The 230,686-nt window shown below is 37.3% G+C and carries 169 protein-coding genes and 12 pseudogenes (1 of these 181 cut by a window edge); 83 read left to right on the plus strand and 98 right to left on the minus strand.

Annotation, left to right across the window (positions count from 1 at the left end; genetic code table 11):
• Positions 1-241: pseudogene (locus F6K23_RS04275) on the minus strand (hypothetical protein); the annotation flags it as partial.
• 179 nt (positions 242-420) lie between these two features.
• On the minus strand, positions 421-591 hold the full coding sequence (locus F6K23_RS04280) for an NblA/ycf18 family protein (protein ID WP_202220030.1): 171 nt from the start codon (positions 589-591) through the stop codon (positions 421-423).
• Between the two features lie 869 nt (positions 592-1,460).
• On the opposite strand from F6K23_RS04280, the gene F6K23_RS04285 reads away from it, so the two are divergent.
• The 3 genes from F6K23_RS04285 (at position 1,461) to F6K23_RS04295 (ending at position 5,008) form a co-directional block, all read left to right on the plus strand.
• Positions 1,461-2,726 carry a reverse transcriptase domain-containing protein gene (locus F6K23_RS04285; protein WP_367267613.1) on the plus strand — a complete coding sequence of 422 codons (1,266 nt, stop codon included), beginning with the start codon at positions 1,461-1,463 and terminating at the stop codon, positions 2,724-2,726.
• Positions 2,727-3,014: 288 nt separating this feature from the next.
• Positions 3,015-3,617 carry a phycobiliprotein lyase gene (locus tag F6K23_RS04290; RefSeq protein WP_375340731.1) on the plus strand — a complete coding sequence of 201 codons (603 nt, stop codon included), beginning with the start codon at positions 3,015-3,017 and terminating at the stop codon, positions 3,615-3,617.
• A 635-nt stretch (positions 3,618-4,252) separates the two neighbouring features.
• Positions 4,253-5,008 carry a phycobilisome rod-core linker polypeptide gene (locus F6K23_RS04295; RefSeq protein WP_293151064.1) on the plus strand — a complete coding sequence of 252 codons (756 nt, stop codon included), beginning with the start codon at positions 4,253-4,255 and terminating at the stop codon, positions 5,006-5,008.
• 310 nt (positions 5,009-5,318) lie between these two features.
• Here F6K23_RS04295 and F6K23_RS04300 read toward each other — a convergent pair whose 3' ends face one another.
• From F6K23_RS04300 to F6K23_RS04320, 5 genes are all read right to left on the minus strand, one after another.
• A complete protein-coding gene (locus F6K23_RS04300; protein ID WP_293151067.1) occupies positions 5,319-6,134 on the minus strand; it encodes an S-adenosyl-l-methionine hydroxide adenosyltransferase family protein in 816 nt (271 codons plus the stop codon).
• A 594-nt stretch (positions 6,135-6,728) separates the two neighbouring features.
• Positions 6,729-7,028 carry a hypothetical protein gene (locus F6K23_RS04305; RefSeq protein WP_293151070.1) on the minus strand — a complete coding sequence of 100 codons (300 nt, stop codon included), beginning with the start codon at positions 7,026-7,028 and terminating at the stop codon, positions 6,729-6,731.
• On the minus strand, positions 7,029-9,224 hold the full coding sequence (locus F6K23_RS04310; protein WP_293151073.1) for a serine/threonine-protein kinase: 2,196 nt from the start codon (positions 9,222-9,224) through the stop codon (positions 7,029-7,031). It abuts the gene before it with no gap.
• A 731-nt stretch (positions 9,225-9,955) separates the two neighbouring features.
• Positions 9,956-12,169 carry a tetratricopeptide repeat protein gene (locus tag F6K23_RS04315; protein ID WP_293151076.1) on the minus strand — a complete coding sequence of 738 codons (2,214 nt, stop codon included), beginning with the start codon at positions 12,167-12,169 and terminating at the stop codon, positions 9,956-9,958.
• A gap of 654 nt (positions 12,170-12,823) precedes the next feature.
• Entirely contained in the window at positions 12,824-13,375 is a 552-nt protein-coding gene (locus F6K23_RS04320) for a DUF2062 domain-containing protein (RefSeq protein WP_293151079.1), read from the minus strand.
• 1,844 nt (positions 13,376-15,219) lie between these two features.
• Between F6K23_RS04320 and mnmE the strand changes: the two genes are divergently transcribed.
• Both mnmE and F6K23_RS04330 read left to right on the plus strand, forming a co-directional pair.
• The gene (mnmE, locus tag F6K23_RS04325) at positions 15,220-16,599 is read left to right on the plus strand and encodes a tRNA uridine-5-carboxymethylaminomethyl(34) synthesis GTPase MnmE (protein ID WP_293151082.1); all 1,380 of its coding nucleotides are present in this window, start codon (positions 15,220-15,222) and stop codon (positions 16,597-16,599) included.
• Positions 16,600-17,137: 538 nt separating this feature from the next.
• Positions 17,138-17,536, plus strand: a complete 399-nt coding sequence (locus tag F6K23_RS04330; RefSeq protein WP_293151085.1) for a hypothetical protein — start codon at positions 17,138-17,140, stop codon at positions 17,534-17,536.
• A 166-nt stretch (positions 17,537-17,702) separates the two neighbouring features.
• On the opposite strand, the gene F6K23_RS04335 is transcribed toward F6K23_RS04330, so the two are convergent.
• The 3 genes from F6K23_RS04335 to F6K23_RS04345 all read right to left on the minus strand — a co-directional run bounded on the left by F6K23_RS04335 (position 17,703) and on the right by F6K23_RS04345 (position 24,721).
• Positions 17,703-18,335 carry a 4Fe-4S single cluster domain-containing protein gene (locus F6K23_RS04335; RefSeq protein ID WP_293151088.1) on the minus strand — a complete coding sequence of 211 codons (633 nt, stop codon included), beginning with the start codon at positions 18,333-18,335 and terminating at the stop codon, positions 17,703-17,705.
• A 329-nt stretch (positions 18,336-18,664) separates the two neighbouring features.
• The gene (locus tag F6K23_RS04340; RefSeq protein WP_293151091.1) at positions 18,665-19,459 is read right to left on the minus strand and encodes a radical SAM protein; all 795 of its coding nucleotides are present in this window, start codon (positions 19,457-19,459) and stop codon (positions 18,665-18,667) included.
• A 3,111-nt stretch (positions 19,460-22,570) separates the two neighbouring features.
• The gene (locus F6K23_RS04345; protein WP_293151094.1) at positions 22,571-24,721 is read right to left on the minus strand and encodes a Tex family protein; all 2,151 of its coding nucleotides are present in this window, start codon (positions 24,719-24,721) and stop codon (positions 22,571-22,573) included.
• Positions 24,722-26,554: 1,833 nt separating this feature from the next.
• On the opposite strand from F6K23_RS04345, the gene F6K23_RS04350 reads away from it, so the two are divergent.
• From F6K23_RS04350 to F6K23_RS41440, 3 genes are all read left to right on the plus strand, one after another.
• Positions 26,555-27,424 carry an MBL fold metallo-hydrolase gene (locus F6K23_RS04350; RefSeq protein ID WP_293151096.1) on the plus strand — a complete coding sequence of 290 codons (870 nt, stop codon included), beginning with the start codon at positions 26,555-26,557 and terminating at the stop codon, positions 27,422-27,424.
• A gap of 858 nt (positions 27,425-28,282) precedes the next feature.
• Positions 28,283-28,576 (plus strand): hypothetical protein, encoded by a 294-nt coding sequence (locus F6K23_RS04355; protein WP_293151099.1) that lies wholly within the window; start codon positions 28,283-28,285, stop codon positions 28,574-28,576.
• 24 nt (positions 28,577-28,600) lie between these two features.
• Positions 28,601-28,720, plus strand: coding sequence for a hypothetical protein (locus F6K23_RS41440; protein ID WP_367267614.1), 120 nt, complete (start codon positions 28,601-28,603; stop codon positions 28,718-28,720).
• Positions 28,721-28,903: 183 nt separating this feature from the next.
• On the opposite strand, the gene F6K23_RS41445 is transcribed toward F6K23_RS41440, so the two are convergent.
• A complete protein-coding gene (locus F6K23_RS41445) occupies positions 28,904-29,302 on the minus strand; it encodes a DUF4351 domain-containing protein (protein WP_367267615.1) in 399 nt (132 codons plus the stop codon).
• Between the two features lie 10 nt (positions 29,303-29,312).
• Complete coding sequence (locus F6K23_RS41450; protein ID WP_367267616.1) at positions 29,313-29,822, minus strand: Rpn family recombination-promoting nuclease/putative transposase; 510 nt, start codon at positions 29,820-29,822, stop codon at positions 29,313-29,315.
• 387 nt (positions 29,823-30,209) lie between these two features.
• Here F6K23_RS41450 and F6K23_RS04365 point away from each other — a divergent pair, with 387 nt between their 5' ends.
• From F6K23_RS04365 to F6K23_RS04415, 12 genes are all read left to right on the plus strand, one after another.
• A complete protein-coding gene (locus tag F6K23_RS04365) occupies positions 30,210-30,503 on the plus strand; it encodes a hypothetical protein (protein WP_293151099.1) in 294 nt (97 codons plus the stop codon).
• Positions 30,504-30,527: 24 nt separating this feature from the next.
• The gene (locus F6K23_RS41455) at positions 30,528-30,656 is read left to right on the plus strand and encodes a type II toxin-antitoxin system VapC family toxin (protein ID WP_367267617.1); all 129 of its coding nucleotides are present in this window, start codon (positions 30,528-30,530) and stop codon (positions 30,654-30,656) included.
• Between the two features lie 565 nt (positions 30,657-31,221).
• On the plus strand, positions 31,222-32,643 hold the full coding sequence (locus tag F6K23_RS04370; protein ID WP_293151102.1) for a P-loop NTPase fold protein: 1,422 nt from the start codon (positions 31,222-31,224) through the stop codon (positions 32,641-32,643).
• Between the two features lie 583 nt (positions 32,644-33,226).
• Positions 33,227-39,523 carry a hypothetical protein gene (locus F6K23_RS04375; RefSeq protein WP_293151105.1) on the plus strand — a complete coding sequence of 2,099 codons (6,297 nt, stop codon included), beginning with the start codon at positions 33,227-33,229 and terminating at the stop codon, positions 39,521-39,523.
• Positions 39,514-39,831 (plus strand): type II toxin-antitoxin system ParD family antitoxin, encoded by a 318-nt coding sequence (locus F6K23_RS04380; RefSeq protein ID WP_293151108.1) that lies wholly within the window; start codon positions 39,514-39,516, stop codon positions 39,829-39,831. Before F6K23_RS04375 ends, F6K23_RS04380 begins: the two co-directional genes overlap by 10 nt.
• A gap of 90 nt (positions 39,832-39,921) precedes the next feature.
• Positions 39,922-40,557, plus strand: a complete 636-nt coding sequence (locus F6K23_RS04385; RefSeq protein WP_293151111.1) for a Uma2 family endonuclease — start codon at positions 39,922-39,924, stop codon at positions 40,555-40,557.
• A gap of 512 nt (positions 40,558-41,069) precedes the next feature.
• On the plus strand, positions 41,070-41,258 hold the full coding sequence (rpsU, locus tag F6K23_RS04390; RefSeq protein WP_011613894.1) for a 30S ribosomal protein S21: 189 nt from the start codon (positions 41,070-41,072) through the stop codon (positions 41,256-41,258).
• 759 nt (positions 41,259-42,017) lie between these two features.
• Complete coding sequence (gene deoC / locus F6K23_RS04395) at positions 42,018-42,698, plus strand: deoxyribose-phosphate aldolase (RefSeq protein WP_293151114.1); 681 nt, start codon at positions 42,018-42,020, stop codon at positions 42,696-42,698.
• A 1,731-nt stretch (positions 42,699-44,429) separates the two neighbouring features.
• Positions 44,430-45,245: a DNA repair protein RecO gene (gene recO, locus F6K23_RS04400; protein ID WP_293151117.1), complete on the plus strand. Its 816-nt coding sequence runs from the start codon at positions 44,430-44,432 to the stop codon at positions 45,243-45,245.
• A gap of 173 nt (positions 45,246-45,418) precedes the next feature.
• Entirely contained in the window at positions 45,419-46,801 is a 1,383-nt protein-coding gene (locus tag F6K23_RS04405; RefSeq protein WP_293151120.1) for an MFS transporter, read from the plus strand.
• 723 nt (positions 46,802-47,524) lie between these two features.
• Positions 47,525-47,827, plus strand: a complete 303-nt coding sequence (locus F6K23_RS04410; protein WP_293151123.1) for a type II toxin-antitoxin system HigB family toxin — start codon at positions 47,525-47,527, stop codon at positions 47,825-47,827.
• Positions 47,811-48,212 carry a type II toxin-antitoxin system HigA family antitoxin gene (locus F6K23_RS04415; RefSeq protein WP_293151126.1) on the plus strand — a complete coding sequence of 134 codons (402 nt, stop codon included), beginning with the start codon at positions 47,811-47,813 and terminating at the stop codon, positions 48,210-48,212. Before F6K23_RS04410 ends, F6K23_RS04415 begins: the two co-directional genes overlap by 17 nt.
• Before the next feature lie 1,562 nt (positions 48,213-49,774).
• Here F6K23_RS04415 and hemB read toward each other — a convergent pair.
• The 4 genes from hemB to F6K23_RS04435 form a co-directional block, all read right to left on the minus strand.
• Positions 49,775-50,779 (minus strand): porphobilinogen synthase, encoded by a 1,005-nt coding sequence (gene hemB / locus F6K23_RS04420; RefSeq protein WP_293151129.1) that lies wholly within the window; start codon positions 50,777-50,779, stop codon positions 49,775-49,777.
• Between the two features lie 309 nt (positions 50,780-51,088).
• A complete protein-coding gene (locus F6K23_RS04425) occupies positions 51,089-51,790 on the minus strand; it encodes a PEP-CTERM sorting domain-containing protein (protein ID WP_293151132.1) in 702 nt (233 codons plus the stop codon).
• Between the two features lie 281 nt (positions 51,791-52,071).
• Positions 52,072-52,335, minus strand: coding sequence for a hypothetical protein (locus tag F6K23_RS04430; RefSeq protein WP_293151135.1), 264 nt, complete (start codon positions 52,333-52,335; stop codon positions 52,072-52,074).
• Positions 52,336-52,352: 17 nt separating this feature from the next.
• A complete protein-coding gene (locus tag F6K23_RS04435) occupies positions 52,353-53,522 on the minus strand; it encodes an FAD-dependent oxidoreductase (RefSeq protein WP_293151138.1) in 1,170 nt (389 codons plus the stop codon).
• A 1,060-nt stretch (positions 53,523-54,582) separates the two neighbouring features.
• On the opposite strand from F6K23_RS04435, the gene F6K23_RS04440 reads away from it, so the two are divergent.
• Positions 54,583-54,942: a Uma2 family endonuclease gene (locus tag F6K23_RS04440; RefSeq protein WP_293151140.1), complete on the plus strand. Its 360-nt coding sequence runs from the start codon at positions 54,583-54,585 to the stop codon at positions 54,940-54,942.
• A gap of 358 nt (positions 54,943-55,300) precedes the next feature.
• On the opposite strand, the gene F6K23_RS04445 is transcribed toward F6K23_RS04440, so the two are convergent.
• The 10 genes from F6K23_RS04445 to F6K23_RS04490 form a co-directional block, all read right to left on the minus strand.
• The gene (locus tag F6K23_RS04445; protein ID WP_293151144.1) at positions 55,301-56,032 is read right to left on the minus strand and encodes a metallophosphoesterase; all 732 of its coding nucleotides are present in this window, start codon (positions 56,030-56,032) and stop codon (positions 55,301-55,303) included.
• A gap of 589 nt (positions 56,033-56,621) precedes the next feature.
• The gene (locus tag F6K23_RS04450) at positions 56,622-57,437 is read right to left on the minus strand and encodes a metallophosphoesterase (protein ID WP_293151147.1); all 816 of its coding nucleotides are present in this window, start codon (positions 57,435-57,437) and stop codon (positions 56,622-56,624) included.
• A gap of 721 nt (positions 57,438-58,158) precedes the next feature.
• Entirely contained in the window at positions 58,159-58,926 is a 768-nt protein-coding gene (locus F6K23_RS04455; RefSeq protein ID WP_293151150.1) for a GTP-binding protein, read from the minus strand.
• A gap of 196 nt (positions 58,927-59,122) precedes the next feature.
• Positions 59,123-59,389: an RNA-guided endonuclease TnpB family protein gene (locus tag F6K23_RS04460; protein ID WP_293151153.1), complete on the minus strand. Its 267-nt coding sequence runs from the start codon at positions 59,387-59,389 to the stop codon at positions 59,123-59,125.
• Positions 59,390-59,408: 19 nt separating this feature from the next.
• Positions 59,409-59,753: a transposase gene (locus F6K23_RS04465; RefSeq protein ID WP_293151156.1), complete on the minus strand. Its 345-nt coding sequence runs from the start codon at positions 59,751-59,753 to the stop codon at positions 59,409-59,411.
• Complete coding sequence (locus F6K23_RS04470; protein WP_293151159.1) at positions 59,684-60,265, minus strand: transposase; 582 nt, start codon at positions 60,263-60,265, stop codon at positions 59,684-59,686. Before F6K23_RS04470 ends, F6K23_RS04465 begins: the two co-directional genes overlap by 70 nt.
• 345 nt (positions 60,266-60,610) lie before the next feature.
• A complete protein-coding gene (locus F6K23_RS04475) occupies positions 60,611-61,804 on the minus strand; it encodes an FAD/NAD(P)-binding protein (protein ID WP_293151162.1) in 1,194 nt (397 codons plus the stop codon).
• A 1,202-nt stretch (positions 61,805-63,006) separates the two neighbouring features.
• Positions 63,007-63,156 (minus strand): hypothetical protein, encoded by a 150-nt coding sequence (locus F6K23_RS04480; protein ID WP_293151165.1) that lies wholly within the window; start codon positions 63,154-63,156, stop codon positions 63,007-63,009.
• Between the two features lie 321 nt (positions 63,157-63,477).
• Positions 63,478-63,726, minus strand: a complete 249-nt coding sequence (locus F6K23_RS04485) for a transposase (protein ID WP_293151168.1) — start codon at positions 63,724-63,726, stop codon at positions 63,478-63,480.
• 57 nt (positions 63,727-63,783) lie between these two features.
• Positions 63,784-64,266 (minus strand): hypothetical protein, encoded by a 483-nt coding sequence (locus F6K23_RS04490; RefSeq protein ID WP_293151171.1) that lies wholly within the window; start codon positions 64,264-64,266, stop codon positions 63,784-63,786.
• 335 nt (positions 64,267-64,601) lie between these two features.
• Between F6K23_RS04490 and F6K23_RS04495 the strand changes: the two genes are divergently transcribed.
• On the plus strand, positions 64,602-65,750 hold the full coding sequence (locus F6K23_RS04495; protein WP_293151174.1) for a glycosyltransferase family 4 protein: 1,149 nt from the start codon (positions 64,602-64,604) through the stop codon (positions 65,748-65,750).
• A 216-nt stretch (positions 65,751-65,966) separates the two neighbouring features.
• On the opposite strand, the gene F6K23_RS04500 is transcribed toward F6K23_RS04495, so the two are convergent.
• From F6K23_RS04500 to F6K23_RS04545, 10 genes and pseudogenes are all read right to left on the minus strand, one after another.
• Positions 65,967-66,425 (minus strand): leucine-rich repeat domain-containing protein, encoded by a 459-nt coding sequence (locus F6K23_RS04500; RefSeq protein WP_367267625.1) that lies wholly within the window; start codon positions 66,423-66,425, stop codon positions 65,967-65,969.
• A gap of 3 nt (positions 66,426-66,428) precedes the next feature.
• Positions 66,429-66,575: a leucine-rich repeat domain-containing protein gene (locus F6K23_RS04505; protein ID WP_293151179.1), complete on the minus strand. Its 147-nt coding sequence runs from the start codon at positions 66,573-66,575 to the stop codon at positions 66,429-66,431.
• Positions 66,561-66,662: pseudogene (locus F6K23_RS04510) on the minus strand (leucine-rich repeat domain-containing protein); the annotation flags it as partial. The gene F6K23_RS04505 and the pseudogene F6K23_RS04510, both read right to left, overlap by 15 nt.
• Positions 66,663-67,936: 1,274 nt before the next feature.
• Positions 67,937-68,575, minus strand: coding sequence for a GTP cyclohydrolase I FolE (folE, locus tag F6K23_RS04515; protein ID WP_293151182.1), 639 nt, complete (start codon positions 68,573-68,575; stop codon positions 67,937-67,939).
• 373 nt (positions 68,576-68,948) lie between these two features.
• On the minus strand, positions 68,949-69,932 hold the full coding sequence (locus F6K23_RS04520) for a GTP-binding protein (RefSeq protein ID WP_293151185.1): 984 nt from the start codon (positions 69,930-69,932) through the stop codon (positions 68,949-68,951).
• 1,091 nt (positions 69,933-71,023) lie between these two features.
• Positions 71,024-71,359, minus strand: a complete 336-nt coding sequence (petJ, locus tag F6K23_RS04525) for a cytochrome c6 PetJ (protein ID WP_293151188.1) — start codon at positions 71,357-71,359, stop codon at positions 71,024-71,026.
• Between the two features lie 301 nt (positions 71,360-71,660).
• A complete protein-coding gene (locus tag F6K23_RS04530; protein ID WP_293151191.1) occupies positions 71,661-72,161 on the minus strand; it encodes a DUF3122 domain-containing protein in 501 nt (166 codons plus the stop codon).
• A 1,346-nt stretch (positions 72,162-73,507) separates the two neighbouring features.
• Positions 73,508-74,287, minus strand: a complete 780-nt coding sequence (locus F6K23_RS04535) for an MBL fold metallo-hydrolase (RefSeq protein ID WP_293151194.1) — start codon at positions 74,285-74,287, stop codon at positions 73,508-73,510.
• A gap of 2,020 nt (positions 74,288-76,307) precedes the next feature.
• Positions 76,308-77,225: a M23 family metallopeptidase gene (locus tag F6K23_RS04540; protein WP_293151197.1), complete on the minus strand. Its 918-nt coding sequence runs from the start codon at positions 77,223-77,225 to the stop codon at positions 76,308-76,310.
• Between the two features lie 619 nt (positions 77,226-77,844).
• On the minus strand, positions 77,845-78,639 hold the full coding sequence (locus F6K23_RS04545) for a bifunctional 2-polyprenyl-6-hydroxyphenol methylase/3-demethylubiquinol 3-O-methyltransferase UbiG (RefSeq protein ID WP_293151200.1): 795 nt from the start codon (positions 78,637-78,639) through the stop codon (positions 77,845-77,847).
• Between the two features lie 122 nt (positions 78,640-78,761).
• On the opposite strand from F6K23_RS04545, the gene F6K23_RS04550 reads away from it, so the two are divergent.
• Positions 78,762-79,583: a phosphorylase gene (locus F6K23_RS04550; RefSeq protein WP_293151203.1), complete on the plus strand. Its 822-nt coding sequence runs from the start codon at positions 78,762-78,764 to the stop codon at positions 79,581-79,583.
• On the opposite strand, the gene F6K23_RS04555 is transcribed toward F6K23_RS04550, so the two are convergent.
• The 6 genes from F6K23_RS04555 to F6K23_RS04580 form a co-directional block, all read right to left on the minus strand.
• A complete protein-coding gene (locus F6K23_RS04555; protein ID WP_293151206.1) occupies positions 79,573-80,133 on the minus strand; it encodes a Crp/Fnr family transcriptional regulator in 561 nt (186 codons plus the stop codon). The two genes, F6K23_RS04550 and F6K23_RS04555, sit on opposite strands and share 11 nt — an antisense overlap.
• Positions 80,134-80,609: 476 nt before the next feature.
• Positions 80,610-80,924: a hypothetical protein gene (locus F6K23_RS04560; RefSeq protein ID WP_375340732.1), complete on the minus strand. Its 315-nt coding sequence runs from the start codon at positions 80,922-80,924 to the stop codon at positions 80,610-80,612.
• 311 nt (positions 80,925-81,235) lie between these two features.
• Positions 81,236-81,985, minus strand: coding sequence for an alpha/beta fold hydrolase (locus F6K23_RS04565; RefSeq protein ID WP_293151209.1), 750 nt, complete (start codon positions 81,983-81,985; stop codon positions 81,236-81,238).
• A gap of 596 nt (positions 81,986-82,581) precedes the next feature.
• Complete coding sequence (gene fldA / locus F6K23_RS04570) at positions 82,582-83,094, minus strand: flavodoxin FldA (protein ID WP_293151212.1); 513 nt, start codon at positions 83,092-83,094, stop codon at positions 82,582-82,584.
• 81 nt (positions 83,095-83,175) lie between these two features.
• Positions 83,176-83,364: a hypothetical protein gene (locus tag F6K23_RS04575; protein ID WP_293151215.1), complete on the minus strand. Its 189-nt coding sequence runs from the start codon at positions 83,362-83,364 to the stop codon at positions 83,176-83,178.
• A 1,736-nt stretch (positions 83,365-85,100) separates the two neighbouring features.
• A complete protein-coding gene (locus F6K23_RS04580; RefSeq protein ID WP_293151218.1) occupies positions 85,101-86,132 on the minus strand; it encodes a chlorophyll a/b binding light-harvesting protein in 1,032 nt (343 codons plus the stop codon).
• A 1,525-nt stretch (positions 86,133-87,657) separates the two neighbouring features.
• On the opposite strand from F6K23_RS04580, the gene F6K23_RS04585 reads away from it, so the two are divergent.
• From F6K23_RS04585 to F6K23_RS04610, 6 genes and pseudogenes are all read left to right on the plus strand, one after another.
• Positions 87,658-87,807, plus strand: coding sequence for a zinc ribbon domain-containing protein (locus tag F6K23_RS04585; RefSeq protein WP_293151221.1), 150 nt, complete (start codon positions 87,658-87,660; stop codon positions 87,805-87,807).
• 173 nt (positions 87,808-87,980) lie between these two features.
• Positions 87,981-88,208: pseudogene (locus tag F6K23_RS04590) on the plus strand (ATP-binding protein); the annotation flags it as partial.
• Positions 88,209-88,552: 344 nt separating this feature from the next.
• On the plus strand, positions 88,553-89,056 hold the full coding sequence (locus F6K23_RS04595) for a hypothetical protein (protein ID WP_293151227.1): 504 nt from the start codon (positions 88,553-88,555) through the stop codon (positions 89,054-89,056).
• 1 nt (position 89,057) lies between these two features.
• Positions 89,058-90,275 (plus strand): FAD-dependent oxidoreductase, encoded by a 1,218-nt coding sequence (locus F6K23_RS04600; RefSeq protein WP_293151230.1) that lies wholly within the window; start codon positions 89,058-89,060, stop codon positions 90,273-90,275.
• Positions 90,276-90,735: 460 nt separating this feature from the next.
• Complete coding sequence (locus F6K23_RS04605) at positions 90,736-91,170, plus strand: hypothetical protein (RefSeq protein ID WP_293151233.1); 435 nt, start codon at positions 90,736-90,738, stop codon at positions 91,168-91,170.
• Between the two features lie 9 nt (positions 91,171-91,179).
• Positions 91,180-91,695 (plus strand): hypothetical protein, encoded by a 516-nt coding sequence (locus F6K23_RS04610; protein ID WP_293151236.1) that lies wholly within the window; start codon positions 91,180-91,182, stop codon positions 91,693-91,695.
• A gap of 873 nt (positions 91,696-92,568) precedes the next feature.
• Here F6K23_RS04610 and F6K23_RS04615 read toward each other — a convergent pair.
• The 8 genes and pseudogenes from F6K23_RS04615 to F6K23_RS04645 all read right to left on the minus strand — a co-directional run bounded on the left by F6K23_RS04615 (position 92,569) and on the right by F6K23_RS04645 (position 98,063).
• Complete coding sequence (locus F6K23_RS04615; protein WP_293151238.1) at positions 92,569-93,111, minus strand: hypothetical protein; 543 nt, start codon at positions 93,109-93,111, stop codon at positions 92,569-92,571.
• Positions 93,112-93,143: 32 nt separating this feature from the next.
• Positions 93,144-93,350, minus strand: coding sequence for a hypothetical protein (locus tag F6K23_RS04620; RefSeq protein WP_293151240.1), 207 nt, complete (start codon positions 93,348-93,350; stop codon positions 93,144-93,146).
• A pseudogene (locus F6K23_RS41460) lies at positions 93,287-93,646 on the minus strand (hypothetical protein); the annotation flags it as partial. The gene F6K23_RS04620 and the pseudogene F6K23_RS41460, both read right to left, overlap by 64 nt.
• Before the next feature lie 15 nt (positions 93,647-93,661).
• Complete coding sequence (locus F6K23_RS04625) at positions 93,662-94,657, minus strand: hypothetical protein (RefSeq protein WP_293151243.1); 996 nt, start codon at positions 94,655-94,657, stop codon at positions 93,662-93,664.
• 227 nt (positions 94,658-94,884) lie between these two features.
• Positions 94,885-95,652: an SDR family oxidoreductase gene (locus tag F6K23_RS04630; protein WP_293151246.1), complete on the minus strand. Its 768-nt coding sequence runs from the start codon at positions 95,650-95,652 to the stop codon at positions 94,885-94,887.
• 201 nt (positions 95,653-95,853) lie between these two features.
• Positions 95,854-96,330 carry an MEKHLA domain-containing protein gene (locus tag F6K23_RS04635; RefSeq protein WP_293151248.1) on the minus strand — a complete coding sequence of 159 codons (477 nt, stop codon included), beginning with the start codon at positions 96,328-96,330 and terminating at the stop codon, positions 95,854-95,856.
• A 102-nt stretch (positions 96,331-96,432) separates the two neighbouring features.
• Positions 96,433-97,170 carry an SDR family oxidoreductase gene (locus tag F6K23_RS04640; RefSeq protein WP_293151250.1) on the minus strand — a complete coding sequence of 246 codons (738 nt, stop codon included), beginning with the start codon at positions 97,168-97,170 and terminating at the stop codon, positions 96,433-96,435.
• Positions 97,171-97,325: 155 nt separating this feature from the next.
• Positions 97,326-98,063, minus strand: a complete 738-nt coding sequence (locus tag F6K23_RS04645) for an SDR family oxidoreductase (RefSeq protein WP_293151253.1) — start codon at positions 98,061-98,063, stop codon at positions 97,326-97,328.
• A gap of 395 nt (positions 98,064-98,458) precedes the next feature.
• Between F6K23_RS04645 and F6K23_RS04650 the strand changes: the two genes are divergently transcribed.
• On the plus strand, positions 98,459-100,216 hold the full coding sequence (locus F6K23_RS04650; RefSeq protein ID WP_293151256.1) for a fatty acyl-AMP ligase: 1,758 nt from the start codon (positions 98,459-98,461) through the stop codon (positions 100,214-100,216).
• Positions 100,217-101,789: 1,573 nt separating this feature from the next.
• Positions 101,790-103,424, plus strand: coding sequence for an aminotransferase class I/II-fold pyridoxal phosphate-dependent enzyme (locus tag F6K23_RS04655; RefSeq protein ID WP_293151259.1), 1,635 nt, complete (start codon positions 101,790-101,792; stop codon positions 103,422-103,424).
• Between the two features lie 74 nt (positions 103,425-103,498).
• Here F6K23_RS04655 and F6K23_RS04660 read toward each other — a convergent pair whose 3' ends face one another.
• The 4 genes from F6K23_RS04660 to F6K23_RS04675 form a co-directional block, all read right to left on the minus strand.
• On the minus strand, positions 103,499-104,920 hold the full coding sequence (locus F6K23_RS04660; protein ID WP_293151262.1) for an NAD(P)/FAD-dependent oxidoreductase: 1,422 nt from the start codon (positions 104,918-104,920) through the stop codon (positions 103,499-103,501).
• 317 nt (positions 104,921-105,237) lie between these two features.
• On the minus strand, positions 105,238-106,593 hold the full coding sequence (locus tag F6K23_RS04665) for a methylglyoxal synthase (RefSeq protein ID WP_293151265.1): 1,356 nt from the start codon (positions 106,591-106,593) through the stop codon (positions 105,238-105,240).
• A gap of 35 nt (positions 106,594-106,628) precedes the next feature.
• A complete protein-coding gene (locus F6K23_RS04670) occupies positions 106,629-106,904 on the minus strand; it encodes a DUF3124 domain-containing protein (protein WP_367267626.1) in 276 nt (91 codons plus the stop codon).
• A gap of 13 nt (positions 106,905-106,917) precedes the next feature.
• Complete coding sequence (locus F6K23_RS04675; protein ID WP_293151268.1) at positions 106,918-107,220, minus strand: DUF3124 domain-containing protein; 303 nt, start codon at positions 107,218-107,220, stop codon at positions 106,918-106,920.
• Between the two features lie 438 nt (positions 107,221-107,658).
• Here F6K23_RS04675 and F6K23_RS04680 point away from each other — a divergent pair, with 438 nt between their 5' ends.
• The 3 genes from F6K23_RS04680 to F6K23_RS04690 all read left to right on the plus strand — a co-directional run bounded on the left by F6K23_RS04680 (position 107,659) and on the right by F6K23_RS04690 (position 110,380).
• Positions 107,659-107,874, plus strand: a complete 216-nt coding sequence (locus F6K23_RS04680) for a hypothetical protein (protein WP_293151271.1) — start codon at positions 107,659-107,661, stop codon at positions 107,872-107,874.
• Positions 107,875-108,560: 686 nt separating this feature from the next.
• Positions 108,561-108,932, plus strand: coding sequence for a VCBS repeat-containing protein (locus tag F6K23_RS04685; protein WP_293151274.1), 372 nt, complete (start codon positions 108,561-108,563; stop codon positions 108,930-108,932).
• 113 nt (positions 108,933-109,045) lie between these two features.
• Positions 109,046-110,380, plus strand: coding sequence for a calcium-binding protein (locus F6K23_RS04690; protein ID WP_293151276.1), 1,335 nt, complete (start codon positions 109,046-109,048; stop codon positions 110,378-110,380).
• A gap of 351 nt (positions 110,381-110,731) precedes the next feature.
• On the opposite strand, the gene F6K23_RS04695 is transcribed toward F6K23_RS04690, so the two are convergent.
• Together F6K23_RS04695 and F6K23_RS04700 are read right to left on the minus strand one after the other, a co-directional pair.
• Complete coding sequence (locus tag F6K23_RS04695; protein WP_293151279.1) at positions 110,732-111,046, minus strand: cation:proton antiporter; 315 nt, start codon at positions 111,044-111,046, stop codon at positions 110,732-110,734.
• A gap of 124 nt (positions 111,047-111,170) precedes the next feature.
• Entirely contained in the window at positions 111,171-111,911 is a 741-nt protein-coding gene (locus tag F6K23_RS04700) for a hypothetical protein (protein ID WP_293151282.1), read from the minus strand.
• Between the two features lie 100 nt (positions 111,912-112,011).
• Between F6K23_RS04700 and F6K23_RS04705 the strand changes: the two genes are divergently transcribed.
• From F6K23_RS04705 to F6K23_RS04715, 3 genes and pseudogenes are all read left to right on the plus strand, one after another.
• Positions 112,012-113,808 carry an ABC transporter ATP-binding protein gene (locus tag F6K23_RS04705; protein WP_375340733.1) on the plus strand — a complete coding sequence of 599 codons (1,797 nt, stop codon included), beginning with the start codon at positions 112,012-112,014 and terminating at the stop codon, positions 113,806-113,808.
• Between the two features lie 1,195 nt (positions 113,809-115,003).
• Positions 115,004-115,429: a hypothetical protein gene (locus F6K23_RS04710; RefSeq protein WP_293151284.1), complete on the plus strand. Its 426-nt coding sequence runs from the start codon at positions 115,004-115,006 to the stop codon at positions 115,427-115,429.
• 184 nt (positions 115,430-115,613) lie between these two features.
• A pseudogene (locus F6K23_RS04715) lies at positions 115,614-115,842 on the plus strand (IS1 family transposase); the annotation flags it as partial.
• A 1,470-nt stretch (positions 115,843-117,312) separates the two neighbouring features.
• Here F6K23_RS04715 and ftsH read toward each other — a convergent pair.
• Positions 117,313-119,163 carry an ATP-dependent zinc metalloprotease FtsH gene (gene ftsH / locus F6K23_RS04720; RefSeq protein ID WP_293151287.1) on the minus strand — a complete coding sequence of 617 codons (1,851 nt, stop codon included), beginning with the start codon at positions 119,161-119,163 and terminating at the stop codon, positions 117,313-117,315.
• 808 nt (positions 119,164-119,971) lie between these two features.
• Here ftsH and F6K23_RS04725 point away from each other — a divergent pair.
• Positions 119,972-120,106, plus strand: a complete 135-nt coding sequence (locus F6K23_RS04725; RefSeq protein WP_293151290.1) for a hypothetical protein — start codon at positions 119,972-119,974, stop codon at positions 120,104-120,106.
• 237 nt (positions 120,107-120,343) lie between these two features.
• Here the strand turns inward: F6K23_RS04725 and ftsH4 are convergent, their stop codons facing one another.
• Positions 120,344-122,215 carry an ATP-dependent zinc metalloprotease FtsH4 gene (gene ftsH4 / locus F6K23_RS04730; RefSeq protein WP_293151293.1) on the minus strand — a complete coding sequence of 624 codons (1,872 nt, stop codon included), beginning with the start codon at positions 122,213-122,215 and terminating at the stop codon, positions 120,344-120,346.
• Positions 122,216-122,549: 334 nt separating this feature from the next.
• Between ftsH4 and F6K23_RS04735 the strand changes: the two genes are divergently transcribed.
• On the plus strand, positions 122,550-123,326 hold the full coding sequence (locus F6K23_RS04735; RefSeq protein WP_293151296.1) for a peroxiredoxin-like family protein: 777 nt from the start codon (positions 122,550-122,552) through the stop codon (positions 123,324-123,326).
• 144 nt (positions 123,327-123,470) lie between these two features.
• On the opposite strand, the pseudogene F6K23_RS41465 reads toward F6K23_RS04735, so the two are convergent.
• Positions 123,471-123,726 (minus strand): annotated as a pseudogene (locus F6K23_RS41465) (transposase).
• Between F6K23_RS41465 and F6K23_RS04750 the strand changes: the two are divergent.
• The 3 genes from F6K23_RS04750 to F6K23_RS04760 all read left to right on the plus strand — a co-directional run bounded on the left by F6K23_RS04750 (position 123,672) and on the right by F6K23_RS04760 (position 126,089).
• On the plus strand, positions 123,672-123,962 hold the full coding sequence (locus F6K23_RS04750; protein WP_293151654.1) for a hypothetical protein: 291 nt from the start codon (positions 123,672-123,674) through the stop codon (positions 123,960-123,962). The pseudogene F6K23_RS41465 and the gene F6K23_RS04750 overlap by 55 nt on opposite strands.
• A 38-nt stretch (positions 123,963-124,000) precedes the next feature.
• On the plus strand, positions 124,001-125,362 hold the full coding sequence (locus F6K23_RS04755; RefSeq protein ID WP_293151305.1) for a transposase: 1,362 nt from the start codon (positions 124,001-124,003) through the stop codon (positions 125,360-125,362).
• A gap of 73 nt (positions 125,363-125,435) precedes the next feature.
• A complete protein-coding gene (locus F6K23_RS04760) occupies positions 125,436-126,089 on the plus strand; it encodes a response regulator (protein ID WP_293151308.1) in 654 nt (217 codons plus the stop codon).
• A 184-nt stretch (positions 126,090-126,273) separates the two neighbouring features.
• On the opposite strand, the gene F6K23_RS04765 is transcribed toward F6K23_RS04760, so the two are convergent.
• The 3 genes from F6K23_RS04765 to F6K23_RS04775 all read right to left on the minus strand — a co-directional run bounded on the left by F6K23_RS04765 (position 126,274) and on the right by F6K23_RS04775 (position 126,868).
• Complete coding sequence (locus F6K23_RS04765) at positions 126,274-126,486, minus strand: transposase (protein ID WP_367267627.1); 213 nt, start codon at positions 126,484-126,486, stop codon at positions 126,274-126,276.
• Between the two features lie 90 nt (positions 126,487-126,576).
• A complete protein-coding gene (locus F6K23_RS04770) occupies positions 126,577-126,786 on the minus strand; it encodes a hypothetical protein (RefSeq protein ID WP_293151310.1) in 210 nt (69 codons plus the stop codon).
• Positions 126,773-126,868, minus strand: a complete 96-nt coding sequence (locus F6K23_RS04775; RefSeq protein ID WP_293151313.1) for a helix-turn-helix domain-containing protein — start codon at positions 126,866-126,868, stop codon at positions 126,773-126,775. Before F6K23_RS04775 ends, F6K23_RS04770 begins: the two co-directional genes overlap by 14 nt.
• Before the next feature lie 246 nt (positions 126,869-127,114).
• Between F6K23_RS04775 and F6K23_RS04780 the strand changes: the two genes are divergently transcribed.
• From F6K23_RS04780 to F6K23_RS04790, 3 genes are all read left to right on the plus strand, one after another.
• Entirely contained in the window at positions 127,115-128,881 is a 1,767-nt protein-coding gene (locus tag F6K23_RS04780) for a hypothetical protein (RefSeq protein WP_293151316.1), read from the plus strand.
• Positions 128,866-130,332 (plus strand): MAC/perforin domain-containing protein, encoded by a 1,467-nt coding sequence (locus F6K23_RS04785; RefSeq protein ID WP_293151319.1) that lies wholly within the window; start codon positions 128,866-128,868, stop codon positions 130,330-130,332. Before F6K23_RS04780 ends, F6K23_RS04785 begins: the two co-directional genes overlap by 16 nt.
• Before the next feature lie 885 nt (positions 130,333-131,217).
• Positions 131,218-131,694: a peptidoglycan-binding protein gene (locus tag F6K23_RS04790; protein WP_293151322.1), complete on the plus strand. Its 477-nt coding sequence runs from the start codon at positions 131,218-131,220 to the stop codon at positions 131,692-131,694.
• Between the two features lie 571 nt (positions 131,695-132,265).
• Here the strand turns inward: F6K23_RS04790 and F6K23_RS04795 are convergent.
• From F6K23_RS04795 to F6K23_RS04805, 3 genes are all read right to left on the minus strand, one after another.
• On the minus strand, positions 132,266-135,073 hold the full coding sequence (locus tag F6K23_RS04795; protein WP_293151325.1) for a tetratricopeptide repeat protein: 2,808 nt from the start codon (positions 135,071-135,073) through the stop codon (positions 132,266-132,268).
• A gap of 223 nt (positions 135,074-135,296) precedes the next feature.
• Positions 135,297-135,854, minus strand: a complete 558-nt coding sequence (locus F6K23_RS04800) for a tol-pal system YbgF family protein (protein ID WP_293151328.1) — start codon at positions 135,852-135,854, stop codon at positions 135,297-135,299.
• 1,722 nt (positions 135,855-137,576) lie between these two features.
• Positions 137,577-147,398 (minus strand): Ig-like domain-containing protein, encoded by a 9,822-nt coding sequence (locus F6K23_RS04805; protein WP_293151331.1) that lies wholly within the window; start codon positions 147,396-147,398, stop codon positions 137,577-137,579.
• Between the two features lie 498 nt (positions 147,399-147,896).
• Here F6K23_RS04805 and F6K23_RS04810 point away from each other — a divergent pair, with 498 nt between their 5' ends.
• Positions 147,897-149,633, plus strand: coding sequence for an iron uptake porin (locus F6K23_RS04810; RefSeq protein WP_293151334.1), 1,737 nt, complete (start codon positions 147,897-147,899; stop codon positions 149,631-149,633).
• A 132-nt stretch (positions 149,634-149,765) separates the two neighbouring features.
• Positions 149,766-150,530 (plus strand): hypothetical protein, encoded by a 765-nt coding sequence (locus F6K23_RS04815; RefSeq protein ID WP_293151337.1) that lies wholly within the window; start codon positions 149,766-149,768, stop codon positions 150,528-150,530.
• A gap of 439 nt (positions 150,531-150,969) precedes the next feature.
• Here F6K23_RS04815 and F6K23_RS04820 read toward each other — a convergent pair whose 3' ends face one another.
• Both F6K23_RS04820 and F6K23_RS04825 read right to left on the minus strand, forming a co-directional pair.
• Complete coding sequence (locus F6K23_RS04820) at positions 150,970-151,350, minus strand: hypothetical protein (protein ID WP_293151657.1); 381 nt, start codon at positions 151,348-151,350, stop codon at positions 150,970-150,972.
• A pseudogene (locus tag F6K23_RS04825) lies at positions 151,340-151,621 on the minus strand (serine O-acetyltransferase); the annotation flags it as partial. The pseudogene F6K23_RS04825 and the gene F6K23_RS04820, both read right to left, overlap by 11 nt.
• 821 nt (positions 151,622-152,442) lie before the next feature.
• On the opposite strand from F6K23_RS04825, the gene F6K23_RS04830 reads away from it, so the two are divergent.
• The 4 genes from F6K23_RS04830 (at position 152,443) to F6K23_RS04845 (ending at position 155,667) form a co-directional block, all read left to right on the plus strand.
• Positions 152,443-153,060 carry an alpha/beta hydrolase gene (locus F6K23_RS04830; protein WP_293151340.1) on the plus strand — a complete coding sequence of 206 codons (618 nt, stop codon included), beginning with the start codon at positions 152,443-152,445 and terminating at the stop codon, positions 153,058-153,060.
• Positions 153,061-153,147: 87 nt separating this feature from the next.
• Positions 153,148-153,360, plus strand: a complete 213-nt coding sequence (locus F6K23_RS04835) for a DUF2555 domain-containing protein (protein WP_287276330.1) — start codon at positions 153,148-153,150, stop codon at positions 153,358-153,360.
• Between the two features lie 827 nt (positions 153,361-154,187).
• Positions 154,188-155,396: a bifunctional phosphopantothenoylcysteine decarboxylase/phosphopantothenate--cysteine ligase CoaBC gene (gene coaBC, locus F6K23_RS04840; protein WP_367267618.1), complete on the plus strand. Its 1,209-nt coding sequence runs from the start codon at positions 154,188-154,190 to the stop codon at positions 155,394-155,396.
• A gap of 7 nt (positions 155,397-155,403) precedes the next feature.
• A complete protein-coding gene (locus F6K23_RS04845; RefSeq protein ID WP_293151345.1) occupies positions 155,404-155,667 on the plus strand; it encodes a hypothetical protein in 264 nt (87 codons plus the stop codon).
• A 364-nt stretch (positions 155,668-156,031) separates the two neighbouring features.
• On the opposite strand, the gene hisI is transcribed toward F6K23_RS04845, so the two are convergent.
• The 5 genes from hisI to F6K23_RS04870 form a co-directional block, all read right to left on the minus strand.
• Entirely contained in the window at positions 156,032-156,517 is a 486-nt protein-coding gene (gene hisI / locus F6K23_RS04850; protein ID WP_293151348.1) for a phosphoribosyl-AMP cyclohydrolase, read from the minus strand.
• 56 nt (positions 156,518-156,573) lie between these two features.
• Entirely contained in the window at positions 156,574-156,894 is a 321-nt protein-coding gene (locus F6K23_RS04855; protein ID WP_293151351.1) for a hypothetical protein, read from the minus strand.
• A gap of 13 nt (positions 156,895-156,907) precedes the next feature.
• The gene (locus F6K23_RS04860) at positions 156,908-157,048 is read right to left on the minus strand and encodes a hypothetical protein (protein ID WP_293151353.1); all 141 of its coding nucleotides are present in this window, start codon (positions 157,046-157,048) and stop codon (positions 156,908-156,910) included.
• An 81-nt stretch (positions 157,049-157,129) separates the two neighbouring features.
• On the minus strand, positions 157,130-158,287 hold the full coding sequence (locus F6K23_RS04865; protein ID WP_293151356.1) for an alpha-hydroxy acid oxidase: 1,158 nt from the start codon (positions 158,285-158,287) through the stop codon (positions 157,130-157,132).
• Between the two features lie 497 nt (positions 158,288-158,784).
• On the minus strand, positions 158,785-159,357 hold the full coding sequence (locus F6K23_RS04870; protein WP_293151359.1) for a hypothetical protein: 573 nt from the start codon (positions 159,355-159,357) through the stop codon (positions 158,785-158,787).
• Between the two features lie 351 nt (positions 159,358-159,708).
• Here F6K23_RS04870 and F6K23_RS04875 point away from each other — a divergent pair, with 351 nt between their 5' ends.
• On the plus strand, positions 159,709-160,788 hold the full coding sequence (locus F6K23_RS04875; protein ID WP_293151362.1) for a low specificity L-threonine aldolase: 1,080 nt from the start codon (positions 159,709-159,711) through the stop codon (positions 160,786-160,788).
• 644 nt (positions 160,789-161,432) lie between these two features.
• Here the strand turns inward: F6K23_RS04875 and metE are convergent.
• A complete protein-coding gene (metE, locus tag F6K23_RS04880; RefSeq protein WP_293151365.1) occupies positions 161,433-163,790 on the minus strand; it encodes a 5-methyltetrahydropteroyltriglutamate--homocysteine S-methyltransferase in 2,358 nt (785 codons plus the stop codon).
• Between the two features lie 117 nt (positions 163,791-163,907).
• On the opposite strand from metE, the gene F6K23_RS04885 reads away from it, so the two are divergent.
• The 3 genes from F6K23_RS04885 (at position 163,908) to F6K23_RS04895 (ending at position 167,283) form a co-directional block, all read left to right on the plus strand.
• Complete coding sequence (locus F6K23_RS04885) at positions 163,908-164,861, plus strand: LysR family transcriptional regulator (RefSeq protein ID WP_293151368.1); 954 nt, start codon at positions 163,908-163,910, stop codon at positions 164,859-164,861.
• A gap of 588 nt (positions 164,862-165,449) precedes the next feature.
• Entirely contained in the window at positions 165,450-166,490 is a 1,041-nt protein-coding gene (locus tag F6K23_RS04890) for an RNA polymerase sigma factor (RefSeq protein ID WP_293151371.1), read from the plus strand.
• A gap of 310 nt (positions 166,491-166,800) precedes the next feature.
• A complete protein-coding gene (locus tag F6K23_RS04895; RefSeq protein WP_293151374.1) occupies positions 166,801-167,283 on the plus strand; it encodes a M35 family metallo-endopeptidase in 483 nt (160 codons plus the stop codon).
• Positions 167,284-167,510: 227 nt separating this feature from the next.
• Here the strand turns inward: F6K23_RS04895 and F6K23_RS04900 are convergent, their stop codons facing one another.
• The 5 genes from F6K23_RS04900 to metH all read right to left on the minus strand — a co-directional run bounded on the left by F6K23_RS04900 (position 167,511) and on the right by metH (position 173,613).
• A complete protein-coding gene (locus tag F6K23_RS04900) occupies positions 167,511-168,191 on the minus strand; it encodes a reverse transcriptase domain-containing protein (protein WP_367267628.1) in 681 nt (226 codons plus the stop codon).
• Positions 168,192-168,234: 43 nt separating this feature from the next.
• Positions 168,235-168,534, minus strand: coding sequence for a hypothetical protein (locus F6K23_RS04905; protein WP_293151377.1), 300 nt, complete (start codon positions 168,532-168,534; stop codon positions 168,235-168,237).
• A 53-nt stretch (positions 168,535-168,587) separates the two neighbouring features.
• Positions 168,588-169,190 (minus strand): hypothetical protein, encoded by a 603-nt coding sequence (locus F6K23_RS04910; protein WP_293151380.1) that lies wholly within the window; start codon positions 169,188-169,190, stop codon positions 168,588-168,590.
• 54 nt (positions 169,191-169,244) lie between these two features.
• Positions 169,245-169,718 carry a hypothetical protein gene (locus F6K23_RS04915; protein WP_293151383.1) on the minus strand — a complete coding sequence of 158 codons (474 nt, stop codon included), beginning with the start codon at positions 169,716-169,718 and terminating at the stop codon, positions 169,245-169,247.
• Positions 169,719-169,938: 220 nt separating this feature from the next.
• On the minus strand, positions 169,939-173,613 hold the full coding sequence (gene metH / locus F6K23_RS04920) for a methionine synthase (RefSeq protein ID WP_293151386.1): 3,675 nt from the start codon (positions 173,611-173,613) through the stop codon (positions 169,939-169,941).
• 985 nt (positions 173,614-174,598) lie between these two features.
• On the opposite strand from metH, the gene F6K23_RS41470 reads away from it, so the two are divergent.
• The 4 genes from F6K23_RS41470 (at position 174,599) to F6K23_RS04935 (ending at position 177,772) form a co-directional block, all read left to right on the plus strand.
• Complete coding sequence (locus F6K23_RS41470) at positions 174,599-175,087, plus strand: GNAT family N-acetyltransferase (RefSeq protein WP_367267619.1); 489 nt, start codon at positions 174,599-174,601, stop codon at positions 175,085-175,087.
• Between the two features lie 359 nt (positions 175,088-175,446).
• On the plus strand, positions 175,447-175,842 hold the full coding sequence (locus F6K23_RS04925; RefSeq protein ID WP_293151389.1) for a hypothetical protein: 396 nt from the start codon (positions 175,447-175,449) through the stop codon (positions 175,840-175,842).
• 118 nt (positions 175,843-175,960) lie between these two features.
• Positions 175,961-176,386, plus strand: a complete 426-nt coding sequence (locus tag F6K23_RS04930; RefSeq protein ID WP_293151392.1) for a hypothetical protein — start codon at positions 175,961-175,963, stop codon at positions 176,384-176,386.
• A 621-nt stretch (positions 176,387-177,007) separates the two neighbouring features.
• The gene (locus F6K23_RS04935; RefSeq protein WP_293151394.1) at positions 177,008-177,772 is read left to right on the plus strand and encodes a hypothetical protein; all 765 of its coding nucleotides are present in this window, start codon (positions 177,008-177,010) and stop codon (positions 177,770-177,772) included.
• 273 nt (positions 177,773-178,045) lie between these two features.
• On the opposite strand, the gene F6K23_RS04940 is transcribed toward F6K23_RS04935, so the two are convergent.
• The 3 genes from F6K23_RS04940 to F6K23_RS04950 all read right to left on the minus strand — a co-directional run bounded on the left by F6K23_RS04940 (position 178,046) and on the right by F6K23_RS04950 (position 188,337).
• On the minus strand, positions 178,046-178,231 hold the full coding sequence (locus tag F6K23_RS04940; RefSeq protein WP_293151396.1) for a hypothetical protein: 186 nt from the start codon (positions 178,229-178,231) through the stop codon (positions 178,046-178,048).
• Between the two features lie 636 nt (positions 178,232-178,867).
• Positions 178,868-188,068: a CHAT domain-containing protein gene (locus F6K23_RS04945; RefSeq protein ID WP_293151398.1), complete on the minus strand. Its 9,201-nt coding sequence runs from the start codon at positions 188,066-188,068 to the stop codon at positions 178,868-178,870.
• A 125-nt stretch (positions 188,069-188,193) separates the two neighbouring features.
• Entirely contained in the window at positions 188,194-188,337 is a 144-nt protein-coding gene (locus tag F6K23_RS04950) for a hypothetical protein (RefSeq protein ID WP_293151400.1), read from the minus strand.
• 161 nt (positions 188,338-188,498) lie between these two features.
• Here F6K23_RS04950 and F6K23_RS04955 point away from each other — a divergent pair, with 161 nt between their 5' ends.
• On the plus strand, positions 188,499-189,236 hold the full coding sequence (locus tag F6K23_RS04955; RefSeq protein ID WP_293151403.1) for a calcium-binding protein: 738 nt from the start codon (positions 188,499-188,501) through the stop codon (positions 189,234-189,236).
• Positions 189,237-190,428: 1,192 nt separating this feature from the next.
• On the opposite strand, the gene F6K23_RS04960 is transcribed toward F6K23_RS04955, so the two are convergent.
• Together F6K23_RS04960 and F6K23_RS04965 are read right to left on the minus strand one after the other, a co-directional pair.
• Positions 190,429-194,127, minus strand: a complete 3,699-nt coding sequence (locus tag F6K23_RS04960; RefSeq protein WP_293151406.1) for an adenylate/guanylate cyclase domain-containing protein — start codon at positions 194,125-194,127, stop codon at positions 190,429-190,431.
• A 2,099-nt stretch (positions 194,128-196,226) separates the two neighbouring features.
• Complete coding sequence (locus F6K23_RS04965) at positions 196,227-196,619, minus strand: RidA family protein (RefSeq protein ID WP_293151409.1); 393 nt, start codon at positions 196,617-196,619, stop codon at positions 196,227-196,229.
• A 198-nt stretch (positions 196,620-196,817) separates the two neighbouring features.
• On the opposite strand from F6K23_RS04965, the gene F6K23_RS04970 reads away from it, so the two are divergent.
• A complete protein-coding gene (locus F6K23_RS04970) occupies positions 196,818-196,949 on the plus strand; it encodes a hypothetical protein (protein WP_293151412.1) in 132 nt (43 codons plus the stop codon).
• A gap of 393 nt (positions 196,950-197,342) precedes the next feature.
• Here the strand turns inward: F6K23_RS04970 and F6K23_RS42795 are convergent.
• From F6K23_RS42795 to F6K23_RS04995, 7 genes and pseudogenes are all read right to left on the minus strand, one after another.
• Positions 197,343-197,447, minus strand: a pseudogene (locus tag F6K23_RS42795) (zinc ribbon domain-containing protein); the annotation flags it as partial.
• A gap of 118 nt (positions 197,448-197,565) precedes the next feature.
• Positions 197,566-197,919 (minus strand): annotated as a pseudogene (locus tag F6K23_RS42800) (RNA-guided endonuclease InsQ/TnpB family protein).
• Positions 197,832-198,218, minus strand: a pseudogene (locus tag F6K23_RS41475) (ion transporter). The pseudogenes F6K23_RS42800 and F6K23_RS41475 overlap by 88 nt, the downstream one beginning before the upstream one ends.
• Before the next feature lie 245 nt (positions 198,219-198,463).
• Positions 198,464-198,685, minus strand: coding sequence for a hypothetical protein (locus F6K23_RS04980; RefSeq protein WP_293151415.1), 222 nt, complete (start codon positions 198,683-198,685; stop codon positions 198,464-198,466).
• A 27-nt stretch (positions 198,686-198,712) separates the two neighbouring features.
• On the minus strand, positions 198,713-199,528 hold the full coding sequence (locus F6K23_RS04985; protein ID WP_293151418.1) for a photosystem II assembly protein: 816 nt from the start codon (positions 199,526-199,528) through the stop codon (positions 198,713-198,715).
• The gene (locus F6K23_RS04990; RefSeq protein ID WP_293151421.1) at positions 199,492-199,716 is read right to left on the minus strand and encodes a hypothetical protein; all 225 of its coding nucleotides are present in this window, start codon (positions 199,714-199,716) and stop codon (positions 199,492-199,494) included. The genes F6K23_RS04985 and F6K23_RS04990 overlap by 37 nt, the downstream gene beginning before the upstream one ends.
• A gap of 972 nt (positions 199,717-200,688) precedes the next feature.
• Positions 200,689-201,693: a Gfo/Idh/MocA family protein gene (locus tag F6K23_RS04995; protein ID WP_293151424.1), complete on the minus strand. Its 1,005-nt coding sequence runs from the start codon at positions 201,691-201,693 to the stop codon at positions 200,689-200,691.
• A 308-nt stretch (positions 201,694-202,001) separates the two neighbouring features.
• Between F6K23_RS04995 and F6K23_RS05000 the strand changes: the two genes are divergently transcribed.
• The 3 genes from F6K23_RS05000 to F6K23_RS05010 all read left to right on the plus strand — a co-directional run bounded on the left by F6K23_RS05000 (position 202,002) and on the right by F6K23_RS05010 (position 203,515).
• Positions 202,002-202,292: a 2Fe-2S iron-sulfur cluster-binding protein gene (locus F6K23_RS05000; RefSeq protein WP_293151426.1), complete on the plus strand. Its 291-nt coding sequence runs from the start codon at positions 202,002-202,004 to the stop codon at positions 202,290-202,292.
• Positions 202,293-202,845: 553 nt separating this feature from the next.
• The gene (locus tag F6K23_RS05005) at positions 202,846-203,139 is read left to right on the plus strand and encodes a ferredoxin (protein ID WP_293151429.1); all 294 of its coding nucleotides are present in this window, start codon (positions 202,846-202,848) and stop codon (positions 203,137-203,139) included.
• 67 nt (positions 203,140-203,206) lie between these two features.
• Complete coding sequence (locus F6K23_RS05010; protein WP_293151432.1) at positions 203,207-203,515, plus strand: 2Fe-2S iron-sulfur cluster-binding protein; 309 nt, start codon at positions 203,207-203,209, stop codon at positions 203,513-203,515.
• Between the two features lie 319 nt (positions 203,516-203,834).
• Here F6K23_RS05010 and F6K23_RS05015 read toward each other — a convergent pair whose 3' ends face one another.
• The 4 genes from F6K23_RS05015 to F6K23_RS05025 form a co-directional block, all read right to left on the minus strand.
• Entirely contained in the window at positions 203,835-205,460 is a 1,626-nt protein-coding gene (locus F6K23_RS05015; protein WP_293151435.1) for a SpoIID/LytB domain-containing protein, read from the minus strand.
• Positions 205,461-206,069: 609 nt separating this feature from the next.
• On the minus strand, positions 206,070-206,231 hold the full coding sequence (locus tag F6K23_RS05020; protein WP_293151438.1) for a hypothetical protein: 162 nt from the start codon (positions 206,229-206,231) through the stop codon (positions 206,070-206,072).
• The gene (locus F6K23_RS41480; protein ID WP_367267620.1) at positions 206,203-206,550 is read right to left on the minus strand and encodes an IS200/IS605 family accessory protein TnpB-related protein; all 348 of its coding nucleotides are present in this window, start codon (positions 206,548-206,550) and stop codon (positions 206,203-206,205) included. Before F6K23_RS41480 ends, F6K23_RS05020 begins: the two co-directional genes overlap by 29 nt.
• Positions 206,468-206,776, minus strand: a complete 309-nt coding sequence (locus tag F6K23_RS05025) for a transposase (RefSeq protein WP_293151440.1) — start codon at positions 206,774-206,776, stop codon at positions 206,468-206,470. Before F6K23_RS05025 ends, F6K23_RS41480 begins: the two co-directional genes overlap by 83 nt.
• A gap of 1,480 nt (positions 206,777-208,256) precedes the next feature.
• Here F6K23_RS05025 and F6K23_RS05030 point away from each other — a divergent pair.
• From F6K23_RS05030 to F6K23_RS05045, 4 genes are all read left to right on the plus strand, one after another.
• Positions 208,257-208,400, plus strand: a complete 144-nt coding sequence (locus tag F6K23_RS05030) for a hypothetical protein (RefSeq protein ID WP_293151443.1) — start codon at positions 208,257-208,259, stop codon at positions 208,398-208,400.
• A 184-nt stretch (positions 208,401-208,584) separates the two neighbouring features.
• Entirely contained in the window at positions 208,585-208,698 is a 114-nt protein-coding gene (locus tag F6K23_RS05035; protein ID WP_293151648.1) for a hypothetical protein, read from the plus strand.
• A gap of 854 nt (positions 208,699-209,552) precedes the next feature.
• The gene (gene grpE / locus F6K23_RS05040) at positions 209,553-210,194 is read left to right on the plus strand and encodes a nucleotide exchange factor GrpE (RefSeq protein WP_293151446.1); all 642 of its coding nucleotides are present in this window, start codon (positions 209,553-209,555) and stop codon (positions 210,192-210,194) included.
• A 132-nt stretch (positions 210,195-210,326) separates the two neighbouring features.
• Positions 210,327-210,680, plus strand: coding sequence for an STAS domain-containing protein (locus F6K23_RS05045; RefSeq protein ID WP_293151449.1), 354 nt, complete (start codon positions 210,327-210,329; stop codon positions 210,678-210,680).
• A gap of 755 nt (positions 210,681-211,435) precedes the next feature.
• Here the strand turns inward: F6K23_RS05045 and F6K23_RS05050 are convergent.
• A complete protein-coding gene (locus tag F6K23_RS05050; protein ID WP_293151452.1) occupies positions 211,436-212,212 on the minus strand; it encodes a hypothetical protein in 777 nt (258 codons plus the stop codon).
• Positions 212,213-212,659: 447 nt separating this feature from the next.
• Between F6K23_RS05050 and F6K23_RS05055 the strand changes: the two genes are divergently transcribed.
• Entirely contained in the window at positions 212,660-213,757 is a 1,098-nt protein-coding gene (locus F6K23_RS05055) for a PstS family phosphate ABC transporter substrate-binding protein (protein ID WP_293151455.1), read from the plus strand.
• 122 nt (positions 213,758-213,879) lie between these two features.
• Here the strand turns inward: F6K23_RS05055 and F6K23_RS05060 are convergent, their stop codons facing one another.
• Positions 213,880-214,014, minus strand: coding sequence for a hypothetical protein (locus F6K23_RS05060; protein WP_293151458.1), 135 nt, complete (start codon positions 214,012-214,014; stop codon positions 213,880-213,882).
• A gap of 609 nt (positions 214,015-214,623) precedes the next feature.
• Here F6K23_RS05060 and F6K23_RS05065 point away from each other — a divergent pair.
• Together F6K23_RS05065 and F6K23_RS05070 are read left to right on the plus strand one after the other, a co-directional pair.
• Positions 214,624-214,764: a hypothetical protein gene (locus F6K23_RS05065; RefSeq protein WP_293151461.1), complete on the plus strand. Its 141-nt coding sequence runs from the start codon at positions 214,624-214,626 to the stop codon at positions 214,762-214,764.
• Positions 214,765-215,472: 708 nt separating this feature from the next.
• Positions 215,473-216,540, plus strand: coding sequence for an RNA-guided endonuclease TnpB family protein (locus F6K23_RS05070; RefSeq protein WP_293151464.1), 1,068 nt, complete (start codon positions 215,473-215,475; stop codon positions 216,538-216,540).
• 425 nt (positions 216,541-216,965) lie between these two features.
• Here the strand turns inward: F6K23_RS05070 and F6K23_RS05075 are convergent, their stop codons facing one another.
• The gene (locus tag F6K23_RS05075; RefSeq protein WP_293151467.1) at positions 216,966-219,206 is read right to left on the minus strand and encodes a Cache 3/Cache 2 fusion domain-containing protein; all 2,241 of its coding nucleotides are present in this window, start codon (positions 219,204-219,206) and stop codon (positions 216,966-216,968) included.
• Between the two features lie 973 nt (positions 219,207-220,179).
• Between F6K23_RS05075 and F6K23_RS05080 the strand changes: the two genes are divergently transcribed.
• The 10 genes and pseudogenes from F6K23_RS05080 (at position 220,180) to F6K23_RS05120 (ending at position 228,113) form a co-directional block, all read left to right on the plus strand.
• Complete coding sequence (locus F6K23_RS05080; protein ID WP_293151470.1) at positions 220,180-221,304, plus strand: mechanosensitive ion channel family protein; 1,125 nt, start codon at positions 220,180-220,182, stop codon at positions 221,302-221,304.
• A gap of 239 nt (positions 221,305-221,543) precedes the next feature.
• Complete coding sequence (locus F6K23_RS41485) at positions 221,544-221,945, plus strand: helix-turn-helix domain-containing protein (protein WP_367267621.1); 402 nt, start codon at positions 221,544-221,546, stop codon at positions 221,943-221,945.
• Entirely contained in the window at positions 221,926-222,840 is a 915-nt protein-coding gene (locus F6K23_RS05085) for an RNA-guided endonuclease InsQ/TnpB family protein (RefSeq protein WP_367267622.1), read from the plus strand. Before F6K23_RS41485 ends, F6K23_RS05085 begins: the two co-directional genes overlap by 20 nt.
• 393 nt (positions 222,841-223,233) lie before the next feature.
• Positions 223,234-223,401 carry a hypothetical protein gene (locus F6K23_RS05090; protein ID WP_293151473.1) on the plus strand — a complete coding sequence of 56 codons (168 nt, stop codon included), beginning with the start codon at positions 223,234-223,236 and terminating at the stop codon, positions 223,399-223,401.
• Positions 223,402-223,485: 84 nt separating this feature from the next.
• Positions 223,486-223,701, plus strand: a complete 216-nt coding sequence (locus F6K23_RS05095) for a hypothetical protein (RefSeq protein WP_293151476.1) — start codon at positions 223,486-223,488, stop codon at positions 223,699-223,701.
• A gap of 554 nt (positions 223,702-224,255) precedes the next feature.
• Positions 224,256-224,951: a dethiobiotin synthase gene (bioD, locus tag F6K23_RS05100; RefSeq protein WP_293151479.1), complete on the plus strand. Its 696-nt coding sequence runs from the start codon at positions 224,256-224,258 to the stop codon at positions 224,949-224,951.
• 149 nt (positions 224,952-225,100) lie between these two features.
• Positions 225,101-226,318, plus strand: coding sequence for a M20 family metallopeptidase (locus F6K23_RS05105; protein WP_293151482.1), 1,218 nt, complete (start codon positions 225,101-225,103; stop codon positions 226,316-226,318).
• 384 nt (positions 226,319-226,702) lie between these two features.
• The gene (locus F6K23_RS05110; protein ID WP_293151485.1) at positions 226,703-227,353 is read left to right on the plus strand and encodes an SH3 domain-containing protein; all 651 of its coding nucleotides are present in this window, start codon (positions 226,703-226,705) and stop codon (positions 227,351-227,353) included.
• Between the two features lie 137 nt (positions 227,354-227,490).
• Positions 227,491-227,604: pseudogene (locus F6K23_RS05115) on the plus strand (manganese ABC transporter ATP-binding protein); the annotation flags it as partial.
• Between the two features lie 32 nt (positions 227,605-227,636).
• Positions 227,637-228,113, plus strand: a complete 477-nt coding sequence (locus F6K23_RS05120; protein ID WP_293151488.1) for an AAC(3)-I family aminoglycoside N-acetyltransferase — start codon at positions 227,637-227,639, stop codon at positions 228,111-228,113.
• 367 nt (positions 228,114-228,480) lie between these two features.
• Here F6K23_RS05120 and F6K23_RS05125 read toward each other — a convergent pair whose 3' ends face one another.
• Positions 228,481-229,794, minus strand: coding sequence for an HNH endonuclease signature motif containing protein (locus F6K23_RS05125; protein ID WP_293151491.1), 1,314 nt, complete (start codon positions 229,792-229,794; stop codon positions 228,481-228,483).
• Positions 229,795-229,841: 47 nt separating this feature from the next.
• Between F6K23_RS05125 and F6K23_RS05130 the strand changes: the two are divergent.
• A pseudogene (locus tag F6K23_RS05130) lies at positions 229,842-230,261 on the plus strand (element excision factor XisH family protein).
• A 237-nt stretch (positions 230,262-230,498) separates the two neighbouring features.
• Positions 230,499-230,686 carry the start of a metal ABC transporter permease gene (locus F6K23_RS05135; protein WP_293151494.1) on the plus strand. 700 nt of this gene lie beyond the right edge of the window, so the window shows 188 of its 888 coding nt (coding positions 1-188); the start codon lies at positions 230,499-230,501; its stop codon lies off the right edge, out of view.

Raw genomic sequence — 230,686 nt, forward strand, 5'->3', positions numbered from 1 at the left:
CCCCTCTCCCCATCTCCCCATCTCCCCATCTCCCCCTCTCCCCATCTCCCCATCTCCCCATCCCCCCATCACCCCATCTCCCCATCTCCCCATCTCCCCATCTCCCCATCTCCCCATCTCCCCATCTCCCCATCACCCCATCTCCCCATCTCCCCATCACCCCATCTCCCTCTACCATTACGCGAGTACCACTACCAGATTTTGGGCGTTGCTGAATACTGGGATGATTTTGGCGCTCCACGGAGACACGGACACAGGGAGACACGGGGATTATGGTTTGTGCTCTGTGACAAAATCATCCCGCAATTATGCAATGCCGATGTTGTAACCCTTAAAAGTATAAACCCCGCCCATATCTAGTAGATGGGTGGGGTTAGTTTTTAATACCGATATATTCTTATGTTTAATGAGAGACATCGGTTAAATTTTGCCCTTCATCCAGTTTTTAAACAAATTCTCCTTCACCATAGTCTGTCGCAGCACTTCAACTAAATATTCTTGAGCTTCTTCCCGACTTAAACCTTTCACTTCCTCCCGTAGAACTTGTAATTTGAACTGTTGCTCCATAGTTAAGCTATTAGACATTTCCATAGTTTACTCCTTCTTATCTAGATAATAGATATCGGCCAATATACTTAGGCCACAGTTAAGTTGATTTATTGACTCTTATGTAAATTATCGTAACATTTACTTGACATACTGTCCATGATGTACATTTTAAAACTAATTTATTCGACAAAAGTTAACATTAAATTAATAAAAGCTAGAAGTATTATGATGATTAGGCTAGAACTAATATCCTAAAAATTCAAAGATGGAGAAAGACAAATGGATGCAATGGAATTTTTTGTGCGACTCGTTGGTAGTAGGAGCTTCTAGCAACTAGAAGGGTATAACTGCCGTCTAATGAGGCCACGGAGGAAGAGCCTGTAAAAATACGAGGCCACCAAAGAAGAAGCCCGTTGGATAACTGAGTTATGGATGTGGGTGCAAGTCCCACCCGTTAAGGGACAACGGACTCCCGACCTGGCCACACCGAGCTAGAACTTACCGCTAGCAGAGTGAAGCTGGCATCAGGCCCTAACCAGAGCTAAGGGTGATAGGCACACTGGGGGTAATGGGGAGACGGCATGGGTACAGTACGGAATGTCTTGAAAAAGCGTCTTATCCATCGGCAAGAGACACCTTACACTCTTGACCGCACGCGGTAAATTCCCGCACCACGAAAAAAAAGTAGGTGCATCCCTGGGGACTGCGTAGGCGAAGTGGACAGCCCTAAACCGTCACAAAAATCTATAACTTGGAACGAGGAAAAACGCTGAGAGAGTCTTTGGGAAAAGGTCGAAAACCCAAAGTAGGTGGGAAGCACGGAAATCTCTCCAGCGGGTAGGATGCAAGTCATTAATTGCTTGCAGGGTAATCAGCGTAGAGAAATTTAGCAAGAGAGTACGCTTAGACACATGAGCAATCATAGTGAAGTCTGGAGCAGCCAAAACTGGAAGAAATTTCAGAAAGACCTGTTCCGCCTCCAAAAACGAATCTACAAAGCCATGCAGAATGGAGACCACCGCAAGGTCAGAAATCTCCAACGTTTGGTACTGAAGTCCCGCGCTGCAAGGATGCTTGCTGTACGACAAGTCTCTGAGCTAAATTCTGGGAAGAAAACTTGTGGGGTCAATGGTCAAAAGTCCTTAAACTTTGAACAAAGGCTTAACTTAGCATTAAAGCTAAAAAGGGCAAACAACTGGGAACATCAAGGACTAAGAGAGGTTAAAATCCCCAAGAAAAACGGGAATATCAGAACTCTCAAAATACCAACCATCGCGGATAGGGCCTGGCAATGCCTTGTCAAATATGCCCTAGAACCTGCCCACGAGGCCACCTTCCATGGCCGAAGCTACGGCTTCAGACCAGGCAGAAGCACGCAAGATGCCCAAAAATATATCTTCAATCACCTAAGAAGCCAATCTAAAGGCCATGAAAAAAGGGTTATTGAACTTGATATAGAAAAGTGTTTCGACAGAATCAACCACAGCGCGATTATGTCTAAAGTAATTGCCCCTCAACAAATTAAAACGGGGCTGTGGAAATACTTAAAGGCAGGAGTATCCCCTGAATTTCCTAACCAGGAAACACCCCAAGGGGGAGCCGTTTCGCCACTACTGGCCAACATAGCATTAAACGGCATAGAGGACATTTATCCATCCGTAAGGTATGCGGACAACATGGTGTTTTTCCTCAAGCCAAAAGACAGTGCTGAAGAGATATTAAAGAAAGTACAGCAATTCCTCACCGAGCGCGGGATGAACGTATCGGCAAAGAAGACAAAGATTACGCGGTCAACGGCAGGCTTTGACTTTTTAGAATGGCACTTTAAAGTCCAGAAAAACGGGAAGTTTCGTTGCACTCCCAATGAGGAGAATTACGAGAAGTTTCGCTTGAAGGTCAAAGCCATAGTCAACAACTCTGCATTAGCCACTGCCGACAAAGCGAAGAAGCTAGCCCCAATAATACAGGATTGGAGAAACTACCACCGCTATTGCCAAATGGACGGGTCAAGGTTTAACCTGTGGTACTTAAGGCACGATACCTTTAAGAAATTCCTCAAGGATAAAAACAAAGGCAAAAATGAGGCCATAAAACTCGTTAACAAAGCATTTCCAGCGGTTCCTTACTCTGAAAACAAATTCGTCATGGTCAAAGGGGAAAAATCTCCCTACGACTGAGACCTCCTTTACTGGAGTAAGAGAAATTCCAACCTCTACCACGGGCACACGGCTAAAGCGCTAAAACAACAAGGCTACAAATGTGGACACTGCATACACTACCTGGACGCCAAAGAAAGGGTACATCTGCATCATATTGACGGCAAGCACGACAATTGACAGTCTAAAAACCTCTTGGCAGTACATGAGTCATGCCACAATTACATCCACATGGGCAAAAGGTCAAAAGCCTAAGATTATCTAGGAGCGTAGTGCGGTGAAAATCGCACGCTACGTTCTGAAGGAGAGGTGCGGAAGGTAATACCTCCCATCGACTCTAACCAAAAGAGTGCTGGTAAATGGCGATCGCAACGCACAACCCATCACTTGGCCTTCAGGCAAGCAGAAATGGGCAGTTCAGATATTCAAGTAACTAGCTTGGGTCCTGGAGATCCAAAAGTAGTAGAAATCTGTAAAATGCACGAAATTGACCCAAGTTTGGCTGCTGGAGGCGCTTTTGTTACTTGGGATGGTTCCATGGCCTGGGATAAAGATGATGAAAATCACAAAGGGTCAACTGTATTTGCGATTGTTCCAGATCCAGAAAATCCTAGAAAAGGCAGAATGTTGCGAGAACGAGGCTATGCAGAAATTGTGCCAGTTGTGGGACGCTTTGAAATGGATGATGAAGATGGACTAAATCTGATTACGGAATATGAAACTATGAGTTCTATTGAAAGGTTCTGGTTTCCTAACCCTAATCTCAGGATGCGGACTAGCGCAGTGAAGCGATTTGGTGGATTTAATACTTCTACATTTTGTACAGAAGTTCGAGTAGAGGAACACAACTCAGATTCTGATATAGAAACGTCACAGAATACTGCACAGTTTTATTCTGCTTTTGGCTGGTAGATATAGCGCTACGCGCAAGTCAAAAGTCAAAAAATAAAAGTCAAAAGTTAAAATTGGAAGTTAGAAGTAATCCCTGACTAACTTTGAGCTGCTTGGTGCGCTACCAGATGCGACTGTCGTCGTCACGCGGTCGCATCCGCATTTATAAATGTCCGCGCCCTATTTGCGTAGCACTATAGGTAAAATTATGCCCAAAGTTTAGCAAATAGTTATCAGAAATGTTACAGATTGTTGCGTAAGTTAATAAAAGTGAGACTTGGATTGCCTCAATCCCTTAATCTAAAGGTTGACTATCAAAAATGGAGCTTTGAGGACTCCCGGTATAATCTCCGATTTACCGGGAGACGAATCGCGATCAAACAAACAATAAGCACTCCATCATCGAGGTGTCACTGCGGTCGGGCAGATCGTAGAATAAATTGACTGTGTAGGCGTACTGTCAGGGGCTGGCAACAGTCTAGATAAGTGCCATTCAAGCAGTAAACCTAAATCGTGAGGTTTGGGAATCTCCCGTTATAATCTTTAGATTTAATGGGAGAGGATGTCAATGATGCAATTTTTTGAATCGCAGCAAGGTTTAGTGTGCTTTGGCCACACTTGATAAATCAAATTTAATAATTTAAGGAGATTCTCACGTGGTGATTCCATTATTAGAATACAAACCTATTAGTCAAAACTCACGAGTTACGGGTTATGAAGTCCCTGGTGATGACCAACCAATGATTTATTCAGCCGAATCTTTGCCCTCTGGGTCAGGATGGGATGAGTTAATCTGGGCAGCTTATCGTCAAATTTATAGCGAACATCAGATTCTTAAGAGAGATCGCCAAATCTTCCTAGAATCTCAACTCAAAAATGGTCAACTTACAGTTCGAGATTTTATTCGTGGTTTGGTTATTTCCGATCCATTCCGTCGTAACAATTACGATACAAATAGCAACTATCGCTTTGTTGAGTTATGTGTTCAACGTGTTTTAGGTCGTGATGTTTACAGCGAAAAGGAAAAGATTGCTTGGTCTATCGTTGTAGCAACTAAAGGTATCGAAGGTTTCATTGATGAGTTGGTTAATAGCGAGGAATACCTCGACAACTTTGGCTTTGATACTGTACCTTACCAGCGTCGTCGGGTTATACCCCAAAGGGATGGAGGAGAAACTCCTTTTAACCTAAAGACACCTCGTTATGGTTTCTACTATCGGACTATTCTTGGTTTCCCTCAAATAGTTTACCAAAATCAATTACGTCGCTTTACTCCCCAAGAAAAGAAACCTCAAGCAGGCGATCCTTCTCTTTATTTAAATTTAGCACAGGGTCTTAATGTTCAAGGTACATCAGCACGAGTTAATCTAGGTAATATCAATCTGGGTATGGTACCTTATCGTAAGGTATAACTTAGATTCTTACTCTAGTACCTCTGTTGAGTGGGATTAATTTTTGTAGGGGTGGAATATTCGTGCAGAGTATTTGGTGAACTTGCCAAAACTAGGAACATGAGTATTCTATCCCTACAAATTTTTAGTTACTGAAGAAATGTATGATTTCATAGGAGTCAGTAGTCAGGAGTCAGGAGTCAGGAGAAAGGAAGGATGAGAGTGGGAATTATCTAAGAATATTCTGGTATTTTATATCTGTTTTGAATGGAAGTATAGAGTGGGACAACTGTATAACCAGATTTCATATTACTGAAAAAACAATACTGAGTTAAAATTGAGTAATTTGAACTTGATCTCCATACTTCAAATTAAGCTGAGATTGAGCGCTACTAGCATTAGCCGCGATTTCGACAAAATTGTGAGAACCAACAATTGCAATTAGTTCACCTGGTTTACAGTCACTATAAGTATTGCCACTGACTATAGTTTTGTAGGATGAAAGATTTTCATTTTTTTGAATCACAACTGACCAGGTTTTACCCTCAATATAACTTCTAGGAATATTAGTAATTATATTACCAAAATAGTCAATGTATTGAACTGAACCTTCAATACCTGACTCTGTAAAATTAATTTTATTTAAGGGTAATTTTATTAAACTTTCTGGGTTAATTTTTTCTCCCAAATTTTCTAATGAAACCCCACTAGCAATATGAGCGCCAACAGGAGCAAATATGTCTCGACCGTGGAAGGTTGTGCTAGGTGCATTTGTGCGCCAATAGTCAGAATTAGTCAATTCGACAACTCTCATTTCTTGTGTCTCTACGTTTCCCAGCACCCCACTAAAAATACCGTTATCGGGTCCGACAAAAAAACCTGTTGATAATTGAATGGCGATCGCTCTTCTGGCACTTCCTACACCTGGATCGACAACAGCTATGTGAACTGTTCCTGGGGGAAAATAGGGATAAGCATTTTTCAAACAAAATCTTGCTGCAAATAAATTTTGAGCAGGAATTTCATGGGTAAGGTCTATTAGGGTTAGTGTCGGGTTAATTTGATAAATTATACCTTTCATCACACCGACATAAACATCTTTTAATCCAAAATCAGTTAACAGTGTAACTATTTTTCTATCAGACATGATTATTTTTGATATTATATCATGTTCGGACTGGTCAGTTATAAATAAAATTTAAGAACTGACAGTACCGAATAAATACTGAAATTATCTTTACTTTTCTTCTTTCCTTCCCCTAATCCTGAGGACTGACTCCTCGCTAAGTTATTTATAAGTATTCAACCGAACATAATATTATAGCAGGGAATAGACAACAGGGAACAGGGAATAGGCAATAGACAATAGTAGGAAAAATTTTCCTGTCTGGCGCAAGCGGTCGATCTTCGGAGCTTCCCGTAGTGGACTGACACACCTTAAATGGTGCATTAGATGGGGAGATGGGGGGATGGGGAGATCAAGACACCTAGAAACAAAAATAAGAGTGCACAGTTTTAGATGTGTCAGTCTAGTAGGCTGGGATAGCGAGGATACCTGGCCATATCCAATCGACCTAGAAAGCCGTCAGATCTCGCGTCATATCATGTCCGGTAGCATCAGTATTGTAAGCGTGAAGGTCATTTCAGTTATCAGTTATCAGTTATCAGTTATCAGTTATCAGTGAACCTCCGACTGAAGTCGGAGGCTTGAAATACTGAACTAAATATTTTTTTCATCCCCTTAAAAGGGGAGGCACATACCCTCATTTTTTGGTAAGGAAGAAGGAAGAAGGAAGAGGGAAGAAGGCTTAAAAGCTTGAAAAAGCGTAAATTTTCTGTAGACATTCACCCTTGGTTTTACACAAACGATACCAGCGGACATGATATCAGTGCCAGTCGTAAGGGAACGCGCACCAAGAGAGGTAATGCTGACCAAGAGAGGGAATTCGCACCAAGCAGGTAGAAAAATGCTCATCTCCCCATCTCCCCATCTCCCCACATTCCCCTCCTGGGATGGGTTAGGGATGGGTCTCCTCCCCATCTAATTCAATTGTTCAATTTGATATTGGGCATCTCTATAACCTCCTGTTCGACCTTGCTCTAAATAAAGTTTGGCTGCTTTTTCAAAATCAGTAATTGCCCCTTTTTTATCCCCAAGATTAACTCTAACCAATCCTCTACTATAGTAAGCATCAGCATATTCAGAGTTAAGTCGAATTGCTTGAACATAGTCAGCGATCGCTTGCTCATAATTTTCTTGTTCGGAATAAACACTAGCACGATTTGCATAAGCTTCTGCATTATTAGGACTAATAGCTATTGCTTGAGTATAATCTTCTATTGCCTTTTCCAGTTGATTTGCCGAAGCGTAAGCTAATCCTCTATTTGTATAAGCTGATGGACTTTTGGGAGCAATTTCAATTGTTTTTGTACAATCAGATATAGATTTTTCATATTCTTTAATATTGAGGTAAGCAATACATCGATTATTATAAGCAACTTCATTTTCAGGGTTAATTGTAATTGCTTGATTACAATCAGATATAGCTTTTTCATACGCTGCTAAATTCAAATATGTGCTACAACGATTAGCATAAGCTTCTTCATTTGCAGGGTCTATTTCAATAACTTTGTTGTAATCATCTAAAGATCCTTGATAATCTCCCAGAAAAAAGCGCGCTCTGCCTCTACTATAATAACCATCTATCTTTTGGGGTTCAAGTCTAACCATCTCAGTATAATCTGCTATTGCTCCTTGTAAATCATTATTGGCAGCACGAGCTAATCCTCGACCATGGTAAGCATCTATATTATTGGGTTGCAGTCGAATAGCTTGAGTGTGGTCTTGAATAGCAGCGGGATAGTTTTGAGAGCTGTAGTGAACTAATCCTCTTTTATAAAAAGCTTCCGCATCTTGAGGTTTGAGGCGTAATACTTGGGTGAAATCATTAATTGCTCCAGCATAATCTTGGAGATCATAACGAGCTGTCCCTCTGTTAAAATTGGCATTAACATGGCTAGGGTTCAAATTAATTACCTTGCTGTAGTCAGCAATAGCTTCTTGGTAATTTTCTAAGTTATAATAAGCGTTACCACGTTTATAGTAAAATTCTTCTTCATCGGGATTTAGTTGAATTGCTTTGTCATAAGCAGCAATTGCTGCTTGTTGATTACCATTGTTCGCATTTTCTACCCCTTTCTCAAATATTCTCTCTGCTTTGACCGGGTTTGGGCGATTCAAGAAACTCACTAACCCAATCAGCACTGCAATGACCCCAACGCTGGCAAAACCAAATAAAACGAACCATAAGGGATGAGATTTGATTCTCTGTGAGCTCGTTTTGGTTTGAGGATTTGGACTGGTTTTAATTGTGGGTGATGGTGTAAATGTTTGAGAGCGACCGCTAATTTTCTGTAGCGCTTTGACAACTTCTTCTACAGACTGGTAACGTTTTGTGTAATGGTAATGTACCATTCGATCAACAATATCAGCTAGATTTGAGGAACATTGGGTTCGATTTCGCCAGACAATACCACTAGGATTTGATGGACTAAGGTCTTGTAGTTTAGGGAGTTCGCTACTGGGAATACCTGTCAGAGCTTGAATACCAATCATGCCCACTGCATACAAATCGCTATTAAATTGAGGAATTCCCTGAAATTGTTCGATGGGCATATAGGAAGGAGTACCTGTCGCTATTGTTCGTTGTACTTCTCCATTTTCTGCTGCAATTCTATGACTAACTTCTTTGACAGAACCAAAATCAATTAAAACTAATTTTTCATCTGGTTGATGTCTAATTAAATTAGATGGGTTAACATCCCGATGAATTACGCCATTTTCATGCACAAATACCAAAATTTCTAAAATTTCTAACAACAGTTTGATTACTTGTTTTTCTTCCCAAGGTTTACCTGGTATAATTTCTTTATTTAATGGTGTTCCAGGGATAAATTCTTCAACTAAATAAAATTGGTTATTTTCTTCAAAATAAGCTAATAGTAAAGGAATCTGCTCGTGCCTACCTAATTTTTCTAATATTTCTGCTTCTTGTTTAAATAAACGGTGAGCAGTTCTAACTATTGTATAACTATTGCCAGGAGCGCGTAGTTGTTTGACCACACATTGAGGATGCCCAGGGCGACGAGTATCCGCTGCCAGATAGGTTTGTCCAAATGCACCAGCACTCAGGATTTGAACGACGCGGTAACGTCCATCTAGAAGTTGACCAATCATGTTCGTGTTACTCATAAGGTGGTAGGTGGTAGGTGGTAGGTTTTAGGTGTTATACCATTTTTAAAAAAGAATGTTACAAATAATAAGGGCAATTAAAAGACTTTACAGGAGATGTCCCTTTGACTAAGCGGTGCGACCCCGCGACGACGTCAGCTCTCTTGCGGAACGCGCACCAAGAGAAAAAGATAACTTACGACCTAATAAATGGTATTAAAGCTATTCATTCTGACTCGGTGACTTCCCCTCCTAGGAGGGGCTAGGGGTGGGTGGGTTAACTCCTAAGAAATAACCTAGCTATTTGTAGCAAAGATTTATAAAATTGGTATTATACCAATTTTAAAAAAGAATTTTATGAATAATCAGGGGAATTAAAAAGATTTTGCATTAGATATCTCTTTGAAACTCTGTCCTTAAAGACAAGGTTTGATGTAAGGGATATTCACCTTAATAAATAATATTTAAGATATAGGAATAGACAGGTAGGTTAGGACTTATGCGGATGATGATCCGAATCAGGGGAAATGTTTGTCCCACTGTTCCCTGTTCCCTGCTATATTTATTCTGATTTGAGAATCATAACTACTAGAAAAAGTATAACTATTTCTATCAAACATTGATCGAACTAGCATTAGTGTGGTAGATAAATTTTAATATTTTGTCAGTAGACTGAATCAAGGAAAACAAATATTACAGGTTTTGAAGTAGCAAAATTTGGTTGTTGAAGCAGTTGATTATTGGAGTAGTTTTTCGATCATATTTTGTGAGTTTTGATAATTTTTTGTTCTGCCTTGCTCTAAAAAGAGATTGGCACTTTGGCGAAGGTCTGCTATTGCTGCTTGTATCTCTTGTAGCTCAGAAAGAATAATACCTCGATTATAATAAGCTATAGCATTACTCGGATTTATTTTTATTGCCTCGTCAAAGTCTTCAATAGCTTGATTATAGTTTCCTATATCTAAGAAAATTATACCTCGATCGCTGTAGGCAAAAGAATTGTCAGGATTTATTTTGATTGTTGTGGTTAAGTCTTCTATAGCACCAGACAAATCACCACTAGCAGACCGCGCTCTAGCTCTGTTTTTGTATGCTTCAGCATTTTCAGGATTCATCTCAATAGTTATACTACAGTTTTCTGCTGCTTTTTGATATTCTCCTAAATTCAAGTACGCAATACATTGATTATGGTATGCTAGAGAATCTTGAGGGTTTATTTCTATTGCTTGGTGACAATCTTTAATTGCTGCTCGATAATTTGCTAGCTTTAGATAAGCACTACATCTTTTTGTATAGGTATCGGAATAATCTGGTTTTAATTCTAGTACCCGGTCGTAGTCTGCTATTGCACCTTGATAATCTTCAATTTCAAACTGAGCTATACCTCGACTTTCGTAAGCTTGTGCATTGCTGGGGTTAAGTTTTATTGTTTGAGTGTAGTCACTTATTGCACCTGCTTGGTCTCCGATCGCTGCTCTAGCTATTCCTCGATGAAGATAAGCATCGCTATGTTGAGGATTAAGTTTAATTGATTGACTATAATCTTGAATCGCATTTTTGTAATCCCCAATTTTTTCATAAATTAGTCCTCGTTTTTGATAAGCTTGGGTATACTTGGGATAAATTCTTAATGTTTGTGTTAAATCGGTAATCGCTTTTTCATTGTCGCCTAATTCATAATAAGTTAAGGCACGTTGATAATAAGTGTGATAATTTTCTTTGATCGTAATAGCTGCTGTATAGTCTTTAATTGCTTTTTCATAAGCTCTTTGGGAAGAATAAGAGTTCCCTCTTTGATAATAGATGGCTGCATTTTGTGGGTTAAATTGCAGTGCTTGGGTATAGTTGGCGATCGCTGCTTGTTGCTCTCCTTGTTTAGCTAATTCTCGACCTTGCTGATAGAGTGCTTGTGTTTTGAATATAAATTGCCAATGGCAGAAATAGGCGATGGCTATTCCTGCTATGGTTATGACTGTTAAACCTGCAATAAGTCTAATTTTTGTGTTGTTTGTGAGTGGAGGTGGTGGTGTGGGAGTATCTATTTCTTGAGGCACTGTAATTATTGTTTCTAGTTTTGAGAGAATGTTATTCTCGGTAGATATTACTATGTTTTTTAATTCTGTTAGCGCTTCTGAAGCTGAGTCATAATGTTGTTTACCTTTACTGTTTACCATTTTGTCAATGATATTTGATAGGGTTAGAGAGCATACTTGTAGATTTTGCCAAGGTATTTCTAGTCCTAGGGTCTTGTTAGTCTGCTTTTGCTTGAGTAAATCTTGAGTAGATAATCCTGTTAGTGCTTGAATAGCAATTATTCCTAGAGCATAAATATCACTATTTTTATCTAGCTCTTTTTGACTTTCTTCTAATGGTATATAAAGTAAACTATCAGAGTTATTTTGGCTACCATTTTTTGAGATTAATAATTCCTCGTTTTGTTCTAAAATTCTTGTAATTTCTCTTTCTAACCCAAAGTTTATTAAGACTAATTTTCCATCTAATTCTCGCCGGATTAAGTTTGCTGGTGTTATTTTTCCATGAGTTTCCCCATGACCATGAATAAAGGCTAAAATTTCTAGTACATCCTTTAATATTTTGATTACTTCTACTTCTGGCAAGGACTTACCTGTAGCCAATTCTTGAGCTAGAGATAAACCTACTATATAGTCTTCGACTAAGTATATATTATTGTTTTCTTCAGAATAAGCTAATAAGTTAGGTAAGCCATTGTGTTCACTCAAATGATAGATATTTTCTGCTTTTTCTTGAAATAATGATAATACAACTTCTCGATTTTCTTTCTTAAAGTTGCTTAGTCTAATTTCTCTGACTACGCATTGAGGAGAATTTGGACGGTGGGTATCTGTAGCCAGATATGTTTGTCCTAAGATACTTGAATTTATAGGTTTGATAAAACGATAGCGTTTATCTACAATTTGGTCAATTATCATCTATTTTTACCCCATTACAAATGTGTGTTATGGCAGAAGGAAGAAGAAAGAAGAAAAAAGGCGTTTAAGTAGGTAGGCGATTAGTTAGTTATCTATGACATAAGGAAAAATATGACCTTGTCTGAGTTTTAAGCTTTTTATATGTTCTAACCTTTCCTTCGACTGCTATATATCAAATTTGAAAAAGATAGTTACATTAAAGAATTAGTAGTCAGGAGTCAGGTTCTAGGAGTCAAGTTTTAGGTTTTAGGTTTTAGGTTTTAGGTTTCAGGTTTTAGGAGGAATATTATAAAATACTCCTGCTACAATCGCGATCAAAGTTAAGGCTTTTTTCCTATTTTTTCATAGGCTATTTTCTGGCAACATATAGCAATTAGTAGCAATTAGGTTTCAGCTATTAGCTTTTTAATTTTTCTCTACCTGTCTATTCAAGGTTTATTGGAGTTAATAAGTAAAGTAAATATGAAAAGCTTTATATAGTTTGACTGTAAAAATATTTAGTTTGGTAATTCTACTCTCTTAGTCAAATCATATCAATTCATTATTTATGGTGATTTATCATAGCTAACGATACTATAGTAATCAAAAATGATCAGATTGTATTGTCAGAATTAAATAATTATATCAACTTCAAAAAAATTAATTTCATCTCCATCAATTGCTCATTTTTTTGAGGCGCTGACCATGCCATAAATGAATTAGCTTTAATCCTAAAAAATAACTTACTGTCCCACAAATTATACCCATTACTAAACAACCTAAAAATAGGGCTGCTACAAACTGAGTTCCATATTGCATTAACTCTTGAAATGAAATAATACTTTCAGGTATAAACTCCTCTTGAGAGTTGAGTAATAATCGACCAACTTGAAAGTTAATTGCATAAATTGGCACATAAGTCAAGGGATTACTCACCCAAGTACCAGCAGCTGCAGCAATTTTATGACCTCGGAACAGAGTTGCTAGTGCTACACCCACTATGGTTTGAAGACCAAAAATTGGAAATAATCCGGCAAAGACCCCCATTGCTAAACCTCTAGCAATATATTCTGGAGTTCCCCGCATCCGAATGAAGCGCCAGTATAAATATCGCCCGTATCTATTCCACTTTGTTCGTGTACGTCTATGAGATGGATATTTTGTTGTGACTCGCTTAGGTAGTAGTTGCTGGGGAATTTGTGAAATATTTGAGATATTTTTGAACATACTAAAGATATAAGTAAATTGATTTTTGATGACTATGATTTTTATGGAGTTTATCTTCTTCTTTCTTGAATATTATAGTTAGTCTAAATGATTGGGAAAAATCCTTAAACAGATAATAAAGTCTGAAACTATTATCTCTATTTATGGCGATATTTTTACCGAATAATTAATAATTATTAATTAAATAATTCTGGTTAAAAGCCTCCCCTTTCAAGGGGAAAAAAGCGGTCGTTTGCGTTTGCGATAGCATTCCGTAAGGAAAGCATTCCGTAGGATGGGATGGCGAGGTCTCCTCGTCATATCCAATCGACCAAGAGAAGAAATAATATTTCCTTATATTCAATTCCGTAGCGGTTTTAACCAGAGGTAATTATCCACTATCCATTATCCATTATCCATTATCCATTAATGAAGGGATATTGATTTTCTGCATAACTATACCAAAAACTGGTAATTGATTATCAAATATGCTCGGGTTCGGTATAAAAAAATGTTCCATCCTCAGCGCCATTGCCAAATCTTTCTCACTCTTCCCCTCATGGGAGCAGGGCTAATTCTTTGTGGTCAGAGAATATTAAGTTAGAAATACATTTAATTGTGCTACTGGAGTAGCACACCTAAAACTGTGCACTCTGATTTTTGTTTCTAGGTGTCTTTTTCTCCCCCTAATATAGAACCCCCGATCGTATCTTCATAAATTTAGCAAGGAGTCAGGAGACAGGAGACAGGAGACAGGAGACAGGAGACAGGAGGTAAGAGGGAAGATGTGGGGAGAAATAATACAAAAAATTCAACACTCCTTGCTGATGATTTTTCCTCAAAATTGATGCGCGAAAAGACTTGACTACATAATTGTATAGTTCTCAAATGGGTTCTATAGAATCCGGTTGAATAGTTATTGTATAGTTGGGAGTAGGGTAGTAGGGTAGTGGGGGAGATTAAAGGCTTGAAGTAATTATAGAATTATCAACATATACTATAATAATCGGATTCTATATAACCCCACATTCCCCTCCAGGGAGAGGCACGCGGGTGGGTACCCACACTCCCCACACTCCCTATCAATTATTCTAAGCGTGACAATAAATTGACCCTGCCTCATGGGAGGGGTGAGGAGTGAGTCTCCATCACCCCATCACCCCATCACCCCATCACCCCATCACCCCATCACCCCATCACCCCATCACTCCACCCTCTTTACACCAATGCTACGGGATTTGATATGATAAGGGCAAAAATCACAGCAGTTTTGAAGTTGATAAGGTACAAAATTTTAGGACTTTAGGCAGTAGGCAGTAGACATCTCCTCCAAATGAGGCAACAGCTCCGGAAGGCAACAGGGAGAAATAATTGATAATTTATGGATAATAATTGATTTTATTTTTGATTTTTACCTTAATTATTCGGTAAAAATCCTCTGACTCGCCGTGGAGAAACAGCGGTCGATCTTCGCAGCTTCCCGCAGGGTAGGATGGCTCCGAAACCTGCGCCATATCCAATCGACCAAGAGAAGAAAAAATTTTCATCTCTTTGTCAATCCTCTTCTTTTCAAGGAGAGATAATAATTAATAATTAATAATTAATAATTAATTGTTGAACAGATGTCTAGTAGGGAAAAAAGATTAACCTTAAAACTGTACCTCACGCTGTCTAAAAAGTGCTGTAAGTAATTTACTTGTATCAAAAACAGAAATATGTCACAATTATGAAAACTTAGGTTTAGTCTACTAAAAAACCACATCTTTTTAGAGCAGGGATACATGGACTCCCCAAGGTGAAAATAGGTAATTTCCTACCGAATGCTCTACAAACATGAATCGCAAACGATAGACAGGGGAGTGTCAATGACTACTGGAAATACTATTGCAGCGATTGCTACCGCTATTATCCCCCAACAGGGAAGTGTGGGGATAGTCCGGATGTCTGGTTCTGAGGCAATTTTCATTGCCAAAACCTTATTTCATGCACCAGGGAAGCAGGTTTGGGAGACTCACCGCATTCTCTATGGCTATATTCGCCATCCCCAAACTGGACAGTTAGTAGATGAAGCTTTATTATTAATTATGAAGACTCCTCGTTCTTATACTCGTGAGGATATAGTTGAGTTTCACTGTCATGGTGGAATTATCCCCATACAACAAGTATTACAGTTATGTATTGAGGCAGGGGCACGCCTAGCTCAACCAGGAGAATTTACTTTACGAGCTTTTTTAAATGGACGACTGGATCTGACTCAGGCGGAAAGTATTGCCGATCTTGTGGGGTCTCAATCTCCTGTAGCTGCTCAGGTTGCTTTGGCTGGTTTACAAGGTAAGTTAGCTAGTCCAATTCGTCAGTTAAGGGCTAACTGTATTGATATATTAGCAGAGATAGAGGCTCGTATTGATTTTGAGGAAGATTTACCTCCTTTGGATGAGTCTACAATTGCTCAAGAAGTTAATAATATTTTGGTAAGTTTATCACAAATACTGGCAACTGCAAATCGGGGCGAGTTATTACGAAGTGGTTTGAAAGTGGCTATTATCGGACGTCCGAATGTGGGTAAGTCGAGTCTATTAAATGCCTGGAGTCGTAGCGATCGCGCTATTGTGACTAATCTTCCTGGAACTACGAGGGATGTGGTAGAGTCTCAGTTAGTGGTGGGTGGTATCCCGGTGCAGGTTTTGGATACGGCGGGTATTCGAGAAACTGAAGACCAGGTGGAAAAAATGGGGGTGGAGCGATCGCGTCGAGCTGCTGAGTCTGCTGACCTTGTTTTATTGACTATTGACGCTAGTGCTGGTTGGATGGAGTTAGATGAGGTTATTTATCAACAGGTAAAACATCGTTCTTTAATTTTAATAATTAATAAGGTTGACCTGGTTAAGTCGGAATTTATTAAGTCTATTTTTTATCCAGAAACTATTAAGAATGTTGTGACTACAGCAGTGATTAATAATCAAGGAATTGAAGAACTCGAAGCAGCAATTATTAATTCTGTAAATTTGGGTAATTTGCAGGCAGAAAATCTAGATTTTGCTATTAATCAAAGGCAAGCAGCAGCTTTAACTAGGGCGAAAGTTGCTTTGGAGCAATGTTTAAATACAATTAAAAATAATTTACCTCTAGATTTTTGGACAATAGATTTAAGGGGAGCAATTTATGCTTTGGGAGAGGTTACAGGAGAAGATGTAACGGAATCTGTTTTAGATAAAATTTTTAGTCGCTTTTGTATTGGGAAATAATTTTTCAGAGTTTTACTCTCTACTCTCTTCTCTACTTTTTCTGTAGTCTCAATATTTAGGTATTTGGGTCATCATGATCTATTAGACATCTCCGGAAAAGAAGTAGTAGGCAGTAGGAGGAAAGAATTGATAATTTCTGTGTGATAATTGATTTGATTTTTTATTATTGGAGATGTCTATTAGACCAAGCGTGAAAAAAGAATGCTTAACTTAGGTGACACTTCAATTATTCTGAATAACTTTTTTGATAACTAGCACCCTAGTTATTGTTAATTATTCTGATGTTTACTTCTCCCCTACTCCCCAGGGCTAATTCTTTGTCGTAGCGAGAATATTTACAACCCTATATTTTTTTGAGATCCTGTGCTTCCCACACTCCCCACACTCCCCACCTCGCTCCTGACTCCTGACTCCTGACTCCTGACTCCTTTTGGCCGTTCAAAAAAATTATGAGAAATTTTGTGAAATTTTGTGATAAATTATGATAAAGTGTTAAATAACATAACAATATCAACATAATACATAAGGATAAAAACAAATGAGTGGATTTATCGGAGCATTGTTTGGACTATTTGGCGGTAAGAAGGACGATAACCAACCAAAGGAAGCTTTTTTTCTAGATGCAGATAGTGCAAGTAGTCTTGGTGATGTAAACTTTATGCGGAAATCTATTGCAGTTAAGAGGAGCTATCCCAAAGCAGCAGGTAAGATTAACTTGATAGAAGGAGAGACAGAAAAGGCTGCTTCTTCTATGCAAGTGAAAGAAACTGTAGGAGAAGCTAAAACTGCTTCCTATGCTTCTAGCACATCTACTTCTTCTAGTTCAACACAATCTTCTACATTTACTCCTACTACTGTAAAGCCTCGTAGTATTAGTAATTCTAATTCTGAAATAGATTTCACAAGCATGGCTCGTAACATCAAGAAAAAGAAATAATTAGTTTTGCTACACTTAGATGGCAAAGTAATTATTATCAATTTGACTGAAAAATATAGCAATCCAATTTCAGGTTTGAAACTTTACCATTGAGTAAGTTTATTGCACAATGGCTAAGTTTTTATATCTACTGAGGATTGCTATTTTTTTTATCTCAACGTTTTTTTTAATTCTCTCCTAAACCTAACTGTCCCCAATAACCAGTAAATATCCGACTGCCATCTTTAAGCACATGAATTTCTAGGCGATCGCTTGCCCAATTTAATTGATTTTTTAATGCTGGGTTAAATACTCTCACTCTTTGATTACTAGAAGAAACTAAGGAATTAGGAGAGTGAATAGCTAAGGTTTCTATAAATGGTCCGTCAATTAAAATATCTAACTGAGATAATAATTTTTCAGCTCCTTCTGGCGCATTTTTGGATTGCAATTCTCTGAGGGTAAACCCACTAAAAGACATTATATTTAAACCATTAGATTTTAAGATTTTTGCTAATTCTGTCAGTGCTGATGCTTGTAAAAATGGCTCCCCTCCAGAAAAGGTAACTCCTGTATTTCGAGGATTATTTAATATTTTATTTGCTAGTTCTTCAACACTGATTAATTGGTGAATATCAAAAGACCAAGAATCAGGATTAAAACATCCACCACACCCACGTTTACAACCTTGTACCCATACTACAGCACGACAACCAGGTCCGTTTACTTCAGATTCATCAATATAACCCATAATATTGAGATATCCTGATGGAATTTTTACTGGTGTTGTTGTTGATAATTTGGCTGTTAAGTTACTCATATTTCTATTTACTTGTTTTGTAAGCATTCAGCGGTCAGCTATCAGCTATCAGTTTTATTACTTTTAGTGGACAATTTACAGCGCTTTTCGCTCTTGATGAACCACATCTTCACAAGCAAAAATCCTGTAGGGGCGAATGGCCATTCGCCCCTACTGTGGTCTATCCATAAGAAAACCGCTGTAAGCTCGTTGCTATTGTGCTTCAATTCTTTGTTGAAAAATGTAGTAGAAGTTAAGCAAGTGCTTGCTTAATTCATTAAAAAGCTGTTTGCGCAGCATTCCGCAGGAAATGCTTACCTTATTTTTTTTATCATCAAGCAACCAGGATTTTATTTCTGTTTATAACGAACAGGAATGTTAGTATTTCTGTAAATTTCTTCTGCAAAATTTTGTAAATTTTCTGGGCTAATACATTTTAATTTTTGTACTGCATAAGGATGATATTCTGTATGATTTCCTCTGCCATCTAATTGACGTTTGATAGGTTTAGGTCTAGTGGGGGTGTTAAGTTGAATTTCATCTGGTTTGAGAGATTTTACCAAGTTAATATATTCTACTTTGTTTTGAGTATTCCATGGAGATAAAATCATTGTTTGGATTGCTAATTTGCCTTGATATTTATCTTTAAAATCTTTGATGTTTTGCCAGATATCTGACAGATTTAAGATTTCTGCGGGTCGATTAATTCCTTGTAGTTGTTTGAGGGTTACTGCATCTATTTTGATTGATACTCGATCTGCTAAAGTTAAGGCTAATTTGACTTCTGGATTAGTTAAAGTTGTGCCATTTGTTAATACTAATATGGGTTTGTTTGTTAATTTTTTTGTTTCTTGCAGAATCTCTTTTAAATTCAGAGCTAATGTTGGTTCTCCACTGCCACTCAGGGTGATAATATCTACATCCCACGGCGCAAATTTTTGCAGATTTAATAATATTTCTGTGGTAGAGACATAGACTGAGCGATCGCTTATTTTTTGTTCGATTTCTCCTAATTGACAGTAAACACAATTGAAGGAACAGGTAGAAATTTTGCCTATGGGGTCTATTCCTAGAGAGCGACCATATCGCCATGATTTTACTGGTCCATAGACTGGTATAAATTCATCAGTTAATTTTGTAATCATTTGATTTTATTGATTTAATTTTTATTTCTCACATTAGACTTCTTCCAAAAGTCAGGGAATAGGGAATAGGGAATAGGGAATAAATAATTTCATATCTTGAATTAATTTAATTAAAACTTTTGCAAGAAGTCTATTTATTATCTATAGTGTGTTTATTTGAGATATAAATATAGATTGAGTTTTTTTATTATAAAAAAACTGCGCAGTTCTATTACCTTATATTCTTGTGTTTGCTGCTATTTAATGCTGTTTTCCCTCCTTTACTATTCCCTCCATACCTTTTTCATAGCACTTGGTCTCCACACCCCATATCAAAACGCCATATAAATAATTTTTTGTCGAATTCACAAGTCTATCTTTAAGTTTTTTATAGCAGAAGGAAGAAGAAAGAAGGAAGAAAGAAGAAGGAAAAATCTTACTTTGTCTGAGTTTGAAGCTTTTGATATTTTCTAACTTTTTCTTCGACTGCTATATCTATAATTTTATACATAATTACTGAATTTCAATTAATCGGGGGATACTATATTTTTTATATTCTAACGAATCATAAAATCTGCATAAGTAGGTAGGTCTAATTAAACGTAAAAAAAATTGTAGGGGGGAGTTTAACCGCAAGCGTTGACTTCAGCGCTTACGAGTTCTAAAAACCCCCTCCTTAATATTGCCTTTATTTATGCTCACCTATTTATAATTTCTTTATTAAGAAGATAGATATAAGTAGATGTTTTTTGAAGTATTGCGGTATACAAATATTCTGTTTTTTTACATAAATTAATAAACTGACAACATATAGGGGGTAGGGAGTAGGGGGAAATAATTAGTAACTTCTGTGTGATAATTGATTTTATTTTTTATTATTGAACAAGAGTACGGGAGCAAGATGCTTCCACTATCGTGTCTGGTAACAAAAATAATTACAATGCACCACCACCCTTAACGAAGTCAGAACTCAGAAGTTAGAACTCAGCAGTTAACCCACCGCTAACCCTGACCGTGGAGGGGAAGTAGGGGATTTGAGAAAAGCTCCAAAAACCCGATCGCCTTAAAAGGTTGGGTTGCGCGACCCAATCCTGTTTGATCAATTATTTTTTTAGTGTGAGCATCCTGGTCTAGTGTCGCTACCCGAAAGTTAAAAGTCATGCATTTAAAAGCGAGTGCTAATTGGTGAGGTTTCCTCAGAATGTAAGACGCACATCTGATATAGAATCCGGGTAATTAGTTATCGTATTACTGAGGAGTAAGGAGTAATGAGTAATGAGTTAGGAGTAATGAGTAATGAGTTAGGAGTAATGAGTAATGAGTAATAAGTAATGAGTAATGAGTAATGAGTAATGAGTAATGAGTAATGAGTAATGAGTAAGGAGTAATGAGTTAGGAGTAATGAGTAATGAGTAATGAGTTAGGAGTAATGAGTAATGAGTAATGAGTTAGGAGTAATGAGTAATGAGTAATGAGTAATGAGTAATAAGTTAGGAGTAATGAGTAATGAGTAATGAGTTAGGAGTAATGAGTTAGGAGTAATGAGTAATGAGTAATGAGTAATGAGTAATAAGTTAGGAGTAATGAGTAATGAGTAATGAGTAATGAGTAATGAGTAATGAGTTAGGAGTTAGGAGTAATGAGTTAGGAGTAATGAGTTAGGAGTAATGAGTAATGAGTAATGAGTTAGGAGTAATGAGTAATGAGTTAGGAGTAATGAGTAATGAGTTAGGAGTAATGAGTAATGAGTTAGGAGTAATGAGTAATGAGTAATGAGTAATGAGTAATGAGTTAGGAGTAATGAGTAATGAGTAATGAGTTAGGAGTAATGAGTTAGGAGTAATGAGTAATGAGTTAGGAGTAATGAGTAATGAGTTAGGAGTAATGAGTAATGAGTAATGAGTTAGGAGTAATGAGTTAGGAGTAATGAGTTAGGAGTAATGAGTTAGGAGTAATGAGTTAGGAGTAATGAGTAATGAGTAATGAGTAATAAGTAATGAGTTAGGAGTAATGAGTTAGGAGTAATGAGTTAGGAGTAATGAGTAATGAGTAATGAGTAATGAGTTAGGAGTAATGAGTTAGGAGTAATGAGTAATGAGTAATGAGTAATAAGTAATGAGTTAGGAGTAATGAGTTAGGAGTAATGAGTTAGGAGTAATGAGTAATGAGTAATGAGTAATAAGTAATGAGTTAGGAGTAATGAGTAATGAGTAATGAGTAATGAGTTAGGAGTAATGAGTAATGAGTAATGAGTAATAAGTAATGAGTTAGGAGTAATGAGTAATGAGTAATGAGTAATAAGTAATGAGTTAGGAGTAATGAGTAATGAGTTAGGAGTAATGAGTTAGGAGTAATGAGTTAGGAGTAATGAGTAATGAGTAATGAGTAATAAGTAATGAGTTAGGAGTAATGAGTAATGAGTAATGAGTAATAAGTAATGAGTTAGGAGTAATGAGTTAGGAGTAATGAGTAATGAGTAATGAGTAATGAGTAATGAGTTAGGAGTAATAAGTAATGAGTAATGAGTAATGAGTAATGAGTTAGGAGTAATAAGTAATGAGTAATGAGTAATGAGTAATGAGTTAGGAGTAATAAGTAATGAGTTAGGAGTAATGAGTAATGAGTAATGAGTAATGAGTAATGAGTTAGGAGTAAGAAAGGAAATGAAAATGCATAAATTTTTAAATTCGTATTTATGCTTAACATATTTTAGTTGAGGATTATTGAATGCGATTACTGTATAACCGGATTTTATATGAGAGTCAATCATTTTTGATTTGTAATTGTTTTAGGATTTTGCCACCAGTTATTTCCACCATCCTGCACTAGCAATAAGGAGACTTGACATCAGGAATAGTCTCTTTATTGCTAGTGCGAGCATCCTGGTCTAGAGAGTACAGGAGCAATAATATGGGAGCAAGATGCTCCCACAATATTAAACAGATTTGATCTGATCTCATGTCCGGATAAGAGCGCGATAGAACTCCGTTCCGCGCTCCGCGACCAAAAAACTTTCTTCTTCTATTCCTCTTTCTTCTTCTTTCTTTCCTCCTAACTCCTGACTCCTAACTCCTGACTGCTAACTCCTGACTCCTCTATCATTTATTTATAAGTATTCAACCGGACATGATATTACTTTCGCATAGATAAACCAATTCGTTTTAACTTTTCATTTATTTCCAAAACTCTTACTTTTACTACTTGCCCAACTTTCACAATTTGCTTTGGATCTTTAACAAAATAATCTGCTAATTGAGAGATATGTACTAACCCATCTTGATGTACTCCCACATCAACAAAAGCACCAAAATTTGCCACATTAGTTACTATTCCTTCCAACTCCATTCCTACTTTTAAATCTTTAATTTCTTTAATGTCTTCTCGAAAAGTTGCATACTTAAATTCTGCTCTAGGGTCGCGTCCTGGTTTTTCCAATTCACTGATAATATCTTTGAGTGTTGGTTCGCCAATTTTATCAGTTACATACTTTTTTAAATCCAGAGATTTTACTTGATTTGAGATTTGATTAATCTGATTTATCGATACAGCTAAATCTTGAGCTATATTTTCTACAACTGAATAACTTTCTGGATGTACTGCGGTATTATCTAAAGGATTTTCACCGCTGCGAATTCTTAAAAAACCAGCACAAAGTTCAAAAGTTTTCCCTCCCAATTTTGATACTTTCAAAATTTCTTGACGATTCTTAAAAGCTCCATTTTCATTCCGATATTTAACTAAATTTTTAGCGACTGTCGAACTCATACCAGAAACAAAAATTAGTAGTTCTTTTGAAGCAGTATTCAAATCTACTCCCACATAATTTACACAACTTTCTACTGTCTCATCTAACTTTTTTTTCAACAATTTTTGGTCTACATCATGTTGATATTGACCGACTCCTATAGACTTCGGGTCGATTTTTACCAGTTCTGCTAAAGGGTCTTGTAAACGTCTACCAATACTAATAGCTCCCCGCACTGTAATATCTAAGTCGGGAAATTCTTCTATTGCTACTTTAGAAGCGGAATAAATTGAAGCACCAGATTCATTCACTATGACTTTTATTGGTTTTTTATCTAAAGTAGAAATTACTTCAGTCATAAATTCATCTGTTTCTCTTCCTGCCGTACCATTACCAATAGCAATAAGTTCAATTTTGTACTTTTGAATTAATTGCTTAATAGTTGTAGCAGCTTGTTGTTTTTCCGCCGCAGATTTATGGGGAAATATTGCTTGATATTTTAAGAATTTCCCTGTTTCATCTAACACAACAACTTTGCAACCTGTTCTAAATCCCGGGTCAATTCCTAAAGTAGGTTTCATTCCTGCTGGTGGAGATAATAATAACTCTTTGAGATTAGTTTCAAAAGTTTTAATTGACTCAATATCTGCCTCAGCTTTCTTTTGCCCTCGAACTTCATTAATCAAAGAATTTTTCATCAAACGATTCAACGCATCTTTGAGCATTTCCTGATAAAAATTTCTGACTTCTTTAACTCTAGTTTTAATTTCTGAATCTGCTAAATAAGACAGTACAAAATCTCGGTCAAAATCAAGTTCTAGATTTAAAACCCCTTCACTTTCTGCTCGTAACAAAGCCAACATATTATGAGGAGCAATATCTTTAACATTTACCCGAAAATTTCGGTACATTTCAAACTTAGTAGTACCTTCTGGATAATCATCTTTAATTTTGGAACTAAAACAACCAGATTTGAGAAAATATTCTCTGATATAAGAGCGTAATTCAGCTTTTTCTGCCACTGACTCTGCCAAAATATCAGATGCTCCTTGAATTGCCTCTTCTATATTTTTTACTCCTTTTTCTTCATCAATATACTTAACAGCTTCTTGCTCAATAGATGTAAATTTTGCTTGAGAATTATTCAGAGACTTAATAAATTCTGCCAAAGATTCTAAACCTTTTTCCTTAGCAATAGTCGCCCTCGTCCGTCGTTTTGGTTTATAGGGAAGATATAGGTCTTCAAGTTCTGTTTTTTGCAGACATAACTCAATTTTTTCCTCTAGTTCATCGGTAAGTTTGCCAGCTTCATTAATTGCTTTGAGAATCACCTTTTTTCTTTCTTCAAGTTCCTCAAGATAAATAAATCTATCCCAAATATTTCGTAGTTGAGTTTCATCCAAAGAATTTGTATATTCTTTCCGATAGCGAGCAACAAAGGGAATAGTCGCTCCTCCATTTAAAAGCTCCAAAGCATTTTTAATACTTTTAGAATTGATATTTAATTCTTGAGCCAAAGTTTTATTTATGTCCAGCATAAACCATCTATATAAATATATTTTTTTTGATTTTACCGAATAATTAAGGTAAAAATCCTCTCCTTTAAAGGAGAAACAAGAAAAAATTTTCCTTTTATTCAATCCTATCCGTTTTTAGGGAGAGGTAATTATCAATTATCAATTATCCATTATCCATGATCCATTATTTTTATAGCAATATGATTTAAGTTGTGAAATATTGGAGAATTTTAGGGAGCACCGGAGCTGGGAGAAGGGAGAAGGGAACAGAAAAAAAGAAAAAAATGAATATATATAAACATGATAACTACTATATTCTCTACTTTGAAGGAATATTTCAATTCTCACATTTGAATTCCTGTCGGAAAATGTTAAAATTTTGATAGCAATATGATTTAACTTGTGAAATATTGGAGAATTTTAGGGAGCACCGGAGCTGGGAGAAGGGAACAGAAAAAAAGAAAAAATGGGGGTTGCATATTATGGAATGATATTGCCAAAAATTAGTTTAGACCTTGAGTAAAAAAAACCGAATATTAATAATTATAGCTATTGATTAATCCAAAATCCTGTTCATCAAAAATCTAAAATCATTCGTTACTGTGCAACGCCAAAAAATGAATATATATGAACATGATAACTGGGATAGATTATCTACTTAGAAGGAACATTTCAATTCTCACATCTGAATTCCTGTCGGAAAATGTTAAAATTTTGATAGCAATATGATTTAACTTGTGAAATATTGGAGAATTTTAGGGAGCACCGGAGCTGGGATAAGGGAACAGAAAAAAAGAAAAAAATGAATATATATAAACATGATAACTACTATATTCTCTACTTAGAAGGAACATTTCAATTCTCACATCTGAATTCCTGTCGGAAAATGTTAAAATCAAGTCATAATTCAGGAAAAACTATCATCTATCAGCTATCAGCCATAAACTAATATCAATTCATAATAAAAATTATATAGCTGTTGAAGTGAGAATATTTTTCGCTCTTTCCCCTTGTTCCCTACTCCCTAATTCCTAAATTTTTTCTTGTGGGTATTCCAACAGACAGAATATAATTATCTTTGTCAGAGGGATTATACCAATACCCAAAATTCAAGAATTTAGAATGCGCGAATTTAGAATTACCTCTTCTTTTCAAGGAGAGGATTAACTAATCATGAAAATTTTTATTTATTATCCCCGATCAAGGGGAGGCTTTAAACCACAATATTTCGGTAATGCTATACTTGGCTGAAACTTCAGTTATCAAGTAATTAATACAGGTTTAATAACTTATTTCCTAATTATTAGCAAGTTAATTATAATTATTCTGATGTTTGTCTCTCCCCCACTCCCCCACTCCCTTACCGAATAATTAATAATTAATAATTAAATAATTAAATAATTCAGCTTTAAAGCTTCCCCTTTAAAGCTATGCCTGATAAGGAACTCCTGAAACCCTGTAGATGGGGGGATGGGGAGATGGGGAGATGGGGGAAAAAGCCTCTAATTAAATACGTTTACTCTCCCCGAATAACTATTGAATGACTAACACATAACTTCCATCTAATGTCTACGTTTTATGTTAAGAAATATGTTTATAAAGCCTCCCCTTGAAAGGGGAAAAAAATAATTTTTTTCCTTTTAGTCAATCCTCTTCCTTTTAGGGAGAAGTAACTATCCATTATCCATTATCCATTAATGAATCACCTACTTAAAAAAGTGTAGAAAAGTTTTTGATAAATGGTATTATTATTAACAGGTTAAGCAAAAATAAAAAGCTGACCGCTGACCGCTAATAGCTAAATGCTTACAAAATTAATCATAATTCATAATAAACTTTTTTGAATAGGTAAAAATGGCTAAAATTAAATTACGACGTACTGAAAATATTAATGGCGATATATATGTTGATAGTACCTGTATAGACTGTGATACTTGTCGCTGGATGTCACCTACAATTTTTCATCGAAGTGGAGATAAGTCAGCAGTTTATCATCAACCAAAAAACGATAAAGAAAGACAAGAAGCAATGCAAGCTTTACTATCTTGCCCAACAAATTCTATCGGCACTATTGAAACACCAAAAGACATCAAAAAAATTCAACAAACCTTGCCAATTTTAGTAGCAGATAATGTTTATCATTGTGGATATCATTCAGAAAAATCTTTTGGTGCAGCTAGTTATTTTATTGTCAGACCAGAGGGAAACATTTTAGTTGACTCACCCCAATTTTCACCTCCATTAGTGAAGCGTTTAGAAGAAATGGGAGGAATTAAATATATGTATTTAACCCATCAAGATGATGTAGCAGACCATCAAAAATTTAGAGAACATTTTAACTGCGATCGCATCCTTCATGTAGATGATATTTCTTCAGATACTAATGATGTAGAAATCAAATTAACTGGCACAGAACCATTTTCCCTAACTCCAGATTTATTAATTATTCCTGTACCTGGTCACAGTAAAGGTCATACAGTCTTACTATATGGAAAATTTTTATTTACAGGCGACCATCTAGCTTGGTCTAGTCAGTTAAATCAACTTTATGCTTTTCGTCGTTATTGTGGGTATTCTTGGTCAGAACAAATTAAATCTATAAGTAAACTCATACCTTATAGTTTTGAATGGATATTACCTGGTCATGGTCATCGATATTATACCGATCCAAAAACTATGGAACAACAGTTACAAAAGTGTATTAATTGGATGGAAAAATTATGAGTTTTTCTAACAGTTATGACGATTAATATAAAGTAGTTAGGATTTACAGAATATTCCAAGTATATGAAGTACAAATATTAATAATTAAATGAATGCAAGTGCGGGCATCTTGCCCGCGAGGGGTGTATCTAACTAAGGTGGAATTCGCTGTATCTCAATTATCAAAAATAGCACTATAAAAAGGGGATTCAAAAATTCAGGTCAAGGTGGCTTTTTCCCTTCCTATTTTTTATCAAAATAATATGGTTCTAAAACCCCGCCTTGATTGGCGAAATATTTTTGGAGAGTTGCTCAAATCCCCGTTACAAAAATAACTTCTGACTGTCTTGAGTGTGTCTTGCATTCTGAGGAGACCTCAGAATTACACACTCGCTTCTGACTTCTGACTTCTGACTTCCTTAAAATCCCCTCTTTTATTTGAATGAAACAGATTCTAATATATTCGATTAAGAAGGGTGCATCTCTTATGTACAAAAATACTTTTTTCCTATATATTCTCTGTTACCTGTTGCCAGATGAGCTGTTGCCTAAAAGCGATAAATTTTTGGCCTGATTCAAAATTGAGACGCACCCTTTCTATCTGCTATAGTAATAGTAAGTATCTGACTCAAATAGTAGACAAAAAGGAAGTTATACTATGAACGAAAATATTGTTTATATGGAAAATGTAATTAAACAAATAGATGAAATGAATCTAGATCAACAATTATAATTAATTGCTTATATTGCTAATAAAATTCATAAATATAAATCTTCATCAAACAAAAAAACCTCTTTAACAAGTATCATCGGTAGTGGCAAAGGATGTTTTGCTACTCCAGAGGAAGCAGATCATTTTATTAATCAAGAGCGAGATAAATGGGAATTTTAGAAGCAATTACAGGAACACGAGTTTATTTAGATACTAATATCTTTATTTATGCAGTGGAAGGATATGCTGAATTTCAAGCTTTATTAAATGAGTTGTTTGAGGCTTTTGATAATGGAAATCTCAAAGCCATTACTAGCGAATTAACTTTAGCAGAAGTTTTAGTAAAACCATTAATTGAGAATAATACTGAAGTTTGTTTAATTTATGAAAATGCCATCCAAAATTCGCAATTGCTTGAAGTAGTACCAATCAATCGAAAAATTCTCATAGAATCAGCTTGATTAAGAACCATAATTAATTTAAGATTGCCAGATGCAATTCATGGTGCAACTGCAATTTTAAATGGATGTGAAACTTTTTTAACTAACGATAAACGCTTAGAGTCTCTTTCTGGTATTAATGTTCTTATTTTATCTAATTTATAGTCGCCAAATATACTTTAGCTTGGGTTGCGCTACTGCTTAACCCAACAACACTAATATACATTGAGATTTAACAAATTACTGTTAGGTTTAGGGGTTCCTCAACCCAACCAACAAAGTACTATTTTTTTATTATAACCGTTTGATAAAAATCATATTAATTATCTTTCTCTTTGATTCATAAAACTAACGTTCCTGCAACCAACTTTCTAAATCCTCCAAACTATTAAAATCCAAAATATCCTCCGTTAACATTTCCAAATCAGACAAAAGTAAATCTTCAATCTGACTACTTATTGTCTCTGGAATTTCTCCAAAGCGCTTTTTCAGTAAGCGCATAACCAGAGCGATCGCTTGATTCAGTCTTCCTTTTTCTTCTCCTTTTTCTTCCGCATAAATTATCCTTCCTCTCTCATCTTGCATTGCTATTGCTCGACGCTCAACTATATCTAATTCTTCTACCGTCATATTAATTCTATTAGCAATATTTAAAGCCTTTTCTATTTCCGAAAGTTCCCCTGAATTTTCTGGAATACTATCCAATCTGTTAGCCTCTTTCAGAAAATAAATCCATTTATCAGTCAAAGTATTTAACTCAGAATAAAGCCTTCTTAAATTTCGGCAATTCTAGGAAAATTAATCGCAATTGTTTGTCGAGACATTCAAAATTTTTAGTCTCCTCCTTAAACACAAACTTATTGATAAAATTATCATTTTTTTCAAACAAAATAAAATCTGTAATTGTCACGGCTATGGCTGGGTTTAGTAAGAGATAATCCTCTCCTGTTTCTAACTGATTGGCATAAGCTTTAGCCAGATTGTAAACTACTCGTTTATTGAAACCAGCCATTCTAGCGACTTGCATTTCAATAACTACAATTGAGCCGTCTACTAAAACTGCTTTTATATTCAAGGTAGGGGCAATTCGCGAATCGCCCCTACTCAATTGACCGGGATTAAAGGGATTAAGAATTGTGAGAGATTGAATGACTTTTTTGCCTCCATAAATTATGGCGTTGAGAAAGCTAATTAAGATATCTTTGCTTTGTTCGGAGCCAAAGATTTTTTTAAAGGCATAATCGACCTTGGGATTGATAAATTTCATAATGGTTTTGATATAGTTTTATATTAGGGAACTTTTAAGTCAGGTTTACAATTAACAAATTTGGCAACTATTATAGTATATTCCAAGTATGTAAAATATAGATTTTGATCTGCTATAGTAATAGTAAGTATCTGACTCAAATAGTAGACAAAAAGGAAGTTATACTATGAATGAAAATATTGTTTATGTGGAAAATGTAATTAAACAAATAGATGAAATGAATCTAGATAAACAATTATAATTAATTGCTTATATTGCTAATAAAATCCAGAAATATAAATCTTCACCAAACAAAAAAACCTCTTTAAAAAGTATCATCGGTAGTGGCAAAGGATGTTTTGCTACTCCAGGGGAAGTAGATAATTTTATTAATCAAGAATGAGATAAATGGGAATTTTAGAAGCAATTACAGGAACACGAGTTTATTTAGATACTAATATCTTTATTTATGCAGTGGAAGGATATGCTGAATTTCAAGCTTTATTAAATGAGTTGTTTGAGGCTTTTGATAATGGAAATCTCAAAGCCATTACTAGCGAATTAACTTTAGCAGAAGTTTTAGTAAAACCATTAATTGAGAATAATACTGAAGTTTGTTTAATTTATGAAAATGCCATCCAAAATTCGCAATTGCTTGAAGTAGTACCAATCAATCGAAAAATTCTCATAGAATCAGCTTGATTAAGAACCATAATTAATTTAAGATTGCCAGATGCAATTCATGGTGCAACTGCAATTTTAAATGGATGTGAAACTTTTTTAACTAACGATAAACGCTTAGAGTCTCTTTCTGGTATTAATGTTGTTATTTTATCTGATTTTTTGTCTAGTTAATTATCCAAAGTAATATCATTTTCGGTGCATGGCAGTGTTAGGCGTTGCTTGTTCCCATTTTAGAAAGTTGTTGTTGCTATGGGATGACGTTGCGATCGCTTTAGTTGATTAATTTTATAATTTTAGTTGAATAAAAAGTCATGCGTAAGGGCGAACAACCCCCAATGTATATATCGTATCACAATTTTTTATGAAATACTACCTGAAAAAGTTCTGATTTTTTGTGGTGCTTTCAAAAATGCAATTTAGCGACTTCAGGTACATAGACATAGAATAGATTAAGAGGATATCTGAAAAGTTTTTTGATACTGAATTTTGCCCCCCTAGCCCCCCAATTTTGGGGGGAACAAGAATTTGCTTACTCTAGTCCCCCAATGGGTGGGGGATGCGCGGGGGCTTTGATGTAGCAAAAGGGACTTCTCAGACAACCTAATAAGATATAGCAGTCAAAGGAAAGGTAAAGGTTAGGATATATCAAAAGCTCAAAACTCAGACAAAGCAAGCTTCTTCCTTCTTCCTCCTTCCTTCTTCCTTCTTCCTTATTTTAAGTTGGCCATTAAATATTATGGGATTACTAGATTTACAGAAATTTTTTCAAGCGACAAACCCCAGTCAGGTTCTGAAAGCAGATAGCCCAGAAGACGAAAAGTATTACATAGATTTTTCTGAAGTGCGGGGAGGCAAAATTATTGAAGAACTTCGGGAAAACATCACATTCTTTTCTCCAGATGAACCTACTTGTGAACTATTTACAGGTCATATCGGTTGTGGCAAATCTACAGAATTATTACGACTGAAGGCAGCTTTAGAAAAAGCAGAATTTCATGTGGTTTATTTTGAATCTTCCCAAGATTTAGAAATGGGCGATGTTGATATTGGGGATATCATGTTAGCGATCGCTCGTCGAATTACAGAAAGTATTGGGAGCTTAGAAAAAATAACTTTGCCCCAACCAAGAGGTTTCCAAAGAATTATTGATGGAGCGACTAAACTTTTACAAACAGAGATAGAGTTGTCTGCGGAAGCTAAACTGCCTGGGGTTGGTGAAATTTCCGCTAGTTCGGAAGGTAAGTTTTCTATGGAAGCAGGTGTGCCAGGTATTGCGGAAGTGAAAGCTAGTGATGATGAGGGAGTTTCTCTAGCTTTGGGAATTGGTAAAATTACCGCTAAAACTAAGAAAAGTCTTGAACTGCGCAAGAAATTAAAAGATTATTTGGAACCGCAAACAGATAATATTCTGGAAACTATCAACACAGAATTAATTGAACCTACCGTTGAGAAGTTGAAACAATATGGGAAAAAAGGTTTGGTAGTAATAGTTGATAACCTTGACCGTGTAGAAAATGTAATTAAATCTGGGCGTCGCCCTCAACCTGAATATTTATTTGTAGATAGGGGAGAAAATTTACGCCTACTCAAGTGTCATCTTATTTATACGATGCCTTTGTCTCTAATGTTTTCCAATGATTACAATAGACTCACCAGTCGTCTAGCGGTGGAACCGAAAGTTTTGCCGATGGTACCTGTGAAACTGCGAGATGGTAATGAATGTGTTTTGGGAATGAAGAATTTACGACAGATGGTTTTGGCGAGAGCATTTCCTGACTTAGACCCCGAACAGCGACTCGGTTTAATTTCGGAAGTTTTTGATGCGCCAGAAACACTCGATCGCCTCTGTCAAATTAGTGGGGGTCACGTTCGCGAATTATTGCAACTGTTGCGTAGCTTAATAACAAAAGAGCGGAAACTACCACTTTCTCGTGAATGGTTAGAAAGAGTTATTCGGGACAAAGGTAATCAAATGAAATTGGGAGTGGACGATCAAGAGTGGGAGTTGTTGCGTCAAGTACAAGAAAGTCAAGAGGTAAAGGGCGATCGGGAATATCAAATTCTGGTTGGTACTAGGTTAGTATATGAATATCGAGACAGTCAGGGGTCTTGGTTTCAAGTGAACCCAATATTGGCAGAATTGGGAAATTTAATTTAATAGTTTGTAATAGGGCTTTAGCCCCAAATAATATAGTTTGTAGTAGAGCTTTAGCCCCAAATAATATAGTTTGTAATAGAGCTTTAGCCCCAAATAATATAGTTTGTAATAGAGCTTTAGCCCCAAATAATATAGTTTGTAGTAGAGCTTTAGCCCCAAATAATATAGTTTGTAGTAGGGCTTTAGCCCCAAATAATATAGTTTGTAGTAGGGCTTTAGCCCCAAATAATTAGGACTTAGACACCCGCAATGTATTTTCGTCATTTAGGGTTTGCGGAGCATTCCGGGACAGAAAGCAATCTCAAATTCTAGATCGCTTGTTTTTGACTGCCTGTTGAAGAGCGATCGCAAGTCTAGGCAATAGTAACTTTTAGCTAGCTATTCTAATGCACCATTTTAGATGTGTCAGTCCACTACGAGCATTGACTGGGCTAAAGCCCTACTACGAGCATTGACTGGGCTAAAGCCTTACTACGAGCATTGACTGGGCTGAAGCCCTACTACGAGCATTGACTGGGCTGAAGCCCTACTACGAGCATTGACTGGGCTGAAGCCCTACTACGAGCATAATCAATATAACACTATGACAAACCCAAACAAACTAGAAAATCTTTCACAGAAAAATCAAAATTCTTTACAGGAATTAGCCTTTGCTCTTGAAGCTGAAGGGAAAAATTTTTCTTTGATTTTAGCTCGTTGTAATTTTAAGAGTTTACAACATAATCTCATACAAATATTAGCTAATATCTGTTCTCTAAAAATTCAGCAACTTAATTTAGAACCATCTGCAATTACTCTTTATACTACTATTGAAAAACAAATAGGAAATGAACAATTTCAAGCTTTAATGGTATTGGGTTTAGAGTCTGTCAAAGAAATTTCTCGACTATTGCCTAGTGCTAATCAAATTCGGGGAGAATTTAGCGACAATTTTCACTTTCCATTGGTGCTGTGGGTGACGGATAATGTGTTAGCTGAAATGATTCGTTTGGCACCAGATTTTTATAGTTGGGCAGTGACAATTGATTTTGAAGCTTCTACTAATAATGTGGTTGATTTTATTCGGTCAACTAGCGAAGATGTTTATCAAAAAACTTTCGAGTCTGGGAATATTTTTCTGGGCAAAGATGATTTTGATAGTTGCACTGGTATCCAACTTAAGGCGGCTTTTCAAGAGTTATTAAATGGTGGGGTAAAAATAGAATCGGAATTAGAGGCAAGTTTTGAATTTGCTCTGGGAAAATTAGGTGATGATTTGGAGGAATCTCGGCAACATTATGAGCAGAGTTTAGTGTTGTGGAAAGAAAATAATAATCTGGTAAAACAAGGATATTTGTTATTTTATTTGGGTTTATGGTGGCGAGACTATGCTGAAGGAAATCGTCAGGAATATCAGCATAGTTGTCTACGGGCAAAAGATTATTTTCAGGAATGTATAGATTGTTTTGAAATTGCTCAAAGAAGTGATTTAGTAGATAGATTTATTAATTATTTGGCAGAGGTTAATCATCGACTTTTGGATTGGGATGAGTTGGAAAAAGTTGCTGAAAAAGCTTTAAATCTTCATCAAAGTCATCAAACAAAATTTAGGATGGCAAGAGCTTATGGATTTTTAGCAGAAGTTAAGTCGAATCGAAAAGTTTGGCATGAAACTCAAGAATTAGCTGAACAAGCATTATCTTTACTAGCAGAATCTATTGATGAAATATCCAATGATTCTGAAAAAAATAACCAAGTATTAGATTGGGAACTCCACTATCACAAAGGTTGGTATTTATTTTCTTTAGCTAAAGCTCAAAAAAATCTTGACCAAGTAGAAAAAGCAGTTACAACTTTAGAAGCAGCAAAAAGTATTACTAAGCCTAGTTACGACCCCGAACTTTATCGGTTAATTTTGAAAGAATTGGGAAATTGTTATTTCCATAGAGGAGATTATTTACCAGCATTTAATCAAAAACTAGAACAACAAGAAATTGAGACTCAATTTGCTATTAAAGCTTTCATTGGAGCCGGGAAATTACAGCCAAGAAAACATCGTTCTAATCCTGCTTTATCCTCGATTCAAGCATCAAAAAAACTCACTCAAGAAATAGCTACTTCTGGTAGGTTGCCAGATGTAGAAAATTTAGTCAATCGGATTAAAGTTTCTCACCATAGATTCACAATTTTGTATGGTTCTTCTGGAGTTGGTAAAAGTTCTTTAGTGGAAGCTGGATTAATTCCAATTTTGAAAGGAGACTCTGTAGATTCTAGGGATATTTTGCCAGTTTTGCAGCAAGTTTATACTGATTGGAGGCAAAATCTTGGTGATAGTTTGGCAAAGGCTATTTCAGAGTTGGAAAATAGGGAATATAATCCCCCTAAATCCCCCTTAGAAAGGCGGACTTTTAAGACTTCCCCCTCAGAAATGGAGTGCTTTGAAGACTCTCCTTTTAGAAATATGAGGCACATTGACGATCCCCCTAAATCCCCCTTAGAAAGGGGGACTTTGAAGACTTCTCCCTTAGAAAAGGAGACTTTGAAGACTCCCTTAGAAAACTCCCCCCTTCTTAAGGGGGGTAGGGGGGGATCTAAAACTGTACCTCATAGATTAAAGAACTACGATAGTTTTATTAATTCTAATGATGACTTATTGTCAATTTTAAGAGCGCTGGAAAAGCAGAATAAAGTCACTGTTTTAATCTTCGACCAATTTGAGGAATTTTTCTTTAATAATAAGGATATAAATCAACGACTACAATTTTATGATTTTCTCCAAGAATGTTTGAAAATTTCTTTTGTCAATGTAATTATTTCCCTGCGAGAAGATTTCATTAACTATCTTTTAGAATGTAATCGTCTGGTCAGTTTAGATATTATTAATAATGACATTATCAGCAAAAAACATATCTATTATATTGGTGATTTTTCTATCGAAAATGCTAAGTCTGTAATTCAAGGAATAACATCTCAGACTACTTTTACTTTAACCCCAGAATTAATAGATGAATTAGTCAAAGATTTAGCAGGAAATTTGAATACTGTGCGACCAATTGAGTTACAAATTGTGGGGTCGCAGTTGCAAAATGAGAATATTACAACTTTAGTAGAATATCAAAAAAAGGGTCCGAAACAAGCTTTCGTCGGGCGGTATTTAGAAGAGGTAATTAAGTATTGCGGACCGGAGAATGAAAGGTTAGCAAAAGTAGTTTTATATTTCCTCACAGATGAGAATAATACTCGCCCGCTCAAAAGTCGGGTGGAGCTGGAGGAATATACTGAGAAACCCGAACGGATGGAATTAATTTTGACAGTTTTAGTTAAGTCTAGGTTAGTTTTTAGAATTCCCGCAATTCCTTCAGATAATTATCAATTAATTCACGATTATTTGGCATATTTTGTCAGAAAAGAAATGTCAGAAGCAGCTCAGATATCTGCTGAGTTGGAGAAGGAAAGAGAGCTGCGGAAACAGACAGAAAAAATGTTAAACGATGCTTTGAGAAAACAATTAAATGCTGCTCGTCGTGCGGCTATTACTTTAGGGGGAATGGTGTTAGCTGTTGGAGGACTTGCTGTTACGGCAACCTTATTCGGAATTAACACTTATTTGTTAGGTTTAAGTACTGCTTCTAAGCAAAATCAAGAATTAGATAGGTTGGTATCTGCTATTGAAGTAGGAAAGAAATTAAAATTGTTATCTTTTGGAGCAACTCCAGGAACTAAACTGGAAGTTTTGTCAGAATTAAGTACAGCAATTCAGGAAGTAAAAGAGTTTAATAGATTTAAGCATGAGGATGGTGTGACTCATGTCAGTGTTAGTAATGATGAAAAAATGATTGCCACAGGGAGTAAAGATAATACAGTAAAAGTTTGGTGGGTTGATGGTAGTAAAGAGGAAAAAACCTTTGATGAACATAAGGATGATATTACTCAGGTTGACTTTAGCTCTGATGGTAAAATAGTTGCTTCTGCTAGTAAAGATAATCGAGCAATAATTAGGTGGATAGATGGTAGTAGAAAGCCTATAGTATTAGAACATAATGATGATGTCTTGGATGTTAGTTTTAGTCTAAATAATCAATTTGTAGCTACAGCTTGTCAAGATAAAATAGTGCGAATTTGGAATATAAAAGATGGTAGTTTAGTTAAAACTTTTGATAGTCATACTGCTCCTGTTGCTCATGTTACTTTTAGTCCTAATGGTAAAGTTGTTGCTTCTGCTGATATAAACAATACTATAAAACTTTGGTTTATTGATGGAGGAAAAAAAGTGGATATTAATAATTATGGAACAATTGATTTAAGGTTTGTAAATAACAAAGTAATTCTTTTGTCTAGCAAAAATAGTGATTTTAAAGCGTATAATTTGGACGGAGAAGTTATCAAAATGTACAGATATTTTCCTTTTGCTAGCTTGAAAGACAATTTTTTAATGGTTACTGTTAACAAAGAACACGACTATTCCAAAGATTATGGTTTTTTTATAGATAAACATAAACAAGATGTTTTTCATGTGGCTTTTGACGATCGTTATATTGGTTCCAATATAGATGAGCCTATAACCTCAGCCAGTAATTATAATAAAGTCATATTTTGGGCACTTGATAATGATTTGATGTCTAGTGATTACCAAAATATTTTATTTAGCTTTAACAAGAAAATTACTGCGACTGTTATTGATGATGTAGTAGATGAAAAACTAAAAATCAAGAGGAATAATGGCTCTTTTATTTTAACAATACCTGACTTTAATGCCTTTGGCTTCAGTCCTAAAAATCAAAATCTTATTACTAACAATAGTAACTACAGTTACACTCCTAAATTATGGAATATTGATAAAGGAGAAATAATTCTACAGGAAAATACTGGATATGTAAAAAAGATCGACGTTAGCCCTGATGGAAAAACAATTGTTGCTATTAGTAATGATAACTTTATTAAATTATGGAATAATGATGGTTTACTTATCAAGCATCTAGAGCATTATGGAGCAGAAGAGATTTATTTGAGTCCAGACAGCAAAATTATTGCTTCTGTTAGTCAAGATAAAATTAAACTTTGGAGTAATAAAGGTAAACTAATTGCCGAACTATATGGAAATTATCAACAACTGCAAAAACTTATTTTTAGTCCAGACAGTCAGGCTATTAGTTTAGTAACTCGTGACGAAGTAATTTTTTTTAGTAGGAATGGCAAATTAATTAGTTCTTTTCAGGAAAGTAATGAAATAATTAAAGACGTTATTCTCAGTCCAGATAAACAATTAATTGCTACTCGAGCCTATAATAAAGTTAAATTATTTAATTTTGACGGTAAATTAATTAAAGATTTAGGCGGTCACTATCAAAAAGTTAAAAAGATAATTTTTAGCCCAGATAGTCAGATTATTGCTTCTATTGGTGACGATCATTTTGCTAAACTTTGGAAAAGGAATGGTACTTACATAGGTAAATTAAAGTCTCCAGGCCAATATTTAATAAGCCTCTACTTTAAGTATGATAGTAAGGCTATTATTACTATTAGCAGAGATTTTTATGATTCTAGAAAAAGTATAATTAAGTTGTGGAAAAGTGATGGAACTCCAATGACATCAAATAAAATTTATGATTTTGAAATTGAGGATATTCAGTTACATCCAAATACTAATTTTATTGTTTCTACTACTGATAATTTTATCAAACTTTGGAACTATGATGGAAATTTAATTACAGGATATTACGCTGAAAGCTTTGATATTAGTTATGATGGTAAAATAATTGCTATAGCTAGTGACAATACTATTAAACTTTTGAGTAGTAAAAATAATAAAGAAATAAAGACTATTTCAAGAAATCAAAACGATGTTAAAGAAATAATTTTTAGTCCTGATGGAAACATATTTGCTTCTATTGAGAACGATCGCAACTCTACTAATGAAGAAAATATAATTATTTTTTGGGATAGAGAGGGTAATGAGCTAAAAACTGTTAGGGGAAATAAAGTTAGTTTTAATGAAAGCAATAATACTATTTATTCTATTAGTGAAGGTCAAGATTGTAAAACCCTAATATTTTGGCAAGTTAAAGGTAAAAAACTAGAAAGTACTAAAGAGTATGATTTTTGTGAACAATTTGCTTCAATTTTAGACTATAGTGATGATCGCCAAATAATTGTTTGGGGTAAAAAAGAATATCTGTTAAAACTCTGGAATATTGATAGTGAGTTAATCAGAACTTTCAAAGGTCATAATGCTAAAGTGAGTAGTGTCAGTTTCAGTCATGATGGAAAAAAAATTGTCTCTGGTAGCTATGACGATACTATTAAAATTTGGCACAGGGATGGTAGGTTAATCAATACGATTCAAGAAAAGAATGATGTAAACACTGTAACTTTCAGCCCTAATGATAAACATATTCTCTCTGGTAGTGATGATGAAACATTAAAGCTTTGGAGTTTGGATGGAAAACTTATCCATACCTTTGAGGGTCATACAGATATAGTAACAAAGGCAACTTTTAGCTCTGATGGCACAATTATTGCTTCAGTTAGTAGTAATGATACTGTTATACTATGGGATATTAGGACTAAAAAAATCAAAACACTCATTGAGAATGATGACGAGTCGGTTGAGACTATCAGTTTCAGTGCTAATAGTGATATCCTAGCCATCGAACATGACGATGGTAAAGTAACACTCCATCTACTCAATGGCATCTTTGTCAAACAAACCTACCTCTACACAACAAATTCATTCTTAGGTGAAAAATTTAATCCTAATGGGAAAACGATCGCTGTACAAAACCAGTCAGGAGTCTTACTTTTAAATGCAGACTTAGACGACCTACTCAACCGTGCTTGTAATTGGGCGAGTGCTTATCTCAAAACCACTGAAAATGAAGATATAAAACATCTTTGCGATTAAGACCTTCCTCAAAAACACTACAATATTCTTTAACTTCATTATTATTCGAGGGTATAGAAAACATAATAATTTCTCTACCCGACTCCCTGCGAGTCTACGTCGAAGAACAACTACAACTTGGTAGTTATAAAAATGCCAGCGAGTATTTTATGCTCCTAGTGCAGCAAGACCAACAACCTCAAACCAAGCAACCCTTAGAAACAAAGTTAATCCAAGGTATAGAGTCTAGTCCCTCCGAACCCATGACTGCACAAAACTGGGATGAAATTCGTCAAGCAGTGCGAGAAAGAAGTGTCAAGCGATCGTAAAAATAAAACTAAAGTATTTTTCTTAAAAGAGCGATCGTCAATTCTGACTATAATAAAAAATACACCTTTTCAACTTTTCCCACAAAACCCATGAACAAAACCCAAACCGAACTACCCACAGACACTTGGATAACAGCAACTTGGCAAGAATATATCCAGACTATTGAAGACCCAAGTTACGAAAAAGCCAAAAGTTATTACAACAACGGAAAATTCAGAATCGAAATGTCACCAGCAAACAAGCACAGTAAAGACCACATGCTTATTACTACCATAGTTAACTTATTTGCAATGGCAAAAAAGATTAAGGTAGATGGCAGAAATGAGTGTACTTATCGCAAAACAGGACTTCGAGCAGCTCAACCAGACGCTTCCTATTATTTTAGAGAAAATGCAGATGTAGTTTCTTGGGAAGCATCTATTATTGACCTAGATATTTATCCTCCACCAAATCTAGTTATAGAAGTTGCCAATACTTCCCTTGCTGATGATAAAGGGGAAAAACGTTTGCTGTATGAAGCAATGAATGTAGCTGAATATTGGATAGTTGACGTACAGAAGCTAGAAGTTATTGCCTTTGCCATTGCCAAGGTCGGTAGTCAAAGAATTAACCAGTCTCAAGTTTTGCCTGGTTTAGCAATTTCTTTATTAGAAGAAGCACTGCAACGCACTCGTCAAGAAAATCAACTCGACATTTATACTTGGTTATTCAGTCAGTTTCAATAGTAGGGAATAGTGCCGCTACGCGGAAGTCAAAAGTCAAAAATATTGATTGGTAAAGCTTTTAGGATTTTGTAACTGGTTAGTTATTTCTGCCATCCTGCAATAGGGAATAGGAGTGAAAAACATTTCTGAGATTCATCATCCGCATAAGTCTTAACCAATTTTTTTTTAGCTATAGGATTTTTATATAGCGATCGCTCAAGATTAAATAATCATAAATGAAAAACCAAAATTTTTGGCATTGCTGAGGGGTGGGATGAATATAAGTTCAGAAATAATCTTGAATCATAAGTATTAACTTCGATTATACCACAATTAGACCATTTCCTTCTTCCTTATTTAAAGATTAGATAATTTATGCTAATATACTAAAACTTGAAATGTTAGAGCTATTTGGAGTAGTAGCCACAATTGGCTAACCTTGCTTTCTATTAATTGAACTAGCAAAGAATAACTGCTTTTGCTCCACAAAACAAAAATAAAGTAAAAATATCTATTAGGAGGATAATGCATAGATGACCCAAGTGATACTAGGAGAAAATGAAGGAATTGAATCTGCATTACGTCGATTTAAACGACAAGTTTCTCAAGCTGGAATATTCCCAGATATGAAAAAACATCGCCACTTTGAGACACCCATTGAAAAACGGAAGCGTAAAGCAATGGCTCTACAAAAACAAAGGAAAAGACGTTCCCGTTATTAATCTTTATTGCTTTATTGTAATTTGAATTTGTTGTCAATTAGTGTCTTTCTAAGTCTATTAGTCATTAAGAAGCTGTTAAGATAACTTTTGTTGAGACGCCTGGGTGCGTCTCCCTGACACTACTAACAAAAAAAGAACTAAACATCAGCAATTACTAATATATTTGGTGAGGTACAAAATTATAACTTTTAGGCAACAAGCTACAGTAAATAAAAAGATAATTGTACCTCACCTATGGTGAAAAACCCTATATCTTAATTTTGCCCCCCTAGCCCCCCAACTTTGGGGGGGACAAGAGTCAATTTGCTTCTAAAAGTCCCCCAATTTTGGGGGATTTAGGGGGCTTGTATGTAGAAATGGGACTTCTCAGACAACCTCTTATAACTAACCATTTTCTGCTAAATTAATATTAATTTAAAAATTGAATTTGACCGAATAATTAATAATTAATAATTAAATAATTCTGGTTTAAAGCCTCCCCTTTTAAGGGAAAAAGCTGTCGAGGGATGGCGAGGTCTCCTCGCCATATCCAATCGACCAAGAGAAAAGAGAATATTCCTTATATTCAATTCCGTAATGGTTAAAACCGGAGGTAATTATTAATTATCCATTATCCATTATCAACAGGACTTACGCACGGACACTAAACCTAGTTAGGGCGAATGCCATTTGCCCCTACATATGCCGTTTTCAAGGTGAATTTGCGTAAGTCCTGATCAATTATCCATTAATGAAACTATATTTTGGGAGAGAAAAAAAATGGCTGTATATCAGCCGGAACTTATAGATATTCCCCCTTTTATTGACCACTCTTTATTAACAATTACCGCAACCCCAGAACAAGTTTCAAAATTCTGTACGGACGCTGAAAAATTTAAGTTTCCATCAGTTTGCGTATATCCTTACTACGTCAAACAAGTAGCCGAATTTCTCCATGGCAAACATCCAAAAGTTTGTACTGTGATTGGTTTTCCTCATGGTCAAACTACTGGTATAGCTAAATTATATGAAGCTTCAGTAGCTGTAGAAAATGGCGCTTCAGAATTAGATGTGATGATTAATTTGAGTCAAATCAAAACAGGCCAAACTAATGAATTACATCAGGAAATTGCCGAAATTTCTGAGGAAACTGGTAAAGCAGTTAAGGCCATTTTAGAAATGGCATTACTTACAGAAGCAGAAAAGCGATTAGCGACAGAAGTTTTAATGGATTCTGGTGTGGCCTTTATTGTTACTAATACAGGATGGTATGGTGGAGCAACGGTGGCGGATGTGCAACTGCTCAAGGAAATGACCAAGACTAATGTGGGAATTAAAGCTGCTGGAGGAATTAAAAGTTATGAGCAAGCAGTGGATCTAATTTCTGTGGGTGCTACTCGGTTAGGTACATCTCGTGGTCTAGAATTGCTTAAACAACAAAAGGACAAATCTGGATATTGACATTCTCAGCAGTGTGAGAGGTGTGGGGAGTGTGGGACGTGTGGGACGTGTGGGACGTGTGGGGAGATGAAGAAATATTTGGCAATGGCGCTCTGATAGAACATTTTTTGATCTGAATTAAACGGATTTGATATAATTATTATTTATTAAAATTGCGTATCGCATCTGGAAAATATCGATAAACTCTATATTTAGTGTAGCACTATAGTTTGTACTTTGTACATATAGTGTTTTGGCTCAAATTTGACGAAGAGAAAGCGATCGCTATTATGCTGATATACCAGTCAGAGGAAAAAGTCTAGACACATCAAAAGTGGAAAACTCAGATAATTCCAGATTTTTCCTTCGCATTCTAGATAACTAATCCCTTTGTTCCAGATTTTTTGATGATTTGATTATATTTAATTGTCTGGATATGATATATTTAGCGACTATTTAAATTTGGCATCGCATCTGGAAAATATAGATAAACTCTATATCTAGTGTAGCACTATAGTTTGTACCTGGTATATATAGTGTTTTGCCTAAATTTGAGGAAGAGAAAGCGACCGCTATGATGCTGATATAGCAGTCAAAGGAAAAAGTCTAGATATAATATAATTAGCGACTATTTAAATTTGGCATCGTATCTGGAAAATATAGATAAACTCTATATTTAGTGTAGCACTATAGTTTGTACTTGGTATATATAGTGTTTGGGCTCAAAATAGACGAAGAGAAAGCGATCGCTATTATGCTGATATAGCAGTCAAAGGAAAAATTCTAGACATCTCAAAAACTGAAAACTCAGATAATTCCAGATTTTTCCTTCGCATTCTAGATAACTAATCCCTTCCTGGCTGATTTTTTGATGATTTGATTATATTTAATTGTCTGGATATGATATAATTAGCGACTATTTAAATTTGGCATCGCATCTGGAAAATATAGATAAACTCTATATTTAGTGTAGCACTATAGTTTGTACTTGGTATATATAGTGTTTTGCCTAAATTTGAGGAAGAGAAAGCGATCGCTATTATGTTGATATAGCAGTCAAAGGAAATTGTCTAGATATATCAAAAGCTGAAAACTCAGATAATTCCAGATTTTTCCTTCGCATTCTAGATAACTAATCCCTTTGTTCGAGATTTTTTGATGATTTGATTATATTTAGTTGTCTGGATATGATATAATTAGTGACTATTTAAATTTGGCATCGCATCTGGAAAATATCGCTAAACTCTATATTTAGTGTATCACTATAGTTTGTACTTGGTATATATAGTGTTTTGCCTCAAAAATAGACGAAGAGGAAGCGATCGCTATTAGCTGATATAGCAGTATAAGGAAAGGGTGCAGACACATAGGGTATTCAGTGGTCTATGAAATACATTAGGGAGCAGGAAGTAGAGAGTAGTAGTGTGAAAGAATTGATGAATAAGAGTGCAATAATTGATTTGATTTTTGATTATTGGAGATACCTATTTCAACAATTAATAATTAATAATGAATAATGAATAATTACCTCTCCTTGAAAAGAAGAGAATTGACTCAAAGGAAATTTTTTATTTATTATCCCATTAACAGGGGAGGCTTTAAACCAAAATTTTTCGGTAATTAAATATTATTGATATCCTGACTTCTGACTTCTGACTTTTGACTTCTAACTTCTTCTTCACTTTTGACTTTTGACTTCTAAACTTCTTCTTCCTTCTTCCCTCTTCCTTCTTCCTTCTTCCTTCTTAAAATATGTCCCGAACCTACAAAGCAACTGGAATAAATCTTAAAGCTATACCCATAGGCGAATCAGACCGTTTATTAACCATTTTGACTCCAGAATATGGTTTGATTCGAGTAGTGGCACCAGGAGTGAGGAAGCCAAAATCAAAATTGGGGGGCAGAAGTGAACTATTTGTCGTAAATCAATTATTAATTTCCCAAGGGCGATCGCTTGATAGAATAAATCAAGCAGAAACTATATTATCCTACGCGGGTCTTAGTCAAAATCTAGGAAAACTAGCAGCAGGTCAATACTTAGCAGAATTAGTCCTCCATCAAGCCTTAAGCGAACATCCTCAAACAGAACTTTTCTATCTTCTCAGCGAACATTTGGAACGTATCGAAAAACTAAAAAATAAAACCGACCGCCTCTGGCATACCCAACTCATATCATATCTCGCTCATGGCATTTATCATCTATTAGCCATAGAAGGAATTGCCCCCCAAGTACAAATCTGTTGTATTACTGGACGTCCATTACAGCCAAATTTTAATCACCCTAATTGGCAAGTGGGATTCAGTATAGATTCAGGTGGAGCCATTAAACTTGCCGATAATTCTGTAATTTCATCTTCACAGCAGCAAGTTAGGATGAATACTATGCTAAATGCCAATCAACTTTCACTATTTCAACAGTTAGCTCAACCTCAGCTCAATGCTCAGGTAGAACTAACTTCTCATCAAGATTGGGTCATCCTTGAAAAACTTTTAAGAAAATATACTCAATATCATTTGGGTTACTCTATCCGCTCTGCGGCTCTTATTGATACATTTTTAAATGGATAATTGACAATTGATAATTGATAATTAATCCATTCGGTTTAAAGCCTCTCCTTTTAAGGAGAAAAAAGAAATCTGATTTATTTATATTTAATCCTCTCGGTTTTAACCAGAGATAATTATCCATTATTCATTATCCATTATCAATTGATGAAAATCTATAACTCCCTCAATAAAAAATGCAATTGTCTGATTCAGAGTTAAATACAACAGAAAAACAAGAAACACAACCAAAAGTAGACCCTATTTCATCTGCATCCTTAGCAGAAGACATGGAACCCGAACGTGGACTTTTGCCAGTACTGAAAAATGGTAAATTTTTAATCCTCTGGAGTGGTCAAGTATTTTCCCAACTTGCAGATAAAGTTTACCTCGTACTGACGATCGCTATTATTGCTAATCAATTCCAAGCAGCAGACCAAACTATAAGTAGATGGGTATCGGCAATTATGATTGCTTTTACTATTCCTGCGGTGCTATTTGGAGCTGGAGCTGGTGTCTATGTGGATAGGTGGCCGAAAAAGATAGTATTGGTGGCCACAAATTTACTAAGAGGAGGATTAGTTTTGATTCTGCCACTGATATTGTGGCTGTCTAACGATTTTAATCTAGGCAATTTACCTTTGGGATTTTGCTTAATGTTACTTTTAACTTTTCTAGTTTCTACCCTCACTCAATTTTTTGCCCCTGCTGAACAAGCGGTAATTCCTTTAATTGTGGAAAAGCGACATCTACTTTCGGCTAATTCTTTATATACAACTACTATGATGGCTTCTGTAATTATTGGCTTTGCAGTGGGGGACCCATTATTAGAGTTGGCTGATAGTTTAGTAAGCAAAATTGGTGTAGGGGAAGCTATTGGTAAAGAATTGGTTGTGGGAGGGAGTTACGCGATCGCTGGTTTATTACTAATTTTAATCAAAACTGGGGAACAGAAGGACTTAAGTGAAAGGGAACAACCTCATATTTTGGAAGACCTGGGGGATGGCCTAAATTACCTGAAAAATCATCTTCAAGTTCGTAACGCGATTATTCAACAAATCATTTTATTTTCTATTTTTGCAGCTTTGGCAGTTTTAGCTGTACGTTTGGCAGAGATTATTCCTGGTATGGAGGCTGAAGAATTTGGATTTTTATTAGCTGCTGCTGGTATAGGTATGGCTATGGGCGCTGGAATAGTGGGTCAACTTGGGCATTGGTTATCCCATTTTCAACTTAGTCTGATTGGATCTATAGGAATGGCAAGTTCTTTAGTTGGTTTGTCTATATTTAACCAACAGTTGTGGGTGAGTATGGGTTTGATTGGTCTTTTGGGAATGTTTGGTGCAATAGTGGGAGTGCCGATGCAAACTACTGTTCAAGCTGAAACTCCTGAAGAAATGCGGGGTAAGGTATTTGGTCTCCAGAATAATGCGGTTAATATTGCTTTAAGTTTACCTTTGGCTTTAGCGGGAGTTGCAGAAACTTTTTTGGGTTTATCAACTGTTCTTCTTGGGTTGGCAGGGGTGGCAATATTAGCAGGTGTTTTCTTCAGTTTCTTTTCTATAACAACTTTTGAATAATTGTCATTTCAGTTATCAGTTAGGAGTGGGTAGGGACGTTGCATGCAACGTCCGCACAGGGAGAAGTAATATCATTTTTGGAAAACACTAACTATAAAGTCATTGCGACTGTAACGCAGTGAAAGGAAGCAATCTCAAACCCCTGAGATATCTCTTCCATCTATACCCTAATCATAACTATTCAACCAAACATGATATAAAAAGTAAGAATAATTAACATTAACTTGGCTATTTTTAGCAAAAAAATTATTCTACCTGTTTTGATTAATTAATAACTGAAGTCTTACCGAATAATTAATAATTAATAATTAAATAATTCTGGTTTAAAGCCTCCTCTTTTAAGGGAAAAAAAGCGGTTGAGGGATGGCGAGGTCCCCTCGCCATATCCAATCAACCAAGAGAAGAAATAATATTTCCTTATCTTCCATCCTCTAGGTTTTAACCAGAGGTAATTATTAATTATCCATTAATGAACCAAGTATAGCATTACTTTTAGGAACTGGTATAATAAGACGTACCTTCGACAAAAAAAGATACAGCAGATTCCAAGTATATGAAATATATAACCCATGTGGTATTTTTTCTTAAAATACAAAGGTTTCAGGAAAGCCGTCTTCAGGCTCCTAAAAACTATAAGGGTTTAGGAAGCTGAAAAATTGACTGCCAGAATCATAAAACTCGGATGGGTACTACTTGTTAAATAGAACCCATAGGAAATTATAAATGCACCTAATTTCAATCCGTAATCTCCGTGCCGATCTAGCACCACATCAGCATGATGTTCAAAACCAAGTTAATGCTTGGTACGCAACTGTTAAAAGTGCTGAGTGGAAAAATTTAGAAGAAGTTCGCAGAATTTATCGAGATGCTGAAGCTGTAGGAAATTTTACGGTTTTTAATATTAAAGGAAATAGTTACCGTTTGATTGTTGGAATTAATTACGAAAATCAAACTATTTACTATAAATACTTTTTAACCCATGCTGAATATGACAAGAACAAGTGGAAAGATGACCCTTACTTTTGACGAGATATATTATCGTGATTTACTAATCAAATTTACTCCAAAAGTTATAGAAACAGAACTAGAATACGAAGCGTATTTGGCAGTATTAGAAGAGTTGACTTTTGCTAAAAATCTTACCCAGGAGGAAAAAGCTCTATATAAATTGTTAGTTTTGTTAATAGAAAACTATGAAACTGAAAATTATCCGATGACACCGGTAGAGCCTTACGAAATTTTACAGCATTTAATAGTAGCAAGCGGAATTAGTCAACAAGATTTAGTGGGAATTATTGGTTCTGATGAGGTAGTTTCTCAGCTTATGGATGGTAAACTTTCTTTGAATAACTGGCAGTCAAAAGCTCTAGCAGATTATTTCCAAATCTCTCCAACTATTTTTCAATTGTAGGTCTTAAGTAGTCGTGCAAAATTAATTTCCTAGTTGAAAGAGGGAACAGGGAACAGGGAACAGGAAGAAAAATTGATAATTTCTCGATAAGATTGGATATTTATAGTAAGATGTTCAATTAATTTTGCATAAGCAGAACCTATCCCACTAATAAGATTTTTGCTAAAAACTCTAAATATTTTGAGAGTTAAAAACCAAAAATTCAGTTTTTTAAACAGATTTTACTTAAAGAAATAAGTTTGTTAAAAATAGTGGGATAGGTTCATAAGTACTTAGTTATATCATGTCCGCTGGTATCGTTTGTGTAAAACCAAGGGTGAATATTTACAGGAAATTTACGTTTTTTCAAGCTTTTAAGCCTTCTTCCGTCTTCCTTCTTCCTTCTTCCTTACCTTCACTATACAATAACGATGCTACCGGACATGATATTAATGGATAAAGTTGATTTCGATAGATTTTCCTGCATACCATATAATTGCAAATACGTCAAACGAGCGTATAGGTAACTTGGAAAAATTAGTTCGTCATCCTTAAATCAATATGAGGCGATCGCCTGTCTAAGCAACGAAATAACAAGTGTTTCAGGCTTTAAAATCTTTTTAGGTAATATAACTCCCTTGGATCTTAATTTGTTGATTTTATCATGGAAAAGCTGAAACTATTGAAACTATGTTGGCGATTTCAGGAAATTTTTCCTATTTTTTGTCAGAGATTGATGACAAAGTTTAAAATTTTAAAATCAGAAGTTCAGATTGATAATTAAAACTTTTCACAAGTAGCGATCGCTAAAATAAGCAACGAGGACTATAGTTATTTCCAGAGGAACAGTAGTTAACGAAAAACTTCGACAAACCTTGTTGTTAAAGTTTCAATTTAATAGAAGTAGGCAACAGGCAAATTTTTAGGAAATAGGAAATTAAGTCTGTTCAGCAAATGTTAACCTGGGGGCATTACAGGGATAATAGGTGTTTCAGGCTGTAAAATCTTTTAAGGTAATAAATACCCTTGGATTATTCTTTGCTTATATTATTATGCTGGTGAGTACAAAGTTCTTCTAAAATAATGATTAGCTTTTAAGGCTGAAAGTATTACTGGAAAATGCTTACAGCACTTACCGAATAATTAATAATTAGGGTCTTGCTGAAAAAGTCTTTTTTAAGAAGTAGGGGAGCGGGGGAGTAGGGGAGTAGGAGAGAATTTTCTTGCCCAACTATGCGCTAAAAATTCGCTCCTTTTTGAGCATGAAGAGCTGAAAACCATGTATTTTTTCAATACCTAAAAAGTCTAAAACCTTTATATGGTAATTATTTGATATTTATTCAGCAACCCCTAATTAGTAATTAAATAATTCTAGTTTAAAGCTTCCCCTTTTAAGGGAAAAAAAGTGCTAGGATATTTCCTTCTTTTCAATCCTCTCGGTTTTAAGCAGAGGTAATTATCAATTATCCATTATCAATTAATGAAAGTTCTTTGGGAAAAGTTTCTAACCTTGAAACTGCTGAAAGACCTATCTAGCAATAGTGATTCCAAGAACTTTGTACTGCCTAAATTGGAATTTTTCCCTACTTCAGAATTAATGCAACTTCCTTAGCAAAATAAGTCAAAATTAAATCCGCACCAGCTCGTTTCATACTGGTTAAAGTTTCCAACATTACCTTTTTTTCATCTATCCAACCCTTCTGACCAGCAGCTTTAATCATGGCATATTCCCCACTAACGTTATAAGCAGCTACAGGTAGATTTGTTGTCTTTTTTACCTCACAAATAATATCTAAATAAGCAAGCGCTGGCTTAACCATCACCATATCTGCACCTTCGGCAATATCCAAAGCCACCTCTTTGATGGCCTCCCTAGCATTAGCAGGGTTCATTTGATAAGTCTTTTTGTCCCCAAATTTTGGTGCAGAATCTAAAGCATCCCGAAACGGACCATAATAAGCTGAGGCATATTTAGCAGAGTAAGCAAGTATTCCGACATCGAAGTATTCAGCAGCATCCAGAGCTTTGCGAATCGCTCCAATACGCCCATCCATCATATCTGAGGGAGCAACAATATCGGCACCTGCTTCGGCCTGAGATAGTGCTTGTTTGACCAAAACTTCTACAGTAGGGTCGTTGAGAATGACTCCATTTTCCCCCACAATACCGTCATGACCTTCACTAGAATAGGGGTCGAGGGCTACATCAGTAATTACGACAATATCTGGTATTGTTTGTTTAATCGCCCTTACAGTTCTTTGTATTAATCCTTCTGGGTTGTAGCTTTCGGTGCCAAGGTTGTCTTTTTTAGCTTCCTCAACTAGGGGGAATAAAGCGATCGCATTAATTCCTAAATTATAAGCATCCTCTATTTCTTTGAGCAGTAAATCTAGAGTATAGCGATAACTTCCTGGCATCGAAACAACCTCGACTTTTTGCCCTTCTCCCTCCATCACAAACAATGGATAAATTAGATCGTTGACTGTCAACTGGGTTTCCTCAACCATACGTCGCAAAGCAGGAGTGCGACGGAGACGACGGGGACGCTGTACGCCGGGAAATTCTGTGGACAAATTTGCTTCTGTCATGGGTAGATTACTTAACCTAATAATTTTTATAGTCTTTAATAATAATCAAAAATTCACATCTAGTCAATGGAGATTAGGGAGCTACAAAAAGTCAGGATTTTCAGCAGAGAAGGGCGGAAAAATCAAGGGGGACGGCAGGAATTTTCAATAGAGTTATTCACCACAAATAGAAAATATTCCATGGCATAAATAAATTTGAGAGATACACCTAACACTTTCGGGTGAATCTCTCTAAAATCAAATATTTTTAGGTATAATTAAGTTGGGTATTTTAAAGTGACGTAGGTTTGCCAGAAATTAGAGCTGAACCTACACTTCTTTTTTTTGATTACGTTTTAACAAAGAAAATGCTCCACAAGCAGTAGTAAATAAGCTTAATATAGTTGTTGGCTCTGGAGTAGAAGCAGTCAACTCAACATTATCAATTAAAAGTCCAGAATTAACTATAGTATCTCCTACGTTTACAACTCCAAATCCTAGGGTGTAATTTGCAGTCTCAGAAAAGGTAAAAGAAAAGCTTTGATATCCTGTCTCTTCAGAGACAGGAGTCATGGAAGTAACAAAATTAGAGTTAGTATCAGCTAAAAGCTCTAAGCTTGTAATAGAAACAAAGGCAGAATCGTTAAAAAATTCCTCAGGAGTAAATTCATTTGTTAAAAAGTTAAAATCAAAAGTTAGAGTATCTCCAGCTTCTGCAAAAATAGTTTGCTTGATACCAGAACCTATAGTAGCGTCAATGTTTAATGAACTGTCGATATCTCCTAAACCCAAACCAAGGAAAGCTTCAAGCTCAGATTCTGAAACTCCAAAATCACTATTCATTAACGCATTGAAATTACCATCTGAAGGTGCTGTACCAAAACTACTGTCTTCTATACTTGTATCTCCAATTGTACTCCATCCAGTGAAACCGTTTTCAAAACTACCATTTACAATTGCACTAGCACCAGAAAAAGTAGATAAAGTAGCTAGTGTAGCACTAGCAGTAGCGATTGAAACCTTTTTGAACATAATTCAATTCTTTTGTAAAATTTATTTTTATTGCCTAGAACCATAATCTACACCCCCCGAAAATTATGCAACCCCTTCTGGCTCAACTTTACAGAATCTTTAAATTTTTCTTAAGATGTTTTTGGCGATTAAAATCAGTGGAATTAATTATTAGATAACAGTTTGAGGTATCTATCTATGGCAAGAGGGATTATGAAGTTTTGATGAAGCAAAATTAGATAATACATCCGGGAAGTTTTGGAGTGCTAAGATCGAATGTTCATCAAAATAGCTTCACCTTATCACGGGGAGTACGTCAAAGTTCTAAAGGAAACTTCATTAGTACCAGGATTATAAAGAGTATAGGTAGCATTTCCCGGCAAACTTCCCACATTACCTACTCCTATAACCTGACGGAGTGTTGTCAAAGTTTGAGTAGATGATGTTGTCTCAAGAGCACCTACTTCAGCTCCCAACTTTGTCACCCCACTATTCACCGAACCATTTTCCAACTGATATTTAAAAGCTAAACCAGACCGACCACAAAATAAAAATAAGATTAGCATTCTTCATTAAAACCTTTCTAAACTGAATAAGCAGTGTAAATAGTTTGTAAGGCTCTTTGCACAACATCTTCATCTGAAAGTGCCGATAAAGCTAAAGCTGGTGGCCCCCCATTTAAAACCATAATGATAGGTTCTTTAATGTATGGATAAAGATTAAACCATTGGTTAAACTGCCCCCGAGGAAGATCGTTTTCTGGAGTTAATATCCAGGTAGTTGATAAATCCCAGAATGGCCGATCGAATAACAAATAAACTTTGTCTAAAGTCCCCATTCCGAGTCGATCGATAGCTCGCTGCTTATTTTTAGGCAATACAGGATTGAACTTGATATCTCCTCTTTTGAGTACACCAAGGGGAACTGTGACCAAAACCGCATCAAAAGATTGATTATTAATTTTCTCAAAACCCAGTGTCACCCCTTTTTGAGTTCTCGAAATTTCCTTAACCAGTGTATTCAATTTAATTTTGTAGTCTCCCTTGAAGGCTGCCAAAATACCTGCGTATCCATCTGGGAATATGACATCGGGACCATCATAGTCGTTCACGAAGAGATAAGCCCACTGATTGATTTGATCTTCATTTGTTCCAGCCGTGTGCTGGATACTAACGACATTTTCCAACCATCCTGGGGCATCGCGGTCCCTAATTTTACGCCCACCACGTCCTCGAATAATGTAATCCTCTTTTTCCGTTTGGATAAGTCGCTGACCTAGCCCCTCGGCCAAATCCACAAGGGGGTTTCCGTTTATCCCATGAATCCAACTAGCTCCCAGTTCCAATGGTACTCCCAGTCGTTCATCTGTCCAGATCCGTCCCCCAATGCGATCGCGTGCTTCAAACACAGTAACTTCTCGACTATTTGTGGAAAGTTTATGTGCTGAAGCAAGGCCGCTCATTCCCGCACCAATAATTGCAATCCTATCAGCACTACCTTGCAAAATTGAGTTAGCTGCCCGAATACCGGATTCGTAGGCAGCATGAACTGTACTGTTGTAGTTTGGAAAAGTAGCTTCACCAGCAAAAAATATCTTCTTGTCAATGGGTTGCTCCAGGGCACGAATGTCACTGCGCGAAGCTCCCTTTGGGATGTGTGAATATGAGCCATAAGTGTAGGGATCGCGGCTCCAATTGGTTCGGATGTAGCCCAGAAGTTTTTGGTTTTTTGCCTGAAAATTGTGCCAGGGCAAGAAATTCAAAAGTAAGCCACTTGTAACTCCATGTAGTAATAATCGTCGATTCATTTTTAGCTAGATTTATCACAGGATCATTAGTTACTTTAGCCTAAATTTGATAAATCAGGACTTACGCAAATTGACTTTTAAACCACCACCTGTAGGGGCGAATGGCATTCGCCCTCCCTATAAGTCCTGTAAATATTAAGTGTAGTCAAAAAAGTGTTTGGGGAGGGGTTGAGCGATCGCTTATCTGCTATAATTTTCCTTATTTAGATTCCACAAAATTCTCAATCTGTCGAACTACTGATTAGGGAGCTACAAAAAGTCAGCATTTTCAGCAGAGAAGGGCGGAAAAATCAAGAGAGAATGTTTTTTTCTATTGAGAACTTTGTACTGTCCAATAAAACAATAAAATTTGTACAACTTAATTTTTACATGAATCATAATGAAGAAAAAATTGATTCTTCTTTTAAAGAATATTTCCCTTATAGCTGAACAAAGAAAACAAAAACCAACCGCACAAAAAGAAAGTCAAAGATGGCTTGATAGTCTCATCAAAACCGAGTCAATCATTCTTTATGACTTGCAAGTAGGGGTAAATATAGCATACTTTTCTAGGCAAAGGCTTTTAAATCTTGACAGAAAAGCATTATAAAATTAGTTGGCACGCTCATTGCAGCTTCTCTAGTTTTAAGGCAAGCTAGTTATTTGGTATAAATATAATAGAGTTGAAAGAGAGTTGAGATGATAAGATAGCTCTTTAGGCTAATATTTAGGGCTTGCTGATTAAATATAAAAGTATTTACAGATAAAGGTTTTAGCCTTTTTGGGGTCGAAAAAAGTACACCTATTTCAGTCTAAAACGCTCAAAAAGTTAGTATTTTAGGCGCATAGTTGGGCAGAAAAATAAAGAGACAATTCTTACTCCTAACTCCTCTCAATTCCCTTTTCTCCTGTCTCCTGTCTCCTGTCTCCTACCCTCACCCATAAGATTTTTTCAGCAAACCCTATTTAGATTTTTTAGTCTGATATTCTAGATTAGTAACGAAATAACTATATCCCCTAAGTAAAAATGTTAACTATTGGAACACAAAAAAGCGATCGAATTAGCACAATTACTAATACAACTTGGGCTGAATATATTAGTTTAGACTTGCCCAGTAAACGAGTCTCATTTCGCAATGGAGTTATTACTATCGTGTCCCCAGGACGTAACCATGAATTGATTGGTGATTATATCAGGTTGATTATTTTGGCGTATTGTCGTAATCTTAATATTCCTGTTTTCACCTTTAATCAAACTACTCTTAAGGAAGAAGGAAAAGAAGGGAAAGAACCTGATGTAGCTTACTGTTTTGAAATAGACAATAGACTTGCCAGATTTGGCAGTAGAAATAAACCTAACATCAGGGAGTATAGACGATTTAACTAAATATCAATACTTAAAAATTCCTGAAGTTTGGCTATGGGAAAACAATAAAATTAGATTCTTTGTTTATGGTGATTCAGGATATTTAGAATTGAAAACAAGCAATTCTCTGCCTAACTTAAATAGCGATCGCGTGACAACAATTGTCAATAGTTGTTTTGGTAAAAGTGTTTTAGAAGTAGAAAATTATTTCCGTTAAAGCTTAATTAAAAAATCACAAAAATGAACCAAAATGATTATTTTTTTACTATCAGAATTGATAAATACAAAAGTTATCGCTGCCATAAAAACTTCTGATGGCGAGATTAATTGAAACTTAGAGCAGGAAGTCTAAATAGCAATATTTAAAATCTCCATCGCTTTAGTGTGGGGGGTACGTCAAAGTTCTAAAGGAAACTTCATTAGTATTAGGATTATAAAGAGTATAGGTAGCATTTCCGGGCAAACTTCCCACATTACCGACTCCTATAACCTGACGTGGTGTTCTCAAAGTTTGAGTAGATGATGTTGTCTCAATAGCACCTACTTCAGCTCCCAACTTTGTCACTCCACTATTCACCGAACCATTTTCCAACTGATATTTAAAAGCTAAACCAGACCTACCACAAAATAAATTATTAACGCCAAAACGCATTAATCTATCTAACATTTGTATCGGTGGAGTATCGGGAGTCAATTTATCGCTTACTCCCAGAGTGCTGCCGTGAATTAATAAACAGTCAAGTTCAGAAAAACCAAAAGGCAAATTTCTCAACCATTCTACTGTTTCTCTATCCACATTATCCCATAATTTTTTCACACTATCTATGCCATATTCTGCTATTAATTCTGTCGGTTCAGCTGTGGTAGTTAATCCATGTAAAATCAAACATTGTTCTTCCCACCATCCCGTACAAATTTGGGGTATAAGTTCATTTTTTTTGGGATAACGTACTCGCTCTACTAATTTTTTGCAATCTATATTTAGCCCGACTAAATCTCCTAAAATATATAAAGATTCCACATAATATTTCTGTTTTTTAATATCAGCAAGTACAGCTTCATAAGCTGTGATGTTTCCTTGGATTCCAGTTAAAATTGCCCAATAATTCATATAATTTTTTGCTTTTTTTTAGGTTAGATGATAATGAATAATGAATAATGAATAATGAATAATGGATAATTACCTCTGGTTAAAACCGTTATTGATCGAATAAGCTGTTAAGCATTTAAACGATGTATTGTGATTTTTAGCAAAATCACCAAATATTTGCTGTACGAGACTTTTACTTGAATTATCTATTTTTAAAATAGGCAATCTAAATGGTTAACCGCTTATAAGAAAATATGATTTCTTCTCTTGGTCGATTGGATATGGCGCAGGTTTCCTTGCCATTCCACCCTACGGGAAGCTCCGCTAACAACCGCTTTTTTTCCCCTTAAAAGGGGAAGCTTTAAACCAGAATTATTCAATTATCATTTATTCATTACTAGACAGTGCAAAGTTCTTAGAATAACTATTGCTAGCTAAGGCTTTCAGCGATATAAAGGTTCAAAACTTTTTATTCAGAGCTGTAAGTACTATAAGCCTTTTTCAGTAATATTTTCAGTCTTCAAAGCTAATAGTTTTTTTGCATAACTTTGTACTCTCCAGTATTAATAATTAATAATTAATTATTAATTATTAATTATTAATTATCTTTTTATCTTTCACATATATGAGTAGGATCGTCAGCTTTTTCAGCAAACTCTAAACCCCTAGCCAAACGCCAAGCAAAAATTTCTGGCAACCCCTTATTAACTATAGCTTCACAAGTAAGTTGATAATTGTATGGAATCTCTCGAATATTTACTTCTCCTGTTTCATTGTCATAAATAACATAAGTAGCATTCGGTCTGCCATGACGAGGTTCTCCTACAGAACCAACATTAACAATTTTTTTCAGAGGAGCAATACAACTGTTTGACTCTAAATTTTCGCTCCCAAAACTACTAACTTTAACTAATAATTGACCAGCATCAAGAGTCCGAACATAAGGCACATGAGTATGACCGCAAAACAATACATCAGCACCACTACTAATTACTCTTTCAACTGCTAAAAATCCATCTAAATCTGGCAATAAATATTCATGGTTACTATGAGGACTACCATGAACAAAACACATATTTTCCTCTTTCAAAGTATCAGGTAAAGAACTTAAATATTCTCGCGTTTCTGGATGAATTTCTCGATCAGTCCATTCGTGGGCTAACTTGCCACGTTTTTCTGCTAATAAAGAAGGATAACTACATTCACAAGAATTTAATCCCTCCACAATATCCTCATCCCAACAACCTAAAACCGTGGGAATATCTAAACTGCGAATTTGCTCGACAACCGCGTTAGGATGAGGACCATAACCAACCAAATCTCCCACACAGAAAATTTTCTCTGCTTTCTGTTTTTCTATATCTATTAATACAGAATTTAAAGCTTCGTAATTGCCATGAATGCAAGACATAACTGCGATTTTCATACTAATTCTTCCTCTTTCATTAATGGAATTCAAAAGTCAAAAGTCAAAAGTAAAAAGTAAAATTTTATAGCTCAAAACTTTAATGCTTCAGTAATTTTAGCAAATTAACAGAATTCAAAAGTTAAAAGTCAAAAGTCATGCATTATGATTTTATGGCTCAAAACTTTGATGCTTCAGTAATTTCAGCAAATTATTCGACATCTAAAGTTTGGAACTATTTGTAACATTCTTTTTTCAAATTGGCATAATGGATAATTACCTCTGTTTAAAACCGTTATTGATTGAATATAAGGAAATATTATTTCTTTTCTTGGTAGATTGGATATGGTTAGGAAACCCATCCATCCCACCCTACGGAAAGCTCCGAAGATAGACCGCTTTTTTCCTTTTAAAAGGGGAAGCTTCAAGGCGCGAATTGTTTTAATATTTAATTATTACAGCAGATTTTATCTTAGTATGGTACAGCTATGACAGCCTAGAAGGCTGTGTTACAAATAATATTTGTACAACATAAACTTGGAATCTGTTGTAATTATTTAACTAGACAGTACAAAGTTCTAGGAACAATTATTACTAGCTAAGACTTTCAGCTATCTAAAGGTGAGAAACTTTACATTGGAAACTTTAAGTGCTGTAAGCCTTTTCCAATAATACTGTCAGTATACTCTCCGATTCTAAATTCTCAATTCTAAATTTGTACTCTTCAGTATTTAATTATTAATTATTCATTATTCATTATTCCTAATGTTTCTTTCACTTGTTGTTGATAAGCTAAAATTGCTGTTTCTGGCAAACAACAATCTTGTAAACTTTCTGCCAAAGCTTTTTGATTTAAGTTATTACCAAAAACTTCAATTCCACTAAAACGTTCTGGTCTACCTTCTAGCCATCTTGGTAAATTTAATTCTTGATATTCAGTCTCTTTTCCTAGTACAAAATCAAAGTAAAAAGCACGTCCGTCAGCAATATCAAAAATTGCTTTGGCACGAATAATTTGACCATAAGCTCCAGCAGTTAATTCTTCATACCAAAACATATCTAAACTTGCCGGGTCGATGACTTGACCCTGGGTGGGCGATCGCCAGAATTGACAGTTATTAATATTACTTTCAATAGCATATCCTTCTACAGTTTGGTTCGCCCACTGATGCCATTCGCTATTTTCTGTTCCCGGTGGGATAATGGCAATACGACTGCTAGGAATGTTCTCAAGCAGTGATGACATTGCATTTAGCTCTAAATAAAATCCTAATTCAATGAAAGCAACTGTACTATTAGCAAGATATTCTAGGAGTTCTGACTGTTGAGCATCAGTAATAATTTTGAGATTGGGAAAATCTGTAGCAAGGCAAGTGTGGTCAATGGGAACATTGCCAGTACCGGGACTGAAATAAACAGCAGGACTATCTTTCGGGATTTGTTCCCGAATAAAACTTGTTTTGCCGACTCCCGGTGGGCCCGCTACTACAGTAATTATAGGTTTTGACATTTGGCGTTGGTAATTTGAGGTATGATATCATTTTCCGTTCTACTAAACTTACCCAAACTTACCCATACACGATAACCTCCGGTTAAGCGTAAGCTATCGCATAGGTTTTGGAGCTAGCTTCCTGCTTCACTGAAGACCACCGACCGCAGTCTGTAACTTATCTTCTCCACAGGCTTAAAATCGCTTGGAACTCAAGCTACTGATGCACATAGTTTTTCAAGTTGACAGCAGCATTAAAATCTCTATCAGCTTCAAAACCGCATTCACTACATTCATAAGTTCTCATACTTAAAGGCATTTTCTGTTGATGCCCACAGTTTGAACATATTTGAGAACTTGGATAAAATCTATCCGCTATGACTAATTCACTACCGTACCATTCACATTTGTATATAAGTTGACGTTTAAACTCATAAAAACCACAGTCTGCTATGGCACTTGCTAGTTTATGGTTTTTTAGCATTCCACTTACGTTTAAATCCTCAATTACTATGGTGCTGTGGTTTAAAGCTCGCCCATGTTGTGAGTTTATGTAGTGTATCTGCTCTGATATCAGCTACTTTTTTGTGTGATGAAGCTAGTTTTTTTACTGCTTTGGCTCTATTTTTTGTTTGCGTAGCATTCCGCAGTAAACCAGGTTCTTTTTTATTGACATGGCGTTGATAACGAGTTAATCGTTTTTGGGCTTGTTTGTAGGCTTTAACGTTAGCGTAGGTTGTTCCATCACTACAAGTTGCTAGAGAATTTATACCAACATCTACACCGATAACATCTCGTTTACTTGGTGCGCGTTCCGCAAGCGAGCTGTCGTCGTCGCGGGGTCGCATCCGCTTTTTGTAGTAGGGTTGGGTTGATAATCATATTTAAAACTAATATACCAATCACCTGCGCGTTTGGATATTCTCACATTTTTGACTGGTACAGAGGGTAAGATTTCATAAGTTTTTACTATTCCTATTCTTGGTAGTTTAATATAGTTTCCTTTCAGGATATTAATACTTCCTTCTAGATAGAAACTATCTTTTTTCCCTTTTTTCTTGAATCTAGGGAATCCACGTTGGGGAATAGTTAAAAAGTTTTTAAATGCCCTGTCTAAGTCTCTTAAAGCTTGCTGGGGGGCACACTTTGATACTTCATAATACCAAGGATTTTCACTTTTAACTTCAGCAATTAAACGTTTATGCAAAGTGATAGCACTAGGCCGTTTCTTAGTTGATTCGTACTTCTGTATACAAGTTGCTAATCCCCAATTATAAGCATGACGAGCTACACCTGCGTGTTTGGCAAGTATTGTTTTTTGGTAATTGTTAACTTTTAACTTGGTCTTGAAGTATTGCATTTGAACACGCACACCATGAAAAAAAGTCTTTGATTGTTAAGGATAATTTAAATGTATGATAGCAGATAATCAGCAGTTCTTCAAGATTTATTAACATTTGTCCAACTTTGTCCAATTATTTGGCTTCAGTAGTTAGCCCCTTCTAGGGGAGCTGCGCTAACGGATAAGAGCGTTATAGAACTCCATGACCTTTACGCGACCAAAAAACTTTCTCCTTCTACTATTCTTTCTTCTTCTTTCTTCCCTCCTGACTCCTGACTCCTGACTCCTGACTCCTGACTCCTAAGTAATTAAGACTAATATCATACACTAATTTACCAACTCCTGACATTTTTCTTCCATTGCTCAACTTTTCAATGCTGATACGATACGGGAACTTGCCATCCTTGCCCCCGATAGGTTTCTGGCGACAGGTCCTACTTGCAAAGCAGCTAACCCACCCATAATAAATAGTTCGCAACCAGACCAGCGCAAATATTCGTCTAATACTGGCAAACCATTCACTATTTTCACTGGGTGAGTATGCAAGACTTCTTTTAAGATAGGTTGTTGTGTGACATCAAGTTTTGTACCTGTTGCTAACCAGATGCGGTCGAATTCCCACGTCATTCCATCATCACATTTTACTTGCCAGCGATCGCTGGCAAACTCAGCACCCACTACCTGACATTCCTCAAAAATAGATAATTTGTCTTGGTGTTGGTAACGGCGCAACTGAGTCATCACTGCTGGTGTCATGGAACCGCCATCTCGTGCTTGTTGAATTAACTGCCATCGTTTTTGCCAGTCAGTTTCGGCGCTAAAAGCTTTTAAATATTTTGGGCCTAACCAACCGGGTTCGGCATCAAATAATTTCTCTTTGAGCTGACGTCTTACCATCAAGGTTACGTTTGCGCCTCGTTTTAAGGCTCCCACTACTAAGTGACCGCTAGTTAATCCTCCACCGATAATTAGCACTTTTTCCCCTCTGAGTCGCAAACCTTGCAAGTCTACTTGGTGGGAGTGACAAAGGCGTTGGTTTGGATAGGGGGTAGGAATTTTTTTCGCCCATTGTGGAAGTTGAGGTTTTCCTCCACCATTGGCTATGATTACTTGACGAGCTATGGTTGAGTTACCATCATCTAGTTCGACTCGAAATTGAGGGTTCCCTCGGTGGGTGATGGGAGCAATGTTTGTCACTGATGCTTTATATACTTTGTCTTCTAACTGCCAGCGACTAACTACGTCTTGGGAAAATTCTTGAAATAGTTTTGTTCCAGGTAGGTCGTAGGGGGGGAATAGTTCGTTTGGGCGATTTTCCGCAAACCGACGCAGGGAATAGGGGTCTGGGTCTGGGTGGTGAACGGCGGGCGATCGCAAGTGGGGTATTTCTTGGGCTGCAAATTGCTGTCGCCACTGACTCATCCAAGTGGCACTGGGGTCAAATACTATTATTTTATGGCGATACTTTTTCCGTTTTTGCAACAGATGAGTTACCAATGTTAGGGCGTGGGGCCCCGCACCTACGATGGCAATGTTGGTTTGTATTGGTAAGGACATGGAATTAAAAAACAATAGTTATGATAATGATAATCATTATTATTTTAATTATATATATAGCTGTAACGGCTCACAAACAAGATTTTTCCTAGGTCATGCTGCGCAACAAGCAAACAAGCTTAGATTATTTGCATATCATCTGAGTAGGCTTTAGGTTATATCATATAGTTGCAAATACGTCAAATCAGTATATAGGCAACTTAGAAAAATTAGTTCATCATGGTTGAATAAAAATGAGATTTCGCCTGTCTAAACAACGAAATAATAAGTGTTTGAGGCTTTAAAATCTTTTTAGGTAATAAAATTCCTTTGATTATAGCTCTGTATATATTATCACATAAAAGCTAAAACTATTGAAATTCTGTTGGCTATTTCAGGTAATTTATCCGATTTTTTGTCATCAATCTCTGACAAAGTTTAAAATCTTAAAATTAGAAGTTGAGATTGATAATTAAAACTTTTCACTTGAGCGATCGCTGAAATTAAAGAATGAGGATTAAATAAAATACAGAAATTAAAGAGCAAAAATTAAAATGTTTAAATGACGCAGAATTTGATGTTGAATGAGAAATGATTGACTACTCCCCGGAGGTCAGTCACGGGGAAACAAGCGCAGATACTACGCAACAGGATAAATCCTTGTTGCTCCGTCTGTTCTTAGCTGACCAAAGATATACTCTTTGGGGACAAGTCAAAGTGCCCCTACACAGTCTGCTTAAGTCTAAACCTAGCTTTGCGGCTTACTTTTGTGATGATATTTGCAGCCCCATTACAGTCTGCATTCACAAAACCTAAAAAATAACGGGAGGAAGTACGCAGCGCCCGTTTTAACGGCTGGTTGAATAACGACACGCGGGTAATAAAGCGTAGTAAAAATCTGCTATACTTAGAGGAATAAGGAACAAGGTTTGTCGCCATGACAAGACCGCGCTTTGCGGTGAGATTCCGGTAGACAGGAGACGGGGAATTGATTTCCTACGACGGCTGTTAGCTCCGCATTCGGCACCGAAAAGCAAGTAGGCAGCTAGAGCAGCGAGAAGATTGCTCCAACCAGCGCGAGTAAAACCACTCGTGAAAGCTATAAAAAAGTAAGCTCACAGCTAAATCTTTGATTTACGCCGAGGAGTTTAGAAGTCTGCCCTTCAGGCTTTAAGCAAATGTGGATTTATGAGGGGCTGCGTGCGGAAGTAAATTCCGCACATTTATTCGCCCCGTCCCAAATGGGGGTGGACTAACCACAGAATCCAGGGTGTTTCAACCCCTGGAGATGTCAAAATTATTACCACTTCTATACAAACCACGCTGTCTTGATGCAGTCGCTCATGGGGGAAACCCCCAAGACCGCGCTGCATCGCTTTACTCTTTTTCCTGACGGTTTCCAATCATTGGGTTTCTCACCATAATTAGGCAGATTGTCACCATCTAAAAATGAAGGGGCGAATGCCATTCGCCCCTACAAGTATAGCTTTCTTCGGTTTCTATAAATATAATCCCATACTCTTGACATAATTGAGCTATTCTCTGTTTGAGTCTAGCTGTCGGAATTGGTAAAAATTCTGAATTACTTTTTTTTCCTAATTCTATTTCATTTTTCTGACCTTTATTCCAACCAAATGCAATTGTACCAATAGAATTTTTGTGCGCAATGATTAATTACTATTCTGGCTGCTTTATTAATTCCCAAATCGCATTTGACGGTTACGCTTTTCTGTAACTGCAGCTAGTTTATTTGACCAAAATCCAGTCGGTTGATTTTCTTTAATGGTTGATATCTGTTTGTTGTACCAACGATTCATTGATTTAATCTGTTTCCCATCTACTATCAAGCTAGTATTTACATTGGATACACAGGTCAACCAATTATTTACACCATGGTCTATTCCTAAGACATTTTCTCGATCTAATTGAGGTTTAATTACCATTTCTTTTTGATAGACAAATTCCCAATAAAAACATCTATTTATGGGTAATATTCTTAGTTATTTGAGACTAGAGAATGCTCTTATACTAGGCATGGGAATTAAAAAGCTATCTATTCCAAACCAGCGTTTACAGGTATTCCCTAATGGTACTCTAATTTGATTATCTTTAAGTTTTAATGCTTGCTTGGGGTAACTAACTGTAGCCATTCCCCCTTTTTTTCTGTAGTTAGGAATCCTTGGTATGTCTAAGATTTTTCCTTCTCTGTAGGCTTTAATTAGACTATAATAATAGCGAAATGATTCAGCTACAGTTCTCAATATTTGTTGTGCTGCTTGAGAATATAGAACTTTATAATGATAGTTGTGTTTGTAGACCTTTTCTAAGTAATATTTGCCAATACTAATCCTGGCTTTAAAATATAATTGTCTACCATAATATATGCCCATATTAGTGAGTTTGTGAGACTGTTCGCACAAGAATGTTAAAATGGGAATTAATTCAGGATTTTTACCTACTAAAACTTGCTGACAACAGTACATTTGAAATGGGCATACCGAACAATAATTGTAGGTAATAATAGCACAGAAAAACTAAAGTTGTCTAGTCTAAACGACTCCCTTGTTTTCATCCCCTGGTTAAAATACGGGGGCCTTCAACGTCGCTTTTCGGTAATTAGTGGAATTAACAACAGAGGTTGACAAACAAAATTCTGATATTCTAACTTCCTGACTCCTGACTCATGACTCATGACTCCTGACTCCTAACTAGACTTATCTAACTTTTTAGAGAGCAAATGGTATTATTTACAGACCGAGGCGTTTTTGTCTATCCAATGATAAAATCTCTCAAAAATAATATCTGCCTATTCATCTGAATGCATATTGCTTGGCTTGGAAAAAAATATCCTTTTTGTGGCAACGTTACCTACTCTAGAGAAATAACCAATGCTCTATTAGACCGGGGCTATCAGGTTAGCTTTCTTCATTTTGCTACTGAAGATAATGAACCTGATAAATGGCCAAGATTTCATGAAGTGTCTCTTCCTTGTATCTACAAATCTCAGGGTTATATCATACCTACCCTTAAATCTAGCAAAGTTTTGAGTGAGGCTTTACAGAAACTCAAGCCTGATATTGTCCATGCTTCTTTAACTCTTTCTCCTCTTGATTTTTTACTACCTGAAATTTGCGAAGAGCTAAATATCCCTTTAGTTGCTACTTTTCATGCCCAGTTTGATAGTAAACCGCGTAATATTAAATCTGGGACTCAATTTTTGGCTTATCAGTTATATGCTCCTTTTTTGGCACATTATGACCGAGTTATTATTTTTTCTGAAATACAGCGAGATTTCTTGGTGAAATTAGGAGTCCCTAGCCAAAAGGTAGCAGTAATTCCCAATGGGGTTGATGTAGATAAATATTGTCCTGGTATGTCTAGTCTCAAGGCTGAGTTAAATGCTCAACGTATATTTCTATATTTAGGTCGTATTTCTACGGCTAAGAATGTTGAATCTCTACTTAAGGCTTGGAAACATTCTGATATGGGAGATGGTAGCCATTTGATTATTGTTGGTGATGGACCATTAGCTGCTTCTTTGCAAATGTTTTATAGCGATGTGAAGGGAGTTAGTTGGTTTGGATATGTGAGTGATGAACAACGACGGATAGAAATTTTGCGTGGTGCGGATGTGTTTATTTTACCTTCTTTGGTTGAGGGTTTGTCTTTGGCTTTGTTGGAAGCAATGTCTTGTGGTTTGGCTTGTGTGGCGACGGATGCTGGTGCTGATGGTGAGGTGTTGGAAAATGGTGCGGGTATAATTTTGAATACTCATAATGTTACTACTCAGTTGCAAACTTTATTGCCTTTGTTTAAGGATCATCCTGAATTAACTACTCTTTTGGGTCAAAAAGCGCGTCGGAGAGTTTTAGAACGTTATACTTTGAGTAGAAATATTGCTCAATTGGAAATGCTTTATGCTGAAGTTTTACGAGAAAGAAATCTAAAGTTGAGTAGTTTGATTTAAGGAAGAATGCTTTAGTTATCTAGGAGAGAAGGAAGAAGAAAGAAGGAAAGTATATGAGTCTATAGAACCCATTTGGTATCTTTTATTGAAATACAAATGTTTCAGGAAAGCCGTTTTAAGAAGCCTAAAAACTATACGCAATAGAAGAGAAAAATTTCACTATCGATTGATTAGTAATTTTGCTTCATAGATATAATCTTTTCCTTCTCTTTTTATTTATTGGAAGTATTCTCTAATTGATTCTATTCCTTTTTCAGCAACTTCTATTGGTGGAGTTTCTAGGGGATTACGACTTACATCAAGCTGAATTAAGTTGGTCAGTGTAGTGATAGATTCCGGGATGGTTGTCAATTGGTTACCACTTAAATCAAGTTCAGCTAAATTGGTGAGTTTAGTGATAGATTTTGGAATGGTTTTTAATTGATTACTACTTAAATAAAGCCAAGTTAAATTGGTAATTTTCGTGATAAATTCCGGGATATTTGTCAATTGGTTACCACTTAAATCAAGGCAAGTTAAATTGGTAAGTTTAGTGATAGATTCCGGGATAGTTTTTAATTTATTATCACTTAAATTAAGCTCAGTTAAATTGGTTAATTTAGAGATAGATTTCGGGATAGTTGTCAATTGGCTAGCACTTAAATTAAGCTCAGTTAAATTGGTAAGTTTAGTGATAGATTACGGGATAGTTTTTAATTTATTATAACTTAAATAAAGCTGAGTTAAATTAGTTAGTTTAGTGATAGATTCCGGAATGGTTTTAAATTGATTCTCACTTAAAGAAAGTTCAGTTAAGTTGGTTATTTTAGAGATAGATTCCAGCACAGTTGTTAATTGATTACCACTTAAATAAAGACAAGTTAAATTGGTTAATTTAGAGATAGATTCCGGAATAGTTGTTAATTGATTATCACTTAAATTTAATAATTATAGCTGCTCTAATTCCCAAACCTCAGTAGGAATTTCAGTTAATTTTTCATCATCTCTGCTAGAAAAATTATTACTTAAGTATAACTCCTTAAGTTTGTTTTCTTTAGCGATCTGTATTCTTTCTCGAAAATTTTGCGGTATATGATTCTAATTATTTGTGTTAGGAGAATTCATAAGTTGATAATGAATAATGGATAATTAGGGTATTGTAGCATTTCCCAAAGTTATGAAGTACATTGACAATCCCCCTAAATCCCCCGTTTAACAAAAAGCGCAGCATCTTATGACTTCCCCCTTTCTAAGGGGGACGGGAGGGGGATTAATAAAGGGGGACTTTGAAGGATACCCCCTGCTTTCAAAGTGAGGGGAGTGGGGATATAAACTAGAGATTTAAAAAACTCTTTAATTATCAATTATTCATTATCAATTATCAATTATCAATTGTTAAAAAGATTATCCCAAAAACTTTTTACTTTACCGATCGCCCCTTCAGAATGCCAACCATTTTTTGCCTATTCCAATACATAACCAGATACAGTTTCTATCTCTGTTTCTATTAAACAGTCTTTGTAAGCTTACATATTATTTTTCCCATTCTTAACCAAGTAAGCGATCGCCTCGACAGAATCTAATTTATCTCTTTCCAAAGTCTCTATTTTGAAATTTTTCCCCATCTAACAATATTACCTCCATTAGCATGACAACCTACACAATGAATCTGAAAAAGTTCCGCACCTTCTGTCATTTATGCACCTAATGCATTAGGCATTTTCGTAACATGGAAAAACATAAATATTAATAACAGAACTTACGCATAAACCAGGTTTACCGACTAAATTTCGTGGTTTAAAAAACAATAATTAGGGCAATAAACCGGGTTTCTTTTTTAGGTGCGTAAGTCCTGTTAAATTTATTGATGCTAAACTACTTAGTAAGTCAATAAGAGCAATTCTAAGTATGGAGCAAAAAGTCTCTTCCTTTCTGATTTGAGTCTTAGAGTATTTTCTCTTATCATCATCAATAATTCTAATACCAAGCAACTTTTTGTCTAAGCATTCAGCTATTAGCATTCAGCTCTCAGCAATAAAACTTAATTAAGCAAGTATTCGCTTAACTTCTCCTACATTTTCAAATATCTGAAGCACAAGAGCAACGAAATTGACTTGTTAACTAAAGGTAATAAAGCTGACTGCTGTTTGCGCAGCATTCCGTAGGAAATGCTTACCTTTTTGTTATTCTAGCTAAACTTAAAAAAACTAATGAAAAGAATTACTATGCCTAATTAAACTCATAAATTCTTGACGAGTTTTCTCCTCATCAGCAAAAACACCACGCATAGCGCTAGTAGTTGTCCAAGAACCTGGTTTTTGTACTCCACGCATGACCATGCACATATGAGTTGCTTCAACAACTACAGCAACACCTAAAGGCTTAAGTAATCCTTGAAGTGCATCAGCTATTTGTGCTGTTAGACGTTCTTGTACCTGTAAACGTCGGGCATACATTTCACAAATTCGAGCAATTTTTGATAGTCCAATTACTTTTCCATTGGGAATATATGCTACATGAGCGCGACCAATAATAGGCAAAATATGATGCTCGCAAGAGCTAAAAAGATCGATATCTCGAACTAAAACCATTTCTGAGATATCTTCATTAAAGACAGCTCCATTCAGCAATTCATCTAGAGATTGATGATAACCTGAAGTTAGAAATTTTAGTGCTTTTACCACCCGTTTAGGAGTATCTAATAATCCTTCTCGGTCTGGATTTTCTCCTAATCCTATTAATAAAGTTCTCACCGCTTGAATCATTTCAGCTTCTGTAACAGGAGGCTGAGATTTTGTTTTCAATTCATCGGTAGAAACAAATTCTGGAGCGATTGGTAAAGTCATAGTTCAAAGGTTTGAAGGTTAATATTTTTTTGGATAGTTTGGCAGATATTTTCCAACATAAAGTCAGATTAATTATGAGGAATATTATCTGGTATTTATCCTAGAATAGCTGGGTTTAATTTGTCACTCCAATTTGAAAAAATAATTTGCTCGAATGATAAGTATGCTCAAAAGACAAGTGCAGGAGATTTCTCTTTGACAAAGCGGTCAGACCCCGCGACGACTTCAGTCGCACCTGGTAGTACACCAAGAGAAAAAAATAATTTCTGCCCTAAAAACTGGTATTGAAACCATTCATTCTGACTCGGTCTTCTTGACTCCTGAATTCTCAGAAATACCTAGCTATTTGTAACAAACATTTATTAAAATTGTATCACATAGTTAGACAGTTTGTTAAATCTTGTTGAATCATTAATGGATTCAAATTTCGTCCAATTAATACTAACTGATTTGTCGGAGTGGTTGACCATTCCTCTACTTGCATATCATAGCGTTTGCCGCTCAATTGAAATATATGTTTTGATTCACTTTCTTTGAACCAAAGAATTCCTTTTGCCCTAAATATATTCTCTGGTAACTTCTCTATAAAATTCTGTTGAAATTTGAGGGCAGAAAAAGGTCTTTTACTTTGGAATGAAATAGATGTAAAACCATCATTTATTAGATGATCTCTAGGAATTTTTTGTAGTTCATGCTGATTATTATTATCTTCTAGAGAATAAGGTTGAAGCTTGGATAGATTTACATCTAAAATTAAGTGTAATGGTATCTTGCTGTACTCACTTCTCAAAACCCTAGCTCCATTATTTATAGTTTTAATATAAGACTCTAAATAATCTACTTGATCTTGGGAAGCTAAATCTGTTTTATTGAGTAAAATAATATCCCCATAAGCAATCTGTTTAAAAGCTGCTTCACTATCAAAATGGTCTGGTGTAAAATTTTCACAATCCACTAAAGTCAGTACAGAATCTAAGTGAGTTAAATCTTTTAACTCTGTACTCAAAAAAGTTAACATAATTGGAAAGGGGTCTGCTAAACCAGTGGTTTCTATAATTAAATAATCAATTTTTTCATCCCGTTCTAAAACTTGGTAGACTGTATCTACTAATCCTTCGTTGAGAGTACAACAAATACAACCATTGCTAAGTTCTACCATATTTTCATTAATATCTACTAATAACTGACTATCTATATTAATGTCCCCAAATTCATTAACTAATACTGCAACTTTTAAGTTCTGCTTATTATGCAAAATTTGATTTATTAAGGTTGTTTTGCCACTGCCTAGAAATCCAGTAATAATAGTAACTGGCATCCCTCTTTTAGGAATATCTAATTGTAGTGAATTATTCATTATGGCTAAATTCATTGACGAAGACAGCTACTCTTAAATCTTGCTGACGATCGAAAAATACGATCAAGCAAGGTTGTTTTGTTACTAACAAGAAAACCAGTCATTTCAGTTATTAGTTATCAGTAACTCTGGCTGTTTGCGCAGCATTCGGTAGGAAAGCATTGTTAATATGAGTTGCTGACTAGCTGGAAAGTTGCTATTTCTAGTTGACTTAAGAGATTCTTTGAGCTGGTTTGCTTCATTTCATTATATGGATATTTTACTTTTGGGGTCTCTATGATAATCATCATCATAATCAAAATTTTACATCTAGTCAATTCAATGGAGATTCGAGAAAATTTTCATTAATAGAGTGACAAACGCCTCAATCTTATTTTTGAATGGCCGTTGATAATTGATGGGATAATCGTGATGTCCATTGGCATAGTTTGTTTCAACAATTAATAATGAATAATTACCTCTCCATGAATTGAAGAGGATTGACAAATTCATGAAAATTTTTTTTATTATCCCCTATCCAAGGGGAGGCGCATACCCACAATTTTTCGGTAAAAACTTGGGAAATATCTACATTTTTCTTTCTTTCAAATCTTCTTCTTTACGCGTAAATTTTGACAAAGATTCTTGGCTATACTTATCCATAGATCGTTAATTAATTGATAATTGATAATTGATAATTACCTCTGGTTAAAACCGTTACGGAATTGAATATAAGGAAATATTATTTCTTCACAGGAGTCGATTGGATATGGCTCCGAGACCTCGCCATCCCACCCTACGGGAAGCTCCGAAGATCGACCGCTGTCTTGGTTGATTGGATATGGCGAGGGGACCTCGCCATCCCTCAACCGCTTTTTTTCCCTTAAAAGGGTCGGCTTTAAACCAGAGTTATTGAATTATTAATTATTAATTATTAATTATTCGGTAAGAATAGGGGAACAGTAAGTCATATACACTATAATAGACATCTCTAATAATCAAAAATAAAATTAATTATTGTACATAAATCATCAATTATTTCTCCCTACTCCCTACTTCCTCTTTTCTGGAGATGTGTAATGTTTAAATATTAGCTTTTATAGCTATATCTATTAACGCCAAGCATTTTCTGCCTGCTTCAACACATAACCAGATACAGTTTCTATCTCTGTTTCTGTTAAACGGTCTTTGTAAGCTGACATATTATTTTTTCCATTCTTAACCAAGTAAGCGATCGCCTCAACAGAATCTAATTTATTTCTTTTCAAAGTTCCTATTTTTAAGTTTTTCCACCATCTAACAATATTGCCTCCTCTGGCATGACATCCAGCACAATTAATTTGAAAAATTTCTGCTCCTTTGGCTGTTTCTGCTGCTAATGCAGGGGGCATTTCTATAAAATTTATCAATGTGAATATTAATAAGCAAACTGTAATTATTTTTTTCATTTTTTTATCCTAAATTAATCTCAATTATAGCAGGGAACAGGGAATAGTTGGAAAAACATTTCCTAGTCTAAGATTGATCGTCAGTAATTTTCCTAACCAATTCTTTCTGAGCTAGAATACATTCAACAATTAATAATTAATAATTAATTATTACCCCTTCTTTTCAAGGAGAGGATTGACGCGGTAGGGATTTTTTTTTATTCTCTTGGTCGATTGGATATGGTTAGGAAACCTATGCATCTATCGATCGTTTTTTTCCCTTGAAAGGATAGGCTTTAAACCTTAATTATTCTGTAAAAAATCACCAAAAATCAACTTTATCGAACAATTTTCGCCATTCTTTAACAGCAAAAATTGGTACGACTAATTCTGCTAAATTTTCACCTTGCAAAGCTATATTTATGCGCAGTGGAGTATCAGAATTTAACTTTTTCATTACTTCCAAAAAGTCATATTCTCCAACATTAGCAGGAAAAGAAGAATCAACTAAAATATCCTCTGCATTCCAGATATTACCAGTGCCAGTAGTAATTTGTAATTTTTGGGGATGAGCTAACTCAATAATTCCAGGAAATCCTACCAATCGTAAATTTAAAGTTATTAGTTTACCAGATTTTATCCTTTTATATAATATAATCTGCCATGCTCTATCCGAAAGGTCTCGCAAACTTTGTCGAGAGCGATACATAATTTGTGTAGAAGATTCGGGGTAAGTATGAATAGAAGCTAAAGCTGGTTGAGAATTACTAATAATCAAAAACAAAGATAATATTACTGTAAAAATCCAACGAAAATTAATCATACTTTTATAGCGCTACGGGCTAGTTCAACAATTAATAATGAATAATGAATAATGAATAATTACCTCTCCTTGAAAATAAATTGAAGAGGATTGACAAATTCATGAAAATTTTTTTTCTCTTGGTCGATTGGATATGGCGAGGAGACCTCGCCATCCCACCCTTCGGGAAGCTGCGAAGATCGACCGCTTATTATCCCCTTAAAAGGGGAGGCGCATACCCACAATTTTTCGGTAATAGGGAATAGAGAAGAAACAATATATATGAATAAGATAACTGCTATATTCTATTCTTTAAAAGAACACCTCAATTCTCACATCTGATTCCTGATTGCCATATCATAGGAAAAGCCAGTCATGCAACATGAAATTAATCATATTATTAACCTGAAATATTAAAAAATTAACTTCACAAAATTAATAGTCAACAGCTTCCAAAATATTAAGTAGTCGTGGAAAATAAATTTCCTAGTTGAGAGAGGGAAAAGAGAACAGGGAGTCAATAGTAGGTGTAATTAGGGTTTGCTGAATAAAGCTTTTTGGTAAGGTTAGGAGACAGAAGAGATGGGAGCGAGGAGGTAGGAGTAAGAATTGTTCCTCAATTTTTCTGTCCGAAGGTTTGCCTTTTATCCCACATTCCGCACGTCAAGAGCGTAACATTAAAAGTAGTATATAAATCTGTAGCTTCCTAGGTATTTATACTATGCAAATCATCTTAATTACTTTTTTCGTCGATCAAATTCCGAGTCAAAAATTTACGCATAAATACTTGCAGTATTGATTACTCAATCACGGCAGCTATGATTTTCTTCTAAAATTCTGTCTCCTGTCTCCTGTCTCCTGTCTCCTGACTCCTTCTTATATACTACATTTTGTAGTGCGAAATGTAGGTTTTATGCTAACATGCATGAGGGTTTTAGACTAAAACCAGCGCACCCCATTGGGAATTAAAGAAGGCTCAAACCTTTACCTATAAATGGTTGTATAATTAATCAGCAGAGCCATAATTAATTTTGCATAGTAACTTACCAATTATCATTGAAAGTTGTGAATTAAATTTAGTTTAATGGTAAGCATTCAGCCATGATTTATCAGCTATAAGCTATTACTTTTGGTAAATTTTAAAAGCTGTATTAATTCAGCCAGGGTTAAATATTACTACAAAAGTCGTTAAATTATATTTGAATTTAAACCCTGTCCTGAAAAGCAGAGTGTCGCTACATGGAAGTTAAAAGTCAATCATTTTTGATTTGTAATTGTTTTAGGATTTTGTAACTGGTCAATTATTTCAGCCATCCTGCAAGAGTATTGTTGCTGATAGCTGATAGCTGACGGCTGAATGCTTAAGTTTAATTAGCTAATACTCTCTGCTCTAATTGTACTTCAAAACGTTTTCCAGGTTGAGCCTCTATTACTTTTGTCTCCAAATTATTTTTGGTTAACTGAAGTTGTGTTTCTTCTACACTTCCTTCTGCTTTGAGTAAAGATATTAATAATCCTTGAAAATCTATATCGCCCCCTGCTGCTGTAGGAAACATTACTTGGGGTTTCAACCATTGAGCTACTTGTAAAGCACTTTCATTTCCTTTAATTATCGGCCCGACTAACGGTAAATTCAAATTTATAATCGGGGTGATGACCACATCTATAGGAGCAAATTCTTTGATTTTTTCAGAATGACTGCCATGTGGTTCATAGTACATTGTATTGTCGGTCTTTAGGTCTTTAAAAATGTAACCGTTTTCTACCAACGTTGGGCCAACGAGTGAACCAGGAACTGCTCTAATTTCAATACTATTGTCAAAAGAATATGTCTCATCATGAGCAAGTGTGACTATTTGAGAATAACCAAACTCCTTTACTACTTTTGCTGCAGTGGGAGAAGCGACTACAGGAATATTTTTGTCTAACTGTTTTAGGGTCTGGGGATGAGCATGGTCTTCTAACCCTTGAGACAATACAATTAAATCTATATTTTCTGGTATGGCACGGGGAGTACGCCTCTCTCCTTTGAATAACCAGGGTAGATTACCGAAAACTAGGGGGCCAACTAACCAAGGGTCCAGCAGGAGTTGTTTGCCTCCAATTTCAATTAACCAGGAATTACTATCTAACCAAGTCAGATGCATAGTATCTATAAAATTAAATTATCTTTCAATCATTATTGTAACAATTTATTACAATTGATGGGAGATTGTCTATCGGCCATCAGTTGCTTAGGGTAAGAGGCGATCGCAGATGGCTATAGCTATATAATTAGAGCTTGCTGATTAAATCTAAAAGCATTGACATATAAAGACAAGTGCCTTTTTGAGGTCAAAAAAAGTGCGCCTGTTTCAGCTGTTCATGCTGATGCATGGAGCGTATTTTAGGCGAGAGTAGGGCAGAAACATCAAAGGACAAAACGCCCGCTCCTACCTCCTCGATCATTCCCCTAACTCCTGTCTTCCTCTCCAGGGAGGGGCGAGGGGTGGGTTGTCTCCAGTATAGCTGTCTCCTACCCTTACCCATAAGACTTTTTCAGCAAACCCTAATTATGGTTGTCAAGTCTTTTCGCGCATCAATGAGTGAGGAAAAATCAGCTATAAGGAGTGTTGAATTTTTTGTATTATTTCTCCCCACATCTTCCCTCTTCCCTCTTATATCATGTCCGGTTGAATAGTTATAAATAAAAATGGAGGAGTTATGAGTTATGAGTTATGAGTTATGAGTTATGAGTTATGAGTTATGAGTTATGAGGAGGGAATTTTAAGCTATAAATGAAGAGAAAGTTTTTTGATCACTAATTATCCGGACATAATATTACTGAATAATTAAGGTGAAAATCCTCTCACTCGCTGTGGAGAAACAAGCGGTCGGGGGATGGCGAGGAGACCTCGCCATATCCAATCGACCAAGAGAGAAAAAATTTTCCTTTTATTCAATCCTCTTCCTTTTAGGGCTATGCTTTATAGACATCTTTCTTAACATAAAAATTGACCTTTAGAGACAAGTTATGTGTGAGTGTTTGAGAGGTTTTTTCTTCAAAAATCATATATTGAAAAGTACATTTTTTTTGAGAACTTAAGTAGTTTTACCAAGCTTTATTGACTGTTTCTCCCTTCTCCCCTACTCCCTACTCCCCTGTTCCCCTTATCCCCACAAGGTTTTCAGAAGTTCCTGATCAGGGATAGCTTTTAGGGAGAGGTAATTATCAATTATCAATTATCAATTATCAATTATTGAACTCCTGTCTCCTGTCTCCTGTCTCCTGACTCCTTGCTAAATTTATGAAGATATGATTGGGGGTTCTATAAGGACTAATAAAAGTTAAAGTTATCTTTTCTGTGACGACTTTAATACCCTACTGTTTATACCGTGCTGAAAATTGTTTGGGGTTTGTAGACACAAAGTGGCGTGTCGAAGACTATCCATAAGCAATTTTTCCTTCTGCCTTCTGCCTTCTGCCTTCTGCCTTCTGCCTTCTGCCTTCTGCCTTCTGCCTTCTGCCTTCTGCCTTTTTCAAAGATAGCAGTAATCTTGAGAGATAGGGGAAGAATATATAGTAACTGCCATTATTACTCTTGACTTATGGAATATTTAAAACAATGGGATATCAATACTCAACCTTATTCCTTCTCTCCTAGATAAGTAAAGCGTTCTTCTTTTTTACTTCTGCTATACATTCCATAAATCACTAAATCTTATCAGTAAATATAGGGAGTTTAAATCATTTTGTACATAACCAGTGGAGGAGCGAAAATTACCTGAGTTCTGAATTTAGCTTTGAGAATCTGCTTCAGAATTATATTTGACTTTTTCCCAGATAATAGTAGCTAGGAAACATAACATCATTAAGTAAAGTGGTACGCCTATCATCATCTATACTCCTAATTTTTATTCTAGTTAGTGTGTTTTTTATTGTTTGGGAATAAATTATCAATTCATTTTTGAGAGGAAGTTTATTAAGCATTTCCTAAAAAAAATAAAAATACTCCTAATATTAATTATGACATAGTTTGATCTGATTGTCATCCGAATAGCAAAAATTGAGATTTGCTGAAGAGAAATTTATTTATAACATATAGAAGCAAAATAGATATCTACTTAGTCAATATTTCAGTTGTATATACTTATCAGTAATTACACTTTATTAGTAGTTATTTTCAGCTACTTAAAAATAACTTCAATATAAGAATTAGGATTCTCGGCAACCCAACCAAAAGGAGAATTATATCTAATTTCAAAATGAAGATGAGCTTCTTCAAAATCAGGTTTTCCTGTCTGACCAACTGTACCTAAAAGTTCTGCCTGTGCAATTTTTTGACCAGTTTTAACATTGATAGAATCTAAATGGGCATAACGAGTTTGTTTACCAGCAGCGTGATTAATTACTACTAAATTGCCATAATTACCTTGTTTTCCAGCAAATGCTACTATCCCTTCTCCTACCGAAAAAACTGATGTACCATTATTAGCAATTAAGTCTAAACCACTATGAAAAACCACTTGATTTTTAATCGGATGTAGTAACCAACCATAACCTAAAATCACCCTAGTTTCAAAAGGTAAAGGATAACCTTTTAATGAAGAAATTTGTGGGGGTGCTTTTTGCCCTGGAGACCAATTTACTCCTGGTAAAAAAACCACTTCTGGTGTCTGTTGTTCTAGTGTTTGTGGGCAACCATTAACTTCATATAATGTATCAGCACGGATATTATAATTTTCTGCAACATTTTTCCAAGTTGTGCCAGTAGGTACTTTCACGGCGATCCCATTATAGGGAGGAATAATTATCTCAGTACCTACGGTTGGTCGATCTTTTTGTAGCACTCGATTAAATGCTAACAGGGTTGGAGGAATTAGGTTGTATTTTTGAGCAATAGTTTCAATGGTTTCTCCAGTGGTAATGGTATGACGTTGGAGACGAGATAAAGCTGGTGGAGGACAAACTTCTTTTGCTTCTTCTGAAATGGAAGGAGTAGGAATTTTCATAGGTCGAGATTGAGCATTTGCCTGCATTAATAAAAGTGGATTGATGAAGCACAATAATGTAGTTAAAAGGTAAAGGTAGGATTGAGAAGTCATTTCAGTTATCAGTTATCAGTTATCAGTACTTCCTGTAATAGGGAGGCTACGAAAATAGGAATTCTCTTTCTTTTATGCCCTAAAAAGGGGAAGCTATTGACCTTATTTTTCGGTCATAAGCAATATTGGCGTTGGTAAAGCGCGTGTATGATATTAATCTTAATTACTTAGGAGTCAGGAGTCAGTCCTCAGGAGTCAGGAGGGAAGAAAGAGGAATAGAAGGAGAAAGTTTTTTGTTTGGGTAAAGGTCATGGACTTCTATCGCGCTCTTATCCGGACATGGTATCATACCTCAAATTACCAACGCCGCAATATTAAGTAGAAAAAAAATAGTTACCAGCTTGATAATAGCCTTTTATTAGAAACTTTTTCTGCTCGACAATTTTTGTCTTAGGGAAAAACGCGGAATGACATTTTTGATAATTAGCACGCCAGTAGCTTATTAATTCTTCTGATGTTTACCGAATAATTAAGGTAAAAACCCTCTCTTTCAAGGAGAAACAGCTCCAATCGAACAAGAAAAGAAAATTTTTTCATGATTAGTCAATCCTCTCCTTGAAAAGAAGAGGTAATTATTAATTATTAATTATTAATTATTAATTGTTGAATTCTCCCCCACTCAAGAATGTGCAATAACTCCTACTATTGCGTGGTAAATTGCCTGTGTATTAGGGTCGTCTGCAAACAAACAATAGTTGTCAACGTCAGAGTAGCTTGCTTTACCAGTTGCAATATATTTTTCTGTAAGCTGCATTGCAGACATTTTCATCATTTTTGCTATTTCTGATCGCCCTGGAGAAACAGGAGCATCATTTTCTACGGATAACTTTTGCCAATCATACTTTTGCAATATCTCTGGTAACTTCCCTCCTAAAGCATAATCTGTTCCTCTATCTGCAAACATTTTTTCAATAGCAAAATTGACTTGCTTAACTGACTGACACATTTGACTATCTCCCGCAATAGCTTTAGCTACAGAAAAATCTGGCTCTTCAATGACTAACCATCCACCGGGTTTGAGCAAATCTACCATTTTTGATAAGGCAAGTTGAAAGTCTTGAATATGGATGAGAAGACAACGTGCATGAATTAAGTCAAAAGATTGACTTTCCAGTGCAAGATGGCAAAAGTCTGCTTCTAAAACTTCAATGTTAGGCGATTTAATTTTTGCTAAAAAACGAGTATCTAAGTCAACGGCAACAACCTTTCCACTTTTTCCAACAACTGTTGCGAGCCATTTAGCGATCGCTCCTGCTCCTGCTCCTACTTCCAGACATTGCCATTTTTCTGTAATTCCAGTTGCTAAAATTCGTTCACGAGTTTTTGGGTCAAAAATTTGTTCGATCGCCTGTAGTCTTTCTAATTCTTTGAGATTTTGAGTATTGCTAAAAATATAGTCTGTAGACGCTGACATCTATAAAAATACCCCCTTCTATCGCTGGCTAATTACTTATATTTCCAACAACATAAGAGGGTATGCAATTAAGATGTTCAAAAACTTAGAATTATTTAAAACTCTTTTACCTATAAATTGAAATGATTGATACAATTTTGGTTGTCCAAGGGCCTGAACTAAAATCTGTGAAGCGCGGTCTTACCCCTGAGTTATCTCAGCCTAAATTATTGTCTTTGCCTATAGGTGCTGCATCTGTTACTCGCTATTTGAATAACTGGCAAAAAAGACAAGATTTTTCCTCCCATCAACCTTCTACAATATTGGTTATGGGATTATGTGGTAGTTTATCTGGTCAATATCAACCTGGAGATGTGGTTATTTATAATGAGTGTGTTGAATATATTGAAGAAGGAAGAGGGAAGAAGGAAGAGGGAAGAGAGAAGAAGGAAGGAAAAGAGAAGAAGTGGATGGGGACTCAAATTCCAACCAGTTGTAAACACCATATAGATGGCAGTGTATTAAATCCAAAATCAAAAGATTATTCTCAGTTACTCCGGCAAAAGTGCGATAGTGTTTTAACAGCTAAGTTACAAACATATTTAAAAGGAAAAGCTTCTTTAGTAACGGGTTTAACTAGCGATCGCTTCATCTATAAGGCGCAGGAAAAACAAATATTGGGAAAAAATACTGGTGCAGAAGTAGTAGATATGGAAGGTTTTGCAATTCTCAATTTCTTTGCTAACCTCTCTGTCTCCGTGGCGATGGTGAGAGTGGTCAGCGATGACTGTTACCATGACCTTCCCAATATCTCTTCTGCTCTGACATCATCTGGAAGTTTGCAACCTTTAGCATTGGCGAACACTATGTTTCGCCAACCACTGCCTGCTTTCCAACTTATTCGAGGTAGTATTCAAGGATTAAAAGTATTGCAGGAGGTTACAAGTTGTCTTTTTAGTGATTAAAAATAATTAGGCAATTATTCTGGGACCATCCTATTTTCTGTTCTTTTTCAAACTGATTTAGTAGTCGTGTTATAGTAACGCGACTGGTACCAATAATTTCAGCTAATTCTTGATGAGTTAACCTCATATCCAATATTTTTCCCTCTGGCAGTTGATTACCAAATCTATCGGTCAACCATTTTAATAATCTCAACAGTCGCAATTTGATTTTTCTAGAATGAATAATTCTTAGTAACTCTTGAGTTTTTTGAATGTGAGAAAGCATTACTTCTTGGGTATAGAAATAACCCCTTGGTAAAATACTTGCTTCTACAATAGTTAAACATTCAACTTGATAAGGATAAGATGGAAATAGAGGTTGACCAACGATGTCTCCTTGACCCCAAAATCCTAAAGTGATCGTATTTTCTTCTTCATTTTTGCTAAGAGTGCGAACCACCCCAGCATCTATTCGCCATAATAATATATCTGTTAATGGTATTAATTGGCGACGTTTAAATTGATGCTGCTTCAGTTTTTGGGGTTTAGTAATTACTGAATTTAAGCTCATAATTATTCTCCTATTTATTTGTGCTGAAAATTCCCGGATTTGACTAAGCAAAATTTGCTGTTAAATTTATCAAAACAAAGAGTAATATAAAATCAGGTTATACATTAATCGCAAAATTAATTCATCTTATAGCGCGTAGCACTAGGGAATAGGGAACAGGGAATAGCTAGCTGTAAAAGGTTTTTCCTGCGGAATCCGTCAGGAAACAGGATTGAAAAATTTCTTAGCAAACATAATTTTGAATTCTCCTTCTAAGATAATTAAGTTAATAACTGAGATCATGTCCGTTTGTATAGTTTGTGTAAACCCAACCATGAATATATGAATATATATAGGAAATTTAAGTTTTTTCTTGCTCTTAACTTAAGTCTTCCTTCCTCTTCCCTCTTCCTTACCTTAGCTATACAATACCGATGCTACCGGACATGATATGATAGCTCAATGCTGAGTGCTGAATGCTGAGTGCTGAATGCTTACTAATATTGTGAATTAGATTTACATTGTTGTAAGATTGGTTTTGCTAGATAATTATTTGGTTCATAATCACTACAATTTAGAGCTGTTTCGGTGAGAGCATTATAAGGATGTACCGTACATTTCAAACGATAATCTCCTGTGAAAAAGATACAGCGACTACAAGGAATTTGATGCAGTCGTTTAACATAGGTTATTCCTTGCTGAAAGGTCAAATAAAAATTCCGCAAACCTATAGTAATTAATGATAGAAGACCCATCATAAAAATGATATGACCTAGATTTTGAAGTAGATATTCTGGAATCAAATTAATCATAGTTTTAACTCTATTCTGAATTAATAATTTGGGAAAAATTACTAATTATATTTAGTCGTATATAGCAATTATCATACTTGTGAGGTACACAATTCTGGGTTTTAGGCAACATATCATCTGGCAACAGGGAAATACAAATAAAAAAGATAACTGTACCTCGCTAACCTGAGAAACGCTATAACTAGGAAAAAAGTTAAGAGATTGCTAACTATTTACTTACGGTTTTTTCAAAATAAATAAAACACTTATTTTTCTGAAAAATCAGCCAATAATTAGCAATAATAATTTGCGCTCTAGTTATTTGACTAATATCAAATTTTACTCGCTACTACTTCCTGAGTTATATCCGATAAAACCAGTGCATTATTCTGCCAAAATTCTAGCAGTGCTTGTGCTACATTTAGAGGATAAAAATGATGGAAAAAATAACCACCTTCAGGACATTCCCAAATCCGGTCTCCGGGTTTTAAAAATGGTTGCCATCCTCCAATTAAATTAGGATCGATAATCGGATCGTCATTGCCACCACATACCATTAAAGGTACAGGAACTCCTCTAGGAACCATACTTTGGCGTTTTAACAATGAGTGAGGTGATGGAGATAAATCTAAATCTCTCTCCAATATCCTGATTAAATTTTGAGTATTTCTTTTATCTTGTTCGCCAAATAAACTTTGCACCATATTAATCAAAATTGTTTGGCGACTACAAGGTAAAAGATGGCGATGTACATAATAATGTGCTTGCCAATCAATTGTAGGATGAACGCCGACAGATAATAAAGTTAAAGACTTCACTCTTTCTGGGTATTTACGAGCATATATTAACCCTACTAATCCACTTGTGCTATGACCTATAAGATGAATAGGTTTATTCAAAGATTTGAGATAATCATGGAGTAATGTTACAGCTACGTCTAGAGTACAAGGTTCATCAGCAGTTTGAAAATAATCCCATTCAGCAATTAATACTTTTCTTGATAGGTAATTAATCAATCGTCGGTCAAAAACTTGTAGACTAGGACTGGTCTTTAACCACAATACGTCTGGAATCTTAGACATTGCTTTTCATTCTCCTAAGTTATCAAGATAATAATTAGTAAATAGTATCTTTAAGTACAAAATAATTGTGCAGAAGCAAGAAGGTAATTTCAGGAGTAGGTGTTGAGAGTTTCATAGTAAGCATTCAGCTATTAGCGGTCAGCACTTCAGCATTTCCTACTGAAATTTCATAGATTCAAGCTGGTGTCAGTAGTTAGTAGGAAAAATCAAGAGAAATAATTAAATGAAATACTAAAATTTTGCTACATATGCCTCTATCTATTAAAAGCAAGAATTGAGAATATTTTCTATAGCATTATTTTTCACATTTCATATTAATTAGTGGTGGGTCTTAATTTCCTACTAGCTAATTAAATACCAGAAATATATGATTTAATGTTGCTCTCAAACTTACTCCCGAAATCTGCGAGTTGTACAGAATTCAATTCAGAAATGATGACGGGGGTGACTTCTGAATTTTTTCTTAGTTAAATTTGTTAAATTCTCTTTTTCCCTCTAGCTTTCTTCCTTCTGTCGAGCATTGATATATTTAGAAAATCAGGTAGATTTTCATCAATCAATACAGTTTCGTAAATTACCCTCTGAATTAAATCAGACTAAATCTCAAAATCTATTTTGAGTTGTGCTACCCATTTTTTGATACGTTCTTCTGTAAGTTCAGCTTGATTATCTTCATCAAGAGCTAAACCTATAAATTTACCGTTTTTGACAGCTTTAGATTCAGTATGCTCATAGCCATCTGTTGACCAATGTCCAACTGTTTTCCCACCCAAACTAGAGATTTTTTCTTCTAAAATACCCATGGCATCTTGAAAGTTGTCAGCATATCCTATTTGGTCGCCGGTGCCAAAATAGGCTACTGTTTTACCATTAAAATCAATATTGTCTAGCTCATCAAAAAAACCTTCCCAATCACTTTGTAGTTCACCAATATTCCAGGTTGGACTAGCAATTATAATGTTTTGATAACCATCAAAATCTTCGGTATTTACCTCATCCATATTATGGATAGTAACCACATCGTCTCCACCAAATTCTTCCTGAACCATCTCTGCTGTTGATTCAGTTTTTCCTGTTGTACTACCGACAAAAAGACCAATTTTTGACATTTTTTACCTCACTTGTAATCATTTATCTTAATGGTAGTTAGATGTTACTAACTTTTAGCAGTTCAAGTTATTGAATTAGAATTAGTCAATATCTAATTCATCACAATAACCAGACCAATCACTTTGTAATCGATCCAAATTATTGTTGGCGTTGATTGTTTGATTTTGCCCATTAGTTTCTCCTACTAAATATTTATTCTGGTTTTTTTGATTACCATTTTTGTTGACTTTTCTGACTTTCCATGAAGCTAGTTTTCGTGAATTTTGCATTTGTTTTGATTTCCTATATTTATTTTATTTCTGAAATTAAGTTCCTGAAATTAACTTGAGTAATTCATACTTTATATGTAGCTAAATATTATTCAAATTACCATTAATTCTGATTGTTTATTTCTGATAATGATGGGATGAAATAACTTGACAAAATTTTAATTATTATAGGACTTACGTAGTAGAACGTATTTCCGTCATTGCGACCGATAGGATTTGCGGAACAGTCCGGAACGGATAGCAATCTCAAACGCTATTTTTTCGTACCTCGTGCGTAACTCCTGTATTATTGAACAGGTAACAAATAATCAAGGTATAGTCGTTTGCGTGTAAGTTAGCGACTGAAAATAGCACAAAAAAAATAAATAAATATATAGACCACTTATTCAGAGGTTAGGCAGTAGGCAGTAGGAGAATGGTTTGACCACTGTAGTCTATCTCCGCTATAAAGCAATATCTATTAAATTGTTGGGCGTTGCTGATTCTGGGTATGATGCAAGCCCCCCAATTTTGGGGGGAATAAAAATCTAAAAGTCCCCCAATTTTGGGGGATGCGCGGGAGCTTGACCAGAACCAAACAATTGCCCATTCATACTTCAATTCAGCAACGCCATTAAATTGTTGAGTATTCAAGCTGCATATTTTACTATTGGATAAAATAGCGATCACCATTTATCTACAAGTATTTAATCCATCATAGTTCTTTAAAAATATGCAATTTAGATACCTTAGAGCTTACTGTACTCAGAAAAGATGAGAAAAAATATCAATAAATTGCGAAAAATATTTGTAAGTAAAAGTCTTAATACACAATATGTTCAATCCTCAGTATTGTAAGTGGAGATTTTACTCAAACTAATGAGAAATATTTCTATTAATATTAACTCACAACCTAAGTGAAGTTGTCAAGCCTAAAAACAAAATTTTTTCCACTTGATATCAAGAAAACTCAAAAGCATTTACTTCAGAAGGAAACAAGTAAGCTTGCAAGGAAAAAAAAAGCAGTGTTCATTGCTCAAACAGCGAATATGATGTTTGCTGATAACTACCGACTGCCGACTACCGACTACTGACTACTGAATATCGACTACTGACTATGAAAACTATAGCGCTACGCAAATATGGCGCAGACATTCCTCTATATCCCTGTTCCCTGTTTCCTGAAAAACTTTGATTACCGAATAATTAAGGTAAAAATCCTCTCACTCGCTGTGGAGAAACAGTGGTCGATCTTCGGAGCTTCTCGTAGAATGGGATGGCGCAGGAAACCTGCACCATATCCATGAGACCAAGAGAAGAAAAAAACTTCCTTTAAGTCAATCAATTCCATTTTCCAGGAGAGGTAATTGTTAATTAGGGTTTGCTTGTGGAAAGTCTTTTTGCTGGGGTAGGAGACAGGAGACAACCCACCCCTCGCCCCTCCCCCTCCCTGGAGGGGAAGACAGGAGAAATGGATTGGGAGCGAGGAGGTAGTCGGAAGAATTAATTCTCCCAAGATTTTTCTGCCCAACTATGAGCCTAAAATACGCTCCATGCATGAGCATTTTAGACGTGATACCAGGCACTGCAATTCGACCCCAAAAAGGCACTTGTCTTTATATGTCAATGCTTTTAGATTTAATCAGCAAGGCCTAATTATTAATTATTAATTATTAATTGTTGAAAGGAGCCAGATCCTCAGGCCAAAGCAAAAAGAATATCCTGATTCCTGACTCCTGACTTCTAGGCGTTAGTTGTTAAGACTCAGTAACACCATTCAAAGCATTTTCAACACGCTTAAAGTCAAAACCCATAGCTCGCAGAGCGTGCCACAGATGACCTTGAAGGAAGAAGAAAGCTAAGAAGAAATGCGCATTAGCTAACCAACAACGAGCAGTATGAGCGCCTAAAGGCAACTCTAAAGTATCAGCAAAATAGGGAGTAATCCCAAGCTTAATATCCAGAACAGGGCCATAAAACTCTACAGGATAAGCTAAAGTATTAACGGCACAGAAATAAGCCGCAACAAATCCTGCTAGAGCGATCCCACCTAGAGAGTAAGAAAGAATTGCTTCGCCAGAGAATATTAAAACCCGTTTTGCCCAAGGAAGGGGTTCTTTGATAATGTGCCAAAGGCCACCTAAAACTAGAAGAAATCCCACATAAACGTGACCTCCAACTAAATCTTCTAAGTTATCAACACTGGCAAAATGAGTTTGATACCCATATATTACTAACGGGTCAAGAGTGGGATTAGTTACTAAATGTACAGTTTGAGTTGCAGCATCATAAAGTCCACCAAAATACATAGCTTTGGCTACTAATAATAGAGCGCCAAATCCTAAAAAAAGTAGGTGATGACCTAAGATTATTCCTAGCTGTTTTGGGTCATCCCATTCAAAGTGAAATTTCTTAGCTCCACCTGTTGTATCCTTTAAATCTTCTGGAGCTTTAAAAGTATGAAAAAGTGCCCCTGCACCTAAGACTGCTGATGAGATTAGATGTACAACACCAATGACAAAATAGGGATAAGTATCTACAACTTCTCCACCGTTACCGATGCCTAAACCTAAAGTTGCGAGGTGTGGCAGTAAAATTAAGCCCTGTTCTCCCATAGGTAAATTAGGGGAATATCGAGAAATTTCAAACAGAGTAAATGCTCCTGCCCAAAAGGTAATTAGAGCTGCTTGACCTGCGTGAGCAGCTATGAATAAACCAGATAGTTTAGCGAAGCGAGCATTACCAGCCCACCAATCGTATTTAACCTCTGCTGTATCATAAGTTTGCATGGTTTTGTTTCCTTGGATTATAGTCCGATAGGCAATTGTTATGGCAACAATTACTACTATTTTTTATACAGCAGTTATTGCCTGCTTGTATAAAAATATATTATACATATAAAATAAAAAAAAGTATGATTAATTACTTTTTTAAAAAAAATGATTGAAGAGTCTTTTTGAAAAAAAAATTAACCTAATTTTGCTCAATAATTTTTATAACTAATAATGCTTAGGCAGTTATGCTTAAGATAGCTATTAATAGATTATTGTCTACTAAATATGCAAATTAAACTACTGATAAAGCAGATATTGAACAGTAATAATTATCTATTTTTAACAGATAAAATTGGTTGACAATCTATCAGAAAATCTCACCATTTTTGGTAAAACTTTCTCTCATAAAGTCAACAACTATGGCAGTATGAAATCGGAGACTGCCATAGCATAAATTCTAATTTTGTGTCCGCTAAGTCACTAATTTGAGCAGATGGCAGTAGTGGAAATGCGATCGCTCATCTCAGTAATGACTCAGCTCTATTCTGTATTGCTGAAATGAGTGGAAGGTTCTAATTGTGATATCATGTTCTTAATCAAAATACATAGCTTTGGCCACTAATTACAGTGGTCATTTTTTTTGCTTCTGGACTAGAGTAAGTTTGAATACTTTTTTCAGATGTCCAGATTGATAGTTATGGCCTTTTACCTCTTGTTAGAGAGGATATTACATACTTATTGCAACTAATATTCAATAAATTTCTGGATTTGTCAAGAGTTTTTTGATATTCTTTATCATTAATTTTTTTGGTTTTACCAGAGTGAAATCTTAAGAATGCCTAAAATTCATGGAATAAAACTCTTTGATTTTGCTACTACGAATCGTTGATACAAAATTCATCTCAAATAAATCCCCGAAAAGTATTGACAAAGCTTGTCATTAACTTCATAATATGAATTACATTGCTTATGGTGTTCTTCTCTCTGGTAGGACAATGGAGTCCCTCAGTCATACTGAAAATATTTACAGCTTGACTGGAAAGCAATTAGGGACTCTTTTTATTTGCCATTCTCCACAACTTACAGCAGTTTTCATTTAAATAGACCACAGTAGGGACGTTCCATGGAAGGTCACTACAAGTATTATTGTTTTGGGCGTTGGTGAAAAGAGGTATGACATCATGTCCGAAGGCAATCGTTTGTGTAAAAGTTAGCGTGGATATCTACAGGGAATTTAAGTTTTTTTCTTGTCTTAAGCCTTCCGGAGCTGTTGCCTTCCGGAGCTGTTGCCTGCGCACAGCGCTATAGTCAGCTGTAGCGGATATAGAACCCCCGATCGTATCTTCATAAATATCAAGTTTTTTTAGCTAGGAGACAGGAGACAACCCACCCCTAACCCCTCCTGGGAGGGGAAAGACAGGAGACAGGAGGGAAGATGTGGGTTCGTGATCATACAAAAAATTCAATACTTCTTCATATGATTTTTCCTCACTCATTGATGCGCGAAAAGACTTGACTACCATAATTATATAGCTATCAAATGGGTTCTATAGAATTTTACGGATTCAGAAGACAGTTAGAGTACAAGTGTCAGTTAAATGGTTCTGAACTAATTGTAGTTGACATATGGTTTGCCAGTACCAAAACTTGCTCTAAATGCGCAAATGTCAAAGATATGCCATTGCTATAGCAGTCGAAGCAAAGGTTAGGACAGATAAAAAGCTTAAAACTCAGATAACGTAATACTTTTCCTTCTTCCTTCTTCCCTCTTCCTTCTTTCTTCTGCTATAACTGAGAACTTATGATTCCCCGGAGTTATGAAGATACGATCAGGGGTTCTATAGTACGAAATTAAGTACTGAGAAAAACATGGCGGTGGTAGAAATTGCCGATAATGGTCAAGGAATGAGCGAAAAAGTGCACTCAAAAATATTCAAGCAGGGACTTACAACTAAAGGGGTGGGCAAAGGAACAGGGTTAGGACTGGCGATCACGTGGCAAATTATCGTAGAAAAACATGGCGGAACAATAACCTTTGAGTCAGAATTAGAGAAACGCACAGAATTTATTATTTCTCTTCCTTTGATTTAAAATGATATCATGTTTGGTAGCATTGGTATTGTAAGCGCGAAGGTAAGGAAGAAGGAAGAAGGAAGAAGGAAGAAGGAAGAGGGAGGAAGGCTATTGAGCAAGAAAAAAACTTAAATTTCCTGTAGATATTCACTCTTGGGTTTACACAAACTATACCAACAGACATGATATAATTTATTGAATGGAAGAGAAAAAAGCGATTGCTCACTCTCCTATTTTTTTTAATGTTAAACGATCAAAAAAATTAGTCACTTTTTTTCCTCTTATTTCAATTTGATTCACTTTTATATTATAATACTATTATCAAATTAATTCATACTCACTTAACTAAAACTATCTATAATATGCAACTTAAAACCATTTGGCAATTAGGTAGCAATAATCCAGAAAACCCAAATAACCTAGACACTATCGGTCAATGGTGGGCAGCCATAGCTGACAAAGAAATCACCTGGCGACAGCGACTTATTCCTGCTAGTGGTGATCTTACAGAACTTGATTGGGAACCTCAAAGATTTGATGAAATATTTGAGATAGCTAAACCAGAAATTCGCGGTATCACTCTTTATTGGCAAAAACCAAACTCTACGACAGAAAGCAATACAACTGTTCAAAAGCTAGAATTACACCATACTCGTCAGGAATTATATATTTTTCCTAAATCTCAACAACAACTGGTAATTAGAGTCGCATTGCCAGAAGTAAAATATCAAAGAATTGAAATTAATAATCCTGAAGTTTTAGTCGAAAAAAATATTCTCTTATTTCAGGATGCAACGCAGTTATTAGAAGTACAAATTAAACTAACACCAGAACAGTTAAATCAATTGAAGGAAAAACTTAAATAAAATGACTAATAATACTCATGAAATTATCGGTGTACAGCAAACAACTTGTTGTATTGTTGGTGGCGGACCAGCAGGAGTTGTATTAGGATTATTGTTAGCACGTCAAGGTATCTCAGTCACTCTCCTGGAATTACATCAAGACTTTGATCGCGATTTTCGAGGAGATACTATTCATCCTTCCGTAATGGAAATAATGGCACAAATAGGTTTAGCAGACCGTTTGTTAGAGTTACCCCATTCCAAAGCTCGCACACTCAAGTTAAATTCTACCAATGGTGACATTGCTCTGACTGACTTCAGTCGCTTAAAAACTGCATATCCCTATATTACTATCCTCCCACAAGCGAAATTTTTAGATTTTATTGCTACTGAGGCGCAACAGTATCCCAATTTTAATTTAATTATGGGTGCAAACGTACAGGAAATTATTGAAGAAGATGGAGTAGTGCGTGGGGTGCGCTATCGGGGTCATGGAGGTTGGCACGAAGTTCGAGCATTATTAACAGTGGGAGCGGATGGTCGTTTCTCTCGAATGCGTCAGTTAGCGGGTTTTGAACCGATTAAAACTTCTCCACCAATGGATGTAATGTGGTTTCGTTTGCCACGCAAGTCAGAGGATACTTCTGGTTTATCAGGTCGTGTGAGTAATGGTAAGATGATAGTTTTGCTAGACCGTTCAGATTTCTGGCAAGTAGCTTATATGATTTCTAAGGGTGCTTTTGCACAACTGCGCACTGCTGGTATAGATTTTTTGCGAAAGTCTTTGGTTGAGTTAGTACCAGAATTTAGCGATCGCTCCCATCTACTGGAAGATTGGTCTAATATTGCTTTTCTATCTGTGGAGTCGAGTCGTCTTCCTAAATGGTATCTACCGGGTTTACTGTTCATCGGCGATGCCGCTCATGTCATGTCTCCTGTAGCTGGGGTTGGTATTAACTATGCTATTCAAGATGCAGTTGTAGCAACAAATGTTCTTAGTGAACCGCTAAAACGTGGTAGTTGGCATTTGTGGGATTTGGCAGAGGTGCAGCGCCAACGGGAGTTTCCCACCAGAGTTATTCAATGGTTTCAGGAGTTAGCTCAAAAACGAATTATTGCTCGTGCGTTGAATCAAAATCAGCAGTTTACTATTCCTGCTTTTTTGCAGTTGCCTGTGTTGCGGGATATTCCGCCACGGTTGATTGCATTTGGAATTTCACCTGTGCGTTTGAATAGTTGAATTTAATGATTAGATTGTTTGAGTAGCAGCTTTTGAACATATTCAAGCAACGGCGTTGCTGATTCTGGGTATGATGCAAGCCCCCCTAATCCCCCAATTTTGGGGGGAATAAAACTCTAAAAGTCCCCCATTGTTTGGGGATGCGCGGGGGCTTGACCAGAACCAAACAATCGCGCATTCATACTTCAATTAAGCAACGCCCAAACAACTACTAAGATAATGTTAGCCGATCACCTTTTTATTCATAACTTTTTATTCTCCTAATACCATTTCTCCATGAAATAGCACTTAATATAAAGATAAGAATAATTAGGGTTTGCTGAATAAATTTTTTGATCATTTTTCCCTAACCGTCGATTACTTTGTGATTTTCAGGTTCTAATTTTAGAATAGCGTCAATAGTTGACCAGTCAATATATGTCATAATAATAAAATTATAGTAACCTTTTAGAGATTATTTGTGAGTGATTTAACCATTATCGAAATTGTTGAAGCTGATATTATTGATTCTACAATTAAAGTAGGAAGTGGGTGTGAATGGAGAGGAAAAGGAAAAGAACCTCAGTGGAATAATCCTAAATCAACTAAAGCTTATGATCATATTATTCGCCATCATGGAGCTAAATTAAATCCTACTAATTTACAAGGTAGAGCATCCAGTACTAAGAAAGATCAAGGACAGTGGTTAAACGATCAAGATTGGCTACAAGCAGAAAAATTAATGCCAAAGTATTATGGGTACTATATCATTAAATTTAATCGTCCTATTGGTAGAGTTTATCATGATGATGGAAGGATTAGTGAAAATGTAGTTTATGCGGAAATTGGCAGAAATTCAGATGGAACAATTAAGTATGCTTATCCTATTGTTGAGCCTAAAACAAACTATAAATAAGAGGTCAAAATGAATAAAATTAAGCAATTTAAACTAAGATTAGGTGATAAAAATATAGAAAATTTTACTACTCCTCCTGATGATCCTTTAGGGGAGTTATCTGACTTTGAATTAGGGTTAAGGAAGTTTTGTTATGAGTTTAATCGTCAAGTTATTGTAGAAATTGGGCAAACTAAGTTTAAGGTATTTTTAGATCCTGATATTTGTATCTTATTGGAGGATAGATTCACTGAACAAATAGGAGAGTTAGAACATGATCAAATCATGGGTTTAGATTTCGTTGAAAGTTATTGGTGTAGAATAAAGTTTGTTCCTGTTGATAGGCAAATTAAATGTTATTTAAAAGAGCTTAATTATTATTCTCAGGAATCATTAATTATATTGAATAAACAACAGGTTTTGACTGAATTAAAGCAATTTTTGACTGAATTAATGAGTCTAGCAGTTAATCAAGGTTATATTAGTTTACAAGATAGGGATGAGTTTATTAAACCTGCTTTTGTTCAATCAGAAGTACTAAGATAGTCTTTCATTAATTGATAATGGATAATTGATAATGGATAATATCATGTTCGGATAATCAGTTATAAAAAAACTTTATCCCTTTTAACCCTTTCTTCCCTTCTGCCTCCTGCCTCCAGCATAGCTGCCTTCCTTCCTCAAAAGTGTAAGTATTCAACCGAACATGATATAATTGATAATTACCTCTGGTTAAAACCGTCCTTAATTGAATATAAGGAAACATTATTTCTTCTCTTGGTTGATTGGATATGGTTAGGGAACCCATCCATCCCTCAACCGCTTTTTTTTCCTTAAAAGGGGAGGCTTCAAGGCGCGAATTATTTAATTATTAATTATTAATTATTCGGTAAGCATTTCCTCCGGAATGCTGGGCAAACAGCGGTCAGCTATTAGCTAGCCTCCTAGGTCGGAAATGCGTTAACAGCTATTAATTTTGGGGAAGGTAAAACCAATTTAGAACTTGAGAAAAAATAAAAAGTGACTGCTAAAATCCCAGGACAAAACCTGAGAAATAATTAGGGTTTGCTGAAAAGGTCTTTTAGTAGGGGTAGGAAACAGGAGAAATGAGAATTTAGAGGAGGTAGAAGTAAGAATTGTCCCTTGATTGTTCTGCCCAACTATGCGCCTAATATCATGTCCGGTTGAATACTTATTATTAAGATAGTAGGGGAGCGGGGGAGTAGGGGAGTAGGGAAAATAGAAAGATTTATTGTTTAAGCACTCGTGATAAGTTTTTTCATCACGCTCTTATCCAGACATGATATAAAATACTAATTTTTTGAGCTTTTTAGACTGAAATAGGCGCACTTTTTTCGACTCCAAAAAGGCTAAAGTCTTTATCTGTAAATATGTTGATAATTAATCAGCAAGCCCTAATTATTTTTTATATCCTATCAAATGATTAAATTGAATGTGATTTGGAGAGCTAATTTTTAACATATTTTCTGGAGTATCGTGGATCTTAGCTTTAGATTCATATCGTGTTTTACTCTTAGGAATTTTGATATTCTTAATACTGACAAAACGGTATTTGTAATTATCAAGAAAATCTCGTTTCTCCCAAAATGATTTACCAATTTCTTGACAATATTCAACAAAACACTTCGCCCCTTTGAGTTGCTGGATAATCTCTTTTTCTTTAGATGTCTTTTTTCCTCCCTTCATTTCAATAAAGACGATAAATTTTCCTTTTTCGATAATATCGGCAATAATGGCAAAGTCTGCACGTTTGCATTCACCCCGATTTGCCTGGAAAATTGTAGTTGGTGCGCTAAAAGTATCCACTTTAATCACGATAACTTCATCATCATTTGGCATTCCATAAATAGTTACAGTGTAGCTATCACAATCTTCTGTGAGTTTGACAATGTTCTTCTGATATTCAGATTCTAATACTACTGTAGCTCTCGGTTGAATCATCTTTTTAAGGATAACAATATCCGAATCAACCATTAATCTTCGCCCCAAGCGATCGCTTCCTGAATTCGATTCATATCTTCAATAGTTGTATCAAAACTACGAGCTTCAATACCCATTTCGGGGTCAATATTTGCTAACATCAGAGTTTTACACTTAGTTTCTCTTTTCTTACCTTCTAGTTGAATAGATTTTTCTTCCGCAATATACATCTTACAGCGGTTTTCATTTGGGTAGACCACAGTAGGGGCGATTTCCTACGGAATGCTCCGCAAACGCGAATCGCCCCTACAAAGTTTTGCTTGTGAAGATGTGGTTCATCAAGAGCGAAAAGCGCTGTAATCTTTTCAGCAGATATTAATTCTTCTGTTTGATAACCCTCTTCCTCAGCAATGCGTTTAAGATGAGGTTTATCGTGATTCAGCATAATTAGTGTATTTAATTCTTTGATAATATAATCACTATGAGTAGTAATAAAAACCTTGATTCCCAGATTAATAAGTCGAGCAAATAGTCGAGCAACACGACGCTGGTTTTCAGGATGTAGGTTTAACTATGGTTCATCTACCATGAGTAAGTCCCCTGGTTGAGCTTCGTGTTTTAGATAAAAACCAATATCTAGTAAAGAACGCACAGCGCCAGAACTTTCAAGCATAGACAGTTTTGGAGGTTGTTTCCCTTGTTTCGGTATATAATAAAGTTCGTCATTGGGAGTAACTGTATACTCACCTCCAATAATATCGGCGAAATCATTCAAAACTTCAGGATAGTCATTATAAAGAAAACTACGTTGTTTGGAAATTCTCTCTAGTTTCCTTGTAAACTCTACATTTTGTTCAACTGGAAGTGGATAATCTTGATATCCTTGAAATAAAAACTTTCCTAGATCGATCTTATCATCTGCCTGATTCATTTCTTCAAGCAAACGGTTGCGGGCAAAATTTAACTCTTTGCGAAAAATAGCAGCACCTGTTCTTTCTCCACTAGCGATGAAAGGTTTAGGAAAAAGTTGAGAAAAAACAATTTCTTTGAGAACGTCTGCAACAATATGCTTAATAAGATCAGTAGGAAATTTAACTTTTTCTTGTTCAACTAGAAGAGTCACGACTAATTCTGTACTATCATCATTTTTAGTAAGTGAAAAAAGTTCTCCACTTGGCAAACCGATGTTCTGCTCAAATTTCTTCTTCAAATTAATATCATTTATATTAACAGTGACATCAAATTTCGTTTTTTTGAATCGTTCAGGTGCTGCTGCAAAAATATTTGGTAATTGCTCAGTATATTCTTGACAACCTTTAGTAACAATTTTTTGAGTCTGTTCGATATATTCTTGTATATCAATACTAATTACACCTTCAGCAAATAATTGCTGAATTTGATTGTCTATATTAATAGAAAGCATCCGTTTCCAAGTATATAAAAATCCAAATAAAGCATAAGTAGCATAAGTCTTGCCAGTGTTGTTGCCACCACAAATAATCGTCATATCGGCAAGAGTAAATTCAGCTTGCTTTAATACACCAAGATTTTGGATTTTAATTTTCATTCTTTTAATTTCTACTGAATCTTTGAATTTAATGATTTGATGGTTTAAGTAATAGCACTTTTCCATCAGGTAAATTCAGATTTTCCGGTAATTTTTCTGGTAATTATGGTAAAGAATATATTTAAGGATTCAGTGGATAATTTAGCAGTTTTAAGAGAGGAGTTGCTATTTGCAAAACCTCCTCTTTTTGTACAAATGCTAGACCTAAACAGGAAATATAACTCGAACTATTTCACAGTATAACCACCATCTATTGCTAGGGAATGACCTGTAATAAAACTAGCCGCATCGGAACATAACCAAACAACAGCATTAGCTACTTCTTCTGGTTGACCAATACGACCAATAGGGTGTGCTGCTGCCATTTGTACTTTAGCTTCACTATCATCATCCTTGCCAAAAGCACGGTCAACCATATCTGTTTGAATTACACCAGGACAAACACTATTAATCCTAATACCCGCTTTTGCTTGTTCCAAAGCAACAGCTTTTGTTAACCCTATTACACCATGTTTACTAGCACAGTAAATTGAAACATTAGCAAAACCAGTTAACCCAAACATAGAAGCATTATTTACTATTGCACCCCCTCCATTTTTTAACATTTCGGGAATCTGATATTTCATTGATAACCAAACTCCTTTAAGATTGGTATCAATAATTTGATTCCAATTTTCTTCACTTTGTTCAATACTAGGTCCTAATATCCCTTCTGTACCTGCATTATTGAAGGCGTAATCTAAACGATTATAAGTATTAATTGTTTGATTAACTAAGTTTTCAACTTCAGTAGCTTGAGTAATATTTGTTTTCACAAAGATAGCTTCGCCACCTATTTCTTTAATCATTGCCACTGTTTCTTGACTTTCTCTTTCCCTACGACTGCCAATCACTACTTTTGCTCCTTTTTTAGCAAAAGCTAGGGCAGCAGCTCTACCAATACCTGAACTACCTCCTGTAATTAGAGTAATTTTGCCTTCAAATTCTTTAATCATATTCATTGCTTTTATTCCTTTAAAAACATGATCATTTTCAGACTTATCTTAGTATTTATAGTGGTTTTATTACATAAAAAAATCAAAAAACTTATCAATTTAAATTGTACATTTCAGTCTATTAATGAGCAAGCATTACACAAAAAATGCAGTCTAAAATACCTAATAGATTCTTGTCTAGATAATCACAATTAACTACTACTAAATATACTCCCACTGCTGATAAGTAGCAGCTTGACCACATTGCTGTTGATTTTCATCTAGAAGATTCCAGACGGTAACATCTGAAATCCAAAACCGTTTACCTGTGCTGGAAATACGAATCCCCCGATAACCACTAATATAACCTTGAGTTTTTACCTGAGTCAGTAATAGCTGGCGATCTTCTCGCTCTGGAAGTTCTGCTGTCTGACGAGAAGGGGTATGAGTCAACTCCTCCCAACTCATTTCCCATAAATCCAACGCTTGCTGATTACCATAATTGAAGATCGGGTTTTCTTCCATACCGTGAGAAACAACAATAAATGGAGCTTCCCACAATGCTTGAGCAATAAATTTTGGGGTTCCATCTATATCCAGCAGAGTTTTACCAGTCCAATATTTATAGCTCCATAACAGTCTTTGAGTATGGCGAATTATAGTTTCTTGTTTCCAGGGATATAAGATATTTTCAGTCATCGATCATTTTTCAACAGTTAATCATCAAGAATTCTATCTTGATTTTCTACCTTTTAAATTAGATTGCTCTTAAAATTTTACCTGTTAATTTGAATCAATAATTTATCTTGCTTTGTAATAAGGATGTATATCAATGCTACAACCACCATCTACAAAAAGAGTTTGCCCAGTAATATAACCTGCTTCTTCTGAAAAGAAAAAACCAATAGCTGCAGCTACTTCCGAAGGTTTACCAGCACGCTTCATTGGTATCCCACAAATTAAGCGCTTTTCCTCTTCACTTCCAGTTGGAAAAATGCGCCTACCAATTTCTGTTTCTATTCTCCCAGGAGCAACAGTATTAACAGTTATCCCACTTGACACAAACTCCAAAGCCCAAGTGCGAGCCAAACTAATCATTCCAGCTTTTGCTATTGTATAACTGGTGCGGTCTTGCGCTCCCAAAGCAGCAATACTAGAAATATTAACAATACGACCGTACTTTTTCGCCTTCATTGATGGCACCACTGCTTGAAAAGTTTGTATCGCAACACGCAAATTTAAGTCAATAACTGCCTCGAAATTATCCAGTTTTACCTCCTCTAGTGGTTGTGGGTGTACTATTCCTACATTATTGACTATTCCATCAAAAGAATATTGCTTGGTTAAATTAGCCAGAGTTTCCGTTGTAGCATCGCGATCGCTCAGATCCACTGTAAAGAATTCACCAGGAAAGGTCTTTTCAGGAGTGTGGCGCGCCAGGCCAATTACTAGATGTCCTTTTTGGGCCAGATATTCTGCTGTAGAGAAACCTATTCCCCGACTTGCTCCTGTAATTAGGGTTATATGTTGTTGTCTCATTTTATTTGAGAGTAAAATAATATTTATCAAAATAATATGGGTCGCGTAACCCCGCCTTTTAAGGCGCAATATTTTTGGAGAGTTGCTCACCCATCCCCGTTACAAAAATAACTTCTGTACTGGCGAACGGCCGCCCCTACTGACTTCTGACTTTGTTATCTTGCCTTGTAATAAGGATGTACATCAATGCTACAACCACCATCTACAAAAAGAGTTTGCCCAGTAATATAACCTGCTTCTTCTGAAAAGAAAAAGCCAATGCTTGCAGCTACCTCCGAAGGTTTACCAAAACGTCCTATTGGCACCCCACTTAAATAACGCTTTTCCACTTCACTTCCTGATGGGTAATAATATCTAAATAATTCTGTGTCAATAGGCCCAGGAGCAACAGCATTAACGGTTATCCCATTCTTGACCAACTCCAAAGCCCAAGTGCGAGTTAAACTAATCATTCCGGCCTTACTGACAGCATAAGTGCCACGGTTTTGCGCACCCAAAGCAGCAATACTGGAAAGATTAACAATACGACCCCACTTTTTTGCCTTCATTAATGGCACCACTGCTTGCACAGTTTGGATAGCAACACGCAAATTTAAGTCAATAACTGCATCGAAATTATCTAGTGTTATTTCTTCTAGTAGCTCTGGGTGTGCTATTCCTACATTATTTACCACTCCATCAAAAGCATACTGCTTGGTTAAATTAGCCAGAGTTTCTGTTGTGGCATCGCGATCGCTCAGATCGACTGTGACAAATTCACCAGGAAAGAGTTTTTCTGGAACGTGACGTGCTAGGCCAATTACTAGATGTCCTTTTTTTGCCAGGTATTCTGCCGTAGAGAAACCTATTCCCCGACTTGCACCAGTAATTAAGGTTATATGTTGTTGTGTCATTTTATTTCAGACTTAGAGGTTGTCTGAGAAGTCCCATTTGCTACATCACTCGCCCCCTAAATCCCCCAATTTTGGGGGACTTTTAGATGCTACATCACTCGCCCCCTAAATCCCCCAATTTTGGGGGACTTTTAGACGCAAATTGACTCTTGTCCCCCCCCAAAGTTGGGGGGCTAGGGGGGCAAAATTCAGTATCAAAAAACTTTTCAGATATCCTCTTAAATAATAGCTCTAATATTAATAAATTGATATATTTTGGCAACTTTAGATCGATTTTTAATCAAAAGCCAACCCAGGGAAATATATCATAGATAACTAAAACCTCCTTCTTACTTCTTCCTTCCTTCTGCTATAAATTAATTGCCTGAACACTGGCTTTTTCTATTAAAAATCAAATGAATATTGTAGATAAAAAAATTAAAACTTTAGTAGATTTATTACAAAACAGAGCTATCGAAAACCCCAAACAAATAGCCTATACCTTTTTAGTAGACGGAGAAACAGAAACAACTAGCCTCACCTATCAACAACTAGAACAACGTTCACGAGCGATCGCTGCCTATCTCCAATCAGTATGTCCACCTGGAGAACGTGCTTTACTCATCTATCAACCGGGACTAGAGTATATTAGCGCCTTTTTTGGATGTCTTTATGCTGGAATTATCGCAGTTCCCGCCTATCCCCCTAGACCAAATCGCTCCCTGGCCCGCATTCAAACAATTATTAGAGATACAGAGGCCAAAGTAGCTCTAACAACTAAATCTATCATCTCTACCCTAGAACGTCGTGCCTCGGAAACCCCAGAATTAAATAATTTAGGTTGGTTAGCCACTGACTATATTCCAGACAATGTTGCAGAAAAATGGCTTGAACCTAATATCAACGAAAATACCCTTGCCTTCCTCCAATATACCTCCGGTTCCACAGCCACACCAAAAGGAGTAATGATTACTCACAATAACCTTTTGCATAACTCTAGTCTGATTCATCAATGTTTTGGACATTCTGTAGAAAGCAAAGGAGTAATCTGGCTGCCTCCTTACCACGATATGGGTTTAATTGGTGGGATAGTGCAACCTTTATATGGAGCATTTCCAGTAGTTTTAATGTCTCCGTTAATGTTTCTGCAAAGTCCGGTGCGCTGGCTACAAGCTATTTCTCAATATCAAGGGACTACCAGTGGTGGACCTAACTTTGCTTACGATTTGTGTGTCCGTAAAATTAAGGCCGAACAGATGCAAAATTTGGATTTAAGTAGTTGGGAAGTGGCATTTAATGGTGCTGAACCTATTAGTGCCCAAGTTTTAGAAAGATTTGCCAGAACTTTTGAAGTTTGTGGTTTCCGTCGAGAAGCTTTTTATCCTTGTTACGGGATGGCAGAAGCTACTCTGATAATTTCTGGAGGCGATAAATTTGCCCCACCAGTTCAAACTACTATTGCAACTAACGCATTAGAACAAAATCAGATTATTTCAACTACTTCAGAAACTGAAGCCACAAAAACATTAGTTGGTTGCGGTCAAGCTTTGCCAGACCAACAGATTAAAATTGTCCATCCAGAAAAATTAACTCTCTGTACCGAGGGTGAAGTTGGAGAAATTTGGGTATCGGGGCCAAGTATTGCTGGGGGTTATTGGCGCAAACTAGAGGAAACAAAGCAGACTTTTGAGGCTTATTTACCTGAAGCTCCTGGAAAAGAGCCATTTATGAGAACTGGAGATTTAGGGTTTCTGGAGGGTGGGGAATTATTTGTGACGGGTCGTCTCAAGGATGTGATTATTATTAATGGTCGGAATCACTATCCCCAAGACATTGAATGGACAGTCGAACAAAGTCATCCACTAATTAGACCAGGTTGTGTGGCCGGGTTTTCAGTGGAGGTTGCTGGAGAAGAACATCTAGTAGTAGTGGCTGAGGTGGAACGTAATTTTCGGGAAGTTGGTCGGCGTAATGGCAAATCTGGGACGGAAAATTCCAATTCTTCTCAGGATTTAATTAAGTCTATCCAACGAGTTATATCAAGAAATCACGACTTACAGACTTATCGGGTATTATTGCTTAAGCCAGGAGCTATTCCTAAGACTTCTAGTGGTAAAGTTCAGCGCTATGCCTGTCGTGATGGTTTTTTGACAGGAACTTTACCGAATAATTAATAATTAATAATTAATAATTAATAATTAAACAATTCTGGTTTAAAGCCGACCCTTTTAAGGGGAAAAAAGCGGCCGATCTTCGGAGCTTCCCCGTTGGGTGGGATGGCTCCGAAACCTGCGCCATATCCAATCGACCAAGAGAAAAGAATTGACATCCTCCCGACGTTGCCCATAGCGCGACAACGCGGGATTCCTAAACCTTGCGGCTGCTGGACTTTCTGCTTCGCTCCGCACCTGCTTTTGAGGCCAAACCTCTTTCTGGTCTAAAGGCGCGCTCCACAGACTGACACTGCTAGCCCAGCAGCCTAATTCTATTGAGAATAGCATACTATGTGTAAAAACCGCTCTTATTGATTGGTTTTCCCATCCCTGTGCTCCCCTTCGGGAGAGCGCGGGTCAAGGGCCAACGTTGAGATAAAATTTCCTTATATTCTATTCCGTAACGGTTAAAACCCGAGGTAATTATCAATTATCAATTAATGAAAGGTATAGCAGTCACCACTATAGTTAGGACATCGGGTAATTATGATGATTTATGACGCGAGCAAGATGCTCGCACTAATTGTCAAACACCAACCTGGCAGTTGCTATGTTTGAATAATTCAAGAAATGGGCATTGAAGAAGTGCTAAACACTACATATCTCTAACGTTATAGTTTTTGCTCGCTATATGTAGTATCTTTGCGTAAGTCTGATGATTTTTTGTGGACATCCTCATAGCTTAAATGACTGGTGGTGGTGCATTGTAATGGGGATCTATTGTAGGGTTTGCTTATGGAAGTCTTTTAGTAGGAGACAGCTATACTGGAGACAAGAGACAGGAGGAACGGGGAATTATAGAGGAGGTAGGAGTTAAGTTTTGTTCCTTGATTTTTCTGTCATACTCTTGCCTAAAATACGCTCAAAAATGAGCGTCAAGAGCTGATTCCCAGGCACTGCAATTCGACCCCAAAAAGCCTAAAGTCTTTATATGTCAATACTTTTAGATTAGATCGGTCACGCCCTATTGTAATTATTTTGGTCAAGGACAACAGTAGTGGGAGCATCTTGCTCCCTTGTTCATATAGCGCTGTGCGCAGCTCCGGAAGGCAACAGCTCATCTGCTCCGGAAGGGGGAATAAAAAACCGATAATATAAGATTTTAGCTATTGGACATCTCCTGCAATTTGTAAATATGCCAGCGCACATTGCTCATATCTTGCTGCCTTGCTCATATCTTGCTGCCTTGCTCATAGCTGCCTTGCTCATATCTTGCTCCCTATAACTTTTGACTTCTAACTTCTGACTTCTGACTTGGGGACTTCTGACTTCCCCATAGCTCCTTCTTCCTACTTCGTATAAGATAATGGCACATAACCATCATGGCTTCCCCAGTGTTTTTTTGGGGTGGTCAATCAGTTAGAATAGTTGGCTATTTCAGGTAATTGTCACAAGTCAAAATCTCATCCAAGTAATTCGGAAACTTGATTTCTGATTTTCCAGGGGGATTTTTGACCCCAATATATGCTATTCCCTATAAGCTACTAGAAAAAACTGAGTTATGAGCAATTTTAATGTGGTGCAGGAGTGAACAATGAAACTGTTGAACCAGCTTACGAATGAGAAAGACAGCCAAAATCTGTCTTTAGCAAACAACGATCCAGACCCTGCCTTGCAAGTCCCAAAATTATCCCCGTCTACAGAAACTATTAAGTCCTGGTTGATATCCCAATTAGCCGAAAGACTAGAACTTGATATCCATGAGATAGATATTGAGCGGGACTTTATTGATTATGGCCTTAATTCAATTGAAGTGGTCAATCTTTCTGGAGAACTAGAAAATCTCCTCGGTCGGCGACTTCCTCCGACTCTGTTATTGGATTATCCCACTATTGAGGCTTTAGCTGAATATTTAGTGGAAGATACCACCCAGGATACAGGGCCAAATATTCACAAAAAATTAGAAGATGAGGCTGAGGTCCCAACTTCTAATCCAACTATTGAAACTGAAGAAATTCCTTTAGAATATTATAACTTCGACCTGTACCCAGAATATCTGCAACTGCAAAAGCAAATGGCAGAAATTAATGCTACAGGTATTGGTAACCCGTTTTTTATACCTCAAGAACGGATTAATAATAATACCACAGTTATCGATGGTAGGGAATTGGTTAATTATGCCACCTACAATTATTTAGGTATGTGTGGCGACTCCTCAGTATCTAATGCCGCGAAGGAAGCTATCGATCACTATGGTACTTCTGTTTCTGCCAGTAGGTTATTATCAGGAGAAAAGCCGTTACATCAGGAATTGGAAAGAGAAATTGCTGATTTTATTGGCGTTGAGGATAGTATTGTTTATGTCGGGGGTCATGCTACTAATGTAACTACTATTAGTCATTTGTTTGGGCAAAATGATTTAATTCTCCATGACTCTTTGAGCCATAATAGTATTTTCCAAGGTTGTTTATTATCGGGAGCAACTATTATTGCTTTTCCTCATAATGACTGGCAAGCTTTGGATAGGTTATTGAGCGATCGCCGTCATCGTTATAAACGGATACTTATTGCTATAGAAGGTGTATATAGTACAGATGGTGATATTCCAGATTTACCGAAATTTATTGAGATTAAACAACGTTACAAAGCTTTTCTGATGGTAGATGAGGCTCATTCTATCGGTACCATTGGCAAGCATGGTAGGGGTATTAGTGAGTATTTTGGGGTCAACCCCAATGATATTGATTTATGGATGGGTACTTTAAGTAAATCTTTTGCTAGTTGTGGTGGTTATATTGCTGGTAGCAAAGCATTAGTAGAATATCTTAAATATACTTCCCCAGGATTTGTCTATAGTGTCGGTATTTCCCCACCAGATGCAGCATCAGTATTAGCAGCTATTCGTTTGTTGAAGGCGGAACCTGAAAGGGTTACACAATTGCAAGAAAGGTCTCAACTATTTTTGGAGTCTGCTCGCGAACTAGGTTTGAATACTGGTATGAGTAAAGACTCTCCAGTGATACCTATTATTGTGGGTGAGTCTATTAAGTCTGTACTATTATCCCAAAATTTATTTAAGCGGGGAATTAATGTACCGTTTATGTTTTATCCTTCTGTGCCACACAATGCAGCTAGACTGCGCTTTTTTATTACCTGTAATCATACAGAGGAGCAAATTCGCTTCACTGTAGATGCTCTTGCGGAAGAGCTGAGGAAGATAGATATTTAGTAGATAATGGCTAATAGCTAATCATAAATAATACAATTAGCTATTAGCTATTCGGATTGACAAATCAAAGTGATTTAGCAAAGCAGTTGAGGAATATTTTGATCTCGATCTGTTGACTCAAATTGTTGATTATTTTTGATTATCTGCCCCAAAATTTTTGCCATAATATCAGGTTGAAACAGAATTTTTGGAGGTTGAGTCAGTTGCATGACTGTTATATATTTTTGATAAACTTCCGGGTGCTCTACTGAAAGTCGCAATACCTGGTCTAAATATTTCTGTATTAATCTTGTCATCCAGTCTGGTTTAGCACCTTCTGTACCTGGCCAACGTAAGTCTTCCGCAGTTGCCATTAACCAAGGCATAGAATTTACTTGAGCAAGTTGCTTCTGGAAATACTTGCTTAAACCTTTAAGACTGGGATTACTTTGCAAGCACTGGTCGAGAGCGATCGCTCCCAAAGCAGCTACAGTCATACCTTGACCATAAACAGGATTAAAGCAACATACTGCATCACCTATAGCAACAATACCATCTGGTAGTCTTGATAATTGCTCGTAATGACTGAGGCGATTTTCTGTACGTCGGTATCCATAGACAGGGGAAATGGGTTGAGCATCTTTAATAAATTCGTAGACAATGGGATTTCGCAAACTACGGGCAAATTCTAGGAAACCAACTTCATCAGTAGGAGGATAATCTTTGTTGATACCATAAAGAGTAGTCACCCAAAAATTGTTTTCCACCGAATAAATTATCCCCGCACGTTGATCATTGGGTGGCTTTGTTGCTACTGCTAATACTTTCCAATCTGTCTGAAAACCCTCTGGGCACTTATACCATCGACTACTATAGCCCAAAAAAGAATTTATTACTGTTTCTTCAGGAGCTTGATAACCTAAAGCAGTTAACCATTTAGGTAGAGAGGAATTTCGCCCACTAGTATCAACAACTAAGTCAGCAGTTAAATCTTGTTCGTGAGAATTTGACTTTATTCGTACTCCTGTCACTCTGGAGTTACTAACGTTGCTGAGTAAGTTTTTTACCTGAGTGCTTTCTAGGAATTGCACGCTGTAATCAGCAGTTAATTGACGGCGTATTCCCCACTCTAATAGATGGCGACTACAAAGACAACTTTTTATATCGGAACGAAACCGAGGTTGCCAACCAAATAAATTATACCATGGAAATTCTGCTGCCCAATCAATTTTTAGGGAACCAGAAGTTTCCAAATCTTCGACTAAACCAGGAAACAGTTGCTCTAAAATTTGTTGACCTTTGGATAATAGTACATGGACATGATGGCTTTGAGCTACTCCTGGCCGAAATTGGGGATGTTCGGGAAAGCGATCGCGTTCTACTATTGTTACTTGCTGAAAATGGTTTGTTAATACTCGTCCTGCTAATAACCCTGCGATACTACCACCAATTACTATTGCATGGTTACCTTTTTTAGGTTGTTGCTGTGAAATATTTATTTTGTCTGAGTTGATCATTATTTTTTTATAAAATTTACAGTGCAATTCATCTACAGCGCTACGCTCTAGGGAACAGGGAACAGGGAACAGGGAACAGTAGACTCTGAAAGAGTTCCAAGATTGAGAAATGTCCTAACTAATATGCGTAGTACTCTTTACTAGCACAAAATTCGGCGTTGGGTAGGGAGTAGGGACGTTGCATGCAACGTCCCTACAGAGTATAAAAATGCTTTTGGGTTTCCGTACTAACTGTAGTCTATCTATCTCAAAAGCGCTATAAAATTTAGACAACGCCAGATTTTTCCTTCTTTCTTCTTCCTTCTTCCTTCTTCCTTCTAAATTATCTCATCATTTTGCAGAGTCTGATTTCTAATTCTTGTTGGTAAAGATAAGAAACTCCAGGCAGATTTTTCTTCAATTTCATTAGTTGGCGGAGCAAGCACAATTAAACCATCAGGAATACATTTAATCTCAACTGGAGTAGTGCCAATAATTTCACCGTCAAGTACAACTTTTTGCGGTGGTTCTGTACTAACTTTTACCTGCTTTGTTCGCAAACCAATAGTATCTTGATGTTGAGCAGGAGTTTTAAATATAGCTGACCCGAACATTCTAACTACAGTGTTAACAGCTTGCAGTCTACTATTGGAGGTAATAATCATTACTTCTAATAAACCATCATTCATAATTACTTCTCCCAAACCTTGAGCTAAAACTGATGTTGGTGGTGCTGCATTGGCAATAGTTATTGCTCCTGCTTCAAAAGTTTTGGTAACACCGTCAATTTCTATTTCAACATCAAAAAGTTGTTGTTCGTTTAATTGTTGCCAACCTGCCATCATATAGGCAAGCACTCCCCAACGATTTTTTGCTTCTCGATCTGCTCTCTCTACAGTTTCTGCTTCATACCCCACTCCTGCTAATAAAATCATGGTACGCTCATTGCACTGACCAACATCTATTGTACGAATTTTGCCTGCTAATATGACATCACAAGCACTTCTAATTGGTGTAATGCCGGGAATTCCTAAAGCCATCGCAAAAGCATTGGCAGTACCTCTAGGAATTACACCGAGAGGAATACCTGTATTGACTAATTCTCCAGCAACGGCAGAAACAGTGCCATCACCGCCAGAAGCAATAATGATATCTGCTTGTTTAGCGATCGCTACTTTTGTCAATTCTTCTGCTGTTTGCTCTATAGTGGTTTCGTGTATATGTAAATGCAGATGAGGTTCGAGAAGTGACTTAATTAATGATAATTCTTGTTGAGTATTGCCCTGGCCAGATATAGGGTTGAATATGAGGTGGGCAACAGTAGCTTGAATGAAACTATTAATAATTGCTTCGGCAGTGGCAATATTAATTGCAATGGGAACATTATGTACCTGACAAATACGCAGTAATAATTTGAGGTCTGGTTCATAAGATTGAGAAAATAGGTAGTCTACTAAACAAATAACAGCAATAATATTTCCTGTGGCTATTTCTGCTGCTATTTGAGTATCTCCTCCCAAGGAAATTGGTAATACAGAGTTTATTTCTATAGCTGCTTCTTGTAAAAGATATTGAGCAGTGTCTTCTGGTGCAACTAATTTATAGCGAGATAGCACAACTTGATGTTTTTTGACAAATTCAACTAAGTTGTCTTTTTTGCTGTCATAAGCAAGTAAAGCAATAGTATTTGCCATAATTTTTTTCCCGGAATTGATCTACTATTTATCAGTTATTTTATATTATTTTCAATGACTTTACCTGAACTAGAAAATGCCACAGCTTGGCTTCCTGATGTACCAAGCATTATTGCTTCAACTATTGGTTCATTTACTTGTTTTTCTGCTACCCATTCTACTAAAAAGTTAGCTCCATAACCGCCAGTTGTGTCTTTTTGTTCTAAGTAAAAATCCCGTGAAACTAAAGGACTTAATTTTAATGGATTTTGCAGATATTGTTTAACCAATTTTCCATCTGTATCATAATATTTTACCGCAGTAATAATTATAGCATTTTCTAGGTCAGTATTCCGAAATACTTAGAGTTGCTGATAAATTATAAATTCGTTGTTGATTAGCGTAATATACATGAGAATATATAGGAACATAAATAATCTGTCCTGTAGCTAGTTCTAGATTTTCTGTGAGGATAATTTCTGTGTCTTGGGGAGATGAAGAATTAACAGCTATAGCAGTATTATTCTGAGTTGATTGAGTTAGTGGTTGTTGGACAATCTCCGCAGAAGTACAAGACCAAAGTAATGTTATATCATGTCCGGTAGCATCGGTCTTGTATAGTAAATAGCCAACATCTCCGGAAGGCAACAGCTCCGGAAGGCAAGAAAAAAACTTAAATTTCCTGTAGATATCCACGCTAACTTTTACACAAACGATTGCCTTCGGACATGATATTATGCCAATTGTGAGGACAATACACTGCAATATTTGTTTCATTTTGCTTGTCAATATTTAGTGAGATAAATCAGTTAAATTTACTATTAGACATCTCCAGAAAAGAGGGAATAGGGAATTGGGGTATAGACAGATACGTAGAAAATAGGACACGATGTAAAGTTTTGTTAAATCTACCATGTATATACTAAGAAAAGAAAACTTAACCTAGTGGACTGTTTCAGCTAAAACTGTGCACTCTTATTTTTGTTTATAGGTGTCTTTTTCTCCCCACCCTCCCCACACTTCCCACCCTCCCCACACTCCCCATCTAACGCACCATTTAAGATGAAACAATCCACTAGCATCCCCATGAATCAATACTCAGGAATCAAACAAAAATCTCAAAGGCGACTCCACAACGAAGACGGAAAATTTGCCCCCGACTACTCAGGAGAAGTAAAAAGACTCACAACAATGAGACTAACAGATACAGCTTGGGAATTATTAGCAGAAATCGCTCTCAAAAACCAAATTACTAGAACCGAAGTTATTGAAATGTTTGTCAGAGGAGAAGAGCTATATTAAAGATCGAAAATCACCCTGTCATCCAAAGCATCAGGAACTTGCTCCAAATCAACAAAATAATCACCAAACCGCGTAATATGAGCAGTCAAATAAGGACTCATCGAAGGTGGTTGAAAGCTTTATAAAACAATACTTTCGGAAGCTATATTGATTCCGAGCGCGTACAATAAATATGACTGCAATGAAAGTTACTGTATTTTAAACACTCGTTGAGCTGATCAATTATCGGAGCGAACATCAATCCAATCATACCGCATATATCTTTCTAGAAGAAGCAGAAACAGAATCTCATCAACTCACCTATAAAGTATATTAAAAAAATGAAAATTGAAGGTGCTTGAAAGCTTTATAAGACAATGCTTTCGGAAGTCATGTTGATTCCGAGCGCGTACAATAAACCCGTTTTGCACAGTCTTACCTAGAATAAATCATGTAGCAACTTGCATAACCTCTTGTAAGTTGGAAATATGTACTGACAGGCGAAGATTGAAGGATTAAAAAACTATCAATTTTCTCGCTTTACTGCCTTCCCTAGAATAAATAATGTAGCAATTTGCATAACCTCTTGTAAGTTGGAAATATGTACTGGCAAGCGAAAATTGAAGGATTAAAAAACTATCAATTTTCTCGCTTTACTGCCGTGCGCTTTCTAGAACTTAAGTAATTCCATTTCACAGAAATCAACTATGGCTGCAATTAACAACTTACCAGAAAACTTTGAGGTCGAAGGAGACGTAACCAATTTATATATTGGAGATTTTAATGGGGATGGGTTAGATGATTTCCTCCGTCAAGAAAAGGGACGAAGAGATAATGATAATAATAATACGGCTAACATCTTTTTCTCTAATAGCGATGGTACTTTTACCAAGTTTGATTTACCAGAAAACTTTGAGGTCGAAGGAGACCTGACCAATATAAGTGTTGGAGATTTTAATGGAGATGGATTAGATGATTTCCTCCGTCAAGAAAAGGGACGAAGAGATAATGATAATAATAATAAGGAAAGATTGATGGGTTTGATATTACTATTAACGACGACGCGAGTATCACCGTAACAGATATCGAGACAAGTGACGGGGACGAAGGAACTGATACCCTGACTAATATTTCTCAGTTAGTCTTCGGTGGTAACACGCGCCTGGGCCCTAATGACGTTAGAAGTACGGTTTTGGGTATTGCAGGAGTGCATGAAAGCACTGACAATACCGATACTTCCACTTCTATTGTTGGTGGCAGTGCCGCAGCAACTAACTTCGTTATCGACATTGAAGGTACAACTGGTTTGGGCTTAGATTTTGATACCAGTAAACTAGCAAGTTTTATCAACGACATTACCCTACCAGACCAAGATATTGAAGATGCCAGATTAGCCAACAATCTTCTTTTGGATGCTGCTGGAGGTCTAGCTGGTGCTATTCCTATATTTGGAGCCGCGGCATCAACAGCTATTGCAATGCAACAAACCTTATCAAACTATGCCTTTGATTTGCTGCAAGTAGAGGCGCAAAAACAGGCGGCCATTGATGCTGTCAATAATCCTGACTACAATACAGAAGCTTGGGGAACTATTACCCAAACTAACCGGGATTTAGTGCTCATCGAAGATTTCCAAATTGGTGTAGATAACATATTCTTACCTTCAGTATCGAGTGTTGCCAATGTTGGTTATGCCATCAAATCAGGAATATTAAACAATCAAAATGGTGTTTTTATCGAGGCACAAATAGGTACTGAAAACTCCAATCTTGTCTTCATTGAGAATAACTATGGAAGTCTGAATAACACAGATTTTACCGACCAAATCACCAATCTCTTGACAAGTTCGGGAAATAGCAATACTGATTCTGGCTCAATTATTAGCACTTTTAATCAAACACCCATTACAGTACAACCACTTAATTCTGGTCTGAATTTTGAAATTGGAACTTTTGCAGGAGATCATATTATTGGCGAGCAGCGAGCTGTGGGGCGGAGTGCACCTGGTTCCTTTGAATTGGTTGGCTTATTTGGTGACGATTTGATTCAAGGTAGTACGGAAAATGATTTTCTCAACGGTGGTTTTAATTCTGCAACACCTACCTTTGCTGACATTACCTACGAAGATGATGGATTCGACATTTTACAAGGAGGTAAAGGTGACGATGAACTTAGGGGTGGAACTGGCAACGATACCCTTGATGGTGGGGGATTGATCTACGATGACAATATCAATGTAACAGGTGTTATTGTTGATGATGGTAGCGATATCTTAATAGGTGGTTCGGGGAATGACACTTTTATATTTAACACCCCCTCAACTGGAATTGACATCATTACGGACTTTACTGTATTGGTTGATAAAATTCAAATTAACCAAGTTGAGTTCGGAGCGACGGATAAAAGTGAATTCTCCTTTGACCAAACCAATGGTGCTTTATCGTTTGGTTCTCAGCAAATTGCTACTTTAGCAAACTTTGATGAGTTACAGAACTTTGATGTTAACCGCGATATTCAGTTTGTTTAAGTAGGCCACTTTCAAGACTTATAGCCCACATTCCACATTTCAAGGTGTAACTTTTATGTTACACCTCATTCATTAAAAATTATCAAAACAAAACACCTTAATGGGACTTAAACGAGAAAAAGAGTCAAAACCGAGTATAATCTTGGGGTCATTACTCCCTGATTCTAGTTATAGTAATGGTTGTAGGTCTCCCTTAAGTCCTAAATTGCTAGTTCTGAGTACAGAAAAAACTGCTGCAGCATCAGTTGAGGAGATAATTGTTCCTACCAATAGTCCCTCTGACTAAGTAATACCTTCTAGCCCAATATTGAAGTCGGTAAAAGACCCAAGCACAAACCAGGCAAATGAGCCTCAAAGTAGAGTAGTAATCCCTACACCAACAGTTGAGAGGATTAAACCTTTCCAGAGAACAGGTCTAATTTTAGTCCAATTTGTATCAACTCCTCCAGCAAATAGTATTAAAGTGAGTGCTAAATCTTCTATCAATTTTGCTTGCATTGAATTATCAAATTCAATGCCACCAACTCCTTCTGAACCTGCTAGCATTCCCACTAAAAGGAATAATAGTAGAGCTGGAACTCCTAACTTATTCGCCGCTTTACTGGCAATAATACCAGCTAGCAGAAGCACCGCTGCACCAATAAATAATTGTTCTACTGGAATCATAAAGCTTTATTAGATTTTGCTGGGAAATTATATAACATTAAATGGCTAGTAAATAGTGATAATTCTACATCGGTTGGTAGGTAAATCGATCCCTCCGTCACTAAAATTCAAATCCGCACCATATTTAATTTAGTTTAAATGAATCTAAAAATTTTTCTACTGCTCCTGGAATTTCGTTTTCTGTTTCTATTTCACTTGCTCCAATCATATACAACCTTTTTCCTGCTAAGTAAACTCTGAATGTGATAGTTTCAACATTATTTTTCAGTACAAATTCTCGCCCTAAAAATCTTTCTGAGTTGTAGGAATAATCGCTACTCAATTTAAAATCTGTAACATCAATAATTTTGTGTTGTACTCTTACTAATATATCTTGCTTATCAGCCAATTGTTTACTATTTAAAACGTCAGAATAAGCAACTACAAATCTTGCTGATTCTGGATGACTTGCAAATACTTTAAAATAAATCTTTCCATTCTCAGTTTCAATAATTTCTTTCTCAGCTGTCATTCCACCAGTAGGCATCCAGATGCTAAAATCGCCTTCTTTAAAAATAAATTTTTGCCATTCTATCTGCCCAGATTCAATTGTTAATACAGATTGGGGTTTTTGTGTTTCGAGCTGTTTCATTTCCTGCTCTATCTGTAGTCGTCCTTTTTCAAAAAAGTCTGGACGGTTATTCAAGGAAAAACTAGCTTGTTTGTCTATAGTTTGCCTAGAGTTATATAATTTAAAGTCCCAATTAATGCAGCTAGTATTGAAAATAGCTGTGATTATTATTAAGAATAAATTAAGAATTGAGGATTTTCTCAAGGGAAGAGCGATAATACTTTTATATTTTTTATCTATTTTGAATTTTTTCATAGTTCGTTAATTTAGACTGGCAATATTTACATTATACTTAATATTAACTATGTTAGAATAATTCGAGTTTTTATTTATACAAAATCATCGGGATTTAACCTTGTTAAAAAAAATATTTAAATCAAAACATCCTTTTTTACGTTTGCTTAACTATGGAAGTAGTTATCGTACTCAAATTTGGCAAGCTACTATCTGCTCAATTTTAAATAAAATTTTCGACCTGGCTCCTCCAGTTTTAATTGGGGCAGCAGTTGATGTTGTTGTGAAACAAGAAGATTCTCTCATTGCTCAATGGGGAATTCAAGATATTTTTGGACAGCTTCTTATTTTGACATTTCTGAGTTTAATTGTTTGGGGATTAGAATCAATTTTTCAATATGCTTATGAGCGACTTTGGCGCAATTTGGCTCAGAATATTCAGCACGATATACGAATTGAAACTTATAGTCATTTACAAAATTTAGAATTAGCCTATTTTGAAGAACGTAGCACGGGCGGTTTAATGGCAATTTTAAATGATGATATTAATCAGTTAGAAAGATTCTTAGATGTAGGAGCAAATGAAATAATTCAAGTGGTAGTAACAGTTATAATTATTGGCGGTGCTTTTTTTGTTTTAGCTCCTAGTGTCGCTTGGTGGGCAGTTTTACCAATGCCTTTTATTATTGGAGGTTCAATTTGGTTTCAAAAATTTCTAGTGCCTCGTTATGCAGAAATGCGAGAAAAGGTAAGTTTATTAAGCGGACAATTATCTAATAATCTTTCAGGAATTACTACTATCAAAAGTTTCACAGCAGAAGCTTATGAAGTAGGAAGAATTTCTCGAGAAAGTGAAGCTTATAAAATTAGTAATAGACGAGCGATAGCTTTTTCTGCTGCTTTTGTTCCTTTGATTAGAATTATAATTTTTATCGGTTTTATCGCAACTTTATTATTAGGTGGGTTAGAAGTAGTTGCTGGTAGATTAGCTGTAGGTACTTACAGTGTCATGGTATTTTTAACTCAAAGATTATTATGGCCTTTAACTCGTTTAGGACAAACTCTTGATTTATATCAACGAAGTATGGCTTCTACTAATCGGGTGATGAATTTATTGGATACTCCGATTACTATTTCTCCGGGAAATATTGCTTTGCCTGTTGAGTCAGTTAAGGGAGAATTAGAGTTAGAAAATGTCACCTTTGCCTATGGAAACAATTCACCTGTTGTGGAAAATATTTCTCTCAAAATTCCTGCGGGGAAAACTATTGGAATTGTCGGTTCGACAGGTTCGGGAAAAAGCACGATAGTCAAATTATTACTGCGGTTTTATGAAGTACAAGCAGGTAAAATTACTCTGGATGGTATGGAAATAAATCAGATTAATTTACAAGATTTACGGCGAGCAATAGGTTTAGTTAGTCAGGATGTATTTTTGTTTCATGGAACTGTAGCTGAAAATATTAATTATGGTTCTTTTGATGCTACTATACCAGAAATTATTGCAGCAGCTAAAATTGCTGAAGCGGATGATTTTATTCAGAAGTTACCTCATGGTTATGATACTATTGTTGGGGAAAGAGGACAGAAATTATCAGGGGGTCAAAAACAGCGAATTGCTATTGCTAGAGCTGTGTTGAAAAATCCTCCTATTTTGATACTTGATGAGGCAACTTCAGCAGTGGATAATGAAACTGAAGCAGCTATTCAAAAATCTTTAGAAAAAATTACTCAAAATCGTACAACTATTGCTATTGCTCATCGTCTTTCTACTATCAGAAATGCCGATTGTATTTATGTTATGGAATATGGAAAAATAGTTGAGTTTGGTCGCCATGAAGAGTTATTAGAAAGAGAGGGAATTTATGCTAGTTTGTGGCGGGTACAATCTGGTTTAAGTTCAACAATTAATAATTAACAATTACTTCTCCATTAAAAAAAAGAGGATTTACTAAGAAGAAAAATTTTTCTTGTTTCTTCTTGTCGGGCGATAACCTATAGCGCAGCTAATATGAAATACGTTAATGTTTACTACCAAAGATTGATAGGGAAATAGAGAGGTTCTTCAATAATTGATAATGAATAATTGATAATTACCTCTCCCTAAAAGCTATCCCTGACAAGGAACTCCTGAAAACCTTGTGGGTAGAAGGGGAGAAGGGAGCAGGGGAGAAGGGAGAAATATTCAAGAATGCGCGAATTTAGAATGCGCGAATTTAGAATTATACCAATTACCAAAAGTAATGCTATACTTCAGCTATACTTCAACACCTCAATAGTTACTAAGATTAAAAGTCTGTTTTTGACAATTATTAGTCGGTTAGTATAGATTTTTCGTACGGACGCCCTTATGCAACGTCCCTACCTCTCCCCACACCTCCCACACTTCCCACACTTCCCCACCCAATCATATATAGCATTCTTTTTGAGAAATGGTATTACCTCTCCTTGAAAAGAAGAGGATTGGGTTAAAAGGAATTTTTTTCCTCTCTTGGTCGATGGTCGGACAGCGAGGAGACCTCGCCATCCCATCCTACGGAATGCTTTCCTTACGGAATGCTATCGCAAACGCAAACGACCGCTTTTTTCTCCATGAATGGAGAGGCTTTATACCTTAATTTTTTGGTAAATAAAGCTTGGCAAAACTACTTAACTTATCCAAATAAATGTGCTTTTAAATACATTTTTTCTCAGGAAAAAGCCTTTTGAAGACTTACATATAATTTCTCTGTTTTGTCAAGTTTTATGTTAAGAAAGATGTTTATAAAGCATAGCCCTAAAAGGAAGAGGATTGACGCGGTAGGGAAAATTTTTTTTTGTTTCTCCTTGAAAGGAGAGGCTTTAAACCTTAATTATTCGGTAAGTAGCACAATTTTTTATATTTCATATAATTATAATGAAAATATATACTAAATAAAAATTAGTATCGGATCATCTATGAAAATATTATTGCTGCCTTAGCTTTGATGAAGAGACTGAGGTATTTATCTGAAAAAATTGATTTTTATAACTTAATGAGCGTAAAAATTCTAGTCCGATCATATAAAATAGTTTTGTTACTACTCGTAGCCCATATTTGCCTTAACAAAAATTTTTAACTTTACATTTAGACTATGACAATATTCAATACCAACCCACCTAATGATAGTAAAAATAATTGGCAACATCAATTAAATAAATTTGTTAGAGCTAATCAAAAAGAATTAGCTGCTTTAGCATGGGGTCTACATTTGGAAAAGGGAAAAACTGATGAGACAATTGGAATTGATTTAAAAGAAACACCAAAATTCGTATATTGTTCAAAAGCAGCTATAGAAAGATTAAATCGCAATGTTGATGGTAAAATTCAGGAAATATTGGGTTTAATAGATGGTTATAAACCAGAATTAGAAGTATTAATGATTGCTATTGGTGATGGTCAAATTAAATTAGTTTATTTTCAACCAGAAATATCTCCACCAGACTGTTTTGAACAACTGGGTCAGGATGTTGATACTTTGTTGAAATTATTAGAAACAGGAATGAGTGAATGTTTATGATACCAATTTGATCAAATCATTTGGTAGTGCATCAAGAAAGTGTGGGAATGATCAGATAATTATTGTTCCTAAATACTTTCAATCATCACGACTTACGCAACAGCACTAATTATAGTGATTGTATCTAGAGTAATGACGAAGTTATACGCTATATATAGCTGTACTGCGTAAGTCCTGAATCATCATGGAATGTCCTGTGTGCGGCCATCATCAAACTCAGATATCATGGAAAGACAAGTATTGGAAGTCCACGATATTATTGTCCTGAATGCCGAGAAACTTTTCCTGCGGAATGCTGCACAAACACTTATACTTTTGACACGCTGTACTATCGTAGAAAAATTCAACCTGAACAAACGCGTATGTTTCTACACGCTCATGTTGAGCACAGTAGTTTAAAAGGCATTAGTCGAAAGCGTGAATCTGACTTATGGATTAGTTTATCAACAGTTGATAGTTTCATTAATGGATAATGGATAATTGATAATTACCTCTGGTTAAAACCGTTACGGAATTGAATATAAGGAAATACTATTTCTTTTCTCTTGGTCGATGGTCGGACAGCGAGGAGACCCGCTCTTGACAGAGCCGCTCCGCTAACGCCATCCCGATCGCTTTTTCCCTTAAAAGGGGAGGGTTTAAACCAGAATTATTTAATTATTAATTATTAATTCAGGACTTATATCATGTCCGGTAGCATCGGTCTTGTATAGTAAATAGGCAACACTCCGGAAGGCAACAGCTCCGGAAGGCAAGAAAAAAACTTAAATTTCCTGCAAATATCCACGCCAACTTTTACACAAACGATTGCCTTCGGACATGATATTACGCACAGACTCTACATATAGGGAGGGCGAATACCATTCGCCCCTACAAATGCTGCTTTAACAGTCAATTTGCGTAAGTCCTGTAATTATTAATTATTCGGTAAAAGAACAAACTTACTCTAACTATGAGTTAATCATAGTTGGCTATCGGTCGAGCGATCAACATCTATTGCTCAATCTTATAAAGATATCAAATATATTTTAGCTCAAGTTAGCGGTGCTTCTTACCGAAAAATTGGGTTTAAAGCCTCGCCCTTGTAGGGCGACTTTTTATTTTATGTGCAAGTGAATTGAATATGTGGTACAGTGTTATTAGTTGCCGGGGGGCACTCGGAAACTCGTGCGCGGACGTGGAGGGAAGCGTTAGACTACCGACAAGGAAGCAGCACCCTGTGAAGCGTCAACCCGCCGAGGAGCTACGGCTCAGTAGGAATCCCCGTGCCTTTAGGCCGGGGAGGATGTCAAAACGCAGGAATAGATACTGCTAATGGCGAATTAATTACTTTCAGGACTTACGCAGAGACTCTACATATAGCGATAGCGTTAGCGTAGCTTTGGGTTAGCAAATATCATTTGCTTCGCATAACTATCGTTAACGCCGCTACAGATGGTGGTTTAACAGTCAATTTGCGTAAGTCCTGTAATTTTTTAGACTATGATGATTTCTGGAAAAAAAATAAATTAACTGTACAGATATATTCAAAATCTAGACAATTTATCTACATAAGTAGTAGAGAATAGTTCTGATATGTGTACTATTTTAGGACTATCCAGATATTTACACCGCTTTTCAAATTGATGAACCACATCGCTATAACCAAAACCCTGTAGGGATGTTGCATGCAACGTCCCTACTGTGGTCTACTGAAATGAAAACCGCTGTATGAACAGTTGTTTTACAATATCGAGATATCTGAAATAGTTTATTCTTTTTTCCTTCTGGTAGTGTTGCGAAACTAAATAACATGAGTATAAAAGCCCAGTTTATCAAAAACCAAGCTTCTATCTCCTCTTTAATATTCCTGTCATTAAGAATTTTACTTAGCTCAAATGAAGCTACTTTTCCCAAGGCGATCGCGCCCGATCTAATAACTTATATAACTGATCACCTTCTATCACTTCTTGTGCTAAAATTTTATGAGAAATATTTTCCAACAAATCTCGATTATGATTCAAAATATCTAAAGCTTGTTGATGAGCTTTCTCTACAATTTCCTTCACTTCATTATCAATTGCTTCAGCAGTTTTTTCACTCAATAAACGACGGGAATTCATCCCACCATTCGCCAAAAATCCTCCTTTGCCACTCCGTTCATAAGCTAAAGGTCCTAATACTTTACTCATGCCATAAGTTGTTACTATTTGTTCTGCCAAATCAGTAGCTTTTTGTAAATCTCCAGAAGCTCCAGTAGTAACATTTCCAAATATAATTTCCTCCGCTGCACGTCCTCCTAAAAAAGTAGCAATTTGCCCTCTAATTTCTTGTTCATCTCTTAAAAATCTATCCTCAGTGGGAAGTTGCAAAGTATAACCTAATGCTGCCATTCCTCTTGGTACAATTGAGATTTTTTCCACCTTGCCACTACCAGGCATTATAGCACCAACTAAAGCATGACCAACTTCGTGATAAGCCACTATTTTCTTTTCGCGATCGCTCAAAACCCTACTTCTTTTTTCTAAACCAGCAATTACTCTTTCAATAGCTTCAGCAAAGTCTTTTTGTGCCACAGTTTGCCTTTGATTTCTAGCAGCTAATAAAGCAGCTTCATTAACAAGATTAGCTAAATCTGCACCACCAAAACCAGAAGTTCTCACTGCTATTTTATGTAAATCTACATCTTCTCCTAACTTAACTTTTTTGCCATAAATATTTAAAATTGCTTCACGACCAGATAAGTCAGGGCGGTCTACTAATACTTGTCTATCAAACCTTCCCGGACGTAATAAAGCAGCATCTAAAGCCTCTGGACGGTTAGTAGCAGCCAAGATAATAACTGTCAAATCTCCAGCACCAAAACCATCCATTTCAGTTAACAATTGATTGAGAGTTTGTTCTCGTTCATCATTACCGCCACTGTGGAAATTTCCACTGGTTCTTGACTTACCAATTGCATCTATTTCATCAATAAAAATAATACAAGGTGCCTTCTTTTTTGCCTCTTTAAATAAGTCACGAACTCTAGCAGCACCAGTACCAACAAATAGCTCTACAAATTCCGAACCAGATATACTAAAAAAAGGTACTCCTGCTTCTCCTGCCACTGCTTTTGCTAATAAAGTTTTTCCTGTTCCTGGAGGTCCGACTAATAATAAACCTTTAGGAATTCTAGCTCCAATTTCAGTGAACCGTTGAGGTGATTTTAAGAAGTCTACAATTTCTGTTAATTCTGTCTTTGCTTCTTCCACTCCAGCAATATCAGCAAAGGTAATTTTATCTGATTCTCCTTCGACATAAACCTTAGCTTTATTCTTACTCATTGACAGAGCGCCTTGAGAACCGCGATTCATAAAAAACTGAAATGCTAATACTAATATAATAGGTGGAATTACCCAGTTTAAGAGAATAGCAACCCAGCGACTTTGAGGTGGTGCAGCTTGAAATAAAACTTTATTATCTTCTAAACGCTGAAGTAGTTGAGAGTCATTTATTGGAGTAGTGACAAGTAAAGGTCCGGGTTTATTTTCTTCTCCTTTGAGACGATATAAAATTTTTTCTTCATCTACTTGAACTCCCACTACCTGTCCGTTTTCTACTTGTTGAATAAAGACACTGTAAGGAACACGAGGAGGTTTACGACGTGGCCTAGCAGTGTATACTGCTAATACTAATAACAGACCTGCCAAAATTAATAATGCAGTGCCTATCTGACGCTTATTAGGATTTTTTGGTTTCTTTTTAAGACTCATATTTATTGGTATATAATTGTAAACTGTATCAGGACTTACGCACCTGCAACTTATTTTCCTCATTGCGACCGGTAGGGTTTGGGCAGCAGTCCGGAACGGAAAGCCATCTCAAATCCTAGTTTTTCGTACCTCATGGGTAAGTCATGTGTATATTCAAATCGTCAAAAATTGAACGTTTATCTTTTTCTTTATGGGTTTAATACCCTACACCTCATAAGTGGTGTCTGCAAGTTTGTTGGAATTTGATCGAGTGGAGCGACAACTTTTCAGTATCCCCATCCATTTTTTCCTTTTTCCTTATTCAATTGAGACTAATACTTTATTATAATATAAAATATAGAGTTTTTGCTAATTAATTAAGATAACAGGGAACAGATAACAATTAAAAATCTTTTTTGCCAACCAAACTTGGTCTAATATGAAATACTAAAATTTTTGCTACAAATACTTAAGCTGTTTCAAGTAGTCAGTAGTCATAGGCTATATATTATTTAGTTATAGTCAAACTCTGTTTTTTTCAAATCGACATTTCTAGGTAAAGTCTTTTCAGCAGAGAAATTATTCCTAGGATTCTTTTGAGATTTCAGATAATATTTTATATCATGTTCGGTTGAATACTTATAAATAACTTAGCGAGTCCTCAGGAGGACCGAGTCAGGAGTCAGGAGGGAAGAAAGGAGAAAAATCAAGATAATTTAAGTATTTCAAGATAATTTAAGTATTTATTTGGTACTGTCAGTTCTGAAATTTTATTTATAACTGACCCGTCCGAACATGATATTACAAGCCAAAAACTCATAATCAAAGTATGGTACAAGAGCTAACAAATGAGACTAAACCAGAAATTATATCATGTCCGGTAGCATCGGTATTGTATAGCAAAGGTAGGCAACAGCTCCGAAAGGCAACAGCTCCGAAAGGCAACAAACAGGAAGGCAATTGAGCAAGAAAAAAACTTAAATGTCCGGTAGCATCGGTCTTGTATAGTAAATAGGCAACAGGCAACAACTCATCTGGCAACAGGCAAGAAAAAAACTTAAATTTCCTGCAAATATCCACGCCAACTTTTACACAAACGATTGCCTTCGGACATGATGTCACCGCGTCTCCGTGTCAAATCTTAAAAACTTACCCTTGTAAGCACTCCCTCACTCCCTCACTCCCCCACTCCCCTACTTCCCTACTTCCCTACTTCCACAGCTTGAACTTGCTGTAATAACTCTTGTAATTTTCCTCCCTCAATTACCTCTATATCCAAAAGCTGTTGAGAAATTGTTTCCAACAAATCTCGATTATGATTAAGAATATCTAACGCTTGTTGATGTGCAGTTTCCACAATTTCTTTCACCTCATCATCAATAGCTTTAGCAGTCTCATCACTCACCATGCGACGCGGGTTCATTCCACCTTGACCGAGAAAATTATTCTGTTGACCCTTCTCATAAGCTAAAGGACCCAATATTTTACTCATACCATAAGTTGTCACCATTTGTTCTGCTAGGTCAGTCGCTCGCTGCAAGTCATTAGCAGCACCAGTAGTAATGCTACCAAAGACAATTTCTTCCGCCGAACGACCCCCCAATAAAATTGCAATTTGTCCGCGAAGTTCCGCCTCATCTCTTAAAAATTTATCCTCAGTAGGTAGTTGCAAAGTATAACCCAAAGCAGCCATTCCTCGAGGAACAATAGAAATTTTCTCTACCCTACCACTACCAGGCATCAATGCACCAACTAAAGCGTGACCCACTTCATGGTAAGCAACAATCTTTTTCTCTTTATCACTGAGAAGACGACTTTTCTTTTCCAAACCTGCCACAATGCGTTCGATCGCTTCAGCAAAATCTTCCTGAGAAACCTTTTCTCTTCTGTTACGCGCTGCTAATAATGCTGCTTCATTAACCAAGTTAGCTAAGTCCGCACCGACAAAACCAGGAGTACGAGTAGCGATCGCCTTTAAATCTAAATTATCTGCTAACTTAACTTTAGCAGCGTAAATTTCTAATATCTTTAGACGACCGGGTAAATCTGGACGGTCTACCAAAACCTGACGGTCAAATCTTCCTGGTCGCAGCAAAGCGGGGTCTAAAGTTTCGGGGCGGTTAGTAGCAGCTAAAACGATCACTGTTGACTCAGTAGCAGCAAAGCCATCCATTTCAGTTAATAACTGGTTGAGAGTTTGTTCCCGTTCGTCGTTACCGCCGTAAAAACCACCACTGGCACGAGATTTTCCAATAGCATCAAGTTCGTCAATGAAAATAATACAAGGTGCTTTTTGCTTTGCTTGTTCAAATAAGTCTCGCACCCGCGCTGCACCTGCACCCACAAATAATTCGACAAATTCGGAACCGGAGATGCTAAAAAATGCTACTCCTGCTTCTCCTGCAACTGCCTTTGCTAATAGAGTTTTTCCTGTTCCTGGAGGTCCGACTAATAATACACCTTTGGGAATGCGTGCGCCGATAGCGGTAAAACGTTCGGGAGACTTGAGAAATTCGACAACTTCTGCTAATTCTGTTTTTGCTTCTTCAACTCCCGCCACATTGTTAAAAGTTACTTTGGTCGATTCGCCTTCGACGTAAACTTTTGCCTTACTTTTTGTAATCGAAAGTGCTCCTTGGGGACCGCCCATACCACCTGCACGACGACCGATAAAAAATTGCCAGATAGCAACAAAAATTAGTGGGGGAATTACCCAACCCAGGATATTGCCAAAAAAGTTATTAGAAGGAGGCGGAGCAGCAAATTCTACTCCTTTTTGTTCTAGACGTTTTGGTAATTCTAGGTCGAATATGGGAGTAGTTGAAAATACCTGTCCTGGTTGTTCTTGTGTTCCTTTGAGTTGGTAACGAATTTGTTCTTGACCTACAGAAGCTCTTGCTACTTTGCCGTCTTCTACTTGGTCGATGAATAAGCTGTAAGGAACGCGAGGAATTTGAGGACCGAATAAATTAGGAAATACTAGGTTTATCAAGAGGAATATACCTGCCAGCAATAATAAGATATTGCCAATTCTAATATTGCGAGGTCCTTGTGCATTATCTTTGATACTCATGGTTATTATCTTTTTTTGGTAAGCAAGATATTAGTCTGTATATTTATTTTATATTATTTTTGAGCAAAAGAGGAAGTAGGGACGTTGCATGCAACGTCTACAGAATAATAGGGGAAAATATAGCAATGTGCGCTGGCTTATGTACAAATTACAAGAACTGTCCAATAGCTAAAAGTCTTATATTATTCCAATGGAGATGCTGCGCAAACGATTTTTTTATTCCCCCTGTTGCCTGTTGCCTGTTGCCTGTTGCCTATTGCCAGATGAGCTGCGCACAGCGCTATAATTGATAATTTATGTGCGATAATTGATTTGATTTTTTATTATTTGTCTTATGAATACTTACCAGATCCTAAAGCAAAGTCAACGCCTAAGAATTAGTGATGGCGAAATTTCACCTATCCTCAGTGGTTGTGAGAATGTTAATCGTCTTTTAGTGTTAATTTGGTCACAATTGGGCGATTTTGATAATCTAGAATATGCTTGGTGGTTACAACGAGAGTCTGCTAAGTTGCAAGCTCAAGGGGTGACAATAAGGGCCGTTGGGATTGGCGATCGCGCTTCTGGTTTGAAATTTTGTGGATATACTGGGTTTCCTACGGAATGTCTGTTTGTTGACCCAGATGCTCAATTACATCAAGAATTAGAGCTATATCAGGGATTAATTTCTAAATTCCCTTTATTAACTACAGGTCAAAGTGCTTGGGTCAATTTAATGTTGATGTGTGCAGGTATTGGTAGTCCTGGTACTTTAGGGGAGGTGTTTAGAGGTTATCTAGGGGATAAAAAAGCACCTCAATTGATTGGTGATGATGAAGTTATCCATGCTAAACCTTTACCACCTCTAAAGGGTTCATTTTTTAAGCTAGCAGGTGGAACAGGTTTTCAACGTCCTTTTGAACTAGCGACACTGAGGTTAAGAAATATGACGGAAGTTCTGAGTCATTGGTCAACTTATGTGCCTAATTCTGCTTATTTGACTCAAAGAGGTGCAACTTTTCTGTTTGATAGTCAGGGGAATTTGCTGTACAAACATTGCGATCGCGGCATTCTGGATTTTGCTTTTAATAAAAGTAATCCTTTATCTTTTATAGCAGAGAACAGGGAATAGGAAATAGGGAATAGTGAACAGGTAACAACTCTCATTATGGCTAAACAGGCTGGTGTAGGCTATGATGGGCTACAACCATAAGGGGGTTGGTAAGGGGGTGCTGGTTTCCCTACTCCTCCACAGGGTGGGGCGGAAAGCACCCCCTTACATAAATAAATGTTGCTCCGATGTTTGTCTACCTCCCGACTGATTTTTTATGTATTTTTTGACTATTTCCAAGGGTGCGCCACCACAGGAAACTATACATTTTGAGTCATGCCATAACCAGCGCTTTTCCCCAGTAAAATTGGTTGATTTGTTGGGCATATTTTCGTCTAATAATTCTGCTGGTAGCAGACTTTAGAGATGATATTAGCTGAGAAATATTATTGTCTGGGTGTAACTGAATTAATATATGCACATGGTCAGGTTCACCCTCAAACTCTTCGGCGTTGGCAACGTCTAGCAGTTAAAACATGCATCTATAATTTCTTTCATGTCTCAAATCATATTTTTGGTCAAAACTTTTTTCCTGTATTTGGTCACGAAACATATATGCAAGTGAATATCATAAACTACATGAGCACCTTTATTAAATTGTTTCTCCATAATTTCTACTTAAGAGCTGACTTTCCCCATGCTAATATGTTAATATAATTTTAGGGGATCAAAGATTAAAGGAGGTGATAGTCATTATGGCAAATAGAAGATTGACTTTTCGACTGTACCCGACAAAAGTACAGAAAGAAAAACTATTTTTAGCCAGAAAGCTACACCAACTTTTGTATAACGCTTGTGTCGCTCATAGACGTTTTGAGTGGAGAAAAAACCGCTCAAGTGTAGACTATTTTACTCAGCAAAACGCATTACCAGGTTTTAGGCAGCAGTGGTCTGATTATCAACAGCTTAATCTGAGTTCATTGCAAGCAACCGTAAAACGAGTTGATAATGCTTACAACGCTTTTTTCAAAGGGATTAGGAAACGTCCAAAGTTTAAGTCAATTAGAAATTACTCCGGTTGGACTTACCCAGATGGTAGGCAAGGTTTTAAAGTGCAGATTGAATGTAGCCAAAAATATACAGTCAACTGTGGATGGGTGACACTTAATGACTTGGGTATGAGACTCAGGATGCGGGGTAGGTTTAAGTATTGGGGGAAACCTACTACTTGTACGATTGTTTATCGTCCTCATAAAGATGAGTGGTATGCTTCATTTAGTATCAAGACCTCGGAACCTGAACCATTGTTTGGTAGTAAGTCTCCACTGGATTATGAATCAATGGTGGCTTTTGATTTAGGATGTGAAACAGCATTGACCTGCTATGACGGGTATGGGTTCGACTCAATCAGTAATCCTAGATTTGACAGAGAGTTTGCTCCAAAAATTCAGCAAGCTTCACGTCAACTCAAAAGAAAGCAGCGACCAATTAAAGGTAAGCAAAAAGCATCAAGTAGATGGAAAAAAGCGAAGAGAAAAATCTCTAAACTCAAGGCCAAACAGTCAGCCGTAAGACAAGATTGGCAGCACAAAGTCACAACAGAAATTGCTAGTTGTTATGACATCGTTGTGACCGAAAAATTAAATGTTAGAGGTATGACTCGCAAGGCCAAAAAAGGTAAACGCAAAAAACAGAAAGCAGGTTTAAACCGTGCCTTGTTAGATGTGGGTTTCGGAGCGTTAAATCAAATGGCACTATATAAAATCCTAGCGAAAGGTGGTTTGCACATAACCATAGATACCAAAAAAGTCAAGCCATCTCAACGTTGCCCTAGCTGTGGAACTGTTCATAAGGAATGGGCGCAATTGAGTAATCGTTACCATGTTTGTGATGATTGTGGTTTTGAGATACCAAGAGACCAAGGCTCGGTCATGGTGATGTGGAATGTTGCTGCAGATAGGCAACCGGGGTTAGGAACTGGCCTCGTTAATCGTCGATGCTCTAGCTCTACTGATTCGACCCGTAAGCATACTGGCTCGATGAGGCAACTGGGGCAAATGAAGCGATTGCTGGCGCAAAGCTTCGCTAACAAAATCTCAAAGTGCGGACTTTGTTGACGGGGACTTAGAAACCCCGTCCGTCTACACGGCGGGGTAGTTCATTAAACGGTGTAATTGATTTTTACTCAAAATGAATATTCAACAACCAAAAATTCTCATTATTGATGACCATCGCTTACTATTAAATGGAACCATTAGTTTGGTAAGCGATCGCTTTGGGGATGCCCAAATATTCTCAGCTCAAACCGCGCAAGAAGCTCTTACAGAAGTTGCTCTACATTCTCCCGATTTAGCGATCGCCGATTTGTCTATTCCCCAGGAATCGGGAACAACCGCCCAAATAGAGCATGGATTGGGGTTACTCAAGCAATTAATGGAAGATTATCCGCAACTTAACTTAATGGTACAAAGTAGTAGCATCAAAGCATTAGTTCGCCTCATACCTGAAATTGATGCCCATCAAGGAGGGTTTACAATTGCTGATAAAAGTGAAACTGTAGAAACTTTTTTAACTCGGATGGAATGGTCAATGCAAGGACTTACTCATACTAAGGATTTACAAACTGATTTGGAAGTCAAACCCGAGTGGTTGGAAGTGTTGCGACTTGCTTTTGAAGAAGGTTTGCAAGATAAAGCTATTGCTCAATCAATGTATAAGTCAGAACGTATGATTCGTCACTACTGGTCAAAAATTCAGGATGTATTGGGAATTTATCCTGAACCTGGAAAAAACATTCGAGCTTTAACACAAATCCGTGCGCGGGAAAAAGGTTTACTAGACTGATTATTAGAAATCTTCAATAAATATCTCCAAAAATCAATTCTTACCCATAAATTATCAATTACTCCCCTCCACCGGAGGGTTTAGGGGTGGCTTCCCTGTTCCCTGTTCCCTGTTCCCTCTTTTGTGGAGATGTCTAATAATAAAAAATTGCTGAATTAAGGCACGAATTATTTCAGTAGATAATTTATGTAGAAAATCTGTCAAGGGTATCTTTCAGCTTGGCATGGAATTTAGCTACTCTAACCCTTGCTTTTTCATACCTTTTAGAGCCTTTAGTTTTATGAGATAATGACTTACTTAACTTTCTTAATTTCTTAATTCGTTTCTTCAGAGGCTTAGGAGCATCAACCTTTGTACCATCGCTAAATGTAGCAAAAGTTTTAATACCTAAATCTATACCTACTGAATTATCAGTTTTAGGTAATACTTATGGTTGTATTTCTACTACAAAACTCAAGAAATATCTATGTAGGGGCGTTAACGATAGTTATGCGCAAGCTTTCGGCCGTTCGCCCCTACGGTTTAAATCATTTAAAGATTGCTGCAATGGTATGTTAGAAACCTCTGACAACCATTCTCTTTCTTCAGTCTTTTTAGCTTGAGTAATAAAAAGCTTTTGTAGTTCTGATAAGTCAGATTTCTTTTCTCCTGATTTATACCTCTGTTGGCAGAAAGCTAGACTATCATTCCAAACCACACGGACACAGCCGAATAGCTTGGCGCTCTCGGTATTTTTGTCCCGGGGTTGGATATATACGGTACTTAAATCTAGCTTTCATAACTTGACTTTTAAACTAACAATATGGTAGCATCTTCATTTAAAAAAAATCAACCCGCAATAAAAAGTCGCCCTAGAAGGGCGAGGCTTGAGACCCATTTTTTCGGTCATTGCGTAAGTCCTGACACCATTAAGGTTACCAAAAAAATAAAAATTTGTTGTGACTATCGTCACCAAAATCACATATCTATTTCACCATGATGAGGCATAATTGCTCACTCTTTCAATACTTTTAGCCTCACTTTATGTGTTTAGAAAAATCACCAGGATTCGCTCATTTTATCACCACTTTTCGCTGAAATTAGAGAGATGGTTAAAGCATAGAGTTCAAACAAAGGAAACCCAAAAACATGAAAAATCAAACCTGGGAGAAAAAAAAGTACTACCCGAGCGTCAAATTAATTGTGTCCAAGTATTTATAGAGCGTTTCCCTGGAGTAGAAAGAGTAATTATGGATGGCACAGAACGGCCAGTGCAACGACCCACTGACTCAGAAAAACAAAAACTGATTCGTTTTTCCCAACCTCAGTTATTTCCCAACAACTCTATTATGTCTACTATTTTATATCCCCAAAGTAAGCTAAAGCGTCGAGTGATTCTAGCTGTTTTGATTTTAACATTTGTGAGTGCCACTATTGCCACTATTGTCCATAGATTGCAACCCAATATCTACCCGCTTCATCTAATTAATCCTCCTCTATTTGCAATTACATCTTTAATATTACTGATACGTCTTTATACAAAACCCGAGAGGTTGCAACAAGTAATAAATTTGGGTATACTTCAGGGTGTAATGTTTGTTGTGATGCCTTGTTGGTTTTACTCTCTGACGGCGTTTAGCTCATCCAAAATTAGTCTTGTAGATAATTTACCACCGATATCCTCAATATCGTTGATGTTGATGACGTTTATGTTGATAACCCTGCGTCCCCAACGATTGCTGAAGGCAACTATACTGCTCTGGATAGGTGTTGCTGGACCTATTTTGACCTACTTTATTTTTAACCCAGAAGAACTATACTCCCTACGAGGACTAGATTTACTCATGTCCTTCGGAGCAGTAATGGGGGTGCAAACTGCACTGATTTTTTTGCATAATCGTCTCCAGTCAATGGTGAAAAGCTTGTATGTCGAACGTCTCCAGTACTATGCTCAAATCATAGAACGGCAGAGTATTCGCCAAAATGCTTTGGAGCAAGCTTTTACCCAAATTCATAATGGACCACTGCAAACCCTAGCATTACTGCAAAGAGATGTGCAAACCCAGCAGATATCTCAAACAGAATTTTTACAACGTTTGAAAGAACTCAATACTGAAATTCGCGCAGTGGGACACAGTCTTACGGATAAAAATAATACAATTAACAAGCAAGTAATTTCACCAGAAACTTTAGAATCTGCTAATTCTGAAAATTTTCTTCGCTTGGGGGAAGGAACCTCTATCGACCTAAATCTTCCCTTGCATAATTTACTTCACGAAGTATATTCCCTAACCCTTAAACGTAATCTTCCTTGCTTCCAAACTATTCGAGTCAAAGTACGGAATTTTGCGCCTATTACTCAATTTTCCTTAACCTTGGACATGAAACGCGACTTGTGTTTATGGTTGGAGGAAGCCTTGTGTAATGTTGGTAAACACGCTCGTGGTGTAACTAGAATTGTGGTTACGGGGGAAAAACGTGAAGGTAATTATATTCTTAAGGTACAGGATAATGGGTGTGGTTTAAAGCCTGGAAAGGAGCAACAAGGTACAAAGCACAGCTATTTATTAGCGAAAAGATTGGGAGGAGAATTTCGTCGGGAGTCTTTACCCAAGGGAGGTGTAATTTGCGAACTCTCTTGGAAGGTGGGACAATTACCGAAAAGTGCAATGACTAATGGTCAGAAGTTACCATCTGGTTTGTCCGTAACTGTCAATGATTTCTCCTTGAAATTGAATGATACTGAAATTGTTGAAAGCAAACAACAATTTGAAAATTCAAAATTTTGGAGAACAACATGGCTAACAAACTAATCGGTTACGAATATCTTGGCTGTACCTACGACATCTACGATCGCTATGCCAGCGCTAACTCCGTTAATATCACCCAGCCACTGTTTGATTTGCCCGACGCAGATACAGTAATCACGATTTACGGTCAGGAATATTCTTACCCTAAGGATGCCATAGGCACTCCTGTCGTGTTAGGCGAAGGTCGTATTGTAGAATATATTACCGACAGTACTGAAGATTTATATACCAACATGTCGATTGATGCGAACCTGAAGGGTTCCTCTGGTCTGTTTAGCGCCGAAGTTTCGACTAAATTTTCCGCATCCCACACCAGCAGCAGCTACTTCTATCACGCTGAAATGTCCAGCTATATCCACTCCTACAAGTTGATTTTGGATCTCGATTATGCGGTGAATAATCTCGATCAGAATTTCAAGAATGACATCTACAACAAGACTAATGGCAGCACCTACGACATGACTGCCGAGGAGTTAGTGGAAAAATACGGCACTCACTTTCTGTACGAGGCTATTTTCGGCGGTCGTTTGTCTTATAGTCAAAGCTTCTCAAAATTAACTCATAGCGACTTAACGGAATTAAAATCGAAAGTAAAGACAAGCTATAACAGCTACTCGGGAAAATTTTCTGGTGATTACGAGACCTACACTTTGGAATCGAAGAGTGACTCTAGTGCTGAATATTCCTGCATCGGTGGCCTTCCCGAAACTTTGGAGCAGGGGTATGAGGCTTGGGCTGAAACGGTTTCTGATGGTAATTTCGTCCTCGTGGACTTTACCGGTGAAAACGGTGACTCCCTGAAGCGGATTTCGGAGTTAGTGGTCGATGACGACGATCGCAAAAATGAAATCGACGCAGCCATCCAAGCTGTTCTTAATAGTGGTGAAATCCCTATTACAACTGAGCTAACTACCAAGTCTAACAATCAGGAAGAGTGGAGCAAAGGCGATACAAGTAATTTAGAATTAGACTCAGGCACGTCTGACGATGGCCGCGTAGTAGTCGGCTTTGGAGGTCGGGTTGACAAGAATCGTAAGTTCACTCGTATTGCTGTGTGCTACCTTAATATGTCTACGGGTAAGCGTAATTGGGAGGTGTTTGGAGATGTTACTACTTTTAACTGGAGCGATTACGAAACCATAGGGGTAGTCCCAGATGGGTGTGTACTGACAGGCATTGGGGTGACGGGAAAAAATCATGATTTCATAAGAATGGTGCTTCACTACCAAGAACTTACCCCTGCTAGCTCCACATACAATTATCTTGACAACAACTTACAGTCAACTGCTTTTAATCGGCAAAACGAAACAGATCCTGATAGCGGCTATGAATCTGAGTTCAATCCCGGTAGTGATAATCACAAGGTAATTACTGGCATCGGCGTGACCTACTTTAAAAACGGGATCAACCGTCTCAAACTGTATCGTAATATCCTAGTGGAATCTGATAACTAACCTACTGATGACTAATAATCTTCACCTCCAAGCTCCCACATGATAATTTTTTGTTAGAGCAGCGATCGCCTTCTCCAAAGGAGAGTATTTCATAAATAGATAAGGCTTCGTTTACAGCGCTTTTCAAATTGATGAACCACATCTTCACACATCAAACTTTGTAGGGACGTTCCATGGAACGTCCCTACTGTGGTCTACCCAAATGAAAACCGCTGTAATGTGAAGTGTAATATGAGTAGTTATTAAATGTAACCCTGACTTATGAAAAATTAAGTTGGGGTTTGATTTTGATTATTTTTTTATTTACAGCGGTTTTCATATGAATAAACCACAATGATACTAACTCCTAACTCCTAACTCCTAACTCCTAACTCCTAACTCCTAACTCCTGACTCCTAACTCCTAATTCCTAACTCCTGACTCCTGACTCCTGACTCCTGACTCCTAACAATTAATTTAGTGGTCTACTCAACTGAAAAGCTCTGTATTATACCATTTTGAAAAAAGAATGTTACGAATAATAAGCGTGAGAAAAAGACAAATGCAGGAGGTCTCCCTTTGACAAAGCGGTGCGACCCCGCGACGACGCCAGCTCGCTTGCGGAACGCGCACCAAGAGAAAAATAGAATTTATTAGCTCAAAACTGCTATTGAAACTATTCCCATACAACTCCTGACTCCTGACTCCTGACTCCTAAGAAATAGCCTAACTATTTGTAGCAAAAATTTATCACGCTTGGTATTACAGAAAAGTGCAATGATTAATTGTCAAAAATAACAACAGACTTTGTCTGTAACTGTCAATGATTTTATCTTGAAATTGAATGATACTTAAATTGTTGAAGTAAACAACGATTAAATTAATCCACAAAACAAGGAGAAAATCATGACTTATACAACTCAAACTACCAGCACTCGTCTCACTGTTAGTCTTGGTAGTACCGGTCAAGATGTAAAGGATTTACAAGTAGTTTTGAATGCAACTGTTGCTGATAATAGTTTAGTAGTTGATGGAGTATTTGGTAATCTTACAAAAGCAGCTGTCATGGCTTTTCAAAAAGAAAATGGTTTAACTATTGATGGAATTGTTGGTTCCCAAACTTGGGCTATAGTAGATACAATTGATGCTTCTGAAAACGATATAAATTCTCGTCCCGTTCTGCGTTTTGGTAGTAGAGGTGAAGATGTAGAATATCTACAAAGACGGTTAAATGGTATTGGATTTGGTTCTCTAGTAGTTGATGGAATATTCGGTGTAGCAACCGAAGAATCTGTGAAAAAATTTCAAAAGTATTATGGTTTAACTGTTGATGGAATTGTTGGTAGTCAAACTTGGGCTACATTAGAAACTATCGATGTTTAAGGTTTTATTTAGCAATCAATATTAATATAAATCACTGCTCATTTTTCATCGCTATTAACTAATAAATTAATTTGAGAAATAATGAGCAGTTAATTAATAGGACTTACGCAAAGGTAACGTAATTGTATCATTACGAGCGACAGCGACGTAATCGCCAAAATCCTGCGTTATACCAATTTGAAAAAAGAATGCTATATTTAGGTGACACTTCAATTATTAAGTAATTAATAAAGACTGAATATTTTTTTTGATAATTATTAGCTAGTTATTGTTAATTATTCTTATTTTTACCTCTCCCATACTCCCCTACTCAAGAAAATGTAGCAAACATTTATCAAATTGGTATCACACCTCCCACACTCCCCAAACTCCCCTCTTCTATAGAATCCGGTTATACAGTATATGTTTATAATACTATCCACACTTTCTCGCCTTCAATCTCTCGACCTCCTCTTCTCCCCACACTCCGCACCCTCCCCACACTTCCCACCCCCAAACATAAGATAAGTATTCAACCGGATTTTATATTCCTTCCTCCTTCTTCCTTCTTCCTTCCTCCTTCTTCCTCCTGCTACAACCCATCACCAATCAAAATAAATGGTGCCCAATAATAAGGATGTCTCAACCTTTTTGCCTCTTCTTCATTAATACTCCCATTTATCAAAGCTAGTTGTGCTTTTCGCAATGCTTCTGCTTTTGTGATATTGCCTATTTTCAAAGCTCGATAAAAATTAATCATCAGCACTTGGGTTCCTAGATCGTCAACTTGCCACAAACTTGCCAGAGATGTTTTCACTCCTGCACGTTGCATTTGATAACCTAACCCTAATATTTCTGAACCATCTTTTAAAATACCGCCTAATCCTGTTCGACAAGCACTCAAAACGGCTAAATCAATATTTGGTAAGGATAAGTTTGTAATGTCCCGCAAAGTTAAACGACTGCCATCACCAAATAAAATAAAAGAATCTTCTGGTTGCCCATTGACAAAATCTGCATGGGTGGCAAAATGTAGAATATTGTACTTATTAACCCGTGAAATAATTTCATTCCAATTGAAGGCTTCATTCAGTAGTTTTGTAGTGTTAGGAATCATCTTGGCTAAGGTCTCTACTTCTTCTCCTGCAAATTTTAATCCTGAGAATCTAAATTCTCTAGAACCCACAATAAATTTATAGTTTCCTTTACTAAAAGCTGCTGCTAATACTCGGAGTTTACCTAGAGGTTTACTGTTGAAATTAGTCAAACTTGCTGCTGTAATATTGTTGATGTTAAACCTTTCTATTAACCATTTTTTTCCATCGTATAAAGCTGCTATTGGAATATAACGTAATAAACCATCAGGAGCATAAATAATAGTTTTAGTTTGTGCTAAAAATAGCTCTGTTTCTAAAGGTTCTATTAACCATTTGTATAACTGTTGACCTGCTGTTTGTGCTATCTCATTGCTAGTTATTTTTCTCGGGTATGTCAAAGCTCCTCTCAAGCCAATAATTGCATTTTTTAACTGTTTTTTGTTAATTGGAACTGAACGATGTATTGGCAATCCTTGACTTTTTACTAAAACTAATTCTATCCTATCATCTAAAATTAAGGGATAAAGTAATACAGCATTTTTCTTGATTTTGAGGATATTTTGCAATCTATTTAGATTCGTAATATCTATACTTTCTCCATCAGTTTTTTGTTTTAATTCCTGTATGATATTGACGATATTTTTGTTGGAAATAAAGTTCTGAAATTCTGTTTCTATTTGCTGTTGTTCTGCTTCTAAATCATTAATACGTTGTTGTTGAGCTTTCGATCTATCCTTGAGTGATATATTCTGTAAATCTGTGAGTTCTTTGTTCACCTGTACTGCTTTATCTTGGATAGTGGTATAGTTATCTAATATTTCTTGTTCTTGAGGTAATAATTCTATTCCCATAGAAGTTTGTTCATTATCTTCTACATTGTTGAGGTAATTTTCTAGTTCTTGAACTTTCAATAAATCTAAAACCTGTTGAGCTTCTGTGACTCTGTTTTGCTGTAATAATAAATCTGCTAAACGACGATAAGTATCAGCAATTTTTTCGGCATAAGATTGCCGTTTATCCAGAGGAAAATTTTGTAAATCTTGCCGAATTGCTTCTGTGACATTTACAGAGCTTTTATATAAAATAATTGCTACTTCTGGCTGTTTTTCTGCAGCTAATAAATCTCCTATATTACTTAAAGTTATTCTTTCACTAGCGCGATTGCCTACATTTCTTTGAATAGTTAAAGCTTGGCGATAGTAGTCTTCTGCTCGGGTATATTCTTTGAGGCTTTTATAAACTGTTCCGAGACTATCTAGGATACGTCCTTGTTCTGTTTTATTACCTATTTCCTGGAAAATTGTTAATGCTTGGTGCAAATATTCTAATGCTTTTTGGTATTCGTCTTTTTGGTCATAAACTAAGCCGATATTATTCAGGCTTTGCCCTATTCCTGCTTTGTCATTTATTTGTTCTCTAACTGTTAAAGCTTGTTGATAATATATTAATGCTTGAGCATATTTTTTTTGCAATTTATAGGTAAGCCCAATATTATTTATTGTATTTCCCTCGCCATTTTTGTTGTTATTTGCTTGATAAATTTCTAGAGCATTTTGATACCACTCTAAGGATTTTTCATACTGACCTAATTCCTGATAAATTAAGCCGATGTTGTTAGTAACTGCTGCCTCACCTTGAAAATTTTCTAATTCCTGGAATGTTTGTAGAGCTTGTTGATAATATTTTAATGCTGGAAAATACTGAGCTTGATTTTGATAAATTGCTGCTATATTATTCTGAGTTCCTCCAACTCTAACTAAATCTCCTAATTCTTGACGTATTGCTAAAGCTTGCTCCAAGTAATTTAAAGCTTGGTCATAATTTCCCTGGAGAAAATAAATAGCACCAATACTATTTAGATTACTACCAATACCTTGTTTGTCATTAATTTCACGACGTATTTTTAATGCTTGTTGATGATAATCTAATGCTTGGGGATAGTCAGTTAGTTTTTGATAAGTGGCTCCAATACTGTGAAGGGTTTCACTTATTTTTAGAAATAGAGATTGAGTAGAATTATCTGATAATCTGTATAATAATTGGAATATTTCTAAAGCTTTTTGATAAGTTTCTAAAGCTGCTTGATATTGACCATCATTGTAGAGCTGTTGACCTTGTTGATAAAGTTCTTCTGCTTCAGTTTGTTGTGGAGTTTGAGATATTAGCTGATTTTGAGGTTGATCAGCATTTAATACTTGAGGAAATACTGTTTCGTAGCATAAGTAAAAAGTTAAACTTAAGCAGCAGACTAGAAAAAAATTTATGAGTCTTTTAATTACTCTCCTTCCACTACTTTTTAACATTTTTTTTATTTTTTATTTTTTTCAGCTTTAACAATTACCAAATAAGATCATGTCCGGATAATTAGCGTTCAAAAAAACTTTCTCCTTTTCCTCCTCTTTCTTGTTTCTTCTTTCTTGTTTATTCTCTCCTGACTCCTGAGGAATTAGTCGTTTATTTATAAGTATTCAACCGGACATGATATAATCAACGTTTGATATTAATTAATTGACAAGTCTATTTAAGTTATTCTGATTCTTTTTTGCCATCTTCATCGAATAAAAGAGTTACGCTGCCAGAGTCTTCTTCCTCTTTATCCCATCCTTTACAGTATTGAAGAGCATTAAATCCATCTTTGTTGAGATATGTTCTTCCTCCTGGTGTTCTACATAAATATTTCTGAATAATTGTAGCTGTATTGGGATTTCCAACTTCTTCAGCTACTCCTATAACTTCCCAATAATAATCTAAAGCTTTCTCACCTTTGCCTAGTTTTTCGTACATTACTCCTACATAGAATAAAGCACGACTTTCTGCAAGTAAATCCCCTTTGTCTCGTCGTAGTTTTAATACCTGCTGAAATTTTTCTAATGCTTGTTCGTATCGATAGTTTTGATAATGTTTCTCTCCCTCTTTTAACAACCTACCTATTTCAGATTGATTATTAGAGCTGCTATAAGAAATATCTTGAGCAAATACAGGTGAAATTTTCCACTTTTGTCCTTGAAGTAACCCCTCAAAGCTAGGGAAACTTAAGGCTAAAGTAGTAGCGATAACTCCTAGATAGTTTATCCAATAACGCATATATCAATACCTCACCTTAATAAGTACTAAAAAAATCTCAGTTACAATCAAGGGACTTTAGCACAAAATCCTTTCGATTACATGATAGTAGTTTCTCCTGGAGAATACTGACAATTTTTCGGTTGTATACTACTTGATTAATTATCACACTGGAAAGGTTATGCAGAATTTTAAGATAGGGGGTTTATTATAAAGATAGCCTCTTAACCTCTTTCCTGATATATCTAGGTTTAAGCTATTTTTTAGGTATTGAGGTATTTTTCTATTTACCCTTCCCAGAAATCTACAAAAATCTATAAAATCTATAATTATCTGATTGACTGGCTATTTTCATCAGAAAAAATATCAAAGTCCCAATAGCTTCATCTATTAGATACAAAAGTTAACACTGCAATAGCGATCGCCAATGTGAATTTAGAGCATAAAAAAATCAACCTCGGTATTAGCTGGTCTTGATGATGAATCCTTAGTCGTATTTTGACAGTAGACATATTTCCTAAGTTTTCTCTGTAGAACCAACTAAGACAAATTGCTTATACTACTATTAAAATTTAATTATATATCGACCATTTAGAGATAGGCAATACTTAAATAACTTATGTAAACATAACGATAATAAAGTTCTTACAGCGCTTTTCGCTCTTGATGAACCACATCTTCACACATCAAACTTTGTAGGGACGTTCCATGGAACGTCCCTACTGTGGTCTACCCAAATGAAAACCGCTGTAGGTGGTAGGTGTTATATCATGTTCCCCCTCCGGGGGAGCTACGCTAACGGTTGAATACTTATAAATAAATTTTGTGAGTCCTCAGGAGTCAACCCACCCCTCGCCCCTCCCCCTCCCAGGAGGGTAAGTCAGGAGTCAGGAGGAAAAAAAGGAGAAAAATAGGAAATATTGGAGAATAGTATTGATAATTTCAGTATTTCTTTGGTACCGTCAGTCCTTAAATTTTATTTATAACTGACCCGTCCGAACATGATATTATATCATGTCCGAAGCCAATCGTTTGTGTAAACCCAAGGGTGAATATCTACAGAAAATTTAGGTTTTTTTCTTGCTCAATAGCCTTTCTCTCTGTTCCCTGTTCCCTGCTCCCTGTTCCTTCTTCCTTACCGAAAAATTGTGGGTATGCGCCTCCCCTTTTAATATAGAATCCGGTTATATAATATATGCTTATAATTCTATCCACACTTCAATATTTAATATAAAATCAGGTTATACAGTTATCGCACTTTCTACTTCCATTCAATGCAGACATAAAATGCCGGAATATCCACAGATAATTCCAACTCTCATCCTTTCTTCCTGCTGACTCCTGAGGACTGAGGACTGACTCCTCTGATCATACAATAACTAATTATCCGGATACTATATTACTCATTACTCATTACTCATTACTCATTAATCCTCAGTAATACGATAACTAATTACCCGGATTCTATATAAGGGGATAATAAATAAAAATTTTCATCTCTTTGTCAATCCTCTTCTTTTCAAGGAGAGGTAATTATTAATTATTCATTATTAATTATTCATTATTGAACTTTGCTATACAATACCGATGCTAGGGAACATAGGATTATATCATGTCCGGATAATTAGTGATCAAAAAACTTTCTCCTTCTCCTCCTCTTTCTTCTTTTCTCCTAACTCCTGACTCCTGACTCCTGACTCCTGACTCCTTATTCAAGTCCATCCGTTAATTCCCTCTTGACCACTAGATAGCTGAAGCAAAAAACATACTATCTAGTAAACTATCAATGCTAGTAATGTCCCCAACTAACTGAGTTTCAGGCATAGATGCTGGACTTATTTGACTAAAGGAGCGGTCACTGTCTCCCTTTGGTTGTAATGTAAACTGCAAATTATCAATACCAATTTCCGTAGATTCACTGCCAATGGCAATAAACTGCGTATTCTCTGGAATTGAAATACCTTGACGGCTAAAGTTAGTAAAATTATTTGGTTGGCCAGGAACCGGAATAGTCCGACTTAAAGTTGCTCCTTGGCCAATATCTTGACGACTTTCATTGAAAAACCTCACATTGTGACTTCTGTTAGGAGAAGCATAGTCCAACGAAAAATTACCAAACTCAATTTCACCTATCCGCTCGATAACTTCAGCTAAATCAATGACAATAGCATCTAACTCAAACCCGAATTGTCGGTCTGGTATATCGTAGGCAATAACAGTATCATTGTTAGTAGTACCATCAAATCTTCCTTGTCCTCCTTGATTCCTACTTACTAAAGCTACAGTATTAGCAGAAAATCGCAGGTTCGCAGGACCTTGAGGGGGATTAACTTGAACAGACCTCACAAAATCAAAATTGTTAAATTCACCATCAAAACCCAAAACCCTAGTAGTAAAAGGTGGAGGTGGTGGGGATATAATTTCATCATCATCAATAATTTCTAAAGTAGCAGGTTGACCAACAGTTGCCCCACCTGTAGCGTTACTTAAACTTAAATTGACAGTTTCCGTATTTTCGACTGAGTTGTCATTCACAATAGGAATATTAATAGTTTGTTGGGTTTGCTCATCTGCAAAGAAAATAGTTTCAGGAACAGGGTTGCCATAATCAATATCTTGAATAGCTGTACCATTGGAAAGGTTAATATTGGCACTAACTACTCCATCATTTCCAGCAGTACGAATTACTGTCACTGTAGCAGTGGGTTCATTTTCTGTAACGCTAAAAGTGGGGTTGCTAAATTGGAGAGTACCTGGGTTGGCAATGCTATAACCAAAGTCAATATTATTGAGGTTTTCTCCAGAAGATAGGGTGACAGAAAACTCTTGAGTTGTGAGAGTAGCATCAGTTTGAGGAGTAATTGTTCTGACGGTATAAGTATTTGGTAATAAGTTAGATAAAGTGTAGATACCAGACTGGTTTGTAACTGCTGTTTGTTCGTTGGGGTCAGGAATGCCATTTTGATTGGTATCTATAAAAACTGTGACATTTGCTAATGCTGTTTCTCCTGGTTCGAGAAAACCATTTTGGTTAGTGTCGTTAAATGTAATTCCACTAATACTGCCGGAAGGTGGGGAGTCTACAGTCACATTAACTGTAGCGCTAGAGTTGGGAGTATTATTATTGCCATCTGAAATTTGATAAGTGAAAGTATCTGTTCCGCTGAACCCTGGTAATGGGGTGTAGATAATTTGGTTATTGTTAATAGTGGCGTTATTTCCTGCGGTGGTTAAATTATCTACCACAATAATATTGAGAGATTCTCCTGTATCGTTCTCTAAGACATCTATAGTTATGGGAATATTTGCAGTAGTAGAAGCTGTGTCATTTTCTGCACTTGGAATTATTTGGTTTGGTGTTACTGTTATGGTAACTGTAGCGCTAGAGTTGGGAGTATTATTATTGCCATCTGAAATTTGATAAGTGAAAGTATCTGTTCCACTGAAACCTGGTAATGGGGTGTAGATAATTTGGTTATTGTTAATAGTGGCGTTATTTCCTGCGGTGGTTAAATTATCTACCACAATAATATTGAGAGATTCTCCTGTATCGTTCTCTAAGACATCTATAGTTATGGGAATATTTGCAGTAGTAGAAGCTGTGTCATTTTCTGCACTTGGAATTATTTGGTTTGGTGTTACTGTTATGGTAACTGTAGCGCTAGAGTTGGGAGTATTATTATTGCCATCTGAAATTTGATAAGTGAAAGTATCTGTTCCACTGAAACCTGGTAATGGGGTGTAGATAATTTGGTTATTGTTAATAGTGGCGTTATTTCCTGCGGTGGTTAAATTATCTACCACAATAATATTGAGAGATTCTCCTGTATCGTTCTCTAAGACATCTATAGTTATGGGAATATTTGCAGTAGTAGAAGCTGTGTCATTTTCTGCACTTGGAATTATTTGGTTTGGTACATCGTAGGCAAAGTTAATATTACTAACACTTTCACCAGCAGGAATAGTTACAGGAAATGGAAACTCTTGAAAAGGTAGGTCGGGAGAACGAATTGCTGTGAGAGTATATTCAATATTTGCTGGTAAATTGGAAAAGTTGTAAATACCTGATGAGTCGGTAACAGTTGTTTGTTGGATCGGAATATCGTTCTCAATGTCACTGAGAGTTACAGTAACATTATTGAGTCCAGTTTCCCCAGGGTCGAGAATATCATTATCATTTAGGTCGTCAAATACTGTACCGCTGATACTACCTGGAGGGAGGGAGTCAACTGTAACGGTAACAGTGGCAGGTTCGGAAATATTTTCTTCGGGGTCAATAATAGTGTAGGTAAATGTGTCTTCACCGATCGCTTCTGGTAATGGCGTGTAGGTAATTGTACCATTGTTGTTATTAGCGATCGCTCCATTGTTGGGGTCGGTTGTTGCCAAAATTTCTACCGGACTACCTTGGGGGTCAATGTCATTTTCGAGAACATTAATAGTTACAGGGTTACCTTGAGTTGTCGTGGCAGTATCAGAGTTAGCTATTGGACGCTGTTCTTCTGGTGAGAGGACATTAATAGTAACGGTGGCGATGTCTGTGTTATTATTACCGTCGCTAATAGTATAGGTAAATGTGTCTTCACCTATGAACCCGTCGGGAGGAGTATATAATAAGGTGGAATTTCCATTTTCATCGGTACTGAGAGTAACTGTACCACCTGCTGTAGAGTTTTCATTAAAATCAATAATATTAAGCTGGTCGAGTTCGGGGTCTGTATCGTTATCTAGGACATCTATATTTATCTGGTTATTAACTGTAGTGAGAGCTGTATCATCTACAGCGTCTGGAGCTAAATTTTCAATTTCGCTATCAATAATATTGACAGGGAGTATATTATCACTAGGAATATCATCTATAGTAAATGGTACATTTGCGCCATTATAGCTTTGGTCATCACTGCTAATAGTATGGGTAATATTGCTAATGTCAGGATCTTCTATTTCATCATCTACTACTTCATCATCATCTACTGCTGTAACAGTAACGGTTTGAGGAGTTAAGTCATTAAATGTAAGATTAATTGTATTGCTTAGTGTTTCGTCAGCATCACTGATAACTGTCTGACCATCTGAAGTAATTGTAATATTAACTGGATCGGTAGGAATACTATTAAGAGCAATTTCATAAGTATCACTCGTAGTTCCTTCCTCTCCAACATCAGTACTGCCATCTGTTTGAGTAATAGAAATTCCGGCAATATTGGTAGTGTTGCCGAAATTAATATTGGTGAAATTTTCCCCAGCAGCAGTAATAGTAATTGGTGTTTCTGGAGCAAGAGTCGGTCTGAAACCTTCTGGTACAACTTCCCGAACAGTGTATCTATCAGGGTTGAGGTTACTGAAACTATAATTCCCTAAATTATCTGTAATTTGAAATGGTTCGTCTAGGTCAAATTCTCCGTTTTCGTCTAGGTCTAGGTAAATTGTTACACCCGCTAACCCTGGTTCCCCTGCATCAAAAACCCCATCACTCTCGAGGTCGTTGAATTTTATCCCACTGATGCTACCTACAGGTATTATTTGAGATGTTTCAACTGCACCAATATCTGCAATAGCTGTACCATCTCCATTTCCATCAATAGGTCGCCCAATTCCTCTCTGATCCAAATCGAAAGTATTACTCGGAGCAGCATCAATAGCAGGACTACCAGGAATTAAGTTATGGGTTTCCGTCGGACCACCATTATTTTGTAGAGCAGTTTCTACTACAGACTCGATGGGAACATCTATAACATTCTCAATGCCCAAAAAACTTCCTGATACATTATTGCTATTATTCCCCACAATAATACTTTGCTCAATTCGAGTAGCACCACCTGCTATAAACAGACCACCACCGTCGCTAGCTGTATTTAAAACAATTGTGTTGCTAACAATATCGCTAATTGATGCTGGAGTATTTATATATATTCCTCCACCTAAACCAATACTTGTATTGCCCGAAATTGTACTATTATTAACTGTCAGTTCGCCATCAGCACCACCTTGACTAGATATAGCACCACCATTACCACTACTGTTATTACCAGATACGGTGCTATTGTTGACTGTGAGTAAACCGTCCCTGTTAGAAATACCACCACCATTAAATCCTTGACTATTCCTGATGGTACTATTATTTATCGTGACAATACCACCAATATTTCTGATACCTCCTCCTTCTTCCTCGCCAAAAACAAATCCATCAGCGATCGCTAAATCATTAATAGTAACTGTTGATTCTTGAATATCAAAAACACGACTGTCATTATTACCGCTAATAGTCAGATTATTTGCTCCTAGACCATTAATAATAATATTGCTAGTAATATCTAGTTCAGCATTTGACAGAGTAATTGTTTCACCGGATAAATTAGACTCAAATTCAATTGTATTTTCACCAGGGAAAGCATTAGCTTCTTCAATTGCTGCTCTCAATGTAACTATATTATCCCCAAGAGCAGTTTCAACTATTCCATTTCCGGGAATAAGGTCTCCTGCATCCCTCGTATCATTAACGATGAAGGAACTAACCTCAATATTAGCAATATTAAAATTTGGAAAATTGGTAGATGCAACATCAACCGTAATAGTAGGAATTGGAGCAGCTTGAATAAAATCAGGAGGTGGAATATCCCTAATATTATATGTATCTGGGAGTAGACTAATATTATTAAAGGAATAGAAACCAAAAGCATCTGTTACTGCTGTCGGTTCATCGTTGTCGGGAAAATTATTATTATTGATATCAATATAGACAGTAACTCCTGGTAAACTCGGTTCACCAATATCTAAGTTGCCATCATTGTCGAGGTCGTTGAATTTTGTACCGCTAATATTGACCAATAGTTCTGTTTCTATCTGAGATGCTTCAAACGCACCAACATCAACAACTGCTATACCATCTCCATCACCATCAAGAGTCCGGGGAAAACCATTACCACGTTGGTCAAATTGTACTCCAGGCAGAATATTAGCATTATTTCCCCCATCAATGGCAGGGTTATTAATATCCTGAATTAAAGCATGGGTTAACGTCAAACCACCATTATTTCCTAAATTTGGCTCGAGTACAGAACTCACTGGAACCTGCAATACTTCACTAGGAGCAAAACCGCTACTGCCAATAATATCGCCAACTAGGTTAGAATCATTGCTATTAAAAACTCCTACTAAAGTGTCGTTTAAATTCTCTGAAACATCCGACAGAATAATTGTTGATGAAGCATCAAAATTTCCAGCAATAATACTGTTGCTAACATTAGCAGTCCCACTATTAGCAATTCCACCACCATTGCCAATATTATCGCGGTCATTGTCAGCAATATTTTGAGTAATAGTACTGTTAGTAATTGTGGCAGTAGCTCCAACAAAGTTAATCCCATCATAGAAAGTATTACGACCATTATTATAAATACCACCACCACTAGCATTTGCACTGTTGCCAGAAATAGTACTGTCAGTCACTGTAACCGTACCATCATTAGCAATACCACCACCACTAGCATTTGCACTGTTGCCAGAAATAGTACTGTCAGTCACTGTAACCGTACCATCATTATTGATACCGCCACCAAAACGACTAGCAACATTTTCAGAAATAGTACTATTATTAACTGTAGCTGTACCATCATTATCGATACCGCCTCCATCAAAACCGGAAGTATTTCCAGAAATAGTACTATTAGTAACTGTAGCAATACCATCGTTATCAATACCACCACCACTTAGTTCAGCATTTGTAGCTATGTTATTACTGATGGTAGTGTTATTTACTTCTAGGACACCTGTATTAACTAAAATAGAATTGCCATAAGCATCAGGAGCGAAAGTATTATCATTAATGATACCAGCTCCAAAACTAGCAGTGTTATTGGAAATGAGACTATTGGCGATCGTTAAAGTGCCACCTTGAGTATAGACTCCACCTCCTGAAAGAGCTGTATTACCTGTGACTGTACTATTTGCTAATGTCACATTCCCTTCAATATTTCTGATACCTCCTCCACCTTCGTTACCAACTACTCCATCAGTAATAGTTAGACCGCTAATATTAACTGTTGGCGATACAGTATCTAATTGCAAGGCATTCAAAATTGGAGCGTCAATTATTGGTGGTTGAGGTGCTTGAATATTGAAAACACGACTAGCATTATTACCGCTAATAGTAAGATTATTTGCTCCTAACCCATTAATAATAATATCGCTAGTAATATCTAATTGAGTATTTAGAGTAATTGTTTGACCAAATAATAAATTCGGGTCGAAGTCTATTATATTCTCACCCGGTGAGAAGTTCGCTTGTTCGATAGCAGACCTGAGCGTAACTACACCCGTTGCTGTTAGGGGAACTCCATCATTTAAGTCAGCATCTCCTTCATCCCCTATGCTGTTAACAATAAAAGCACCAACAGGAGACTGTTGAAAATTTCCCAAATTGATATTAGAGATATTTTGGTCTGCTGCTACTGTAACAATAGGGTCTGGTGTAGTTTGAGTGAAACCTGTTTGTTGTACTTCCCTAACTGTGTAATTTCCTACGGGGATATTATTAATGATATAGCTGCCGTCTGTATTAGTTATAGCATTTGGTTCGTCTAACTCAAAAATATTATTATTATTCTGGTCTAGGTAAATTCTGAATCCTGGTAAACCTAATTCTTCTGGGTCTTGAAACCCACTTTGGTTATCATCTTGGAATTTTACCCCACTGATACTGCCTAACTCTGATGACTGAAAATTTCCCAAATTGATATTAGAGATATTTTGGTCTGCTGCTACTGTAACAATAGGGTCTGGTGTAGTTTGAGTGAAACCTGTTTGTTGTACTTCCCTAACTGTGTAATTTCCTACGGGGATATTATTAATGATATAGCTGCCGTCTGTATTAGTTATAGCATTTGGTTCGTCTAACTCAAAAATATTATTATTATTCTGGTCTAGGTAAATTCTGAATCCTGGTAAACCTAATTCTTCTGGGTCTTGAAACCCACTTTGGTTATCATCTTGGAATTTCACCCCACTGATACTGCCTAACTCTGATGACTGAAAATTTCCCAAATTAATATTAGAAATATTTTGGTCTGCTGCTACTGTAACAATAGGGTCTGGTGTAGTTTGAGTAAAACCTGTTTGTTGTACTTCCCTAACTGTGTAATTTCCTACGGGGATATTATTAATGATATAGCTGCCATCTGTATTTGTTATGGCGCTGGGTTCATTTGCATCTAGGATATTACTGTTGTCAAGATCAACATAAATAGTAAACCCTTCTAGTGGGGGTTCACCTGGATCGAAGAAACCATCACCATTGAGGTCGTTGAATTTTGTACCACTAATACTGCCACTCTGGGCAATATCGGCAATATTAGCAATATCTATATTTGTAAAAGTGGTAGATCCAGAGTTAACCGTAATAGTAGGAGCTGCAACAGTTTGAGTGAAACCAACAGGTGGAATATCTCTAATACTATATGTACCAAGGTCTAAGCTGATGTTTTCAAACAAGTATGACCCTTCACTATCTGTTACTACTGTCGGTTCATCGTTGTCTAAAACTTGATTATCATTAATATCGATGTAGATAGTAACTCCTGTCAAACCAGGTTCGCCAAAGCCTAAAATACTATTAAAATCTAAAACACCGTTGTTGTTGATGTCGTTGAATTTTGTACCACTAATTTGCAGGTTTGTAGGTTCTTGGGAACCAGTGACTTGTAGGCTGAAAATCTGCGTATCTGTAGTGTCACTGGGGTCGCTAACTGTAAGTTCAATATCGCTGTTACCTATATCTTGATCTGTAGGTGTACCTGTTAATGTAGCTGTACCATTTCCATTGTCATTAAATTCTAACCAACCAGGTATGTTACTGGAGCTAATATTTATCTGGTCTTCGTCTACATCATTGGCAGTAATTTGGTAAGTGTATAGTTGACCTACTGTAGCTGTTGTTGGCGCTCCACTCGTGAATACTGGGTTATCGTTAACTGGAGTGACATTGATGTTGAGAGTGTATGTTTCTTGACTGTTGAGTCCACCACTGTCAGTGACCCGGAATTCTAGGTTGGTGTAATTATTGCCGAACTCATTATGGTTGGGGGTGTAGAAAATGTCTTCAAGAACACCCTCGTTTGTGAATGTTTCCTGTCGTCCTAATTCTGGAGTTCTGGTTATGTTGAAGTTGCTGAAAAAGTCACCATCTTCATCTCGAAAGTTGAAAATTGATGTATTAAATTGAAAGGTAGTATCTTCTTCTATTGTAATCTCAGCATCTGCTGCAGTTGGGGGTGTATCTGTACTTCTTTCCCCGACATTAATATTAATTGTGTATTCTACACTATCAGCTTGACCGTCATTAACTGTAAATGTGAATTCATCGATGTTATTGCCTGCAGGAGTTGGTTCTATACTATATACCAGTTGGTCGATGTCACTAACGGGGATGGGGTTAGTGACTGGTTCATCGTTGAGAGTAAGACTGCCTAAATTTGGTTCTTGGGCGATCGTAATACTTGCTAGGTTGTCTCCATCTACATCTACGATAGGAAAGTTGCTTTCTTGGAATTGGAATTGTCCAGTGATATTTGCTTCAAAGCGAATATTATCATCTGTACTTACGGGAGGATCATTAACTGAATTGACGTTGATGGTGATTGTTACTTGATTGCTACTTTCTGTACCATCGTTAAAAATAACTGGGAATGTGGTGTAGTTGTCGCCATTTTCGTGAATTTCTGGACGATAGCTGAGAGTTCCTACTTGGGTAGCGCTGATAGTTTGACCAGGAGTTAATGGTGAACCTGCCAATAATAGTTCCCCTTGTTCAGGTAAATTCACGATTTCGATTTCGGTTAAAGGGTCACCATCGGAGTCTGTATAATCAAAATCAGTGATACTAAAGTTGTAGGTACTGTCTTCGTCTATGCGAATACTACTATTGTTAGCTGTTGGTGCGGTGTTGACAGGTTCAATTTGAGAAGCAAAGAGCAAATCTTCTGGCAAAACTCCCGGATAACTTACCAACACCTCTTCTCCAAACGCCAAATTATCCCCAACTTCCCCAACTTTAACCCCAAGTTCCCAACTACCACCTAATTCTGCATTACCCACAGGACCTACTGCACCAGCAACACCTACCCCACTCAACTCATGGAACCTTCCCACAAAAGCTTTCCCAATATCTCCCGCAGCTACCTCGCAACCATACAACAATATCCCACCAGTTCTAATGACCTCCCCCCATCTTTTAAACTCTGCTCCATATTCGCCTAGGTTGGAGAAGCTGAACTTGATGTTACCCAAATGCAAACTACCGGGGGAACCATGACAAATAATATGCAGACTATTAACTGGATAATCCAAAATAGCTCTAGTTATTTGCCTGACCTCATCTTCTTCCGAGTTCAAAATGACAACTTTTGCTCCTGGCAAAACCCCCGATGCTAACATTTGATAATTTTCTACCGTAGGGTCAATAATTACTAACATTCCCATACCAGGTGGCCAAATACTTACATAATAGTTATTATTTGTAAACTTTTTACAGAAAATTTCATGGTTGTGATTTTGGTTTAAAAAGTTCATGGTAAATATTTGTTAATCTGTTTTTCTCTGAGGATTTTTCTTAACCAATTGGATAGTAAATTTTGTATAACTTGCGTGCGAAAGACTGGGTTTAAAGGCTGCATCAAATAAATTAGCGATATTCAGAGAAGCTAATTCGCTATTAATTGTTATGACTACAACCTCTTGATACCAGTATTTATACTGCTTAGTTTTTTTGATTTGTGAATTTTATAATATATAAATAACTAACACAACGGCAATAAAAATAATATTAAATTTTATTTCTCCCCCACTCCCTGTACGGACGTTGCATGCAACGTCCCTACCCACTTCCCTGCTCAAGATACGGGTTGAAAAGTTTTTGAGAAATGAATGGTATTAGCTAGGGCGGATGCCATTCGCCCCTACAGTTGCTGGAACAAGATATTAATGATATAAACGTCTTAAATTATTATGTACTGAAAGCAAAGTACACCAATTTAAATAAAAATACCGATAAGATAAGGACAAAATAAAATGGGAAGTAAATTTTTATTATCTTTAATCTCAATATTTATTTTAGGAGTTCCTTTAACATGGGCAAAATCTGCAACTGGATTAACACAAATAAATTCTACAAAAGTTAAACCTCAAGATGAGTCTTTTCTCCATTTACTATCACCACCAATATTACAGAGTTTTAATAACTCCCAGTTTATTTCTTCAACAGTTAGAAAAAAAACCCTACAACTAGCACAAACATCAGATGAATATGACGACCTTTCAGAACTAGACCAAGTAAACTCCGTATCCCAACTCTCAGATATTCAACCCACTGATTGGGCATTTCAAGCATTACAATCATTAGTAGAACGTTACGGTTGTATTGCAGGATATCCAGACGGCACTTACAAAGGCAACCGAGCTATGACCCGATACGAATTTGCTGCTGGGTTAAACACCTGCTTAGATAGAATGACAGAATTAATTGGCCAGTCTACAGTAGACTTAGCGACTCGCGAAGATATGGCTGCCGTTCAACGTTTAGTCGAAGAGTTTGCTCCAGAGTTAGCTACCCTCCGTGGTCGAATAGATGTACTTGAAGCTCGCACCGCAGAATTAGAAGCAAACAGGTTTAATGGCACTACGACAATATTTGGTGGAGAAGTAATATTTGGCTTAACCAATGGTTTCGGTGGCGAGGACGTAGTCAATGCTTTTGGTGGACGTGGAGACGGAGACAACAACACAATTTTTAATTATCTAGTACGACTACAAACAGCTACAACCTTTACAGGTAAAGACCGCCTGCGAATAGAATTGGGTGCAGCAAATTTCAGTAGTCGTAGTTTTGCAGGTAGTCAGTCATTTAATACAGATATGGCAATTTTATCTTATCAAACAAATACAGATGATGAGTTTCAGATATTTAAGTTGGAATATCGTTTTCCCGCTTTTGGCGATCGCGTGGTCTTCACTTTCCGTCCTGTCAACTTCAGCTTAAATAGTGTCCTCACAGCTAACTCCCCTTATTTTGACGCAGGTCGTGGGTCTATTTCCCGCTTTACTGACTCTAGTCCCATATTTAAGATAGGTAGATTAGATTCTGGTTTGGGTTTTGACTGGTTAATTACTGATAAAGTACGTTTGCAAGTTGCCTACGGTACGCGGGATAGCGAAAACCCTGGCAACGGTCCTACAGGCCAAGGTGGTATTACTGATGCTGGTCACAGTGCCATGGGAGTCCAATTTTTAACTGTTCCATTTGATAATGTATTGACTGGTGTGACTTATATTAATGCTTATTCAGAAGACGGTTATTTAGATACATTTACTGGTAGCTTAAATGCTGATACTTCTGGAGGATTAGGTCTACCTGCTAATATTAATGCAGTAGGTGGTACAGTGCAATGGCGAGTTTGGGAGAAAATAACTCTAGGTGCTTGGGGAGGATGGGTATTTACAAATTATATTAATTCTGATGCTCATGCTACTTCTAATACTTATTTATTTTCTGTTGGTATGTCTGACCCTTTTGGTCGTCAAGGAGATTTATTTGCCGTTTTATTTGGTAAACCGTTAAAATTAGTTGATGGAGATAATGGCATTGAAGAAGATGAGGATACTTCTTATCATATTGAAACTTTTTATCGGTATAAAGTTAACGATTATATCACAATTACTCCCGGAGTTTTTGTAGTGACTAATCCAGAACATAATGAAGATAATGAAACAATTGTCATAGGAGTTTTACGGACAACTTTCCGCTTTTGACCTTGAAGAAGGAAGAAAAAATGGATGGGGACTCAAACTTCAACCAATTGTCAAGAAGGTGTAAGACAGTGGGGTATTAAACCCAAAAGAAAAAGATAAGTAAAATTAACAAAAAAAATTTAAGAAGGAAGAATGAATAAGGAAAAAGGAAGAAGCGGTGCGACCCTGCGTCGGCGACAGACGCAAGCGGTCAGACCCCGCGACGACCACAGCTCCCTTGCGGAACGCGCACCAAGAGAGGGAATGCTGACCAAGAGAGGGAATGCGCACCAAGAGAGGAAAAAGTTGATGGGGACTCAAGCTCCAACCAATTGTAAACACCTTGTAGACTGCGGAATATTAAACCCAAAAGAAAAAGATAATATCAAAAATAATAGCTTTTTGACAGAAGTAGGAAACAGAGAACACAGAATAGTAAAGGGGCAACAAAAAAGAGCAAAATATTTGGGGATAAATTCAATTAATAAATTGATATGTTTGTTTCTTTCTTCTTCTTTTTCCCTTGGGTTAATATCTGTAGCTTACGCTCAAGAAGAAAATTCTAGAGAACCAGCAAAACAACGTAAAATAAGCGTACCGTTTTTTGAAGAAGAGAGAAGACTAAATTTTACTAACTTTTCTAATACTTTTTTGAATGATGCTCTGGGTGGTACAGGTGACCCCATGGGTGGCGGTACTGCACCAGGTTCTGATTTTACTATGTCCCCTAATATATCAAATGTATCATCGGATTCGGAATTTTCCGACCCTTCTCGCGGAGTTCCCTCTCGTGGTGGAATAATGAGAGGTTCTCAACCTGCTACTGGTGGAACTGGCGATCGCGTATCACCTACACCTATAACTCCTATAACTGGAGGTGGAGGTAGAGGTATTTTTCAACAGTTACCACCGAGGTAGAAGGTTTAATTCTTTGATCGAGAAAGTGTTGCTGAATCAAGGGATGAATCTTTGGAAAGTGGAAATTTCATCTTCAGCTATTAGCAAATCTTTCTAAATTCTCTTTCCTTCAGAACTCAGGTAGGGGAACCGTATCTATATAGCGAGGTACAGGAGCTAGAGAAATAGAATAGGTGGAAATTTGCCTCCCCTACTCCCCTACTCTCCTACTCCCCTACTCCCCTACTCCCTACTCCCTACTCCCTACTCCCTAATCTCCTAGTGCCGCTACGCGGAAGTTAAAAGTCAAAATTCATGCATCGAGTGCTAATTGGCGAGGTGTCCTACGGGGCGCCTACTGTGCGGAAGTAATTCCGCACACAGCCCCTCCAGAATGTAAGACGCACATCTGACAGTCAATCATTTTTGATTTGTAATTGTTTTGGGATTTTGTAACTGGTCAGTTATTTCCGCCATCCTGCACTAGTAGACTTGACTGTAGCTTGGCGAAAACTGAAGCATAGTCATCATTTCTTTCTGGTAAAGCATTCTCAACATAAAGTGCTTTAGGCCAACGGTATTGATAGTATCCCATCGTCCTTAATTCTGCTGCTAGAGGCTCAAAACACTTTCTGACCTGTTCATCTCGACCAGCAACTTCCCGGTCGTAAACTAAAGATGTCATCACATACATTTCCCTACTATTAACACCATCTAAAACAATCATCGGTTCAAACCCGTAATCATTAAAAAAGTGTTCAATCACAGGAACAATAGTAAGTGCATCAGTACCAGAAGCAGGTGCTGTCACAGCTAGCCAGATAAAACCACGTTTCGCCAATTACTACACCCATGCCGTGGTCAATGAATGCACCCTTACCAATTTGAGCAGCAGGGTGAATTTAAATCCCAGTCAAGAAGCGAGCAAAGTACGAAATGAAGCGAGGAATTAAGGGAGTTTTTAAACCATGGAGACAGTGAGCTATCCGATAACACAGTAAGGCATGAAACCCTGGGTAACACAACAAAACCTCAAACCAGTTTTTAGCTGCTGGGTCACGTTGAAAAATAATCTGGAAGTCAGCTGATATCGTTCTCAGACAATTAAGCAGTTTGATCTGACTTGCCAACAAGAAATATCTATGAGATTCTGAAGCTACCAAATGCTTGTTAATTCTGGTTTCAGTAGGGATTAGTTCCCCAGTTAAGGACATTTTACCGAAAAATTGTGGGTATGCGCCTCCCCTTTTAAGGGGATAATAAGCGGTCGAGGGATGGCGAGGTCTCCTCGCCATGTCCAATCGACTCCTGTGAAGAAAAATTTTCATGAATTTGTCAATCCTCTCCTTGAAAAGAAGAGGTAATTATTCATTATTCATTATTCATTATTCATTATTAATTGTTGAATGTCTCCTTTTTACTGTTGTTTTTCTATTCTGCGAGTTGATATTTCTCAAATATAAAAGGTTATGCAAAAATTTGTCAGTATCTACTGTTGTAATATTAAACCAGCTTTTCTTCGGTATAGTTAGTCGGGAGTCGGGAGCGAAGGAAGAGTAGAAAAAAGTTTTTTATCGCGCTATTATCCGGACATGATTTAACGAACTCAGAACTCAGAACTCAGAAGTTATTTTTGTAACGAGGATTTGAGCAACTCTCCAAAAACCCGATCGCCTTAAAAGGCGGGGTTTTATACCCATATTATTTTGATAATAGGCGTTACATAGAGTGCCCATTGGAATTAGTGTGGAGAGTGTGGAGGGCGTTACATAGAGTGCCCATTGGAATTATAGTTTGAAAAAAAGAGGAAGTAAAAGATGTTACCTTATAAATAGATAGATATCAAATTGCTTCTATAAGTAACTGTGCAAAACTAATTTAATATTTGGTGCAGAATAGTTACAATAATGGAATTACTTTTGATGTCTTGATAATGACCCAATTAAGTTCAATTACTATCTCACCTAATTTAGAACCTACTGGTTTATTTGTTCTCTTACATGGCTGGGGGGCTAATTGTAATGATTTAACACCTTTAGCAACACAGTTGAATTTGCCTGATTATTGGTTTGAATTTCCAGATGCTCCATTGCCTCATCCTGAAGTTCCTGAGGGAAAAATGTGGTATGACTTATCAAATTTAGAATTCCAAGGTCTGGTTGAAAGTCGCCAAATATTAATTGATTGGCTAATTTCTCTAGAAAGTAAAACAGGGATACCTTTATCTAAAACTATTCTATGTGGCTTTTCTCAAGGTGGGGCAATGGCTATGGATGTAGGAGTAACTTTGCCAATAAAAGGTTTAATTATTTTAAGTGGATATCTACATTCTCAACTTCAACCATCAGGAGAAAAATTACCACCTGTGTTGGTTGTACATGGTATACAAGACCCAGTTTTACCTATTGAACAAGGAAGAAGAACGCGCGATACTTTCACAGATCTGGGGGCAAATATACAATACCAAGAATTTAATATGGGACATGAGATTATTCCAGAAATTGTGAAGTTAATGCGAAGTTTTGTTATAGATACTATGGCAAAAGCTTAGAAAGACTATTATATTAATTGAGGTGTGAATAGCACTGCATTTTAATTAATGCTTTCAGCAGATGCCATTTCAGGGAGGTCAGTTTTGATGCAAACTATAGCCCGTTCTTTACACGAGGTTGCTAATTTAACTGCGCAGGATGTAGCTAAGTTGGCTTTACGTTTGGAGGAAGATGATTATCAAAATCCTTTTGACGGGTTGAATGATTGGCACCTGCTACGAGCGATCGCCTTTCAACGTCCAGAGTTAATCGATCCTTATATCCATTTATTGGATTTAGAGCCTTGTGATGAGGCTTGAGGAAAATATGGGAACGCACAAGTTAGTAATTTAATCATTTTGTCAGATTTGAGAGTGTTGGTTTAGTACACAAGGTATTTTTAAGCTTGGATACTTTTTACCCAACACTCCTATTTATCTTAATCTTAATTATGTTTGAATACTTACTGATGATTTTAGTCAAATAGGAAACATTCATTTGATATGACAACTGCTTGGCGTTGCACAGTGACGAATGATTTTAGATTTTTGATGAACAGGATTTTGGATTAATCAATTACTAGAATGATTGATATTAGGTTTTTTTAGTCAAAGTCTAAACTAATTTTTGGCAATATCATTCCATAATGTGCGACCCCAACTGCTTAATGAAAAATATGGCGTTGCTCAAGAGTGTGTATGATATTAATTTTAATTACTTCAGAGTCAGTCCTCAGGAGGACTGAGTCAGGAGAAAGAAAAGTGTTTTTCGCTCAATTAAGTAAAGACAACATCTAATTTTGCTATTCAAAGAATGACTCTTAATTTACCTAAATTACTTATTTCATACCTCAAATCCGTTGGCTTCGGAGTAATATAATTCTGTTGATAGTCATACAATCGGTAAGGGCGCGATTCGGCAGCTTTGCGGAACGCAAATGGCCATTCGCCCCTACAGTATAGACTCTTATCTTTAAAGACTGAATAACACCGATGCTACCGGATTTGATATCATACCTCAAATCACCAATGCCAAAAATACTATATTAATTAATTATTTGCTTCTTCACAACTTAACGATCTAGAATTTCAACAATTAACAATTATTAATTAACAATTACCTCTCCTTTTCAAGACAAGAAAATATTATGGGTAGAAGAGTTTTAATCAGTATTTGTGGTGGTATAGCAGCTTATAAAATTTGTGAAGTAGTTTCTACTTTAGTTAAATCTGGAATTGAGGTGCGAGCAATTTTGACAGATTCTGCTCAACAGTTCATTACACCTCTAACTTTATCCACTCTCTGTCGTTATCCAGCTTATACAGATCGAGATTTTTGGCAGTCTACTCACGGACGTCCATTGCATATTCAGTTGGGTGAATGGGCAGAAATAATAGTCATTGCTCCTCTAACAGCAAATACTTTGGCAAAGTTAGTATACGGTTTAGCAGATAATTTGTTAACTAATACAGTGTTGGCTTCTAGTTGCCCAATTTTATTATCTCCGGCAATGAATACTGATATGTGGGAACAACAGACAGTACAGCGAAATTGGCAACAAATATTGACTGAAAAAAGATTTTATGGTATTAGCCCAAATATGGGAATATTAGCTTGCGATCGCATTGGTCAAGGCCGGATGGCGGAACCAACAGAGATAATCACAAATATAGAATCTTTGTTATATACAGCAGGTAAAAGAGATTTAGTAGGTAAGAGAATATTAATTAGCGCGGGTGGAACGCGAGAACATTTAGATCCTGTGAGGTATATCGGCAACCCTTCTACGGGTAAGATGGGTATAGCTTTAGCTAAGGCGGCATTGCATCGAGGTGCAAGTGTAACTTTGGTGCATAGTATTTCGGGAGAGTTGCTGTTATCAGGGATAAAAACTGTGGAGGTGGTGAGTGCTACTCAGATGCGACAAGCAATGTTATCTAATTTTGGTGAGGCAGATATAGTTGTGATGAGTGCAGCAGTAGCAGATGTTAAACCTGCTGAGTATAGTAGTGAGAAATTGCCAAAGCGATCGCTACCAGATTTATTACCTTTGACACCTGTACCAGATATTGTAGTGGAGTTAGGACGGTTAAAGCAGCGCCAGCAATATTTGATTGGGTTTGCGGCACAGACTGGAGATATTGTTGCACCTGCGTTAGAGAAGTTGCAGGTGAAAAATTTAGATGCTATTGTTGCTAACCCTATTGATCGAGAGGAAGCTGGTTTTGGCAGTGATACAAATCAAGGAATTTTTCTAGATGCTGAAGGTCGTCGGCGAGATATTCCGTCTTGTAGTAAGTTAGAAATGGCTCATAGTTTGTGGAGTTTTGTCTTGGAGAGTGGAGTGAGGGAGTAGGGTAGGTGTGGGAGGTGTGGCAGGTGTGGTAGGTGTGGGAGGTGTGGGGAGATGGGGAGATCGAGAAAGATTTGGCAATGGCGCTATAATAGAATATTTTTTTATAGAACCCCTAAGCGTATCTTTTCAGGAATTGGTTATACTAAGTAGCGATGTAGCTGCCGCACTTGCTCCGCCAAGGCCAATTATGATAACCAAAAGCAGGGTAAATGCCAGCCTTCAAATCGTAGACGGTCACGCCACAGCAATACATAGTTACTCTACCTGGTAGAAGAGTTACAAAGGGTTCGAGGCGACTGGTTTGGGTATTGTAAATTTTTAACTCCCCCGGCGGGAAGTCCCGCGCTCTCCCGAAGGGGAGCGTCGTATGGGAAAGCCGGGCGTTGTATTTGTTGTTCCTATGCGAATTTTTTCTTTATTCTCTTTATAGAATACATATTATAGTTATTTTACTATAGTTATTGACAATTGCAAATATAGTCACTATAATTGTTACCAACACAGGGGGAGGACATCACCTCTGTTAAAACAGCGGCCAGGGTTTCTCTGGCTGAAGAATCCCGCTTTGTCGCGCCAGCGCAACGTCGGGAGTATGTCAAAGTCATCGATTTTATCTAAAACGGTGGGAGTGTCAATTACAATTGTGTCGGGTTAGGGGCATCACCATAAACGGCTTTTGGATCAAATGTTTTCTTGGTTTCAGTAAAAGTTAACTGTAGTGGTTGCTGGGAATCAATAGCACTTTTTCCCGTAGGAATACGGCGATAAAAACAAGAACGATAACCCACGTGACAACTAGCCCCCGAACCAGCTACTATAACCTGCATCCAGAGACAATCTTGGTCATCATCAATTGTTAACTGCGCTACTTTTTGCACAAGTCCACTGGATTGACCTTTATGCCATAGCTGCTGACGACTGCGACTGTAATAATGAGCTTCTCCCGTTTCAATGGTTTTAACTAACGCCTCTTCGTTCATATAAGCGTGCATCAGCACTTCACCCGTGTTGACATCTGTGGTAACTACTGGAATTAAACCATTGGCATCAAATTTGGGCGCAAGTAACAAACCTTCTTCAACCTGTTCTACGGAAGTGCGGGCAGTAAATAGGGGATTCATATTAGCTAAATTTTGTAATTTTGACAATCATTATAGCATATAAAACAGTTTTTAATTTATCTAGAAACTTTTGCAGTCAGGCGATCGAGCAGTTGATTTAAATAATCGGACAGATGGGAATATTGATGGGGTTCATTCAAGTCTTGGCAATCTGTATTAAACTCGCAGTCTGGTAAAATTTTTCCCGTGTTGCCATCGACAAAAACATTCCAATATTTACCGACCAAACCGACAATACTAATGTTAATCATCCACTCATGATTATCAAAACAGGTTGCACCTACAACCTCAAACAATTGACGATGTTCTGGAAATACTTCCAGATTGGACAAGAGATAATCGAGGGCTGTTTGTTTGATAGTAGTTAATTCTAACATATAGGTGTAATTTTCAAGTATTTACATAGGTAGTATGGTTAACTTTTCCGTTTAATTCGGTATAAAAAAATGTTCCATCTTCAACCATTACCAAATATTTCTGGATCTCCCCATCTCCCCATCCCCCCATCTCCCCATCCCCCCATCTCCCCATCCCCCCCATCTCCCCATCTTCCCATCTAATTACACCAATGCTACCGGATTTGATATTAGACCTTGCCCACCCTACGCAGCTTCATCGTGAGGGATGAAAGCGCAGATTATCTCTACTCAATTGATCGAGCTTGGTCACTCCCATCAATTTCATATCACGCTCAATCTCAGTGCGCATATTACCTAAAGCACGCTCAACTCCTGCTTGCCCAGCAGCAGCCAATGCAAAAAGATAGAATCGCCCACCTGAACAGGCTTTAGCTCCAACAGATAGCGCCTTAAGCACATGGGTACCGCGCTGAATACCACCTTCGCAAATGACATCAATTTTATCCCCAACAGCATCACAAATTTCTGCGAGTTGATCGAAGGGGCTGCGACAACCATCGAGCTGACGGCCGCCGTGGTTAGAAACCATAATACCCGTACAACCAATATCAACAGCACGCTTGGCATCTTCCACACTCATTATCCCTTTCAGTGCAAACTGCCCGTTCCACTGCGAGCAGAGTTTTTCAGCATCATTCCAATTCATGGATTGATCTAGCATCGTTGAGAAGTAATCACCAACAGAGACTGCTAAATTCGTTCCCTGCGAGACATAGCCAGACAAATGTGGCATATCGAACTTTTCTTTTGTCAAAAAGTTCCAAGCCCATGCTGGGTGAGTCGCAAAACTCATTAAGGAGTCAAGTGTTAATTTGGGTGGCGAAGTAAATCCGGTACGCAAATCCCGTTCACGATTACCACCAGTAATGGTATCGACGGTTAATGCCAACACATTAAAGTCCGCTGCTCGTGCGCGTTCAAGCAACGCATCATTCAAGCCGCGATCTTTATGGAAGTAGAACTGAAACATCTTCGGCGTGTTTGCGATCTTTGAGATTTCTTCAACGGTGACAGTCGCCAGTGAAGACACCCCAAACATCGTGCCATATTCTGCTGCAGCCCTCGCAACCGCACGCTCTCCTTCGTGATAAAAAAGGCGTTGCAATGCTGTCGGGGCACAGTAGATCGGCATATCTAGTTTTTGCCCCATCACCTCAACTGACATATCCACATTTTCCACACCGACAAGCACGTTCGGAATCAGATCGCAGTCCCCATAGGCTTCAGTGTTACGCCGATAGGTCTGTTCATCATCGGCCGCTCCATCGATGTAATTAAAAATTGGTCCTGGTAGTCGGCGTTTCGCTAATTTTCGGAAATCCTGAAAATTGTGACAGTCATTCAATCCCATAAAATACCTCAGTGAGATTTATGTTTACTAAGTCCATACTATTCCATTTTGAGAAGCATTCAACCTTCATCGCCAGTCTCTAGGGAATGGACTGTTCCAAAATCACCAGTTTATCGATCTCTTGACGATTTGTAATTGCAATTGGGTTCTTAGACATCGTAAAGCAGTAACCTAAGGATAATACCTAAGATCAACTGCCTCAAGCCTTCCTGAAATACTACAGAAATTTATACGACAACTATTTGTATCGATAACATAAATATAGCCCAGTAGATTATCTCAACAGTCGGGTTGACGATCGAGAAGCTCAACCCAGGTTTTGGACACTCAGCAATTCTTGTAGAAATGAAAGTGCTCCACCTCAATTTGATGTCCTATTCTGTTGAAACGCTCCAATCGCAGCACCAATCGCAATTCCGATGGCGACACCAACACCGATGTTGTCAATGGCCACCCCGATTAGCTCCACCCTAGATCCAGAAGAGCCAAAGTTAAAGTCACAATGTTAGATGAAAGCGCTGCGTGATTTGAGGTGACTCCCCTGAAAAGATGTGGGTTTGCTGACCCAATGTCGTGTCCGAAACAGATTCATCTTTATGATGTATGGAGAGCGCAAACAGTCTGCCACTCAGTGGCCGAAACCGGTGCACAAGACTACCACAGAATTCAAACTCAAGAAACACTGGCCCCTCACACTCAAAGATCTCATGCCTTGGCTGTAGAAAAGACGCAGGGTTCTCAAAAACCGAAATTCTCAGGCCTCTATCGGCAATAAAGAACACCCGACGCGCAGATAACATCCGATCCTCTGTTGAAAACGAATGCCAGTGATATTGCTGATCAGGTAGGCATTCCAAAATCCAAGAACTTCCAGTCGGAACGTGGCTCTTCTCCGAAGTCGCTTGATCGAGCACAGAATAATTACTGAGCCTCGTGTAAATTTCAGAAGCAGCCTCAAAGACTTTACCTTCTTGGTCTCGAAGCTTAAGGAACGTTTCGAAGCTTAAAATTTGCTGTTCAACAAGCGCTTCGCTGTTCGATATAACAGTTGCAACTGCAAGGCTACTCATTTTAAATCAATTCCTCCACGGGATCGGGTTGATGTGGTCTATCCCAAAGTATAAAACCTATAAGGGTAGGAGAGTATCAATTGTTACCAAATTAGCTCACTCATGGCTGAAAATTTTTGCCAAATAAAACAGTATAATTTGGTATAAATACAAGCAAGACCATATAATAGTCTTAACAGATATACAAAAAACCACACAACAATGCACCCCTACTGAGTTTTCCATTGACTACATCAACTGCTTATTTTGTTCATATGGAACGGATGCCAGGAAAAAACTGATTACATTAGTATTAAGAGAATACTTTGAGTAAAATTGCATGTTTTTCTATACATGAGGTAAATTTAGATAATGGATAATATCGATCTGGTTAATTCAGATAAGTCAATTCGATTTACAGCAGATGGGATTGAAATGTCTCCACTTGCATACTCGCAGCTTCTGTATAAGCTTACAAAAAGCAGAAATATTGAACGTGATGTATATTCACTTGGCGGTGTTATTAGTGAGTTTGAAGCCAAATTTGCTGATTTACTTGGCAAAGAGGCTGCCGTTATGATGCCATCAGGAACGCTATCCAATCAAATCGCAATTCGGGAACTTGCTAATCAGAAAGGAAGAGTGCTTGTCCAAAAAGAAAGTCATATCTACAATGATTCAGGTGATTGTTTACAAACGCTCAGCAGATTAAACTTAATACCACTTGCTCCGGATCAAGCTACATTTACTTTGGATGATGTGAAGCAAGTTATTGATAAAGCGAAAACAGGCAAAGTTGTAACAGAAGTGGGTGTCATTTCTATTGAAAGTCCAGTGCGAAGAAAGTACAATGAAATTTTCAACTTTGAAGAAATGAAGAAAATTTCAACTTTTGCCAAAGATCAAGGTATTAGGCTCCACTTAGATGGAGCAAGATTATTTATTGCATCCACTTTTTCTGGTATATCGCCAAAGGAGTACGCTTCTTTGTTTGATACAGTTTATGTTTCACTGTTTAAATATTTCAATGCTGGCTTTGGAGCAATATTAGCCTGTTCTAACGAGTTCGCAAAAGATTTATACCATGTACGGCGAATGTTTGGGGGTAATATATTTCAAATGTGGCCATCTGCGGTCATAGCCCTCAACTTTCTTGATACATTTATGGATGAACTGAGAATGGCTATCAAGCTAGCAGATGATTTTTTTGATTTAATCCATAAAAATCCATCTTTCAAGGTTGAGAAAATTCCCAATGGTAGTAATGTGTTTAAATTGCATGTATCTGATGTTGATTTGGATACGTTTAGGGATACGTTGGAAAAGAAAAATGTTTATCTTCCAGAGCCAGAACCTGATAGCAATACTTTCTTGCTGAGAATCAATGTAACCTTGAATCGCATCTCTGGGGATAGACTGGCACAAATATTTATAGAATCATTACACGCTTAGAGTAAAAACGATCGTTCCCGCACCTCAAAGCCCCGTACTCAAGCCTTAAAAAAATTCCCGATCAATGACCGATCGAGCTAAACTAAAAGATGCTCGATCGGGCAAGAAATTTATCGGGCAAGAAATTTTGCAGGTTAAATCGACGATCAGTCAGTTTGTCTTTTCAAGCAATAAGTATTCTTGACATCCTCCCGACGCTGCACTTGCGTGACAGCGCGGGATTCCTAACCATCGCTGATTAGGGCTTTCTGCTTCAATGCACCAGCCTCCAAGGTCAAGCCTCTTTCCGGTCTAAAGGCGCGCTCCACAGACTGACACTACTAGCCCAGCAGCCTTTAAGTACTATAGCACACTATTGGAAAAACCGCTCTTATTGATTGGTTTTCCCATGCGACGCTCCCTTGTCAGGAGAGCGCGGGTCTTCAACCAACGTTGAGATAAAAAAATGGGCATCGTAGGCGCGAAGCGACTTCTCGAAGAGTACCCAATTTTTTATCCAATTCATGAGGTGCTGTGGGCGGAAATGGTTCCGCCCTTTAAAAGCGCTATCCCCTATTGAATCAAAGATTACAATAGGGGTATTCTCGGAAATTATGCTAAATTGCCCCAAATCGCAGCTTCACTACTTTAGGGGCAACAAGTAGCTACTTGGAGGCTGTAGCGCGAAGTTTTGTTGCAGTCTCAACCATGTTGATGAGGGAAGGCTTCACTTCTGACCATTGGCGAGTCTTGAGGCCACAATCCGGGTTAACCCAGAGGTTCTTACGGGGAATCACGGCTTCCGCTTTTGACATGAGGTTACTCATTTCATTGGTGGGGGGCACCCGTGGCGAGTGGATGTCATAGACCCCTGGGCCGATCTCATTTGGATACTTGAAGTCCACGAAGGCATCAAGCAACTCCATATTTGAGCGCGAGGTCTCAATAGTAATGACGTCGGCGTCCATGGCTGCGATGAATTCGATGATGTCGTTGAACTCGGAGTAGCACATATGAGTGTGAATTTGGGTATCATCCTTCACACCGCAGGCACTGAGGTGAAAACCCTTCACCGCCCAGTCGAGATAGTGATCCCACTCGCTCTGGCGTAATGGCAAGCCTTCGCGGAAAGCAGGTTCATCGATCTGGATGGCAGCGATGCCAGCAGTTTCCAAGTCCACCACTTCATCGCGAATGGCTAAGGCGATCTGATGGGTGGTGACGGAGCGTGGCTGGTCGTCGCGCACGAAGCTCCACTGGAGGATCGTAACCGGACCAGTGAGCATCCCCTTCATCGGGCGATCGGTCAGGGTTTGAGCATACTTGGACCAGTAGACAGTCATGGGCTTGGAGCGGCTGACATCGCCAAACACGATCGGCGGCTTCACGTAGCGAGTACCGAAGCTCTGCACCCAGCCGTTGCTGGTAAAGGCAAAGCCTTCGAGATTTTCGCCAAAGTATTCCACCATGTCATTACGCTCGAACTCGCCGTGAACAGGCATATCAATCCCGATCTCGTCTTGGAAAGCAACGCATTTAGCAATTTCTTCCTTTATGAACTGGTCGTAGTCCGCATCGCTTAGGGTTCCTTTCTTCCACTGGGCGCGTGCATGGCGTACTTCCTTGGTTTGAGGGAATGAGCCGATGGTCGTGGTTGGGAAATCTGGCAAACTGAGTTTAGCCCGCTGCTTGGATTGGCGTTCGGCAAAGGCAGAGGCGCGGTCGAAATCGCTAGGCTTAACTTCAGCAAGGCGCTTTTTCACGGCATCATTATGGATGCGCTTGCTGGACTTTCGGGAAGCAGCGGCGGCACGGTTAGCTTCAAGAGCTTCCACACTTCCGACTTCATCAAGAAGTTGCCGGAGTTCACTGACTTCTGTGAGTTTCTCATCGGAAAAAGCCAGCCAGCTTTTCAGCTCTTCATCAAGCTTTCGTTCGTTTTGCAGGGTTACAGGCGAATGCACAAGTGAGCAGCTAGGTGCGACCCAGAGCCGATCCGCGCCAACAGCGGCCTTGGCCTTCTTCAAAACTTCTAGTGAGGCATCGTAATCATTCTTCCAAATATTGCGGCCTTCAACGATTCCTGCGGAGAGAATTTTGTTATTCGGGAAGGTTGCCAGAACAGTGTCGATGTCCTCTGAACCCCGCACAAAATCGAAGTGCAAGGCGTCAACTGGCAACGCAAGGTAGTCCTCAATATTATCTCTAACGCCACCGAAATATGTTGTGACGAGCAGCTTTGCCGAACCTTTGGCCTTGGAGAGGCGATCGTATGCTGCCTTCAAAGCATCGCGCTGTAGATCGCTAAGGTCGGTGGAAACAATCGGCTCATCGAGCTGTATCCATTCCGCTCCTGCGGCTGCAAGCTTGCCGATAATCTCTTCATAGACGGAGACAAGGTTATCAAGAAGGGTCAACGGCTCAAAGTCTGGGTTGCTAGAATCCTGTACCTTACCTAGGGAGAGGTAAGTCACGGGGCCGATTAGCACTGGCTTCGCGTTAATCCCCAGTGCCTTAGCTTCCGCGAACTCATCAAAGACTTTTGTGCCGCTTAGGGAAAACGTTGTATTCGCCCGAAACTCAGGCACGATGAAGTGGTAATTCGTATCGAACCACTTTGTCATCTCGCTGGCGAAAGTGGAAATCTTGTTTGCTTGGCAGTCCTTCTCGTCTTCAACCAAAGAAGCGCCGCCCTCCGTACCACGAGCGATGGTAAAAACGGTGTTGATATCCGTCTGCCCACCTTGCCACTCGAAACGCGACGGCACATTGCCAAGCAGGCAGCTCATGTCTAGCACTTGGTCGTAAAAGGAGAAGTCGTTGACCGGGATAAGATCGATTCCGGCTGCCTGTTGCTTCTTCCAGTTGATTTCGCGCAAGTTCTTGCCTGTAGCTATCAGCTCAGAAAGAGGCAGCTCGCCTTTCCAATATGCTTCCGTAGCCTTTTTTAATTCACGCTTGGCTCCGATGCGAGGGTACCCCAGGGAATGTGTTTTGATAGTTGTCTTATGGCTGTTACTCATAGAACTTGTCTCCGATGTAAGAGTATTCCAGCAAAAAAAATTTGCTGTTTTCCTTGTTGTCTATTGGACATTAATCTTACTATATCTATCAGACTTGACCTTGACAAGGGAATACAAATGATGTTTATTCATGGAGTAATGAGCAAAATTCATGGAAAACTGATGACATTTCTCGAACGCAGCCACCTTGATATTATCCGCGCGGTTGACTTGCATGGGAGTATGACCGCAGCCTCAAATGCGCTACACCTGACACAATCGGCGTTGAGCCACAGTATGCGTAAGTTGGAAGATCGGGTAGGGGTAAAGCTTTGGCATAGGGAAGGACGTACCCTTCGCCTCACTCCGGCAGGAACCCATTTGCTGACCACAGCCAACCGCCTGATTCCCCAGTTCGTCCACGCAGAAGAACAATTAGCACAGTTCGCTCGTGGTGAGCGGGGAACATTACGAATTGGTATGGAGTGCCACCCATGCTACCAGTGGCTGCAGAAGATAGTGACTCCCTACTTGCGCGCCTGGCCGTTGGTGGATTTTGAGGTCAAACAGAAGTTCCAATTTGGCGGCATCGGTGCGCTCTTCGCCTATGAGATTGACCTGCTGGTGACACCCGATCCGCTGCGCAAAAAATCACTACACTTTGAGCCGGTATTTGACTATGAGCAGGTTCTGGTGGTCTCTTCGGAACATCCACTTGGAGATAAGGATCACGTCATCCCCGAGCAGCTCGGCGAGGAAGTGCTTTTCACCTATCCGGTTTCTCAGGATCGCCTAGATATCTACACCTGCTTCCTCGCTCCAGCGGGCATGACGGTGAGAAAACAGAAAATGGTCGAGAGTACGGACATAATGCTTCAAATGGTTGCCTGTGGACGCGGAGTGGCGGCTCTACCACGCTGGCTGGTCGAGGAATTCTCTGAAAAATATCCTGTGCGTGCAGTGCGACTAGGTTCCAACGGCATCCAAAAGCAAATCTTCTTGGGCGTCCGTCGCACCGATCTCGATGTTGATTATCTCAATGCATTTATGGAGCTTGCTCGTAACTACCGAAACCGCGCACAGTGCCCCTAGCTTCTAGTTATACCAAAGGGTAAAAGTAGCGCCGCTACTATATTACCCACTTCTGGGTGTCATAATAATTATTCCCTTCAATTGTTCTCTTCAGGTTGGATCAGGTTAAGCCAGTTTTGGTATAGGTTTCGGGGTGCTTGTCACTCCGTGAGAAGTTCGTCGGCAGTATCAAATGCTACTCACACGCCGATAATTGAAAGGAATGCTTCATTGGCAATACACTTTTTGTTGTACGAAATGTGGGTTGATGATTGAAGTTGGTTGAGTCGAGATTAAAAAAATTAGTGCTAAGAGCTGATTTATAAAGTAAATATTAAGGCCCTGAATCACTTGCTATTCTTAGGTTTTAAGAGGGTTTTAAGAGTGATATTCAAGTAAATTTATAATTGCTAAAAGCTAGGTAATATAAGACTTTTAGCTATGTTTACAAATCAGCTCTAACTCGAAAAATTCAGAAATTGGGTTTGGAAATCGTCTTATGTAAGGAGAAAGGATCGAAATTAACATTTTCTCCAAACTCCAATCAGAAGGACAAAACCAATCTCATTTTTTATGACCTCCAGCACTGCAAATACAAGACGAAACTTAATGGATAATGCAGGGACAGAGAACGATTGCTCCCATCTAATCTCTCAGTTTTGGCAGCAATGGCAAGAAAGTCGAGGCCAGCTTTATCGCTGCTGTCTCAAGATGATGAATTTTAACCCAATGGATGCGGAGGATGCTCTGAGTCAGGCAATGGTAAAAGCTTGGGAAAAGGTGCAAAAGTTCGGGGAAAAAATTACTAATTTAAAGGCTTGGTTGTATCAGGTAACTCGTAATTTTTGCATCGATCTTATCCGCAAAGGTTCTTGTGGTGCTGTGGGTGTTGAAAGTATTGAATGGGTGGGGAATACTGAGGGAGTTACTACTACAGGAACGGTTGAATGTCCAGAGTCTGTTCTGGAGAGAGAGGAGAGGTCGGAACGGATACGAGGGGCGATCGCTGAGTTACCGGAAAAGTGTCGAGAGACGTTTATTTTGCATTTTTATCGGGAGCTTTCCTATAAAGAAGTTGCCGAACAGCAAGGGATATCTTATGATAATGTCTGCAAGCGGATATCTTTGGCGCGGAAACAGCTTAAACAGAGGTTGAGTCCCTATTTTCGAGATTCAGAGTCGGAAGTAGGGGCAAACAGCCATTCGTCCCTACAGATGTCAGTGGAGAGTCAGTCTCCTACTCCAGAAGAAAATGGGGAAAAGCTGCAGCAGATAAGGTCGCAAGATGATAAGAGTGTTTTGGAGACGGAGACTGTATCGGTTGAAAGTGAGATAGCAAAAGTTCAACCATTTCCCAATAATAATGCTATATTTAGTTGCCATGACCTTACTCCATCAGGCGATCGCTCTATTTCTCCATCACAACCAGAGGTAGAAAAGTCAGAGAGTGTTGATAGTTTTGGAGAGTTAGATCGAGTCCGGAGAATTAGTGATGAAAAAACTGATCTTCTTTACACAAAGCCAAGCTCGGGATTTTCTCCTTTACCCGCTCCCTTATATAAAAGTATTCAACGGTCGATGATATTAAAGGCGATGGTAAGGTTAAATACTACTGGTGTGGTTTATGTTAGTCGTGACCCACCTTTATAATCCAGACTTTCTGTTTTTTGGCAGAGTTTTATGCAGGGAGTGGGAATAAAAGGTTGTGTTGGGGCGATAATTCGATATTGGAATAGTTGCGCGAGAGGTTGATTAGACTATTGTCCATTGTTGTATTGTTTACTCTATCCCTTCTCTTACTATTTATGATTAGTCAGAGCATATGAAATATTTCAGCATTGAAGAGTCTGAAACACTTGAGTCTGGGGAGTCAAGCAGATCGAAAAAAATACCTCTAACTCTAAAATTCAGGAATAGCGACCGGGAAACGTCTTAAAAATGGAACAATAAAGGAGAAAAAATGCGACAAGATCTAACAATCGGGCAGAAAGTAGTAGTAAGAAGGGCGAAAGCAAGAGCTATGGCATTATGTCAATTAGTAGTACAGTCCAAGGACGAAGAATTAGGACCGATAGTGCAGAGTCTCAACCTGCGACCTGCTACCTCCAGGCTAAACGGTCTACGGTCAGAGTTTGAAAGGATAGGAACAGCATTATCCAATCTCAATATCAATCATGTGCAATACGATGATCAGGAGAAATGTTTTGCCTATGTTTATCCTACCGACCCAACGGTGATGGTATTAGGAAACCAATATTTCACAGCGGAGAGAAATGGTGTTGACTCAGTGCCGGGAGTGCTTATTCATGAAGCTTCTCATTGGCAGATAGTAAGAGGCACGGACGATCATGCATATGGAGATGATATCTATACGTTATCTTCAACTCTAATGCGAAATAATGCCGATACAATTGAGCGAATTGCAGAGGCATTTGATAAGTGAAGATTCATCGGATAGGTCATTCCCCACCGACGAGCTACTGAGTTGATTGGAGGAGTGTCAGGTGTAGCGAGACTCATCAATGTTGCCGTTCGAGCTTGAAGGCCAGTGTTATGAGCATGAGTACTATGTTCTGTAACAATGTCGTGTCGTTCGGAAAGATCAGCTTGTTGATTGGATGTTAAGTGCTGACAGTACCTACAGGGAGGAATCTGGAATACTCCCATGCTCTACTGGAAATAAACAGCCTTATTTCGGACACCTGACTTTTGGAGTAACCCATCGAAACGTTTACTAGTCCGTCTGAGCGACAAGGTACGGGTAGTATAGCCATTTACAACCCGTGCTGCCGACGGAGCATGATCAAGTGCCCCAGACCGTAAAACGCGATGACACACTGAAGATAAAAAGCCAAAGACATAACCATGTCCGTTGGCAGAAATCCCACCTTCCACCCATCGGCACCAGCGTTGAAAATATGCCTCAATCCGCTCATCGGGCGCACCTAGCTCGTAAAGCCGAAGCATATTTTCAACCATTCTTTCCACAGTCTTCCTCGCGATACCCAAACCCGCAAGGGAAAACCAATAACCTAAAAAATCAAAGCCCCTGGCAACTCTACCGATGAAAGTTTTATCCGGATGTTTAACCACCCGTAACTCACTCATCACCTGGTTAGTTGCCTTGATGGCTTTGCGCAACTTCCACCGCGTCGGAGCCAGAATCACCCAGTCATCCATATAACGCACATAAAAACAACCCAAAGCAGCCATGCGGTCGTCCAAAGGCTTCAAAAATAAAGCCCCCATCAGCGGAGATAACGGACACCCCAAAGAAATCCCCTGGGTAATATCAATATATTCACCCCCATCCGAAACATAGCGACGCAGATAACCCCTTAATGAAGTCAGAAGTCAGAAGTCAGAAGTTAGAAGTTACTTTTGTAACGGGTATTTATGCCCTGCTCCAAAAACATTTCGCCTTAAAAGGCGGGGTTGCACGACCCAATTTTTTTGAGAACAAATGTAAAACTGCATCATCCCGGACATATTTCCCCACAATATCCATCAAAATTCCATGATTGATGCTGGCATAATACCCCTTAACATCAGTGCGAAAGACAAATGGATGCTCCTCAACATTAGCCGCAACCTCTCGCACCGCCCCCTTCAACCCACCATTCCCGGCTAAGTGAAAACACCGAGGTGAAAGGACAGGTTTCAAGGGAGTATCCCGATTTTGAAAATTTACCAAGATTTAGATTGTCATTGCGAATGCAGCGTAGCGGAATGAAGCAATCGCAATAGCTAGACTTTGCGATTGCTTCGCTCCATTACATTACGCTCGCAATGACAAAATATATTTTTCAACATTTGGGATGCTCCCGGTTTCAAGTGTTCCGTCAAAACAATAGTCATGGCCTTTAACACCAAAGCATCCAAAGACGACCACCATTCGATTGACTTCTCCTCACCTCGAATCAAGCGCAACTCCCGAAATTGAAAATTGCCCGAAAGAATTTGCGCCTGTAGAATGGGTTTTTTCTCATGCCACCATCGTCTGAGCTGCCAGACATCGGCATTAGGATGATAATGTTGGCGTTTTTTACACAACCATTCATAAGCAGTATCGATCGCCTCGTCGGAGACTATTTTTTCGAGAAGAGTGGACATTGATGTAAAAGTCGTGGGCTTTGTCACCCCCAATGTTCTAAAATTACAGGAAAGTTGGAAACTTATGTCACTCCCGGCCACCATTAAGTACTTAGGCAAAATTAATTGTACATTTGTCATTGCGAGTTGAACGGAGTGAAACGAAGCAATCGCTATACTTTGGGATTGCTTCGCTGTCGCTCGCAATGACACAAATAATTTTGCATACCCACTGATAGGATGATGTGATCGCCCCACGTTCGGGTTCTCGCCCAAAAGCTGGCAGCTTGCTTGAATAGGGGTTGACTTTTGTCACATCATACTAGGCTGCACCTGGTCGCACGAACCGCTATTAACACTGACTCCTGGCTGGAATTCATCCCAGGTCTTACAGACTTGCTCGTAGCACTGAGGTGGTGTAATGGGTAGGTTTTTCAAGTAAAAGAACGTTGCTCCATCGAAAGACTCCAGCAACAATACAACCTCTGTGGTTGGATCATAATTATCGACAACTTCCAAGATGTGATCAATCATAAAGTGATGGTGCAAAATTGCAGTGTCAGAAGCCGCTAACCAGGCATTCAGGAACGGCGCAAGGCGAGAACGTCCGACAAAATGGGTTTTGAATGATTCTCCACTAACCCCCAATGTTGGAGAATTTGTGCTACAAACAATCGCGCCGCGCTTCTGATTGAGATGACCAACCCAAGCATTATAGCCAATGACCAGCAAATTACTGGCAATAAAATCTTGATGCCAATTCGATCTATCGTTTATTTCACTCATTTAGAGACCTATGTTTTAAAAGCCAATCCAGTTGAAATTTAGCCATTTGGAGCTATGCCGATGCCTAGAGAGTCGGTCGAGAAACCCGGTTTTTCCAAAAAACCGGGTTTCTGAGATACCAAAAAACGTGGTTTCTGAGAATACTTGACCGACTCTCTAGCAATTATCAAGAAAAATTAGAGGTCGCCTGGATTTCAGCGCGACCCCATTACCAATCTATCTAAGCACTAAAATATCTAGCCACAGGATGATAGGTGGCAAAAGCAGTGGTCGTTTGCTCTGGATAAAGCTGTTCGCTCTCATCAATCGATATCCCAATGCGATCGCATCCCAACAATTGCAACTGTGGCACTTGATCCATCACCGTCGGACAAGCTGGATAGCCAAAACTATACCGAGAACCCTGATACCTTTGGGCTAATACATCGCGAATATTATCAGGCTCTAAATCTCCATAGCCTAATTCCCGCCGAATCCTGGTATGACTCCATTCTGCCAAGGCTTCCGCCATCTGCACTGCCATGCCGTGGAAATACAGATAATCGGTGTATTTGTTGTCTTTATAGAGTTCCTGTGCTTTCTCGGTGGCAATTTCTCCCATAGTGACTGCCTGCATAGGCAATACATCAAATTGATTCTGTTCAACTGGGCGGATGAAATCAGCTATACACAGGCGACGCCCGGATTTCTGACGAGGGAATGTCCAAGTGACAAACGGGGTTGCTGTTTTCGGTGTTAAGCCTTGCTCAATGACACTAGGATCGTAAACATGAACAGAATTGCCGATAGCTGCACAGGGGAAATAACCATAAACTAGAGTTGGCTCCAACCATTTTTCCGTGCGAATTTTTTCCTTCCATTCTTCCAAGATCGGATGAACCTTCGATGCCAGGAACCAATCATATTCCTCGCGAGATTGTCCTTTCGGTTTACGGAATTGCCATTGACCAGCGAACAGTGCTTGCAAATCCATGTACCAGAACAGTTCTTCTAAATCTAGATCGCCACTCCGAATAATTTTCGTCCCCCAGAAAGGCGGCGTAGGACGTTCGATATCAATCGCCACATCTTCCGAGCGTTTGGTATCAATGACAGTGGGTTCATCGGATTTCTTCCCATCGCCATTGACTTCTCCATCGGATTTCTGCCCATCACCATTGAGTTCTCGATCTGAATCTTCAATCGCCTTGCGTCCCTTTTGGTTAAACTGAGCAAATTCTCCTGTAAAGCCTTCGGTATCCACCCAACATTCCTGTTCTTTGGCGGGCATCAGGCGATCCATAAAGGTCAAATCTGCAAAAGCATCTTTACCGTAAATCACCTGCCCTTGGTAAGTATCTTGACAATCTCCATACACAAATTTTGGTGTTAGTGCCGCACCGCCTAAAATCACTGGAACTGTAATACCTTTAGCATTAAATGCTGCCAGATTTTCTTTCATAAATGCTGTAGACTTCACCAGCAAGCCACTCATGGCAATACAATCAGGCTGATGCTGCTCATAAGCTTCGACGATTGCCTCAATGGCTTGTTTAATGCCCATATTGACCACCTTGTAGCCATTATTGGTCAAGATGATATCCACCAGATTCTTTCCGATATCATGGACATCGCCTTTAACGGTGGCAATCAGGAATTTCCCTTTACCGCGGTCTTCGTCCTCTCCTTCGATTTTTTCCATGTAGGGTTCGAGGAAAGCAACGGCAGATTTCATGGTTTCGGCTGACTGCAACACGAATGGCAATTGCATTTGACCAGAGCCAAACAGTTCGCCCACAACCTTCATCCCATCCAACAAGAAAGTATTGATAATCTCCAGTGCTTTATGACCTGCATCTAAACCCGCCTTTAACGCATCATCCAATCCAATCCGCTCGCCATCAATAATATGTTGCTTCAAGCGTTCGTCGATGGGCAAATCTGCTAAGGAAGCACTCGATCTAGCATCTTTTGCACTCACCCCCGCAAAAATTTCCGTCAGTTTCGTCAACGGATCGTAGGTGCAAATATCCCCTTCAAATTTGCGATTGTCATAAATCAAATCGCGACATATCTGTTGATGTTCTTCGTCAATCTTCGATAACGGCAAAATCTTGGCAGCGGAAACAATCGATCCATCCATCCCAGCTTTCATCGCTTCATTCAGGAAGACAGAATTTAAGGTGATGCGAGTAGCTGGACTCAAGCCAAAAGAAATGTTAGAGACCCCCAACATAAAGTGAACACCAGGCAGATTTTCCCGAATCAGTTGAATTGATTCGATCGTTGCTTTGGCATTTTCCCTATCCTCCTCTATCCCAGTTGAAATCGGTAAAGCTAAGGTGTCATAGAAAATTTCATGGGGTGGAATCCCAAACTTGAGCGCGTCCTGATAAGCGCGTTGGGCAATCTCGAATTTTTTCTTGGCGGTTCGAGCCATTCCCTCTTCATCAATACAGCCGATGACAACTCCTGCACCATATTGTTTTGCCAATTCCAACACTTTAAAAAATCGCTCTTCTCCATCTTCATAGTTGGTGGAATTGAGCAAACATTTGCCCCCAGCAACCTTGAGACCTGCTTCCATTTTTGTCCACTCGGTGGAGTCGAGCATCAGTGGAAGAGTCGTATTAGTCACCAGTCGCGATACCAGTTCTCGCATATCCCGTTCTCCATCACGCCCGACGTAATCCACGTTTACATCCAGCATATGGGCGCCTTCTTTAACCTGGGATTTAGCGATCGCCAATAACCCATCCCAATCATCTTCATTCAAAAGCTTGCGGACTTTCTTAGAACCACTGGCATTTAATCGCTCGCCAACAATTAAAAAAGAATTATCCTGCTCATAGGTTTGGGCGGAATAAATGGAAGCTGCTGCTGGCGTATAGGAGATGGGTTCTCGAAGCTCCCCCACGGCATTTTTTCGCACCGAACGCTCTTTTAGTGGGGTGTATTCCACAGCCTCGGCTAAAGCTTGAATATGTGCTGGGCGCGTACCGCAGCAACCACCAACAATTTGAACTCCATGTTCCGCAATGAACCCTGTCATGGCAGTTGTATATTCTTCGGGGGTCATTTTATAAACTGCCTGACCGCCAACATTTTCTGGTAGTCCCGCATTGGGAATACAGGAAATGGGGAACGGTGAATTTTCTGATAGATATTTAATATGAGAAGTCATCAAATTTGGACCCGTGGCACAATTTAGCCCCAAAATATCAATGGGGAAGGGTTCCAGAATTGCCAGTACCCCAGATATATCCGTCCCCACCAACATGGTTCCCTGGATTTCCATAGTCACGGACACCATTAAGGGGAGTCGCGAACCTTTTTTCGCAAACACCGCCTCAAACGCACTCAATGCTGCCTTAATTTGCAGAACATCTTGACAGGTTTCCACGATGAATAGATCGGCTCCCCCGTCATAGAGACCTTCTGCTTGCACCATGAAGCTCGCTCTCAATTCATCATAGGTAATATGGCCGAGGGTGGGTAGCTTGGTTCCTGGACCGATGGAACCTGCGACAAATCTTGGTTTTTCGGGAGTGGTAAACTCATCCGCACAACGGCGAGCCAACTCTGCCGCCTTTCTACTTAGCTCGTAGGCGCGATCGGCTAGATCGTACTCTGCGAGGACTAAGGGGCTAGAGCCAAAGCTATCGGTCTCGACAACATCTGCCCCCGCTGCAAGAAAATCACGATGGACTTTGGCCACTGCTTCTGGCTTGGTGATGACTAAATATTCATTACAACCTTCATATTCCGCTCCACCAAAGTCCTCGGCGGTCAAGTTTTGGGATTGGATGTTAGTTCCCATTGCGCCATCAAAGATCACCACTGGACGATCTGGACTCTGGAGCCGTTGGAGAAATGAAGTCTTTAACTGAGGTTTCGGATTTTCAATACTTAGCATAGATTAATGGTTATAGTTGGACTTCTCCTGCAACCTTTTAACCCCAAAGCTATTCAGCTTGGAAGGTTGAGGAGGATAATTTTATATTAGAATGATAATCATTCTCATAATTAAGATAACATAAAAATACTTTTTATTTATTTACAATTGTCGTCATGTTGGTTTAGGGCCATCACCATCAACGGCTTTTGGGCCAAATGTTTTTTTTTGCCTTTAGATAATTAATAATCCTCCCCAAGCAAGTAATAGAGAAAAAAAGATCGCAGCGATCGCCTGTCTACTTAACAGCAATAAGGTGCAAGCTATAAGAAATTTGTTAGAGGGATAGCATTCTTGAAAACAATCTACTTTGCAGCACAACGCGCTTGATACAGGCGATGCAACTTCAGGTGGTAGGCGAAACAGTACCCTTGCTGGATTAATCAACCGACTCAGGCCATTCAAAACGTCCAGCCAGTCCAGATTTGAAGGACTATGTCAATAATGAAGATTTGATGAAGAAAGCCGCATAATATCCGCTGACAGGGCTAATATGCGGAGAGCGATCGTGATCAAACCCTAATTTGGGACATTATCAAAATCTGAGTCTGCATAATATGCCAAAGCTGACAGAGATTTTAATGCTGCTGTCAACTTGAAAAACTATGTGTATCAGTAGCTTGAGTTCCAAGCGAATTTAAGCCTGTGGAGAAGATAAGTTACAGACAATAGTCAGTGGTCTTCTGTGTTTGCGCAGCATTCCGTAGGAAAACAGGAAGCTAACTCTAAAGCTTATGCAATCGTGTATGGGTAAGTTTGGGTAAGTTTAGTAGAACGGTTATCAAGACTTTATTCAGCCTAACATCATTCATAGGGGTGTTATCGCGGTCGAGATCAGCCTAATATACCTAATTACGGTGGTTAGACTGATTTGGACAGGATAAGGCATACTAAACAATAGTTAGGCCGCGAGCCTGCCACAATCTCTTGTTCAACCTCCTGTGCCATGGCAGCAACCAATTACGATAGAATCATTTTCACTCGGCTGACTAAAATTCCCCCGGTCGCAATCATCAACTTAATGAACGACCCTGCAGTCCGGCGGCACCTGCCACTGGCTCAGGGTGAGTTTGGAGATGTCGAGTGTGCTCGCTTTGTCGCTAATAAGGAACGAATGTGGGAGGAGAAAGGCTTTGGCCCTTGGGCTTTTGTGCTGGATGATGAGTTTATCGGCTGGGGAGGCCTTCAACTGGAGGGCGACGATGTAGACGTGGGACTCGTCCTCAGTCAAAAGTACTGGGGAGCTGGCCCTACTCTCTACCGGAGGATTTTGACACACGCATTCGAAGAACTCTGCGTTGACTCCGTTACTGCCTTGCTACCTCCAAGTAGGACAAGGGTCTCAGCGCTGCGGCGGCTTGGCTTTTGCGAAGATGGCGAAGTTGTGCTCCAAGACCAGCATTTCATCCGGTACAGGCTCATCCGAAGCCACTGACGGATCTGAATGGAGTCATATTGCTGTCATCGCTGCCTAACAAGCGCTTGCACACGGAACGGTGATATACGCTATTACTGGTCATAATTTGCTATTCGCTAGAGACTTTTACTTATGGTATGAGAGAGTTTGGCATTTATGATAACAATAGGTATTTGCTAAAATTCGGCCAAGCTATGGCTAAATAAAACATTGAGTGATATTTGACAGCCTAGCTTGCGATCAGCTTGGTCGGCTAGTCAACGTCGCTGTAGCCAAAACGGTCATCGTACGACGGTTAAGCCAACAGCCTCGAAGAGCAAAACTAGCGACATAGTGAAAGTCTTTGGCCGAACAACTGACCATATCTGGGAGCGACAATGATGGATCTATTTAGAGAAGCGGGACAGCAGATGTCGATGCTTCCACGTCCTGTTCAAAATTGGATGCTGTGGCTCAATATAGTCTTCTTTTCGGGACTGCTATTTGTTTTCCGACGTGCAGAACCACGCTGGGCAGTTGCAGCCCATGTCGCCTGTTTCCCGGTTGGGTTCACGATTTATTACTTTACACATGACCTCGATTTGATGGGGTTTCCCCACATTTTGTTTTGGACGCCACTGTTATTCTATCTTCCTAAGGCGGCACTCAAAGATTCCGATTTTCGCCTCATGAGCCCTTACGGAATCTGGATGTCGCTGCTCTGTCTAACTATTGCGATATCAGTCGTGTTTGACATCCGGGCCGCCATCACATTCTTCACTCGTAGTGGGTAGGAAGAAGTACGGATTGGGATTCTCTGGTTACTTGATCTGGAGACTCAAGGGCTACATCGACTGCAGTTTCATGGAGCAATTGCGATACAGTGGAGCGACAAAGTAGAACGGACTTTTGATGACTGACTATCAAAAAGGGCACTATGCTCTACAAATTTTTGAAATAGGGGAATCGCCTCGAAATCTGAAGATCTGGATTTTTGCATCCATCGCTTGGATATTGTTCGGATTGTTTTTTGCTTGGCACCATCCAATTGCCCGATGGGTGGTTGGGTGTTGGGCGGCCGGCGTTGTGTCGCTGGTTGCTGCGAACTCCATCTTCAAGTCTTTGCTGTTCAGGCTTTCTGGATTCTTGGCCCTCACACATGTTGTTTTCTGGCCTCCCGCCCTATACATGCTGCTCACTGAACGTCCATTTCTTGCCTCGGATGTGACGCCTTACTCCATCTGGTCAGGCGGTGTAACCGCCATCATTTTGTTTTCGTACATCTTTGATATTCCATATTCGTTCGTGTATCTGAGGCACGTATTTTCTCGGAAATAGCCCAGTAAATGGATTTACAACCCTAATTTTGGACATTATCAAGGTCTGAGTCTGTATAGAACCCATTTGGTATCTTCATAAATATCAAGTTTTTTTAGCTAGGAGTCAGGAGTCAGGAGACAGGAGACAGGAGACAGGAGGTAAGAGGGAAGAGACAGGAGTTCAAGAATTTAGAATTTAGAATGCGCGAATTTAGAATTACCTCTCTTTGAAAAGAAGAGGATTGATTCAAAGGATAATTTTTATTTATTATCCCCTTAAAAGGGGAGGCGCATACCCACAATTTTTCGGTAAGAGGGAAGAGGAAAGATGTGGGTTCGTGATCATACAAAAAATTCAACACTCCTTACAGATGATTTTCGGTCAAAATTGATGCGCCAAAAGACTTGACTACCATAATTATATAGACCTCAAATGGGTTCTATAGTATGCCAAATTGGAAAAATCGACTGACAATGATCTGCATAACACTCTATTTTGGGGTGTTATCAAGACTTTATTCAGCCTAACGTCATTCACAGGGGTGTTATCGCTATCAAGATTAGTCTAATATCCCTAATTGAGGTAGTTAGACTGACTTAGATAGTAGAAAGCATAATAAACAGTAGTTAAAAGAAAGGAATGAAAAAAATAGTAATAGCGGGAAAAATAATTTTGCTGCTAGCGATCAATTACTTGGCGGCATTTATTCTTGCATTGGGTTTCATGATGGGACTTTCGCACAGAGATATTTTTTTAGGGGTGGCAATAGGTTCTATATCTCTTCCTGCCCTTCTTCTACAACCATGGTCTTTTTTTATTCTTCCTGCGCGCTCTGGTGTATTATGGGGGCCTCTTGTGACGACGGGAATCACGATTCTGCTCTACAACTTGGTTGGCAGATCGAAATTCCGGACACCAATCGACTTACTCTGCTCAACTACCCGTAGCCGAATTGGTAAGATCTGCTGGATATCTTTTGTGGTGGTGGCTTTGTCTCTTGGAGTTTCTAGGTTAGTGGATTTTCCACCCATAAGGAGCGGGATTCCAGAATCATATTTGGTGGAGAACGCAGTTGAAAAAATCTCACCGATTGAAGATTCCAAATACTACTATAAAGCATCTTTTATAGACTCGGAATGGCTCTGGAAAGCAAAATTGGATGAAGAACAATTTTTTTCATTGATGTCAGACTTAGGTCTAGAGCCAAAAACCGGATTAACTGAGGAAAGTAATTTTTTTCTACAAGCCCCGTATTGGTGGGAACCCAAGAGTGATGAAGGATCTATGGTCTATTCGACTCCTGAGTTTCCTGATAAAAATCGCGGCAATGATGGTTTCCATGCATTGGCATCATGGAGTCCAAATGACGAAGTCATGTTTATGTGGATAAAAAATAATTTTTAACTTCCAACAAATCGCTGGTCGTGACGGTGACAGGCAGCTCGACGTTGAGCCGACAAATCTCACTTAGCAAATACAGCATAGATTTACAAGCCCTTAAGATCCACAAAAAACAAAAAAACCAAGGGAGATGAACCTTGGGCCTATGGGTCATTTCAGTTATCAGTTATCAGTTATCAGTTATCAGTACCTCTGCCTGAAGTCAGAGGCTTGAAATATTGAAACTGATTTTTTTTCATCCCCTTGAAAGGGGAGGCTTGAGACCCTCTTTTTTGGTCATTTGGAGTAAGCGATCGCCTCCTTCAACCCACCATTCTCGGGTAAGTGAAAACACTGAGGTGAAAGGACAGGTTTCAAGTGTTCCGTCAAAACTATAGTCATCGCCTTTAACACTAAAGCATCCAAAGACGACCACCATTCTATTGATTTCTCCTCTCCTCGAATCAAGCGCAACTGCTTCATAAAACTGATACAAAGCGTCACATAAAGTGACAAATTGATAGCGTAGCTCCTCCGCTAGGAGGCTGTTTACTTCCTGCTGTACGGACGTTGCATGCAACGTCCCTAAGACCGTCGGCGGTTACTCATCCACAGGCATTCACGGGTCTTGCCCAACCGCATCCCTACACTCTATACTTACATTTAAGTCTTTGTCAATTAACATAACTAAAAAAGTCCTCAAACCCTTACTAAGCCGTTCCTAGTAGGAAGCGGGATTTCTTCTGAGGTCTATGTCTATGATAGATAGACTGCCAGAGATGCGAATAGCAGCGATTAGTGCAGAAGATACAAATTTCACCCTCGTTACTACTTGGCTGTGATAACTAGCGTATTATATCGCTAAATTGCGCAAATTGTTAAGTAAGTCGAAACTCCCGAAATTGAAAATTGCCCGAAAGAATTTGCGCCTGTAGGAGGGGCTTTTTCTCGTGCCACCATCGTCTGACCTGCTAGACATCGGCATTCGGATGATAATGTTGGCGTTTTTTACACAACCATTGATAAGCAGTATCGATATTTTCAATCCTCTCGGTTTTAACCAGAGGTAATTATCCATTATCCATTATCCATTAATGAAAACCTTCATATTCCGCTCCACTACCAAGGACTACCGACCATTGTAAACCCTGCCCAGTAATAAGGATGGGAAAAATTTTTCTGATTCATCTGGGCTAACTCTGGAGGTAAAGGCATTTCTCCACGGCTTCCTGAAACTTTTAATATACCATTTTCGATAACAACTTTACCCTTCAACATTGCTATTTGTGCTTCTCGTAATGCTTCTGCTTTAATACTAACATTACCTAAATTAGAGTAAAATTCTGTCATTAATCCTAATGTTGCTTCATCATTAACTAACCATAAACTTGCTAATGCTGATTTTACTCCGGTTGCTATTGCTAACCCGGCAAAACCTAGTTCTGAATTTTTATCTCCTACTGCTGTACGACAAGCGGATAATACTAATAGTTCAACTTCGGGATTATTCCATTCTAAATGGCGAATTTGATGTAAGTGTAATTGCTCATCCCATAGCTGAATATAAGATTTATTGGCATTCCCTGCTCTAAATTCTGCATGGGTAGCTAGGTGAATAATTGGATAGGGATAATTTTGGCGTTGGTTAATTAGGTTTTTTCGAGTGAATTCTTCGTTGAGAAAAATATTACCTTGCAGCGAATTTTTTGTAATTGCTTTTAATTCTACTGGTACTGCTGGTAAGGGTGGTTTGTTAGAAAATTTACTGGCTCCCATGGCTAAAAGTTTTGTGTTTTTGAGGGAGTTGTAGTTACTATTCATTAAGCTGACGCTGGGTATTAGACTGATGTTATATTTTTCGATTAAAAATTGTTTTCCGTCATGTAAAGCTGCTAGGGGTAAGAGGCGAAAACCTGCGTCCATACTAAATAGTAATGTATCAATATTTGCTGCTTCTAATTCTGTTGAGATTGGAGATATTAACCAGTTGTAGAGTTTTTTTGCTGTTGGTAAATAGTCATGATTGTTACGTTTTTTAGAGTCGGTAATATCTAGATAAAATTGTATGGCAACTTCCCATAATTTTTCTCTATTGACTTGATAAATAGTTTTGAGAATAGATTGACCGTCGGGGGTGAATAATATTAGTTGTAGTTGGTCTTGATGAACTTTGACGTAGATAACTGCTGATTTTTTTCCGGTCTGATGGTGCATATCTAATAAGATTTCTCGGATGTTTTTTGTGGATAGTAATTTTTGGTCGAGATTTTCTCCTAGATAATTTGAATATTCTTCGATTCGGTTTTTTTCTAGGGCTAATATCATTTGGGAGGTTGATATATCTACTGTTAATGGATTGGTTGGGGTTAGATTTAATTTTGGTAATTGTTGATTGATTTGGCTTGAATTTGGTTGAGGGTTATTGGGGTTATTGGTAGAGTCGATTAAGTTGTTGAGATTTGTGCTGATAAGATTTTCACTGTTATTTTGTGGGGATTGAATGGTATTTTGAGTTGTGGTCGTTCTCGAAAGGTTAGTAGTATTTATGGTTTGTGTTGCAGATATATTTGTTGGATTTTCTCTAGGATTATTATTGATGGATGAAGTGGGAATTATGGGATGGGATTGATTATTTATTGTTGATGGGTTGGTATTAGTTGAAGTTGAGGTTTGATTATTATTAACTATGGGAGAGGGAGAGTAGTTGATAATTGGTGATGGATTGGAATTTGGTGTTGTTGATGGTGGAGTTAGGTTATTGGTTGGTGTTGGGGGTGAATTTTCAGATATTTGTGTAGTTGGATTAATTATTGTTGGTGTTGGGGGTGAATTTTCAGATATTTGTGTAGTTGGATTAATTATTGTTGGTGTTGGGGGTGAATTTTCAGATATTTGTGTAGTTGGATTAATTATTGTTGGTGTTGGAGTATTGTTAATAGTTGAAGGTGGGGATATGGGAATTCTAGAAATCGGATTATTTTCTACTGCTGAACTAATATTATTGTTTGGTTGATTAAGATTAATTTTGCCTGTATCTGTAAAGATTTCACCTGTGTTAATTTGACCAATTTCAGTAGTCAGATTAATATTGCCACTTTCTTGAGGAGCGGTGGAAGTAATATTACCTGTATTTATATTATTTCTAGCACTAATATCAATGTTGCCAGCAGTACCTATTTCTGCTCGAGTGGTAATATTATTTGTATTAACGGAACCTGCCTGACTATTCACAGAAATATTTCCACTATTCTCTCCAGCAATAGAACTAATATTTTCTGTATTTATATCGTCTCTTGCTCCAATATTTATATCCCCAGAATCTCCAGTTTCGGCAATAGTTTCAATATTATTAGTATTCACAGAACCTGCCTGACTATTAACAGAAATATTTCCACTATTGTCTCCACCAAGAGAACTAATATTACCCGTATTTATATCGTCTCTTGCTCCAATATTTATATCCCCAGAATCTCCAGTTTCAGCAATGGTTTCAATATTATTTGTATTAACAGAACCTGCCTGACTATTAACAGAAATATCTCCACTATTCTCCCCAGCAATAGAATTAATATTTTCAGTATTAATACCATATATTGCAGCAATATCTATATCGCCAGAATTTCCAGTTTCAGCTTCAGTTACTACATCATTAGTATTAACAGAACCTTCCTGACTCTCAACAGAAATATCTCCACTATTATTATTGCCATAGGTACTAATATTTTCATTATTAATATCCCCTTCCGCATTAACATCAATATTACCCGAGTCTCCTGAGTCACCAAGGGATTCAATATTTCCCGTATTTACCTCGCCATTATCGCTACTAACCTCTATGTCCCCACTATTTTCTCCACCACTAGAATTAATTTCCTCAGTATTAATATCTTCTCCTGATGCGACAGTAATATCGCCCGAGTTACCAGAGTTGGAGAGAGACTCAATATTTTGAGTAGTAATAGAACCATCAGCAGCAATAACCTCCACTTCTCCTGATGAGCGATCGCCTATTGATTGAATATTGGCCGTATTAATATCGCCTTGAAAATTATAGGTATTGAGGCGGATGTTACCACTGCTACCATTATCGGCGAGAGTTTGAATGTTACGGGTGGTAATAGTGCTGTTGCCACTTTGGATATTAACATCCCCACTTTGTTGAGGCCCAAATGAGGCAATGTTGTTGATGGTGACACTGCCACTAGAATTGAGATTAATATCTCCTCCAGTACCGTTAACAGAATAGGAGGCAATATGGTTAACATCAATATTTCCGCTGTTACTTTCAATAGTAATATTTCCGCTGGTCTCATTGTGACTGGTAGAGAAAATATCGCCAATTTCAATGTTACCTATTTCACTACTGACATTAATATTACCGCTAATTTCACCTCCTATTCCACTAAGACCTCCCACAGTAATATTTTCTTTAGCAGATAGAGTAATATTACCACCCGTGCCATTGTTTGCTTTTGTTGCTAAGTTGGCGACAAAACGTTCAAAGAAGGTGGCAACTTCCAGGGAGGTAATGTCTATGTCTGCTGGAAATTTATTAATAATTCCTGCGGTTGTGTCGATAGATCCCTCGTGGGATGTAATAGTAATATCTCCACCACGGTTATCTTCTCCTGCTTCTTCCCCAGAATAGCTGAGAATATTAGCGGTATTAATATTATTGTTGGCAGTAATATTCACATTTCCGGCGTCACCTACTTCGGAGCTAGACCGTAATGTTCCACCAGTTGTATTGATCGCTCCTCCTGCATTTAGGGTAATGTCTCCTCCTCTATCAATACCGAAGGAGTTAGCATCAATACTGGCAGTGGCAATATTTCCTTCTGCGTTGAGGGTGACATTTCCTGCTTCGTTGTTAGACCAAGATAATATTTTGCTGTTGGCAGTATTGATGTCTCCGGTGGAGTTGAGGGTTATATTTCCTGATGTTTCTGAGTCGGTAACTGTGGATATTGGTTCTGTTACTTCAATATTTCCTGCTGCGGTAATTTCAATTTCGCCTCCACCGGAGGTTAAAACGCCTCTAATTAAATCTGTGGTATTCCCAATACTCAGTCCCTGGGTGGGAGATTTGAAAAATGCTCCAGCACTACCTGCTCTAGCTTCTAAATTATTTACTTCTAAATTAATTGGTTGTGATGATGAACCTATTCCACCACTGTTGCGAGTCTGAAAAATAGTACTGTTTGCTCTGACTAAGGAATTTTCTGAGGCGCTGAAAATATTACCTCCTTCGGCATTCACTATTACTGTTCCAGTTGTGCGGAGGTTACTGAGGGTAATATCTCCAATTTCTCCGAGAGTACCTAACTGAATTGTAATATTTCCACGACCTGCATCTAGGATGGTATCTTCTGCCATGGTTATATTACCTGTACCTACTTGGCGATAATTAATATCTGCATTATTGTCATTAGCGCTGAGAGTAATATTGCCATTTCCCTCAGAAGTGTCTATGTCGGCGTTAATATTTATATTGCGACCTGCTTTTAACTCCAAATTGGAAATTTCATCGGAGTTGATAGGTTCGTTAATAGTAATATCATTGTGTGCTTGTAAACTAACTTCACCCTTTTGGTCGTTAACTTGGTCTGCATCACTATTAATACTACTGTCAGAGTCTGAGTTAAAAGCATCCTCTTCCCCACCATCAACAATAGTTATATTTTTTGCCGGGTTAATTTCGCCAACTTCAATACTGCCATTGTTAGCATTCATATTGATATTTCCATCCTCGCCATTTTCAGCAGTAGTATTTAACTCTCCCGCATTAGTATTAATATCGCTAGAATTACTGGTGAGGTCAATATTACCACCTCCTTCTATTCCCGATGTATTGATATTTCCAGTGTAAATTCTCTGTTCAGCATTAAAAGTAATATTTCCACCCCTACCTTCCGAAGATAAGTTGAGTAAACCCAAACTGGTGTCGATATTACCCGAAGCACTCGTAATATTAATGTCGCCCCCTTGTTGAACTCCCGCAGTATCGATGTTGCCAGTAATAACTGAATTATTTGCAGTTAGGGAAATATTGCCTGAATTGGTGCCAGTAGAACCTGAATTTAATCTCCCACCAGTAGTATCAATAGTACCAACCGCATCTAAAGTTATCTCTCCCCCATTACCCAGAGAAGAAGCAGAATTTGAATTTATACTACTTGTGAAAATATTACCTCCACTTGTGAGAGTAATGTCCCCTGCGTCTCTTTCTCTAGAACCAGAGTCAAGGCGATCAATGCTAGTGTCAATATTTCCTCCTGCTTGAATATTAATATTTCCTCCATTGCCACTTTCGTTAGATGAGGCAAGTACTTTTTCGGTAAAAATATTACCCTCAGCTGTCAAAGTGATATTCCCCCCATCTCCTTTATCGGAAACAGCTTGTATTTGACTCGCCCTAGTATCAATATTGCCTCCTGCTGTCAAAGTGACATTTCCTCCTTTATTTTCATTGCCATCATCAGGGAAGTTTGGGGTTACTAATGACGAGGCAGAAATAAAGTCTGTGGTTATATCTCCATTAGCTGTCATTTCAATATCTCCAGCATCCCCAGCACTATCAGAACTAACTCCTCCCCTCGTATCAATATTACCGACCGCATTGAAAGTAATATTTCCTCCGTTGTTACTACTATAGGTAAAGGAAATAACCTTATTCGTAAAAATATTTCCACCTGCTGTAAAAATTATATTTCCAGAGTTACCTCTTTCAGAAGCAGAGTTAACATTTCCACCTGTGGTATCAATATTACCTCCAGCTTCCAGAATAATATTTCCTCCGTCACCAATATCTGGTGTGAATGAGGCAGGGTCAAAATTTTCACTAACTATTAAGTCTGAGGAAAAAGATGATATTTCACTCGTTGTGATGTCGCCTTCTGCTCTAATTTCAATATCTCCGCCGTTACCATAACTAGATGCGGAAATAACTATACCTTCAGTAGTAACTATTGAACCCGAACGACTCTCTATTTTTATCTGACCACCAGACCCATTTCCACCAGCAAAAGTATCCACATTTGCTGTCTGAATATCTCCTTCTCCTATAAGAGTAATATTACCTCCACTTCCTAAGTCCGAATAGGCATTAATTTTACTTTCCGTTGTATCAATTCCACCATTATTACTTTCAATAATTATATTCCCTGCATCTCCCTCACTTATCGCCGTAGAAATATCTTCGGTAACTGTAATTTGACTTTCTACCGAAAGTTGAATATCTCCTCCTTCGGTAGTTGAAATTCCCATAACATTTTCCCTCACACCACCAATATTTATTCCTCCCAAAACTTCAAAAAATGCTCCATTACTTCCAGCCACTGCCTCTAATTTTTCTGCCTTTAAACGTAAGGGTGCTTCAGATAAACCAATCCCACCATTTCCAGAAGTTTCAAATAAAATACTATCCCCATTTATCAAGGAATTTGTCGAAACACTCTCAATATTTCCCCCATTTCCATTAACCAAAACTCGACCTGTTGTAGTTAAATTTGCCAATTTTATATCTCCTACTTCCCCCAAGTTTCCTAACTCAATTCTAATATTTCCACTACCAGCATCTAAAGTTGTTTCTTCCCCTTGAATAATACTTCCTATTTTTTCATAATTTTCTATTACTGGAAAAGAACTTCCTATATCACCTGTAGTTGGTTCATTGACTGCCCCTAAATTTGGTTCGTCTTTTGTTTCCTCTTCCAAAATTATATTTACTACTTCTTCCTCTCCTCCTAAAATTATATCTGCTACTTCTTCCTCTCCTCCTGAAATTATATTTGCTACTTCTACATTCCCTTGAATAAAAATATTTCCATTCCCATCCGCCGTATTAATATCTGCATTAATATTTACACTTTCACTGGCAGTCAACCTCACATTATTCCCTGCTTCAATTCCCTCTTCAATATTCAAATTTCCATCCACATTTAACCTAACTCTCCCAGCCCTACCACCTGTAGAAATTCCTGTTAATTCTCCATTTACCCCACCAATTGTTAGAGATGAAATAGCATCTATTAATACCCCACCCTTGCCTGTAATTGCTTCTAAATTATTTACATCTAATCGCAATGGATTTTCTGATAATCCGATTCCTCCTTGTCCACGAGTTTTTAAAAGTATGGTGTCTGCTGTAATTAAACTATTAGATGAAACTTGAGTAATATTACCACTATTAGCATTAAGTATTACTCGTCCTTCTGTGGTTAAATTGGCTAGATTTATATCTCCTATTTCTCCTAAACCACCTAATCTAATAGCGATAGTTCCACTTCCTGCATTTAATGTTGTTCCTTCTTGTTGATTAATCGAAGCTGCTCCATCACTACGATTTTCTATATTGGCATTATTATCATTGCCAAATAATATGATATTTCCATTGCCTATAGATGTGTCAATATCGGCATTTATATTAATACTTCGACCAGCTTTTATTTCTACTGATGAGTCAGTTTCGATTTTTTCATTTACTGTTATATCGTTGTCAGCTTGGAGAATTATTTCTCCTGATAAATCTTCAATATTTTCAGTAGAAATTGTGAAATTTGCATTTTCATCTTGAGCAAAGGGGTCTGTTGCTATTTCTGTTTCTGTTATTTCAGAATTGTCAATATTTTCAGTAGATTCAATTTCAGAATTATCCCCTGTTATTTCAGAATCAGAATCAGAATTTTCAGTTATTTCAGAATTGTCAATATTTTCAGTAGAATTATCTCCTGTTGTTTCCGAATTTTCAGAATTTTCAGTTACTTCTGAATTGTCAATATTTTCAGTAGATTCAACTTCAGAATTATCCCCTGTTGTTTCCGAATTAGAATCAGAATTTTCAGTTACTTCCGAATTTTCAGAATTTTCAGTAGATTCAACTTCAGAATTATCCCCTGTTGTTTCCGAATTAGAATCAGAATTTTCAGTTACTTCCGAATTTTCAGAATTTTCAGTAGATTCAACTTCAGAATTATCCTCTACTATTTCAGCTTCTTCTGATTCTCCAACCTCAATATTTTCCGGGTCTAATAAAATCGTTCCAGAATTTCCAGATGCAGCACTAACATTAACACTTCCATCAAAAATTAACCGTTGTTTTCCCGAAACTTCAACAAACCCACCATCCCCAGAAAACTCCCCACCTTTAGCACTAATATTTCCCCCAAAATTAGTAATACCATCCGACCAAACTATTACCCTTCCTCCATCACCATAACTAATAGCATCAGCCGAAATAAACGAACTTCCATCAACAAAAGTTTGCCGAGAATTACTCACTATTCCATTGCCTTGAAAATCACCCCCAATTAATATTATTCCCCCTCCATTAAAACCATTAGCATTAATATTCGCATCTATCACTGCCACGCGATCGCCCAAAATATTAATCTGTCCACCAACATTCCCAGAAGCTGATACATCTATATTTCCCGCAGCGAAAGCATCTCCCGATACATCAGCAACTATTGTATTTGTATCTATCAACACCACATCACCATCAGCATTAACAGTCATCGATGTGGCATGAGTTGTTCCTCCACCCGTTAATAACTGTGGTAAAGATAGGGGAGTAAAATGTGAAATATCCGCTCCATTTTCCACTGATGAAGCAACTTCCAAACTTAATAAATGTCCTGGTTGAGATATTCTCAGGATACTACCACCTTCCACTGCAGCGATCGTAATATTACCCCCTGCTGTAGAGAGTTCCCCAGTATTAACGACGATGCCGCCAAGTAAAGTCAAATTTTCACCGGGAGCTAAACTTAAGTTTCCTTCATTAACTATAACGCCTGGGTTAGAAACATTAAAACGATAACCACTGGGGTTTCCGACTAAATTTGCATAATCATTTGTTCCCATGGCCTGAAACCAGAAGTTATTACCGTTAAACCCAATACCAGTCGCCGTTGTAACGCTGAAAGAGGCGGGTATATTAAGACTGGCATTCTGACCGAAAATAATTCCCGCAGGGTTCATCAGAAAGAGGTTGGAGTTACCACCGATAACTTGAATTAAACCGTTAATAATAGAAGCATTTCCCCCTGTGACTCTGCCTAAAATATTTCGGGTATCTGGGGTAGTGAGAAAATTAGCTATTTGGCCAGAGTTGAGGTTGAATTGTTCAAAACTGTGAAAGAGGTTTGCCCCACTCTTAGTTCCTCCTTGAATATTAAATTGGTTGCCCTGTGGCGTGACAGTTGTTCCTGTACCATCGTTAGCAGGGGTAATGGGTTGTGCTGTGCTTGGTGTTGCCACTACTATTGCTAGTAATGGCATTAGTAGAGATAAAGGATAGTTTAATCTCACAGTTTTCATAGCTTATAGAAACACACTAATTTAATTTAACTGTCCAGTCAAAATACTGTTTATTATATTTTAGTTAATTTATTAGGCGTTGCTAATTTGAGGTATGATATATAATCCGGTTATACAGTATATGTTTATGATTCTATCCACACTTCAATCTCCCAATCTCCCAATCTCCCCATCTCCCCATCTCCCAATCTCCCAATCTCCCAATCTCCCCATCTCCCAATCTCCCCATCTCCCCATCTCCCCATCTCCCCATCTCCCCATCTCCTCATCTCCCCATCTCCTCATCTCCCCATCCCCCTATCTCCCCATCTCCCCATCTATTTATATACCGTAATATCACAATCAGAAAAAATTCTGATAGTAAATAGATGATGCTGATGGTCGTTTTGGTTTAGATGGAGACCAAATAGTTGTTTCTGATAGTTCTGGATTGGATTTTGAAAGTGATGCGAATCATAATATTACTGTGCGAACTACTGATGCTGGGGGTGAAAGTTTTGAGCAACAGTTGACGATTAATGTAAGTAATGTGGATGAGACTCCACCTGAACCTAATAACACTATGTATGGAAGTGACAATAACGACTATATGCGTGGCGGCTCAGATAACGATGTTATCAATGGCGAAGGTGGTAATGATATACTTATTGGGAAGAGTGGTGACGATCTACTCAATGGTGGTCTTGGAAACGATATCCTCAAAGCTGGTGATGGTGACGATCTACTCAATGGTGGTCTTGGAAACGATATCCTCAAAGCTGGTGATGGTGACGATATCCTCAATGGTGGTCTTGGAAACGATATCCTCAATGGTGGAAGAGGTATGGATACTCTTACAGGAGTAGACATAACTTCTGCTCAACCTGGTTATAATGAGATAGATATTTTGCGGGGCAATATCGATGCCGATCTATTTATCTTAGGCGATAACAGTGGTCAAGTTTACTACACTGGAAATGGTATAAACGATTATGCTCGGATCGATACTTTCAATACTGCTGAAGGCGATCAAATTCAATTACAGGGAAGTAATAATGACTATACATTAAGAGAAGATGTTTCTGGATTGCCAAGAGGAACTGCTATCTACAATAATGATGATTTGATTGGTATTGTCAATAATGTTAGAAATATGGATTTGAATAGCAGTGATTTTTCTTTTGTATAAATCTCTAGTTTGGTCTGAATTGATTTTATGGTAGTGGTGCATTTCATGATTTTGGTCAAGGTATGGTGAGCATTTTAGCCACCATCCACCACTACTATAGCAAGGAATACCAAAACGTTCTTTTATCTAAATACCAGGTAAGTCTACCAGTTCTTCCGATTGCCACTTATATCATGTCCGGATAATTAGGGTTTGCGCATGGAAAGTCTTTTTGCTGGGGTAGGAGACAGGAGACAGGAGACAGGAGACAGGAGAAATGGGAATGAGCGAAGAGGTAGTAGAAAGAATTGTAAGAATGATTTTTCTGCCTAACTATGCGCCTAAAATACGCTCCTTTTTGAGCATGAAGAGCTAAAAACCAGGTACTGCAATTCGACCCCGAAAAAGCTAAAGTCTTTATATGTCAATGCTTTTAGATTTAATCAGCAAACCCTAATTAGTGATAGAACTCCGTTCCGCTGACGCGTTAACGTTTGCGCCCTCCATGACCTTAGCGCAGCTTCTCCGCAGGAGATAGGATGCGTTGTGCGCAAGCAAACAAAAAACTTTCTCCTATTTATTCTTTCTTCTTCTTTTTTCTTGCTTCTTTCTTCTTCTTTTTTCCCTCATAACTTATCATATAGAATCCGGTTATATAGTATATGTTCATTATTCAATCTCCCCATCTCCCCATCTCCCCATCTCCCCCAACAATACAATTAAGTATTCAACTGGATTTGATATTACTCGTTACTCGTTACTCCTTACTCGTTACTCGTTACTCCTTACTCGTTACTCCTTACTCGTTACTCCTTACTCCTCAGTAATACGATAACTAATTACCCGGATTCTATACCACTTCTGAATTATTACTCCTGACTCCTCTCTAATGATTTATAAGTATTCAACCGGACATGATATTATTTGTCAGTATTCAACTGGACATGATATTAGAGATTTCCAGAAAAGAGGGAACAGGGAGGAAAAATTGATAATTTATCAAAATAACATGGGTCTAAAACCCCGCCTTTTAAGGCGCAATATTTTTGGAGCGGGGCTTAAATCCCCGTTACAAAAATAACTTCTGACTCACAGGAGTGCGCGTTCCGCAAGCGAGCTGGCGTCGTCGCGGGGTCGCACCGCTTCTGACTTCTGACTTCTGACTTCGTTAAGGGTAATAATTGATTTTATTTTTGATTTTTGGAGATGTCTATTAGTCTACTCGACCCTCAAGCAAATGATTTTTGTGCGAAAATACCAGATTTTTTTCACTATTTTTCCTTCTACCTTGAAGCCAATAAGTAATCATTTCTCCTCTACCTCTAACTGAAATATTTCCCCGTGGTTCTAATAAATATTGATCTTTTAAAAGTTGATAAGTAGCTTCAGTAACTTGAATTTTTCCAGGTATTCCACTTGCTTCCATTCGAGATGCCACATTAACTGTATCACCCCACAAATCATAAATAAACTTTTTAGTACCAATTACTCCTGCTACAACAGTTCCAGTATTAATACCAATCCGAATTTGGAAAGGTTTTCCCAAGTCATTTAAAAACTTAGGAATGGCCTGCTGCATATCTATTGCCATTTCAGCGATCGCCTCTGCATGATCGTCTCTAGCTGCGGGTAAACCACCAACGACCATATAAGAATCTCCGATAGTTTTAATTTTTTCTAAATCATGTTTTTCAGTCAATTGATCGAAAACTGAGAAAATTTGATTGAGCATATCCACTAATTCATTAGGAGATATTCGAGCTGAAAAACCTGTAAAATCGACAATATCAGCAAACAAAATGGTTACACTTTCATACCGTTTAGCAATTGGATGATGATTTTGTTTTAATCTTTCAGCAATTTTCGCAGGCAAAATATTCAGCAATAAACGGTCTGATTTTTCTTGTTCTAATCGTAGCGCACTTTCTACAGACTTACGTTTTGTAATGTCTTGAATTGTACCTTCATAATAAAGTATTTCTCCTTCAAAATTACGAACTACACGAGCATTTTCAGAAATCCAGATTATAGTACCATCAACACGATAAGCTTCTGATTCAAAGGATGATATAGAACCATCTTTTTCAAGGGCAGCAATAAACTCAGAGCGACGATTTGGATTAACATACAGTTGTTGGGCAATGTCAGTCATCTGATTTTTCAACTCTGCTTCTGAGGAACAACCATACATCTTGACTAAAGCTGGATTTGCACTAATGAAATATCCTTCTGGAGAAGTTTGAAATATACCCTCTGCAGTATTTTCAAAAATGCTACGATATTTTTCCTCAGCTCGTTGTAGCGCATCTAGTACCCGTTTGCGTTCTGTAATATTACGCGCTACCCAAATCACACAGTTATCTGGTAATGGTGAAATGTTAGCAGTAAACCAAATTTCATTAGGATTAGGAAGAGGAGAATGGGGATAGGGAGGCGAATCAGAAGATTTGTAATTAGGAACTTTGCATGAAATTCCCCATAGAGAGTTAGGCTTTTGAACATTGCCGTTCTGTGGATTTACAAGCAAACTATATTCTAAATTAACAGTTTCACGTGTATTCAGCACGCGCTGAATATTAATCATAAATAGGTTTGCTTGTTGAGGAGGTAAAACTTCATAAATACTTTTACCAATCAATTCATTAATGGGACTATATAACACTTCTGAATTAGTAGATAAGATTTTGACATATCTACCTTTAGCATCGAAGACAGTAATTACATCAGTCATTGCCTCAAACAAAACCCGCAGTTCCGCTTCTGATTTTCGTAAGGCGGTTTCTACTCGTTGACGCTCTGTCACCTCCATCATTAACAAACGATTTGATTCTTTGAGAGCAGCAGTACGTTCCTCAACCTTTGTTTCTAACTGTTGATTAGCTCTTTGCAAGGCTTCTTGTGCTTGTTTGCGCTCTGTAATATCTTCAACAGTTCCCTCGTAACGAATTAACCTACCATCTCGATCTCGCACAGCTCTAGCATTTTCAGAAGTCCAGATCAGACTACTATCTCGGCGATAAACTTGTGACTGATAGTTAACTACAACATCTTGCTCTCGTAGAGTTTGTATAAGTTGAGAGCGGCTTTCTGGGTTACCGTAAAGTCGATGTTGTAAGGAGGTAAGGTTAGTAATCATCTCTTCAGGAGATTCATAGCCATAAATTCTAGCTAATGCGGGGTTAACACTTATGAAGTAGCCATCAGGAGTTGCTTGGAAAATTCCCTCGACGGCATTTTCAAAGATGGTACGATATCTTTCTTCTGCTTGTTTTAGTGCTGCTTCTGCATCTTTGCGATCGCTAATATCAATACCTACAGCAAAAGCTGCTTTTCCTCCAGCGTATTTTTGGGAAACAATTAAATAATTCCGAGCAATACCATTGACATGAGCAGATACTTCTCGACAGTCATCCTGAGCGGGACTGGCAAAAAATTGACTCATAAATTCACTAAATTCTTCGCTGGCCTTGAGAAAGCCAATATTTTGACCAATAAAAGCTTCTTTCGGTAAATTGTAAGTTTCTGCTAAATGTTTATTAACTCCTAAGTAGTGTAAATCTGAGCTGATCCAAGAAACAATTCCTGGCACTGCTTCTAAAATAGCTCCTAACTGTTCTTGAGTTGCTCCAAGGTCTGATTCAGCTTGTCTGCGTTCGGTAATATCAATACCAACGACAAATGCTGCTTGATTGTGATTATATTTGCGAGCAACAATTAAATAATTTTTGGTTTTATTGTGGTAACTTGAAATAATCTCAGAAGTTATTTCCTGCTGAGAACTTGCAAAAAATTCTTTAATTAAAGTATTAAATTCAGAACTTTTATCTATAAAACCAATATCTTTGCCGACAAAATCTGTTCTCGAACGTTTAAATATATCAGCTAATTGTTGATTTACTTCAATATAGGTTAAGTCTGAATTAATCCATGAAACCATTCCAGGAACTGCTTCTAATGCTGTTTCTAGTTTTTCTTTAGCTGCTAAAAGATTTTGTTCTGCTTGTTTGCGTTCAGTAATATCTATACCTACTATAAAAGCAGCTTGGTTTTGATTGTATTTTTCTGCTACAATCAAATAATTTCGAGGTTCTCCATGAATTTGTGATACTATTTCACCTGTGATTTCAGACTCAGAACTAGCAAAAAATTGCTCAACAAATTTATTGAATTCAGAACTTATGCCTAAAAAACCAATATTTTTACCCATAAATTCTTTTCTGGGCATACTAAAAATATCAGCTAACTTTTGATTAACTTCTATATAACATAAATCCGAACTAATCCAAGATACTGTACCTGGTACTGCTGCTAATACTGTTTGTAACTGTTCTTTAGCATTTCTTAGGTCATTTTCTGCTTGTTTGCGTTCTGTAATATCTATACCTACCACAAAAGCAGCTTGGTTTTTGTTGTACTTTTCTGCTACAATCAAATAGCTGCGAGATTCTCCATGAACTATTGATGTAATTTCACGACTTGTTTCTAAATTTGAACTTTCAAAAAATTCTTGTAGAAAGTCATTAAACTCAGAACCTGCTCCTAAAAAACCAATACTTTTGCCCGCAAATTCTTCTGTGGGCATACCGAACATCTCAGCTACCTGATGATTAACTTCTATGTAGCGTAAATCTGAACTAACCCAAGATACTGTACCTGGTACTGCTGCCAAAACTGTTTGTAATTGCTCTTGAGCTGCTTTCAGAGCTGTTTCTGCTTGCTGGTGTTGAACAATTTCTTGCACTAACCGATCGTTTGATTCTCTTAGTGCTGCAGTGCGGTCTTCGATGATGAGATTTAACTGATGCTCATTTAAAATGCAACTTGAATTTGCTGTTTTGAGTTCACTAACAGTTTGGCGTAGAGCAATCAACTCCTGAATCAATTCCTCTTTAGTTTTATCTTCGTCATTCATAATTTTCAAAGTTTATGATGATCTGGTAGTATATTAATTTATATTTAATCGTGTAATTTTTGAGACAAAGTTGCCTTGATTCCTCTCTAATTTGTGGGCAATAAATATAATCGTTTTGCTATTCAAAATGTTATACATTATGATCAATTAATACTAACTGTTGACGACAAATATTAATGATTCTCTCTCCTACCGTAATAGTATAGTCATTTCAGTTTAGATTCAGACAAGAGTTTCTTGTCTTGAAATACTTTTAGCCGAAAAAGTGTTTCATTCTTATTTGAAATTACTATAGTCTTAATTTGGGTCGGGTAGACTTGAATAATTTTAGAATATTAAAATTTTTTTTCTTTAAATCCTCCTATTTTCTGCTTCCAAATCACCCATACTAAGAATTAATTAAATTGAGAAAGGTGACAATTTAACAATTGTTTATATTTAGATGAATCAGTTTGAGATGTCAGGGAGCTATCTACCAATCTATTCACCGATCTAGTAGACATTTCCTGATATAATTTGTATCAATGATGATGTTTTTTTTCTGGTTTGATATCTGTGTATTCCTTATTTTAAGCAGGTTACAGATGAAGATGCCCTATGATAGTCAAAAAGCTGATGATATTTTAACACCCTCATATCTTAATGTCAAAAATTGGCCATGACTGTGACATAAATTGTTACTTTATAAAATAACCCATTAATTAAATTTGATATATGGTAATCTTAGACGTAGTTATATAGACAATATTTGGGCAATAAGCAAAAACTCTATAAGAGATAAAAATATCAGAATTATTTTTAGGCATTTATTAATACTTAGATTAGTAGAAATCTATTTTATATTGGGATTGTCAGCAAGTTAAAATTTTGTAGTCAATAACACCAATTATTGTAGCATTTCTCATAGTAGTGAGGTGGAGTTTTATTCAATTTTCTACTTTTTCAGCAATTTCACTTTCAAAAATATTTAACGCAACCACCCTGGGGGGATACTAGCTTACAAGGATAGGTTTTTTACCTTTGGTGTAAAAGAAGTGTGAGGAGTTTGGTCTGTGTGGAGAGACAGAGAAGTTTTGAGCCATTTATTTATTGTATAAAATAAGTCTTGAAACCCTTGTGGGACTCACCCCTAACCCCTCCCAGGAGGGGAAGGGGAGCAGGGAGCAGGGGAGAAAGGAGAAAAAATCATAGTAGTTAAGTAAAACTATTGAAGTTGTCCAAAAAAATGTATGGAAAAATACATTTTTTCTCCCGAAAAAGCCGAGCCAAGACTTACCAATAACTCGTCTATTTTGTCAAGCTTTATGTTAAGAAAGATGTGGGTAATGGATAGCCCTGTAAGGGGGGTATCTTCATAAATATTAAATTTTTCTAGCTAGGAGACAGGAGACAGGAGACAGGAGACAGGAGACAGGAGGGAAGAGGGAAGAGGGAAGAGGGAAGAGGGAAGAGGGAAGAGGGAAGAGGGAAGAGGGAAGATGTGGGGAGAAATAATACAAAAAATTCAACACTCCTTTTCAGATTTTTCCTCACTCATTGATGTGCGAAAAGACTTGGCTACCATAATTATATAGATCTCAAATGGGTTCTATAAAAAAAATCGGCGTTGCTGAATAACAGTATGATTTTTGGTAGTCAGTAGTTAGTAAAGGGATGGATACTAAACCTCTGCTTACTTCATAGAAGATAGACTACAGAGATTGTACGATCCATTATAGATAGATTAGTATAGATTAGTGAGTCTTGATTTACCCTCATACCTTTTTTCAGTAATGCCAAAAAATCTTTGTTTGTAGTTGCGCTTTAGCATCCCAATCATTTTTATAGTACTGAAATGTAACAACACCCTTTAATATAAGTGTTTCACTAGACATGATCAGGACTTACGCAGAGACTCTACATATCGCGAGGGCGCCATTCGGAGCTTTGCGGAACGCAAATACCATTTGCTTGGCATAACTATCGTTAACGCCTCTACAAATGGTGCTTTAAAAGTCAATTTGCGTAAGTCCTGCTGATATCAATACCAATTATCTCTGTCTGGCAAATATTGCTATACTTTCCATCAATAACCCCACTTTTCATTATATTTAAACTTTCTATAACACTGCAATACAGTCAATTTCTACAAGTACATCTTTGGGTAAGCGGGCAACTTCAACACAGGCGCGGGCAGGAGCATTGTCGGGGTTGAAGTATTTAGCATAGATGGTGTTGACAGTGGCAAAGTCGTTCATATCTTTGAGGAACACGGTTGTTTTGACAACATTTGACCAAGTGGCACCTGCTGCAGTGAGTATAGCTTCTAGGTTTGCCATAACTTGTTCTGTTTGTTTGCTTACATCATCGGTGTAGACTATTTGGTTGGTTTTAGTGTCGATCGCTATTTGACCGGAGACGAAAATCATTTGACCTGTGGCAGCGATCGCTTGATTGTATGGGCCAACTGGTTCGGGGGCTTTGTCAGTTTTGATTATTTTACGGGTTGTCATATTTTGTTTTTGTTGCTAGTTGGTTATGGTTTGGTGTTGATGGCTAATAATTTTCAGCTTGATACATTTCACCATTTGAGATTATTGCATAAGTAAAGTCTATTTTTTCAAAAATAATGTAACTACTGTAATAATTTTGCTATTCTTCATCTATTTTTTGACCACAATGGGGACAAATTATAGATTTTTGATTTTGATTTGAAGCTCGTTTTTTTTTCTATTTCTTCAGTAAAACCAGAAGCAACTATACCTGCTGGCAAAGCAAATATACCAACTCCTACTAATGCAGCGATCGCTCCTAAAAATCTACCTAAAGGAGTAAAAGGATAAACATCTACTTCATAAAACTGATATAAAACGTCTCTCTTGGTGCGCGTTCCCTCTCTTGGTCAGCATTCCCTCTCTTGGTGCGCGTTCCGCAAGCGAGCTGTCGGCGGCGCGGGGTCGCACCGCTTGCGCCTGACGGCGACGCGGGGTCTGACCGCTTGCGTCTGACGCGCCCCGCGGGGTCGCACCGCATAATTAGTGACATTTTAATGTTTACTTCCTGCTTTCCTACGGAATGCTACGCAAACCACCGGAACTGTCGGCAGCAGGACCTCCACAGGCATTCACGGTCAAGCTGACCGCATTTCTTGAGTGTGTCTTACATTCCGAGGTTCCCTCGGAATTACACACTCGCTTTCTTAAATTAATTGAAGCATTCAAGTCTCGGTCAATTGATCAACCGCATTCTGGACAGTGATAAGTTCTGATGTTTAAAGGCATATCCTGTACATGACCACAATTAGAGCAAGTCTTAGATGATGGAAAAAATCTGTCTACTACTACTAATTCACAGCCGTACCATTGACACTTGTATTCTAACTGCCTACGGAATTCATAAAACCACTATCTGCTAACTGATTTAGCTAGCTTATGGTTAGCTAACATACCAGACACATTGTCATACCTCAATCACAACAATGCCGTGGTTATTGGCTAAATATGTTGTCAGTTTATGAAGTGCATCTTTACGGATATTAGCTACTCGTCTATGTTGTTTGGCTAGCTTGACTACTGCTTTGTACCAATTGCTTGAATGTTTAACTTTCCTACTCAGTTATCGTTGTAATTTAGCTAGTTTGTTTTGCGCTTTTTTGTAAGGAAAAACGCTCTTGAATACTTCACCAGTACTTAGAGTTGCTAATGTCTTAATGCCTAAATCTACACCTACAACTTCTGTAGTTTTTGGTGTAGAAGTCGGAGTAAATTCATAGCTCCATAACCTACGGTAGTTAAGGTGACAATGCCCCACCACATAGCAGCAGGAATATGAGGAAAATCATCTGGTTGAGCTTCATGTTCAGCGAAGTAAATTAAACTGGCATAAGTTACTAAGAAAACTAAAGCAATAAATAAAGTAATAACTATTTATTCTTGTTTTGACTTGATAACTTTACCAAATAATTTTACTGTACTTGAATATCTACTAATTTTGAATAACCGAAAGATTCTAAATAAGCGAAACGAACGAGTAAATATTAGATTTGGCCAAAATAATGGTAAATAAAATGGAAGAATTGCGATTAAATCAATAATTGCTAAAGGTTTTACCATAAATCGTATTCTTCCCCATACTGGATGTTTATATCCAGGAGCAACATTGGATGACCAAACCCTTCAATAATTAATAATTAATAATTAATAATTAATAATTAATAATTACCTCTCCTTTAAAACGGATAGGATTGACTAAAAGGAATTTTTTTCTCTTGGTCGATTGAATATGGAGAGGTTTATTCGCCATCCCTTGACCGCTTTTATTCCTTGAAAATGGGAGGCTTTAAACCACAATTTTTAGGTCAAATATATTCTATGGTAAATATAATTACTGATATTAATTCAAAGTTATCTAACCAGGTTTTATATGGCTGATAAATCTCTTGTACTGTGGAGATAATTACAACTATAATACTCAGAAAAATCAATGTGATGATACATATTTTGAAGGTTTTGCTGTAAGTATCTCCGGGATTATCTAGCTCAATAATTTTAAATATTCGACGTTTAATTTTGTAGAGCATTTTTCTAGATAAATTTTGGAGTGATTTTTATTTTTTGCAGAGAATTATATAGTCATCTAATCCATAATTTGAGTTATGATTTAATCCAAGATATTGACGTTTAAGTGGACTCATATATTTTTGAGTAGGTAATTTTTCATTAGCATATTTAAAAAAGTCTCTATGAGATTCTCTAATTCCTGTTGAAGTCACATATTTATACCACTCTAATTTTAACCCTAATTCCTCAACTAAATTTTCAAGCAAGTTTTTTTCTTGGCTCCTATCTTCTTTGCGCTGCATATTATAAACTTTCAATATTTTATTTATTTGAACAATTAACATTACATAACCATCACTACTCAAACTTTCCTGAAATATTTTTCGGTAAACCTCGAAAGACTTTTTCTTTTCTGTTTGGTCAGCAAATAAACAGTGAGAAATAACTATAAAGTCAAAAAAGCGTTGTGGCAAAACTTTCGATTGGTCGTTGTACGACAAAATATCAGTTGTATCAAATCGAAAATAAAGATTAGTTGGCATTCTTTGCTGTTCTATATATTGTCGCCAAAATTGAAGACCTCGATATTGAAATTGAGCTTGTTTTTCTAGGGAATAATAAGATATGTGCATCGGAGGGTTGAGTAAAAAGCCACTACTACTTTGCAGGAATAAAGCTAACCCATAGGCTACTGTTCCCGGACCTGCAGCAATATCTAATATATTCATTTTTGTTGGTAATAATCCACTTTTGTAGACAAAATACCAAGCCAAATAATTACAATAAACATTATCTAAAAAATATTTCATAAAATAGACATAAGGAGTTAAGTTGAAGCCATAATCTGGATCTGCTTCCCCCATTCATCTCTCATTTTTTCATTAGGGCTAAAAGCAGCAGCATAACAATAGCTACAACCATATTGACAACCGCGATACGGATTTAAAGTAAAGTCATAAGCTTTAATAAAACCAGTAGCTTTATTTAATATTGATTTAGCATTTTGTGCGTAAACATCAGCACTGCAAAATTTTTCACTAACTACTAACATATTAGATACTCAAAATAATATTTAAAAATTACCAAAAATCCAGATTAATTCAGTATTTTCAAGGCTAAAATTTTCATAAATGAAATCAACAAAATAATTATTGAAAATGATCTAAATTTTAATTTATAGCGCTGTGCGCAGGCAACAGCTCCGGAAGGGGGAATAAAAAACCGATAATATAAGGCTTTTAGCTATTGGACAGTTCTTGTAATTTCTACATAAGCCAGCGCACATTGCTATAATTAGAATAAAACTATTCTCCTCAGCTAGCTCTTTCAAGAATGATTTGCTAATATAAAATCCGGTTATACAGTAATCGCAAAATTACTTCATCTTAATACAGATGTTCTATTGAATACGAATTTAAACATTTATGCTATTCAAATCCTTTCTTTCTCCTAAGTAGGTGTGTTTAATTAAGTGTAAAATTTCCGAAGGGAGGAGAAACGGGGAATTTAGAGGAGGTAGAAGTAAGAATTTTCCCTCAATTTTTCTGTCCTTGATTTGCCCAAAATGCTAACTTTTTGAAGGTTTTAGACTAAAAAAAGCGCACTTTTTTGGAATCTCATAAGGCTAAAACCTTTATCTGTAAATGCTTTTAGATTTAATCAGCAAGCCCTAATAATTAATTATTAATTATTAATTATTAATTATTAACTATTAATTGTTGAATAGATATACTCTGTCAACTTTTCTAGCCTTGGATGCAGTATTATATTTATTTCTGCCTAGCTACTTAGCTATCAACTCCTGACTCCTGACTCCTCAGCGATACGATCAATAATCATCCTGATTTGGTATAATACCTATTTATATTTTAAATTCTTAACTCTGTTGTTGTAAGCATTCAGCTATCAGCTATGAGTTATGAGTTATGAACTTATATCATGTCCGGATAATTAGTGATAAAAAAACTTTCTCTTTCTTCTTCTTTCTTCCCTTCTGACTCCTGACTCCTGACTCCTTCGTCTTTTATAGATTAATAATCTTATTTATTTCTGATGCTTTTCTAGTCGCCTCAGCAACTTTTAGCGTATACAAACTTGCTTCTGGAGTTACATATAAAGGAGTTCCCTCCAATAAATGTTCAATTACCATTTTTGTATCTTTAGCAAATAAACCACGTCGCGCCCCCACTTCTATAGTTTCTGTTTTTTCTCCCTGCAATAGTTGACCTTGTTGAGGAGTAAAAATTAATGTGCCTGCTTCGCCGTAGATAGTAAAAATGTTTTCTGAGAGCCAAAATTTTTCACCCTTGCCATAGACGCTTTCCCCAATAACACCATTGCTAAATCTTAACTGGGCAGTACACAAACAAGCATTATAAAGGTTTACTTCAGTGTACCAAAACTGACTTTGGCAATTGACATTATCAACTTGACCAAATAGATCGGTAAACCGATGCAAACGAGAAAGCGCTCCCATAAAAGGAAAGCCAAATAATGAAGGCTTATAACTCCATTTTACAGGTGCTGGCTGTTTAGAATTGATTGTAACGTAACGAGCGTAGAAGACTTTACCAATAGCTGATAAAGATTGTTTAATCGCATTATGGAGACCGCCAAGAAGCTCAATATGTTCAACATGCAATAGCTTATTTTTCTTAGCTGCTAGAGAAATTAATGATTCTGCTTCAGTTGAGTCTAGGGAAAGAGGATATTCCACAATGATGTGTTTATCATTTTCTAAGGCTGCACGAACAATTGCTCCATGATCTCTATTAATAGTAGAAACGATAACTAGATCCAAATCTTCTCGTTTTACCAATTGTTGCCAAGAAGCTGTATTCTGAACTTGGAAGGTTTGACTAAATTCCTCAGTTTTTTCTGGGGTATGACCTGCTACCGCAACTAGGAGCGATCGCTTATCTGCTTTCAATGCCTCAGCTCTAGTCTTAGCAGCATGACCAGTACCAACAATACCCACTCCGATCGGGATAGTGGGGCATAAAGAGGAAGAAAGATTTGTCTGGGTCATAGTTAAAGTACAAAATCAAAATATTGTATTTTAGATTATATATGTCAATGACTGTGCTAAAATTCAATATTTTTTAACATCTGTCTCATGGTTGTTGTCCAATCAGGTATAAGTAATCAGAATTAAATTAGAATTATTTATAATAAATTCTATAGTAATTTTTTGCCAAATTTGTTTTACAACATTGATTTTTTCCCTTAATATCAAAGATGGAAATAAAACAAGTACAAATAATTTGGCTAATCAAGCCAGGTAATTTGTATAAGTTTAAATTATATGTATACCCAACTACCAAAGAGGAAAATTAAATGGCCACTTACAAAGTTACTCTAGTTACACCAGATGGTGAAAAAGTAATTGAATGTCCTGAAGATGAGATCATTCTTGATGTTGCTGAAGATCAAGGATTAGATTTACCCTATTCCTGTCGCGCTGGTGCTTGCTCCTCCTGTGCTGGTAAAGTTGAATCAGGTACAGTAGATCAAGACGATCAGTCATTTTTAGATGATGACCAGATAGAACAAGGATATGTACTAACCTGTGTGGCCAAACCAACGTCTGATTGTACTATTAAAACTAACGTGGAAGAAGACCTATAAGTAGTAGACGAGAGCAAATTAATTAATTAATTTTTTTCGGTATATAGTTGATGACCGTTTGACTATCAGCTAATACCTTTAAATAAAGGCTCTTGTTTGAGGTGATTAATCAGCTAGCTTAAACTCCAAGTAATTTTGGTGTGTTGCTTGTTTGAGTAGTTAACCTCTAATAATTCTCATGTTAATCCTAGAAAATGATGATCAGCGATCAAGATGAAAGAATAAATACCGATCGCCTTCATTTTAATGGATATCTGTTTGAGCATTTCTAGGCCTAAGTTAATCCTGCAAATCCTACATTGTCAGGAAAATTTGGCTCGTAATTTTACAAATTTTCCATCTCAGTGAAAAAAATGTCTAGCATTCTAGTAGGAGAGCTAGGCACTGATAACTGAGGTAAAACTACACTGTAAAATCCATCAATGAGGTACTGAACTTCAGGCACCACGAGTCAGCTATATTGCCTTGAAAATGAGTACGACTCTATACTAGAACTAATCAGGCCTTTTGTTCTGTTGCATAGAGACGAAGCTATTGAATAAAGGAGCGCAAAATGGCAAGCTATAAAGTAAAACTGAAAACTCCAGATGGAGATCGAGAAATTGATTGTCCTGATGACAAGTATATTCTTGATGAAGCAGAAGAACAGGGACTTGACTTACCCTACTCTTGTCGTGCTGGTGCTTGTTCTACCTGTGCTGGTAAAGTATTAGAGGGTACAGTAGATCAAGGCGATCAGTCATTCTTAGATGACGATCAAATGGCAGCAGGATATGTTTTAACTTGCGTAGCTTATCCCACATCTGATTGCACAATTGAAACCCACCAAGAAGAAGCGCTTTACTAAAGTTAGCAGCTTCGAGTCAATCAAAAATCAAAAAATTTGTCTAATTAATTATTGAGAGGAAAATTATATGGCTACCTACAAAGTTACTCTAGTAAATGAAGCAGAGGGAATCAACCAAACTATTGATTGTGATGATGATACCTATATCCTTGATGCTGCTGAAGAAGCAGGTCTTGACCTACCTTACTCCTGTCGTGCTGGTGCTTGTTCCAGTTGTGCAGGAAAGGTAGAAGGTAATGCAGATGATGTGATAGATCAAAGTGATGGCTCCTTCTTGGATGACGATCAGATCGCAGAAGGATATGTGCTAACTTGTGTTGCTTACCCTAAAAAAGACTGCACCGTTACGACTCACCAAGAAGAGGCACTTGTGTAGTTGAGGATTTGGTAGTCCTGTTCGCGTAGTGGTATACAAGGAACAAGGGACGTTTGGCACGGGAGCAAGATGCTCCCACTGCCGTACCTCGTAACAAAAATAATGCAATGCACCACCACCGAGGATTTTTTGATTGTTTATAGTTAACCGGACAACTAACTATAAACAATCAATTTATCAGGACTTACGCAAATTCTTAGACAATACGCTATCAGTAGGGGCGATTCGCGCTCTGTAGGAGCATTCCGGAACGGAAATCGCCCCTACTAGATATTGCAGTTTTGCGTAAGTCCTGTTTATATTACCTTGATCGCTATCATTATTGTTGTCCAAAAGTGACTGACTCGCTGAGAGGTTGGATCTCTGTTCCAGGAAAATAAAAACTGAGAATACGATCGCTATTCCAACCTAACTCAGCTAATTTAATAGATCCTTTCTGAGAGAAACCTACCCCATGTCCAAATCCTCCTCCAACGAAACTATAGCCCCATAAAGTTTGATCGGGTTTGTATATAGGGTCTAAGTAAAAGAGTGTACTCCAAGGCACCCAAAAGGCATTTTGTACTTCGTCCTTATTTAGCTCTATAATCCCTTTATCAGTTTCCACAGTCATTTTCAGAACACGACCAGCTAGCGATCGCTCTGTCACTTCCACATTTTTTACGGTTTCAATTTGAGCAAAAGGACTTTTTTTCTCTCGAAAATAACTCTTTAAATAGCTAACTATACCAGGCAAACTCACTACCTCCCGCCAACGAAACTCTATCCAACCTTCTTCATTAAATCCTGTTTGAAGACTCATAAACTTACGGAAATTTTGTTCATCAGCTAAACTATTTGTAGATAAATCCCAGATATTATTAGCTGAATCAATTACAGGTCGTAAATATGGACGTTCAGTGCCATTCCATAGATCGTTAAAATCTGCTGTCACACCACCACTAACCGCAAAATAAACGGCATCTATCAACTCATCCTCATAGGTCAGGACTTTTCCTCTAGTTGCTGCTACCGCTTCATCTGTTTCTGGGTATACATCTAATCCTTTGTATACTTGACAGTGAGTATTGGCGCACAACTCATAATTATCTGCTACAAACCTATGTAAATTTCGTAGTGCATAAGTTCTAGCTAAAATTGCTTGAGCTTCTAGGGATGCTTTTGGTGGCCAAGCCCCTAATTCGTGGGGTACTACTCCCCGAATATAAGTTTCTATTGGGACATTATTTACTAATGTGTAACTTCCATAAGCATTCGGTTGTAATTTGAGTGAGCCAGCATAACGTCGTTCTTCTGGTATTGCCGTATCTTGGTTAAATTGATTATTGACGAGAATTATATCTTTTCCTGCTGTAATATCTAACTCATGGCGATGATAAGTATAGCCATTCATTTCCCAGTAAGCTGTGGGTCGTTGTTTGAGAACTTCCAAATCGAGATATACATCTGTATTACTATGAGCTTGTAGACTTTCTAATAGCCAACGTCGCAATAAAGGAGTTTTATAAACTTCTCTTTTTGCCCAAACTTTCCATCTTCCGGGTTGGGTTACTTCTACTTCTATTCCCTTATTTTTCCATAATTGAGCATCTTCTTCAGCGTTTTCATAACTGCGGTGACTACTGAGAACTAACCGCTCTTTTAATAATGCTTTTTCTTGCGGTCTCATCTTAATTTTCAACTCAACTTTTTCAGTAGTAAGAGTTTCTTTTCCTGCTGGAGTTTTAAAGCTTAAAGTTAATTTATCTCCAGGAGTAGCTCTTAGGGTGATTTTATCTGTAGTTTTAGTACCAAATCGTTGTATGACTCCTATTTTGAGCAATATATTAGATTCTTCTAAAGCTTCTGCTGGTCTTTTATATAATCCTAGCAGTAAAGCTGTTATCAATATTGTAATCGGAATTAATTTGTGAGTGAAATATTTTTTATATATCTTAGTCTGCAATTTTATTTACCTCCACAGTGTTTATTTTCTAGCTATTGTAGCTAAAAATAGCTAGATTGAAAAAAACTTATAATTTAATTATTTTGAGCGACTCTCAAACTTAAGAATTAGTCAAATAAATATTTTTTATTTCTGGTTGAAACTATACAATAAGTGCACAATTCTCATCAATAAAAAATACTTCTTAGGTAGATAAATAAATTATCACTTTTTTTTCCTTTCCTCCCCTCATGGGGAGATACTTGATAAAATCACATCAAGACTCTGTAGATATAACAAACAACTTTTATATCATGTCCGTTTAATTAGTGATCAAAAATTTTCTTCTCCTATTGCTTCTTCGGTAGTCCTGCATAGTAATGGTAGGTGGAGACAAGCAACACTTAGTAAAGAGAGCAAAATGATCCCACTGACTATACCGTGACAAAAATAATTAGAACGAGAGCAAGATACTCCCACTGGTTATACCATTAAAATGTACCACTACCGTACGAAAAAAACTGTAGAAAATTGTAACAGCTTTTATCTTGATATTGGATTAACCAATACTGGCTGTACGGCACAGCTCACTATTCCCTCAACAGTAAATGCTCCTGGGAATTTCTTATCTTATATTTGAAGACTGCCATTAATATCGGCATTAATGACTATACCAGTTCCACTCCTGAATAAACCACGTTTGACTCGCTTGCCTACATAGTTTTCATGGCATATTGGTTTTTCTAGGTCAATAGCAGATGTTTTACTGGTGTAACAATCTTGCTGTTTCAATTACCATTATGCCTGCAAGTTGACATTTATAAGTTATCTGTTCAATTAGCTTAGAGTGCGGTATTTGGGTAAAGTTTTGATTGTTTTTTTTGCCTATATTTGCACATTGTTTCCAGTTATCATTTTTTCCTATAACTACAGTACCAATATTATTAGTCACTAAATAATTGACAACTAATTTACTGGTCTTATGCAGATAATTCTCGACAAAACGATTTCGGTGATAGGTTAACGCCTCAATATATCCGGCTAGTTTTTCTGTTGCCTGTGAGATGACTTTGGTACTTGGCTTTACGCTTGTTGTAAAGCTGATTAACACTTTTTAGTGGCTTCCCGTTAACAAGCATAGGCTTAACACCAAGCTTGTTTGTAGATAGAGCAACTAATCTGTCAATCCCTAAGTCAATCCCGGCTACATATCTTGAGTGTATTTGTGGCTGATTCGTTTTTTCATAGACTACTTCAATTATATAGCAGCTAGTAGCAGGTACTATCCTGACTTCGATTACAGTTTCCACAACTACAGGTATTTTGATCTCACTCATGGATAAGTGACAAATACCATCTAAAAGAGGGGCTTTATAGACTGATTCCTTTGAATATATAACTACCCGATCGACCTTTAGTTTTGTCCTTATATTTGGGTATTTTGGGCTTACCTAAAAACTTCCCTGGATGTGCGCGACCATTCTTTGATTGCCTGAAAATAACCACGCCAAGTGGCAACCAAGCATTTGATTATTTGTTTTGATACTTTAGTTGGTAATGATCTATAGGCATCGCTATCTTTGGTGGCGTGGTATAGTTTAGTTAAATCCAGACTTTTTGAGAAAAGTGAAAAAATGCTGACGACAATAATAGTTAGCTAAATTGTACAAGTTTTTCGAGCTTTTTGGCTAACTCATCACACACCCGCCAATAAATATGTGTTCGGTTAATAATATGTCTGTCAACAAGTCGCATTCACCCACTATAATTCATCTTAAGTCCTGTACTTGTTTAATATTACAACACTTTTGTAAATTTTACAACTATTTTCTACAGTTTAAGTTTAACAGTTAATCACCCCTTCTTCTTTCCTCCTGACTCGGTCATCCTGACTCGGTCCTCCTCCGTCGTTATTTATAAGTATTCAACCGGACATGATATTACCTCTTAACATACCCCTTTTTAGAGCAAAGTCCCTATGAGTATGATTTAATTATGAACAAATTAATTAGTAGACCAAAGTTTATCGACCCTTGCCAAGAAATAAATAGCTATAACAGGGGAAATAGTTAGTTAGGACATAGACTGACAATTAACCCTAAACAGGGAAATCTTTTTCTTAACTATTGACTCACACCGAGTGTACTATCAGACGCTAGGTAGGTTTGCGAATGTGCAACCTGGTGGCGCTTCTTTCCGACAGAAGTCGCCGACGCGATAAGTTAGTACGGTCTTGGAGTCACGCCGACCTGCGGCAAAAATGCGAACCCTTTAGAAAGTCTTACAACTGTTGGTTGTTGCTTGCTATGGCTCAATTGGCCACCTGAATCAAGTCTATCAAATAAATTTAAACCTTAAACCTTTTTTTCTGATCCTTTGATGAACTTCAAGGTATAGCACGGGAAAGAGTTGCTGAGAACTGATGCTAATGATGGATCAAATACGGTTTTATTTTTTTCCCAATTTTGTCTGTTTTCTATTCCTTGCTATATAGTTAAACTAGAGAATATTTTGCATAAGTTTGTTGATTTTAACAAGAATAATTAATTTATAAAAGTCAAATTTTTCCATAGTTATCCTTTAGTTGAAGTTAATTATAAATCGATATAAATAAGGAAAAATAAAAGCAAAATATTTACGATTATTGGATAGATTTACCTGGAGAGAAACGTTCTAAAATATTGGGTCTTCTTAAGAATATAGCAATGTGCGCTGGCATATTTACAAATTACAAGAGGTGTCCAATAGCTAAAAGTCTGATATTATAGATTTTTTATTCCCCCTGTTGCCTTCCGGAGCTGTTGCCTTCCGGAGCTGTTGCTTGTTGCCTGCGCACAGCGCTATACATTAGCAACAATTCTTGATCGAAAAACTCAAGTCAAACAAGGCAATTGGAATGTTAAAGGAATGGATTTTGATCAATTACATGAATTATTTGCTCAAATGGCTGGTGAACTATAAGAATATATTGATATTTTTGCAGAAAGAGTTACAGCTTTGGGAGGGATAGCAATGGGGACAGCTCGAATTGCTGCTTCTGAATCAATTTAAGAAGAATATCCTGATAAAATCATTGATGGAAAAGATTATTTAAATAGCATTAGGAGACCGCTTCGCAACTTATGCAAAATTAGTCCAAGATGGAATAGATAAAACAGATAAATTAGGAGATGCAGATACATCCGATTTGTATACCGAAGTTTCTAGGACTATTGATAAACGTTTGTGGTTCCTAGAAGCACATTTACAATCAAAATAAATTTGTTTTATTAATTCAAAAATCAACATAATTAGCATACAATCACAATGAATATTGCTGAATTTAAATTGAAATTGCTGTAAAAAATCGATGGTGCTCACTCAAAATATTTCATAAAATCATCTTGAGTAAGTTCAATACTTACAGAGGTTTTCATTTGGGTAGACCACAGTAGGGACGTTCCATGGAACTTCCCTACAAGGTATTATTTGTGAAGATGTGGTTCATCAACTTGAAAAGCGCTGTAAGATGCTATTCAACAATTAATTATTAATTATTAATTATTAATTATTAATTATTACCTCTCCTTGAAAAGAAGAGGATTGACTAATCATGAAAATTTTTTCTTCTCTTGATCGATTGGATATGGCGCAGGTTTCTTCGCCATCCCACCCTGCGGGAAGCTGCGAATATCGACCGCTGCTTCTCCTTACTCATGAGAGGCTTTAAACCTTAATTATTCGGTAATTTTTTAGTCAGTAAGAAGGTGAAAAAAATTAGTATGTAATGAAAAGTAAAGTCCCTCAAACACCATACTATTTTATTCCTTTTACCCCACACTTCGTGCTTTGTCATCAGGATAATTTTTAATGCTGACCTACTTAATAGAAATCTCCAGAAAATAAACTTACCCTTTATTTACTAAAAACTAGGGTTGTAAAAGTTACTCACAAAATCATTTTCCGTGTTTTTTTCCTAAAAACATTTTTCCTGTTCCCTGTTCCCTATTCCCTGTTCCCTACTTTTACAAAAAGTCTATATCTTTTTCACCAGATGTCTAATGATAATGAGTAATTGTGATATATTCTAGAGCAGACACAAAAGTCTACTCTTTTCTTTTAATATCCGGTGAAATGAATCAGTCTTTTCCAATAAACTATGGCTCCCAATTACAAAACCTGATGGAGAAAGCAAGTATTTCTAGCTTTAAAGAATTAAGTCAAAAAGCAGGGGTTTCGGAACTGCAGCTTATTCGGTTGCGACGTGGGTTAGGGTCACAAATGCGAGTAGATATTTTACTCAAAATTAGTCAAGCATTAGGAATCACCTTAACAGAATTATTAGATAATTTTGCCCCCGAACTTGTCAAAAAATCAGTACCAACTTCCACATCAACATTAGAAAAAGAATATAACAATATCCAGGCAAACTTAGAGCAACAAAAACAATTTTTAATACAGGAGTTTCAGCAGTCTAGCTTGCAAATTTTAGAATCTTGGTTACAACAATGGCCTACTGTTGTATACAAAGTTAAACAAAATCCTCGTTTAGCAGCAACAAAGATATTACCTTTGTTACGTCCAGTAGAGCAATTGATCCAACAATGGAATGTAGAATCTATCGTTCCTGTGGGAGCAGAAATTCCTTTTGACCCTCAGTTACATCAACTAATGGAAGGGTCTGTCCAAGAGGGAGAACTGGTAAAAGTTCGTTATACTGGCTATCGGCAGGGAGGTAAACTACTATTCCGTGCCAAAGTTAGTCCGATCAATTAAATCAAACAACAGAAAAGCTTATGTGGTAATTACTTTTGAGTTTCTTATCAATATAATACTTGGACTTAATCTCAGTAATGAGGTATACTAGCCTAGGTTTGTTAATAGTTAGAGTCATAGCTTCTAGAAAATATGAGTAATGTGGTTAAGTATATTCAACCAAATGGGATTTTAGACGGCACTAAAGCTACTACATTTCGCCAAGAAATTAGTGAGCAAGTTGAAGCTGGAGCAGATATTATTTTGATAGATTTTAAAGATGTAACTTTTATGGATAGCTCTGGTTTAGGTGCTTTAGTTTTAGCGCTCAAAACTGTTAGAGCTGCTGGAAGTCAATTAGTTGTATGTTCTATTAATGAACAAGTTAGAATTCTGTTTGAGTTAACAAGTATGGATCGGGTTTTTGAAATATTTCCTAACCGAGAAGATTTTGATAAAGCCTCTGTTGAACCTAATACAAATCTTCAGGCCCAAAGCAAAAACTAAAATTAAAAATTTTAGAGTTAGTATTAAGATTTTAGATTCAAGTATTTTAAGTGGTAGATTAAATCTTCTTCCATAAGTTCCTGATTAATTTAAAATTTCTTTCAAATATTTTCTAGATCCAACTAGATCCAAAGGGGTGTATCTGATAAAAATGATGAGGAAGAAGTTTCTGATTTCAAATAAAATCTAGAATTTTTTACTAAAGAAAATTAAATCTAAATTTTGCAACAAAGCTTCAGCTTATCTGAAGTCTAATGACAAGTTAAATATAGATTAAAGTCAAAATCAGTTGGTCTTAATCAGGACAGATTTAGGTATATATTAAGTTAGCTAGACTTAGTTTTTTTGTGGTAAACCTTTTTCCTGTAATAGATTAAGATTTTTTTTTGCTTAATCCCTGTTTCTCAGATAGAAGTGTTACGATTATTTGGCTTTATTGATAAAGTTTAATAGTTTGAGAAGATGATAAAAAACTCCATAATTTACTAAATAATTAAGGTTTAAAGCAGAAGGAAGAAGGCTTTAGTTATCTAGGAAAGAAGGAAAAATATTGTGTTGTCTGAGTTTTAAGCTTTTGATATGTCTGCGCCCTTTCCTTCGACTGCTATAAAGCCTCTTCTTTGAAGAAGAAATAAATCAAAAAAATCCTGTTTGCCAATCCTATTCGTTTTCAGGAGAGGTAATTATTAATTGTTAATTGTTAATTGTTAATTATTGAATATCGGGATAGGAAAATATTGAAAATAAATATCTCATTAAGCTTCTTTAATAAACCGAATTATTTCCTGCACATGATTAATAAATTGCCCGTCTGTTGAAAGTCTCGATATTGCTGTTTCAAAATCTCTAGCTAACTGATGATGTTCTGCTTGGTTTGTATTTCTTAAATCTTCTATTGTCACTGCTAAACGACTGAATTCTTTTCTTGTTATTTCGGAGTGTTGCTGTTGTTTATATCTAAAAGATTCTGGATTTTCAAGACTTAGTTGTGCTGCTAGATTTTCAACAGTTTTTTCGATATTTCCAAAGCGATTTCTAAGTTCAATAATATCTGCACGAGGATGCAATAATTCTCGGCGAATCATCGATAACCGTACCACTAAATATTGATATAAACGTATAGCAGGACGTAAAACAGTTAACAATAAAGCTGCGCCAGAACTCACATAACCAACTACACTAATACCAGTAATAGCTAAAGTATAAAGCCCAACTGTAGAAAGAAAATGTAAAGCCAAAGCTATCCACAAAGAAAAACGCGCTAACTTAGCAACATAATCAACTTGTTGAGCATCAACTGTTATACCTTTTTGCTTTGACTCAGCAGCTTCAGCTAATACCTCTTTAGCTTCAAAATGTATATTCCAGGGAACCGTAACAATTAACAATAACCACCAAAAACAAGCACCCCCAATTACCCAATCTAAAAAACTACCAACCGAAATATGTAGCCATTGTAAAATACCAAATGTCGAAAGTAATATTAAAGCTAGTCCAACAGTAAAGCTAGCAAAATTTACAGAAGTTTTCATTCTTCTACTTCCTCCAATGATAAATACCTTGATCATAGTTTAGCTTTGCAGAGAAAAATATTTGAAATGTGACAGTTATTCAAACGGTTAAGGTATAAATATTATTTCGGACTAGAGTATAAATTTTTAGAGGTAGATTAAGTAGATTGAAACAAGTTTACACAGGATAGTTTTGTCAGCCTTAGTAATTGGATAATTATTTTGAAGAAGGAAGAAGAAAAAAGTGGATGGGGTTTGTAGACATGAAGTGGCAGGTCATTGACTTATCCCCAACCAATTGTAGACACCGTGTAGACGGTGGGGTATTAAACCCATAAAGAAAAAGATAATAATTTTCCCACAAAATCAAACTAAAAATATTAGCTGAATAGAGAGTTTATCTCAAGATTGAATATTGATAAGTGGTAAAATTATCAAGGTTATCAGTAAAATCTTACTCTAAAATTTATGAATTTAGTAATACAATTGAAAAACCAATCTCTCCGTTTTTTTGCAATAGCTCTACTTCTGATTGTAAGTGCTTGTGGCAATAATGAAACAATAACTTCCACTACCGAAAGATCTCCACAAGTAAAGGAAGAAGATACTGAGGAAAAAGGATATATTCTAGTTGATGGCTCAAGTACAATTTTTCCCCTATCTGACACAATGGCTCAAAAATTTATGAATGAGAATCCAGAAAATCAGGTAATTGTGGGAATATCTAGTTCTGGAACCGGACTAAAAAAGTTTTGTATTGGGGACACAGATATAGCAAATGCTTCCCGTCCCATTAAAAAGTCTGAAATTGACCTCTGTCAGGCAAATGGAATAGAATTTGTTGAAATTCCCATTGCTTTCGATGGTCTTTCTATAATCGTTAATCGTGACAATGATTGGGCAGACTGCCTGACCCTAGAAGAGTTAACAAAAATTTGGCAACCTAATGATGATGATAAGAATAAAATAACAAACTGGAAGCAAATTCGTGATGAATTTCCGGAAGAACCTCTAAGTCTCTATGGTCCTGATACCGACTCTGGTACTTATGATTACTTTACTGATGCTGTTACTGAGGAAGAAGGTAGAAGTCGCAAAGACTATCAGGCCAGTGAAGATGATGATCTCATTATTCAGGGTATCGAATCTGATTGGGGTAGTTTGGGTTTCCTCGGTTTTACCTACTACGAAAAAAATCAAGATTTTGTGAAACTAATTGCTATTGACAATGGTAGCGATCAATGTGTGGAGCCAAGCAGTGAAACTATCGCTAACGGTACTTATAGTCCCCTATCTCGTCCATTACTTCTATATGTGAATAAGAATTCCCTAGAAACAATACCCCCTGTCAAAGCTTTTATTGATTACCAAATAGATGTTGCGAATAAAGCGGTAATTTCAGAAGTGGGATATGTACCTTTACCCGGATTTTTACAAGGGAAAGTACGAGAGCGTGTTGAAAAACTGACTACTGGTTCTGTTTTTGAGGGAGAATCTGCAATAGGCGTTAAACTCATTGATAAACTTTTCTCTGAAAAAGAAAGAAAAAAAATGGGTGGTAGCTGATTGAATTGAGTTGATGAAATAGACATATAGCATCGGAGCGTGTATAGAACCCCTAAGCGGATCTATTTAAAAGGGAGTGTGGGAAGTGTGGGAAGGGTGGGGAGTGTGGGGAGATGGAAGCATTATTCTATCTGCTTGGTGCGCATTCCCGAAAAGGAGTCAGCATTCCCCAAGGGAGCTGACGGCAACGCGGGGTCTGACCGCTTGTGACTTGCCTCCTTCAGAGGAGCTGCCCTAGCGTCGTCGCGGGGTCGCATCCGCTTTTTCTCCTATCCTATTTCTGGAACTCCTGATATAGAATCCGGTTATATAGTATATGTTCATTATTCAATCTCCCCATCTCCCCATCTCCCCATCTCCCCCAACAATACAATTAAGTATTCAACTGGATTTGATATTACTCGTTACTCGTTACTCGTTACTCGTTACTCGTTACTCGTTACTCGTTACTCGTTACTCGTTACTCGTTACTCGTTACTCCTCAGTAATACGATAACTAATTACCCGGATTCTATATGACTCGGTCCTCCTGACTCCTTTGCCAAAAACTTGTACCTTTGCAAAGATACGGTTAGGGATTCTATAGAACCCCTAAGCGTATCTTCATAAATATCAAGTTTTTTTAGCTAGGAGTCAGGAGACAACCCACCCCTCGCCCCTCCCCCTCCCAGGAGGGGAAGACAGGAGAGAGGAGGTAAGAGGGAAGAGAGAAGAGAGAAGAGGAAAGATGTGGGTTCGTGATCATACAAAAAATTCAACACTCCTTCAGATGATTTTCGGTCAAAATTGATGCGCGAAAAGACTTGACTACCATAATTAGGTGGTGGTGCATAGTAATGGTAGAGAGAGTGTGGGGAGATGGGGAGGTGGGGAGATGGGGAGATGGGGAGATGGGGAGATGGGGAGATGGGGGGATGGGGAGTGTGGGAGAAATTAAAAAATATATATCTTCACCATTACCATGCAGGACTACCCATAATTATATAGACCTCAAATGGGTTCTATAGAATTAGGTTTCGGCGTTGGTAATTAGTAAGATGATTTTCTACTAGGGGTGATGCCCATCACTTACTCTGGTAAAATATTTAGAGGTATCAGAAACAGATTACTCTTACAGCGGTTTTCATTTGGGTAGACCACAGTAGGGACGTTCCATGGAACGTCCCTACAAAGTTTGATGTGTGAAGATGTGGTTCATCAAGAGCGAAAAGCGCTGTAAGGTTTCATCTCTTGATTTACCAACGCCTAGTTTTGCTTGTGAAGATGTGGTTCATCAAGAGCGAAAAGCGCTGTAATATACAATCCGGTTATACAGTATATATTTATAATTCTACAGTTACTTCAATATTAAATCGGACTATCTCCTCATCTCCCCATATTCCCCTCCTGGGAGGGGTTATATCAATTCCCACGCATTAGTGCTATACTTTGGCAATACTTCAGTTGTCAACTAATCACCACAACCAAAATCACTTTGCATGCTAATTTTAGCTCGCGAATGATGTTAATTATTCTTATGTTTACTTCTCCCTGTACGGACGCCCTTATGCAACGTCCCTACCCACTCCCCTACTTTCCCTCCTGGGAGGGGGAGGGGCGAGGGTTATCAACAGTATGAAAATACTTGAACAAAGTTAAACACAATTAGACATTTCTTGTGATATACTAGACTTATATCTAACTTATTCAATCGAAAAGGTGGTCAATCAATTGAAATGCAATCAATCAAGACTAAATTAAAAGTTAATAATAAACAAAAAACAATACTTGCAAAGCACGCAGGTGTATCGCGCCATGCGTACAACTGGGGATTAGCGAATTGTATTTCTGAATATAAATCAACCCAAAAACGACCTAGTGCAATTACTTTGCATAAACGTTTAGTAGCTGAAGTAAAAACTAAAAATCCGTGGTATTATGAAGTATCAAAGTGCGCTCCTCAACAAGCATTAAGAGATTTAGACAGGGCATTTAAAAACTTTTTGAATATTCCTAAATCTGGGTTTCCTAAGTTTAAGAAAAAAGGGAAAAAAGACAGTTTTTACTTGGAAGGAAGTATCAAAATTATTCAAGGAAATTACATACAATTACCAAGAATAGGAATAGTAAAAACGTATGAAATCTTACCCTCTGTACCAGTAAAAAATGTCAGGATATCAAAACGTGCAGGTGATTGGTATATTAGTTTTAAGTATGAATGTGAGTCTAAACCTCCGGCGAAAAAACGAGATGTTATCGGTGTAGATGTAGGCATAAAGACTCTAGCAACTTGTAGTGATGGAACAAAGTATGCCAATGTCAAAGCCTATAAACAAGCGAAAAAACGATTAACTCGTTATCAACGCCGTGTCAAGAAAAAAGAGCCAGGCTCCAAAAATAGAGCCAAAGCTGTCAAAAGACTAGCGAAGGCTCACAAAAAAGTAGCTGATATCAGAGCAGATGCACTACATAAACTAACAACATGGTTAGCTAAAAACCACAGCACCATAGTGATAGAAGATTTGAATGTGAGCGGAATGCTCAAAAACCATAAACTAGCTAGTGCGATAGCAGACTGCGGCTTTTATGAGTTTAAGCGTCAGCTAACATACAAGTGCGAGTGGTATGGAAGTAAGTTAGTAATAGCTGATAGATTTTACCCTAGCTCTCAGCTATGCTCTCATTGTGGGCATCGACAGAAAATGCCATTACATAAGAGAACTTATGAATGCAGCAACTGCGGATTTACTGCTGACAGAGACTTTAATGCTGCGCTCAATCTAGAAAATTATGTGCATCAGTAGGTGGAGTTTCCGCCGATTTTAAGCCTGTGGAGAAGATAAGTTGCAGACTGCGGTCAGTGGTCTTCAGTGTTTGCGCAGCATTCCGTAGGAAAACAGGAAGCTAGCTCCAAAACTCAAAATACCATTTTGGGTAAGTTTGGGTAAGTTTAGTAGAACGGGTGAGTTCTCATCTCCCCATTTCCCCCAACTATATAATAAGTATTCAACCGGACTTGATATAAGACCCCCACTATATTTTTTAAAGGCTCGTGGTGCGAGTGTTATGGGGGGTTTGTAGACGGGGAGCGGGTTCTTTAGTATCTTCCACTATACGCCCGATCACCGTTAACTGTTAAATATTTCAAAGCACTAAGCATCAGAATTAGGGCATTTTTCTATTCCCTTTTCCTACCGGAATGCTGCCGCTTTCAACCCAAATTCCTTCTTTAAATAAATACCAAAATAGTGATTAGCAGTAAAATCTTCATCATACTCGGCCAATAAAGCGCCTTAAAGATAAAGTTATCTTTATACTTAAAAATCGGAATATTTGGCCTCAAACTCCAGAGAATAAAGTTCAAAGTTACTAAGAAAATGTATAAATAAACAACAAAGTAAAAGAACTCCAAATAAACAATTCCTTTAGTAATAATTTGTTGTCTGACTGTTACCTGGTCTAAGATAACAATAAATACAAAACCCGCAGAAGCTCCCAAAACTTCCATAGTTTGTTCTTTGTCACAAACCAGTAGCACTGCAAATAACAAAGTCAAAACTACAATCATTGGTCCTAGTTTAGAAATAAACAGACCTAAGAAAGACCTTTGCAAAATAAAAGTATATTGAAGTTCAGGAAAATTAGTTTTTGGTACAGAATCTATCAGACCAAAATTAGTATTGTATGTCTTAAATACATACTCGAAAAAACTATCCCTGAGATACCATTCTCCGAGTACCATTTCTTGATCTATCCCTGGTGTGGTTCGAGGGTTAATTACATTGTAACTACTTAAGTTAGGAGCAAGAATCACCCGACGATTTAAGTTTCCATTATTGAAATCTTGATGCACAATCCGGATTTTCAAATCTTTATCATCAAAAGGATAATAATCAAAATTAAAATCCATCCGGAGAGTATAAGCAAAATACCAACCGATAACTTCTAAACCATCTTTTTTGTGTCGATAATCTTCTCTTAACTCATAATCACTATCTTCAATAGCATTAGCAAGTATAATGCCACGAGATAAATCATCATGTACACCATCTTGGTATTCTTGCCAGATATAACCTGTGACAAAAGCATCTTTTGCACTGGTAAAATCAAATGATTGAATAAAAACTCCTGTAGGAACAATTAGGGGTGGTTTTTGATTTAATTCTTTGCTTAACTCTATTTGAGGAGCTAATAATTGTGTTACACCAGTATCACTGAGCAAAAGATTTCTAGTTGCGGTATAAGTTCTCGCTCTCAACACTAAGCTCCAAACAAAAGCAATATTTGCTACAAAGAATGTCGTAATAATAAATGATACTAATGCAATTCGTTTTACTCCTCCCAGGTAAGCTTTAAATAGTAGAATTGAGAGAAAAACAGCAAACCAAAGGTAGGCGATACTAAGAGCGATTAGTTTACGTCTTGTGACAGCAGAATCTGGTAAAATTTCATCTTGAATAAAGATTATTCCTACTACCCATCCATTTCGATTGGTTGTCCGCAGAAATAACCAAGAATTTTGACCTGTTACGTCATCAGTTAAATTTGCTGCTACTGGCGTACCTTTAAGCGCTTTAATAATTAATTCTCTCAGCTTTTCATCCTTCTGTTCGTATGTAAGTTCGAAGACATTTTCTTGAGCTTTAAAAAGTTCTTCATTAGGATGATAAAGGTAAGTTCCAGTTTGAGAAAGGATAAATCCATAACCTGTTCTACCCAAGTTTAGAGACTCCATCACCTGTCGAATTTGCCCTAATGAATATTCGCTATATACGATACCTCGTGGGGATTTATCTGGAGTATTTGGGTTATAAAAAGGAGTATAAAATCCGACTACTGGATCGCTGACTAGAGAAGTGTCACTCCACAAATATGGCTCTCCCCAATTTGGTCCTTTGTTCAGGGTATTACTATACCAAGCATATTTGGGTTTAGTATAGTTAATTTTAGCTTCAAATAGTTCTACTTTGTCGTCTCTCCTGCCATAATATGGTGCATATAACTTTACATCCGGTTGATAAGCAAAGGGTTGATAAGCAACCCCAATATCTAAAAGTTCTGTATTTGCCTCAATTTCTGATTTAAGTCGCTCTGATAATTCCCCATCACTTAATTTACCAGAAGTGAGGTCGTTGGCTACAGAAATAGCTGATTTTTGGGCAAAATACAGTCGTCGGTCAATCTCCAGAGCAACTCTAGCTGTTTCCCTTTGAGCTTGCTGTTTAGCATTATCAAATCTCTCTTTTTGTTCTAGGGTGTACAATAAAGACCCTAATATCGCTAATGTTAAACTAATTCCACCAAGGGTTAGTGAAGTGTAGAATGCGATTATTTGTGGCTTACTAGCATTATTAATAGTTAATGTTTTATGTAAAAACTTGTAGAGTTTTTGTTTGATTATTTTAGCTTTTTTTTGAATTTTTTTATCGTATTTTATGACATCATATTGAATCTTTTTATCAATCTTCATAATTTTGTTTTTCCTGTAGATTTTAGTACATAATAATATCTTGATTTTTGGCAAAAAAATGGATAGTATTAACATTTTTTTAAGCTGGATATATCAAAATCTATGAGTGGCAAGATTAGCCGAAGAAGAATTGTGCTATCTAAATTTTGTCTCAAAATATCAACTCTAGTTCATCTGATATTTGAGCGACAAATATAGGAAGATAAATCTGAAATGTTCTTAGCTCTTACAGCACTTTTTAGAAAAATAGTTTAATCTTAATATCTTTTCTTTCTCTTGAGTTACACAATAATACTAAGTAGGTAAGCATTAAAAAATCAAAACGTCAAAATTAGCTGACAGTTTATAAATACCTTATTTCAAACTTTTTACACAACTAAATATACATCGATTTTATTGTACCAACTTAATTATCTGTAGTCTTCGTTCTCCGATTATTACTGAAATAATACACTCAGGACTTACCCATGAGGTAGGAAAAACTAGGATTTGAGATTGCTTTCCGTTCCGGACTGCTCCGCAAACCCTGTGGGTCGCTTCGGACGAAAATACGTTGTACTGCGTAAGTCCTAACACTATATATAGCATAGCTTTGTAGGCTCTGTATATATGAACTAGACAACTAACTCAAAAAAAATTAAATGATTTTTGATTTTGCTTAAAGTCTGACAAGGTAAAGTTTGATTTGCATCAGACAAAAGAGATTGTCAGAAAAAATTAAAGTATTCTATATTTGCAGGATGATTCCTGATTATTTTAAATTTAATGTGCCCTCTCACCAATGCCTACTCTTATAATTCCATGATGATGCAATGCCCATATTAAAATATTATATTAACAATACTTGATCGACTGTTTTTTTGCTACTGTAAGAACGGTCTAAATTTTGCATTGTACTAGACTCTAGACTTCAGTTTCTGTAGACTAGGAAAATACCTTATTCTTATAAAAAATCTCTAAGTTGAGGAAAAAAATGGACTTATTAGAACAAATTTGGAATAGTCTGGGAGAAATTAGTATTTTTGGCCTATCGGCATATAAACTATTATTTGCATTCGGGGTGTTGCTATTAACACTAATACTCCAGGGATTTATTGCTGGAGTAATTATTAAAAGTATTGAGAGTCTAGCTTCTAACACTAAATCTGACTTAGACGATCAATTGATTGCTATCATTAAAGAACCCTTAGGCTGGTTAGTTTTAATTGCTGGGTTTTGGTCAGTGCATATAATTTTAATGGAGTATATCAGTCCTCAGTTAAACAAAATTATAACTGATATTATCGGTTTAGCTGCTATTGCTCTGGTAGCAAATGTGATTTATCGTTCAGCTCCTTTGTTAGGTCAACTACTAAAATATCTAACTATTCACACTGAGACAGACCTCGATGATTTGCTGGTTCCTTATTTCCCTAGACTATTTCGGATTGCAGCAATTGTTGTGGTATGTATTAAAGGAGCAGAAGTCTTTTTGGGAGCATCTGCAGGAGCTTTGATTGGTTTACTTGGTGGTGCTGGTGTTGCTTTAGGTTTGTTGTTCAAAGACATTATCTATGATTGGTGTTGTGCTGTAATTATCTATACTGATGGGTTGTATAGACCTGGTGATTGGATAGGAGTTACAGGATTAAGTGGTTTTTTCCAGGTTTCAGAAATTGGTTTAAGAACAACAAAGTTGTACTCATGGGAATGGGGTTCGATCATTAAAATGCCCAATTCTCGAATGGTTGGTGGTATTGTAGATAACTGGTCTCAAGACAGAGCTAATGTTGAAGAGTGGGGGATAACAGGAACTTTAAAAATTGATGGCATTACAGCAGATCAAGCAGAGAGAATAATAGCTGGTCTTGATGAAATATTTAAAAGTATGGAAGGTTTTCTGGAACATTATATAATGTTCCTAGGTCTTGAAGGTAATGCTCGCAAGATTAAATATGTTTCATATCATCCTCCTGCTGGTTACGGGCGTACTGCCAATGAATTTCATTTGAGGGTAATGAAATTAATGGAAAAAGAGGGTATTGCTGCTCAGAATGTCTTTATCATTACTGACCAAGAAAGTTATACAAAAAATATGAAAATGGCAATCAAGAATTGAGTTCTAAATATCCATAAGTTAATATTTTGGTAGTGGTAAACAAGTAGTGATTTTTGAGGTTTACCTTCTAGTAATAAAATGGATATACATACTAAACACTACTTTTACAAGACTACCAATATCTTTTCGTTCCTGTTTACCGAAAATTTGGGTCTAAAGCCTCGCCCATAAGCGGGCGACTTTTTAGTTGATTTTATTTCTATAAATATGTTATCATACTGTTAGTTCAAATAGGAATTATGAAAGCTAGATTTAAGTATCGCATATATCCAAAACCGGGACAAAAATACCGATTAGCCAAACTATTTGGTTCGGTCCGTGTGGTTTGGAATGATAGCCTAGCTTGTTGTCAACAAAAGTATAGATCGGGAGAAAAGAAACCCACTAATTCTCAACTACAAAAACAGTTTATCACTAAAGCTAAGAAGGCTGAAGACAGAGAATGGTTATCAGAAGTTTCTGCTATACCATTGCAGCAATCTTTAAATGATTTAAACCAGGCTTATCAAAACTTTTTTAAATCGACTAAAGGCCAGAGAAAAGGTAAACCTGTTAAACCTCCTAAATTCAAAAGTAGAAAGTCAAAACAAACTGCAAGATTTACAAAAGGAGGTTTTAAAGTTGGTCAGCATAAAGTCTAGAAGAGCCAAAGTTGGAAAAATCAAGATAGTTTGGTCAAGAGAGTTACCTGCTGCTCCATCATCAGTAACAGTAATTAAAGATTCAGCTAATAGATATTTCTTAAGTTTTGTAGTAGAAATACAACCAGAAATCTTACCTGAGACTGATAATTCAGTAGGTATAGATTTAGGCATTTCTACCTTTGCTACATTTAGTGATGGTACAAAGGTTGATGCTCCTAAGCCACTTAAGAAACGAATTAAAAAATTAAGAAAGTTAAGTAAGTCATTATCTCATAAAACTAAAGGCTCTAAAAGGTATGAAAAAGCACGGATTAGAGTAGCTAAATTCCATGCAAAACTGAAAGATACAAGAACAGATTTTCTACATAAATTATCTACTAAAATAATTCGTGAAAACCAAACAATTGTTTTAGAAGATTTGAATGTTTCTGGTATGGTTAAGAATCGCAAATTATCCAGAGCAATATCAGATTTAGGTTGGAGAACTTTCAGAACATTCCTAGATGGAATTGCTGAAAAATATGGTCGTGATTTTAGAGTAATTAGTCGTTGGGAGCCAACATCTCAAACCTGCTCATGCTGTGGGTTTAAAGGTGGAAAATTAGACCTTCAGGTGCGAGAGTGGGAGTGTCTAAACTGTGGTGCAAAACACGACCGTGATGAAAACGCAGCAATAAATATATTAGTCGCGGGCGGGCAGTCCGAGACATTAAACGGACGTGGAGGCAAGTGTAAGACTACTGCCAAAGTAGCAGCAGCCAATGTTAGCGGAGCTATGCGCCAGCAAAGCGTCAACCCACCGAGGAGCTACGGCTCGGTAGGAATCCCCGCGCCTTTTAGGCCGGGGAGGATGTCAACTAACTTTTTTCTTTCTATTAATTGGGAATATTAATGCTTTCTAGCTCTGATAAGCTACTTTGCCAAAGTTGATTTACAGAAACTTCCAACTTTTGACGGCTTTGTTGCTGTATCTTGTCATAATATAGCAACAGTGACATCTGGAGTTAAAGTATAGATAAACTGATGCTCCTAGCACCCGTGCCATTAATTGAAGACCCAAGCAAATTCCGACAGTAGTTCAACAATGAATAATGAATAATGAATAATGAATAATTACCTCTCTATGAATTGAAGAGGATTGACAAATTCATGAAAATTTTTTTTCACAGGAGTCCATTGGATATGGCGCAGGTTTCGGAGCCATCCCATCCTAGGTCATGCTGCGCAAACGACCGCTTTTTATCCTCTTAAAAGAGGAGGCTTTCAACCACAATTTTTCGGTAAATTGATTAATGCCGATGCTAATGGTGCTGGAAATATTATCAAAAAAGTAGCAGCACAGCTAAGTTTAGATTTAGCCAAAGTTGGTAGGGAAGTGTTGATGCTTCCACAACGATATAGGTTAGATAATCTGACTAAAAAATATTGTAAGCAGTGTGTTGCGTGGCAATAGCGCCCGCACCCACCACATCCGCTTAGAATCTAGGGTGTTTTAACCCCTGGAGACATCAAAAATAAATCCAATTAATATCAGCTTATGAATAAGAATCTAATATGGTTATTTGTCATCGTGAGTATAGTTTTTGTAACTGCCGGTGACAGCTTTGAATTTGTGCCTCAACCTATCCAAAGTGCCAGCTTGCAAAGCCGAAAATTTATAGTTGGGCTATGGCCTGGTTGGTTGAAGCCCAAGAATACTAATGAACGTACAGAAGATGCTGTAGAGAATCTGGAAAATCGTAGCGAACCATAAATACAGGATTTACGCACGCAGACGAAATTATAAACCATTTGTAGGGGTTGACGGCCGTTAACCCCTACTATATTTGGTGATCGTGCGTAATTCCTGATACACTCACTGGCTAATAATCACTCTTAACGTTATGTTATTGAATCATGCTGCTAATTCTTTAATCATTGAAGTATTACCCACGCGCGATCGTATGAATTTTGGCAGCTCGTACTAAATACGGTTATGAAAAGGTACTTTTCCCAAATCTTCTCTAACCCTTCTGCCTTACTTTCCTAATTTTCGCCCCTATCTGCTTCATAACCACAATTACGAATAGCTGAATCTAGCTTTCGGTACTGATTTTCTGTGCCTTGCATTTTCATCTGGTAGACGAGCATAGAAAAGTTTGATCGCTATCATGCTACTATCAAATTATAGCAGACAAATAAATTACTTGCCAGCCCTAATTAACAAAAAGTCCCCCTAAAAGGGGGAGGCTTTAAACCCAATTTTCCGGTAAGTACTAAAGATATTACAATGGAGAGATCCAGAAATGATATTCCAGGGTAAATGCTTTGAAAGAACTTTTGATTACTGCAACCGATACCGACGCTGGTAAAACGATATTAACCCTCGCTCTTGCTGCTTATTGGCAAACTTACCATAAAGACCGCAACTTAGGCTTATTTAAACCCATTCAAACTGGCATTGGCGATCGCGAACTTTACACTAAATTATTTTCTCTAGACCAATCTCTTGACGAAATTAACCCTTTATGGTATGAAACACCAGTTGCTCCTCCTGTAGCTGCAGAACGGGAAGGTCGTCTGGTACAATTAGACTTGGTATGGTCAACTTTCGCAAGATTACGACAACAAAAAGATTTTGTGTTAGTCGAGGGTTTAGGAGGATTAGGTTCTCCTGTCACTCACGAACTTATGGTGGCAGATATAGCTAGGGATTGGCATTTACCTACTATTTTGGTTGTACCAGTAAAGTTAGGCGCGATCGCTCAAACTGTAGCTAATGTTGCTCTAGCTCGTCAAATGAAGGTTAACCTCCGAGGCATTATCCTCAACTGCGTTAAACCTTGCTCGGAGCAAGAAATTGCTGACTGGACTCCTGTTGAGCTAATTCAATCCTTAACTCAAGTACAAGTCTGTGGAATTATACCACATTTACCAGAAATTAACAACCTAGACAAATTAGCAACAGCAGCCTCTAATTTAGATTTAGAGAAATTTTGGCCCTTACCGAAAAAGAAGGTCTAAAGCCTCCCCTTTCAAGGGGATAAAAAAAGATCAACTTCAGTATTTTCGTAGCCTCACGCTTTAGCGGTCGGTACTGATAACTGATAACTGATAACTGATAACTGAAATGACCAACCACAATCAAAATTTAATAACTCAGTATAAAAAATATGGTTTCAACTATTCCGACCTCAAATTCCGTTACTCAATCTCAACTGCGTCCAGAAATTAGAGAACTACAACCTTTGTTAGTTGAATGGCGACGACATCTCCATAAAAGACCAGAGCTAGGTTTCAAAGAATATTTAACAGGGGAATTTATTTGCCAAAAATTGCAAGAGTGGGGCATCGAACATCAAATAGGCGTTGCGAAAACAGGTATCCTCGCAACTATTGACAGCGGTAAACCAGGACCTGTATTAGCTATCAGGGCAGATTTAGATGCTTTGCCAATTCAAGAATTAAACGATGTGCCATATAGGTCAATACATAATGGTGTGATGCACGCCTGTGGCCATGACGGACATACAGCGATCGCTCTAGGTACTGCCTACTATCTCGCTACCCATCGCCAAGATTTTAATGGGATCATAAAAATCATTTTCCAACCTGCCGAAGAAGGACCTGGAGGCGCTAAACCAATGATTGAAGCGGGGGTGTTGAAAAATCCTGATGTCGATGCCATCATTGGTTTGCACTTGTGGAATAATCTACCCCTCGGCACAGTAGGAGTCCGCAGTGGTGCTTTAATGGCAGCTACTGAAAGATTTAATTGCACAATTTTGGGCAAAGGTGGACATGGAGCTATGCCTCATCAAACTGTAGACTCTGTGGTAGTTGCAGCTCAAATTATTAATGCTTTGCAAACAATAGTAGCTCGGAATATTAATCCTATAGATTCAGCGGTTGTGACGGTTGGGGAGTTAAAAGCAGGTCGGGCATTTAATGTTATTGCTGATACTGCCCGAATGGCTGGTACAGTGCGCTATTTTAATTTGGCTTATCAAGATTATTTTGCTAAACGAATTGAGCAAGTTATTGCCGGAGTTTGTGAAAGTCACGGGGCGAGTTATGAATTTAATTATATTCCTCTTTATCCCCCGTTAATTAACGATCAAAAAATGGCAGATTTGGTTAGAAGTGTGGCTGAATTATTAATAGAAACTCCTGCGGGTGTTGTACCAGAATGTCAAACTATGGGGGGTGAGGATATGTCATTTTTTCTACAAGAAGTACCTGGTTGTTATTTCTTTTTGGGTTCAGCAAATGCCGAGAAAAATTTAGCTTATCCGCACCATCATCCTAGATTTGATTTTGATGAAACTGCTCTAGGAATGGGAGTAGAAATGTTTATGCGTTGTGTGGAGAAGTTTTGTAGTCAGGGTTAACTTATTTTCCTCGAATAACGTTTTGATTTTTAACCGGATTTGTCTTAGAAAGTCCGGTTTTTTGATATTATGTTTACTGTAATACCAAAATGTTTGCTACAAGTATTTAGACTTTTCCTAGATTCTAAATCCGGCTTAAATTCCTTAATTTCCTGTGCTTTAGTTTATGGGTTTATTTACGCAAATAGGGATTTTTGTTAATTTAGTAAATCTCCCTTGTCAAAATTTTTGTTTATATTAAAATATAAAAGTTAGACAGATAAAGCTACTTTTAAAAAAAGATGTTTTTATCTAAATAAAGTATTAAGAATAATCAAAACATCAGAAATATAGACTTATATAGTCAGTAGCTAAACTTGTGATTACAAATAATTCAGAATATTTATGAAAAATAACATCAAGCAAAAGCTAAATTACCTAAGAATATTAACAATTACTTCTCTATCTTTATTAGGAAGTCAAATGCCAACTATTGCCATGGCAGACCAGTGGACTCCATGGATTAACCAGACCAATCAAATATTACTTGCTCAACAACAAGTTTGTCAGCTTCAGTCTTCACCAGCAGATAGTCGTGCAGGTGTAGATTTCCGAGACCAGCCAAATGGAGGTAGAAATATTGCCTTTTTTAATAACGGTACTTCTGTAACAGTCATAAATAGGTCTAATGATGGACAATGGACACAAGTAACTGGACCGAATAATTCTCAAGGTTGGGTATATACTCCCTATCTGCAAAATTGCAATACACGCTCTGGTTCACAACTACCCGATACAGGAGATAGAACAGGTGGAGTACCAGTAGGAACAATTTGTCGGGCAATAGGTTCCCCCGAATATCCGAATATTCCAGTGCGAGATTTTCCCAATGCCAAAGGTTATAATATGCCTTTCAATTTTGCTAAAAATACTCCACTGAGAGTTACTGAACCACCAGCAGGACAAGAGTCTCAGTCAAAGTGGGTTTATGTTCAATCAGTACAAACTCCTCAACAAATGGGGTGGGTATGGAGACCTTATATTCAATGTAATTAAGTTAGCTAAGTAATAGACATCTCCAGAAAAGAGGGAACAGGGAACAGGGAACAGGGAACAGGGAGGAGTAATTGATAATTTCTAGATAATAATTGATTTTATTTTTAATTTTTGGAGATGTCCAATTTATAAGAAGGTCTGACGGTCAACAACAACGAGCATTTTTGGTACGGTCATTGATTAAGGAAGCCGATATTTTTTGTTTTGATGAACCGTTTGTTGGAGTTGACCAGAAGACTGAAAATATTATTTGTATCCATCTTGTTTTGGGATATATATTAATATGAACTCAACAGAAAATATCACCATTCAACATCTATCTGAGAAAGATATAAAGCTAATGCAAGACTTGCTCAATGTTTTTGGTGATGCGTTTGATGAAGTGGAAACTTATTGCAAAGTCAAACCTGAAACTGATTATCTTCGTAAGCTACTCAGCAGAGATTATTTTATCGTGTTGGTTGCATTAAAACATGAAGAGGTGGTGGGTGGTCTGGCAGCATATGAACTTCACAAATTTGAGCAAGAACGCAGCGAGATTTATATATATGATTTGGCGGTATCGACTGAACACCGTCGCCAAGGTATAGCAATGGCGCTCATTGACGCACTCAAGAATATAGCTGTCGATCGGGGAGCTTATGTTATCTTTGTTCAAGCTGACTACGGTGATGATCCGGCAATAGATTTATATAGAAACGTTGGGGGTTTGCGGGAAGATGTCCTACACTTTGATATTGTAGTCAAAAAAGATTATTGAGCGATCGTTTTTGTAGAAATTCTGAGGTTTTTTATCATGCTAAATGTAACTATTGATGAAATTCAAAGCGACCCACTGAAATATTTGCGTTTAGTCGAAGAGGGGGAAACTTTGTAATTATTCGATCTGAGCAAGCGATCGCTGAAATTAGACCTATTGCCAATAGCAAAATGAGAATAAAGTAGTGTACTTCAACTGGCTAAACTGCCACCATTACATCGCGATCCTTTCGACAGAATGATTATTTGTCAAGAATTACAAAATGGTTTGACTATTGCGACAGTAGATGCAGCAATTCGTGCCTACCCAGTTAGTGTCTTGTAGAAGTGAAGTACCCTACACTGCAATGTTGATAATTACTTACTATTCAATTTTTATAACCACTATTGCAGTATGGATGGGTAATTTGCCCATTATCTACAGTAGCTGATCCACCATCTCGTTTACGTTGTTTATGATCTATATGGATAGAATTTCTATGGATAAATCCATTACATATTTTACAGCGAGGTGCGTTTGAGAGTGTATCTCTGATATAAATCTCGCTTTTTTTGTTTGTCTTGAAATCTTGTTCGCATGAATTATCTTGTTTCTTTTCTTGACCAATTTTTAAATAATTAAAATCTCTATTAGACGTAATATCATTTATAATATTTTCTATAGTATTTTGAGAATTTAAACCAATAATTACTTTTTGAAATAAATTAGATATATGTTTATAGCTATCCTGAACACTTCTTTTTTTGTATAATATTTGCTGAGTTAAATAATCATAATCTAAAATAAATCCCTCAAAATCTTTTCTAACCTTAATAAAACTATTAAGCTTATTTTGTCGATCTAGAACTATCAGAAAATCTACCATAGCCAAGAAAGATACTGTTCTATGTCTTCCTTGCCTTGAATAAAAATATACAATGGGATGTAACCCTAAAGATGAAGGATGATTACTATTTAATTTATACGCAATTCTTCTAGTTTTCTTTAATAATTCTATTGTTGTTTCTCCTGTTGTATCATCATTAAGTCCTTTATTGTTAAAATCTATATTATTGACTATATTTATAAAATCCAAAATTAGTGATAGAGTCTGATTGGAATAAAGCTTTCCAGCCAATGGAACATCTAAGGTTTTTATTGGAGTTTGTAATTTTGGTTCAAACAGTATTTGATTTATTTCTTCTGCTATTTCTTGTATTTGATTTTGTATTTCATCTGAAAAAGATGACCAATATTTATTACCCTTACCACTTCTAATAATTGCACGTGCTGCTATACTATTAGGCTTTCTTCTAGATTTAAGCAGTTTTCGTTCGGTTTTATCAATTGGTGCAGATTGTTGATTAATTTTAAAATATGAGTTTTCTGCTTTACTTGCATCTCCTTCTACCCATTGAAGCTGAATTGCCAATGCTGCTAAATTTTTAGAATATTCAACAATTTCTGGTTTAACTTTATCAGGATGTGTAAGAGCTAACCTAAAATCTCTATATGAGCCAACTTTTTTATTAACTAACTTTCTTGTTTGATCGGCAATTTCTTTTTGTTCATCAGGAATCATGGTATCGTAAAAATATTTTGAAATATCCCCATCCCCATAATCATCATTTACCCAAGCAGACAAACTACTCAATCTATGACTACCATCTATTACGAATGCTAGTCGTATGATAATTTGCACCTCTTTACTTCTGTTGCACATACTCTGAACTATTTTTTAAATAACTAATGCCAGCTAGAGATATTTATCATAATACGCTTGTTAAAGCCTTAAAAACAGATAGTTGGACAATTACTCACGTCCTCTATATTTAGGTTATGGAGGTAAACATCTTTATGTTGATTTGGGTGCAGAAAAAAACAGCGATCGCTGCCGAAAAACAGGGTAAAAAAATTGCTGTATAAATTAAAAAATTTATTGGTATTTCTCCCATAAACGATTTACAAATAGCAGTGGGAAAATATGAAATTTATCGAACTGTATTATCGGAGCTAGAACCAGGACTTTTACTTTATTTTGCTGTTATTCAGCAAGCTTATGAAAGTATTTTTCAAGATAAATTAGGTCAATTAATTCTTAATAAAATACAACTGCTTCTAATAATTTTTGATGAAAAAATTGGGAGAATAATTAAATGGATAAGTTAGATAACTATCGTGAAATTATATTGATACAGCGGATTCCACTTTGGTGAGGTACACCCGCGCGAGCAAGATGCTCGCACTGGGAACATTTAATTATTAATATCTGTACTTTATATACTTGAAATCTGCTGTAACTATAAAATTTTACTTAATTATCTCAAATTTTTTTAACTTACTACTTAATTTTTTGCTATAAAATCAAAATAATCAAACAAATAAAAAAAGGAAAAATTTACAATAATGTTAGAAACATTACTAGAGCCACTACAATATAGTTTTATGCAGCGATCGCTCTTAGTCGCGATAATAGTTGGAATTATCTGCGCAGTAGTAGGTAGTTATTTAATGGTACAAAGATTAGCTCTGTTAGGAGATGCCATTAGTCACTCAGTATTACCAGGATTAGCTGTTGCTTTTTTAGTAGGGGC

This window comes from Okeania sp. SIO2C9, from assembly GCF_010672455.1.
GTDB lineage: Bacteria > Cyanobacteriota > Cyanobacteriia > Cyanobacteriales > Microcoleaceae > Okeania.

What these genes read in the sequence shown, in the direction of transcription:
- F6K23_RS04280 (WP_202220030.1), bottom strand. Translation starts at nt 591, where the DNA reads ATGGAAATGTCTAATAGCTTAACTATGGAGCAACAGTTCAAATTACAA.
- F6K23_RS04285 (WP_367267613.1), top strand. Translation starts at nt 1,461, where the DNA reads ATGAGCAATCATAGTGAAGTCTGGAGCAGCCAAAACTGGAAGAAATTT.
- F6K23_RS04300 (WP_293151067.1), bottom strand. Translation starts at nt 6,134, where the DNA reads ATGTCTGATAGAAAAATAGTTACACTGTTAACTGATTTTGGATTAAAA.
- F6K23_RS04305 (WP_293151070.1), bottom strand. Translation starts at nt 7,028, where the DNA reads ATGGGGAGGAGACCCATCCCTAACCCATCCCAGGAGGGGAATGTGGGG.
- F6K23_RS04310 (WP_293151073.1), bottom strand. Translation starts at nt 9,224, where the DNA reads ATGATTGGTCAACTTCTAGATGGACGTTACCGCGTCGTTCAAATCCTG.
- F6K23_RS04315 (WP_293151076.1), bottom strand. Translation starts at nt 12,169, where the DNA reads ATGATAATTGACCAAATTGTAGATAAACGCTATCGTTTTATCAAACCT.
- F6K23_RS04320 (WP_293151079.1), bottom strand. Translation starts at nt 13,375, where the DNA reads ATGTTCAAAAATATCTCAAATATTTCACAAATTCCCCAGCAACTACTA.
- mnmE (WP_293151082.1), top strand. Translation starts at nt 15,220, where the DNA reads ATGACTACTGGAAATACTATTGCAGCGATTGCTACCGCTATTATCCCC.
- F6K23_RS04330 (WP_293151085.1), top strand. Translation starts at nt 17,138, where the DNA reads ATGAGTGGATTTATCGGAGCATTGTTTGGACTATTTGGCGGTAAGAAG.
- F6K23_RS04335 (WP_293151088.1), bottom strand. Translation starts at nt 18,335, where the DNA reads ATGAGTAACTTAACAGCCAAATTATCAACAACAACACCAGTAAAAATT.
- F6K23_RS04340 (WP_293151091.1), bottom strand. Translation starts at nt 19,459, where the DNA reads ATGATTACAAAATTAACTGATGAATTTATACCAGTCTATGGACCAGTA.
- F6K23_RS04345 (WP_293151094.1), bottom strand. Translation starts at nt 24,721, where the DNA reads ATGCTGGACATAAATAAAACTTTGGCTCAAGAATTAAATATCAATTCT.
- F6K23_RS04350 (WP_293151096.1), top strand. Translation starts at nt 26,555, where the DNA reads ATGGCTAAAATTAAATTACGACGTACTGAAAATATTAATGGCGATATA.
- F6K23_RS04355 (WP_293151099.1), top strand. Translation starts at nt 28,283, where the DNA reads ATGGGAATTTTAGAAGCAATTACAGGAACACGAGTTTATTTAGATACT.
- F6K23_RS41450 (WP_367267616.1), bottom strand. Translation starts at nt 29,822, where the DNA reads ATGAAATTTATCAATCCCAAGGTCGATTATGCCTTTAAAAAAATCTTT.
- F6K23_RS04365 (WP_293151099.1), top strand. Translation starts at nt 30,210, where the DNA reads ATGGGAATTTTAGAAGCAATTACAGGAACACGAGTTTATTTAGATACT.
- F6K23_RS04370 (WP_293151102.1), top strand. Translation starts at nt 31,222, where the DNA reads ATGGGATTACTAGATTTACAGAAATTTTTTCAAGCGACAAACCCCAGT.
- F6K23_RS04375 (WP_293151105.1), top strand. Translation starts at nt 33,227, where the DNA reads ATGACAAACCCAAACAAACTAGAAAATCTTTCACAGAAAAATCAAAAT.
- F6K23_RS04385 (WP_293151111.1), top strand. Translation starts at nt 39,922, where the DNA reads ATGAACAAAACCCAAACCGAACTACCCACAGACACTTGGATAACAGCA.
- rpsU (WP_011613894.1), top strand. Translation starts at nt 41,070, where the DNA reads ATGACCCAAGTGATACTAGGAGAAAATGAAGGAATTGAATCTGCATTA.
- deoC (WP_293151114.1), top strand. Translation starts at nt 42,018, where the DNA reads ATGGCTGTATATCAGCCGGAACTTATAGATATTCCCCCTTTTATTGAC.
- recO (WP_293151117.1), top strand. Translation starts at nt 44,430, where the DNA reads ATGTCCCGAACCTACAAAGCAACTGGAATAAATCTTAAAGCTATACCC.
- F6K23_RS04405 (WP_293151120.1), top strand. Translation starts at nt 45,419, where the DNA reads ATGCAATTGTCTGATTCAGAGTTAAATACAACAGAAAAACAAGAAACA.
- F6K23_RS04410 (WP_293151123.1), top strand. Translation starts at nt 47,525, where the DNA reads ATGCACCTAATTTCAATCCGTAATCTCCGTGCCGATCTAGCACCACAT.
- F6K23_RS04415 (WP_293151126.1), top strand. Translation starts at nt 47,811, where the DNA reads ATGACCCTTACTTTTGACGAGATATATTATCGTGATTTACTAATCAAA.
- hemB (WP_293151129.1), bottom strand. Translation starts at nt 50,779, where the DNA reads ATGACAGAAGCAAATTTGTCCACAGAATTTCCCGGCGTACAGCGTCCC.
- F6K23_RS04425 (WP_293151132.1), bottom strand. Translation starts at nt 51,790, where the DNA reads ATGTTCAAAAAGGTTTCAATCGCTACTGCTAGTGCTACACTAGCTACT.
- F6K23_RS04430 (WP_293151135.1), bottom strand. Translation starts at nt 52,335, where the DNA reads ATGCTAATCTTATTTTTATTTTGTGGTCGGTCTGGTTTAGCTTTTAAA.
- F6K23_RS04440 (WP_293151140.1), top strand. Translation starts at nt 54,583, where the DNA reads ATGTTAACTATTGGAACACAAAAAAGCGATCGAATTAGCACAATTACT.
- F6K23_RS04445 (WP_293151144.1), bottom strand. Translation starts at nt 56,032, where the DNA reads ATGAATTATTGGGCAATTTTAACTGGAATCCAAGGAAACATCACAGCT.
- F6K23_RS04450 (WP_293151147.1), bottom strand. Translation starts at nt 57,437, where the DNA reads ATGAAAATCGCAGTTATGTCTTGCATTCATGGCAATTACGAAGCTTTA.
- F6K23_RS04455 (WP_293151150.1), bottom strand. Translation starts at nt 58,926, where the DNA reads ATGTCAAAACCTATAATTACTGTAGTAGCGGGCCCACCGGGAGTCGGC.
- F6K23_RS04460 (WP_293151153.1), bottom strand. Translation starts at nt 59,389, where the DNA reads ATGCTAAAAAACCATAAACTAGCAAGTGCCATAGCAGACTGTGGTTTT.
- F6K23_RS04465 (WP_293151156.1), bottom strand. Translation starts at nt 59,753, where the DNA reads ATGCGACCCCGCGACGACGACAGCTCGCTTGCGGAACGCGCACCAAGT.
- F6K23_RS04470 (WP_293151159.1), bottom strand. Translation starts at nt 60,265, where the DNA reads ATGCAATACTTCAAGACCAAGTTAAAAGTTAACAATTACCAAAAAACA.
- F6K23_RS04475 (WP_293151162.1), bottom strand. Translation starts at nt 61,804, where the DNA reads ATGTCCTTACCAATACAAACCAACATTGCCATCGTAGGTGCGGGGCCC.
- F6K23_RS04480 (WP_293151165.1), bottom strand. Translation starts at nt 63,156, where the DNA reads ATGCAGCGCGGTCTTGGGGGTTTCCCCCATGAGCGACTGCATCAAGAC.
- F6K23_RS04485 (WP_293151168.1), bottom strand. Translation starts at nt 63,726, where the DNA reads ATGGTAATTAAACCTCAATTAGATCGAGAAAATGTCTTAGGAATAGAC.
- F6K23_RS04490 (WP_293151171.1), bottom strand. Translation starts at nt 64,266, where the DNA reads ATGTACTGTTGTCAGCAAGTTTTAGTAGGTAAAAATCCTGAATTAATT.
- F6K23_RS04495 (WP_293151174.1), top strand. Translation starts at nt 64,602, where the DNA reads ATGCATATTGCTTGGCTTGGAAAAAAATATCCTTTTTGTGGCAACGTT.
- folE (WP_293151182.1), bottom strand. Translation starts at nt 68,575, where the DNA reads ATGACTTTACCAATCGCTCCAGAATTTGTTTCTACCGATGAATTGAAA.
- F6K23_RS04520 (WP_293151185.1), bottom strand. Translation starts at nt 69,932, where the DNA reads ATGAATAATTCACTACAATTAGATATTCCTAAAAGAGGGATGCCAGTT.
- petJ (WP_293151188.1), bottom strand. Translation starts at nt 71,359, where the DNA reads ATGAAAAAAATAATTACAGTTTGCTTATTAATATTCACATTGATAAAT.
- F6K23_RS04530 (WP_293151191.1), bottom strand. Translation starts at nt 72,161, where the DNA reads ATGATTAATTTTCGTTGGATTTTTACAGTAATATTATCTTTGTTTTTG.
- F6K23_RS04535 (WP_293151194.1), bottom strand. Translation starts at nt 74,287, where the DNA reads ATGCATCTGACTTGGTTAGATAGTAATTCCTGGTTAATTGAAATTGGA.
- F6K23_RS04540 (WP_293151197.1), bottom strand. Translation starts at nt 77,225, where the DNA reads ATGACTTCTCAATCCTACCTTTACCTTTTAACTACATTATTGTGCTTC.
- F6K23_RS04545 (WP_293151200.1), bottom strand. Translation starts at nt 78,639, where the DNA reads ATGTCAGCGTCTACAGACTATATTTTTAGCAATACTCAAAATCTCAAA.
- F6K23_RS04550 (WP_293151203.1), top strand. Translation starts at nt 78,762, where the DNA reads ATGATTGATACAATTTTGGTTGTCCAAGGGCCTGAACTAAAATCTGTG.
- F6K23_RS04555 (WP_293151206.1), bottom strand. Translation starts at nt 80,133, where the DNA reads ATGAGCTTAAATTCAGTAATTACTAAACCCCAAAAACTGAAGCAGCAT.
- F6K23_RS04560 (WP_375340732.1), bottom strand. Translation starts at nt 80,924, where the DNA reads ATGATTAATTTGATTCCAGAATATCTACTTCAAAATCTAGGTCATATC.
- F6K23_RS04565 (WP_293151209.1), bottom strand. Translation starts at nt 81,985, where the DNA reads ATGTCTAAGATTCCAGACGTATTGTGGTTAAAGACCAGTCCTAGTCTA.
- fldA (WP_293151212.1), bottom strand. Translation starts at nt 83,094, where the DNA reads ATGTCAAAAATTGGTCTTTTTGTCGGTAGTACAACAGGAAAAACTGAA.
- F6K23_RS04575 (WP_293151215.1), bottom strand. Translation starts at nt 83,364, where the DNA reads ATGCAAAATTCACGAAAACTAGCTTCATGGAAAGTCAGAAAAGTCAAC.
- F6K23_RS04580 (WP_293151218.1), bottom strand. Translation starts at nt 86,132, where the DNA reads ATGCAAACTTATGATACAGCAGAGGTTAAATACGATTGGTGGGCTGGT.
- F6K23_RS04585 (WP_293151221.1), top strand. Translation starts at nt 87,658, where the DNA reads ATGGGTTCTATAGAATTTTACGGATTCAGAAGACAGTTAGAGTACAAG.
- F6K23_RS04595 (WP_293151227.1), top strand. Translation starts at nt 88,553, where the DNA reads ATGCAACTTAAAACCATTTGGCAATTAGGTAGCAATAATCCAGAAAAC.
- F6K23_RS04600 (WP_293151230.1), top strand. Translation starts at nt 89,058, where the DNA reads ATGACTAATAATACTCATGAAATTATCGGTGTACAGCAAACAACTTGT.
- F6K23_RS04610 (WP_293151236.1), top strand. Translation starts at nt 91,180, where the DNA reads ATGAATAAAATTAAGCAATTTAAACTAAGATTAGGTGATAAAAATATA.
- F6K23_RS04615 (WP_293151238.1), bottom strand. Translation starts at nt 93,111, where the DNA reads ATGATTCAACCGAGAGCTACAGTAGTATTAGAATCTGAATATCAGAAG.
- F6K23_RS04625 (WP_293151243.1), bottom strand. Translation starts at nt 94,657, where the DNA reads ATGAAAATTAAAATCCAAAATCTTGGTGTATTAAAGCAAGCTGAATTT.
- F6K23_RS04630 (WP_293151246.1), bottom strand. Translation starts at nt 95,652, where the DNA reads ATGATTAAAGAATTTGAAGGCAAAATTACTCTAATTACAGGAGGTAGT.
- F6K23_RS04635 (WP_293151248.1), bottom strand. Translation starts at nt 96,330, where the DNA reads ATGACTGAAAATATCTTATATCCCTGGAAACAAGAAACTATAATTCGC.
- F6K23_RS04640 (WP_293151250.1), bottom strand. Translation starts at nt 97,170, where the DNA reads ATGAGACAACAACATATAACCCTAATTACAGGAGCAAGTCGGGGAATA.
- F6K23_RS04645 (WP_293151253.1), bottom strand. Translation starts at nt 98,063, where the DNA reads ATGACACAACAACATATAACCTTAATTACTGGTGCAAGTCGGGGAATA.
- F6K23_RS04650 (WP_293151256.1), top strand. Translation starts at nt 98,459, where the DNA reads ATGAATATTGTAGATAAAAAAATTAAAACTTTAGTAGATTTATTACAA.
- F6K23_RS04655 (WP_293151259.1), top strand. Translation starts at nt 101,790, where the DNA reads ATGAAACTGTTGAACCAGCTTACGAATGAGAAAGACAGCCAAAATCTG.
- F6K23_RS04660 (WP_293151262.1), bottom strand. Translation starts at nt 104,920, where the DNA reads ATGATCAACTCAGACAAAATAAATATTTCACAGCAACAACCTAAAAAA.
- F6K23_RS04665 (WP_293151265.1), bottom strand. Translation starts at nt 106,593, where the DNA reads ATGGCAAATACTATTGCTTTACTTGCTTATGACAGCAAAAAAGACAAC.
- F6K23_RS04680 (WP_293151271.1), top strand. Translation starts at nt 107,659, where the DNA reads ATGAATCAATACTCAGGAATCAAACAAAAATCTCAAAGGCGACTCCAC.
- F6K23_RS04685 (WP_293151274.1), top strand. Translation starts at nt 108,561, where the DNA reads ATGGCTGCAATTAACAACTTACCAGAAAACTTTGAGGTCGAAGGAGAC.
- F6K23_RS04695 (WP_293151279.1), bottom strand. Translation starts at nt 111,046, where the DNA reads ATGATTCCAGTAGAACAATTATTTATTGGTGCAGCGGTGCTTCTGCTA.
- F6K23_RS04700 (WP_293151282.1), bottom strand. Translation starts at nt 111,911, where the DNA reads ATGAAAAAATTCAAAATAGATAAAAAATATAAAAGTATTATCGCTCTT.
- F6K23_RS04710 (WP_293151284.1), top strand. Translation starts at nt 115,004, where the DNA reads ATGACAATATTCAATACCAACCCACCTAATGATAGTAAAAATAATTGG.
- ftsH (WP_293151287.1), bottom strand. Translation starts at nt 119,163, where the DNA reads ATGAGTCTTAAAAAGAAACCAAAAAATCCTAATAAGCGTCAGATAGGC.
- F6K23_RS04725 (WP_293151290.1), top strand. Translation starts at nt 119,972, where the DNA reads ATGGTACAAGAGCTAACAAATGAGACTAAACCAGAAATTATATCATGT.
- ftsH4 (WP_293151293.1), bottom strand. Translation starts at nt 122,215, where the DNA reads ATGAGTATCAAAGATAATGCACAAGGACCTCGCAATATTAGAATTGGC.
- F6K23_RS04735 (WP_293151296.1), top strand. Translation starts at nt 122,550, where the DNA reads ATGAATACTTACCAGATCCTAAAGCAAAGTCAACGCCTAAGAATTAGT.
- F6K23_RS04750 (WP_293151654.1), top strand. Translation starts at nt 123,672, where the DNA reads ATGATATTAGCTGAGAAATATTATTGTCTGGGTGTAACTGAATTAATA.
- F6K23_RS04755 (WP_293151305.1), top strand. Translation starts at nt 124,001, where the DNA reads ATGGCAAATAGAAGATTGACTTTTCGACTGTACCCGACAAAAGTACAG.
- F6K23_RS04760 (WP_293151308.1), top strand. Translation starts at nt 125,436, where the DNA reads ATGAATATTCAACAACCAAAAATTCTCATTATTGATGACCATCGCTTA.
- F6K23_RS04775 (WP_293151313.1), bottom strand. Translation starts at nt 126,868, where the DNA reads ATGAAAGCTAGATTTAAGTACCGTATATATCCAACCCCGGGACAAAAA.
- F6K23_RS04785 (WP_293151319.1), top strand. Translation starts at nt 128,866, where the DNA reads ATGGCTAACAAACTAATCGGTTACGAATATCTTGGCTGTACCTACGAC.
- F6K23_RS04790 (WP_293151322.1), top strand. Translation starts at nt 131,218, where the DNA reads ATGACTTATACAACTCAAACTACCAGCACTCGTCTCACTGTTAGTCTT.
- F6K23_RS04795 (WP_293151325.1), bottom strand. Translation starts at nt 135,073, where the DNA reads ATGTTAAAAAGTAGTGGAAGGAGAGTAATTAAAAGACTCATAAATTTT.
- F6K23_RS04800 (WP_293151328.1), bottom strand. Translation starts at nt 135,854, where the DNA reads ATGCGTTATTGGATAAACTATCTAGGAGTTATCGCTACTACTTTAGCC.
- F6K23_RS04805 (WP_293151331.1), bottom strand. Translation starts at nt 147,398, where the DNA reads ATGAACTTTTTAAACCAAAATCACAACCATGAAATTTTCTGTAAAAAG.
- F6K23_RS04810 (WP_293151334.1), top strand. Translation starts at nt 147,897, where the DNA reads ATGGGAAGTAAATTTTTATTATCTTTAATCTCAATATTTATTTTAGGA.
- F6K23_RS04815 (WP_293151337.1), top strand. Translation starts at nt 149,766, where the DNA reads ATGAATAAGGAAAAAGGAAGAAGCGGTGCGACCCTGCGTCGGCGACAG.
- F6K23_RS04830 (WP_293151340.1), top strand. Translation starts at nt 152,443, where the DNA reads ATGACCCAATTAAGTTCAATTACTATCTCACCTAATTTAGAACCTACT.
- F6K23_RS04835 (WP_287276330.1), top strand. Translation starts at nt 153,148, where the DNA reads ATGCAAACTATAGCCCGTTCTTTACACGAGGTTGCTAATTTAACTGCG.
- coaBC (WP_367267618.1), top strand. Translation starts at nt 154,188, where the DNA reads ATGGGTAGAAGAGTTTTAATCAGTATTTGTGGTGGTATAGCAGCTTAT.
- hisI (WP_293151348.1), bottom strand. Translation starts at nt 156,517, where the DNA reads ATGAATCCCCTATTTACTGCCCGCACTTCCGTAGAACAGGTTGAAGAA.
- F6K23_RS04855 (WP_293151351.1), bottom strand. Translation starts at nt 156,894, where the DNA reads ATGTTAGAATTAACTACTATCAAACAAACAGCCCTCGATTATCTCTTG.
- F6K23_RS04860 (WP_293151353.1), bottom strand. Translation starts at nt 157,048, where the DNA reads ATGGGGAGATGGGGGGATGGGGAGATGGGGGGATGGGGAGATGGGGAG.
- F6K23_RS04865 (WP_293151356.1), bottom strand. Translation starts at nt 158,287, where the DNA reads ATGGGATTGAATGACTGTCACAATTTTCAGGATTTCCGAAAATTAGCG.
- F6K23_RS04870 (WP_293151359.1), bottom strand. Translation starts at nt 159,357, where the DNA reads ATGAGTAGCCTTGCAGTTGCAACTGTTATATCGAACAGCGAAGCGCTT.
- F6K23_RS04875 (WP_293151362.1), top strand. Translation starts at nt 159,709, where the DNA reads ATGGATAATATCGATCTGGTTAATTCAGATAAGTCAATTCGATTTACA.
- metE (WP_293151365.1), bottom strand. Translation starts at nt 163,790, where the DNA reads ATGAGTAACAGCCATAAGACAACTATCAAAACACATTCCCTGGGGTAC.
- F6K23_RS04885 (WP_293151368.1), top strand. Translation starts at nt 163,908, where the DNA reads ATGATGTTTATTCATGGAGTAATGAGCAAAATTCATGGAAAACTGATG.
- F6K23_RS04890 (WP_293151371.1), top strand. Translation starts at nt 165,450, where the DNA reads ATGGATAATGCAGGGACAGAGAACGATTGCTCCCATCTAATCTCTCAG.
- F6K23_RS04895 (WP_293151374.1), top strand. Translation starts at nt 166,801, where the DNA reads ATGCGACAAGATCTAACAATCGGGCAGAAAGTAGTAGTAAGAAGGGCG.
- F6K23_RS04915 (WP_293151383.1), bottom strand. Translation starts at nt 169,718, where the DNA reads ATGAGTGAAATAAACGATAGATCGAATTGGCATCAAGATTTTATTGCC.
- metH (WP_293151386.1), bottom strand. Translation starts at nt 173,613, where the DNA reads ATGCTAAGTATTGAAAATCCGAAACCTCAGTTAAAGACTTCATTTCTC.
- F6K23_RS41470 (WP_367267619.1), top strand. Translation starts at nt 174,599, where the DNA reads ATGGCAGCAACCAATTACGATAGAATCATTTTCACTCGGCTGACTAAA.
- F6K23_RS04925 (WP_293151389.1), top strand. Translation starts at nt 175,447, where the DNA reads ATGATGGATCTATTTAGAGAAGCGGGACAGCAGATGTCGATGCTTCCA.
- F6K23_RS04930 (WP_293151392.1), top strand. Translation starts at nt 175,961, where the DNA reads ATGACTGACTATCAAAAAGGGCACTATGCTCTACAAATTTTTGAAATA.
- F6K23_RS04935 (WP_293151394.1), top strand. Translation starts at nt 177,008, where the DNA reads ATGAAAAAAATAGTAATAGCGGGAAAAATAATTTTGCTGCTAGCGATC.
- F6K23_RS04940 (WP_293151396.1), bottom strand. Translation starts at nt 178,231, where the DNA reads ATGAAGCAGTTGCGCTTGATTCGAGGAGAGGAGAAATCAATAGAATGG.
- F6K23_RS04945 (WP_293151398.1), bottom strand. Translation starts at nt 188,068, where the DNA reads ATGAAAACTGTGAGATTAAACTATCCTTTATCTCTACTAATGCCATTA.
- F6K23_RS04950 (WP_293151400.1), bottom strand. Translation starts at nt 188,337, where the DNA reads ATGAGGAGATGGGGAGATGGGGAGATGGGGAGATGGGGAGATGGGGAG.
- F6K23_RS04960 (WP_293151406.1), bottom strand. Translation starts at nt 194,127, where the DNA reads ATGAATGACGAAGATAAAACTAAAGAGGAATTGATTCAGGAGTTGATT.
- F6K23_RS04965 (WP_293151409.1), bottom strand. Translation starts at nt 196,619, where the DNA reads ATGACAACCCGTAAAATAATCAAAACTGACAAAGCCCCCGAACCAGTT.
- F6K23_RS04980 (WP_293151415.1), bottom strand. Translation starts at nt 198,685, where the DNA reads ATGCTCTACAAAATTAAACGTCGAATATTTAAAATTATTGAGCTAGAT.
- F6K23_RS04985 (WP_293151418.1), bottom strand. Translation starts at nt 199,528, where the DNA reads ATGGGGGAAGCAGATCCAGATTATGGCTTCAACTTAACTCCTTATGTC.
- F6K23_RS04990 (WP_293151421.1), bottom strand. Translation starts at nt 199,716, where the DNA reads ATGTTAGTAGTTAGTGAAAAATTTTGCAGTGCTGATGTTTACGCACAA.
- F6K23_RS04995 (WP_293151424.1), bottom strand. Translation starts at nt 201,693, where the DNA reads ATGACCCAGACAAATCTTTCTTCCTCTTTATGCCCCACTATCCCGATC.
- F6K23_RS05000 (WP_293151426.1), top strand. Translation starts at nt 202,002, where the DNA reads ATGGCCACTTACAAAGTTACTCTAGTTACACCAGATGGTGAAAAAGTA.
- F6K23_RS05005 (WP_293151429.1), top strand. Translation starts at nt 202,846, where the DNA reads ATGGCAAGCTATAAAGTAAAACTGAAAACTCCAGATGGAGATCGAGAA.
- F6K23_RS05010 (WP_293151432.1), top strand. Translation starts at nt 203,207, where the DNA reads ATGGCTACCTACAAAGTTACTCTAGTAAATGAAGCAGAGGGAATCAAC.
- F6K23_RS05025 (WP_293151440.1), bottom strand. Translation starts at nt 206,776, where the DNA reads ATGAGTGAGATCAAAATACCTGTAGTTGTGGAAACTGTAATCGAAGTC.
- grpE (WP_293151446.1), top strand. Translation starts at nt 209,553, where the DNA reads ATGAATCAGTCTTTTCCAATAAACTATGGCTCCCAATTACAAAACCTG.
- F6K23_RS05045 (WP_293151449.1), top strand. Translation starts at nt 210,327, where the DNA reads ATGAGTAATGTGGTTAAGTATATTCAACCAAATGGGATTTTAGACGGC.
- F6K23_RS05050 (WP_293151452.1), bottom strand. Translation starts at nt 212,212, where the DNA reads ATGAAAACTTCTGTAAATTTTGCTAGCTTTACTGTTGGACTAGCTTTA.
- F6K23_RS05055 (WP_293151455.1), top strand. Translation starts at nt 212,660, where the DNA reads ATGAATTTAGTAATACAATTGAAAAACCAATCTCTCCGTTTTTTTGCA.
- F6K23_RS05060 (WP_293151458.1), bottom strand. Translation starts at nt 214,014, where the DNA reads ATGCGACCCCGCGACGACGCTAGGGCAGCTCCTCTGAAGGAGGCAAGT.
- F6K23_RS05070 (WP_293151464.1), top strand. Translation starts at nt 215,473, where the DNA reads ATGCAATCAATCAAGACTAAATTAAAAGTTAATAATAAACAAAAAACA.
- F6K23_RS05075 (WP_293151467.1), bottom strand. Translation starts at nt 219,206, where the DNA reads ATGAAGATTGATAAAAAGATTCAATATGATGTCATAAAATACGATAAA.
- F6K23_RS05080 (WP_293151470.1), top strand. Translation starts at nt 220,180, where the DNA reads ATGGACTTATTAGAACAAATTTGGAATAGTCTGGGAGAAATTAGTATT.
- F6K23_RS41485 (WP_367267621.1), top strand. Translation starts at nt 221,544, where the DNA reads ATGAAAGCTAGATTTAAGTATCGCATATATCCAAAACCGGGACAAAAA.
- F6K23_RS05095 (WP_293151476.1), top strand. Translation starts at nt 223,486, where the DNA reads ATGAATAAGAATCTAATATGGTTATTTGTCATCGTGAGTATAGTTTTT.
- F6K23_RS05105 (WP_293151482.1), top strand. Translation starts at nt 225,101, where the DNA reads ATGGTTTCAACTATTCCGACCTCAAATTCCGTTACTCAATCTCAACTG.
- F6K23_RS05110 (WP_293151485.1), top strand. Translation starts at nt 226,703, where the DNA reads ATGAAAAATAACATCAAGCAAAAGCTAAATTACCTAAGAATATTAACA.
- F6K23_RS05120 (WP_293151488.1), top strand. Translation starts at nt 227,637, where the DNA reads ATGAACTCAACAGAAAATATCACCATTCAACATCTATCTGAGAAAGAT.